The 230,686-nt window shown below is 41.2% G+C and carries 228 protein-coding genes, 10 tRNA genes, 5 rRNA genes, 7 pseudogenes, 6 riboswitches and 2 other annotated features (2 of these 258 cut by a window edge); of the genes and pseudogenes, 57 read left to right on the top strand and 193 right to left on the bottom strand.

Annotation, left to right across the window (positions count from 1 at the left end):
- From ACZ42C_RS16985 to ACZ42C_RS16975, 3 genes are all read right to left on the bottom strand, one after another.
- Positions 1 to 1,105, bottom strand: partial view of an ISL3 family transposase gene (locus ACZ42C_RS16985; RefSeq protein ID WP_461181889.1) — the 5' portion only. It extends 128 nt beyond the left edge of the window; 1,105 of the gene's 1,233 nt are visible here — the first part of the coding sequence; it begins with the start codon at positions 1,103 to 1,105; the stop codon falls past the left edge of the window.
- 516 nt (positions 1,106 to 1,621) lie between these two features.
- The gene (locus tag ACZ42C_RS16980) at positions 1,622 to 1,999 is read right to left on the bottom strand and encodes a cupredoxin domain-containing protein (RefSeq protein WP_461181890.1); all 378 of its coding nucleotides are present in this window, start codon (positions 1,997 to 1,999) and stop codon (positions 1,622 to 1,624) included.
- A 174-nt stretch (positions 2,000 to 2,173) separates the two neighbouring features.
- Positions 2,174 to 2,545 carry a hypothetical protein gene (locus ACZ42C_RS16975; RefSeq protein ID WP_461181891.1) on the bottom strand — a complete coding sequence of 124 codons (372 nt, stop codon included), beginning with the start codon at positions 2,543 to 2,545 and terminating at the stop codon, positions 2,174 to 2,176.
- Positions 2,546 to 2,785: 240 nt separating this feature from the next.
- On the opposite strand from ACZ42C_RS16975, the pseudogene ACZ42C_RS16970 reads away from it, so the two are divergent.
- A pseudogene (locus tag ACZ42C_RS16970) lies at positions 2,786 to 3,510 on the top strand (D-alanyl-D-alanine carboxypeptidase family protein); the annotation flags it as partial.
- 55 nt (positions 3,511 to 3,565) lie between these two features.
- Here the strand turns inward: ACZ42C_RS16970 and ACZ42C_RS16965 are convergent.
- Together ACZ42C_RS16965 and ACZ42C_RS16960 are read right to left on the bottom strand one after the other, a co-directional pair.
- Complete coding sequence (locus tag ACZ42C_RS16965; RefSeq protein ID WP_461181892.1) at positions 3,566 to 4,603, bottom strand: flavin-containing monooxygenase; 1,038 nt, start codon at positions 4,601 to 4,603, stop codon at positions 3,566 to 3,568.
- Positions 4,604 to 4,746: 143 nt separating this feature from the next.
- Positions 4,747 to 5,067: an ArsR/SmtB family transcription factor gene (locus ACZ42C_RS16960; RefSeq protein WP_461181893.1), complete on the bottom strand. Its 321-nt coding sequence runs from the start codon at positions 5,065 to 5,067 to the stop codon at positions 4,747 to 4,749.
- Between the two features lie 181 nt (positions 5,068 to 5,248).
- Between ACZ42C_RS16960 and ACZ42C_RS16955 the strand changes: the two genes are divergently transcribed.
- Genes ACZ42C_RS16955 through ACZ42C_RS16935 form a run of 5 tightly spaced genes read left to right on the top strand, consistent with a single transcriptional unit; the run spans position 5,249 to position 7,749 of the window.
- A complete protein-coding gene (locus tag ACZ42C_RS16955; RefSeq protein WP_461181894.1) occupies positions 5,249 to 5,929 on the top strand; it encodes a DsbA family protein in 681 nt (226 codons plus the stop codon).
- A 3-nt stretch (positions 5,930 to 5,932) separates the two neighbouring features.
- The gene (locus tag ACZ42C_RS16950; protein WP_461181895.1) at positions 5,933 to 6,367 is read left to right on the top strand and encodes a disulfide oxidoreductase; all 435 of its coding nucleotides are present in this window, start codon (positions 5,933 to 5,935) and stop codon (positions 6,365 to 6,367) included.
- A gap of 30 nt (positions 6,368 to 6,397) precedes the next feature.
- Positions 6,398 to 6,967, top strand: coding sequence for an SCO family protein (locus ACZ42C_RS16945; protein ID WP_461181896.1), 570 nt, complete (start codon positions 6,398 to 6,400; stop codon positions 6,965 to 6,967).
- 22 nt (positions 6,968 to 6,989) lie between these two features.
- Positions 6,990 to 7,340, top strand: coding sequence for a hypothetical protein (locus ACZ42C_RS16940; protein ID WP_461181897.1), 351 nt, complete (start codon positions 6,990 to 6,992; stop codon positions 7,338 to 7,340).
- A gap of 49 nt (positions 7,341 to 7,389) precedes the next feature.
- Positions 7,390 to 7,749: a FixH family protein gene (locus tag ACZ42C_RS16935; RefSeq protein ID WP_461181898.1), complete on the top strand. Its 360-nt coding sequence runs from the start codon at positions 7,390 to 7,392 to the stop codon at positions 7,747 to 7,749.
- A gap of 186 nt (positions 7,750 to 7,935) precedes the next feature.
- Here ACZ42C_RS16935 and ACZ42C_RS16930 read toward each other — a convergent pair whose 3' ends face one another.
- From ACZ42C_RS16930 to ACZ42C_RS16920, 3 genes are read right to left on the bottom strand one after another with little or no spacing between them, the layout of a single operon-like run.
- Complete coding sequence (locus tag ACZ42C_RS16930; RefSeq protein WP_461181899.1) at positions 7,936 to 8,157, bottom strand: DUF5348 domain-containing protein; 222 nt, start codon at positions 8,155 to 8,157, stop codon at positions 7,936 to 7,938.
- Positions 8,154 to 8,954 carry an ExeA family protein gene (locus ACZ42C_RS16925; RefSeq protein ID WP_461181900.1) on the bottom strand — a complete coding sequence of 267 codons (801 nt, stop codon included), beginning with the start codon at positions 8,952 to 8,954 and terminating at the stop codon, positions 8,154 to 8,156. The genes ACZ42C_RS16930 and ACZ42C_RS16925 overlap by 4 nt, the downstream gene beginning before the upstream one ends.
- Entirely contained in the window at positions 8,947 to 9,252 is a 306-nt protein-coding gene (locus tag ACZ42C_RS16920; RefSeq protein WP_464891294.1) for a hypothetical protein, read from the bottom strand. Before ACZ42C_RS16920 ends, ACZ42C_RS16925 begins: the two co-directional genes overlap by 8 nt.
- 159 nt (positions 9,253 to 9,411) lie before the next feature.
- Between ACZ42C_RS16920 and ACZ42C_RS16915 the strand changes: the two genes are divergently transcribed.
- A complete protein-coding gene (locus ACZ42C_RS16915; protein ID WP_461183821.1) occupies positions 9,412 to 10,641 on the top strand; it encodes an IS4 family transposase in 1,230 nt (409 codons plus the stop codon).
- 164 nt (positions 10,642 to 10,805) lie between these two features.
- Here the strand turns inward: ACZ42C_RS16915 and ACZ42C_RS16910 are convergent.
- The 4 genes and pseudogenes from ACZ42C_RS16910 to ACZ42C_RS16895 form a co-directional block, all read right to left on the bottom strand.
- Positions 10,806 to 11,855, bottom strand: a pseudogene (locus tag ACZ42C_RS16910) (DDE-type integrase/transposase/recombinase); the annotation flags it as partial.
- A 41-nt stretch (positions 11,856 to 11,896) separates the two neighbouring features.
- Positions 11,897 to 12,409, bottom strand: a complete 513-nt coding sequence (locus ACZ42C_RS16905) for a DUF6431 domain-containing protein (RefSeq protein ID WP_461181744.1) — start codon at positions 12,407 to 12,409, stop codon at positions 11,897 to 11,899.
- A 424-nt stretch (positions 12,410 to 12,833) separates the two neighbouring features.
- Positions 12,834 to 14,753, bottom strand: coding sequence for a heavy metal translocating P-type ATPase (locus ACZ42C_RS16900; protein ID WP_461183653.1), 1,920 nt, complete (start codon positions 14,751 to 14,753; stop codon positions 12,834 to 12,836).
- A gap of 307 nt (positions 14,754 to 15,060) precedes the next feature.
- Positions 15,061 to 15,387, bottom strand: a complete 327-nt coding sequence (locus ACZ42C_RS16895) for an ArsR/SmtB family transcription factor (RefSeq protein ID WP_461183654.1) — start codon at positions 15,385 to 15,387, stop codon at positions 15,061 to 15,063.
- 222 nt (positions 15,388 to 15,609) lie between these two features.
- On the opposite strand from ACZ42C_RS16895, the gene ACZ42C_RS16890 reads away from it, so the two are divergent.
- The 3 genes and pseudogenes from ACZ42C_RS16890 to ACZ42C_RS16880 form a co-directional block, all read left to right on the top strand.
- Positions 15,610 to 16,335, top strand: coding sequence for a ZIP family metal transporter (locus ACZ42C_RS16890; RefSeq protein WP_461183655.1), 726 nt, complete (start codon positions 15,610 to 15,612; stop codon positions 16,333 to 16,335).
- Positions 16,336 to 16,488: 153 nt separating this feature from the next.
- A pseudogene (locus ACZ42C_RS16885) lies at positions 16,489 to 17,037 on the top strand (Mur ligase family protein); the annotation flags it as partial.
- Positions 17,038 to 17,066: 29 nt separating this feature from the next.
- Positions 17,067 to 17,636: pseudogene (locus ACZ42C_RS16880) on the top strand (M24 family metallopeptidase); the annotation flags it as partial.
- A gap of 59 nt (positions 17,637 to 17,695) precedes the next feature.
- Here ACZ42C_RS16880 and ACZ42C_RS16875 read toward each other — a convergent pair.
- Positions 17,696 to 17,974: a DUF3219 family protein gene (locus ACZ42C_RS16875; protein WP_461183656.1), complete on the bottom strand. Its 279-nt coding sequence runs from the start codon at positions 17,972 to 17,974 to the stop codon at positions 17,696 to 17,698.
- Positions 17,975 to 18,111: 137 nt separating this feature from the next.
- On the opposite strand from ACZ42C_RS16875, the gene ACZ42C_RS16870 reads away from it, so the two are divergent.
- Entirely contained in the window at positions 18,112 to 18,555 is a 444-nt protein-coding gene (locus ACZ42C_RS16870) for a YaiI/YqxD family protein (protein WP_461183657.1), read from the top strand.
- A gap of 90 nt (positions 18,556 to 18,645) precedes the next feature.
- Here ACZ42C_RS16870 and ACZ42C_RS16865 read toward each other — a convergent pair whose 3' ends face one another.
- The gene (locus ACZ42C_RS16865; RefSeq protein ID WP_461183658.1) at positions 18,646 to 19,116 is read right to left on the bottom strand and encodes an acyl-CoA thioesterase; all 471 of its coding nucleotides are present in this window, start codon (positions 19,114 to 19,116) and stop codon (positions 18,646 to 18,648) included.
- A gap of 130 nt (positions 19,117 to 19,246) precedes the next feature.
- Positions 19,247 to 19,429, bottom strand: a riboswitch (cobalamin riboswitch).
- A gap of 153 nt (positions 19,430 to 19,582) precedes the next feature.
- On the opposite strand from ACZ42C_RS16865, the gene ACZ42C_RS16860 reads away from it, so the two are divergent.
- Both ACZ42C_RS16860 and ACZ42C_RS16855 read left to right on the top strand, forming a co-directional pair.
- The gene (locus ACZ42C_RS16860) at positions 19,583 to 19,717 is read left to right on the top strand and encodes a hypothetical protein (RefSeq protein ID WP_461183659.1); all 135 of its coding nucleotides are present in this window, start codon (positions 19,583 to 19,585) and stop codon (positions 19,715 to 19,717) included.
- Between the two features lie 30 nt (positions 19,718 to 19,747).
- Entirely contained in the window at positions 19,748 to 20,731 is a 984-nt protein-coding gene (locus ACZ42C_RS16855) for a TIGR00341 family protein (protein ID WP_461183660.1), read from the top strand.
- A gap of 141 nt (positions 20,732 to 20,872) precedes the next feature.
- Here the strand turns inward: ACZ42C_RS16855 and rnhA are convergent, their stop codons facing one another.
- Complete coding sequence (gene rnhA, locus ACZ42C_RS16850) at positions 20,873 to 21,526, bottom strand: ribonuclease H (protein WP_461183661.1); 654 nt, start codon at positions 21,524 to 21,526, stop codon at positions 20,873 to 20,875.
- A gap of 195 nt (positions 21,527 to 21,721) precedes the next feature.
- On the opposite strand from rnhA, the gene ACZ42C_RS16845 reads away from it, so the two are divergent.
- The gene (locus tag ACZ42C_RS16845) at positions 21,722 to 22,855 is read left to right on the top strand and encodes a conserved virulence factor C family protein (RefSeq protein ID WP_461183662.1); all 1,134 of its coding nucleotides are present in this window, start codon (positions 21,722 to 21,724) and stop codon (positions 22,853 to 22,855) included.
- A gap of 101 nt (positions 22,856 to 22,956) precedes the next feature.
- On the opposite strand, the gene ACZ42C_RS16840 is transcribed toward ACZ42C_RS16845, so the two are convergent.
- Positions 22,957 to 23,184 (bottom strand): hypothetical protein, encoded by a 228-nt coding sequence (locus ACZ42C_RS16840; protein ID WP_464891293.1) that lies wholly within the window; start codon positions 23,182 to 23,184, stop codon positions 22,957 to 22,959.
- A gap of 378 nt (positions 23,185 to 23,562) precedes the next feature.
- Positions 23,563 to 24,744 (bottom strand): IS256 family transposase, encoded by a 1,182-nt coding sequence (locus tag ACZ42C_RS16835; protein ID WP_464891246.1) that lies wholly within the window; start codon positions 24,742 to 24,744, stop codon positions 23,563 to 23,565.
- A gap of 243 nt (positions 24,745 to 24,987) precedes the next feature.
- On the opposite strand from ACZ42C_RS16835, the gene ACZ42C_RS16830 reads away from it, so the two are divergent.
- Positions 24,988 to 25,569: a Uma2 family endonuclease gene (locus ACZ42C_RS16830; protein WP_461183422.1), complete on the top strand. Its 582-nt coding sequence runs from the start codon at positions 24,988 to 24,990 to the stop codon at positions 25,567 to 25,569.
- Between the two features lie 8 nt (positions 25,570 to 25,577).
- Here the strand turns inward: ACZ42C_RS16830 and ACZ42C_RS16825 are convergent, their stop codons facing one another.
- Positions 25,578 to 26,006, bottom strand: coding sequence for a tunicamycin resistance protein (locus tag ACZ42C_RS16825; protein ID WP_461183423.1), 429 nt, complete (start codon positions 26,004 to 26,006; stop codon positions 25,578 to 25,580).
- 522 nt (positions 26,007 to 26,528) lie between these two features.
- On the opposite strand from ACZ42C_RS16825, the gene ACZ42C_RS16820 reads away from it, so the two are divergent.
- Positions 26,529 to 28,103, top strand: a complete 1,575-nt coding sequence (locus tag ACZ42C_RS16820; RefSeq protein WP_461183442.1) for a Vga family ABC-F type ribosomal protection protein — start codon at positions 26,529 to 26,531, stop codon at positions 28,101 to 28,103.
- Positions 28,104 to 28,201: 98 nt separating this feature from the next.
- Here the strand turns inward: ACZ42C_RS16820 and ACZ42C_RS16815 are convergent, their stop codons facing one another.
- Positions 28,202 to 29,821 (bottom strand): sodium:solute symporter family protein, encoded by a 1,620-nt coding sequence (locus ACZ42C_RS16815; RefSeq protein ID WP_461183424.1) that lies wholly within the window; start codon positions 29,819 to 29,821, stop codon positions 28,202 to 28,204.
- Between the two features lie 32 nt (positions 29,822 to 29,853).
- Positions 29,854 to 30,321, bottom strand: a complete 468-nt coding sequence (locus ACZ42C_RS16810; protein ID WP_461183425.1) for an OsmC family protein — start codon at positions 30,319 to 30,321, stop codon at positions 29,854 to 29,856.
- 131 nt (positions 30,322 to 30,452) lie between these two features.
- Positions 30,453 to 30,566: riboswitch (SAM riboswitch) on the bottom strand.
- 269 nt (positions 30,567 to 30,835) lie between these two features.
- Between ACZ42C_RS16810 and ACZ42C_RS16805 the strand changes: the two genes are divergently transcribed.
- From ACZ42C_RS16805 to ACZ42C_RS16790, 4 genes are read left to right on the top strand one after another with little or no spacing between them, the layout of a single operon-like run.
- Complete coding sequence (locus ACZ42C_RS16805) at positions 30,836 to 31,273, top strand: MarR family winged helix-turn-helix transcriptional regulator (RefSeq protein WP_461183426.1); 438 nt, start codon at positions 30,836 to 30,838, stop codon at positions 31,271 to 31,273.
- Complete coding sequence (locus ACZ42C_RS16800; RefSeq protein ID WP_461183443.1) at positions 31,267 to 32,208, top strand: ring-cleaving dioxygenase; 942 nt, start codon at positions 31,267 to 31,269, stop codon at positions 32,206 to 32,208. The genes ACZ42C_RS16805 and ACZ42C_RS16800 overlap by 7 nt, the downstream gene beginning before the upstream one ends.
- Positions 32,209 to 32,218: 10 nt before the next feature.
- Entirely contained in the window at positions 32,219 to 32,824 is a 606-nt protein-coding gene (locus tag ACZ42C_RS16795) for a flavin reductase family protein (protein WP_461183427.1), read from the top strand.
- A gap of 25 nt (positions 32,825 to 32,849) precedes the next feature.
- Positions 32,850 to 33,452: an alpha/beta hydrolase gene (locus tag ACZ42C_RS16790; protein WP_461183428.1), complete on the top strand. Its 603-nt coding sequence runs from the start codon at positions 32,850 to 32,852 to the stop codon at positions 33,450 to 33,452.
- 43 nt (positions 33,453 to 33,495) lie between these two features.
- Here ACZ42C_RS16790 and ACZ42C_RS16785 read toward each other — a convergent pair whose 3' ends face one another.
- Together ACZ42C_RS16785 and ACZ42C_RS16780 are read right to left on the bottom strand one after the other, a co-directional pair.
- The gene (locus ACZ42C_RS16785; RefSeq protein ID WP_461183429.1) at positions 33,496 to 34,449 is read right to left on the bottom strand and encodes a calcium/sodium antiporter; all 954 of its coding nucleotides are present in this window, start codon (positions 34,447 to 34,449) and stop codon (positions 33,496 to 33,498) included.
- Between the two features lie 224 nt (positions 34,450 to 34,673).
- Positions 34,674 to 35,522: a VOC family protein gene (locus ACZ42C_RS16780; protein WP_461183430.1), complete on the bottom strand. Its 849-nt coding sequence runs from the start codon at positions 35,520 to 35,522 to the stop codon at positions 34,674 to 34,676.
- A gap of 169 nt (positions 35,523 to 35,691) precedes the next feature.
- A riboswitch (PreQ1 riboswitch) is annotated at positions 35,692 to 35,736 on the top strand.
- Positions 35,737 to 35,744: 8 nt separating this feature from the next.
- On the opposite strand from ACZ42C_RS16780, the gene ACZ42C_RS16775 reads away from it, so the two are divergent.
- Both ACZ42C_RS16775 and ACZ42C_RS16770 read left to right on the top strand, forming a co-directional pair.
- The gene (locus ACZ42C_RS16775) at positions 35,745 to 36,230 is read left to right on the top strand and encodes a QueT transporter family protein (RefSeq protein ID WP_461183431.1); all 486 of its coding nucleotides are present in this window, start codon (positions 35,745 to 35,747) and stop codon (positions 36,228 to 36,230) included.
- Between the two features lie 121 nt (positions 36,231 to 36,351).
- Positions 36,352 to 37,113, top strand: a complete 762-nt coding sequence (locus ACZ42C_RS16770; protein ID WP_461183432.1) for a DUF3891 family protein — start codon at positions 36,352 to 36,354, stop codon at positions 37,111 to 37,113.
- 747 nt (positions 37,114 to 37,860) lie between these two features.
- Here the strand turns inward: ACZ42C_RS16770 and ACZ42C_RS16765 are convergent.
- Positions 37,861 to 38,034, bottom strand: a complete 174-nt coding sequence (locus ACZ42C_RS16765) for a hypothetical protein (protein ID WP_461183433.1) — start codon at positions 38,032 to 38,034, stop codon at positions 37,861 to 37,863.
- Positions 38,035 to 38,601: 567 nt separating this feature from the next.
- Between ACZ42C_RS16765 and ACZ42C_RS16760 the strand changes: the two genes are divergently transcribed.
- Positions 38,602 to 39,153, top strand: coding sequence for a sigma-70 family RNA polymerase sigma factor (locus ACZ42C_RS16760; protein ID WP_461183434.1), 552 nt, complete (start codon positions 38,602 to 38,604; stop codon positions 39,151 to 39,153).
- 12 nt (positions 39,154 to 39,165) lie between these two features.
- Positions 39,166 to 39,369 (top strand): helix-turn-helix domain-containing protein, encoded by a 204-nt coding sequence (locus ACZ42C_RS16755; RefSeq protein WP_461183435.1) that lies wholly within the window; start codon positions 39,166 to 39,168, stop codon positions 39,367 to 39,369.
- A 173-nt stretch (positions 39,370 to 39,542) separates the two neighbouring features.
- Here the strand turns inward: ACZ42C_RS16755 and ACZ42C_RS16750 are convergent.
- Positions 39,543 to 39,943 (bottom strand): annotated as a pseudogene (locus ACZ42C_RS16750) (transposase); the annotation flags it as partial.
- Between the two features lie 344 nt (positions 39,944 to 40,287).
- Between ACZ42C_RS16750 and ACZ42C_RS16745 the strand changes: the two are divergent.
- A complete protein-coding gene (locus ACZ42C_RS16745) occupies positions 40,288 to 40,479 on the top strand; it encodes a hypothetical protein (RefSeq protein WP_461183436.1) in 192 nt (63 codons plus the stop codon).
- A gap of 46 nt (positions 40,480 to 40,525) precedes the next feature.
- Here ACZ42C_RS16745 and ACZ42C_RS16740 read toward each other — a convergent pair whose 3' ends face one another.
- Complete coding sequence (locus ACZ42C_RS16740; RefSeq protein WP_461183437.1) at positions 40,526 to 40,984, bottom strand: hypothetical protein; 459 nt, start codon at positions 40,982 to 40,984, stop codon at positions 40,526 to 40,528.
- A gap of 284 nt (positions 40,985 to 41,268) precedes the next feature.
- Between ACZ42C_RS16740 and ACZ42C_RS16735 the strand changes: the two are divergent.
- Positions 41,269 to 41,766 (top strand): annotated as a pseudogene (locus ACZ42C_RS16735) (IS5/IS1182 family transposase); the annotation flags it as partial.
- Positions 41,767 to 41,947: 181 nt separating this feature from the next.
- On the opposite strand, the gene ACZ42C_RS16730 reads toward ACZ42C_RS16735, so the two are convergent.
- On the bottom strand, positions 41,948 to 42,394 hold the full coding sequence (locus tag ACZ42C_RS16730; RefSeq protein ID WP_461183438.1) for a hypothetical protein: 447 nt from the start codon (positions 42,392 to 42,394) through the stop codon (positions 41,948 to 41,950).
- A gap of 672 nt (positions 42,395 to 43,066) precedes the next feature.
- On the opposite strand from ACZ42C_RS16730, the gene ACZ42C_RS16725 reads away from it, so the two are divergent.
- Complete coding sequence (locus tag ACZ42C_RS16725; RefSeq protein ID WP_464891292.1) at positions 43,067 to 44,674, top strand: catalase; 1,608 nt, start codon at positions 43,067 to 43,069, stop codon at positions 44,672 to 44,674.
- A 187-nt stretch (positions 44,675 to 44,861) separates the two neighbouring features.
- Complete coding sequence (locus tag ACZ42C_RS16720) at positions 44,862 to 45,524, top strand: GntR family transcriptional regulator (protein ID WP_461183440.1); 663 nt, start codon at positions 44,862 to 44,864, stop codon at positions 45,522 to 45,524.
- Between the two features lie 130 nt (positions 45,525 to 45,654).
- Here the strand turns inward: ACZ42C_RS16720 and ACZ42C_RS16715 are convergent, their stop codons facing one another.
- From ACZ42C_RS16715 to brnQ, 4 genes are all read right to left on the bottom strand, one after another.
- On the bottom strand, positions 45,655 to 46,272 hold the full coding sequence (locus tag ACZ42C_RS16715) for a dihydrofolate reductase family protein (protein WP_461183441.1): 618 nt from the start codon (positions 46,270 to 46,272) through the stop codon (positions 45,655 to 45,657).
- Between the two features lie 524 nt (positions 46,273 to 46,796).
- A complete protein-coding gene (locus tag ACZ42C_RS16710; protein WP_464891247.1) occupies positions 46,797 to 48,080 on the bottom strand; it encodes an IS110 family RNA-guided transposase in 1,284 nt (427 codons plus the stop codon).
- A 170-nt stretch (positions 48,081 to 48,250) separates the two neighbouring features.
- Positions 48,251 to 49,051 (bottom strand): helix-turn-helix domain-containing protein, encoded by an 801-nt coding sequence (locus tag ACZ42C_RS16705; protein ID WP_461181609.1) that lies wholly within the window; start codon positions 49,049 to 49,051, stop codon positions 48,251 to 48,253.
- A gap of 315 nt (positions 49,052 to 49,366) precedes the next feature.
- Positions 49,367 to 50,734, bottom strand: coding sequence for a branched-chain amino acid transport system II carrier protein (gene brnQ, locus ACZ42C_RS16700; protein ID WP_461181608.1), 1,368 nt, complete (start codon positions 50,732 to 50,734; stop codon positions 49,367 to 49,369).
- A 314-nt stretch (positions 50,735 to 51,048) separates the two neighbouring features.
- Here brnQ and ACZ42C_RS16695 point away from each other — a divergent pair, with 314 nt between their 5' ends.
- Positions 51,049 to 52,212: a pyridoxal phosphate-dependent aminotransferase gene (locus tag ACZ42C_RS16695; protein ID WP_461181607.1), complete on the top strand. Its 1,164-nt coding sequence runs from the start codon at positions 51,049 to 51,051 to the stop codon at positions 52,210 to 52,212.
- A gap of 49 nt (positions 52,213 to 52,261) precedes the next feature.
- Here the strand turns inward: ACZ42C_RS16695 and ACZ42C_RS16690 are convergent, their stop codons facing one another.
- The 3 genes from ACZ42C_RS16690 to ACZ42C_RS16680 form a co-directional block, all read right to left on the bottom strand.
- Positions 52,262 to 52,972: an EcsC family protein gene (locus ACZ42C_RS16690; RefSeq protein WP_461181606.1), complete on the bottom strand. Its 711-nt coding sequence runs from the start codon at positions 52,970 to 52,972 to the stop codon at positions 52,262 to 52,264.
- A gap of 155 nt (positions 52,973 to 53,127) precedes the next feature.
- Positions 53,128 to 53,730 (bottom strand): DedA family protein, encoded by a 603-nt coding sequence (locus ACZ42C_RS16685; RefSeq protein WP_461181605.1) that lies wholly within the window; start codon positions 53,728 to 53,730, stop codon positions 53,128 to 53,130.
- A gap of 371 nt (positions 53,731 to 54,101) precedes the next feature.
- The gene (locus ACZ42C_RS16680; protein WP_461181604.1) at positions 54,102 to 54,701 is read right to left on the bottom strand and encodes a lysophospholipid acyltransferase family protein; all 600 of its coding nucleotides are present in this window, start codon (positions 54,699 to 54,701) and stop codon (positions 54,102 to 54,104) included.
- 264 nt (positions 54,702 to 54,965) lie between these two features.
- Between ACZ42C_RS16680 and ACZ42C_RS16675 the strand changes: the two genes are divergently transcribed.
- On the top strand, positions 54,966 to 56,198 hold the full coding sequence (locus tag ACZ42C_RS16675) for a serpin family protein (protein WP_461181603.1): 1,233 nt from the start codon (positions 54,966 to 54,968) through the stop codon (positions 56,196 to 56,198).
- Positions 56,199 to 56,245: 47 nt separating this feature from the next.
- Here the strand turns inward: ACZ42C_RS16675 and ACZ42C_RS16670 are convergent, their stop codons facing one another.
- Together ACZ42C_RS16670 and ACZ42C_RS16665 are read right to left on the bottom strand one after the other, a co-directional pair.
- The gene (locus tag ACZ42C_RS16670) at positions 56,246 to 57,850 is read right to left on the bottom strand and encodes an ABC transporter permease (RefSeq protein ID WP_461181602.1); all 1,605 of its coding nucleotides are present in this window, start codon (positions 57,848 to 57,850) and stop codon (positions 56,246 to 56,248) included.
- On the bottom strand, positions 57,850 to 58,761 hold the full coding sequence (locus tag ACZ42C_RS16665) for an ABC transporter ATP-binding protein (RefSeq protein WP_461181601.1): 912 nt from the start codon (positions 58,759 to 58,761) through the stop codon (positions 57,850 to 57,852). Before ACZ42C_RS16665 ends, ACZ42C_RS16670 begins: the two co-directional genes overlap by 1 nt.
- 148 nt (positions 58,762 to 58,909) lie before the next feature.
- Between ACZ42C_RS16665 and ACZ42C_RS16660 the strand changes: the two genes are divergently transcribed.
- Entirely contained in the window at positions 58,910 to 59,497 is a 588-nt protein-coding gene (locus tag ACZ42C_RS16660; RefSeq protein ID WP_461181600.1) for a TetR/AcrR family transcriptional regulator, read from the top strand.
- 89 nt (positions 59,498 to 59,586) lie between these two features.
- Here the strand turns inward: ACZ42C_RS16660 and ACZ42C_RS16655 are convergent, their stop codons facing one another.
- From ACZ42C_RS16655 to ACZ42C_RS16640, 4 genes are all read right to left on the bottom strand, one after another.
- Positions 59,587 to 60,453 carry a GNAT family N-acetyltransferase gene (locus ACZ42C_RS16655; protein ID WP_461181599.1) on the bottom strand — a complete coding sequence of 289 codons (867 nt, stop codon included), beginning with the start codon at positions 60,451 to 60,453 and terminating at the stop codon, positions 59,587 to 59,589.
- Between the two features lie 58 nt (positions 60,454 to 60,511).
- Positions 60,512 to 62,140, bottom strand: a complete 1,629-nt coding sequence (abc-f, locus tag ACZ42C_RS16650) for a ribosomal protection-like ABC-F family protein (protein ID WP_461181598.1) — start codon at positions 62,138 to 62,140, stop codon at positions 60,512 to 60,514.
- Between the two features lie 131 nt (positions 62,141 to 62,271).
- Positions 62,272 to 62,388 (bottom strand): RAxF-45 family protein, encoded by a 117-nt coding sequence (locus tag ACZ42C_RS16645; protein WP_461181597.1) that lies wholly within the window; start codon positions 62,386 to 62,388, stop codon positions 62,272 to 62,274.
- Between the two features lie 329 nt (positions 62,389 to 62,717).
- Positions 62,718 to 62,852, bottom strand: a complete 135-nt coding sequence (locus tag ACZ42C_RS16640) for a hypothetical protein (protein WP_461181596.1) — start codon at positions 62,850 to 62,852, stop codon at positions 62,718 to 62,720.
- Positions 62,853 to 63,157: 305 nt separating this feature from the next.
- On the opposite strand from ACZ42C_RS16640, the gene ACZ42C_RS16635 reads away from it, so the two are divergent.
- From ACZ42C_RS16635 to ACZ42C_RS16625, 3 genes are read left to right on the top strand one after another with little or no spacing between them, the layout of a single operon-like run.
- Positions 63,158 to 63,913, top strand: coding sequence for a GTP cyclohydrolase II (locus tag ACZ42C_RS16635; RefSeq protein ID WP_461181595.1), 756 nt, complete (start codon positions 63,158 to 63,160; stop codon positions 63,911 to 63,913).
- The gene (ribD, locus tag ACZ42C_RS16630) at positions 63,906 to 65,006 is read left to right on the top strand and encodes a bifunctional diaminohydroxyphosphoribosylaminopyrimidine deaminase/5-amino-6-(5-phosphoribosylamino)uracil reductase RibD (protein ID WP_461181594.1); all 1,101 of its coding nucleotides are present in this window, start codon (positions 63,906 to 63,908) and stop codon (positions 65,004 to 65,006) included. Before ACZ42C_RS16635 ends, ribD begins: the two co-directional genes overlap by 8 nt.
- A 14-nt stretch (positions 65,007 to 65,020) precedes the next feature.
- The gene (locus ACZ42C_RS16625) at positions 65,021 to 65,578 is read left to right on the top strand and encodes a 5' nucleotidase, NT5C type (protein ID WP_461181593.1); all 558 of its coding nucleotides are present in this window, start codon (positions 65,021 to 65,023) and stop codon (positions 65,576 to 65,578) included.
- 158 nt (positions 65,579 to 65,736) lie between these two features.
- Here the strand turns inward: ACZ42C_RS16625 and ACZ42C_RS16620 are convergent, their stop codons facing one another.
- The 13 genes from ACZ42C_RS16620 to ACZ42C_RS16560 all read right to left on the bottom strand — a co-directional run bounded on the left by ACZ42C_RS16620 (position 65,737) and on the right by ACZ42C_RS16560 (position 82,371).
- Positions 65,737 to 66,120, bottom strand: a complete 384-nt coding sequence (locus ACZ42C_RS16620) for an SHOCT-like domain-containing protein (RefSeq protein ID WP_461181592.1) — start codon at positions 66,118 to 66,120, stop codon at positions 65,737 to 65,739.
- Positions 66,117 to 66,515 carry a DUF2089 domain-containing protein gene (locus ACZ42C_RS16615; RefSeq protein ID WP_461181591.1) on the bottom strand — a complete coding sequence of 133 codons (399 nt, stop codon included), beginning with the start codon at positions 66,513 to 66,515 and terminating at the stop codon, positions 66,117 to 66,119. Before ACZ42C_RS16615 ends, ACZ42C_RS16620 begins: the two co-directional genes overlap by 4 nt.
- A 151-nt stretch (positions 66,516 to 66,666) precedes the next feature.
- Complete coding sequence (gene cydC, locus ACZ42C_RS16610; protein WP_461181590.1) at positions 66,667 to 68,379, bottom strand: thiol reductant ABC exporter subunit CydC; 1,713 nt, start codon at positions 68,377 to 68,379, stop codon at positions 66,667 to 66,669.
- Positions 68,376 to 70,106 carry a thiol reductant ABC exporter subunit CydD gene (gene cydD / locus ACZ42C_RS16605; protein WP_461181589.1) on the bottom strand — a complete coding sequence of 577 codons (1,731 nt, stop codon included), beginning with the start codon at positions 70,104 to 70,106 and terminating at the stop codon, positions 68,376 to 68,378. Before cydD ends, cydC begins: the two co-directional genes overlap by 4 nt.
- 18 nt (positions 70,107 to 70,124) lie before the next feature.
- The gene (locus tag ACZ42C_RS16600) at positions 70,125 to 71,138 is read right to left on the bottom strand and encodes a cytochrome d ubiquinol oxidase subunit II (RefSeq protein ID WP_461181588.1); all 1,014 of its coding nucleotides are present in this window, start codon (positions 71,136 to 71,138) and stop codon (positions 70,125 to 70,127) included.
- Entirely contained in the window at positions 71,123 to 72,487 is a 1,365-nt protein-coding gene (locus ACZ42C_RS16595; protein WP_461181613.1) for a cytochrome ubiquinol oxidase subunit I, read from the bottom strand. Before ACZ42C_RS16595 ends, ACZ42C_RS16600 begins: the two co-directional genes overlap by 16 nt.
- A gap of 742 nt (positions 72,488 to 73,229) precedes the next feature.
- On the bottom strand, positions 73,230 to 75,551 hold the full coding sequence (helD, locus tag ACZ42C_RS16590; protein ID WP_461181587.1) for an RNA polymerase recycling motor HelD: 2,322 nt from the start codon (positions 75,549 to 75,551) through the stop codon (positions 73,230 to 73,232).
- A 255-nt stretch (positions 75,552 to 75,806) separates the two neighbouring features.
- Entirely contained in the window at positions 75,807 to 77,495 is a 1,689-nt protein-coding gene (locus ACZ42C_RS16585) for a putative ABC transporter permease subunit (protein WP_461181586.1), read from the bottom strand.
- A gap of 62 nt (positions 77,496 to 77,557) precedes the next feature.
- Positions 77,558 to 78,343: an ABC transporter ATP-binding protein gene (locus tag ACZ42C_RS16580; protein WP_461181585.1), complete on the bottom strand. Its 786-nt coding sequence runs from the start codon at positions 78,341 to 78,343 to the stop codon at positions 77,558 to 77,560.
- A gap of 31 nt (positions 78,344 to 78,374) precedes the next feature.
- Entirely contained in the window at positions 78,375 to 78,947 is a 573-nt protein-coding gene (gene gmk, locus ACZ42C_RS16575; RefSeq protein ID WP_461181584.1) for a guanylate kinase, read from the bottom strand.
- Positions 78,948 to 79,626: 679 nt separating this feature from the next.
- Positions 79,627 to 80,637 (bottom strand): LLM class flavin-dependent oxidoreductase, encoded by a 1,011-nt coding sequence (locus ACZ42C_RS16570; RefSeq protein ID WP_461181583.1) that lies wholly within the window; start codon positions 80,635 to 80,637, stop codon positions 79,627 to 79,629.
- Between the two features lie 390 nt (positions 80,638 to 81,027).
- The gene (locus tag ACZ42C_RS16565; protein ID WP_461181582.1) at positions 81,028 to 81,588 is read right to left on the bottom strand and encodes a YusW family protein; all 561 of its coding nucleotides are present in this window, start codon (positions 81,586 to 81,588) and stop codon (positions 81,028 to 81,030) included.
- 117 nt (positions 81,589 to 81,705) lie between these two features.
- Positions 81,706 to 82,371 carry a uracil-DNA glycosylase gene (locus tag ACZ42C_RS16560; RefSeq protein WP_461181581.1) on the bottom strand — a complete coding sequence of 222 codons (666 nt, stop codon included), beginning with the start codon at positions 82,369 to 82,371 and terminating at the stop codon, positions 81,706 to 81,708.
- Positions 82,372 to 82,602: 231 nt separating this feature from the next.
- Here ACZ42C_RS16560 and ACZ42C_RS16555 point away from each other — a divergent pair, with 231 nt between their 5' ends.
- The 3 genes from ACZ42C_RS16555 (at position 82,603) to ACZ42C_RS16545 (ending at position 85,947) form a co-directional block, all read left to right on the top strand.
- Complete coding sequence (locus tag ACZ42C_RS16555; RefSeq protein ID WP_461181580.1) at positions 82,603 to 83,946, top strand: MATE family efflux transporter; 1,344 nt, start codon at positions 82,603 to 82,605, stop codon at positions 83,944 to 83,946.
- Positions 83,947 to 84,091: 145 nt separating this feature from the next.
- A riboswitch (purine riboswitch) is annotated at positions 84,092 to 84,193 on the top strand.
- A gap of 74 nt (positions 84,194 to 84,267) precedes the next feature.
- Positions 84,268 to 85,338: an NCS2 family permease gene (locus ACZ42C_RS16550; protein ID WP_461181579.1), complete on the top strand. Its 1,071-nt coding sequence runs from the start codon at positions 84,268 to 84,270 to the stop codon at positions 85,336 to 85,338.
- Between the two features lie 66 nt (positions 85,339 to 85,404).
- The gene (locus ACZ42C_RS16545) at positions 85,405 to 85,947 is read left to right on the top strand and encodes a phosphoribosyltransferase family protein (protein WP_461181578.1); all 543 of its coding nucleotides are present in this window, start codon (positions 85,405 to 85,407) and stop codon (positions 85,945 to 85,947) included.
- 77 nt (positions 85,948 to 86,024) lie between these two features.
- On the opposite strand, the gene glnA is transcribed toward ACZ42C_RS16545, so the two are convergent.
- The 4 genes from glnA to ACZ42C_RS16525 all read right to left on the bottom strand — a co-directional run bounded on the left by glnA (position 86,025) and on the right by ACZ42C_RS16525 (position 90,572).
- Positions 86,025 to 87,350, bottom strand: coding sequence for a type I glutamate--ammonia ligase (glnA, locus tag ACZ42C_RS16540; protein WP_461181577.1), 1,326 nt, complete (start codon positions 87,348 to 87,350; stop codon positions 86,025 to 86,027).
- Positions 87,351 to 87,370: 20 nt separating this feature from the next.
- The gene (gene dapF / locus ACZ42C_RS16535) at positions 87,371 to 88,252 is read right to left on the bottom strand and encodes a diaminopimelate epimerase (protein WP_461181576.1); all 882 of its coding nucleotides are present in this window, start codon (positions 88,250 to 88,252) and stop codon (positions 87,371 to 87,373) included.
- A gap of 12 nt (positions 88,253 to 88,264) precedes the next feature.
- Positions 88,265 to 89,506 (bottom strand): LL-diaminopimelate aminotransferase, encoded by a 1,242-nt coding sequence (locus ACZ42C_RS16530; RefSeq protein WP_461181575.1) that lies wholly within the window; start codon positions 89,504 to 89,506, stop codon positions 88,265 to 88,267.
- 277 nt (positions 89,507 to 89,783) lie between these two features.
- Positions 89,784 to 90,572 (bottom strand): AraC family transcriptional regulator, encoded by a 789-nt coding sequence (locus tag ACZ42C_RS16525; RefSeq protein WP_461181574.1) that lies wholly within the window; start codon positions 90,570 to 90,572, stop codon positions 89,784 to 89,786.
- A gap of 217 nt (positions 90,573 to 90,789) precedes the next feature.
- Positions 90,790 to 90,892, top strand: a riboswitch (TPP riboswitch).
- Positions 90,893 to 90,985: 93 nt separating this feature from the next.
- Between ACZ42C_RS16525 and ACZ42C_RS16520 the strand changes: the two genes are divergently transcribed.
- From ACZ42C_RS16520 to ACZ42C_RS16505, 4 genes are read left to right on the top strand one after another with little or no spacing between them, the layout of a single operon-like run.
- A complete protein-coding gene (locus tag ACZ42C_RS16520) occupies positions 90,986 to 91,576 on the top strand; it encodes a YkoF family thiamine/hydroxymethylpyrimidine-binding protein (RefSeq protein WP_461181573.1) in 591 nt (196 codons plus the stop codon).
- Between the two features lie 14 nt (positions 91,577 to 91,590).
- Positions 91,591 to 92,196, top strand: coding sequence for an ECF transporter S component (locus ACZ42C_RS16515; protein ID WP_461181572.1), 606 nt, complete (start codon positions 91,591 to 91,593; stop codon positions 92,194 to 92,196).
- The gene (locus ACZ42C_RS16510) at positions 92,177 to 93,763 is read left to right on the top strand and encodes an ABC transporter ATP-binding protein (protein ID WP_461181571.1); all 1,587 of its coding nucleotides are present in this window, start codon (positions 92,177 to 92,179) and stop codon (positions 93,761 to 93,763) included. Before ACZ42C_RS16515 ends, ACZ42C_RS16510 begins: the two co-directional genes overlap by 20 nt.
- Positions 93,747 to 94,526 carry an energy-coupling factor transporter transmembrane component T family protein gene (locus ACZ42C_RS16505; protein WP_461181570.1) on the top strand — a complete coding sequence of 260 codons (780 nt, stop codon included), beginning with the start codon at positions 93,747 to 93,749 and terminating at the stop codon, positions 94,524 to 94,526. The genes ACZ42C_RS16510 and ACZ42C_RS16505 overlap by 17 nt, the downstream gene beginning before the upstream one ends.
- Positions 94,527 to 94,585: 59 nt before the next feature.
- On the opposite strand, the gene ACZ42C_RS16500 is transcribed toward ACZ42C_RS16505, so the two are convergent.
- The 14 genes from ACZ42C_RS16500 to ACZ42C_RS16435 form a co-directional block, all read right to left on the bottom strand.
- A complete protein-coding gene (locus ACZ42C_RS16500) occupies positions 94,586 to 95,869 on the bottom strand; it encodes an NCS2 family permease (RefSeq protein WP_461181569.1) in 1,284 nt (427 codons plus the stop codon).
- 103 nt (positions 95,870 to 95,972) lie between these two features.
- Positions 95,973 to 96,140 carry a hypothetical protein gene (locus tag ACZ42C_RS16495; protein WP_461181568.1) on the bottom strand — a complete coding sequence of 56 codons (168 nt, stop codon included), beginning with the start codon at positions 96,138 to 96,140 and terminating at the stop codon, positions 95,973 to 95,975.
- Between the two features lie 116 nt (positions 96,141 to 96,256).
- Positions 96,257 to 96,385, bottom strand: coding sequence for a hypothetical protein (locus ACZ42C_RS16490; protein WP_461181567.1), 129 nt, complete (start codon positions 96,383 to 96,385; stop codon positions 96,257 to 96,259).
- 103 nt (positions 96,386 to 96,488) lie between these two features.
- Complete coding sequence (locus ACZ42C_RS16485; protein ID WP_461181566.1) at positions 96,489 to 97,592, bottom strand: ABC transporter permease; 1,104 nt, start codon at positions 97,590 to 97,592, stop codon at positions 96,489 to 96,491.
- Positions 97,592 to 98,854, bottom strand: coding sequence for an ABC transporter permease (locus ACZ42C_RS16480; RefSeq protein WP_461181565.1), 1,263 nt, complete (start codon positions 98,852 to 98,854; stop codon positions 97,592 to 97,594). Before ACZ42C_RS16480 ends, ACZ42C_RS16485 begins: the two co-directional genes overlap by 1 nt.
- A 17-nt stretch (positions 98,855 to 98,871) precedes the next feature.
- Positions 98,872 to 99,804: an ABC transporter ATP-binding protein gene (locus tag ACZ42C_RS16475; RefSeq protein WP_461181564.1), complete on the bottom strand. Its 933-nt coding sequence runs from the start codon at positions 99,802 to 99,804 to the stop codon at positions 98,872 to 98,874.
- 143 nt (positions 99,805 to 99,947) lie between these two features.
- Positions 99,948 to 100,580 carry a response regulator transcription factor gene (locus ACZ42C_RS16470; protein ID WP_461181563.1) on the bottom strand — a complete coding sequence of 211 codons (633 nt, stop codon included), beginning with the start codon at positions 100,578 to 100,580 and terminating at the stop codon, positions 99,948 to 99,950.
- Entirely contained in the window at positions 100,558 to 101,718 is a 1,161-nt protein-coding gene (locus tag ACZ42C_RS16465; protein WP_461181562.1) for a sensor histidine kinase, read from the bottom strand. The genes ACZ42C_RS16470 and ACZ42C_RS16465 overlap by 23 nt, the downstream gene beginning before the upstream one ends.
- A gap of 132 nt (positions 101,719 to 101,850) precedes the next feature.
- The gene (locus ACZ42C_RS16460; protein ID WP_461181612.1) at positions 101,851 to 102,636 is read right to left on the bottom strand and encodes a cytochrome c oxidase assembly protein; all 786 of its coding nucleotides are present in this window, start codon (positions 102,634 to 102,636) and stop codon (positions 101,851 to 101,853) included.
- Between the two features lie 13 nt (positions 102,637 to 102,649).
- On the bottom strand, positions 102,650 to 103,135 hold the full coding sequence (locus ACZ42C_RS16455) for a DUF2243 domain-containing protein (RefSeq protein ID WP_461181561.1): 486 nt from the start codon (positions 103,133 to 103,135) through the stop codon (positions 102,650 to 102,652).
- A 158-nt stretch (positions 103,136 to 103,293) separates the two neighbouring features.
- Positions 103,294 to 103,671 (bottom strand): DUF2512 family protein, encoded by a 378-nt coding sequence (locus ACZ42C_RS16450; protein WP_461181560.1) that lies wholly within the window; start codon positions 103,669 to 103,671, stop codon positions 103,294 to 103,296.
- 903 nt (positions 103,672 to 104,574) lie between these two features.
- Complete coding sequence (locus tag ACZ42C_RS16445) at positions 104,575 to 106,224, bottom strand: b(o/a)3-type cytochrome-c oxidase subunit 1 (protein ID WP_461181611.1); 1,650 nt, start codon at positions 106,222 to 106,224, stop codon at positions 104,575 to 104,577.
- A gap of 38 nt (positions 106,225 to 106,262) precedes the next feature.
- On the bottom strand, positions 106,263 to 106,766 hold the full coding sequence (locus ACZ42C_RS16440) for a cupredoxin domain-containing protein (protein WP_461181559.1): 504 nt from the start codon (positions 106,764 to 106,766) through the stop codon (positions 106,263 to 106,265).
- Between the two features lie 187 nt (positions 106,767 to 106,953).
- Positions 106,954 to 107,106 (bottom strand): cytochrome c oxidase subunit 2A, encoded by a 153-nt coding sequence (locus tag ACZ42C_RS16435; RefSeq protein WP_461181558.1) that lies wholly within the window; start codon positions 107,104 to 107,106, stop codon positions 106,954 to 106,956.
- A 799-nt stretch (positions 107,107 to 107,905) separates the two neighbouring features.
- On the opposite strand from ACZ42C_RS16435, the gene ACZ42C_RS16430 reads away from it, so the two are divergent.
- Positions 107,906 to 108,613, top strand: a complete 708-nt coding sequence (locus ACZ42C_RS16430) for a NucA/NucB deoxyribonuclease domain-containing protein (RefSeq protein WP_461181557.1) — start codon at positions 107,906 to 107,908, stop codon at positions 108,611 to 108,613.
- A gap of 1,069 nt (positions 108,614 to 109,682) precedes the next feature.
- Here ACZ42C_RS16430 and ACZ42C_RS16425 read toward each other — a convergent pair.
- Together ACZ42C_RS16425 and ACZ42C_RS16420 are read right to left on the bottom strand one after the other, a co-directional pair.
- The gene (locus tag ACZ42C_RS16425; protein ID WP_461181556.1) at positions 109,683 to 110,102 is read right to left on the bottom strand and encodes a VOC family protein; all 420 of its coding nucleotides are present in this window, start codon (positions 110,100 to 110,102) and stop codon (positions 109,683 to 109,685) included.
- A 332-nt stretch (positions 110,103 to 110,434) separates the two neighbouring features.
- The gene (locus ACZ42C_RS16420; protein ID WP_461181555.1) at positions 110,435 to 110,809 is read right to left on the bottom strand and encodes an e9imm peptide; all 375 of its coding nucleotides are present in this window, start codon (positions 110,807 to 110,809) and stop codon (positions 110,435 to 110,437) included.
- A 383-nt stretch (positions 110,810 to 111,192) separates the two neighbouring features.
- On the opposite strand from ACZ42C_RS16420, the gene ACZ42C_RS16415 reads away from it, so the two are divergent.
- Positions 111,193 to 112,017: a DUF6612 family protein gene (locus ACZ42C_RS16415; RefSeq protein ID WP_461181554.1), complete on the top strand. Its 825-nt coding sequence runs from the start codon at positions 111,193 to 111,195 to the stop codon at positions 112,015 to 112,017.
- Positions 112,018 to 112,221: 204 nt separating this feature from the next.
- Here the strand turns inward: ACZ42C_RS16415 and ACZ42C_RS16410 are convergent, their stop codons facing one another.
- The 10 genes from ACZ42C_RS16410 to sigW form a co-directional block, all read right to left on the bottom strand.
- On the bottom strand, positions 112,222 to 113,043 hold the full coding sequence (locus ACZ42C_RS16410; protein WP_461181553.1) for an ABC transporter permease: 822 nt from the start codon (positions 113,041 to 113,043) through the stop codon (positions 112,222 to 112,224).
- Positions 113,044 to 113,058: 15 nt separating this feature from the next.
- Entirely contained in the window at positions 113,059 to 113,973 is a 915-nt protein-coding gene (locus ACZ42C_RS16405; RefSeq protein WP_461181552.1) for an ATP-binding cassette domain-containing protein, read from the bottom strand.
- Positions 113,974 to 114,656: 683 nt separating this feature from the next.
- Positions 114,657 to 116,459 carry a glutamine--fructose-6-phosphate transaminase (isomerizing) gene (gene glmS, locus ACZ42C_RS16400; protein WP_461181551.1) on the bottom strand — a complete coding sequence of 601 codons (1,803 nt, stop codon included), beginning with the start codon at positions 116,457 to 116,459 and terminating at the stop codon, positions 114,657 to 114,659.
- 463 nt (positions 116,460 to 116,922) lie between these two features.
- Positions 116,923 to 117,459: a DUF2812 domain-containing protein gene (locus ACZ42C_RS16395; protein WP_461181610.1), complete on the bottom strand. Its 537-nt coding sequence runs from the start codon at positions 117,457 to 117,459 to the stop codon at positions 116,923 to 116,925.
- A 115-nt stretch (positions 117,460 to 117,574) separates the two neighbouring features.
- Positions 117,575 to 119,365: a S9 family peptidase gene (locus tag ACZ42C_RS16390; RefSeq protein WP_461181550.1), complete on the bottom strand. Its 1,791-nt coding sequence runs from the start codon at positions 119,363 to 119,365 to the stop codon at positions 117,575 to 117,577.
- Between the two features lie 153 nt (positions 119,366 to 119,518).
- Positions 119,519 to 120,865: a phosphoglucosamine mutase gene (gene glmM / locus ACZ42C_RS16385; protein ID WP_461181549.1), complete on the bottom strand. Its 1,347-nt coding sequence runs from the start codon at positions 120,863 to 120,865 to the stop codon at positions 119,519 to 119,521.
- Between the two features lie 46 nt (positions 120,866 to 120,911).
- Positions 120,912 to 122,144, bottom strand: coding sequence for a CdaR family protein (locus ACZ42C_RS16380; protein ID WP_461181548.1), 1,233 nt, complete (start codon positions 122,142 to 122,144; stop codon positions 120,912 to 120,914).
- Positions 122,144 to 122,959, bottom strand: coding sequence for a diadenylate cyclase CdaA (cdaA, locus tag ACZ42C_RS16375; RefSeq protein WP_461181547.1), 816 nt, complete (start codon positions 122,957 to 122,959; stop codon positions 122,144 to 122,146). The genes ACZ42C_RS16380 and cdaA overlap by 1 nt, the downstream gene beginning before the upstream one ends.
- Before the next feature lie 437 nt (positions 122,960 to 123,396).
- Complete coding sequence (locus ACZ42C_RS16370) at positions 123,397 to 124,026, bottom strand: zf-HC2 domain-containing protein (RefSeq protein WP_461181546.1); 630 nt, start codon at positions 124,024 to 124,026, stop codon at positions 123,397 to 123,399.
- Positions 124,027 to 124,039: 13 nt separating this feature from the next.
- Positions 124,040 to 124,603 carry an RNA polymerase sigma factor SigW gene (gene sigW, locus ACZ42C_RS16365; protein WP_461181545.1) on the bottom strand — a complete coding sequence of 188 codons (564 nt, stop codon included), beginning with the start codon at positions 124,601 to 124,603 and terminating at the stop codon, positions 124,040 to 124,042.
- Between the two features lie 144 nt (positions 124,604 to 124,747).
- Here sigW and ACZ42C_RS16360 point away from each other — a divergent pair, with 144 nt between their 5' ends.
- The gene (locus tag ACZ42C_RS16360; RefSeq protein WP_461181544.1) at positions 124,748 to 124,906 is read left to right on the top strand and encodes an aspartyl-phosphate phosphatase Spo0E family protein; all 159 of its coding nucleotides are present in this window, start codon (positions 124,748 to 124,750) and stop codon (positions 124,904 to 124,906) included.
- Positions 124,907 to 125,028: 122 nt separating this feature from the next.
- On the opposite strand, the gene rocF is transcribed toward ACZ42C_RS16360, so the two are convergent.
- From rocF to ACZ42C_RS16300, 12 genes are all read right to left on the bottom strand, one after another.
- Complete coding sequence (gene rocF, locus ACZ42C_RS16355; protein WP_461181543.1) at positions 125,029 to 125,931, bottom strand: arginase; 903 nt, start codon at positions 125,929 to 125,931, stop codon at positions 125,029 to 125,031.
- 201 nt (positions 125,932 to 126,132) lie between these two features.
- Positions 126,133 to 127,230, bottom strand: a complete 1,098-nt coding sequence (locus tag ACZ42C_RS16350) for a phosphomevalonate kinase (protein WP_461181542.1) — start codon at positions 127,228 to 127,230, stop codon at positions 126,133 to 126,135.
- Positions 127,231 to 127,243: 13 nt separating this feature from the next.
- On the bottom strand, positions 127,244 to 128,218 hold the full coding sequence (gene mvaD, locus ACZ42C_RS16345; RefSeq protein WP_461181541.1) for a diphosphomevalonate decarboxylase: 975 nt from the start codon (positions 128,216 to 128,218) through the stop codon (positions 127,244 to 127,246).
- Positions 128,219 to 128,240: 22 nt separating this feature from the next.
- On the bottom strand, positions 128,241 to 129,200 hold the full coding sequence (gene mvk, locus ACZ42C_RS16340; RefSeq protein ID WP_461181540.1) for a mevalonate kinase: 960 nt from the start codon (positions 129,198 to 129,200) through the stop codon (positions 128,241 to 128,243).
- A complete protein-coding gene (locus ACZ42C_RS16335) occupies positions 129,197 to 130,486 on the bottom strand; it encodes a hydroxymethylglutaryl-CoA reductase, degradative (RefSeq protein ID WP_461181539.1) in 1,290 nt (429 codons plus the stop codon). Before ACZ42C_RS16335 ends, mvk begins: the two co-directional genes overlap by 4 nt.
- A gap of 424 nt (positions 130,487 to 130,910) precedes the next feature.
- Positions 130,911 to 130,986: transfer RNA gene (locus ACZ42C_RS16330), tRNA-Lys, on the bottom strand.
- A gap of 610 nt (positions 130,987 to 131,596) precedes the next feature.
- Complete coding sequence (locus ACZ42C_RS16325) at positions 131,597 to 132,835, bottom strand: IS4 family transposase (protein ID WP_461183818.1); 1,239 nt, start codon at positions 132,833 to 132,835, stop codon at positions 131,597 to 131,599.
- Positions 132,836 to 133,053: 218 nt separating this feature from the next.
- Positions 133,054 to 133,128: transfer RNA gene (locus ACZ42C_RS16320), tRNA-Gln, on the bottom strand.
- Positions 133,129 to 133,138: 10 nt separating this feature from the next.
- Positions 133,139 to 133,223 (bottom strand) — tRNA-Tyr (locus ACZ42C_RS16315).
- 44 nt (positions 133,224 to 133,267) lie between these two features.
- Positions 133,268 to 133,343: transfer RNA gene (locus tag ACZ42C_RS16310), tRNA-Thr, on the bottom strand.
- Between the two features lie 298 nt (positions 133,344 to 133,641).
- Positions 133,642 to 133,717 (bottom strand) — tRNA-Val (locus ACZ42C_RS16305).
- A 6-nt stretch (positions 133,718 to 133,723) separates the two neighbouring features.
- Positions 133,724 to 133,795: transfer RNA gene (locus tag ACZ42C_RS16300), tRNA-Glu, on the bottom strand.
- A gap of 283 nt (positions 133,796 to 134,078) precedes the next feature.
- Between ACZ42C_RS16300 and fabI the strand changes: the two genes are divergently transcribed.
- From fabI to ACZ42C_RS16285, 3 genes are all read left to right on the top strand, one after another.
- On the top strand, positions 134,079 to 134,855 hold the full coding sequence (gene fabI / locus ACZ42C_RS16295) for an enoyl-ACP reductase FabI (protein ID WP_461183741.1): 777 nt from the start codon (positions 134,079 to 134,081) through the stop codon (positions 134,853 to 134,855).
- Between the two features lie 127 nt (positions 134,856 to 134,982).
- Positions 134,983 to 135,546 carry a hypothetical protein gene (locus ACZ42C_RS16290; protein ID WP_461183740.1) on the top strand — a complete coding sequence of 188 codons (564 nt, stop codon included), beginning with the start codon at positions 134,983 to 134,985 and terminating at the stop codon, positions 135,544 to 135,546.
- A 101-nt stretch (positions 135,547 to 135,647) separates the two neighbouring features.
- Positions 135,648 to 136,367 (top strand): YwaF family protein, encoded by a 720-nt coding sequence (locus tag ACZ42C_RS16285; RefSeq protein ID WP_461183739.1) that lies wholly within the window; start codon positions 135,648 to 135,650, stop codon positions 136,365 to 136,367.
- A 240-nt stretch (positions 136,368 to 136,607) separates the two neighbouring features.
- Here ACZ42C_RS16285 and ribH read toward each other — a convergent pair whose 3' ends face one another.
- The 12 genes and pseudogenes from ribH to ACZ42C_RS16225 form a co-directional block, all read right to left on the bottom strand.
- Positions 136,608 to 137,072: a 6,7-dimethyl-8-ribityllumazine synthase gene (ribH, locus tag ACZ42C_RS16280; RefSeq protein WP_461183738.1), complete on the bottom strand. Its 465-nt coding sequence runs from the start codon at positions 137,070 to 137,072 to the stop codon at positions 136,608 to 136,610.
- A 38-nt stretch (positions 137,073 to 137,110) separates the two neighbouring features.
- Positions 137,111 to 137,725 (bottom strand): annotated as a pseudogene (gene ribB, locus ACZ42C_RS16275) (3,4-dihydroxy-2-butanone-4-phosphate synthase); the annotation flags it as partial.
- A 57-nt stretch (positions 137,726 to 137,782) separates the two neighbouring features.
- Positions 137,783 to 138,385, bottom strand: a complete 603-nt coding sequence (ribE, locus tag ACZ42C_RS16270) for a riboflavin synthase (protein ID WP_461183737.1) — start codon at positions 138,383 to 138,385, stop codon at positions 137,783 to 137,785.
- Between the two features lie 240 nt (positions 138,386 to 138,625).
- A riboswitch (FMN riboswitch) is annotated at positions 138,626 to 138,776 on the bottom strand.
- Between the two features lie 376 nt (positions 138,777 to 139,152).
- Positions 139,153 to 140,055 carry an ectoine hydroxylase gene (gene thpD / locus ACZ42C_RS16265; protein ID WP_461183736.1) on the bottom strand — a complete coding sequence of 301 codons (903 nt, stop codon included), beginning with the start codon at positions 140,053 to 140,055 and terminating at the stop codon, positions 139,153 to 139,155.
- A 248-nt stretch (positions 140,056 to 140,303) separates the two neighbouring features.
- Positions 140,304 to 140,376, bottom strand: a tRNA-Thr gene (locus ACZ42C_RS16260).
- A 20-nt stretch (positions 140,377 to 140,396) separates the two neighbouring features.
- Positions 140,397 to 140,471 (bottom strand) — tRNA-Asn (locus ACZ42C_RS16255).
- A gap of 101 nt (positions 140,472 to 140,572) precedes the next feature.
- Positions 140,573 to 140,688: ribosomal RNA gene (gene rrf / locus ACZ42C_RS16250) — 5S ribosomal RNA — on the bottom strand.
- A gap of 123 nt (positions 140,689 to 140,811) precedes the next feature.
- A 23S ribosomal RNA gene (locus ACZ42C_RS16245) occupies positions 140,812 to 143,730 on the bottom strand.
- 301 nt (positions 143,731 to 144,031) lie between these two features.
- Positions 144,032 to 144,104, bottom strand: a tRNA-Ala gene (locus ACZ42C_RS16240).
- Between the two features lie 14 nt (positions 144,105 to 144,118).
- Positions 144,119 to 144,195, bottom strand: a tRNA-Ile gene (locus ACZ42C_RS16235).
- Positions 144,196 to 144,291: 96 nt separating this feature from the next.
- Positions 144,292 to 145,857 (bottom strand): 16S ribosomal RNA (locus ACZ42C_RS16230).
- Together the 16S, 23S and 5S rRNA genes with 4 tRNA genes alongside form the textbook arrangement of a ribosomal RNA operon.
- A 428-nt stretch (positions 145,858 to 146,285) precedes the next feature.
- The gene (locus ACZ42C_RS16225; RefSeq protein ID WP_461181445.1) at positions 146,286 to 146,507 is read right to left on the bottom strand and encodes a hypothetical protein; all 222 of its coding nucleotides are present in this window, start codon (positions 146,505 to 146,507) and stop codon (positions 146,286 to 146,288) included.
- 308 nt (positions 146,508 to 146,815) lie between these two features.
- On the opposite strand from ACZ42C_RS16225, the gene pdaB reads away from it, so the two are divergent.
- On the top strand, positions 146,816 to 147,574 hold the full coding sequence (gene pdaB, locus ACZ42C_RS16220; RefSeq protein WP_461181446.1) for a polysaccharide deacetylase family sporulation protein PdaB: 759 nt from the start codon (positions 146,816 to 146,818) through the stop codon (positions 147,572 to 147,574).
- 123 nt (positions 147,575 to 147,697) lie between these two features.
- Here the strand turns inward: pdaB and ACZ42C_RS16215 are convergent, their stop codons facing one another.
- On the bottom strand, positions 147,698 to 148,387 hold the full coding sequence (locus ACZ42C_RS16215; RefSeq protein WP_461181447.1) for a KinB-signaling pathway activation protein: 690 nt from the start codon (positions 148,385 to 148,387) through the stop codon (positions 147,698 to 147,700).
- A 277-nt stretch (positions 148,388 to 148,664) separates the two neighbouring features.
- Here ACZ42C_RS16215 and gerD point away from each other — a divergent pair, with 277 nt between their 5' ends.
- The gene (gene gerD, locus ACZ42C_RS16210; RefSeq protein WP_461181448.1) at positions 148,665 to 149,312 is read left to right on the top strand and encodes a spore germination lipoprotein GerD; all 648 of its coding nucleotides are present in this window, start codon (positions 148,665 to 148,667) and stop codon (positions 149,310 to 149,312) included.
- Positions 149,313 to 149,361: 49 nt separating this feature from the next.
- Here gerD and ACZ42C_RS16205 read toward each other — a convergent pair whose 3' ends face one another.
- Positions 149,362 to 150,420 carry an Mrp/NBP35 family ATP-binding protein gene (locus ACZ42C_RS16205; RefSeq protein WP_461181449.1) on the bottom strand — a complete coding sequence of 353 codons (1,059 nt, stop codon included), beginning with the start codon at positions 150,418 to 150,420 and terminating at the stop codon, positions 149,362 to 149,364.
- A 188-nt stretch (positions 150,421 to 150,608) separates the two neighbouring features.
- Positions 150,609 to 151,331: an N-acetylmuramoyl-L-alanine amidase CwlD gene (gene cwlD / locus ACZ42C_RS16200; RefSeq protein WP_461181450.1), complete on the bottom strand. Its 723-nt coding sequence runs from the start codon at positions 151,329 to 151,331 to the stop codon at positions 150,609 to 150,611.
- Between the two features lie 182 nt (positions 151,332 to 151,513).
- Here cwlD and ACZ42C_RS16195 point away from each other — a divergent pair, with 182 nt between their 5' ends.
- Positions 151,514 to 151,945 (top strand): DUF948 domain-containing protein, encoded by a 432-nt coding sequence (locus ACZ42C_RS16195; RefSeq protein ID WP_461181451.1) that lies wholly within the window; start codon positions 151,514 to 151,516, stop codon positions 151,943 to 151,945.
- A gap of 144 nt (positions 151,946 to 152,089) precedes the next feature.
- On the opposite strand, the gene ACZ42C_RS16190 is transcribed toward ACZ42C_RS16195, so the two are convergent.
- From ACZ42C_RS16190 to ACZ42C_RS16180, 3 genes are read right to left on the bottom strand one after another with little or no spacing between them, the layout of a single operon-like run.
- Positions 152,090 to 152,308, bottom strand: coding sequence for a hypothetical protein (locus ACZ42C_RS16190; protein ID WP_461181452.1), 219 nt, complete (start codon positions 152,306 to 152,308; stop codon positions 152,090 to 152,092).
- A gap of 1 nt (position 152,309) precedes the next feature.
- Positions 152,310 to 152,756 carry a DUF948 domain-containing protein gene (locus ACZ42C_RS16185; protein WP_461181453.1) on the bottom strand — a complete coding sequence of 149 codons (447 nt, stop codon included), beginning with the start codon at positions 152,754 to 152,756 and terminating at the stop codon, positions 152,310 to 152,312.
- 3 nt (positions 152,757 to 152,759) lie between these two features.
- Entirely contained in the window at positions 152,760 to 153,233 is a 474-nt protein-coding gene (locus ACZ42C_RS16180; protein ID WP_461181454.1) for a DUF948 domain-containing protein, read from the bottom strand.
- 375 nt (positions 153,234 to 153,608) lie between these two features.
- Between ACZ42C_RS16180 and ACZ42C_RS16175 the strand changes: the two genes are divergently transcribed.
- Positions 153,609 to 154,421 (top strand): YihY/virulence factor BrkB family protein, encoded by an 813-nt coding sequence (locus ACZ42C_RS16175; protein WP_461181455.1) that lies wholly within the window; start codon positions 153,609 to 153,611, stop codon positions 154,419 to 154,421.
- 57 nt (positions 154,422 to 154,478) lie between these two features.
- On the opposite strand, the gene ACZ42C_RS16170 is transcribed toward ACZ42C_RS16175, so the two are convergent.
- From ACZ42C_RS16170 to ACZ42C_RS16145, 6 genes are all read right to left on the bottom strand, one after another.
- Complete coding sequence (locus ACZ42C_RS16170; protein WP_461181456.1) at positions 154,479 to 155,729, bottom strand: efflux RND transporter periplasmic adaptor subunit; 1,251 nt, start codon at positions 155,727 to 155,729, stop codon at positions 154,479 to 154,481.
- Positions 155,726 to 156,361 carry a hypothetical protein gene (locus tag ACZ42C_RS16165; RefSeq protein ID WP_461181457.1) on the bottom strand — a complete coding sequence of 212 codons (636 nt, stop codon included), beginning with the start codon at positions 156,359 to 156,361 and terminating at the stop codon, positions 155,726 to 155,728. The genes ACZ42C_RS16170 and ACZ42C_RS16165 overlap by 4 nt, the downstream gene beginning before the upstream one ends.
- A 322-nt stretch (positions 156,362 to 156,683) precedes the next feature.
- On the bottom strand, positions 156,684 to 157,844 hold the full coding sequence (locus ACZ42C_RS16160) for a GNAT family N-acetyltransferase (protein ID WP_461181458.1): 1,161 nt from the start codon (positions 157,842 to 157,844) through the stop codon (positions 156,684 to 156,686).
- A gap of 169 nt (positions 157,845 to 158,013) precedes the next feature.
- On the bottom strand, positions 158,014 to 158,736 hold the full coding sequence (locus ACZ42C_RS16155; protein WP_461181459.1) for an amino acid ABC transporter ATP-binding protein: 723 nt from the start codon (positions 158,734 to 158,736) through the stop codon (positions 158,014 to 158,016).
- A complete protein-coding gene (locus ACZ42C_RS16150; RefSeq protein ID WP_461181460.1) occupies positions 158,733 to 159,395 on the bottom strand; it encodes an amino acid ABC transporter permease in 663 nt (220 codons plus the stop codon). The genes ACZ42C_RS16155 and ACZ42C_RS16150 overlap by 4 nt, the downstream gene beginning before the upstream one ends.
- Before the next feature lie 107 nt (positions 159,396 to 159,502).
- Positions 159,503 to 160,228, bottom strand: coding sequence for a transporter substrate-binding domain-containing protein (locus tag ACZ42C_RS16145; RefSeq protein ID WP_461181536.1), 726 nt, complete (start codon positions 160,226 to 160,228; stop codon positions 159,503 to 159,505).
- Positions 160,229 to 160,653: 425 nt separating this feature from the next.
- Here ACZ42C_RS16145 and ACZ42C_RS16140 point away from each other — a divergent pair, with 425 nt between their 5' ends.
- Positions 160,654 to 161,799 (top strand): MFS transporter, encoded by a 1,146-nt coding sequence (locus ACZ42C_RS16140; protein ID WP_461181461.1) that lies wholly within the window; start codon positions 160,654 to 160,656, stop codon positions 161,797 to 161,799.
- 52 nt (positions 161,800 to 161,851) lie between these two features.
- Here the strand turns inward: ACZ42C_RS16140 and ACZ42C_RS16135 are convergent, their stop codons facing one another.
- Entirely contained in the window at positions 161,852 to 162,169 is a 318-nt protein-coding gene (locus ACZ42C_RS16135) for a hypothetical protein (RefSeq protein ID WP_461181462.1), read from the bottom strand.
- Between the two features lie 103 nt (positions 162,170 to 162,272).
- Between ACZ42C_RS16135 and ACZ42C_RS16130 the strand changes: the two genes are divergently transcribed.
- Positions 162,273 to 162,395, top strand: a complete 123-nt coding sequence (locus ACZ42C_RS16130; RefSeq protein WP_461181463.1) for a CsbD family protein — start codon at positions 162,273 to 162,275, stop codon at positions 162,393 to 162,395.
- 205 nt (positions 162,396 to 162,600) lie between these two features.
- Here ACZ42C_RS16130 and ACZ42C_RS16125 read toward each other — a convergent pair whose 3' ends face one another.
- Positions 162,601 to 163,587, bottom strand: a complete 987-nt coding sequence (locus ACZ42C_RS16125) for a bile acid:sodium symporter family protein (protein ID WP_461181464.1) — start codon at positions 163,585 to 163,587, stop codon at positions 162,601 to 162,603.
- Positions 163,588 to 163,858: 271 nt separating this feature from the next.
- On the opposite strand from ACZ42C_RS16125, the gene ACZ42C_RS16120 reads away from it, so the two are divergent.
- The gene (locus ACZ42C_RS16120) at positions 163,859 to 164,332 is read left to right on the top strand and encodes a DUF2512 family protein (protein ID WP_461181465.1); all 474 of its coding nucleotides are present in this window, start codon (positions 163,859 to 163,861) and stop codon (positions 164,330 to 164,332) included.
- A gap of 95 nt (positions 164,333 to 164,427) precedes the next feature.
- On the opposite strand, the gene ACZ42C_RS16115 is transcribed toward ACZ42C_RS16120, so the two are convergent.
- The 6 genes from ACZ42C_RS16115 to ACZ42C_RS16090 all read right to left on the bottom strand — a co-directional run bounded on the left by ACZ42C_RS16115 (position 164,428) and on the right by ACZ42C_RS16090 (position 170,556).
- Positions 164,428 to 165,456, bottom strand: coding sequence for a hypothetical protein (locus tag ACZ42C_RS16115; protein ID WP_461181466.1), 1,029 nt, complete (start codon positions 165,454 to 165,456; stop codon positions 164,428 to 164,430).
- Positions 165,457 to 165,685: 229 nt separating this feature from the next.
- Positions 165,686 to 166,495, bottom strand: coding sequence for a CPBP family intramembrane glutamic endopeptidase (locus ACZ42C_RS16110; RefSeq protein ID WP_461181467.1), 810 nt, complete (start codon positions 166,493 to 166,495; stop codon positions 165,686 to 165,688).
- 522 nt (positions 166,496 to 167,017) lie between these two features.
- Positions 167,018 to 167,410, bottom strand: a complete 393-nt coding sequence (gene rpsI, locus ACZ42C_RS16105; protein ID WP_461181468.1) for a 30S ribosomal protein S9 — start codon at positions 167,408 to 167,410, stop codon at positions 167,018 to 167,020.
- A gap of 19 nt (positions 167,411 to 167,429) precedes the next feature.
- Entirely contained in the window at positions 167,430 to 167,867 is a 438-nt protein-coding gene (gene rplM / locus ACZ42C_RS16100; RefSeq protein WP_461181469.1) for a 50S ribosomal protein L13, read from the bottom strand.
- A gap of 329 nt (positions 167,868 to 168,196) precedes the next feature.
- On the bottom strand, positions 168,197 to 169,039 hold the full coding sequence (locus tag ACZ42C_RS16095) for a hypothetical protein (RefSeq protein WP_461181470.1): 843 nt from the start codon (positions 169,037 to 169,039) through the stop codon (positions 168,197 to 168,199).
- A 20-nt stretch (positions 169,040 to 169,059) separates the two neighbouring features.
- On the bottom strand, positions 169,060 to 170,556 hold the full coding sequence (locus ACZ42C_RS16090; protein WP_461181471.1) for a TcaA NTF2-like domain-containing protein: 1,497 nt from the start codon (positions 170,554 to 170,556) through the stop codon (positions 169,060 to 169,062).
- A 255-nt stretch (positions 170,557 to 170,811) separates the two neighbouring features.
- Between ACZ42C_RS16090 and ACZ42C_RS16085 the strand changes: the two genes are divergently transcribed.
- Complete coding sequence (locus ACZ42C_RS16085) at positions 170,812 to 172,605, top strand: zinc ribbon domain-containing protein (RefSeq protein ID WP_461181472.1); 1,794 nt, start codon at positions 170,812 to 170,814, stop codon at positions 172,603 to 172,605.
- A gap of 82 nt (positions 172,606 to 172,687) precedes the next feature.
- Here ACZ42C_RS16085 and truA read toward each other — a convergent pair whose 3' ends face one another.
- From truA to ACZ42C_RS15770, 63 genes are all read right to left on the bottom strand, one after another.
- The gene (gene truA / locus ACZ42C_RS16080) at positions 172,688 to 173,434 is read right to left on the bottom strand and encodes a tRNA pseudouridine(38-40) synthase TruA (RefSeq protein WP_461181473.1); all 747 of its coding nucleotides are present in this window, start codon (positions 173,432 to 173,434) and stop codon (positions 172,688 to 172,690) included.
- A 78-nt stretch (positions 173,435 to 173,512) separates the two neighbouring features.
- Positions 173,513 to 174,313, bottom strand: a complete 801-nt coding sequence (locus ACZ42C_RS16075; protein ID WP_461181474.1) for an energy-coupling factor transporter transmembrane component T family protein — start codon at positions 174,311 to 174,313, stop codon at positions 173,513 to 173,515.
- On the bottom strand, positions 174,306 to 175,178 hold the full coding sequence (locus ACZ42C_RS16070) for an energy-coupling factor ABC transporter ATP-binding protein (RefSeq protein ID WP_461181475.1): 873 nt from the start codon (positions 175,176 to 175,178) through the stop codon (positions 174,306 to 174,308). The genes ACZ42C_RS16075 and ACZ42C_RS16070 overlap by 8 nt, the downstream gene beginning before the upstream one ends.
- Complete coding sequence (locus tag ACZ42C_RS16065) at positions 175,154 to 175,993, bottom strand: energy-coupling factor ABC transporter ATP-binding protein (RefSeq protein ID WP_461181476.1); 840 nt, start codon at positions 175,991 to 175,993, stop codon at positions 175,154 to 175,156. The genes ACZ42C_RS16070 and ACZ42C_RS16065 overlap by 25 nt, the downstream gene beginning before the upstream one ends.
- A gap of 284 nt (positions 175,994 to 176,277) precedes the next feature.
- Entirely contained in the window at positions 176,278 to 176,631 is a 354-nt protein-coding gene (rplQ, locus tag ACZ42C_RS16060; RefSeq protein ID WP_461181477.1) for a 50S ribosomal protein L17, read from the bottom strand.
- A 228-nt stretch (positions 176,632 to 176,859) separates the two neighbouring features.
- Entirely contained in the window at positions 176,860 to 177,804 is a 945-nt protein-coding gene (locus ACZ42C_RS16055) for a DNA-directed RNA polymerase subunit alpha (protein WP_461181478.1), read from the bottom strand.
- 215 nt (positions 177,805 to 178,019) lie between these two features.
- The gene (rpsK, locus tag ACZ42C_RS16050) at positions 178,020 to 178,409 is read right to left on the bottom strand and encodes a 30S ribosomal protein S11 (protein ID WP_461181479.1); all 390 of its coding nucleotides are present in this window, start codon (positions 178,407 to 178,409) and stop codon (positions 178,020 to 178,022) included.
- A gap of 21 nt (positions 178,410 to 178,430) precedes the next feature.
- Positions 178,431 to 178,793, bottom strand: a complete 363-nt coding sequence (gene rpsM / locus ACZ42C_RS16045) for a 30S ribosomal protein S13 (protein WP_461181480.1) — start codon at positions 178,791 to 178,793, stop codon at positions 178,431 to 178,433.
- Between the two features lie 83 nt (positions 178,794 to 178,876).
- Complete coding sequence (rpmJ, locus tag ACZ42C_RS16040) at positions 178,877 to 178,990, bottom strand: 50S ribosomal protein L36 (RefSeq protein WP_010095733.1); 114 nt, start codon at positions 178,988 to 178,990, stop codon at positions 178,877 to 178,879.
- Positions 178,991 to 179,019: 29 nt separating this feature from the next.
- A complete protein-coding gene (gene infA, locus ACZ42C_RS16035) occupies positions 179,020 to 179,238 on the bottom strand; it encodes a translation initiation factor IF-1 (RefSeq protein WP_010095735.1) in 219 nt (72 codons plus the stop codon).
- Between the two features lie 19 nt (positions 179,239 to 179,257).
- Entirely contained in the window at positions 179,258 to 179,551 is a 294-nt protein-coding gene (locus tag ACZ42C_RS16030; protein ID WP_461181481.1) for a KOW domain-containing RNA-binding protein, read from the bottom strand.
- 157 nt (positions 179,552 to 179,708) lie between these two features.
- Positions 179,709 to 180,353 (bottom strand): adenylate kinase, encoded by a 645-nt coding sequence (locus ACZ42C_RS16025; RefSeq protein WP_461181482.1) that lies wholly within the window; start codon positions 180,351 to 180,353, stop codon positions 179,709 to 179,711.
- A gap of 33 nt (positions 180,354 to 180,386) precedes the next feature.
- Complete coding sequence (gene secY / locus ACZ42C_RS16020) at positions 180,387 to 181,679, bottom strand: preprotein translocase subunit SecY (protein ID WP_461181483.1); 1,293 nt, start codon at positions 181,677 to 181,679, stop codon at positions 180,387 to 180,389.
- 3 nt (positions 181,680 to 181,682) lie between these two features.
- Positions 181,683 to 182,123: a 50S ribosomal protein L15 gene (gene rplO, locus ACZ42C_RS16015; protein WP_461181484.1), complete on the bottom strand. Its 441-nt coding sequence runs from the start codon at positions 182,121 to 182,123 to the stop codon at positions 181,683 to 181,685.
- Between the two features lie 30 nt (positions 182,124 to 182,153).
- Complete coding sequence (gene rpmD, locus ACZ42C_RS16010) at positions 182,154 to 182,336, bottom strand: 50S ribosomal protein L30 (RefSeq protein ID WP_461181485.1); 183 nt, start codon at positions 182,334 to 182,336, stop codon at positions 182,154 to 182,156.
- Positions 182,337 to 182,349: 13 nt separating this feature from the next.
- Positions 182,350 to 182,853: a 30S ribosomal protein S5 gene (gene rpsE, locus ACZ42C_RS16005; RefSeq protein ID WP_461181486.1), complete on the bottom strand. Its 504-nt coding sequence runs from the start codon at positions 182,851 to 182,853 to the stop codon at positions 182,350 to 182,352.
- Positions 182,854 to 182,876: 23 nt separating this feature from the next.
- Positions 182,877 to 183,239, bottom strand: coding sequence for a 50S ribosomal protein L18 (rplR, locus tag ACZ42C_RS16000; RefSeq protein ID WP_461181487.1), 363 nt, complete (start codon positions 183,237 to 183,239; stop codon positions 182,877 to 182,879).
- Positions 183,240 to 183,269: 30 nt separating this feature from the next.
- A complete protein-coding gene (rplF, locus tag ACZ42C_RS15995; RefSeq protein WP_461181488.1) occupies positions 183,270 to 183,806 on the bottom strand; it encodes a 50S ribosomal protein L6 in 537 nt (178 codons plus the stop codon).
- Between the two features lie 29 nt (positions 183,807 to 183,835).
- Positions 183,836 to 184,234, bottom strand: coding sequence for a 30S ribosomal protein S8 (gene rpsH / locus ACZ42C_RS15990; protein WP_461181489.1), 399 nt, complete (start codon positions 184,232 to 184,234; stop codon positions 183,836 to 183,838).
- Between the two features lie 29 nt (positions 184,235 to 184,263).
- On the bottom strand, positions 184,264 to 184,449 hold the full coding sequence (locus ACZ42C_RS15985; protein WP_461181490.1) for a type Z 30S ribosomal protein S14: 186 nt from the start codon (positions 184,447 to 184,449) through the stop codon (positions 184,264 to 184,266).
- Between the two features lie 31 nt (positions 184,450 to 184,480).
- Positions 184,481 to 185,020, bottom strand: a complete 540-nt coding sequence (gene rplE, locus ACZ42C_RS15980) for a 50S ribosomal protein L5 (RefSeq protein ID WP_461181491.1) — start codon at positions 185,018 to 185,020, stop codon at positions 184,481 to 184,483.
- A 30-nt stretch (positions 185,021 to 185,050) separates the two neighbouring features.
- A complete protein-coding gene (rplX, locus tag ACZ42C_RS15975; protein WP_461181492.1) occupies positions 185,051 to 185,362 on the bottom strand; it encodes a 50S ribosomal protein L24 in 312 nt (103 codons plus the stop codon).
- A gap of 163 nt (positions 185,363 to 185,525) precedes the next feature.
- Positions 185,526 to 185,894 (bottom strand): 50S ribosomal protein L14, encoded by a 369-nt coding sequence (gene rplN / locus ACZ42C_RS15970; protein WP_461181493.1) that lies wholly within the window; start codon positions 185,892 to 185,894, stop codon positions 185,526 to 185,528.
- Between the two features lie 44 nt (positions 185,895 to 185,938).
- A complete protein-coding gene (gene rpsQ, locus ACZ42C_RS15965) occupies positions 185,939 to 186,202 on the bottom strand; it encodes a 30S ribosomal protein S17 (protein ID WP_461181494.1) in 264 nt (87 codons plus the stop codon).
- Positions 186,203 to 186,230: 28 nt separating this feature from the next.
- Positions 186,231 to 186,431: a 50S ribosomal protein L29 gene (gene rpmC, locus ACZ42C_RS15960; protein ID WP_461181495.1), complete on the bottom strand. Its 201-nt coding sequence runs from the start codon at positions 186,429 to 186,431 to the stop codon at positions 186,231 to 186,233.
- Positions 186,421 to 186,855 carry a 50S ribosomal protein L16 gene (gene rplP / locus ACZ42C_RS15955; RefSeq protein WP_461181496.1) on the bottom strand — a complete coding sequence of 145 codons (435 nt, stop codon included), beginning with the start codon at positions 186,853 to 186,855 and terminating at the stop codon, positions 186,421 to 186,423. The genes rpmC and rplP overlap by 11 nt, the downstream gene beginning before the upstream one ends.
- Positions 186,856 to 186,872: 17 nt before the next feature.
- Positions 186,873 to 187,514 carry a 30S ribosomal protein S3 gene (rpsC, locus tag ACZ42C_RS15950; protein WP_461181497.1) on the bottom strand — a complete coding sequence of 214 codons (642 nt, stop codon included), beginning with the start codon at positions 187,512 to 187,514 and terminating at the stop codon, positions 186,873 to 186,875.
- 3 nt (positions 187,515 to 187,517) lie between these two features.
- The gene (gene rplV / locus ACZ42C_RS15945) at positions 187,518 to 187,859 is read right to left on the bottom strand and encodes a 50S ribosomal protein L22 (RefSeq protein WP_461181498.1); all 342 of its coding nucleotides are present in this window, start codon (positions 187,857 to 187,859) and stop codon (positions 187,518 to 187,520) included.
- Between the two features lie 18 nt (positions 187,860 to 187,877).
- Positions 187,878 to 188,156 (bottom strand): 30S ribosomal protein S19, encoded by a 279-nt coding sequence (gene rpsS / locus ACZ42C_RS15940; protein WP_461181499.1) that lies wholly within the window; start codon positions 188,154 to 188,156, stop codon positions 187,878 to 187,880.
- 53 nt (positions 188,157 to 188,209) lie between these two features.
- Entirely contained in the window at positions 188,210 to 189,040 is an 831-nt protein-coding gene (gene rplB / locus ACZ42C_RS15935; RefSeq protein ID WP_461181500.1) for a 50S ribosomal protein L2, read from the bottom strand.
- A gap of 32 nt (positions 189,041 to 189,072) precedes the next feature.
- Positions 189,073 to 189,360, bottom strand: a complete 288-nt coding sequence (gene rplW, locus ACZ42C_RS15930) for a 50S ribosomal protein L23 (protein WP_461181501.1) — start codon at positions 189,358 to 189,360, stop codon at positions 189,073 to 189,075.
- Entirely contained in the window at positions 189,360 to 189,983 is a 624-nt protein-coding gene (gene rplD, locus ACZ42C_RS15925) for a 50S ribosomal protein L4 (protein WP_461181502.1), read from the bottom strand. Before rplD ends, rplW begins: the two co-directional genes overlap by 1 nt.
- Before the next feature lie 26 nt (positions 189,984 to 190,009).
- A complete protein-coding gene (gene rplC / locus ACZ42C_RS15920) occupies positions 190,010 to 190,639 on the bottom strand; it encodes a 50S ribosomal protein L3 (RefSeq protein ID WP_461181503.1) in 630 nt (209 codons plus the stop codon).
- A gap of 29 nt (positions 190,640 to 190,668) precedes the next feature.
- A complete protein-coding gene (gene rpsJ, locus ACZ42C_RS15915; protein ID WP_461181504.1) occupies positions 190,669 to 190,977 on the bottom strand; it encodes a 30S ribosomal protein S10 in 309 nt (102 codons plus the stop codon).
- Positions 190,978 to 191,489: 512 nt separating this feature from the next.
- On the bottom strand, positions 191,490 to 192,680 hold the full coding sequence (gene tuf, locus ACZ42C_RS15910; RefSeq protein WP_461181505.1) for an elongation factor Tu: 1,191 nt from the start codon (positions 192,678 to 192,680) through the stop codon (positions 191,490 to 191,492).
- 121 nt (positions 192,681 to 192,801) lie between these two features.
- Positions 192,802 to 194,889 (bottom strand): elongation factor G, encoded by a 2,088-nt coding sequence (gene fusA / locus ACZ42C_RS15905; RefSeq protein WP_461181506.1) that lies wholly within the window; start codon positions 194,887 to 194,889, stop codon positions 192,802 to 192,804.
- A 130-nt stretch (positions 194,890 to 195,019) separates the two neighbouring features.
- A complete protein-coding gene (gene rpsG / locus ACZ42C_RS15900) occupies positions 195,020 to 195,490 on the bottom strand; it encodes a 30S ribosomal protein S7 (protein ID WP_461181507.1) in 471 nt (156 codons plus the stop codon).
- Positions 195,491 to 195,657: 167 nt separating this feature from the next.
- Positions 195,658 to 196,074 carry a 30S ribosomal protein S12 gene (rpsL, locus tag ACZ42C_RS15895; protein ID WP_461181508.1) on the bottom strand — a complete coding sequence of 139 codons (417 nt, stop codon included), beginning with the start codon at positions 196,072 to 196,074 and terminating at the stop codon, positions 195,658 to 195,660.
- Positions 196,075 to 196,344: 270 nt separating this feature from the next.
- Positions 196,345 to 196,599, bottom strand: coding sequence for a 50S ribosomal protein L7ae-like protein (locus tag ACZ42C_RS15890; protein ID WP_461181509.1), 255 nt, complete (start codon positions 196,597 to 196,599; stop codon positions 196,345 to 196,347).
- Between the two features lie 209 nt (positions 196,600 to 196,808).
- Entirely contained in the window at positions 196,809 to 200,414 is a 3,606-nt protein-coding gene (gene rpoC, locus ACZ42C_RS15885; protein ID WP_461181510.1) for a DNA-directed RNA polymerase subunit beta', read from the bottom strand.
- 283 nt (positions 200,415 to 200,697) lie between these two features.
- Positions 200,698 to 204,234, bottom strand: coding sequence for a DNA-directed RNA polymerase subunit beta (gene rpoB / locus ACZ42C_RS15880; protein ID WP_461181511.1), 3,537 nt, complete (start codon positions 204,232 to 204,234; stop codon positions 200,698 to 200,700).
- A 498-nt stretch (positions 204,235 to 204,732) separates the two neighbouring features.
- Positions 204,733 to 205,335 carry a class I SAM-dependent methyltransferase gene (locus ACZ42C_RS15875; RefSeq protein WP_461181512.1) on the bottom strand — a complete coding sequence of 201 codons (603 nt, stop codon included), beginning with the start codon at positions 205,333 to 205,335 and terminating at the stop codon, positions 204,733 to 204,735.
- Positions 205,336 to 205,752: 417 nt separating this feature from the next.
- Entirely contained in the window at positions 205,753 to 206,118 is a 366-nt protein-coding gene (gene rplL / locus ACZ42C_RS15870) for a 50S ribosomal protein L7/L12 (RefSeq protein ID WP_461181513.1), read from the bottom strand.
- Positions 206,119 to 206,208: 90 nt separating this feature from the next.
- Entirely contained in the window at positions 206,209 to 206,709 is a 501-nt protein-coding gene (gene rplJ / locus ACZ42C_RS15865; protein ID WP_461181514.1) for a 50S ribosomal protein L10, read from the bottom strand.
- 31 nt (positions 206,710 to 206,740) lie between these two features.
- Positions 206,741 to 206,892 (bottom strand) — a sequence feature (ribosomal protein L10 leader region).
- Positions 206,893 to 206,941: 49 nt separating this feature from the next.
- Positions 206,942 to 207,634 (bottom strand): 50S ribosomal protein L1, encoded by a 693-nt coding sequence (gene rplA / locus ACZ42C_RS15860; protein WP_461181515.1) that lies wholly within the window; start codon positions 207,632 to 207,634, stop codon positions 206,942 to 206,944.
- A gap of 212 nt (positions 207,635 to 207,846) precedes the next feature.
- Positions 207,847 to 208,272, bottom strand: coding sequence for a 50S ribosomal protein L11 (gene rplK, locus ACZ42C_RS15855; protein WP_461181516.1), 426 nt, complete (start codon positions 208,270 to 208,272; stop codon positions 207,847 to 207,849).
- A 144-nt stretch (positions 208,273 to 208,416) separates the two neighbouring features.
- Positions 208,417 to 208,953 (bottom strand): transcription termination/antitermination protein NusG, encoded by a 537-nt coding sequence (nusG, locus tag ACZ42C_RS15850; RefSeq protein WP_461181517.1) that lies wholly within the window; start codon positions 208,951 to 208,953, stop codon positions 208,417 to 208,419.
- 380 nt (positions 208,954 to 209,333) lie between these two features.
- On the bottom strand, positions 209,334 to 209,501 hold the full coding sequence (gene secE / locus ACZ42C_RS15845) for a preprotein translocase subunit SecE (RefSeq protein WP_461181518.1): 168 nt from the start codon (positions 209,499 to 209,501) through the stop codon (positions 209,334 to 209,336).
- Positions 209,502 to 209,560: 59 nt separating this feature from the next.
- Positions 209,561 to 209,710, bottom strand: coding sequence for a 50S ribosomal protein L33 (rpmG, locus tag ACZ42C_RS15840; RefSeq protein WP_461181519.1), 150 nt, complete (start codon positions 209,708 to 209,710; stop codon positions 209,561 to 209,563).
- A gap of 62 nt (positions 209,711 to 209,772) precedes the next feature.
- Positions 209,773 to 210,441, bottom strand: coding sequence for an RNA polymerase sporulation sigma factor SigH (gene sigH / locus ACZ42C_RS15835; RefSeq protein WP_461181520.1), 669 nt, complete (start codon positions 210,439 to 210,441; stop codon positions 209,773 to 209,775).
- Between the two features lie 301 nt (positions 210,442 to 210,742).
- Positions 210,743 to 211,252 (bottom strand): NYN domain-containing protein, encoded by a 510-nt coding sequence (locus tag ACZ42C_RS15830; RefSeq protein ID WP_461181537.1) that lies wholly within the window; start codon positions 211,250 to 211,252, stop codon positions 210,743 to 210,745.
- A 1-nt stretch (position 211,253) separates the two neighbouring features.
- Positions 211,254 to 211,997, bottom strand: a complete 744-nt coding sequence (gene rlmB / locus ACZ42C_RS15825) for a 23S rRNA (guanosine(2251)-2'-O)-methyltransferase RlmB (RefSeq protein WP_461181521.1) — start codon at positions 211,995 to 211,997, stop codon at positions 211,254 to 211,256.
- On the bottom strand, positions 211,972 to 212,397 hold the full coding sequence (locus ACZ42C_RS15820; protein ID WP_461181522.1) for a Mini-ribonuclease 3: 426 nt from the start codon (positions 212,395 to 212,397) through the stop codon (positions 211,972 to 211,974). The genes rlmB and ACZ42C_RS15820 overlap by 26 nt, the downstream gene beginning before the upstream one ends.
- Positions 212,398 to 212,399: 2 nt before the next feature.
- A complete protein-coding gene (gene cysS, locus ACZ42C_RS15815) occupies positions 212,400 to 213,800 on the bottom strand; it encodes a cysteine--tRNA ligase (RefSeq protein WP_461181523.1) in 1,401 nt (466 codons plus the stop codon).
- A complete protein-coding gene (cysE, locus tag ACZ42C_RS15810) occupies positions 213,781 to 214,449 on the bottom strand; it encodes a serine O-acetyltransferase (RefSeq protein ID WP_461181524.1) in 669 nt (222 codons plus the stop codon). Before cysE ends, cysS begins: the two co-directional genes overlap by 20 nt.
- 833 nt (positions 214,450 to 215,282) lie before the next feature.
- Positions 215,283 to 215,495, bottom strand: a binding site (T-box leader).
- Positions 215,496 to 215,632: 137 nt separating this feature from the next.
- A complete protein-coding gene (gene gltX, locus ACZ42C_RS15805) occupies positions 215,633 to 217,102 on the bottom strand; it encodes a glutamate--tRNA ligase (protein WP_461181525.1) in 1,470 nt (489 codons plus the stop codon).
- Between the two features lie 517 nt (positions 217,103 to 217,619).
- Positions 217,620 to 218,720 carry a PIN/TRAM domain-containing protein gene (locus ACZ42C_RS15800; protein WP_461181526.1) on the bottom strand — a complete coding sequence of 367 codons (1,101 nt, stop codon included), beginning with the start codon at positions 218,718 to 218,720 and terminating at the stop codon, positions 217,620 to 217,622.
- A gap of 276 nt (positions 218,721 to 218,996) precedes the next feature.
- Entirely contained in the window at positions 218,997 to 220,370 is a 1,374-nt protein-coding gene (gene radA / locus ACZ42C_RS15795) for a DNA repair protein RadA (RefSeq protein ID WP_461181527.1), read from the bottom strand.
- Between the two features lie 150 nt (positions 220,371 to 220,520).
- Positions 220,521 to 220,952, bottom strand: coding sequence for a hypothetical protein (locus ACZ42C_RS15790; protein WP_464891291.1), 432 nt, complete (start codon positions 220,950 to 220,952; stop codon positions 220,521 to 220,523).
- A 261-nt stretch (positions 220,953 to 221,213) separates the two neighbouring features.
- The gene (clpC, locus tag ACZ42C_RS15785; RefSeq protein WP_461181529.1) at positions 221,214 to 223,658 is read right to left on the bottom strand and encodes an ATP-dependent protease ATP-binding subunit ClpC; all 2,445 of its coding nucleotides are present in this window, start codon (positions 223,656 to 223,658) and stop codon (positions 221,214 to 221,216) included.
- Positions 223,659 to 223,675: 17 nt separating this feature from the next.
- The gene (locus ACZ42C_RS15780; protein WP_461181530.1) at positions 223,676 to 224,740 is read right to left on the bottom strand and encodes a protein arginine kinase; all 1,065 of its coding nucleotides are present in this window, start codon (positions 224,738 to 224,740) and stop codon (positions 223,676 to 223,678) included.
- Positions 224,737 to 225,279 carry a UvrB/UvrC motif-containing protein gene (locus tag ACZ42C_RS15775; protein WP_461181531.1) on the bottom strand — a complete coding sequence of 181 codons (543 nt, stop codon included), beginning with the start codon at positions 225,277 to 225,279 and terminating at the stop codon, positions 224,737 to 224,739. The genes ACZ42C_RS15780 and ACZ42C_RS15775 overlap by 4 nt, the downstream gene beginning before the upstream one ends.
- A gap of 13 nt (positions 225,280 to 225,292) precedes the next feature.
- Positions 225,293 to 225,760 (bottom strand): CtsR family transcriptional regulator, encoded by a 468-nt coding sequence (locus ACZ42C_RS15770; protein ID WP_461181532.1) that lies wholly within the window; start codon positions 225,758 to 225,760, stop codon positions 225,293 to 225,295.
- A 397-nt stretch (positions 225,761 to 226,157) separates the two neighbouring features.
- Between ACZ42C_RS15770 and ACZ42C_RS15765 the strand changes: the two genes are divergently transcribed.
- Positions 226,158 to 226,301, top strand: a complete 144-nt coding sequence (locus ACZ42C_RS15765) for a hypothetical protein (protein WP_461181533.1) — start codon at positions 226,158 to 226,160, stop codon at positions 226,299 to 226,301.
- 16 nt (positions 226,302 to 226,317) lie between these two features.
- Here the strand turns inward: ACZ42C_RS15765 and ACZ42C_RS15760 are convergent, their stop codons facing one another.
- Both ACZ42C_RS15760 and ACZ42C_RS15755 read right to left on the bottom strand, forming a co-directional pair.
- The gene (locus ACZ42C_RS15760) at positions 226,318 to 227,187 is read right to left on the bottom strand and encodes a fructosamine kinase family protein (protein ID WP_461181534.1); all 870 of its coding nucleotides are present in this window, start codon (positions 227,185 to 227,187) and stop codon (positions 226,318 to 226,320) included.
- Positions 227,188 to 227,358: 171 nt separating this feature from the next.
- Positions 227,359 to 228,024, bottom strand: coding sequence for an MgtC/SapB family protein (locus tag ACZ42C_RS15755; protein WP_461181538.1), 666 nt, complete (start codon positions 228,022 to 228,024; stop codon positions 227,359 to 227,361).
- A 207-nt stretch (positions 228,025 to 228,231) separates the two neighbouring features.
- On the opposite strand from ACZ42C_RS15755, the gene ACZ42C_RS15750 reads away from it, so the two are divergent.
- Positions 228,232 to 230,001: a glycerophosphodiester phosphodiesterase family protein gene (locus ACZ42C_RS15750; protein ID WP_464891290.1), complete on the top strand. Its 1,770-nt coding sequence runs from the start codon at positions 228,232 to 228,234 to the stop codon at positions 229,999 to 230,001.
- 85 nt (positions 230,002 to 230,086) lie between these two features.
- Here ACZ42C_RS15750 and rrf (ACZ42C_RS15745) read toward each other — a convergent pair.
- Positions 230,087 to 230,202: ribosomal RNA gene (gene rrf, locus ACZ42C_RS15745) — 5S ribosomal RNA — on the bottom strand.
- 221 nt (positions 230,203 to 230,423) lie between these two features.
- Positions 230,424 to 230,686, bottom strand: a 23S ribosomal RNA gene (locus ACZ42C_RS15740); it runs 2,656 nt beyond the window's last position.

Here is a 230,686-nt window from a genome sequence, read left to right as displayed (position 1 = left end):
GACCGTTTGTCATTTTGGTTTTGAACCACCTTAAAATACCGGATTTATGCTTTTTAAGCGATTTATCTACTTTGATCATTGGTTCTAACCTGGAACGAACAGCCCAATCGCACCATTCGTCAAAGTACATTTCCGAAATGATAATGGATCGGCTCCACATCTTTTGTAGTGATATTTTCATGCGGTACGCACGCCCGGTAGCTAAGTCCAGGTCCTTTAGTTTCGCAAATGTAGATGCCTGTTTTTTAGTCAGATTCTCCTGGTTTTTCAGCCATAAGTAGCGTGACTTTTTTAATTCCGGCTGTGTTGCCTGTTCTTGTCTGCGTACTAAATCCAATGCTTCATTCACCATTTTCATTACATGGAATTTATCAAAGGTAATGGAAGCATTTGGGAAGTTTGTTTCAATGCCTGAAATAAAAGATGGAGACATATCGCAACAGACCTCCTTGATTTGGGTAGGTTCAACACCTTTACTATCAAGGAATAAGCAGAATTCCTGCAGTACGTCAGCATCTTTACCGACTGTGGCAAAAATTAAGCGTTTTGTATCCATGTCGATAAACAATGTGATGTATTTATGTCCCTTTGCACGGGAAGTTTCATCCATGGCTATACGGGTAACATTTGACACATCCATGTCCTCCATTGCTTGATTAACGTAGTGTTTAAACACCCGCCAAAGACGTGTATCATGTTCACCAACTTTGCGGGCGACTGCAGCCACAGGCATCTCAAGCATAAGAGACATCACATGATACTCAAAATATAAGGAAAAACCTGCCCCCGGACGGGCCCAATCAATGTTAACGGTACGTATTTTACCACAGGACTTACATTTTACTCTTGGCATTCTAGCATGAAGAATCGTTTGATATTGCCAAAAATCAAGATGCCTCCATGCGCGGTTCTGATCTAAGATATCGTGTACTTTACAGCCGGATTTACCACAGTTTGGGCATGAAAATTCAGCCCCTGATCTGTATTCTATATAGATGTGTAAAGTCTTTTCATCTTTAGCTAATTCATGGTGGAAAACATACCATGGTTCAGGTATTTCTAAGGCGGATTGGAATACATTATATTTTTCCTGGAAATCATTCATAAAGCAGTTCAGCTCCTAGGTATTTAAATAGTTTTTACCCAGTATTGACAGCTTTATGAAACCTTAGACTAAACATTAAATAGCGAGGAAGCAATTTTTCTGGATATCGTCTATTAAAAAAGGAAACTATCACCTCGTATTTCGCAGGGATAGTTTCCTTTTTCTATATTTCCAAAAACTGAACAATGAATTTACCTCTTCATTTCTAGATAAAAGTAATTTTTTCACCAGGGCTTAAACAGCTCCATAGTAAATCTATCATTATTATAATTATAAGTGATAATTTTGCAAGTACTGTGCATTTTTAGTGAATAATTGGTGTTTAAAGATGGTCAGGAAGGTTGCTGCTTTACCCTTGAACCCAATTCAAAAAATAAATTCTTAGTCCAAAAGTAAATAGGGGATTCATTTTGTTTCCTCACTTAAGGAGTGGATTTTTTTAAAGTTAAACAATAAACGCCTGGATCATTTTAATGATCCAGGCGTTTATTGAAATTGAACAACGACTCTCAGTTACTATTGTACAATCAATGTTGATATCATATCATCATGTCCCTGACCACAAGGAATATTACAATAAACTGTGTACTCTCCCGGTTCTTCCGGCGTAAATGTTGCTTCACCATCACCCTCAATATTCACATCTAACTCATCTATTGCAATCCCGTGCATCCCCTCATCATTTGTTAAAGTTATTTTAACCTCTTCACCTGCATTTACGGTGTATTCGGCTGGATCAAGTTCAAAGTTGGATACTGTAATGTCAATTTGACTAGTGGCAGAAGAATCATCTGAAGAACTAGTGTCTCCTGTTTGTTCTGTGTCATCCCCGCTACAAGCAGCGAGCAATAACACGAAACCTAAAAAGATTGCCGCTAATAAACTCTTTTTCATAAATAATGACCTCCCAATCATTTCTTTTAATTATTTTTCTTTCAACGATAATATTACCTGATAAATTTGCATTTTTATGAAGACCAAGAGACAAATATATGAACATGATAACTGAGTACAATAATTAAAAGAACTTAACGGTGATGGGTTCAGCACTAAATGACACCCTTCCTTTTAATGATGATCTTCTATTTGATTATGATTTGGAGATTCTTCATACGTAAAAATTGGTCCCATTTGATTAAATACAATAAAAAGTAATCCAAAAAGAACAGCTATGAACAAAGGGCTGGTGTAGAATATTAGCTTGTTCTTATTGACTTCTTTTTGGATTATGTAAAGCAGCAATAGTAAAGTTGAAAGGAATAATAAGAACATAATTATTACGATAGAATTTTGATATTCTATCTCAATCATATTTCCGAGCATAGCTACCATCATGCCAACCATCTTTGTAATCTTATCTCTATAGAAAAAGTTTTTATAGATAATTAGCAATGAGAGTGAGAAAATCGTTATAAATATTAAAAGTAACGGTGTGCCCATTAACTCTACCCCTTTCTGTCTTGTCCAGTATAATTAACTATATGTGTTTCATTTACGAAATTATTCATAGTCCTAACGTAATAATTGTAGAAAATTTTACAGTCTGGTAACAATATTAAAGATCTATTTCATTATCTAAATCTTCATATTTTCTGCACAAATAAGTTTTAAAATGGCTTAAATAGACGTTTGATAATTATGCTATCAACAAAAAAGACAATTATTTTAGCAGGTGATAAATTGATAAAAATAGTACTACTTATAATAACCCTCTTCGTTATAGATGCATTTATTCCATTAAAATAAATGGACATCCCAATACATCTCCCTCAAGTTTAACAAGTGAAGCAGCTATTGTTATTGATGCAAAAACAGGTGTGGTTATTTTTGAAAAAAATAAACAGGCAAGGATGTATCCAGCTAGTGTGACCAAAATTGCAACAGCAATTTTTGCGATAGAGAATGGGGATCTAGATGATCTTGTTACAGTCAGTAGTTATGCTAGAAATACGGAAGGTTCTAGTGTCTATCTTGAAGAAGGGGAAACAGTTCCACTAAAAAAACTTATTCAAGGATTAATGATTAACTCGGGAAATGATGCAGGTGTTGCAATAGCAGAGCACATGAGTGGAAGTGTTGAACAATTTTCTTCTGATCTAAATGAGTATTTACAGGAAAATGTTGGCGTACAACATACAAATTTTGAAAATCCTCATGGTCTCTTTGATCCGAATCATGTAACAACCGCAGAAGATTTAGCGAATATAACCCTATATGCGATGGGAAATGAATTGTTTAGAGAAATAAATAATACAAAAGAGTTAAATTGGGAAGGCGAATCTTGGGATACCACGCTTTATAATCATCATTAAGTTAATGGGAGAACTACCATATGAAGGAATTACCGGTGGAAAAATGGATATGTCAGGAAATCCGGATTTACTTTAGCAACAACTGCTGAAAAAGAGAAATGGTTATCTCCGGGAATTTTCAATACCGATTAAATATTTGAAGCACCTACTAATAATTTGAAATATGGTTCATTAAATATTCTGCATCACCTCCTACTCCTAGCAAAAGTGCAGAACCCCGTCTATATTGCCATGGTAAACCTAAAAAATATAAACCTTTTATGTTGGTAATACCTCTATTATGTATAGGTTTATCTTTTTCGTCCAAGACCCCAGATACATTTAACCATGAATAGTCAAATATGAAACCAGTAGCCCATATTATGTTTTGTACATCAAGAAACGTGTTGTCCCGGAATATAACCTTATCCTCTTTACCATCCATTGATCTATTTTTAATGACGACATCACCATTACGAATAGCGTGCTTCAATTCAAGACCAAAGATTGGGTCTCCTCTTTTTTGAATTAGTTTTCCATAAAATGAATTGGAAGTTGCCTTTAATATGCCCAACTTATTAAACCACCAAAATATACTTTTATTCCTGATTGTCAAAGGCAGAAATGTTAACCGTTGACTGGTAGATAAATAAGTCTTCTTGATTTCCGAAAGTTCTGCAGCTATCTGCGCTCCACTGTTTCCGCCACCCACAACTAATACATTTCCTTCTTTTAATTGAGTATGATTTTGATATTCAGATGAATGGAACTGAACAATCTCATTTGATAACTCGTTCGCAAAAGCAGGTATTCTTGGTTTCTGAAAAGGACCAGTTGCTATGATGATATTCTCAGCTTTAATTTCCATATGCTCAGTCGAAATGTGAAAAATACTATCCTTTTTCCGAACCCTGGTTACGTCAGTATCATATTTAATTGGCAGTTCAAAAGTTTCCACGTAGTCCTTCAAATATTGTGATATTTCATCTCTTGAAGGAAAACCTTGGGGATCCCCATTAAGCTCTAGTCCCGGTAATGAACTGAATAATCTTGGAGTAAACAAAACCAAAGAATCGTATCGCTTATCCCATATTTCTCCCGCTTTTTGATTTTTATCCAACATGAGAAAGGAGTGGTTAAATTGCTTTAAATAATATCCCATTGCAAGACCTGCTTGTCCAGCACCTATAACAATCGTATTGTACATTTCTTCACACCCTACTGATAAACTACATTGAAAATCCTTTGTGATGCAGCACTGATCTTGCGCGACATAAATGGTTTTAGCTTAATTTAAAAATTGATTAGCTGTTTCCCATAATTGAGTACTTTTCTTCCATTCATCCTTCTTCAATCTATATGATTTTCACAACAAGCAATATTTTCTTGAACATCTTCAAGCACCACATCAAACATCGTTAATAAATCACGTACCAGCTGATTGCGTACACGGTAATAAACATATTTTCCGTCTTGTCTTCCAACAATAAGTCCGCATCCTTTTAAGCACGCTAAATGCTGTGATATGTTCGACTGATTGCCATTTAAATCGTTAACAATTTGGGAAACTGTTTTTTCGTCCTCTTTTATACTTTCGAGTATTTGAATTCTTGTCTTGTGTGAAAAGCCGTGCAAGAATTTCATCTTTGTATCAATATCAACTTTTAACATATATTATCCCCCTTATATTAGACACCACTAATATGTTTTGCTATCATCATATTAGCAGTGACTAATATGTGTGTCAAACTTCTATTTATGAAATGTTTATGAACAATATGTGATAAATATCACCAGGTTAAAGGTTTGATGTTAAAATTAAATTCATACATAAGAATAGGCAGGTGTTTAAATGAACAAGAAAAATAACTCTCCATTTAAATTTGTTGTAATTATTACCTTAGTTGTTGTTGCAGTAATTATCGCCTTGGTCGTTATCACCAATAATAATTCTGAATCAGATGAAGAAACAACCATAGACAAACAACCGCCAATTGATGGGCAACCAACATTGGGTGATTCAGAAGCTCCCGTGACAGTAGTAGAATTTGGAGATTTTAAGTGTCCTGCTTGTAAAGTTTGGGGTGAAGATATTTTCCCGCAATTAGTAAGTGATTATGTTGATACCGGCAAGGTGAAATTTTCATATATAAATGTGCTATTTCATGGGGAAGAATCAGAGTTAGGATCATTAGCAGCTGAGTCAGTATATAAACAGAACCCTGATGCGTATTGGGAATTTCATGAAGCTCTTTTCAATGAACAACCAAGTGAAAATCATGACAGCAGCTGGATTACAACGGAGAAGCTAATTGAAATAGCAGATGGGGTTTCAGGCATTGATACAGAAAGTTTAAAATCAGCGATTGAAAGCAATTCGGAAATGGACGAAGTTAATAAGGATTCAGCGTTGGTTTCAGAATTCGAGGTACAATTCACGCCAACGATTATGGTAAATGAAACAATAATAGAAGAGCCATTTAACTATGAAGCAATTACAGACGCTATAGAAAACGCATTAGAGGACAATTAAAATATGAAGAAAGTAGATATTTCACAGTTATCGCTATATGCAGCTTGGCTGGTTTCGATTGTTGCAACGCTTGGAAGTCTTTACTTTAGCGAAATACGAGGTTTTGTGCCATGTGAACTTTGCTGGTATCAGCGTATTTTAATGTATCCATTATCTTTAATACTCGGTATAGCAACATTTCAAAATGACAGATCTGTTAAAAAATATGTGTTGCCAATGGCGCTCATTGGCGGCTCTATTTCTCTCTATCACTATTTAGAGCAGAAAGTGCCGGGTTTTGCACCAATTAAACCATGTGCGAGTGGTGTACCATGCAGTGCTGAATACATAAATTGGCTGGGATTTATTACAATACCATTTTTGGCATTAATTGCGTTTTCGTTAATTACTATTTTTATGTTAATCACTTCAAATGCAGGGAAAAATAAAGAGTCTTAATCAATAAATGGATTACAGGGGGTCTAATAAATGAAGTACTTTAAGAAGATTACTATGTTATCACTTGTCCTTTTCCTTGCAGCTTGTGGAGGAGAAATTGAGTCGAACATATCCGGAACAGTAGAAGAATTTGAATTTACAACACAGGATAATGAAACGTTAAGTTCTAGCGATTTGGAGGGGGAGTGGTGGGTTGCGGATTTCATTTTCACAAATTGTACAACAGTATGCCTTCCAATGACAACAAATATGTCGGAGTTACAAGACATACTCGAGGAGGAAGGGATGGATATTCAATTAGTATCTTTCACAGTAGACCCCCAGTATGATTCTCCGGAAGTATTGAAAGAATATGCTGAATCGTATCAGGCAGACTTAAGCAATTGGAGTTTTCTAACAGGCTATGAATTTGAAACGATCCGAGAGCTTTCCATAAATTCATTCCGTTCGGAAGCAGAGCAACTTCCTGATACTGACCAGGTAATGCATGGAGTCCGATTCTTTTTAGTTAATCCTGAGGGTGAAGTCATAAAACATTATTATGGTATTGATATGGACGAGGTTGAAACTATTGTTGATGATTTAAAGATAGTGTTATAAAAGTTAAAGGAGTTCCGTATTTATGTCTAAATCAAAATTACTGATCTACCTTATCATCCTTATTGTTGGGTTACTCATTGTCAGCTTTTTTATACCTAAAGAAACAAAACCATCTTCTGATACAAGGATAATACTGGAGCATACTTATCAAACGTATATTGCACCTGGGCAGCCAGGAGACTATTGTTTCGAACAGTCAAATCCAACACCAACAAACTACCTTGAAGATTCGACTTTAGAGAAAGCATGGGACTTAAACTATGAACCACATGATTCCTGTACGGAGGAAGCCTTGGAAAGTGAAAGAGATTCACTGTTCTTTAGCTTGTTAAAGGACATTGGGATTTTAAATAAAAAGTGGGATGATTGGTAAGGTTTTCTAACGTAATATTGAATAAAAAGGATATTGGAGGATTATATTTATGAAAGGGTTTTTTCTATTTATATTGGCTTTGACTCTCGTTATTCTTACAGCATGCAGTGGAAACGAAGATGAAGCAGTAGAAGAGCTTGACGAATTAGAGTCACTTGAAGTAGAATTTGAAGTTCCTGAAACGGCTGAAGTCGGTGAGACCATCCTACTGAAAGCAACCGTTACATATGGTGATGAGAAAGTAGATGATGCCGATGAAGTTAATTTTGAATATTGGGAAGAAGGAAATGAAGACGAAAGTATAACAATTGAATCCACAAACAATGAGGATGGAACGTATACGGCAGAAGTAACATTCGAGAATGATGGAGTATATTCAATGTATGCACATACAACAGCAAGAGCTTGAACACAATGCTTATGAAGTCTGTAACGGTTAAAGATGAAAATAGTGAAGTGTTACTGATTGTATATAATGCCTTTATATTGATTGCGTCTTCTGTCCAAGTTTTGACTAGATTATTGACCACAGAATATAAAAAGAAGGGGAAGAAGGATAATATTTCCTTCTTCCCCTTCGTTCAGTTAGCCAATTTTAGATGTTTATATGATATACATTACCTATGCGAAGGTCGAATCGAACATCTTCCTCCATGATAATATACCAATCCAACCCCAACTCGAGCCTAGAAGGGATTTTATACTGGCCAACAATAAGTTCAAATGATTCACCGCAAAAGAGTGTATAATGATAACCGTTTAATTCAACTACCCAGGCGTCTCTATTGTATTCATAGGTCATCATTCCTTCTGTCATGACAGTTCACCTTCTATCACCAGTTTTACCATATGATCATCGATGAGTTTTTGTTTATTTTGGGCACCGTAAATGAGACAATGCGTACAAATCTTATTGATCAGCCTTGGTGTACCATTCGAAAACTGAAAAACTTCATGAATCGCTGCATCTGTGAAAATGTCGCTTTGTGCACCGACTTCGGTTAAATGTTTTTGTATATATCCACCTACCTGCGCACGATCATAGTGCGGGAGCTTACATTGCAGGTCGATTCGTTGCCGAATAGCTGCAAATGATTGGAGCCGAAGCCGGTCCCAAAGTTCACTTTGTCCGACAAGAATCAAAGCCATTGGACTTTCAGCGTCCATTTTAAAATTAAGCAGAAAGCGAACTTCCTCCAGCATTTCCCGGTCCAGTAGATGTGCTTCATCTACAATAACCACAGGTAATAAACCATGAATTCCACGCATCATTTCAATCTGATTGTGTAACTGCCGTTTAGCATCTCCACGATAAAACTTGGCTTCGCACCCCAACTGTTCCAGTAACCCTTTATAGAAATGCCGGGGTGTTAATTTAGAATCGGCCAGATATAAAACCTTAAACAAACCGGAATCCAGTTCATCCGTAAATTTCCTGAGCGTCGTTGTTTTCCCGGTGCCAGCATCTCCTGTCACCACCGCAAATAATTGTGATTCAGCTGCATATTCCAATCTCCCAATGGTTTCATCCAGCATATCCGGATAATATAATGCCGATGTGAGAATATCGCGGTTAAAAGGAGTGTGCGTAAAACCGTAAAAATGGTTAAACATGTGAAGCACCCTCTTTCTTAACCCTGCGATAGGAAACCGCTGTCTTCTGAACGTCTTTACGGGAAGCATACTGTTCCGTCGCTGCGTCCAACAGTCTGGAGTGCTCTGTGGACTGTTGTCCAAGATGATCCGGCATCGTTGGCCGTTTCCCGGCATGTTCACCAATCACCAATTCACGAGCTGTCCAAGGTGCATGTCCTTCGTACTCAATGGTCACTTCCGTAATATCCGAAGGATCATAAACCACATCGACCCTGCAGCCAATATACGATAATCCAGCCTCGTATTTCTTACCCATAAAACACTAGCGTTGCAGGAAAATAATATTAAAAAATCAAGTAAAATATTTTATTTGAAAGTTGGTAATATTAGATCTTTTCACTTTAAAATCCATTAAAAAAACCTTATAATTAGGGTATGGTAGTCCTGTCCAAATCCCTAACTATAAGGAGAAACCATGGACAATAATACCATAAAAACTGTATTCAAGGAATACATTCATCCATTAGATTCAAAGGTAATACAAAAAATGATTGATCATGCCGAAGTTGACAAATACGTCAAAAAGCTTGATGTACTTACGTTTACGAATGCTTTTATCTATGCCCAGTTAAAAAACTTAGATAGTCTGAAGCGGATAAGTGATACGATTAAACGAAAGAAAACGGTGCAAAGACTTGTTGGTATAGAGAGCATTAGTAAATCACAACTCTCTCGAAAAAATGGAGATATTCCACCCGAGATTTTTCAGGCGATCCTGCATCATTTAATTCAAAAGCTGCACCAAATACTTGGCCCAACAATGACAGACAAATCACTTGGAAAGCTTCATCTGATTGATTCATCGACCATTTCCATGTGTCTCAGCCAATATGAATGGGCAGATTTTCGGGAGACAAAAGCGGGAGTGAAGATGCATACTTCCATCGTCTTTTGTGATGATATCTCTTATCCAAATGATATGATACTTACCCCTGCAAGACCTGCTGATGAAACTCAGTTGGATTCATTAATTGTGCCGGATAAAGGGGTCCTTCATGTCTTCGATCGAGGTTATTTCAACTTTGCTAAGTTTGATTATTATTGTGAAAAAGGTATCCGGTTTGCCACAAGAATTAAATCGAATACTGTTGTAAATGTCATCGAGGAATTGCCGGTAGATGAGGATTCTTCAATCTCCAGGCATGCGATCGTGAAGATTGGAAACATGAAGAATCCGCTGCAGTTAATAGAAACTGTAGACAGCGAAGGGAACCAGATCCGAATTGTGTGTAACGATGCAACCGTCGGTGCACAGGAAATCAGTGATATTTACCGGCATCGCTGGCAAATTGAATTGTTTTTCAAATGGATAAAGCAACATCTGGTTATCAAAAAACTGTATGGAAAGAGTGAAAACGCTGTATACAATCAAATACTAATAGCTATGATTACTTTCTGCCTAACCCTGTTAATGAAAAACAAGTTGGGCTATGAAGGAACTTTAGTCGAAATGTTGCGTTGGACCCGTGATTTCTGGTCACAATCCATGACATTTTTTATTTCCGAATTATTCAGGAAACCAGAACGATCATCCAATGGACGACGAAGGCTGGACCACGAAAAGGTTTTTAATGAAACCTTGGCACAATACGAATCAGAGGAGGTTTTGCACTTAGATGATCTAAGCTACGATCCAGTTAACTAATAAATATATAAAATTCTAAAAATGGATGAAGGGCTACCTTTAAAGCATATTAACTTTTTTTCTCGAATAAAACTAGGTATTTATCAGAAAATTGAACTAAATAACTGAAGCTACCAGATTTATTGATTGACATTGTTTTTACTTTTTAATGCAACGCTAGTGCCCATAAAACTAATACATCCTGATTTATCCACTTTACGCGTCTCACAGTGTAAAAATGCTTGCGCCAATTCTTCTGTACTGACAAACCGTAAGGCTTTGTCATCACTGCGGAAAGCTGCTTCCGGACTTTGGTTTTCCCCCAAAGCACTATGCGGCTTGTACTGGTAGCATTCACTCAACCACACACGGAGTCGCTCATTTAGATGATCCAGTGTTGTGGGCTTCTCCAGTGAAACCTCATCCAGGAAACTACCCACTATCCGATTAAACCTTTCTACCTTCCCGGTAGCCTCTGGCGAGTACGGCTTAGCGTATAATAACCGGATGCCTAACTTTGAGCAGGTTCGTTTCATCCATTTTGTCCTGTATTGTTTTCCGTTATCAAAATAAACAGATTCGGGAACACCGTATAATTGAATAGATTCACGAAAACCCTGTTCCACAATACGTTGATCCATGGTGGGATAAAACCCGGCATGCATCACAAATCGAGAAGCATCATCCAGGAACACCACCAAATAAACTTGTCTTTTCTCTCCACCTGGACCAATAGGAAGGTACGGTCCATACTTAATATCAGAATGCCATAATTGATTGCGAGTTTTCCGTTGGAAACGCCTGGCAGCCACACCAGGATCACTGTACATTCGCATATGCCGAGCACTATACCCCTTTTCAGCAAGCTTTTCCTGCAAGGTACTCCGCTTCAATTGACCGGGCTCAGCTCGTTTTTCCCATTCCAGGATTTGAATAATTTGGGCAATACTGCGTGATGGTACTTCCCGACGCAATAAGATAGCCTGTTTCAATAAATGATCGGGAATAGCTTCCCTGATTTGCGTACCTTTTCCTTTTGGTTTTAAACCTTCAAACCCTGCCTGTCGATATTGTGCTAAGTATCTTCGAATAGTTCGTTCAGAAAGTCCACTTGCTTCACAAATTTGCCGTCTGATTTGTCTGGCCTTGGCGGCATCCAATCCATCCGCCAACAATGGAGACAGTAATTGTACCCGTTCAGCAGCAATCTCCTGTGCTTTCTTTTGATTTCTCATGTCAATGAGCCTCCTTTTAAGCTATTAAACATGAGTCTATCTCAAGAGTATCCGGACAGGAATGCAGAACGGGTCTGTATCCATAAATGAACATTAACAATAGGACGGACAACTTTCGCCAGCCATCCATCTAATGTTCTTCCGTCACGTCCGATTTTTTGGAGCACGGTCCTTGGGGCACCGGACGTGCTCCCCACAGGTAAGTCCAATTGAAACCGCTTTATAATAGAAATCATGCAGCCCACAGCATATGGTCCCCAGATCTGAAACCATTCACGCCAGCGACCCAATGTCGATTCATCAGCCGGAACATCTATCAAATTATCATCCACAACCTGTTCAATGCTTTCTACTCCATAACGTTTGTAAGGGATTAAAACATCAGGTAATTCATGATGTACTTTATGACAACGTTTACAATAAAGCCGGCGTATAATAAGTTTCTCTTTATCTCCTGAATTTCTATACCATACCCTCCGCCGGCTTCCAGCCACTACCAAAGGGCTTTCGCAAATAGGACAGTGATTGATTTCCGCACTCCTAACAAAAAACACCTGCTTCGTCCTTCTTCTCAATTAACGTATAGTCTGATATACTAATCATATGTTAGGTTTTAGTGGACGTCTCCAGTGAAATTGTTTCCGCAATTTCACGTTAATGGGGGCGTCCTTTTCCTTTCCTGGATTTTTTTCTGGTCATATTATCAGTCTACTTCTGGTCAGACATAACCGTCAACTTCCGGCCTGTTTAACATAGCTAAAACAGTGAAGAATAAGTTTTATCTAACCAGTTAAACTCCGAATATAAAACAATCCACTTAAAATTTAAGTGGATTGTTTTATTTAATTCAGGTGTTTGGTATTCTTCATATATGAAGTAGGTTTAACTAAAAATCAAAAACTTAACTATCAAAAAATTCGACAATTCAACAAAAACAATTATAACTAAGATGCTCTTTCATGTTAATTAGATCATTGATTATTTAGATGTTAATAATCTAAGACCATTTAGTATAACAACTAAAGTACTTCCCTCATGAATAATTACACTGATTGCTATATCCGTAAGTCCTAAAGAACTAACTACAACTAAAAAGGCAACAACTGCCATTGAAAAAATAATATTTTGCCAGATAACTCGACTCATTTTTGAAGAAATTTTATGAGCCTTTACTAATTTAGTTAAATCATTCTGCATTAGAACCAGATCAGATACCTCTACTGCAACATCGGTACCATCTCCCATAGCAATACCGGCATCTGCATTTACAAGAGCCGGTGCATCATTCACACCATCTCCTACCATTGCCGTCACTCCATATTTTTCTTTCTGTTCATTTATAATATTAGATTTATCTTCAGGCATTACATTCGCAATAACTTCGTCAAGACCTAACTGTTCGGCAACAGCTTTCCCTGTCATCTCAGAATCACCAGTGATTAAAGTGGTGTGTATACCAAGCTTCTTAAAATAATCAATGGTTTCTCTCGCTTGTTCTCGCGGCACATCCATAAGGGCTATAAGCCCAATAACTTTTTCATCTTCTGCTACGTATACAACAGTATTTCCCTCTGAAGCCCATTCATTATTTAAACGGATATACTCATCGGAAACACCATCAAAAGAAGTGGGCTTACCTATCCGATAATTTTTCCCATTATAATCACCTGTCAGACCTTTCCCAATCTGATTGGTAACTTCAATTTCTATTTTATTTTTAGCTTCAAATTTTTCTAAAATAGCATTCGCCAGTGGGTGATTGGATTCTTTTTCAAGAGCCACTATAATATCAATAATATTCTCTTCATTCACTGAATCAGCAAAATAATAATTTGTTACTTCAGGTTTTCCATTAGTAAGGGTTCCCGTTTTATCGAAGGCAATTGTATCTATATCCGCTAATTGCGATAGGTAAGTACTTCCTTTTGAAAGCACTCCTTTTTTAGCTAGATTAGAAGTTGCTGACAATGTTACTGATACGGTAGCTGCTGCTAGAGCACACGGTGAAGCAGCAACTAAAAGGACTAAACTTCTATAAATACTCTGTGACCATGTCCAGTCAAATAGAAAAGGTGTCAGTACCATTACTAATGGTATTGCGATTAAAACTAAAGTAACATATTTAGGTTCAAATTTTTGTATAATACTAGCGGCTTTGGTTTGATTATCTTGGTTTGAATTAACCAGTTGTAAGATTTTCGAGAAGACAGTATCTTTACTCTCTTTTGTGACTTCCATTGTAAAAGTACCTGTTCCATTAATCGTACTTCCAAAAACTCCGTCCCCTTTTGACTTCTCTTTGGGGATGCTTTCACCGTTAATAGAAGATTCATCAATGGAAGTAGTGCCGGATAAAATAACTCCATCAATGGGCACTTGGTCACCGTTTAATACCTGAAGGCGGTCCCCAACCTTTAATTCACTAACATCAACAATTTCTGTATTTCCATCGGGGAGAATCCTTCTCGCTGTTGTTGGGTTCATTTCGAGTAAGTTGGTAATTTCTCTTTTACTTCTTCCTTCAGCGTAATCTTCAAGAAAATGGGCACCAGAAAAAATAAGAATCAATAATGTTCCTTCCCAGAAATTCCCCATTAAAGAAGCTCCAATTGCTGCCAGCCCCATCAGAATATGGGAGTTCGGGGTGAATCGCTTTTTCATCTTAGTATTTTCAACAGTTTCTCCAATACCTTCAAGAATGATTACATGGTAGCCAGCTGTGATTGTAGCGATTGAAAATAAAATATTTTGTAATAACACATATTCGTCGTTTAAAAATAATGCAATAAGTGCCAATGCTAAACCAATAAAATACAAAACAATTGGCATTTTTCCATGATCGTGATCGTGACCGTGGCTATGATTTCCGTGTGACTGGTGCTCTTGAATATTTTCCATATTATCACCATCCTAAAAAATATAATATAGGTCCAATACATCCGCTTTTTGTTTTACACGAGCTAAGAAGTTAAATGATCGCGTTCAAATTTTTGTATCCAATAAAATATCCGATTTTAACTTTTAAACCTTGTTCACGAGCCACTCTGAACTCAACCCGCTTTCTTTCCAGGTATCATACAACCCTTTCCAGTCTAATTCCAAAACCCTCTACCTTTCATTATTGTTAATATATATATATGCTCATATAACAATATTAAAAACATAGCTTATTAATACTGACCCTTAATATTGTGGCAAAGGGATACTAATGATGATAGGCGTGTTCTATCGTTTGTCTTAGCATATTCATTACGTGCTCATCATCATGAGAGTAATATAAGGTTGTCCCATCTCTACGATATTTCACCAAACGTAAATTTTTTAAAAAACGTAATTGATGCGAAACAGTCGATTGTCTAAGGTGTAAGTTCTCTGCAATTCCATTCACAGAGTACTCTTTATGAAACAATAAATTAAGAATCCTTATTCTTGTTGGATCACCTAATGCTTTAAAGGTTTGTGATACTACAAATAATGTTTCTTCATCCAGGTCTTTATTATCTATTTCTGCCTGTTCCTTGTTATCGTCCATAAAAATTCCCTCCTTTTAAAATTTATATGTATAAAAGAAAGATCGAGTAATAAGCTGATTAAGCTGACTTTATATTTATTCAAACTGTATATGCGTATATTAGTATATGCTCACATTATACATTTACTGAAAAAGATTGTCAAGCAGCATAATAATAAAATAGAATATTATTTTGTTCGTAACAATATAAACTAAAAGACAACCTTATTAAGGAGCGATTGTATGGCTGCAACTTGGATAATTAGTGTGTTCGCCTCCGCACTTGGCATTAGTGTCGGTGGAGGAATTGCTTGGATTTTGAAAGGGTTACAACGAGGATACGGCTTTATTTATTCATTATGTGCTGGACTTATAGTAGGGTTATTATTTTTAGAAATGATTCCGGAAAGTATTGAGTTAGGCGGTTGGGTAAATCTCGCCATTGGCATCACAATTGGTTTAGTACTATTTCAATTCATTCATCTATTAATGGACAAAATAACAATTATCACAGCTAGTCATCAAAAAGATATTTTTGTTCGTTCCGGGGTGCTTTTAACTTTTAGCATTGCACTTCACAATTTTCCTGTTGGAATTACGCTTGGATCGACGCTGGGTACAGAGATAGGAGAGCTAATGCTAACTACACTAGTATTACATAAAATACCAGAAGGAATAATTGTTTTTACCCCATTGTTTCTTGCTGGATTCGGCATACTTACTTATGTGTTTATCACCGTCGTTATTACATTACCAATTGCTTTAGGGGCATTACTGGGGCAATTATTTAATATAGAATTTCCTTCCTTGCTTGCTTTTATGATAAACCTCTCTATTGCTATCATTTTTATGGTTGCAGTAAAAGAGATTTTCGAAGAAGCAGTTAGAAATTCAACGTTATTATACTCTTTAGTAATTGGATTATTTGGATTTGGAATTATATATTTGTATATGATCATTTCACTATAGCAATGAAACTCTTTTCATTAGCACTTTTTTGGTGATTTTTAAATATTACTGTACTGTTAAGGAATTATTACATCTTAAAAACTTCACACTTTCTCCATAAAATACTATTAAACTTAGTGAATAAATTCCTTTGTTAAAGGAGTAAAAACATCTATGAAAGCAGAACATGTAATTGCCAAACTTGAAATTAAGAATGATATAAAACCTGATACACTAAACATATCTATTGAAGGGGTAGCTGATAGTTCAGTCAATGTACGAAAAAATTATATTTTTGTAGCTATCCATGGCTTTCATTCTAATGGAAGTGACTATATTTCTGAAGCTATTGAAAAAGGTGCTTGTTTAATCGTAGGGGAAAGGAATATACGTGATTTGCCTGTTCCCTATATTCAAGTTGATAACAGCAGGAAAGCTATAGGAACCATTTCCAGTAATTTTTACAGGAATCCCTCTCAAAAAAAGCTTATGATTGGTATTACTGGTACAAACGGAAAGACAACAACAAGTTATATTCTGAAACATATTATAGAAAGCAGCGGAAAAGCCTGTTCTCTAATCGGAACGATACAAAACATTGTTAATGGCCAGTTTAGGAAAAGTGTTAATACAACTCCAAGTTCATTGGATTTACATAGAATAATTGCAGAGAGCAACGATGAAGTTATCATCGTAGAAGTTTCTTCACATGGTTTATCGCAGTATAGAATACAAGGTATAGCATTTGATTTTTGCCTTTTTACAAATCAAAATTCGGAGCATCGGGCCCGTCTTTTTCTCCCATTGTCCTATCTGGTGAAAAAGCAGCATTGCCACATGGAAAACCAGCAGACCGAAAGTTGCAAAAAGGCGATTTTTTATTAATTGATTTTGGGGTAATTACCAAAGAAGGATATTGTTCAGATATTACAAGAACCTTCATTGTCGGGGAAGCATCCGAGAAGCAAAAAGAAATCTATGACATCGTACTGCAGTCTAATCGAGCAGGAGTGAATTCTGTAAAAGCCGGAGTACCACTGAAGACATTTGATATCGCTGCAAGGAATGTTATTAACGAAAGTGGTTACGGAGAATATTTTAACAATCGTATAGGACACGGTCTTGGCATCGAAGTGCACGAAGAGCCGTCCATTCATGAGAATAATGATAAGGTAGCAGAAAATGGATTATTCTTTACAATTGAACCCGGGATTTATATACCTGGCTATGGTGGAGTTCGTATTGAAGATGAGGTTTATATTAACGAAGAGGGAGTTGCTGAAGTATTGACTTCCTTCCCTAGAGAATTACAGATTTTATAGATAAGACAAATTTTACTCCCTTTCAATTAAGAAGAAATCAGCTAGTTTGCTGATTTCTTCTATTTTTTTTCAACAAGTTCCAGCTTAAACTCCCCTTCCGCTCCTTCTTTATAAAGATTTGTAACAGAAGTAGAATAGTTGGAAATGGTTGCCCTGAATGCCAGATTTTCATCCGGAACCTTTACCGTGAAGTCATTTTCATAGAGCAATGTAGTCACATCATGATAATCTTCATGGGTTACTGTAAATTCAAAGCCAATCTTTATTCGTTCACCAGCTTCTTTTGTAAACTTTTTTGCCTCGATTGGAAAATTATTAATCAAAACCTTCTTATACATAGCATCACCATCTGTCATTTATATTATCAGTTTGTCCGCCACAGATAAAATACGCAGGCTTGGACCTTGAGGAAACATATTGAAATAGTTATGATGGAACTATCATATCAATCTTAAAAAGAAATGAGTTAATCCGAATGAAAATTTACGTTGATGCAGATGCCAGTCCGGTTAAAAATATAGTGATTGAAGAAGCTCAAAGGACAGGGATACCTGTTGTTCTGGTCACAAGCTTTTCGCATTATTCTCCCGAAGAACCGCCTGCGGGAGTAGAAACCATTTATGTGGACACAGGTGCTGAAGCTGCAGATTACCGAATTATGAAAATGGCAGAAAAAGGCGATATGATCATAACACAGGATTATGGACTTGCTTCACTCGGATTGGCAAAAGGATGTACTGTCCTCCACCATAAAGGATTTGTTTACACAAATGACAATATAGACCAGCTTTTGCAAACCCGTTATCTCAGTGCCATGGCCCGAAAAAGCGGCAAACGGACAAAAGGACCAAAACCCTTTACCGAGGATGACAGGAATAAATTCAGGGAGCTGCTAATAAAGGTTATTGGTAAACAGTAGCTATAAACAGATCAATTTTACTGATTGTAAAGTTGCAAAAAAGTATCAACAAAAACTATGCTGATACTTTTTAAAGTTATATCTACTTCTTTATTTAACAGTTGCCCGCTTTATTCTGTTTTTCTTCCTGGCGGGTGCGGTTGCATGCAGCCTGCTTTCCTCTTCCGTTTCAGGATATACTTTCGGAACGGCTATCGGTCTTCCTTCTTCATTGACAGCAACCATAGTCAGAAAAGACTCCGTCGTCAACTTCTCTTCATTTTTAATGAGATCGTGCGCCGTCACTTTCACATAGACCTCCATTGAACTTGTGCCTGTATAAGTCACAAACGCTTCCAGTGTTAATGAGTCCCCCACTTTCGCTGAAGAAAGAAAATCTACAGAATCTATGGATGCTGTCACCACTGCACTGTTGGCGTGCTTCATCGCTGTTAATGCAGCAATTTCATCAATATATGCCAATACCTTTCCGCCAAATATCGTATCCAGATGATTCGTATCCGGCGGGAGAACCAATCTGGTTTGAACCGTTTTTGATTTATTAATCGGTACATTTTCCACTATGATCACCTCCTGCAAAATAAAAAAACACCCTCTATTTCAGAAGATGTCAACACACACATTTAAATTGAATCCACTCCATTTACATGGATTCAATTAATCGCAACACCCTCCTATCTCCCGTAGGATTCAAATGTCCTTCCTTATGGCAGGTATCCTGGCTCAGAATCATCAAGAACTTTTCCCTTCCCATTTCAATACAGAAACAGTGGATGCAAAAGAACTCTCCCCATCACAGTGGCGGGACCGCGTTGGATTTTCACCAACTTCCCTTTTCAACTATTAAACAGTCACCATAGGCAAGATATTAACTTACGTTTAGTATAGCATTTCTATCAGGAACTGTCCTTTCTAACATTTTAAAAGAGATAATGACTCTGATCTGCTTTCGTTTTTTAAAAATGCAATTCACCTACTCATTGTGAACCTTTCCACCTAAATCCGGTATTTTGCTGGAGCATCCCTTATGTTGAATAAACCACTTAGTCTCGCAGCACAGTTCTTTACGAAACTACTGAGCCAGACGGAGGGGAATCTTTTGTTTGAGAAAAATACTGCAGGTGAAATGAAAAAGAAAAATAAAGGCAATAATAAGGCGTAATACTTTCTTTTGTATATGGGAGACGAAATTATGCCATTACAGTTGCTTGAAATTTATGCCCCTAAAAACTTTTTAAATATAGAAGAAATTGAAGATCATTTTTCTGTTATTTCTTATTGGAGTTTCGAGGAGAGTAAAGAGGAACATTTAACACGAATTTTATTAGAGACGAATGATGTGGAGTCAGTGCTTGATTACTTGGAAAGATTACCCGGTGGCGAAGAGGTTTATCAGGTTATGTTGCTGCCGGTACAAACATATCTTCCCAGAAAAAAAGAGAAAGAAGAAGAAGAAGAAAAAAAAGACCTGCAGCGAGCAAGTCGGCATGAATTATATACGACAGTTCAGGGATCAAGCCGTATAAGTGTTAGTTATATTTGGTTTATTATTTTCTCCGCAATCGTTGCTGCGGCGGGCATTATAAAAAGCAGTCCAGCAATCGTCATCGGCGCAATGGTGATTGCGCCACTCATTGGCCCTGTAACAGCTGTTTCATTTGCTTCCGTTCTCGGTGACTTTAAATTAATACGTCAGTCCATCATTACATCGTTAGTTGGAATAGGAATTCCAGTAGTAATTGCCGTTATATTTAGCTTTTTCTCCAATCCGCCAATTTACAGTGATGAGTTTCTTTCGCGGACAGAAATTCAAATTATTGATGTCATTGCAGCACTTGCATCCGGTGCTGCAGGTGCACTTTCTTTTGTCAAAAGAAAATCAGGCACGCTTGTAGGTGTTATGGTTTCAGTAGCCTTACTCCCGCCTGCTGTTGTATTCGGTATGATTCTCGGAACAGGGAATTGGACTGAAGCGCTTATCCCGTTTATTCTATTAATGGTTAACGTTTTCTCGATACTTTTATCAGCTGTCATTGTTTTCTGGCTAAGTGGTATTAAACCAAACAATTGGCAGGATTTGCAGAAGGCAAATATATCCAGGAAACTCTCTCTCCTATTTATTTTAACGATTACAATAATACTAATAACAGTAATTCTTTTTATCAATTTTGTCTGATAGGGTAAATATTACTTCTCTCCTCTCGTGAACCTCTTTAGCCAAGGAAACCCTATCAGTATCTTTGATTTAGCTGGAGTAGTTGGCAAAAGGCTATCTTCGTATAGATTTTGACTCATGAAGTATAACGGCTTAAAATAGCTATTTGCGCCCATAATCTGCTTTAATCTCACCCCATTTTTTTGTGTTCCATTTCAGCACTTTATTTTTGTATGTGTGATTTTCCAGCCAATAAATAGCACGGTCGATCAATTGCCATATTTCCTCTGTGGACGGATCTCTTTTCAGTGTGGTTGATACAGTCTTTTTCTTTACCCAATTGATCGCATTTACAGAGTCGGAATAAACAGTCTTTGTGCTTCCGATCTTATTTAGATAAGCCAATGCATGCACAATGGCAAGAAATTCCCCAAGATTATTTGTCCCCTTACGAATCGGCCCGTGTGAAAAAATCACTTCGCCCGTTCGTGTATCCACTCCCTGATATTCCACCGGACCTGGATTCCCCCTCGTTCCAACATCTACAGAAATACTATCGTAATCAATTTCATCTTCAAACATCGGGCTTGTGTTTGATTTTTTGTTGCTTACTGCTTTTTCTGCTTTCTTTCCATTCCCTTTTCCCCAAAATTGCTGCCAGCCTTCCCGGTAAGCTTTTTCCGCCTGTTCCCTGCTTGTAAATGATTTGAATTTTGCCTGATTGTAGCCATCCGTCTGCTCTTTACAATCTTCCCAATTTGTATATATGCCTGGTTTCCTGCCGGCCCAGACTACATAATATTTTTGTTTTGCCATCATTTTTCTCCTTACATATTGCATTTTATTCTGATTTACTTATACCATTAATTCCCTTAATAAAACAAGAAAAGCTTCCGCAGAGCTGTAACCTATCGATTATGCCACACAATGGCCGGAACCCCCAATTGGATAATTCCTTGTATTTTTGATACGATCGTTCATAAGAAAACGTACGTGAAGGGGTAGTTATATATGAAAATTGTATCCATGGAGCCGACGCCCAGCCCATATTCCATGAAAATCAATGTGGATGAGGAACTGGCTGACGGCCAAACGGAAAATTATAAACTGGATGATGACTTAAGTGGTGCACCTGACTATATAAAAGAACTATTTTCCATAAATGGAGTCAAAGGACTGTACCGCGTGATTGACTTCATTGCTTTGGAACGAAATCCGCGTGTTTCCTGGGAAGAAATTTTACCCGAAGTGAGAAAAGTACTTGGTTCCGATGATGAAGATGCTGATTTATTCTCAAAAGCAGCGGATCAGGCCGATGATGCATTTGGTGAAGTGAGTGTCCTCATTCAAATGATCCGCTACATCCCAACACAGGTGAAACTGGATGATGGGGACACTGAAAAACGCTTTGCCCTTCCGGAACGTTTTATGGAAGCAGCAATGAAAGCAGCCGAAGCATCTGATAATTACTTGATGGAACGGACATGGGCAGAGCAAAAGCCCCGGTATGGAGATATGGATGAAATCGGACATGATGTAGTCGAGGAATTGTCGGCCACCTATGATACCGAGCGATTGAATGAACTGGTGGAACTCGCTTTGAATAATGAGTCACAGGCTGAAGAACGGAGACCAAAGAAAGTGACGCTGGAAATGCTCGATCAGCCGAACTGGAAAGACAGGTATGCTGCACTGGATCGCATGAATCCGAAAAAAGAAGATCTTCCCGTGCTCGATAAAGCGCTTGATGATGAAAAAGCATCTGTCCGGCGGCTTGCTACCGCTTATTTGGGAATGATTGAAGAACCGGAGACACTTCCGTATTTATATAAAGCGTTAAAGGATAAGGCTGTAAACGTGAGAAGAACCGCAGGAGACTGTTTATCAGACCTTGGATTTGCAGAAGCAATCCCGGAAATGATTAAAACATTATCGGATAAAAGCCGTATAGTCCGCTGGCGGGCAGCCATGTTCTTATATGAAGTTGGCGATGAAACAGCCATCCCAGCACTGCGCGAAGCCCTGGATGATCCTGAATTTGAAGTACGGATGCAGGTAAAAATGGCCCTTGCAAGGATTGAGAGCGGTAAGGAAGCGGAAGGGTCCATCTGGAGTCAGATGGCAAAAGCTGCAAAAGAAAAATAACATTTGAAGACTCCCGGGCGAAGCAAGCATGGGAGTCTTTTTTGCACGTTAAGTTAAGCTAACGGTTCGCTAAAGGGCGAGCGAATGCGAGCTTTTCTAACCTAATCCATGATAGCAGCAAACTTATTATTCCTGTCTTTCCTTTCCTCTTCTGAAGCCAAATCATATTTTTTTAAGAGATGAAAAACCTCATTCAGTGTTTCCTGGCAAAGGTCCTTTTCCAAAAAGCGATATATATTTTCATTTAACTCCGCTGGCAAAAATGCTTCCTGATCCTTCAGCTTCTTCACCACTGATTCATGCGAATGGTCAATATTGCAAACTCCCATTTTATTCATCTCTCCTTTCATTTGCTGTGCCCTTATACTATCGAATCAATTTCATAATAGAGAAGTTAGTATAGAAAGCCGAACAAAGTTGATTTCCGCTCCAGACGGACGCTTTCCGCGGGCTCTGCCTCAGCCTCCTCGCTACGCTGCGGGGTCTTCGGCTATCGCTATTCCCGCTGGAGTCGCCGTCTTCCACTCCAATCAACAGGCTAGCTTTCTGTATTAACAAATTATAAAGTGTTTCTATTAATTAATGTTCGGATACTTGGTTCCGTCAAGAAGTATGTGTAAATTTTAATAGGGTATTCCACAGAATTGGTGGGGGAGCAGTCATCATCCCCCGGGTACCCGGGGGATGATGACTGAAAATTCTCCCGGTTATACTTTGCTTGTTTTTCCATATCTTGCTTCAAACATGTCTTGAAGCGGCTGATAAGCACTCGCAAAGCCTCGCAGTTTCCGTTCTGCCCATTTTTGATTGTAGTCAATGGATTGGAGATAAACCACTTTCTCTGCCGCCTTTTCGCTGGGCAGGCTGTTCATCGTCTTGGTACGTTTTTTGATTTCCTTCATCGTTCGCTCAATGATGTTTGTCGTGTAGATCATGCGCTGGATGGATGACGGGTAATTTAAAAACGTCAGAAGCACATCTAAGTCTTTCTCCCACGATTTGACGATTTTAGGATGCTTAGCCTCCCAAGCATGTTTAAAAGCCTGGAATTGCTTTTTGGCTTCTTCTCTTGTACTTGCCTCGTAAATGGGCTTTAGATCCTCGGCAATGGCCGTTTGGTCTTTTTTACGTACGGCATTTATGGCATTTCGGATTTTGTGAACGACACAGCGCTGCACATCAGCCTTTGGATAAACTTCTTTCATTGCGTCTTCTAAACCAGGCAGGCCGTCAAATACACCAAGCAGCACTTCCTCGGCACCGCGCTTGTAAAGGTCAAGAAGGATTTCTTTCCAACCGAGTGAACTTTCTTGGCCGCCGACATAGAAACCGAGAATCTCGCGATAACCATCTTCGGTGATGCCAATGACCAGGTAGACGACTTCGTTATCAACGTCATCGCGACGCAGCTTGAGATAGGTTCCATCAAGATAAAGAACCGAATAGCGTTTCTGCAGCTTGCGCTCTTGCCATGATTCGATATTTTCCAGTGTGACATCCGTTATATTGCTTACCGTTGTTGCCGAATAAGCAGAACCCAACATGTGCTCGATCATTTGACCGATTTCACGGGTGCTGATGCCTTTCTGGTACATTCTCGTGACCGTTTCTCCAACCCATTGGTCACGGCGCTGGTAAGGATCAAACAACTCCGTCTTAAATTCACCGTTGCGATCACGCGGAACAGCAAGGTCATCGATATGACCGTGCTTGGTGTCGAGAGTGCGTGTGTAGTACCCGTTTTTCACCTGTTTCAGTTCAGGGTGCTCCACCTTAAAAAACTGTTCCATTTCTTCTTTCATAATGGTTTCCAGGTGCTCTTTGACAAAGTCACGAACAAGTGTGTCAAGTTGATTCATAAAGTCATTATTGGTTATACTATGAGACATGGTAGGGTTTCTCCTCTCTTAGAATTTTAGCCAATTCCGAGGGTACCCTACCTCGTTTTTTGTCTCAAATAATTTACACAAACTATTTTACGTCATCGGATACTTAGTAAAAATAAGTAATTATGAAATTTACTATATCATAATAAGAATTATATTCATAATACTTCGTTTATTCAGCTTGAACATTTATAAAATACTCGCTATTATTTCTATATGGGATGCTTAAAAAAGGAGGAAATCTAAATGTCTCAGCTCGATAAAAACAAGAAATATACGCTGGAAGAATTTTTGGATTATGTACAAGAAGAAGAAAGGGCAGAGCTATATGAAGGCACTCCTGTTTTTATAGCTCCGGCATCTTATGAGCATGAGGGTGTGATAACGGAACTGATAGGTGAATTTAGACATAATTTAAAAGGAAATACATGTAAGGTGTTCGGCAGTAACCTTCAGGTAATATTTTCATTTAAAGATGAGAATAAAGGTAAAGACGATGTAACTGTGATGCCCGATATGTCCATCGTATGTGATAAAGGCAAACTTCGCAAAAAGCGCTGTTATGGGGCACCTGATTTAGTTGTCGAAGTCCTGTCCCCAAGTACAGCCCGTAATGACCGTCTGTTAAAACTAAAATACTATGAAAAAGCTGGTGTAAGAGAATACTTAATCGTTGATCACCAACACCGAAGTATTGAAAAGTTTGTACTGAATGAAGGTTCCTACCAATCCGAAGATGTCTATTCCATTGAAAAAGAAACTTTCACCTCCACCATCTTTCCTGATGTTAATTTTACTATTAATGATATTTTTGGTTTTCTGGATTAAACCCAAGCTTACTTAAATATACGCATTTCTTTCCAAGTAATTCGCAGGCGATTCATCGACTTCCCGAGTTTCGTTCGCCGGTCTGGAAGCAAGTCAATCGAAGCTGATGCAGCAATGGCTTCAACTACTTGGTCAATGGACATATCATCTGTCTGAATATATTCCTTAAAAAGCGGGTCTTCCAGTTCTTTCATGCGATCGTTCATTTGTTGGTATGCGCACGATTTTTTCCCTTCTAATCTTTTTCTCAATCGTTGTTCAATCGTTTGTTTGAAAGCCGATAGTGTAAAATGTTTTACGACTATACCCTGTTCTCGCAGCTTTCCAATGATTTCATTAAAATATCTCACATTTGTAAGTGTCATCGGTACAATAACGAGGCCATTATATTCCTCGGAAATATTTTTCAGCAATTTATAATTAGCTTCTCTCCACAAAGAATAATCCTGAAATCATCTTTTGATATCTCTTTTAGTACATTTTTCATGAGTACATATCCGAACCTTTCCGGATCATAGACGATTGAATTTTTAACTCTTTTATGTAACTCGTAGGCGACAGTTGATTTCCCTGCCCCAAAGGTGCCATTAATCCACAAAATCATATCATCACTCCGTCAAGTGTGCTACATAAAATGATACCACATCCTGAGCGCTCTCTGGACAGCAAAAAACTTTTCCTTTATACTGACAGTAACTCAAAACGGAAGGGTGAACCAAAGAGGACATGAAATACTAATCCTATTTTTCGAAAACATTCAAGTGAAATTCATGCCAAACAGCAGATCACATCTGCTTTATTTGTCATGTTTTCCACTGAATTTTTCAGAATAGGATTGTATCTCTGTGCCTCTGTACAAAGGGCGTAGTCTCTTTATACTGCACGTAATGCCTCCTATTCTGAAACGAACAGGAGGCATTTTTTTGTCTCCGGAACAAAACCGAAACGGAGATGATACTATGATTTTACTTGAAGCCAATCTTATAAAAGTCTATATAAAGGACCGTCTTCTTTTCGATGTAGAACATTTACAAATCCAAAGCAAAGACAGAATTGGATTGGTTGGAAAGAATGGCAGCGGGAAAACAACATTATTGGAAGTTCTGGCCGGCAGTAAACAGGTTGAGGAAGGCAACGTCTCCTACCACGGAACTATCGAGCTCATTCCCCAGCTAAAAAACACCCGGACAACTAAAAGTGGTGGGGAGGTAACCCAGGAATATATCAACCGTTCGATTGCCAAAAAGACAGATATTCTTCTAGCAGACGAACCGACAACAAACCTGGATATGGAACATATCGAAAAAGTTGAAAATCAATTTTCCAAATGGCAAGGTGCCATTGTGATTGTATCCCACGACAGGGAATTTCTCGATTCCCAGTGCAATTTAATCTGGGAGCTGGAAGACGGAAAGCTTACAGTATACAAAGGAAATTATTCAACATATGTTTTACAAAAAAACCTGGAAATAAGAAAACAGGAAAATGCTTATGAACAGTATGTGAAAAAGAAAAAACAACTGGAAAAAGCCCTGATTGAAAAGGAACAAAAAGCACAGCGGGCAACGAAAAAGCCTAAAAACGTAAGTACTTCAGAGGCAAAAATAACCGGAGCCAAGCCGTACTTTGCCAATAAACAAAAGAAACTGCGCAAGTCGGCAAAAGCCATTGAAACCCGGTTGGAAAAGATGGAAGGAGTAGAAAAAGTGAAAGATACACCACCTATTAAGATGAACCTTCCCAATGAAGAAACATTCAAAGGGAAAATCATCCTTCACGTGGAAAATGTAAGCGGAAAGATAAAGGAACGACTTCTCTGGAACGAAACCACCTTTCATGTAAGAGGCGGAGACAAGATTGCTATACTTGGAAAAAATGGAACAGGCAAAACGACACTTCTGAAAAAGATTATCAATGAAGCTGACGGCGTCACCAGCTCCCCTGTCATGAAAATTGGCTATTTCAGCCAAAATCTGGATGTACTTGATGTGAATAAATCCATTCTAAAAAACGTCAGTGAGACGTCCATACAAGATGAAACCTTTATTCGAACCGTGCTTGCCAGACTTCACTTTTACCGTGATGATGTCTATAAAAAAGTGGATGTATTAAGCGGTGGAGAGCGAGTAAAAGTAGCCTTTGCCAAATTGTTTGTAAGTGATATCAATACACTTCTTTTGGATGAACCGACAAATTTTCTTGATATAGAAGCAGTCGAAGCGTTGGAAACACTATTAAAAGATTACGAAGGAACGGCGCTAATCGTCTCTCATGATCGAAAATTTCTTGAAAACATTGCTTTACGTATTCTTACGATCGAAAATAAAGAGATTTCCTTATTCGAAGGCTCCTATCTGGAATACAAGAATTACGTACCTCATAAGGCAGATCCAAACGAAGACGAACTACAAGTAATTGAAACGAAAATTTCCGAAGTATTAAGTAAGCTCAGCATCGATCCTTCTGAACAACTCGATGAAACGTTTCAACATTTGATAGCACGAAAAAAAGAACTGGAAAATCGTAAAAATTAATGGTCGTAACGGAATCAGGCACATATTAAGCCAGCAGTTATGGAAATTGCTGGCTTAATATGCATTAAAATAATACGCTTGTATTCTTCTAAAATTAATTATTCATTTACTGCTTTTGCAACAGGTGGAACCTGCATATTCTTCGGTTTAATATAAATAATCCCTGTAATAAATAAAGAGAGAACAGCTGCAAAACCAAACAGCCCCAGCAAACCAACTTCATGCAGGACTTCAAAGAATACAACTGGCACTGCCACCAGCATCACACTGGCCAGGGCAGATGTCATTCCCTTCATAGATTTCGTATCAAATTGTAACATCCATTTTCCATAAGAAGTCACTAAAGTCACGATAAGAATCGTGGCAATATTGGTGGACATACCAATCCAAACCGGATGTATATCCAGGAAAAAGGAGGTTGGATGCCACCCGCCTAAATGGTACCAGATTAATCCTGACGCAAAACCGGTGAGCAGCGAGCTAACTACCGCACTCCTGGTTACCACCGGCCAAAATATCGCTGCAACAACAGGAGCAAAGGTAGCAGAATTTCTGACTGTCCATGCCAGCACATTCCACCAGGCGGATTGCTCTGTCCGGAGCAATCCAAATACGATCATCAACCCGGTTAAAAGAAGCAGCGACCATTTTGTATACTTGATCAATTGCTGGTTGCTTGCGCTTGGAAATACTGCACTACCAACATCTTTACCAAGACTTGTCGCCCCGGAAAATTGACACGGCCCGCCCCAGCCGAGTGCACAGGCCCAAACACCTAAGAAAAACAGACCAACCAGCGGTGCAGGCAATACTTCCATCAAATACTGCGGCAACGCGATTAATCCTAAATTTCCATCCGGAACAACAATAGCTGCAGCTAAACCGAATAATACACCGCAGATAATAAAAGGTATTCCCATGAAAACAGCACCGATCATTCCTTTTTTACCCTCTTCAGGTGTTTTACAGGATAAGGCCATCTGGAAAGCTGCCTGAGCCAAAATGACATTCACCAAAAATGTTCCAAACCAAGCGACAATCACTTGAAGGCCGGCACCGCCAAGCTGAAACATTTCCGGCCGATCGATCGCTAATTGCTGTAAACCTGCAATGCCGGGGTTGATAAAAAAGGCGATCATACCAACTATAAACATGAGCAAAAACATGATCGTATTCATGGATTGCGTAAAGGCAACCGACCACATCCCCCCTGCCTGCAGATAAATGAACAATAGTATGGCAGTAAAAGCAACTGAATAACTTAGTGAAATATCCGTAAACACATTCAATGCGGAAGCAAATGCAATTGCAGTGGCAACAGACCACATTGGAAATGCAAATGCTGTAATTGCACCGGATATCGCTTTAGCGCGCCTGCCGAATTTATCCCCGATCAGCCCGGAAACTGTTACCATCATTTTATTACGAAAAGGCTTAATCATAAGAAAAGCAATGATCAGTACCTGTACAGTTTCTGCTACACCATACCAGATGGCAGAAACCCCTGTCAGATAAGATAGTTCAACAATCGATATGTAGGTTGACCCGGAAAACAGTCCGGTAATACAAAAGGCCACCGTCCACCATCTGAAATTCCGTCCCCCAATAAAGAAGTTCTCCCCATTAGATGCCTTCCTTTTCGCCACATTACCGGCAATAATCAGTAAGAATGTATAAATAAGCGCAAAAGAAATCATCCAAACGCCATATGAAGTCATTATTTTCCCCCTCCAATAATACCTGCAGTTATTTAAACCTTTTTCCAATCAAGTTTAATCTCAATACCTGTATCCCGGAACAGATTGTAGGCAGGACACCTTTGTTTAACCAGACTCTTTAGTTTTGCAATGGATTCGGTACTTTCTTCTGTTTCAAAGAAAACCACATTCTTCACTTGATGGTAGTGCGGGCTCACGTCTGCAGTGCCTGCTATTCCACGTCGGTCAAGTATTCCCTCCGTTTCAGCAGAAATGTTATCGAAAGAAAAACCGATCTCTTCAGCTATCATTTCAATGACTATTAATATACATCCATTAAATGATCCCAATATATACTCCATTGGAGTTGGAGCTTTGTTTGTCCCGCCTAATTTTTCCGGTTCATCTACCGTAAAACTAAAATCTCTTATATTATTTTCATTGGCAAATTTTCCAATTCTGTTAGAAGACGCTCGAATGGTCCTGTGATTTTGGTTTTGTCTGCTTTCTGTCTGTTTCATCACTTTCCTCCTTTTTTCCTTTCATAGATTTGTTCATTTAGTTAGCACTTGATTTTATCCGCACGCAAAAACCCCCTTTTATCCAAAAGATAAAAGGGGGTTGGAAATTCGGCTTATAGAAAAACGTGCCCTTCTTATCTTTCAGACGATTGTCTGCTGGAATTAGCACCGTTTCACATGGTTTTACCTGTGAATGGTTGCTGCGGGCTCATCGGACCAGATTCCTCCACCGCTCTTGATAAGAATCTATTAAATTTGTTTACCATATTACATGGGAACCTTTTTAATGTCAACTATGTTTATAACGAAAGTATGAATAAAATGATGGCTTTGCCAAATACTCTAAACCTCTAATTCAGTTGAAAATACAATGACAGTGATAGGCTTCTGTATATTAGGAAAAATTTTTAAACATAAAGAATCGAAGTCATTGACAACTTTACTATAGTAGTTTATCATTGTATTTAATTCAAAATACATTAATTAAGATTAAATATATTTGAGGTGAATATAATTGGAAAAAGAAAATTTATCACTAAAAATATTTGTCGTCCTCATGAAATCCACAAAAACTCTTGAGGAAATCATTAAAAAAGATATTAGCAGCCACGGAATGAAAAGCTCGGATTTTATGGTACTGGAAGCATTGTACCATAAAGGCAGCCAGACTGTACGGGAAATATCAAATGCCGTTCTCATTAACACCGGATCCATTACCTATGTCATTGACAAGCTTGAAAAGAAAGGCTATGTCAAACGCAGACACTGTAAGGATGACCGCCGTGTCGTCTACATCGACATTACAGAGGATGGCACAAAGCTGATGGATGAAATTTTCCCCAAGCACCAACAGGTAATTGAGGAGTTGTTTGCAGACGTTTCCGAAGAAGATAAACAAACGGTGATTGATGTGCTCAAAAAAGTTGGAAAAAGAGGAGATAAATCATCATGAAGAAAACAGCAGGGATCCACCATATTACCGCAATTGTCGGTCACCCACAGGAAAACGTGGATTTTTATGCAGGTGTATTGGGCCTGAGAATGGTAAAAAAAACAGTCAACTTTGATGACCCGGGCACCTATCACTTCTATTTTGGGAATGAAGGCGGGAAACCCGGTACCATTATTACCTTTTTCCCTTGGGCAGATGCTCAGAAAGGAAAAATTGGGGATGGCCAGGTCGGCGTTACCTCCTATGCGGTTCCAGCCGGGTCACTCTCCTTCTGGAAAAAGAGACTGGAAAAATTCGATATTGACTATAATGCACAGGAGCGCTTTGGAGAAACTTATGTCACTTTCACTGACCCGCACGGGCTGAAACTGGAGCTCGTGGAACGGGAACAAGGAGAACAAAACACTTGGACAATTGGTGAAGTCACCCCTGATGTAGCAATCAAAGGTTTTGCAGGCGCCATTTTATATTCCTCCCAACCGGCTAAAACAGCAGCGCTGCTGGAAGATGTGATGGGGCTTGAAAAAGTTGGTGAGGAAGATGAATTCGTTCGTTTTCAAGCCTACGGAGATATCGGAAATATCATTGATGTAAAAATAACTGCAAACGGGCGCGGACAAATGGGTGTTGGCATGGTTCACCATATTGCCTGGCGTGCAGAAGATGATGAAGATCAATTGGGTTGGAAAAAACTTGTACAGCAAAATGGCTATATGGTAACACCGGTAAAAGACAGAAATTATTTTAATGCTATTTATTTCAGAGAGCATGGAGAAATTTTATTTGAAATTGCCACAGATCCTCCCGGGTTTGCTCACGATGAATCTTCCGAAACGATGGGGACTCAACTAAAGCTGCCGGAGCAATACGAACAATACCGCGGTCGCCTTGAAAAAACACTGATCCCTGTAGAAGTTAAGAACCTTGATGAATAGGAAGGATTTTATGATCACGATTGACCCCAAAGTAAAAACAGCAAGAGAGAATTATAAACTGTTAACCGGTACCATTATTCCAAGACCGATTGCATTTGTTACAAGCAGTAATCATAATGGTGTCATTAACGGAGCACCATTCAGCTTTTTTAACGTAGTTTCATCCGACCCTCCAATGATTTCACTGGCGATTCAGCAAAGAGACGGATCTCCTAAAGATACGGCGAGGAACATTATGGGGGAGAAAGAATTCGTTGTGCATAGTGTTGATGAAGAACGCGTAGATAAAATAAATATAACAGCTGCCTCCCTGCCCGCAGATCAAAGTGAGATTGATAAAGCAGGACTCACCCTGGTGGACAGTGATGCCGTATCCATACCGGGAATCAAGGAAGCAAAAGTCCGTATGGAATGTACGCTGGAGCACGTTATTCCTTTGGGAAAGGAACAGAAAACTGATTTAATTATAGGAAGAATCCAGAAGTACCATTTAGCTGAAGAAATTTATCTCAAAGACGACAAAATTGACTTCAATGCTTTAAATACTGTAAGCCGATTAGCAGGCCCTAATTATACTAAACTGGGAGGATTATTTTCCATCGAACGTCCAAAATAACGAAAGATCGAAAGGAGAAAAAGGAATGAAACATATTTTTCAAAAAGGAAATGATCAGTCAAAACCAACATTACTTTTATTACACGGAACTGGTGGTACGGAACAAGATCTGCTGCCTCTCGCGGAAAGAATTGACCCTGATGCCAATGTATTAAGTGTCAGAGGGAATGTATCAGAGAACGGAATGCCTCGCTTTTTCCGCAGATTAGCTGAAGGCGTATTTGACGAAGAGGATCTTATTTTTCGAACAGAAGAATTAAATAATTTCCTGGATGATGCCGCTGAAGAACATGGTTTTGACAGAAATAACATTGTCGCCGTCGGTTATTCCAATGGTGCCAACATTGCTGCAAGCCTGATGTTCCATTATAAGGATGCATTACGCGCAGCATCCCTTCATCATCCCATGGTACCGAGACGCGGCATTGAATTACCGGACTTAACCGGAAAAGATGTACTGATTGCCGCCGGAAAAAATGACCCTATTTGCCCTGCACAAGAGTCGGAAGAACTTCATTCATTGCTGGAAGGTGCCGGAGCAAAAACTGAAATTCATTGGGAAAATGGCGGACACCAATTAACATTGGGCGAAGTAGAGGCCGCCGGAACATGGTATAAAAACCTTTAATACGTAAACCGTCCCTAAAATAATAGCGGGACGGTTTTTTATATTAATTCCGTAAAATAATGTACACCATATAGACAACATAGCTCACTACTAAAATAGCCCCTTCTCTTTTGCCAATTCTATAGTTGGTTCGGGAAAAGACAAGTAAGAGAACAGTTAAAAACATCATAATATAGATATCAGTAAAAATGATACGGTTAACGGGAAGCGGTGTAATTACCGACGAGGCCCCCAGTACAAGTAAAATATTGAATATCGTACTCCCTACGATATTCCCAAGCGCAATTTCGCTTTCTTTTTTCAACGCAGCGGTAATGGATGTGACAAGCTCGGGCAAGGATGTGCCTATTGCAATGATCGTAAGACCGACCAGCGTCTCACTCATTCCAAGCGCATAAGCAATTTCCACGCCGTTGGTCACGACCATATCTCCTCCCAGGATAATCGCTGCTAGCCCCAATATTGTAAACAATATACTTCTGCCCCATTTAATATCATAGGTCAGGTCGTTATTGCTGTTATTCCTTCGGCTGTTCATTGCCGTATCAATTACATAATACGTAAATATACTTAAAAACAGCAATAGAATAATCCCATCAGCTCGTGAGATATAATTTTCACTCAGCCCCTGGAGTGTTGTATCGCTGATTAGAACAAGCAATACAACACTTGCCAATAGCGTAAAGGGAATTTCCTTTTTTGTTGTTTCACTTTGGACTTGAATCGGATATAAAAAAGCCGCCACCCCGACCGCAAGTGTAAGGTTGAAAATATTGCTGCCAACTACGTTCCCCAATGCCATATCCGCACTTTCTTCCAGCGCTGCAATGACACTTACGGTTACTTCCGGGGAACTCGTACCAAAAGCGACAATCGTAAGGCCAATTAATATAGCTGGCACACGCATTAGCCTGGCAATATTGGAGGCACCGCCAACAAAATAATCGGCACCCTTGATTAATAATACAAACCCAATAATTAATAAGATGTAAGCCATAATTACTATCCTTTTCTCCGTGTTCTTTAAGGTGATATACCTTATCCATACCCTATTTTCTCACTTTCATAATAACTATACCAAAAAAACACAAATATCTTTGGGTTTATAATAAGTATTACCTACATTTCCCGGGAAATATCGACAGTAACCTGCAAAAAAACTGGCAAGAATGACACGCTTTACTCGCTTCTGCATTAAAAAACGAGGAGACTGTCTCCCCGTTATACGCTTAAGTGTATTCGGTTTTCTGATGGATCTTCTGTAATATAAAGATTGCCTTCTTTTTCTACACGGGCTCCCATTTCTTCCAATCTTTCCACAGCTTCCGCTCTTGCTTTCTCATCCGGGAATTCCAGGCTGAACCAATTCAGCCCGACACTGTTCCTTTTCGGAGCAGGAGCTCCAACCCCATTCCAGACATTCAGGGCGATATGATGATGATAGTCACCGGTTGAAGTAAACAGGGCACCGGGGTAATTGGTAACTACTTTAAAACCCAGTCCGTTTACGTAAAATTCCTCTGTCTTTTCCAATTCAGCCACATGTAAATGGATATGTCCCATTACAGTAGCTTCCGGGAGACCCTTCCACTCCTTATTACCAGATCCGAGCACACCTTCTGCATCCAGTGGTTCTGTTGCCATGGCAACCTGTCCATTTGACCAGCTCCATTCGGATGCAGGGCGGTCACGATACACTTCAATGCCATTTCCATCCGGATCGGAAAGATAAATGGCTTCACTTACATAGTGATCAGATGCGCCGATACGAATTCCTGATTGCGCAATATGCCTTAAAAACGCAGAAAGATCTTCTCTTGATGGCAATAGAATTGCAAAATGAAATAACCCTGTTGTCCTTTCTTCTTTCGGCATTACATTGTCCGGCTGCTCCAACCTTAACAATGGTGTTGAGCCATCTGCAGTCAATACGGCTCGATTGTCGGTTTCTTCAAGCACACGGAAACCAATGACTGTCTGATAAAATTCAATTGATTTTTTTAAATCCGTTACATTTACACTGACTTCTCCTACATATATGGTTGGTTTTTCAAAAAAATGTTTTTCCATGTGATCTCCTCTTTTATATAAAAAATGGTTACGTTTTTTAACTAAGTTACTTATGGTAAGTATTATAGCTTGTTCCTTTATTTTTGTCAACAAGTTGTTTTGGTTCCAGTAATTCACGCTTGATTATCTTTCATATAAGTTTATAATGTATTCGTTTGAAACTTTTTTCAAACACGTGGTTCGAAACCATCCCACGATAAAAAACTAAGGGAGAGATTTTTCATGAATGTAAGATTATTGGTTGTGAACGGAGTGTTGGCGGCTTTATACATCGCAGTATCCGCGGTTATTCAACCGTTCGGATTTACGAATGTCCAATTTCGTATTTCAGAAATGTTTAATCACCTCGTTGTGTTTAACAAGAAGTTATTTTTCGGTGTTGTATTAGGCGTTTTTCTCACAAATTTATTTTTTTCACCTTTAGGATTGTACGATCTCGTTTTCGGAGTGGCACACTCTGCGATATCATTATTTATTATTATCCAAATAGGTAAGTATATTAAAAACGTTTGGATACTGTTAGTATTAAATACGCTCATTTTTACGTTCACCATGTTCATCATTGCATTTGAACTGTATCTTGTACTGGGACTTCCATTCTTGTTTACATGGTTGACAACTGCTGCAGGTGAATTTGTGGTACTCGCTGTAGGAATACCGGTAATGTATGCTTTAAACAAACAATTGAGATTTGACAAACTCATATAATATAGAGGGTCGCATCTATAACTGGGTGCGATCTTTTTATATAAAAAACAATTATATTTTCTATTCCCGGAAAACATGCTAAGCTGTAGGCATACAACAGTCAGGAAAGGATGCGAATGCAATGATTGTAAGAGAGCATGAAGATGCTTTTATTATGATCGAACAGGATAACCATGCCCATGTTTCCGAGGAAATAATGAAACACTGGAAAGACAGTCTGTATAAAGGAAAAATGTTTAAATCATCCGTAGATTACGCGATTTATAAGCATGATATCGGCTGGGCACCTTTTGACAAACAACCATTCTGGAATGATAAAGATCAGGCGCCATATACTTTTGTCACGTTCCCTCCCCTCCCCAAGATTATCCTTTATCAGCATGGGATCGACAAGGCAGAAGAGCATGATAGCTACGCAGGTCTTCTTTGCAGTGAACATTATAAACGGTTTCTTGTGAACAATACTTCTGAGGAAGCGCAAGCCTTTATACGACAAGAGGAGGCGCGCCAGCAAAAAATCATTGCAGCTACACCTGATTATCAAAAAGAGTTATTTGACTTTCATTACGCGCTGGTGCAGCTGGGGGATAATATCTCCTTATATATTTGCCTGAATGAACCGGGGTCAGCAAAAAAAGATGAACATCACTTTTTCAAAGAAGGCATCCCGCTTGCCAAGGCATTGGACCTTCCCGAAAAAATGCATCTTTCATGGGAGGATGAATATACGATCAATATGGATCCATTTCCATTCAGAAAACCGATTACCTTTCAATTGAAGCAAAAAGAAATAGCTAAAAAGGATATTTCCGAACATGGATTAATGGAAGTCTATAAAAATACGGCTTATGATGAATTAACAATGAACCTGGTTGCAAAATGAAAGTGGATAGGTTGGGTAACGGATTTGCTAAGCGAAAGTTCTTTCTACCGAACACACACGTAGTTTCACTAATCACTAGTTTTCTACAACATAAGTAAACCTCCCATCAAATCAGGAGGTTTTTTATATGCTCCTTATTTTTTTGGATATGCGCTCTTTTCAGCTGTTCCATTCTTCCTTCTGCAATACTTTAAACATCCCATACTTATACCAATCAAGTTCTTCACCCTATCCGCTTTGTGCTGCTTTAAATCATATAACTTTCAAAACTTTCATCATCATAAATACTGACTTGAGAGAAAAATTTATAAAACTCCAGGTGGACAGTGGAACAGTTATAAGTATTTTTCAATTAACCACACATCGAAATAGAATTGCAAAAAAAAGACAAAGAAAGGATAAAGTAAATATGTTTTCGCTCATTTACTAATAACAAACTCTCACTTTCAATATTTTAAAAACAGGAATACCTTATGTTTCGCGCTAAATTTCATCAATGGCAAAGAAAATAATTTCTTTACCAACTTTAAAAAGTATGTCAGTAACTGATTATTTTGGATGAAATGATCCATTTATGCGTAGTTTTGACCACCATGAATATTGCCATGAGATTGAGCCACCTCTGCCATCTTTTTGAGCCAGCATTGCCATAAATAGAGCCATCTATGACATAGTCAGAGCCACTTTCTAATTTGAGCTCAATATAGCCACAGCGTAGCTGCTTGCCCTTGACTGCCGTGCCACTTCTTAGTTTTCAGTGGTTGGGTGCAGGGTCCCGACCACTGAAAGCTTAGAAGTGATCGTTTGTGGTACGCTATCTGTGCGGATGGAGCCAAAAGGCTGAATTTTTACCATCCGCCAAGAGAACCCACTACCACGAACGCAAACAAAGTCAAGGGTGGCGGGATTTTTACGTAACATGTGGCTCACTCCATGGCAGAAGTGGCTCAAAATCTTGTCACTAATGGCTCAGAAAGATGGCAAGCATGGTATTATTCTTTGTCTTTATTCACACCAGTTGTGTGAAATAGATCCACCATTTGCGGAGTTGAAATGGCGACCCCCTGCCATCAAACGCCTAGAATCGGTTTGTCCGTGTTACCATATTTGAGCAGGTGTGCCTATTTGGCATTATTTACGGCAGACCTGCGATTATTCCTCAACACAGACAAAAGTTAAGTCAATGGTGGCTATAGTATTTGCGCTATTTATGGCAGAAAAAATAACTGCGGCTCACCTTTCCGCAGTTACTCGCTTAAACTGTCCGCAACACTCAAAAAACTATGGTCAGTCATATTATTTTCTTTAATTTCTAATCACAAACCTATACATGTACCAACAATAAATAATAAGAATATATTGTACGTTAATTTAATCTAAAATCAATCAGGAACATTTGCGCAGCATTAATTCATTAAACACTTTTCAACGTTAGGGGGGTAACATAATGGAAAATAAATCAGTAAATCACCTGTAATGCAAAGGTTTTTGGAAAATAACAAAGAGGCATTAAAAAATCCTATAATAAAAAGTTTCTTAGATAACATGCTAAATTATGAATTGGTCAAACAAGCTGTAACTAATCCAACTGACGAAAACAAGAAAATAATAAACGTATTATTTAAGAAGCATTATATGAATGTTAAAAAGATAACGTATATCAATAATTTAATTTATTACTTTAGCATTGACTATGATAAGAAAATAAAAAAAATCTACAATCTTTATACTTTAACTCTTGATAAAAAAATATCAGATGGAAATAATACTACATTTAAAGATCTCATTGAGACAAAACCTTATTATGGGTATCAAAACATCTATGGTTACAGATTAAAAAATCATATTGAAAATAAGATGCTGTATAAAGCTTTGAATAAACTTACTGAAAAGCAATTATTTATTCTTGAAATGAAGTACTTCAATAAGCTAACACTGTACGAGATAGCTGAAGCAACAAATACATCCACTCAAAATATTTCAAATCAACACAACAAAGCTTTAAAACATCTAAAAAATTTTATTGGAACAAAAAAATAGGAGTGACTAATATTGAAAGACAACGAAGTTGATTACAAAGAAGTGGAGGAAATTTTAGAAAAATTTGATTCAAAGATTAAGCAATCCTTAAAAAATACAAATTATCAAGATCGTGAAGACTTAGAACAAGAAATTAAATTAAAAATTATAGAGAAATTGTTTACAGTTGAGTTTAAAGAACCTCCTTGCTTCTGGTGCTTTTTTAAGCCGATATAAAAGTAGAATAAAAGTCATTAAACTTGTTGTGACTGATAAACCAAAATAGACAAACTTCATAAATATTTTTCGGAATTGCTACAAGCTATTAAAAATGATTAGGAAGGGAGTCAGTAGTTAAATTTGAAAGAAAGTAAAATTACACCACAAGTAAAAAATAAGCAATTGTATTATTCAGCCGACTTGCGCCAAACAAAAGTAAACTTATTGGTATTTGCTTCAATTTTGGGTCCACCATAGTCAATAAAAATTGCTTCTTCATCAATCTGCTTTTCCTGCAAAACCTAACAATATAATTGTACAAGTACTGACACAGTAATTCTTTGACCTCTGAATGCACTCGGAAAAGATGAATGGTACAATAACTTGGTCCGTATTCTTGGACTAAGCACATTAAACTCACGCTATCCTTCAGTAATATTTCAGTCATTCTTCCCAAGAAAACAGATTGGGTATATGCACAAAATTATCTTCATAATCTGGCATGATAATGCTTCACGTAAAAACTGTTTGAATATTTCATCAGAAATATTTTCAACCGATTATTAACAGCGTAAACAATATCATTTTTTTGTTAATTCATTTCTAAACCTAGTTAGCGGCAAAACAACTTAATTCATGGTATAACCTTTAATATAGGGCACCTCTTTCGTCTATCGATTCGCAACCAGATTTATAAAAACAAATAAGTGTGGCACCTTCAGCAATTTAATGGTGCCACGCTTTTTATTTTTTAATATCAGACTTTGTCCCAACCCTCATTAAGGGATATATTTTCTATGACATTTCAACCTGTAAATTAAGTTGTTACAGTAAAGATTTACGGGGAACATGATTTGACAAATCGACAAAAAGGAAAATCCAAACCGCCCGTTGAAATAGTAAAGTACCACAATAACCTTCGAAAGGATGATTTGGATGCTTAACCATTATATCATGTCGGCTTATTCAAAGGAAGTTCCTTTTGTCATTGTCAATCAGGAAGAAATTCCTTTCGGCCATCCGAATGCGGGATTATATCGCACGCTTCATTTGATCAATACCGGCACTCATTGTCTAGGTTGTGATTTCTGGACAACTAAAGTACATGATACTTTCAAGTTCTCATAATGATACACCGAATCGGCGATTTAAATGCAAACCCCATAATCTCGGATTATTGTTCATTTTCAAATACCCATTCAAAGTTATTTGATTGAATATATTCATAAATATAATTGTCACCAATTACCTCATACATATTATGTGTTTCAAATGCATCCCTAAGTAAAATATAATTTTCAGAAATAAGGTATTCATGAGCATAATCCTCATTATTAAAATGTAAAGCCATTATATACTCTTCTTCTCTATTAGAGGGATTATTGGTCTTAAGAAGTTGTATATCATTATGTAATATTTGATTTATTTCATCCTGTTTTTCAATTCCTGTCACCATTGTACCATCGGTAGTATTTTTTTTGAAAACTATTTTCTCAATTACTTCTTCATAATCTATAACGTCTAAGTTCTCATCAAGTACTTCCCTCAAGGTTGTTTGTTGATTTTTAAACACAATAAAGAATAATATAATTAAAATAACTATAGACAAAGTTATAACTATGATTTTCTTCACAAAAACCCCCCTTTCAACTCTAAAAGAATCAGTTGTTGTATTTAATATTATCATTTATTCCAATATTATAAAGATAAACTGTATAATTTATTTTAACACTAATTAATTGTATTACAAGTACTATTCCTTTATGTCAAAGGGGGCGTTTTGGAAGAAAAGAATCACTAACTATTTCACCTATAAATTAGCAACAGAATGAATTTCGTAATTCATAGCTCTTGAGCCCCAATTAGTTTGTGACACTAAGAAAGAAGTACCTCCCCAGATCTTGTATAATAGCACCCCTCTCGTCTTTTCGCTACCATACCATGGATGCTGATTATGACTATGATCCATTTATAAACAAGTATATCAAACAGGACAAATGCTCTGTCATGCTTACAATAAGAAAAACGAAAGTGAACCTGTTGGTTTTATAAACTCTGATCCAACTTGTTTCAGAAAATATTCTTATCGTTATGATAGTTTCGATTCTAAGCACAGAACACTGAACTATACAAGTCCCAAGGAGTGCAGGAGAATGTACATTAGCTATGAGTCATATGCCAAAAAGTTTATAAAGTAAGAATCACGACAGTCCTAAGAAAATACACGGCACCTACTCGCTAAATAAAAGAATGCAAAAAACATCCAAACATTACTCTTCCGTTGAACGTGCGAATGCCTACCTTAAGGATTTATTTCAGTCAACAACGTTCGTTATCGAGCGCAAAAATTCACTTTGACATCGTAACGCTTATTTATAATCCTTCAAAGTGGCTGCAAATCGTATCAATGTATAGTTAAACCCGGAACAAACTGCTTAAGATAATTTTTTAAATTTATCTTAAAAATTCTGCAGAACTCCGAATTTTTAATAAGAGCAATCATTAAATTGATTCAACAATACAAAACCAAAAACACTCAGGTTATACTGAGTGTTTTTGGTTTGCTATTCAATGCTAGAATGAAGGTCCATTAGCATTATGTGATCCATCCAGCATCAGTTCTAATCCTCAATATTACATAGCCACTTTCCGGATTTTGACGATTTCCTTGCACATACTTTTGATTTGTTGAATTACCCCAAAAATCCATCATGAGAAACTGGGCTTCTACTTCATGATAACCTGAATTCTCTTGTAGAAATTCGTATAAATCCTGAAAAGCTAGAGCTCCACCTCTAATATAAGAACTAATTGCACTTGCATTTTGATTCCTCGCAATATTATACATTGTAACTGCTACAGAAGAAATGGAACCTACAGTTCTGCCAAAGAGCTTTCCTAGAGCACCTAGAGCTACACCAGCTAGTTTAGCCTCAATTGCTGAGCTTGAATCTCCGTAAACTAATGTGTCGTGGAATGCGTTATGCGCCTGCATCATGTCATAGCATTCTGAAGCATTTAAAATTCTTGTTTCTAAAGACATTAAAACCAACTCCTATTTTTTTATTGTTTGTTACTTCTCTTAATAAAGAGAAAATAAATTTAAAAAGTAAACCTTAAAAACATTTTTTATAAAAAATACACCCCTCTCATTAATAATGAAATTAAAATGCTGCGGAATAGTGCAAAATTTATCTTTAACAGAAACGCTTGGTCATGGAGCTGGAAGATATTCTTGCCAAACTAACACTCGTTGGTTTCATCCACCACTACAGCGCAAGTAAACTCCTAAAATCAGGAAGCTTTTTATGTGCTATAAAAAATCAACTGTCCTTTTTGGCAGTTAACGTGATTTTTTTCTAAAAACTGCACTCTTTTTCACCTGTTTCATTCGTCCCTCTACCCTACTTATTATTATTTCATACTAATTTCCGGGCAAGTTTTTCATTCTTTCTGCTTCTTACTGAGTTCATTGATCATAATTCTTTCAGATCCTTTCTTCATCGACTTTTAGTATAAAATTCCTTCATTATAAATACCGAATTTTTGAGAAGGATTTATAAGTCTGCAGACGAAGTGATGAGCGAAAATATTTTCTTAAGCAGCAACCGGAAAAAACAGGGTTTATTTCAAGGACATCGGGCACACTAGTAAACAGCATAAAAGTATTTCCGTAATCCGGAAGATACTTAATTTCTTTCAAAAAGGGTGATTTATGATGGAGAAAGATCAATCACAGAACAACAGGGAACAGTCAAACATAGAAGAAGAAGATACCCTGACGACAAGACAGGGACATCCGGTGACAAACAACCAGAACATACGAACCGTAGGAAATCGCGGTCCCGCTATGCTCGAAAACTATGATTACATCGAAAAAATCAGTCACTTTGACAGGGAAAAAGTACCGGAAAGAATCGCCCATGCTCGTGGCTCTGGGGCGCATGGCTATTTTGAAACATATGGTACCGCTGGAGATGAACCTGTCTCTAAATATACCCGTGCCAAGGTTTTTCAGGATAAAGGAAAGCAGACACCTGTTTTCGTCCGTTTTTCCACCGTGGTTCACGGGAATCATTCTCCGGAAACCGTTCGTGATCCTCGTGGGTTTGCCGTTAAATTCTATACGGAGGACGGAAACTGGGATCTCGTAGGAAACAATATAAAAATATTCTTCATTCGGGATGCGATGAAATTTCCGGATATGATACATGCCTTCAGACCGGACCCTGTTACCAATTATCAGGACAGCGAACGTTTTTTTGATTTTTGTGCCAGCAACCCGGAATCTTTTCATATGGTAACTTTCATATACTCTCCGTGGGGTATCCCGGCAAATTACCGAATGATGCAAGGTTCAGGTGTAAATACGTACAGGTGGATTAACCAGGAAGGCAAATCGGTACTTGTAAAGTATCACTGGGAACCCAAACAGGGGATCAAAAACCTGACTCAAACAGAAGCTGAAGAGATCCAGGGAAAAAACTTTAATCATGCGAGCCAGGATCTTTATGAAGCAATTGAAAGCGGAGAATATCCGGAATGGGAATTATTTGTACAGATTATGGAGGACGGGCCGCATCCCGAGCTTGATTTTGACCCGCTCGATGACACAAAATTATGGCCGGAAGATCAATTTCCGTGGAGACCGGTTGGTAAAATGGTATTAAATAAAAATCCGGAAAACTACCATAACGAAGTGGAGCAGTCTGCATTCGGTACCGGCGTGCTTGTAGACGGTCTGGATTTTTCCGACGACAAAATGCTGCAGGGAAGAACGTTTTCCTATTCAGACACACAGCGTTACCGGGTGGGGCCAAATTATTTACAATTACCGATCAATGCACCTAAAAAACGGGTAGCAACAAATCAGGAAGGCGGACCCATGAGGTATGAAAATGAGAAAGCGCCGGGTCAGAGCCCGCATATTAACTATGAACCATCTGTTATAGGGGGGTTGAAGGAGGCTGAACAATCCGGGAAAGAACATACGCCTTATGTGGAAGGAAATATCGTCAGAGAATCCATTGACAGAAATGATAACACGAAGCAAGCCGGGGAAACCTTCCGCTGGTTTGAAGACTGGGAAAAAGATGAACTGATCTCCAACCTTGTCGGGGACCTTTCTCAATGTGATCAGCGTATACAGGATATAATGATTGCATTGGCGGAAGAAGCGGATGAAGAATATGGCCGTCGCCTTCGTGAAGGATTACAGCATGCAGTAAAAGAAGGTTCCAGTATGAATCAACTTGGAGCGTCAGATGGTGAAACAGCACCTGGCGAAGCGATCGATAAGGGGCATGATTCCAAACCCTATTAAGAAATTAAGTTAATTCAATCGGACATAGGGAACGTAAGCAGGAAAAAGGAATTGGGAGTTATGTCAATTCCTTTTTCCTGTGAAATTGTTTGCGATATACCACCAATTTGCTTTTCCTTATTTCCTTGATCCTTGTTTTATAGTATACTAGGTAAAGATTATACATATTGAGGAAGGAGAAACCCACATGCCTATTCCAAGTGATCATTCGAAGCCTGTTCGCCAATCAGCAAAAGAAAGCGCATTCAACCAGCTGCAACAGTGGATCATAGATGGCACTCTTTTGCCCGGCGAAAAGCTGAATGATAATGAAATCGCTAAAGCTTTAGGCATTAGCAGGACTCCGGTGCGGGAATCTTTACAGCTGCTTGAAGTACAAGGTTTTGTAAAAATGTACCCCGGAAAAGCAACACAAGTGACAGAGGTGGAAAAAGAATCCATTAATGACCTCCTCCCGCCTTTAGCAGTTTTACAGGCGTTAGCTGCCGAATTGGCTACGCCTCACTTAGACGACACCATGCTGGAGAAACTGGAAAGCGTAAATGAACGGTTTAAAGAGGCCATCCATTCGGAAAATTATTATGCAGCATTAAAGATAGACGAAGATTTCCATCAAATCATTGTCGATGCCTCCGACAACAAATATATTTACAATATTATTAACGATTTACAGGCACATGTTCGCAGACAGTTTTTCCATAATTCGATTGTTTTGACGGAGAAGTCAATTGAAGAGCATGAAATGATTATTAAATATATGCGGGAAGGGAAAGGCGAAAAGGTATCCTCCATTATGAAGGAGAACTGGGTAAGAGCAATTGAAGAGTTTAAATCGGTGAATAAAGGCTAAAACATGTAATCACTAACTGAATAAGGATTTCAATTCATAATAACCACTGAGGAAGTTACAGCAATTCTTCAGTGGTTATTATATTTATTCATTTCTAAAATATACATATCGAGGCAGTCTTTGTGACAGCTCACTGCTTCCTCAACCGGTATTTCATATGCGTCACCTCAGGAGAATCCAATACACTGATCTTTTCGATTTTCAGCTGAGCATTCATGCTTTTAAACAGTCTAATACCGGAACCGAGAAATATTGGCACAACATGAAGTTGAAATTCATCGATCAGACCTGCATTTAAAAACTGATGAATAACAGACGCTCCTCCGGCAATGGAGATATCTTTGTTCCCCGCTGTTTCCTTTGCCTGCTCAAATGCGTCTTTCACACCATCATTAACAAAATGAAATGTGGTCCCCCCTTCTTTCACTTGCATCGCCCTTTTTTCATGGGTGAGTACAAAAACAGGCATGTGAAAAGGAGGTTTTTCATCCCAATAATCTGCTCCACTGTTGAACATGCGTTTTCCCATAATAATGGCACCGGTATTGGCTGCTAACCCCTGTAAGATGTCATCATTTCTATTCTTTTCGCCACCTGTCAGACCGTGCTGCTTTCTCCATGAGGCGAGTTTATATATCCATTCATGGAGCTGCTTTCCACCATCACCAATCGGATTGTCGGAGCTGTCATTTAATCCAGCAATAAACCCATCCAGTGAAACCGATATATCAAATACCACTTTTCCCATCCATACACCTCTTTTCTGCATCCATTTCTTTAGGAAAATTTTTCATCCTATATTTTTCCACCATTTAATTTTTCGAACGTACAAATATCCAAAATTACGTCGATTTAATCCGGAAACAAACCTCCCTCTATATAATTAAAATATCTTCAAAATGCTCTTGTTTTCTTAGAATTTCATAAACATCCACTTTGGAATGTGTTGGAGCTAATCCTTTATAACACGGAATACAGAATATTCTTACTGGGGTATATCCATCCTATCAGCCAAATTGTGAACATTTGGTGCTTAAATGGTATGACCATGCTTCATTCTCCACGCTTCTTATGGTCGCTTACCCTCCCATGTATCACGGGATGTTATCCACACATTCCCTCGTCCTGCGTATCCACAAGGTGGAGGTCGGATATGCTCCTTAGCTGGGTCATATGCCCGAATGGTGTAAATAAGCTCCGACTCTGCATTGTTGGTGTTTGTTTAATTCTAGAATTCCAAGTGCATTTATCCATCCATTTTGTTCATAAAGCCTAAGCAGCCTGTAATGATTCTATTTGAGGTAAACCTTTTAGTAACTTGCTTCCATCAAATTCACATTGTTTCTTGCCTATGGTGAACATAACACGTATTAATTTCCCGCATAACGCAATAAGTGATTGCTGTTTCTTTAACGGATTGTTGGGGCGGGTAGTGTAATACCTGTGCAGTGCCTTAAACGTCGGGTTACTCGCCACTAGGGGGCGTACAGCCAGATATAGGGCTTTTCGCAATTTTTTTCTGCCACGTTTGGTGATTTTCGTTTGCCCTTTCAATCTCCCGGAGCTGTGTTCCCGTAACGTTAAACCCGCCATGTTTACCAATTGCTGTGGGTGATCATACTTGGTGAGATCCCCTACTTCAGAAAAGAACGTGGCAACGGTTATGGCACCAAGCCCCTTAATATTTATCAATTCCTCAGCACCCGGTATATCTTTCAATAGCTCTGTGATTTCCTCATCCAACTCTGTTAACTGATTTTGATACAGCTCATACTGGTCTAAAAGGCTGTGTAGTTCTTTTCTTGCGAACCTGAGCCCAATTTCAATGCCAATGCTCTTCTGTGCTTTCTTGACTAATTTCCTTGCCCGTTCTATACCCATGCCGCGTTTGATAACGGTTTTCCACGCTGCCAGCACTTCTTCCGGAGTCATTTGACGGATCTCATAAGGGAACGGGAACTCGCGCAGTGTGAATAACGCTGTCTTACCGGACCAGTCTTTAAAGACGTCATCAAATTCCGGAAAGTACCGCTGAATATGATTCTGAACGCGACCTTCGATGATCATCAGCTGCTTGATGAGTTGATCCCTTAATTTGATCCCTTCCCGTAATTCGGCATAAATGCCGTCGAGAAGATTTGGTACGGAGTATCTCCCATCTTTCACAAGCTGTGCAATAACGCGCGCATCTTTGGTGTCATTTTTCGTTGGTGAGTTGTCATCAAGTTCTTTGGACTTCTTAACGTGCATTGGATTTACCACCACAAAGCGAATGTCTTTGGCTTTTAGATAGTAAGCCAAACCAAGCCAAAAGTGTCCGGTTGGTTCTACGCCAACAATCACTTCGCTTTTGTTGTTTTTCTCCTGCAATCTGGAAATCCAGTCTAAAAGCTGTTGAAATCCGTGTATGCGATTGTCAAAGACCAATTTCTTACCCAATTCCACGCCCCGGTCATCCTGGGCACGTGCCACATGTTTATCCATGGCAATATCGATTCCTACTATCAATGTGGATGGTGTGATTTGCACTAATTTAAGATTTTGATTATAATTCATTACGAGTCCTCCTTGGTATTTATTTAATTTAGGGGTCATGATCATGACACCCAGTACTATACCAAGAGGGCTCATTTTTGTTCAAACCTCAAATTTCTTCATTACAGGAATGCTCCTTACCTGTAAATTAGTATAGACTTACTCTAGCAGAGATCAGAACATGATATTTCTTATCGATTGCTGTGTTGAAAAGAACGTATAAGAAATTTTTTCATTAAAAGTGGCAAGGAAATTAAAATAGGCGGATCATCAATACGCGGTTCATGAAGTGTAAGGTGCTGATGAAGCGTATCGGCATCTGTCTTTACTGTTACTGCCTGCTCTGACTTGGCGCGCAGGGTTGTATGTGGAAGCAATATATCTGTTGCTGCCATTTCCCAGGATACAGCTGTAGCCAAGAGATAGTAAATTCCTGGATGGACATGCTGAAAAGAATATTCACCCAAGGAAGAGAGCAGCGTACCATATACAGGGAGGCCCTCAGGTATTGGTTTGGGAAACAAGCCTACTAAAATAACACCGTGAAACGGAACGACAGCTTTAATTGTTCCCTGCACAACGTGTCCACCTTCCGTCAATATAGGCGAATGCGAACTTTTCCAATCTGTTAATTGCTGCAGAGAATCCAAATAATCTCCCACCTGATTGGCAGATTGCCGGAATTGGGCGGGACTTAAGCCCACTCTTTGCGTAAACCGAGTTGTAAAGGTGCCAAGGCTTTGCTGACCAACTTCCATTCCGATGTCACGTACACTTAAATTTGTCGTTAATAGCAGATCCTTTGCTTTTTGCAACCGTATAGATGAAATATAATAATGAGGGGGCACCCCTATCCGCTCTTTGAATATCCGGGTGAAATGATAGGGGCTGTAAGCAGCGTAATTAGACACCCGTTGAAGCGTAAGTGGTTCATCCAAATGCTCATGAATATACTTTATCACTTCGTCTATTTCGGGGTAGGCAATAGACATATCTTTACCTCCGTTTAATTATTCGGAAAACATATTATATAATATTTTACCACATTTCGTATTTCATCTTATAAATGATGTAAGCAAACAAGCGAAAATGTTTATTTAATAGTGTATAGAAGCCGAGTATCCCCTGCCATGCACCAAAAAAAGTGCCGATTGAGAAAACTTCATATACTTTGGCGTCAACCCCACCAGGCGCTGTTCCTTAAAACTGAAGCAGGCTGAATAAAGCAAAAAAATCGGCCCCCCTTATGTGAGGAAACCGATTGTATGTCAGTTATATAAAACGTTTATGTTTGCATCTACGGATGACTAAGAAGCTTTCGAGGCCGCAGCCGATGTTTTTCTTACACGGCTTACCACCCCGGTGACCACAATGACAATCAGTGCCGGCAGCAGCCATCCCAGCCCCTGCTCATACATGGGCAATGTGTATTCAAAGAAATCAATGAACGGCACCATCCAGGCAAAATAATCCACGCCAAGTGAGTTCGTAAGTGCTTTTAATCCGTCAAATATACTGATGAAGAAAGTTACAGCAATTGTTGACACATATACCAACCTATCATGATTAAACAGTGGTGAGATAAATGTCAACAGCATCAGTACAATCGCCAATGGATACAGGAACATTAACACCGGCACGGAGAATGTAATAATATTTGCCAGCCCAAAGTTTGCAATACCAAAAGTTAGTACAGTGAAAAACACTACCAATTTCTTATAGCTTATTTTGGGAAGCAGCGTATGGAAATATTCCGCATTGGCAACAATTAAACCGATACTTGTCGTTAAACAGGCAAGCGTGATGACAATGGCCAAAAGAATAGAGCCAAAGGTCCCGAAATAATAGGAAGCTGCATTACTTAATACAGGTCCACCTGTTTCTGCAATTCCGAAAATTTGTGTACTGGTTGCACCCAAATAAGCAATACCTGCATATATTACCCCGAGTAATACTATTGCAACCGTACCGGCTTTGGCAGTCGTGTTGAGAATCCCTCTACTTGATTTCACACCCATCGAACGAACAACATTTATTACAATAATGGCAAACACAAGTGAAGCCAGTGCATCCATTGTGTTATACCCTTCCAGGAATCCTGTTGTAAACGCACCGCTTTGATATGCTTCCTGTGGTGATTCAATTGCGCCCATCGGACTTGCAACAACAAAGGCCAATAGAATTAATAATAAAATAACAATTCCGGGAGCCAAAATCTTACCAACATTATCCACTATTTTTCCCGGTTTTAACGAGAACAGCAGAGCAATCGTAAAGAAGATAATAGTAAAGATCAATAAACCGATTTGCTGATTGGCTTCAGGTATAAACGTCATAAATCCAACCTCATAAGCAACTGTCCCTGTACGGGGAGCAGCAAAAAATGGGCCGATCGTCAAGTATAATAATGATGTAAAAAATACAGCATATACCGGATGTACTCTGCTTGCCAATTCCTGCAAATTAGCACTTCCTGAAAAGCTCATGGCCATAATTCCAAGCAACGGCAGCCCCACCCCGGTAATGAGAAATCCAATTACCGCCGGCCACATGTTTGTACCGGCATTCTGACCAAGCTCTGCCGGGAAAATTAAATTACCGGCACCAAAAAATAACGCAAATAACATAACACCAATTGCCAGAAGTGCCGAAAATGATAGTTTTTCATCTTTCATCGTAGTTCCCCCCCATGATGTTTTCACATATAAACAGTTAGTCATATGCAATATATTAATGTAAACTATCATACTATTTACCTAGGTAAAATGCAATATATTACTGGTAAACTTTTATAATTTCTTGTTAAATCTGTTAATTGCTATGATTCTTTGAAATGTAGGGGGTTATTATATAAAATTGTAATAGCGTTTAATTATTTTCTTTTCATCCTTTTATGCGTATACTGGGATTTAACGTAAAAGTTATGAATCAGACTGCTTTTATCTTTTGTTTATAACCGGTTGAGTTAAGTGACGAGGGGGTTATTATTATGGAATTTTCGGAACGTCTAAAAAATTTACCTGACCAATTTTTTGCTGCTTTAGTAAAGAAAGTGAATGCAGCCATGGAAGAAGGAAGGGATGTCATTAATCTTGGGCAGGGCAACCCTGATCAGCCTACACCCAAACATATAGTAAAGGAATTACAGGAGGCAGCAGAAGATCCAAAAACACATAAATATTCCGCTTTTAGAGGTATAAGAGAACTGCGACAGGCAGCGAGCGACTTTTATAAGCGGGAATATAATGCAGACATTGATCCGAATAAAGAAGTTGCCATATTATTTGGTGCAAAGGCGGGTCTTGTTGAACTTCCACTGGCACTGATGAATGAAGGAGAACTCATGCTGCTTCCCGATCCGGGATACCCTGATTATTTATCTGGTGTCGGATTGGCCGGAGTCCGATATGAAGCCATGCCTTTATTGGAAGAAAACGAATTTCTTCCTGATTATGAGAAATTGACGGACAAACAGAAACAGCAGGCAAAAATGATAGTTTTAAACTATCCAAACAACCCGACAGGCGCAACAGCTGATTTGGATTTTTTCGAAAAAACAGCAGAACTTGCGAGAAAAAATGACATTGCTGTCGTCCACGACTTTGCCTATGGTGCGCTTGGATTTGATGGTAACAAACCAGTAAGCTACATGCAGGTTAAAAATGCAAAAGAGACTGGAATAGAGATTTACACTTTATCAAAAACCTATAATATGGCCGGGTGGCGCGTTGGCTTTGCAGTAGGGAATGAAAAAATGATAGAGGCAATTAACCTGATTCAGGATCATATGTATGTAAGTCTGTTTCCGGCTGTACAAAAAGCAGCAGCTGCAGCACTTACCGAAGACCAATCCTGTGTCGATGATCTTCTGGCACTTTATGAAGAAAGACGTCAGGCGCTTGTTACGGAATGCAGGAGAATCGGTTGGGATATTAAAGCACCAAAAGGATCTTTCTTTGCCTGGCTTCCTGTACCCGATGGTTTTACCAGTGAAGGGTTTACCGATTTCCTGCTGGATGAGGCAGATGTTGCCGTCGCTGCAGGGAATGGTTTTGGCACATACGGTGAAGGATATGTACGCGTCGGCCTGTTAGTGGATAAAGAGAGAATCAAAGAAGCAATAGAGCGGATTGAAAAGCTTCATATTTTCTAAAAAAGCAAGGAAAGACCATGCTTGATCATCTGTGATGAAGCATGGTTTTTTAAATCATATTCAAAAATCGCATCCGGTACGCATTCATAGCAGTCTCCCCCAACGTATCCATCAGGTTATGGTTTGCATATGCACCGACAATGGCACCAAACCCGGGAATCAATTGCAGCATTTTGATTAAATCAATGTAATCCCGATATTCCTGTTGGAAAACGCGCCAATCCATATCAACAAGTTTCTTCTTCTCCTGCTCCCAATTTTCGATAATATAAAACGTATCCTTCCTTTTTTCATCACTGGAAAAAGCGAGCTGAAATATATGGAGAATGAACAAGCGCTCTTCATATTCACTTGCATCATAGCCATATACTGCGGCTGATTCGAACAAGAATTTCATTTTTATTGATAATAGCAATGGAAAATCCGCAAGCCCGAGGAAGATACCCCCGGCACCCGTTCCTGCCCCTTCGATAACTGCTGTTTTCCGATATGATGTTAATTTTTCCTTAGCCAGTTCATCTCTGGCATATAATGATATTTTCACCGGCTGCGGTTTTTTCGTCGTCATATCAGAGCCGACCAATGTTGCCTTTACCATATTTTTAATACTATCGGATATGATTTTATGGGCTTTCTCGGGGATCATACTATTCATTTTCGTTTGTGCTTTTTTGGATAATTGATTAAACAAACCGGATTTCCTCAGGACTTTATTTCGCCAAATCTGTATCTCTTCATACACTTTCGTATCATAATCCATAGCCAAACCATCCTTCAATTTTCTATACTTATGTATACGTTTTATACAGGTAAAAGATTCAGTGATGGTATGGATAAGGATTTACATATATGTTTTTTCTTTTCATTTTTCCGCTTCTCTTTGTTAGAGGGATAGCTGAGGGTCTTGGTTTCACTTTAATCCACCTCCTTATCCTTTATCCGTATCCTGGTTTGCTTTTTCCAAAAATAAAAGACGCCAACAGCAACAGTAATAACAATACCAATAAACCCATATAAATAAATCTGCTGGGAACGGAAAAATTGGTTAAATGCTTCCGTATTGCCGTTAAAATAGTCACCTAACCAGAGCATGACCACACTCCATGGATAAATTCCAAGAAAGGTTAACAGAAAAAATTTACATGGATTAACTTTACTCAACCCGGCTATATAAGAAATATAATTACCAATACCAAATGGCCTGGACAATGCAATACTCCATGTCCCGTAACGATTAAAATAAACCTGGCTTTTCTTTATTTTTTGCTTCAGTCTTCCAGGAAGTGCAGATTCGAGCTTTGCTGCCAAATAAAATGGTATGAGACTGGCGCTTGTGTAAAATAAACTCATCACTGCAGCTATAACAACAATTCCCCCAAACCCGGGTGAAAGCACATACCCGAATGTCAGCACAATGATTACACCGGGAAGTGGTATGGACGAACCTTCCAGGAACATAGCCAAATATAGACCGGGTAACCCTATCGTATTTAACCAATCCAGAAATTGCTGTACCAATACCTTTCCCTACTTTCGGAACAATGGAACTGCGTATGGACCCAGCTTTATTTTCTCTCCGGGTATGTTTTCTATTCACACCTGCATTCGCAAAACACGAACGTCTATGATTAGTTCAGGAAGTACCATCGTTGAAACAGGCGATTTACTATATATTTTCAGCGAGTCCAGTCAGAAAGAAACATTGCAGGAAATTTTGCTGGATAAATAAAATTAATCGCTTGGCAGATTCCAAGATCCATATACTGAGAAAGGTGGACATTGTTCTTTTGATCACATAAGGATGGTGGAGCAGCAGGAAAGAGTATTTACTTATTATAAACCTTAAAAAAACAGCAGGGGGACGCCATCCCCTGCTGTTCTCATTTCCCTCATTCTTTATTCTTTAATTGGTCCTGCAGCATCTTTAATGACTTATCCAAATCCTTCATCATGATTTCCATTGCTTCTTTTTTCGAAACTTCTCCATCTAAATAGATAGGCTCACCGTAAATAAGTTTTGGCTTTACACGAGTGAATAATTCCTTGAAATTATTTGGCCCTACGTAAGCTACAGGGAGAATCGGTGCTTTGGAATAACCCGCAATAGTCACTGCCCCTCTTTTCAATGGGACTTCTTCATCTGTTCTTGTTCCGCTTGGAAAAATCCCCACCATTTTCCCTTCTTTAAGCAATTTTCTTGGTATTTTAATTGTGCTCGGGCCAGGATTTTCACGATCTACAGGAAAAGCATTCAACCCATTCATAAGTGCTCTTAAGAATGCATTTTTAAATAATTCCTTTTTTGCCATATAATGAATTTGTTTTGGAAGCATGGCCACTCCCAGCCATAATATATCGACCCAGCCAGTGTGTGTACATGCAATAATATAGGAACCTGATTGCGGTTTATTTTCTGTCTGATATTCTTTTACTCTGCCAAATATGCTTAAAATAATTTTAACGACATTGGCTGCGAAATTATAAAACATCTTTTCTTCTCTCCCATTTGATTGAATTCATTCGTTTGTTATTATTTTATCACAAAGTGTTAATACCTGGTACTAGGTATTATTTTTAAAAGTGTTTTATGATACCAAAATTATTTTACTATAACATGGATTTAGAATCCATAGAGGCTAAGTAATTATTAAGGTGATTTATAATAGCAATGGTATAGTACGTTTATTTTTAAAAAACAGTAACTTTTTTGACGATAAGACAGACTAACTTATAAAGGCAGGTGAAAATTACCAATGAAAAAATTATTTATTGTTTCGATGGCGATTTTACTGTTGGCAGGCTGTGGAGGAGCGGAAGTCAAGGAAAATCCCGGCAGCTCCGTCTCAGATGTAACAGAAGGAGATTATGAAGATGCTGCTTCAGCCAGTAATGAACTGGGCTTCCATTTGATTGACAAAATAGAAGCGGATACAAACGGCAACACATTTATTTCACCGATGAGTTTATCCTTGGCTTTATCTATGATTTATAATGGAGCAAACGGAGCAACAAAGGAAGAAATAGCGCACGTGCTGCAGGCGGAAAATAATGACTTGGACACCTGGAACAAAGATCATGCATCTTTATTTTCCGTCCTCCAACGCGCAGAAGACCAATTACAAGTGCATATCGCCAATTCCATTTGGCTGCAGGAGCCATATCATTTTCAAGAGGCATTTTCCCGGGACACAAGTAATTACTATGCAGCACAACAGGAAGAAATTGATTTTCACAGCGAAAATGCCGCACAGAGAATAAATGACTGGGTGGAATCAGCAACAAACGGAAAAATTACAGATGTGGTGGAAAATCCGTTAAACCCTGATTTGGTAGCCATACTTATTAACGCGATTTATTTTAAAGGAGAATGGAAGCATGCGTTTGATGAAAATAACACAGAAGACAAACCATTTTATTTAAGTGATGGTTCCACTGAAAATGTATCGCTCATGTTGTTACAGGAGGAATTGCCATACTTTGAAAATGACGATTTTCAGGCTGCCGCTTTGCCATATGGTGAGGACGGCACGATGAGCATGTACGTGTTTTTGCCCAAAGAGCATTCGGACCTGAATCATTTCAGACAAAAACTTACGCACGAAAAATGGAAAGATTGGCAACCTCAATTCCAGGAAGCAAAAGGTACTGTTTTATTACCTAAGTTTGAACTTGAATATGAAATAAATCTTAATAATGCATTAGAGCAGCTGGGCATGGAGTCTGCATTCAATCCCAGCACGGCCGATTTTTCAAAATTGGTTGAGGAAGATGATACGATTTGGATCGATCAAGTAAAACAAAAAACATTTATCGAAGTTAACGAAGAAGGAACGGAAGCTGCAGGTGCTACTTCCATAGAAATGGAAACAACGTCAGCACCCGCAGCACAACCGTTTTATATGGAGATCAACAGACCTTTCTTTTTTACGATTAAAGATGAGAAAACAGGTACTATTTTATTTATGGGAGAAATGGAAAATCCATAAGTGTGAAGGGACTGCTTCCTTACCGACAGGGACAGTCCCTTATAAAATCACCCTTCCACATCGCGTCTCTTATAACCAATAAACCCTGCAACAATTAAAACTACAGCAATGGCGGTAAGAGTAAGCAATGGCACCCATTCCACTTCGTCCACCGGAAGCTGAGGAATATAACCAAAGGGAGATAGCCTTCCCAGCCATTCCGGAAGGTCCAATATTCCTCCCAGATATAAAACAATAAAAGCGTAGAAAAGATATGCCCAAACAAGACTGGTTAGCTTTGGCAAGTATCCAATGAATAGTACAGCTAACCCTAACATGAACAATAAAGCAGGATAATAGATGAGCCCTGCACCATAAATCGTTCCAAAGTCAAACGGTTCATCCATTACCGCTGTTCCTGCAGACCATAAACCAATAGAAGTAAGTGAAAGCATAATAAATCCATTTATAACTGCAATTAAAAAGTAGCTCCCCATCAGTTTCGACCGCGAAACCGATGAAGCCAGTATTTGTTCCAGCCGGTTCTTTTTCTCCTCCCCATAAAGCTTAAGCATAGCCATGACCGGCGGAACGGTGGCAAGTAAACTCATCACCATCATCAGCATGGGAATAAATTGTTCAGTCAGCGAGTAACCTTCTTCCTGCACAAGCATCTCTCTCAGCATGTCATTATCTGAGAAAAAGGCTTCCAGGTCCCCCAGTACGGAACCATAGGATGCGCCCAGGACGAGCATGCCTATCGCCCAGGCAATAATGCCGGCCCTCTGCAACCTCAACGCATGACCCAATGGACTTTGTAAAAAGGCAGAAGCATTTCTTCTTCCCGGCCTCGCCGGGAAAAAGCCCGCTTCCAAATCACGGATGGAATTTAAATAGTTTGCAATACAAAATAATGTGAACGTCACACCAAGCATTAAAAGAATCGGCCACCAATTGTTATTCCAATAAGCTTCTGTTCCAGTAACCCACCCTAAAGGTGAGAACATGGATAGTGTTTCATTACTCACATCACCGATTGCCCGCAAGAGATAAGCAATGAGCAGCACTGCGATGGAATACCCGACCACACCACGGGAACTTTCCGAAAGCTGGACAAACACAGCTGCAACACCGGCAAAGACAATCCCTGTTCCACCCAGTGCAGCCCCGTATAATAATGAGCCTGAAAGATCCATGCTTTCGATACCCAATGCATATAACCCAAATCCATTTATAAGAGCAAGCAATATATTTGTAAATACCATAATGATCAATGTCGCATTTAAATTTTCCAACCGACCTACAGGCAAAGAACGAATCAACTCAATCCGGCCTTCTTCTTCATCCACCCTTGTATGCCGATTCACAAGCAAAATATTCATCAAGCCTACAACTACCGCTGTCAAGAGCAGCATCTGATGAGAAGTCATCGCACCAACTGTATAATTTTCCAGATTTCCGGGTCCCACCATTGCTGTCATTGCCGGGTTCGCCATCGTTTCGGCCATCCCCTGTCTTTCCTGGTCGGTACCATATATCTCTTCATATGCAACAGGAACGATTAAAGTAAAAAAAGTAATACCTATTATCCATAACAAGATGCGTATCCGGTCTCTTCTTAGCATCAGTCCTGCAAGCCTTGATGTATTTCTAAAATTGGAAAGCAATCCCATCAGGATTCACCTCCTGCTCCCGCTTCCTCTTTATGTTCGTAATGCCGCATAAACAGATCTTCCAGCGCAGGTGGCGCACTCTCCAGTTTTAAAATGCCGTACTGGCTTATATGTCTCATCACTGCATCCATTTCTTCAGTATCTACTTGTAAAGAGAGTCCCTGGTCCGTATTTTCCAAATCATGTACCCCTTTTAAGCTTCCCAAAGAAGGGATTGCTTCCTTCGTATCCACAAGTATATGTGTGCGCGTAAGGTGACGCATCTCATCCAAGGAACCGGATTCAATCATTTTCCCCTCTCTGATAATGCCTACACTGTCGCATAATTTCTCCACCTCGGATAAAATATGGCTGGAAAGGAGCACGCTTTTACCTTCACTTTTGGCTTCCTTGATTGTTTCCTGAAAAATCCGCTCCATAAGGGGGTCAAGCCCGGAAGTGGGCTCATCCAGGATGTAAAGATCAGCCTCCGATGAAAAGGCGGAAACTAGCGCAACCTTTTGTCTGTTTCCTTTAGAATAGGTGCGGCATTTTTTGGTGGGATCCAGCTTGAATTTTTCAATAAGCTCTTCACGTCTGGTGTTTTTACTTTGTCCGCCGCGTAATTTGGTAAATAAGTCAATGACCTCTCCCCCGGTAAGGTTCGGCCATAAATTAACATCTCCCGGTACATAGGCAACACGCTTATGCAGTTCTACTGCGTCCTTCCAGGCATCTTTGCCGAATATTTCGGCTTTCCCTTCTGTTGCTTTTAAAATACCAAGCAGCACACGAATTGCTGTTGATTTACCGGCGCCATTGGGACCAATAAAACCGTATACTTCCCCTGCATTTACTTCCATGTTCACCCTGTCCAAAGCAGTAAAGCTTCCGAACTTCTTCGTTAAATTCTCCGTCTTAATAATACTCATGATGTACCCCCTTTTAATTATAATTATGAAATATTTTAACCTCTATAGTTCATAATATATGAAAGAAGTTCTTTTATCAATAGTTTATGAAATATTAATGTTGTTTTATTACAAAACTTTTATTACACTATTAAATGAGGTGAAAGAAATGAACGGCTTCGAACGGAGAAAAGAGCTGAAGAAAAATAGTATTTTGAAAGCATCCTTGGATTTGTTTATGAAGTACGGTGTAAATAAGGTTTCTGTTGCTGAAATAGCGAAAGAAGCAAATGTTTCTCAAGTTACAATCTATAATTATTTCGGCAGCAAAGACGACTTAATTCAAAAAGTAATTATTTATTACGTAGACAAAGTATGGGCGGAATATGAAGAACTATTGGATAGCGACATTCCCTTTCCTGAAAAAATAAAGCAGATTACATTTCAGAAAGGGGATGTGGCTGGTCATATAAACGAAGATTTCTTCGGCTATTTTATGAAGGAATACGCAAGTGGCAACAGTTATATTGAGAGATTTTATCAGGAAAAGGCATTTCCCCGGCTTATTGAATTTTTTAATGAGGGGAAGAAACAAGGGTATATCGATCCGGACGTATCGAACGAAGCTATTTTAGTGTTCATTCAGATGTTTACGGAGTATATGCGGCAAAAGGGAACTGCCCAGTCCATTCTTCCTTTGACAGAGGACTTGACAAAGCTGTTCTTTTACGGGATTGTTGGAAGGAACAAAGACTAGCCCACAATCTAAAAAGGGGCACACGTAATTTATCAGCGTGAACAATAGCCCCCAGCCAGATGGGAAATAAGGATAAATATCTTTTCCCGCTACTTCAGCTTTTTCTCCGTTTTTATAAAATAATACAACTTATGTTCCACATTAAAACCGACTGACTTATACAAACCAAGCGCGTTTTGATGATCTGCGCCTACAGTTAATTTGATCTCATCGATCGAGTCAAAAGTAAAAAGCCAATACACCGCCCCTGTCAGAAGCTTTTTTCCACACCCCTTACCCCGGAATGCCGGATGCACTGCAATAAATTCAATGGAACCCCCGCCAAATTCCGGGTCTGCTTCCACATAAACATAGCCTGCCAGGCGCCCCTCATCCCTTAGGACAAAAGCTGTGTTTGTCTGATGAAGCCGCTCGATTATTTCCCTGCCGGAATAATAGGTCCCGGGAAATGCCTCATCATGCAAGCGGATAAACTCAGGATGATCCGCCTGTGTAAGTGGTTCCAAATCAGTCTTTGGAAGTTTTTTTAGCTGTTCTTCGGAAAATATTAGAATAGCCTGATCGGTTTTTTGTTTAAATTGGAGCTCTTCAGCAAAATCTTTTACCAATACATTTTCTCTATTGGGAAATAAGATGAAATGTATTACTGTTGGCGACAATTGTTCAAGCAGCTTTTCCCACAAGGCAAGCGCGAGATCAATTTCGTATTCGCCATCAATAAACGGCCCCCACACTTCTGCTGTATCTTCATCTGTATCAGCACCAATCCATCCAACAAGCCTTCCATCTTTTACTGCAGCCACCATTTCACTGACGTCTTCTGTTATCGCATTTTCGATCTCCTCTGGGTCTGTCCCGCAAAAGCCGATGTGATAAGCGTTTTGCTGATTCAATATAGAAATGAAGTTTGCTGCATCTTTTATTGATATGTCTTTTCCGTTTACTATTTCCTTCATCCGTAATTCCTGCCTCTCATAAAGATTAGACTGGCGGAAGGAGCATACACTCCCGCCTCTATAATTCAATACCTTTTTCCCGTGCATACGTGTAATTTCCCTCATACCTCGTTAATTTTCCAGCAACCAGCCAATACGTTACCGGAAAAATTTTATCCAAAAAGTAGCGGTCATGGGACACGGCCAGGACTGTTCCGTTGAATTGCTCCAATGCATCCTCCAGTACTTCCTTTGACTCAATATCCAGATGGTTTGTCGGCTCATCCAAAATGAGCAGATTATGATTCTGATAAACAAGCTGTGCGAGACGCAACCGCATCTTCTCCCCGCCGCTCATGCTGCCCACTTTTTGAAAGACCGTTTTACCGTAAAAAAGAAATTTGGCTAAAATATGCCGGGCCTCCCCTTCCGTCACAGGTACTTCTTTACGAAATGCTTCCAGAATCGAACAATCTTCATCGATCTCAGCCATATGCTGTGTTAGAAAACCAACGGACAGGTTACTGCCAAGTTTAATTTCACCGCTATCTGCCTCCTCGGCTCCCAGCAGCATATTCAACAGTGTTGATTTCCCAATACCATTCTCCCCCACAATAGCAATCCGTTCCTGGAATTGAACGTGCATGTCGAGTCCGGAAAATAATGGCCTGTCACCGAATGATTTGCTCACCGCTTCCATGATTACCACATCGTTTCCACTACGTTTATTTGTCTTGAAGTCCAGGCCGATTTTTTTCTGATCCATAACCGGCCTCTTTTTCACTTCGATTCGCGCAAGTGCTTTTTCCATGCTTTTGGCACGACGGTGCAGTCCATCATTTGGCGGGCTGGCCTGGTTTGCCCATTCCTTCAGCCTTTTAATCGTTTCCTTCATTTTTTTGATCTTTTTTTGCTGATCCTCATATTGCTGAAATTCACGGAGCAGTCTTTCCTCACGCTCTTTTACATAACCTGTATAGTTTGTATGATATTTAATTAGCTCCCCCTGATCCATTTCCAAAATGGAGGTTGCCGTTTCATCCAAGAAGTAGCGGTCATGCGAAACAATAATTACGGTTCCATCATATTGCCGAATAAAATTTGTCAGCCATTCGATCGCAGGTAAATCCAAATGGTTTGTCGGCTCATCCAATAGCAGCAAATCCGGTTTTGCAAGCAGCAGCTTTGCCAGCCCAATTTTTGTCCGTTCTCCGCCGCTCAACTGCTGCCATTCTTTTTTTGCCAGTTTTTCAATGTGCAAACCGCTCATGATCCGCCTTACCTGTGCATCCATTTCATAGCCGCCCTCCTGCTGGAATGTTTCCTGCACAAGGCCGTATTTTTCCATTATACGTGACAGTCTATCCGAATTCGTTTCCACTGCCATTTCCTGTTCAAGTTCAGACATTTTTATTTTTAATTCTTCGATGGAAGCAAACACTTCATAAAGGATCGATTCCACATTTTTTTCTGCGTTCGTGTTGGGCTGCTGCTCCAGAAGTTCCACACTTAATCCTTTTTTCCATGTAATCATACCGCTGGACGGCGCTGTTTTCCCTGCAATCAGATCAAGTAAGGTGGTTTTCCCTTCCCCGTTCCTGCCAATTAGCCCAATTCTGTCTCCCTGTTTCATTTCTGCTGTGATTCCGCTGAATACCGTATTTGCTCCAATGATCTGTGTTACATTTTGTATACTGCATACGATCATCATTCTCTTCCTTTCCGTTCAGAAGAGACATTTTTTTGAACACAAAAAAGACCGCAGAGAACCATTCTCCACCGCCTTTATTTAAAAATATGCCGTTTGTGGTCAGATGTCTCTTACTGGTTTTTTTCCAATTAAGTTGTCTTAAAAAAGGACATACGTATCCCATGGTAAGAAACATTGGAAAAAAGCGCATAACAAATCCAAAGATATTCCGTGAATTTTGAAATGCCACTGCCAGTAATCTTCACCTGATCCACCTCCTTTTCGTTATGGTCATAGTTTATGGGAAAATACAGGGAAAGTCAATAATTAATTTTCAACTGGAAACTTAATTCCTACTATAATTACATTATTTCCAGCACGTTTATAATAGATTTTAAATCTATCAACAATTATTCTATTTGTATTTGTGAATTCATTTCTTTCTTCTATATACCTCAAACTATTGTTTCATTTAAAAGCTTTTTCTCCGTATTTTTAACCATTCTGGAAATATATTGATATGTTTCGTGAGGAGTAAATCGATGGGAGTGAAAGGATTGCAATTTGAGTCTGACAGGAGATGGCCAAATTACTTTCATTTTTTAAAGTCTTCCTTTGATAAACATTTTAATAGTTCAGAAGTTGATTGATAATCCCCCTTTTTATATGCCTCCATACTTTCACGAATCATCTCCTTAAGTTCTTCATCTGCATCAATCTCTTCTTGCACTGAAGCACCCTCTTGATAAACAATTGTAAATCTGCCTTTACCGGGTAACTGAAATTGTTTAACTCTTATTCATATCCTTTAACTCATTAAAAAGTTCTTGTGCGGAATTGATATTTTTCATCTTTATAACCTCCCAGTTCACAATTTATTAATCAGAGTATACATTGATCTTATACCATTCTCAATCACCCTACATCACTAAAATTCACATCCTCACATAAAAAGCACTCCCCCGAGAAAGAAAAATTGATGATAATCACGTTTTCCAATATACTAAGAAGACGGAAGTGAAAGGAGTCGACAAAATGGGACATCTCAACCTTGAATCACATGTGTTTTCCGTTTTAAAAGACAAAATCCAATTAATTAAAAACAATGGAAGTGCGATATATTTAGTCGGGCCCATTCAATTGCCCGTTAACCTGTACGGGGAAACAGTCATATTTCAATGGTATTGCTGGCTGAATTATGATGAAGTAACTGAGGACTACGAAAAAATTATTGACAATCTTGCTTCAGCAAACCTCGCCGAATACCAGCAGTCCAGTGTGCTTGTGTACGGAGATTTTGCAAATGATGACGACGCCTTAATCAGACTGCACTCCATTTGTCATACAGGGGATATTTTTGGCAGCAAGCGCTGTGATTGCGGGTTCCAGCTGAAGGAATCCATGAAAAAAATCAAGGAACACGGAACCGGGGCATTATTTTATCTGGCCAACCACGAAGGAAGAGGCATTGGTCTGTTCAGCAAAGCGATGGCTTATGTGCTGCAGGAGAATGGATACGATACAGTGGAAGCAAATGAAAGTCTCGGCTTTGAAAATGATTTGCGAAAATATGATGATGCAATTACGGTTTTAAAAACACTGCGCACAAAGCCTGTTACATTGATTACAAATAACCCGAATAAGCTGGAGGCCTTAAGGGATTCAGGTATGTCTGTTGCAGGCAGGACACCGCTCTGGGGTGATATTTCCGAGTACAACAAAAAGTATCTGGAGACGAAGATTAGCAAATCCGGTCACATTGAATCAGAAAGGACATGCCCAAATGACTAGTCATGCATTTTATATGGAGCTCGCTTTAAAAAATGCGAAGGCTATGAAAGGACAGACAGATCCGAATCCGCTCGTTGGATCAGTCATTGTGAATGAGAACCGTATAGTTGGTGTGGGAACGCATTTAAAAGCCGGGGAGCCCCATGCAGAGATTCATGCCTTAAGGATGGCAGGGGACCTTGCTCATGGCGGCACTATTTATGTCACATTGGAGCCCTGCTCACATCACGGGCGAACAGGCCCATGTGCAGAGGCAATTGTTCAGGCAGGCATTAAAAAAGCAGTCATAGCGACGCTCGATCCGAACCCGAAAGTTTCCGGAAACGGTGTAAAAATTTTGCAGGATGCCGGTATTGAAGTAATTACAGGTGTACTGGAAGAAGAATCACGGAAAATGAATGAAGTGTTCAACAAATATATCGTGGAACAAAAGCCATTTATAACGTTAAAATCCGGTATTACGCTTGATGGCAAAGTAGCCAGCCATACTTTCAACAGCAAATGGATTACTTCAGAAGAGGCCAGGCTTGATGTCCATAAAATGAGGCATGAAAATATGGCCATTCTTGTTGGGATCAACACTGTTTTAAAAGACGACCCTGCATTAACCGCACGTATACCCAATGGAAAAAATCCACTCAGGGTCGTACTTGACTCTTCCTTGAAAATTCCGCTCGACTTTCAGCTGGTTAACGACAAACAAGCGGAAACTTGGATTTTCACCAGCCAAAATCATGATTCGGACAAACGAAAAAAGCTGGAAGGTAGAGGGGTAAGGGTGTTCGAAACCTCTTCTGCGGATAGCGTAAATATTCCGGAAGTGGTGGAGAGATTAGGCAAAGAAAGTATTTCCTCCTTAATGATTGAAGGCGGAGGCAATATAAACGCATCATTTCTGGAAAATCAGCTCATTGATAAAGTCGTATTATATTTTGCCCCAAAACTGATCGGCGGAAAAGATGCGCCTACCTTTTTGGAAGGAACCGGCATCAAGCTAATGAAAGACGCAGTTGAGCTGAAGGACACAAATGTTGAGAAAATCGGGCCGGATTTTAAATTTATTGGATATCCGATGTACCCGAGCGATCATTAATCGGGGGATATAAAATGAGATTTGGTTTTGACATTGACGATACATTAATTAACCTGAGGGAACATGCTTTTTACATTTACAGAAAGAAACTGAACAACCAGGTTCCCCTTGAAGTTTTTCAGGGATTGGACAGGGTGGAAATTCATGAACCATTTGGTTTGACCGATGCAGAAGGTAAAGACATGTGGGAAAGTTCACTGGAAGAAATCTATTATACCGACTGTCCACCATTTCCCGGAGCAGTGGAAACCTTGAAAAAACTGGCCGCGGATAAACATGAGATTTATTATATTACAGCCAGACCGGAAAAACATGGTGAACGCACTAAAGAATGGATGAAGGAACGGGGCTTCCCTATCCGAGATGACCGCTTCTATTATGGCATGAAGGATGAGGAAAAAATACATATAATCAAAAATCTGAAGCTTGATTACTATGTGGATGACAAACCGGCTGTGCTTGAAACTCTAATAAATGAAAACATGCATATCCTTGTCAAAGATCAATCTTATAATAGAGATGTGGCATATGACCGAATTATTGACTGGTCGGACTTCCCTCTCTTTATATAAAGAGGAAGCTTTTAAAGTAATGTTCAGCAATAATCCACTTTCATTGGGGAAATGCGAATTCATGAATAACAGCGCACAGCAGAGTTCAATAGTATTAGCATACCGAAAGCCTTGTGACCGGGTCTGCAAGTGGGGGCAGGTAAACTGCACCCACTATTTTATTCTATATAAACAGCTACTATTTCTCCTGAGGATGACTGGATATCAACAATTTTTCCTTCCATTTCATTATCAATCGCTTCAATGATTACATCCATGTCAATGTCACTGGCGTATTCCTTAGCAGCAGGTATGTTTCCCGCAATGCCTTGCCCCAATTTAAGCATGGTTCTGACAAACCGGACAGGTACATTGACATTCACCTGATCTTTTTCGTCTGAATAAACTCTTATTTTCAGCATTTTATCCAAATAGGATTTGGTAGATGTTTTCCTTTCTGCATCCGGAACTTCCCTTAATGCTTCTATTAACTCCGCCGCCTCCCCGCTTTGCATTTTTCCATCCTCCACCATTTTCAGTACCCTTTTGATTTCTTCACTCATTTCCCTTCTCCTTTCTCCTCATCCTTTAGTAATTTAATCGCTTCGTTTGAAGTGATTTCTCCTTTTTCCAGCATACTGATCACTTGATTTTTCGTATAAGCGGTTGTTCTCTTTTTCTTCATTTTATTCTTTTCAGGCCGCAATATCTCTATAATCTCATTCAGTCTCCCACGTACCGTCGGGTAGGAAATGCCAAGTTCTTTTTCCACTTCCTTGATATTTCCCCTGGAAACAATAAAGGTTTCTACAAAATCCATTTGTTCCTTGGATAAAGACGAAAATCCGGAAGGCTTAAATTTATTTTCAATCGTCGTATGACAATGAGTGCATTGTAATTTCGTCACATGCAGTGAGTGGCTGCAAACCGGGCAGGTATTTAACATTGAATAAGTCATCATAAACCCCTTTCATTATTTTCAGTATAATTAATAATATCAATAATATCAATGGTTATTTTAAATATATTAATAAAAATTAGTTTATAAATTAAATATTTGAATGTAATTTAAAAAAGGTCAGAAGAAAACTCTCCTGACCTTCTCATACTTATAACAAGTTACTTTCCAGCTTCTGCATTTCATAAAAGTACCCTTTTTGGGCCATTAATTCCGAATAAGTGCCTGATTCTTTCACTCGGCCTTGTTCCATGACAATAATCTGATCCATTTTTTCCAAGCCGGTTAATTTATGGCTGATCAAAATGACTGTATCTTCGTTGCCACTTGCAAACAACTGCTGGAAAATAGCACTTTCTGTTACTGCATCCACCGAGGATGTCGGTTCATCCAACAGCCACAGCCGTTTTCCTTTCAACATGGCGCGGGCCATAGCAAGACGCTGTCTTTCACCGCCGGATAGGTTCCCCCCCTTTTCATAAACGGGTTCATCCAGGGAAAAATGCTCAAGACGTACATCGGCAAGCACTTTTTCCATCTCTTCATCTGTTGCCGATTCATCACCCAGCTGCAGATTTTCCTTTACCGTTCCATAGAAGAATTGATTTTCCTGCAAGACTACATTGGCTGCCTGCCAAATACTTTCCTGCTCTATAGCAGCCAGCTCCATGCCGTTCCATCGTATTTTACCTTGTTCCGCCTCATACATATTCAGCAGAAGCTGAAAGACGGTTGATTTCCCCGACCCGCTCGGACCAACGATAGCAGTCTTGGAACCTGCAGGAATAGTAAGGGTGACATTATCCAACGCTTTTCTCCATTCACCCGGAAATGTAAAATCGACATTCTCCATTTCAAGGGAAACTGCTTTATCATCTGGTAACTTATGCAGATCGCCGGTTCTCTCTTCATCTTCCGCCTCACTGACAGAAAGAAGCCGGCTCATCGCTTGTTTTGTTTCATTCAAATAGACAGGAACACCTGCCATTGCAGGTGTATCTTCAAATATTGTAATAGAAAGCATCACCAGCATGGCAAGGAAAACCCCTTCCAATTGGCCTGCTGCAACGAGCCAGACTCCCATGGCAACGACAACCCATGTGATGAAAAAACCTGTCATCGTAATAATGGTTTCATTCCATTGCAGACTTTTCCCTTCCTTTTTTTGTCCGTTCAAATAAGATTCTGAAGCTCCTGCAAGCTGTTCTCTCTTTTCTTCCAATTTCTGATATATTTTCAAATCACGAAATCCATACAGAAATTCCGATACTTCCGCAGAAAGTCTTCCTCTTTCTGTTCGTACCTGATTATCCAGCTTTCTTTGTTTTATGGTAAATAGGGCAGGAAAAACAAATCCAGTCAATAAGAGCCCGATCAATAATACTATTGCCGTATAAACGGAAACAAATATTGTAAATAATATGGTACTCAAAAATACGATAGCCAAAACGATGGGAGGATAGAACACGCGCAAAAAGTAATCCTGCAGCCGTTCCACATCCCCCACCACTCTGGAAAGCAGATCACCACTTTGATATTTTTGAAAAACACCCGGAACAACCCTCTCGAGCCTTTCAAAAAAAGATACTCTAATATTACTTAGAATGGTAAAGGTAGCACGATGGGAAAAATACCTTTCCGCATACCGGGAAATAGCCCTAATAAAGCCGAGCAGCTTTACGGTGGAGATTACTATAATCAAAGCATACAGCGGTGTTTGTAAGGCTGCCTTCGAAATCAAATAGCCGCTTGCGGAAAATAGCCCTACAGCAGCAAAACCCGCCACCACACCGAGCACGATGGATAGAAGTATATCCCTTCTTTCCCTGAGCATCAGTTTCGTAACCACTTTGAGCTCTCTCATTGCGGTGTCCCTCCTTTTTGAACGGAAACCATTTCCCTGTATTCATTAACCGTTTCATAAAGTTCTTCATGGGTACCTTTGGCCAAAAGTTTGCCATGTTCCAGGAAAAGTATTTGATCGGCATCTTTTATCGTATGCAGACGATGAGCCACCGTAATCACAGTAGCATCCTTGGATAACTCTTTAATGGAAGCCTGCAGCACCCTTTCTGTTTGCAGGTCGAGACCTGTCGTTGGCTCATCAAATAGAATGACGGATGGCCTTTTAATAAAAGCCCTTGCCAGTGCCAACCGCTGTTTTTCCCCTCCGGAAAGACCGCGGCCCGCTTCCCCGACTGTCGTATCATAGCCATCATCAAGGGAGGCGATCACCTCTTTTAAGCCTGCTTTTTCAGCTGCTTCTTCCACTTCGTTCCGTGTCACTTCTCCATTTCTGCCAATGGCTATATTTTCCGCTATCGTTCCGGAAAACAAATACGGGTTTTGTGATATATAACTTAACCGGTCAAACCATTCCTGCTCCATGTACTCGGATAACTCTTTTCCATCTGCAACAATTTTTCCTTCTTTTGTCGGCAGCAAGCCCGCCAGTAAATGGAGTAAAGTCGATTTTCCGGATCCGCTTTTGCCAACAATCGCCACGCTGGCATAAGGGGGGAGAACAGCATTTATTTCTGATAAACCAAACTGCCCTTCCCCATACTGAAACGTCATATTTTCCAGTACGATTTCTGGAGGCCGGGAAGAAATAAACTTCTCCTGACCCCATTCCACCGGCTGGTCTTCCTTTTCCAATTCCTCGGAAATCTTGCTCATTGCTCCCATACTGCTCCGTCCATTATGAAATGCGGCCCCGAGTTCTTTAAATGAACTGTAAAATTCCGGCGCCAATAACAGAACAAAAAAAGCAGTAAAAAAAGAAATGCCATCAAAAACGATGAGCTGCAGTGCAATTTCAAGGGCGACGATGCCAATGGCAAGCATGGAGATTAACTCAAGCATGAACGAAGAAGCAAAAGCTACTTTTAAAATTTCCATTGTGGCATCCCGGAATTGCAGACTGCTTTCTTTAATGGCCTCTTTTTTCTTTTTTGCCTGTCCAAATAATTTCAATGTTACAAGTCCCTGGACCACATCCAAAAATTGTCCTGAAAATGCAGAGAGCTTTTCCAGCTGTTCCTCTGATTTTTTCTTTGTTTGCATTCCGATAATAACCATAAACAAGGGGATAAACGGGGCAGTAATTAATATGATAAACCCGGTATTGGCATGCTGGGTGAAAATGACGATCAGAAGTACAAGCGGGATGATAAGTGAGCGGATCATCTGAGGGATATATGCACTGAAATAACTATCCACTTCATCCACCGCGTCCATCAAGAGGCTTGTCTTTTTTCCCGATTGGGAGTCAAAGGAAGCCTGAATCGGATTTTCGGAAAGCTTTTTTAAAAGTGCATTGCGAAAATCCTTTTTTGCATCCACACCCATCGACACACCCGTGACTCCAATACCATAACTGCTTATCGCCCTGATAAGAAGCACAACAAGCAGTCCTGCCAGGAGAGGGAGAAGCGTACCAAACGATTCCCCCTGCAAAAATACGCCATCAATGACAGATACAAGGAAGTACGCCTGAGCTACGATCACTACTGCTGTCATCCCGGCCAGCAATACCAGAGAGACGAGGCTTTTTTTCTGCTGTTTTAATGTTTGTTTTACATAACTCATCGAACGTACTCCTTTCCCCTATTTTTTCCCTTTCACATAATCCGCATCAAACAGGAACAGTTTCATCAGCAGTATGATCGAAGGGATGAGCAGGAACAAACCGGCAATAAAAGCAATGATTAGCGCAATGCCCATCGATTCATGGGTTGCATGTTCGTAAATACTAATATAAGGGTCCAGTATATAAGGCAAGTGACTAATACCGTAACCGAAGAAGGCAAAAAAGAATTGCAGCATCACGCTGATGAATGCAAGTCCATAGCGTTTCCCTTCATATAATAACCACATGGCTATCATAAAAAACCCAACCGATAATCCAAACATCCACCATAAATCAATCATATTCTCATAATGTCTTTCATTGTGCTGACCTAAAGCAATAAACGTCGTTAACGCCATTACAATCGTCGGGGTTCCCCAAAACAGTGCGTATTTACGGACTAGTTTTAATGCCTCCGTGTCTTTGGCCCTTGCTGCATAATAGGTTAGGAAGCTGGCACTGATAAACAGCACGGAAACAATAGCCAAAAATACAACACTCCAGGAATACGGGCTCGTCAGCAATTCCATATATTGAAGTGAAACCTGCCCATTTTCCTCTACAATAAATCCACCCTCGGACATCGTAAGTGCTGTGGACAGGGAAGCCGGAATTAACAGTCCGGTCGCCCCGTACAAGAACATATATACATTACTTTGTTTAGACCCATAGTTTTCAAATGCGTAAAATGAACCACGTATTGCCAGTAATATAATCGCAATACTCCCGGGAACAAGCAATGCTGTCCCATAGTAATAGGCAGAATCAGGGAAAAAGCCGACAATACCTACAAAGAAGAAAACGAAAAATACGTTCGTCACTTCCCACACCGGTGATAGATATCTGGATATTAATTGATTAATAATATGGTCCTTCTTCGTAACCTTTGCATAATAGGCAAAAAAGCCGGCACCAAAATCCACAGAAGCTACTATTAAATAACCGTAGAGGAATAACCATAGTACCGTAATGCCAATTATTTCGTAGCCCATGATTTATCCTCCGTTTCTACCGTGGGGTATTTTTTCTCCAGTTCTTCCTCGGCAGGGTTATTGCGGAACAGCTTGCGCAGGACGACCACACAAATTGTGCCCAATACTGCATATAGAGCAAGGAACAGGAAGAACATTAATCCGACATACGGTGAAGATGTTGCAGCTTCTTCCACCGTCATAACACCCCGCATGATCCACGGCTGCCTTCCCAATTCCGCATAAAACCAACCAAGTTCAACCGCCAGCATCGCAAGCGGACCGCTCATCCCAAGTAATATGAGCATCCACCTGCCATGTTCATTAATCCGTTTCACTCTCGTAAAGAGTAAATAAACGAATGATACAGCAACAAGATACATCCCAATTACTACCATAAAGTCAAACAAATAATGCACCAATAACGGTGGGGTTTCTTCTTTCGGAAATTCTTCCAGACCAATGACTTCACTGTTAAAGTCCCCATGGGCCAAAAAGCTTAAAAATCCTGGAAATCTAAGGGCACCCACCGGTTCATTATCCTCATTCAGCCAGCCAAATAGTACCAAATCCGCATTTTCTTCCGTTTCAAAATGCCATTCTGCAGCTGCCAGTTTTTCCGGCTGATGTTCTGCCAGGAATTTCGCTGAAACATCACCAGCCAGGGCTGTCAGCAATGAAAAGACAAACATAACCGCCACTGTCAGCTTTAACGCCTTCTTATGGTAAGCAGACGATTTATTCCTCCTCTTTCGTAATAGTTGAAATGCCGCAATGGCCGCAAGAATTGCTGCAACCGTCACGTAAGAAGAAGTCAATACATGGAATACTTTCGTAGGTGTTGCAGGGTTAAACATCGCTTCAATCGGATTGATTGCCGCAACTTCTCCACCACCGAGCGAGAATCCTTCCGGTGTATTCATAAATCCGTTTACGGTTGTAATAAAGAACGCTGATAAAGCACCGCCTATCACAACAGGGATGGAAAGCGCCCAATGTACGTATGGGTTTTTAAATCGATCCCACGTATATAAATAAATCCCCAGAAATATCGCTTCAAAAAAGAAAGCAAATACTTCCATAAACAAAGGCAAACTAATGACATGTCCGGCAATTTGCATAAAATTGGGCCATAACAATGACAGCTGCAAACCAATGGCTGTCCCTGTTACCACACCAATGGCAACCGTTATAACAAACCCGCGCGCCCACCTTCTTGCCAGCAAGAGATAGTGCGGGTCATTCCTTCTAATACCAATAAATTCTGCTATACAAATCATCAAAGGCACACCAACGCCCAACGTCGCAAAAATAATATGAAACCCAAGCGTCAGCCCAGTCAACAATCTGCTCATCAAAACCGGATCCATCTCCAGCAATAGCCTAACTCCTCTCATGTGGGACAGGGGGAACAAGTCCCTTGTTCCTGTTTAATAGGGACAAGAACACAATCCGCTGTCCGGCCAGTTTTTCACTATACCCATAGTATAAATGATATATATCACTTATAGTGGAGATGCTCTTGACAATTGGATGGCGTTCCTATAACAATTTGTTGAACATTGTATTTTAAAAGTCATAAAACTGCAGATTATACCTTATAAGGTAAATTCTGCAGTTTCTTATTATGTTTGAAGGAGCCAGACTTTTATTAAGTTAACGAGCTAATATGTTTTCAAACGTCAATATTGTCCTTATCACGCTGATAAAACTGACTGGAATTTGATACCTTCTCATAAGATGATAAACCCCTACTGCAAAAGTGTTGTGTCAATGGCGACAACTTCACCTTGAATCCGCCTACTTTTCCAGTTATGTCTATAGGAATAAGATAGACCTGCCATGCAAAATCTAAGATGAGGTGAAAAAAATGAACCAAAAACAAAAAATAGCTTTCCTCTTCCCACCAAAGGAAACCAGGGCGGCAGAATAAGTGTCACCCACGGACTGGAATTTAACCATCCATTCCAGGAAGAGGATGCACAAGCAGGCGATTCTGTTGATGAACATAAAAAATTGGAATCCGCCAATGAAGAAATTGCTGAAAAAGAAATATCGCAGCAGCTTAATAATAATTAGCGAATGGGAACAGAGGAGTAGATTCCTCGCCCCCTACATTTGGGACAGTGGATCTGTTCCTCCGTCCCATTGATCCTCCGATGCCTCTTTAATGAATCTGCATGGTTCACCGGCAGTCAGCATCTCCAATGCGTGCATGGCTCTTGTGCAAGCGGTATAGAAAAGCGTTCTGTCCGTCTCCTTGTCATAGCTTTGTACTGAAGCATCCGGTATAATTACAGCGTCAAATTCAATTCCTTTCGCCAGATATACCGGCAGAATCAGCAGGCCTTTTTCAAATTCAAATGTTTCTTCATCCACTTTTTTTACAGCTGTTTTCTCTTTCAGCCATTCATACACCCTATTGCTTTCCTGCTTCGTTTTACAAATAATCGCTATACTTTCATATCCTTGTTCCCGAAGAGCGCCCGCCTTTTCCAGCAGAACTTCAGCAAGCTGCGCCCTCCCTATCTGTGTAAGTCTTGGCTTCTCTCCTTCCCGGTCAAAGGGATCAATCGGCTCCTCACCCGGAGCAAAATTCTTTGTAAATTCCACGATCTGCTTTGTTGAACGGTAACTCTTTGCCAGGGTGATCCGTTCTTGATGATCCACGACATCGGATGGTATGAGCGGATTTTCCTTTGTTGCATAGGCATAGATTCCCTGGTTCACATCTCCAAGCAGTGTCATGCGCGTATATGGAAAAATTTCTTTAATATATGCAAATTGAAACGCCGAGTAGTCCTGCGCTTCATCAATGACCAATTGCCGAACAGCCCGGTCCGCCTGATGCCCGATCAACCGACCTTTAAAATAGGCATACGGTGCAGCGTCTTCCCACATCAGGTGCTTTCGTGATAAATGAGAAGCCGTAAAAGCACAAATCTCCTTCCAATCTGCCGGAGGGTTTGCGGGGTTCCATGAAGTGAACATGGTCCGATACGTTGCCACCACATTCACAAATTGAAATTCCTTAATGCGCTTTTTTATTTTTGCGTATACACTTTTTACGACGGCGTTTCTTAAAAAGTCTTCCTCTGTTTCCACGTCATTCACATCATCCTGGTCCTGCGTCCGGTAATACGCTTTTAAATAAGCTTCCTTATCCAGCAGTTCCACTTTCTCCATGACCCAGTCCTCGTACTTTTCCTCCATCATCTTTTTTTGCAGCTGCTTAAGCAGCCAACCGGAAAGGAGCTCCATTTTATTGGGTATCTCCAAATCTTCCTCCAGATGGTAAAAATAATTATACTGTTCCTCCCCGGAGATCAGCACCCGGTTTTGGAAAGTAATGTTTTTAAAGCGAATACCTTCGTACTTTAAATAAGAAACAAATTCCTCAATCATCTGTTTAAATTCCATGCCCGATTTAAAATCAACGTTCTTCATCCGATGGCTATATTTATTACTCCCCTCCTCCGTCAGCACATATTCCATCTGCTCAAACGGGGATTCCATGGTAAGTTCGCTGCCAATACTTTCTCCCAGAAAATCCATAAAGGTAATTTGTTTAATATTTTCCTCCCCTAATTCCGGAAGCACATTCGCAACATAACTTGAAAATAAGGGATTCGGGGAAAAAAGCACCATATTTTCATCATTCAATTCCCCCCTGTACCGGTACAGTAAGTAGGCGATACGCTGCAGGGCGGCAGACGTCTTTCCGCTCCCCGCCGCACCCTGAACAATCAAAAGCCGACTCCGCTCATTACGGATAATTTTATTCTGTTCCGCCTGAATCGTTGCCACAATACTTTTCATCGTCGTACTGGCATTGTTCCCAAGCGCCTCCTGAAGCAGACGATCTCCTATCGTAACACCAGTGTCAAACATGCCTTTAAGCTGGCCTTGCCTGATAATAAATTGCCTCTTTAACGTCATCTCCCCTTCAATCGTACCTTCCACCGTATCGTACCACGCTTCACCGGGGGGAAAATCATAATAGATACTGCTGATGGGAGCACGCCAATCATAAATTAAAAATGCTTCTTCTTTACGATCCATAAGCGAGGAGATGCCTATATAAATTGGCTCCGCTTCTTTTTCGTCCACTTCTCTAAAATCAACACGGCCGAAATAAGGAGAATCCTTTAAACGTTTCAATGTTTGCAGTTCTTTCGCAAATTGCCCATGTGTCCTTTCCCTTTCCGAAAGCAGTTCTGCCTGCTGCTTCATACTCGTATGTGTTTCTATGACATCATCGGGCTCATCCAGATTAACGGTTACATCTTCCCAGAACGTTTTACGGAGTTCAATGACACTTTCTTTGACACCAACAGTTCTGCCGTAGATTTCCTCTTCTTTTTTACCAATCTCACGAATAACCTCGTTGATTCTTTGCTGTTCCTCCGCACGGTTTAACTTTTCATCACCCATTGCCTTCCACCCCGTTTTTTAAAAATTTATTGATATTTTGTTGACTGCAGATTATATCGATGGTATAATTAAGATGGATAATTATATTTAAAAATTTTATATACAGTTTACTTTTTAAGTATACCATTTTCCCTGACCTTCAGCAATCATGCAAGTGAAGGCTTTTTTATTTGAGATCATTCATATAATATCCATTACAAAAATCCTTATTATTCCCAGCAGAAAAAATGCTGGATAATAAGGATTTTTATATACTTACAAACTGCCGGACCCCTTACCAAACAAAGGTTTTGCCGCAGCACCCTGCATCATTTCGATATCAATACCTTTTTCTATCCTATGTGCACTCAGCACTGCAAACAAACAGCAAATACCAAAAGAAACAATTAACATTAAAAGGAAACCTGTAATTAATACCGTCACCACACTTACTTCCTTCCACAATAGCAATGTATAAACAAGACTTGCCACAGTTCCAATAAACCCGCGCATATTGCCGACATTCTCGAAAAACTGTGACGCTTCTGCAGGAATTAATAAAAGAACAAACGGTATTAATGCAACGAAAAAATAAACAAAGGAAGCCACCATCATAAGCAATGCCGGGGCAAACCGCAAACGGTTCTGCGGATTTTCCGGGTTATACTTTGCTCCAATTGCGCCAAACCACATGCCAATCCCGCTTAAGCCCACAGAAAGTATCGCTTTCATAATAATGCCGCCAAGCAGCTGCTGAGCAGACCACCCAAGAAAAAGGCCTGCAGCAATTTCAATTACGGTTAAAAGAACAAACGGAACAAGCCAACTGATCCACAGCTTGCCAAAAACAATCTCTTTTCCTGATAACGGCAATACTTCCAAAACCCACGTGGATTTTGCCTCCCGCGCAATGGAAAAGCTTGCAAATTGGGCGTTGGTCATGGCATACACAAATAATAAAATAACTTGCGCGATGGGCCAGGAGATATCAGGAAAACCACGCATATCGTTAACATTTCCATCTCCAGTAAAAAATGCCGAGAACACAAATACAAACATAAAAATAAAAATAGGAATAAAGGATAGCCATTCCCGCATATCCCGTTTTAAGGCAAACCATTCTTTCTTCCCAACGGCAATAACAGGTGAATTCAGTCTCGCGACGGCCTTTTTTGGCTTGCTTTTTTTCCGCTTCTTCCCGCTTCCTTCACTCAGCTTCACCCAACCGGTCCTGAACCCCCTGTCCACAAGCATCGATGTAATAATAATTAAAACAACAGACAGAACAAGCACCATCAGAAAAGGAGCAAAAAAGCCGGCAGATCCTGCACCAGCTGCCGTAATCGCATTACTTGCCCAGGCGAGAGGAACCCATTCGGGAAATACAGGCAATCCGGACAGGATTACTTCAGGCAGCGGTTGGTCATTCCATCTCCCCGGAAACAGAAAGATGACATACACCAGCATTCCCGCCATCACGCTCATAACTGACATAAATTCATTTGCCCTTGATGCTGGAATGATTTGCACCAAAATCAGGTTTAATAAATAAGCTATCGATAATCCAATGACAATGACAAACAGTAATATAAACAGCACTACAGGATAATACAATAGATGTACACCCGCGAACAGGCCGTAAACATAGAGCGGTACCAAATAAAGTATAAACAGAATGAGCGGCACCCCAACAAAGCTTTGTATATATTTTATCCAAAATATGTAATTGGCAGGGATTGGCATCGTAAACAGCAATTGTAGATCCGTCCCTGCATACAATTGCTTAAACACTTGCGGCAAGCCGAGCAAAATGATAAAACCGATCATCATTAAAAAAGAATAAGACAAAAGGCCTGCCAGCACAGGTTCCGTAATCGCATCCACCATGAACCATATTCCCCGAATCAGCCAATTCAGCAAGATGAGAAAAACAATAAAAAGCACAAGATAGCTTATATAATTCACCTTGGGCTGCGTCCTTGCTGTATTCCAAAATATTTTCCACTGATTTTTCAAGAGAGCCTTCATCAATGTGCATCACCATTTTTGGCCATGCCCCTAATAATATCCTGCTCATTTTCCCCGCCCGTCAATTTCAGAAAGATATCTTCCAGGCTTCGATCTGCACTTCCGCCTTCTTCTTTCAATTCCTCCATCGTTCCAAGTGCAATAATATCCCCGGAAAAAATAATGCCAATCCGATCACACATTTGCTCGGCAATTTCCAATATGTGTGTAGACATAAATACAGTCATCCCGTTGTCACATTGCTCCCGCAATAGGTTCTTCAGACTGCGTGCACTCTTCGGATCCAGGCCGACAGTCGGTTCATCCAGGAAAAGTACATTTGGCTCGGAAACAAGAGCGCCGCATATTGCTATCTTCTGCTTCATCCCGTGGGAATAACTTTCAATTAAATCATGCGCATCATGCGTTAAACTAAATGTATCAAGCAATTCCATCGCCTTTACTCTAAACTGCTTACCGGGAATGCGAAAAACCGAAGCAATAAACTCCAGATAGTCCCACCCGGTCAGTTTTGGATAAAGATTTGGCTGATCCGGCACATAGGCAATGTTCTTTTTCGCCTCCAGCGGATCTTTCCAAATATCGATACCTGTAATTTCAGCTGTCCCTTCTGTCGGCTGCAGTAAACCTGTCATCATTTTAATCGTCGTTGTTTTTCCGGCACCATTTGGTCCAAGAAAACCAAACAATTCCCCTTTTTTCACTTCAAGCGAAACTTGTTTCACAGCAGTATGTTTTCTGTATGATTTTGTAAGGTCTAATAATTTTATCGCCGTCTCTCCCATAATTCCACCCTTTATTTATACGACTTTTTAATCAGGAAGAACCGATCCCTTTCGCATATCTCAATAAAACCTCTTCACATTTAATTACAGCTTTTTCAAGGTCATCATTTACTACGACTTCATCAAATAAAGGTTTCTTTGATAATTCATAGTCCACTCTTTTCAATCTTCGGATAATGTCATCCGAATTATCTCCACGGTTTAACAAGCGGTGTTTTAATTCATCGATACTCGGAGGTTCGATATATACAAGTACGGTATGTTCCCCAAACTCCTCCTTCATCGCCACCGCCCCGTTGACATCAATATCTTTTACGACAGTCAGCCCATTTTCTATTGCTTCATAATACTTGTCCTTCGGTGTGCCGTACCAGTTTCCATGTACTTCCTCATACTCAATAAAATAATTATTCGCAATGCGCCTTTTAAATTCATCCCTGTCCACAAAAAAATATGGGGAGCCTTCCGTTTCCCCAATCCGCATTTCCCTGGTCGTCATAGAAGGAATATATAACAGGGAGGGATATTTATTTTTCAATTCATTGATGATTGTATTTTTTCCTACGCCGCTAAACCCGGAAAAAACTATGATCTTTCCTTTCATGCAGTACACTCTCCTCCTGAAATAAACTCGTATTCACCCGTATTTCAGTGAATGAGCCCATTTTTTCTAATGATGAGCATGTAAAAATTTCAGCTTCTCTTCATGCTCTTCTGAGACTACGGTCCCTACCCCACAGTGAAAAAGATTGCTGAAACTTTACATTCTCCAGCTGGTAAAACAATATACCCAAAGTATAGACACCATAGTGATTCAAGTCAATAAAGCGGATAGACTGATCACCTGTGTTATTCGGGATATTTGACAACTATTCCAATATATGAGAGTATATAGAGATTGAGTAACAAATAAGTGATTCTGGCATTCTACGCAATGTTTTTGCAGATGCTTATTCACACTGGCGCAACTAAGGGGTTGCAAGGACGCAAGAGCAGGTTAGGGCTTGCGTTGCTTAAGTTAGAGAACTTGAAGTGGAACATGTACCGCGGTTAAAAAGCACAATGTGCAAACAAAAATAAAATGATTTAAATCTTATATTGTTACTTTAGAAATAAAGGGATACCTATTTAATAAAAGGTATCTCTTTTCCATTTAGTGAGCGACATAAGGCATTATTAAAGCGTGAGTTTCTTCCATATACCCGGAACCTTTTAGCTTTTATAACATCTCAAAAACACAAACACCCATTTTGAAAACAGCTCAAAATGGGTGCTTTTCCTGTTTAATTTGAATGAAGCTGAAATGCCTCTGCCAATAGTTCGTATGACCGGTGACGTGCACTTTTTTCAGTCAGCATATCCACAATCATAATCTCATCGACCATGGCTTCTTCCGCAAGCTCTCTTAAACGCTCTGCTACAGTGTCCGCACTGCCTATTACAAATTTACCTTTATTTTCTTCCCTTACCGCTTCTTCTGCTGCACTGTACTCATAATTGCTCGCCTCTTCCAGAGTTGGCGGCGGTAAATGAAGTTCGCCCGTCGTCCACCTTACCCATTGCAGCTCAGCGGGACCTGCAAGGTATTGCGCTTCTTCATCCGTTTCTGCCGCAACAACAATGACAGACATGATACTTTTCGGCGCAGATAAAAAGGAAGAAGGTGTAAAGTTCTCTCGGTACTCCCGCAACACCGGAATGGCAAGTTCAGGAGAAATATGTCTTGCGAATACAAACCCCAGCCCATGTTTGGTAGCGTATTTCATGCCTCCCTCACTGGATCCAAGCATGTATATATCCGGCACCAGGCTTTCATCCGGAGAAGCAATGATTGAGCGATATGGATGCTCATCCGAAAAATCACGTTTAAAGAAAGAGAGAAGATCCCCCAGCTGTTCCGAAAATGACTCCTCACTATTCCTTCTTAATGCAGAGGCAGTAAGGACATCTGTCCCGGGTGCCCTTCCAATCCCCAAATCAATGCGGCCGGGATACAATGCTTCCAAAAAGGAAAAGTTCTCCGCCACTTTCAGGGAGCTGTGATTTGGCAGCATGGTCCCTCCAGTACCAATCCGAATATTTTTTGATAAAGCGGCGGTATGGGCACTCATAATATCCGGAGAAGTGCTCATCAGATTCTTCTGGTTATGATGTTCAGCAAACCAATACCTCGTATAGCCAAGACGATCAGCCAACTGCACCAGTTCAACCGAGTTCTGAAGTGAAGTCCGAGCTGATTCTCCATTGTACATGGTTACAATATCCAAGATAGATAGCTGCAGGTTCTCTGTCATAGTAACACCAATCCTTTTAGTTATATTTACATCATTTACTGCTTATTTTAATATTGGAGTCTTACCAAACCTTATTATTGCTACTCAAGCATAGGATGTACCTGCATAAGATTCCATTTTATAGTTATTGCCTATTATAACATAGGAAAGGGATACTTTATTACCTAAAGCATGACTGAATTTGAGGAAGGAACCTTCTTATTGTACATCAATAGACTCCCCTGTTTGAACAGGAGCCATATCGATTACTAATGTACACTTCAACAACATTCCCTTCTACATAAAACCTTACCTTTTCATTAACATTTTATGCCTGCTTTACAAACAGAATCCAGAACAGCGCTTCACCCCTACCAAACTGACTTATTATGGGATAAAGCGCTGTATTTATTAAAAATTTTGCTCAAACTGAATTTTGGTTCCGTCTTCATAATCAATTTCCAACTCAAATTCTTCCAGTTCATCACGGGAAATTTCAAGCAAATTCAAAATGTCACCTATCATTTCATCCTGACTTCTTGAATCGTCAATGACTACATTTTGCAAAATATTTTCTATTTCCTCCACGACGTCCTCTGTTCCTTCTTGATCCATACCGTCACTTTTTTCAATCTCTGCCTCGACAGAATCATTTACCTCGTATTCATATTCCCATTTATTATTATCCTGAAAATCAACTTCCAGTTCGAATTCTTTTAAACCACGCTCATACGCTGTTTCACCATTTAATGTACCATTGTCACCTTCTCCGTTTTGGTTTTCCGACTCCTGATTCGTTACTCCCCCACCCGTATCTTCGTCTTCGGGAAGCCCATCTTGCTGTTCATTTTCTTCAACCTCTTCTTCCTGTGGATTGGTACCAGTGTCCTCGTTCGTTGTGCCGTTGTCTTCCGTGCCGCAGCCTGCTAACACAATGAACGCTCCAAGCAGCGCAATATACCATGCCTTCATTTCTGTTCACTCCTTATGTCATTCCTTAATTTTGACACAAGTAGTTTTCCCTTCTTTTCCTAAAAATAACATTTCCACAAATAAAATACCGTCTTGTTTTTTAACTTGCATCTCCCTTTAAACCCGCCAGTCAATCAGAGAGCGCCCTCCTTCTTCCAAAAATTCATTCGTCCTTGAAAATGGCTTACTGCCAAAAAATCCTCTGTTGGCTGAAAATGGACTGGGATGCGGTGACTTAATAATGAGGTGATGCTTCGCTGTGATCAATTCTTCTTTTGACTGTGCATGCTTGCCCCAAAGGATGAAAACTACCGGGTCTTTTTTTGCGTTTACCTGCCTGATAACTTCATTTGTGAATTGCTCCCAACCCTTACCTTTATGGGAATTCGGTTGTTTTCTCCTTACAGTCAGCACTGTATTCAGTAAAAGGACTCCCTGTTTTGCCCAATTGACCAAGGAACCGTGATTCGGTATCGGAATACCAAGGTCATCCTGCAGCTCTTTATATATATTCTTCAATGAAGGCGGTATGCTGACTTCCGGCTGCACGGAAAAGCTTAGACCTTGTGCCTGATTCGGACCATGATAAGGATCCTGACCAAGAATGACAACTTTCGTATTTTCATAACTTGTATAATGAAGCGCATTGAAAATATCATACATATCCGGATAAACGGTGTATTTACTATATTCCTGCTTTAAAAACTCACGCAGCTGTATGTAATAATCCTTATAAAACTCTTTCTCCATGATTGGTGCCCAATCATTCGTTAAGATGGTCATTTTTTCAGCTCCTTGCAGAAAAATAGAATCATATGATTTTATCATATCATGTCCCTTTTACGACTGAAAATCGTCATAAGATTAATTTTATTAAAGTCCAGGTGCTTTTGCGTTTTAAGCCTGTTATAATTTCTCTTACGGAGTGTTGAAAAGCGGTCGGCTCACACGAACGGAGGGGATTGGGTCGACACGGGAGGGGATTCCCCTAAAATCAGAAGGAGAAAAAATGTTATGACAACGAACCAATCAAACTTTTTACAAACAGAGCCGGTCGGCCGTATTTTTATGAAGTATTTAATACCGTCCCTGATCGGCATGATGATTATGGCGCTGAATATCGTCATAGACGGTGTCATGGTCGGCAATCGGCTCGGGGCAACTGCTTTGGCGGGGGTTGGGATTGCTTCTCCCGTCTATACCATTCTCGTTGCCACGTCGTTGTGGATTGGTATGGGAGGCGCCACCCTGTTTTCCCAGGCCATGGGAGCAAGGAATGTGAAACGGGCACAGTTTATTTTTACGCATTCCACCATCTTAATTATTGTTTTTACTGTGATTATTGCACTGACAGCCTTGGCTTTTCATGAGCCTCTGACCTATATGCTGGGAGCCAATGAGGAAACATTTCCTTTTGCCAATGACTACTTACGGGTCATGCTGCTGTTTGGACTTGTCCTGACGGCAGAAAACGTATTAAGCACCTTTATACGAAACGATCAAAATCCCACTTTGGCGATGGTAAGTCTGGTTGTTACCGCTGTTTCCAATGTAGCTATTAATTATTATATTTTATATGTATTGGAATTGGGGGTAGCTGCAGTAGCATTTGGTACCATCCTTGCTGCTTTTATTGGAGTAGTCGTCATGTTTGCACATTTTTTTAGGAAAAAGAATCATTTACGGCTGGTACCTGTCCGCTTCCGTCAGCCATTGTTTAAGCAAACAATATCCGTTGGGTTTCCCAGCTTTTTATCTGAAATCGGGATTTCCGTATTTACTGTTGCCTACAATGTGACGTTGGTACGGATTGCCGGCACTGTCGGTGTTGCCGCCTTTTCGGTGCTGAATTATGTTCATACGGTAATGCTTATGCTGTTTCTTGGAATGGGTGCAGCCGTACAGCCGCTTATAAGTTATTTCCATGGAGCTAAAGCGAAAGACAAAATCAGGCAGACTATGAAGTTGGCCGTAGGGACTGCCATCATTGCAGGGGTTGCCGCTTTTCTGATTGGCCAGTTTGGTGCCACACAAATTGTTGCCATTTTCGGTGATTTCGAGCAGGAAGTGGTGGATATGGCTGTCACCGGTATTCGCCTGTTCTTTATTGTCTATCTCTTTATGGGGATCAACTTTGTAATGATGAGTTATTTTCAATCCATTGCGCAAATAAGGATGGCCACCTGGATCACTGCAGCCAGGGAAATTATATTTATGATGATTTTCATCCTTATTTTGCCGGTGTTTTTCGGCGTCCATGGCGTATGGCTGTCTGTACCACTTGCAGAATTCGTTGTTATGATGACCATCATTCTTTATGTACGGAAAAGCCGGGAATTTACGTATGTGAAAAACTAAGTCCTGGGATAGGCCAAGTTCTTCACACAAGGACCACAATCTTCATTATTCGTGTTTTGGTAAAAATAAAAAGATATAGCAGAAATATTAACAGTTATATAGACTGAAATTGAATGATAATAGATTATATGTTATCATTGTTCGTGTATTCATAAAAATTACACCTCGTATAATCCTGATAATACGGTTCAGGAGTCTCTACAGCGTAACCGTAAATTACGCTACTATGGACGGTGCTTTTTTTAACAAGCCGTTCTATGAATGGCTTGTTTTGTTTTTTTAAGCACTTTTCATGTTCAGAGGGGAAAAGGGAGAAGTCAGATGGACATCTTAAAAGATTTACTTGCAGCAATTAGCGGTGTGCTTAATGGTTTGCCGCAGGGGCTATTGGCTATGACTTTTGGTTTTGCTTCTGTACCTACAGCACTTGCTTTTATCATCGGTGCATTCGGAAACACCTTGACAAGCAGTGTGGCTGTAATTTCCTACCAGGCAGAAACAATTACTGTTGCCGGTACCATGGGGAAAAATATTCGTGAACGGGTATCCATGATTTTCTTCGGTGCCCTTCTCATGCTTGTTATTGGTTTATTTGGCTTAATGGAAGGGATTATCGCCTGGATCGGACCAATTATTACTAATGGCATGATGGCCGGGGTTGGTATTATGCTTGCCAAAGTGGCCTGGGATATGTCAAAAAATGACCGGGTCGTCGGAATATCTTCTTTTGCCAGCGCGCTGATTGTCTATATGGCAACGGGTGACCTTGTTTACACCATAACTATTTCGGTTGTACTGTCCAGTATTATTTACTATTTTATACAAAAAGAGAAAACAGGTGTAGCCGATCATGTAAAAGAAGATAAATTCAAACTCCAGAAATTAACGCTAAATCCGATGGTTGTTCGCGGGGCACTGGCATTGGCTTGTTTAAATATCGGTGCCAATATCGCTTTTGGCAAAATCAATGCAGATATTGCTGACACCGATGTCAACGTGGATACCATCACAATTATAAGCAGTCTGGCGGATATGGCTTCTGCTTTATTCGGCGGGGGACCGGTCGAGGTAGTCATTTCCGCCACCGCCAGTGCACCTCACGCCGTATTATCCGGTGTCATCATGATGCTGATTATGGCAGTTATTTTGTTTCTGAAATTATTGCCTAAAATTGGGAAGTATGTGCCCAGTGCTTCTATTGTCGGCTTTTTATTTGTATTGGGTGCAATTGTTACATTACCGGGAAATGCAGAAGCTGCCCTCACTGGGGACGCGCCCGGTTCCAGTCTGGTTGGCGGTATAACAATGGTCGTAACAGCGATCGCCGATCCATTTTTAGGAATGCTCGCAGGCGTAATTATGCAATTTTTAATAGGTATATTTGGTGCGTGAACCATTCACTACGACAGTGGCAGACTTTTTTCGGGATTACGTTAAATAAATTGGAGGTAGTTTAAAATGGAAAACTATGAATTAAAGGTCGCAGGTGTTACGCGCCATTTGCCTGTAATACCTGTCAACGAAGATATAAAAATAGCCAGCTTTGTCATTTTGGGGGATACGGAATTGGTTGCAGCCGCAGCCCCTTTATTGGGGGAAAAATTGCCGGAAGCGGATATTCTTGTTACGGCCGAGGCAAAAGGCATTCCTTTCGTGCACGAGCTGTCCAAGGTGCTGAACATGCAACGCTATGTCGTTGCCAGAAAAAGTGTCAAACCCTATATGAAAAATCCATTAACATATGAAGTTCACTCCATTACGACACAATCATCGCAAATCCTGTGTCTGGATGAGGTGGATGTGGAATGCATACAAGGTAAACGCGTAGCATTAATTGATGACGTGATCAGTACAGGAGAATCCATCAGGGCATTGGAGGAATTGGTAGCAAAAGCCGGCGGGAATGTCATTGCAAAAGCAGCAATACTTGCTGAAGGAGATGCAGCAGAACGGGAAGACATTTTGTTTTTGGAAAAGCTGCCGATATTTACTCGAGACTGATTCATACCTGAATGGCCAACAAGAAACCCTTTAAGGAAGTTGATCTTAAAGGGTTTTCTGTTGTTGATCAGTTTTTCTCAATACTGCGTTATATATTGCTCCCGCTCCCATGGATGTACTTGGGTACGGAACATATCCCATTCTATTTCTTTTGATTCCACAAAGCGTTCAAGCAGATGATCACCTAGCGCATTGGTAATTACTTCATCCGACTGCAGTAACTCCAGCGCTTGTGCCAGCGTAGGCGGCAGATCAATAACACCGTTTTCCCTGCGCTGGGCTTTATCCATCTCATAAATATTCTGATCTACCGGCTCTGGAGCTGTTAAGTTATTTTTGATTCCATCCAAGCCGGAAGCCAACAGGACAGCCATGGCCATATAAGGGTTTGCAGAAGGATCGACACTCCGGACTTCAACACGGGTGCTCAGCCCCCGGGAAGCAGGAACTCTCAGGAGCGGACTTCTGTTTCTCCCCGACCATGCCACATAACATGGCGCTTCATATCCTGGTACCAATCTCTTATACGAATTTACAGTAGGATTTGTAATCGCCGTAAAACCCGGGGCATGTTTTAATATCCCTGCCAGGAAGCTTCTTGCGGTGTCACTGATTTCCAAAGGTCCATTTGAATCATAAAAAGCATTTTTCCCATTTTTAAACAAGCTTAAGTTACAGTGCATTCCCGAACCATTGACACCAAACAATGGCTTGGGCATAAACGTAGCCAGCAGACCATGCTTACGGGCAATTGTTTTTACGACCAATTTAAAGGTTTGGATATCATCACAAGCCCTCAGGGCATCCTGGTATTTAAAGTCTATTTCATGTTGACCTGGTGCCACTTCATGGTGGGAAGCTTCAATTTCAAAGCCCATTTCTTCCAATTCCAATACAATATCACGCCTGCAGTTTTCCCCAAGATCCGTTGGTGCAAGGTCGAAATAACCGCCATGATCATTTAATTCAAGGGTGGGGTCCCCTTTTTCATCCAATTTGAACAGGAAAAATTCAGGTTCCGGACCAACGTTGAAGTTGGTAAATCCCAGTTCCTCCATTTTTTTTAAAACCTGTTTCAAGTTATTGCGGGGATCTCCCGCAAAAGGGGTTCCATCAGGATGGTAAATGTCACAGATCAATCTGGCTACTTTCCCTTTTTCTGCTGTCCAGGGAAAGATCACGAACGTATCCAAGTCAGGATATAAATACATATCGGACTCTTCAATCCTTACAAAACCTTCAATGGACGAACCGTCAAACATCATTTTATTATCCAAGGCCTTCGGTAACTGGCTGATTGGGATTTCCACATTTTTGATAATGCCAAACAAATCAGTGAATTGCAATCGAATAAAGCGCACATTTTCTTCCTCTGCTATTTTCATTATGTCTTCTTTGTTCATACTTCACTCTCCTCTATAATTTATGACAAATCAGCTTGCTGAACATTCAAATCTCCGGCACATATATAGGCTGCTTCTCCCCTTTTCCACACATGCCCTTGTGCATCCCAAGTTATCGTAAGATCTCCCCCGGGAAGATGAACGGTGACAGGCTTATATTCATCAAGCCGTTGATTCAATGTACCGGCGACTACTGCAGCACAAGCACCTGTACCGCAGGCCATGGTCATTCCTGATCCTCTTTCCCATACACGATAATTGATCTCTCGAGGACTTTTAATTTGAACAATCCCAACGTTCACCCGATCCGGAAACAGGCTGTCTTGTTCCAGGACAGGACCTATTTCTTCAAGCGGAAACGCATTTACTTCATCCACAAATAAAATCGCATGCGGGTTACCCATGGAAACACAGGTCAGATAAAGCTTTTTTCCTCTGAATATATGAGGTTCATTCACTGCCCTGACGGACGGATTACCCTCCATGGGAATGGTGCCTTTTAGTAATTGTGGCTTTCCCATATCCACATTCACGTACTTCACGAGTTCTTGTTGATTCGATCCCGTGTCTGTTTCCACACTGACAATGCCGCCTAATGTTTCAATTGTAAAGCGGGATCCCCTTGCATACTTCCGGTCAAACAAATACTTTGCCACACATCGCAGCCCATTCCCGCAATTCTTTGCTTCAGACCCATCTGCATTAAAAATCCTCATTTTAAAATTGGCAGATTCTGATGGGCAAATAAGAATAATGCCATCGGATCCAATCCCAAAATTGACATCCGAAACTTTTCGTGAAAGTACGGAATATTTCTCCTCAGCCAGCACATGATCCGGATTGTCCAATTGGTTAAAAAGTACATAATTATTGCCTAATCCATGCATTTTAGTAAATTTCATTTCTCCGCCCCCTTAGAAGATGAATTTGGACGTAGACAGTCTTTCTCTAATTTCCTTAAATATTTGCTGTTCCTCCTCCCACCCATTCGCTTGAAAAGTTACAGAAAACCTCACATATGGACCAGCATCATCCCATGGAACAGTAGAAATTAAATGCTCATTAATCAAATATTGGCTGAACGCTTCCGCCGAATGAAATACCGGTCCGTTTTCTACTGCTTTTGGCATTTTTGTATATAAGAAAAAAGAACCCTTTGGTTTGCTTGCATTAAATCCGCACTCCTGTAGGATTTCAGACAATCGGGCATGGCGCCGAGAATATTTCTCGGCAGTTTTTTCCGTTATATCAGGACGGGACAAAGCATGGGATGCCGCCTTTTGAATAGGAATAAATTGACCCGAATCGTAATTATCTTTTACTGCGGAAAACGCAGAAACCAACTTGGCATTGCCGGCTATAAAACCGATGCGCCATCCTGTCATATTGAAAGACTTGGATAAAGAATGCAGCTCCACGCCAACATCCTTCGCACCCGGTATTGACAGGAAACTTAGCGGCTTCTCCCCGTCAAATACAAGTGCAGCATAAGCAGCATCATGAATCACGATCAGTTCATGTTTTTTGGCAAAAGCAACCACTTCTTTAAAAAATTGCTTGTCAGCAACAGCGCCTGTTGGATTATTTGGATAGTTTAAATAAAGTAATTTTGCTTTTTTGAGTACATGTTCAGACAATGAATCAAGTTTTGGTAGAAAAGCTTTTTGCTCCATGAGCGGTACATGGATAATTTCTCCACCCATATATTTCGTATGCGTTCCTAAAACGGGATAATTCGGAGAGGGCATGATGGTAATATCACCGGGATTAATAAATGCTGTGGGGATCATGGCCAAAGCCGACTTTGATCCTATGGCATGATTGATTTCCGTATCAGGATCAAGGCCATTTACTGCAAATACTTCTTCCATATAGGTTGCCGCCGCCTGCTTAAATTCCATCACTCCGTTATCGGCATAGAAGCGATTTTCTGTTTTTGCTGCTTCCTCAGCCAGTTTTTGAATCACAATTTCATCCGCCATCGCATCTGGTTCACCAACCCCAAGATCGATTAGTAGCTTTCCGGGATGATCCTTCACCGCTTTTCTCTTTGCTCTTTTTATTTTTTCAAATTTATAGATCTCGTCTTTCTTGCCAAACTGCGCTCCACCTATTCTTTCAGAAAACTGATGTTGAATATAATCTACTTTTACCAAAACTGATTCCCCCAAATTTCAATTTCTTCTTCCTCTTGATTACTAGCCGTGCATTACCAGAAATATTACCCTTATGAAGTTCTGTCCTCTGATCCATTTATCTTGTTTTTATAATAATGGATGAGGGAAAAAATGTATTTAGATTTTTTGGAAGAATATTTGTATTTTTTTACAAAGATCGAGCGAGTCACCTCCTTTAAACAGAAGGAAAAAAATAAAAAAGTTGCCGGGGGAGGGTGTAATTTCCCTGGCAACCTTTCCTGCAGCTACAGTGTTTTCACCTTACTTCTGAAGGGTTTTTTCCTGTATATTGCTTAAATTGTCTGCTGAAATAATGCAGATCATTATAGCCAAGCGCTTTTGCCGCCTCCGTTACTGTCATTCCGGTAAAATAAAGTAAATGTTCTGCACGCTTTATACGGCAATAAACAATATAGGATTTTACTGTATGCCCAATCAATTCCTTGAATTTTTTGGAAAAGTACCTCGGGGAAAGATTGGCGCGTGCAGCTAAGCTTTCAATCGTATGTGGCTTTCCCGGATGCTGTTGAATAAAATTGGCTGTTTCGCGAATCGTTTCTGTTAAATTATTGCTTGTACCATCTATATTCTCTTCTTTTTCCTGTTCTTCTCTTAAGAGATGAATCATTAATTGCTTTAAAATTAACTTCCCTTCCGTTTTTGCCGCATATGTTTCTACTAAGAACAGCCGAACGTATTGGGTTAATAGAGATTCAAAACGAATCGTATTTTTAAGCATGCGATGGGAGGAGGGGATGAGTTGTACTTCCCCGGTTATATCAAAATGGATGTATGTTAACACGAGGGGGTCCTGGGGGTTGTGAGTTGCTTCCGTCTCATCACCCGGCTTAAACAGAAAACAATGTCCTTTTTCCACCTGGTATGTTTTTCCGTTCAGCTTTACTTCGCCTTCCCCATTCCAAACATAAAATAAGTCATAGTTGGGCATGGGCTGATCTCTTTTTCGCCACTTCCAGTTCGGTTCACAATGGATGGTGGCCAACGCAGGCTTTAACACAAAATTATCCGGATTGACATATAGCATCCGGTCCACTCCCTTCCTACACGGAAAACCTATGTTATTATTTTAAATTGGAATGAAACATGTGTAAATAACTTTTAGCTTTCAGAGGAACACCAAATAGCGATGTTTATACAAATTGCAATCTTCCCGGAACAGGATACCGTGGTTAATTCACCTGTTTTCCTTTACAAACAGGAGGATTCATGTTTATACTGAAGACAAATAACTGCATATCTGAATTTAGCACTGGGGGAGCTGCATTAGCGGCTGAGAAGATGGATATCTGACCCTTGGAACCCGAACTGGATAATACCAGCGTGGGGAAGTGCGGTCTGCTGTATGAATTTATTTTAAGCTGAAATTTTACAGACAAACTGCATTCCCTACGGAGTGCAGTTTTTTATTTTTACTTTATTTTCAGGAGGAGATTATGTATGGAAAACTATTGCGGAACAAGCAGAATTTCAGGGTGCCAGTTTAGCCTGCACCCCATGAGCGCAGACTTTGAAAATATTATTCTATCAGCTTTGGAGCAAACAAATACGTCGAAAGTCTGGAAGGAAACTGATGACGTAACCACTTGCATCCGGGGAAAGATGGTACATGTTTTCGACATTACACAAGCTATCTTTCTTCATGCTGCTTCAACCGGGGAGCACGTTGCCATGAACGGAACCTTTTCCATTGGATGTCCGGGGGATACCGATGCAGATGCCTACATGGACGAGACAGACACCCCTTTAAATGAAGACATGGTAAGTGCCATCAACCAGGAAGCAGGCTGTAAATTTTCCCTCTATCCGTTGGGAGAAAAAGATTATATGGATAAAATCTATGAACAGATTGATCTGTCAAAATCACGCGGCGTCAAAGTAAGCTCCTCTCATTATGCAACCAGGTTGGATGGGGATGTAAAAGATATTTTCCGGACTTTGCAGGAATCTTTTTATCTCGTACAGGATAAAGTGTCCCATGTCACCATGACATTCAGCATTTCAGCCAACAGTCCGTCCAATAAAGCTTAAGGAGATATGTGCAAATGACAAACCAATGGAAGCTAAAAGAAATTGTTCTCATGTCAGCTTTAGGTGTAATATTTGGGCTGATCTATTTAGGATTTTACCTGATAGGCCAAGGGTTCAGAAATGTGCTTGCCCCTTTTGGACTCGGTCAGTTCGGATATGAGATTATATTCGGTATTTGGTTCATCGTATCGATTATTGCTGCCTATATTATCCGAAAGCCCGGCGTCGCGTTTACTTCTGAATTAATTGCCGGGATTGTGCAAGTGCTGCTCGGAACGACTGCAGGACCTCAGCTGATCCTAGGTGCAGCTATACAGGGAGCAGGAGCGGAACTTGCTTTTGCACTGACGAAATGGAAAGATTATCGACTGCGGATCCTTGTGTTAGCTGGGATGGGTGCTGCCGTATTCAGCTTTGTCTGGAACCTGTATTCTTCCGGAAACATCGCGTTGGCACCTTGGTTACTTGTTTCCATGTTTATTGTCAGATTGATGAGCGGTGCATTGCTGGCCGGTGTACTTGGGAAGTGGATCAGTGACCAACTGGCAAAAACAGGGGTGCTCCGCGGATATGCTTTAGGAAAGGAGCGGCATAAACAACGTGAAAAAGGAGCCATTTAATCGCATCCTTGACGTGCAGGACTTCTCTTTCAGTTATGAAAACCCGGAAGACCCTTTATTAAAGAATATCCATTTTTCCTTGTATGAAAATGAAACAGTGCTTCTTATCGGTGCCAGCGGATCAGGGAAAAGCAGTCTCGCCCTATGTTTAAATGGGTTATATCCGGAAGCAGTGGAAGGAGTTTCTTCCGGTGACATTTATTATCGCGGTAAACATGTCCAGGAGTTTCCAAAAGGAGAATTGAATCAGCAAATCGGCATCGTGTTTCAGGATCCTGATAGCCAATTTTGCATGATTAAAGTGGAAGATGAACTGGCATTTACATTGGAAAACCGTAAAGTCCCTTCCATGGAAATGCCACAGCATATATCCCAAGCGTTGCAGGATGTCGGGATGGAAGGATTTGAAAAAAAGAAAATCCATGAGCTTTCAGGCGGACAAAAACAGAAAATTGCATTGGCATCCGTGCTTTTGCTGGAACCGGAACTCTTAATTCTTGATGAACCAACTGCCAATCTGGACCCTTTGTCCCGAGTCGAGTTCATTGACCTGTTACACTCGCTGCAGCAAAAAAAGGGTTTAACTCTCCTCATCATTGAACATGAGCCTGATGATTGGCTGGATATGACAGACAGGGTGCTTGCTGTAGGAAGCAGCGGAAAACTTATTGCTGAAGGACCTGCTCACACCGTGTTTACCAGGCAGGCAGCACTGTTAAAAAAGGAAGGGATGTTCCTTCCAAAGTGCTATATGTCCGACAACAAGAATTTTCGGGTCCGCCCTGCCCTCCCAACATCTGAAGAGATTTTATCCGTCAAAAACCTTACGTTTAAAAGGAAAAGAGACACCGTTCTTCAAAACGTCAATTTGGAAATAAACCGTGGTGAATTTGTATCCATTGCAGGGGAGAATGGTGCTGGGAAATCTACACTTCTGCAACAAATGGCAGGATTGCTTTCTTGTAAAAAAGGCAGGATTTTATTTTTTGACAAAGAATTGCAGCAATGGAACCAGAAAGATTTGAGAAAGAGAATAGGGTATGTTTTTCAGAATCCGGAACATCAGTTTATTACTGATACCGTCATCGACGAACTGACATATGGAATGAAACTGAACGGGTATGCGGAGGAAAAACAGGAAGAAGCTGCAACAAGGCTGATGGAACAATTTCACCTGATGCAACACCGTTTCAGCAATCCATTTTCTTTAAGCGGCGGGCAAAAAAGGCGCTTGAGTGTAGCTACGATGCTGGACCAAACGCCGGATATTTTATTTTTCGACGAACCAACTTTCGGGCAGGACGCGTCCACGACAGAGGAATTGATGCATATAGTAAGACAATTACAGGCCGAATACGGTGTAACCATTGTTTTTGTCACCCATGACATGGATATTGTGGACAGCACTGACCGGGCGATCATACTGCATGACAGGAATATTATTTTTGACGGGGAACCGGAAGATTTATGGAATCGGGAGGATGTTGTCAATCAAGCCAGATTGCGTCTTCCTTATCGCATCAGAAATATTCAGCAGGAAGGTGTAATTCATGATCTCATCCATTAATCCGGCAATGAAGGCCGTTACCATACTGGTCCCCGGCCTGCTGTTAAGTTTTACATTTGATGTGTTTACCCCACTGGTCTATTTTATCTTTATTTTGCTTGTAACATTTACACTAGCGGACATCCGCCCGCTGACATGGCTGAAAATCTTTAGTCCATTTGTATTGGTGGCACTGACATCTGCTTGGATGGCCACCCTTTATGCCAATCAGACCTTTTCATACGGAAATGTCCTTTTTACCATCTGGGGAGTGGATATAACAGAAGGCAGTCTGGTGACAGGAATCAGCCTGGGACTCCGTTCCTTATGTTTTGTCGCCTTATCTCTTTTATTTGCACTGACGACTGATTCGACAAAATTTATGCTGAGTCTCATGCAGCAGTTCAAACTCCCGCCCAAGATCACCTTTGGCATCCTGGCAGGCTACCGCTTTTTGCCCGTTTTCCGGTCCGAGTACCAGATATTGAAACAGGCCCATCGTGTTCGTGGTGCAGACAGAGAGCCCGGCATAAAAGGAAGAATAAATCAATTCCGGAGATATGCCATCCCGCTGTTGGCGAATGGCCTCCGAAAATCCGAACGTGTTGCTATTGCAATGGAATCCAAAGGGTTCACAGGGGACAAAGAACGTACCTACTACCACCAAATGAAAATCCATGCAAAAGACTGGCTCTTTTTCGCCTTATTTGCAGGAATGCTCGCAGCCACCATAGCTGCTTCCTATTCCCTCGGCTTCCTGAATATCTTTGGAAGACAGTTTTAATAAGTATATATAAGAGAGCCCATTTGAAAAATCAAATGAGCTCTCTTATCTTAAAAGCTTTAACTTGCAAATTGCAATATGAAGGTCAGTAAAAATAGACCGGCTATAATATATAGTGTCAACGAAACGGTTCTTTCTTTTCCCGTAGTCAGTTTCAGCAGCGCATACAATATAAATCCCATCGCAATGCCGTCAGCGATACTGTAGGTGAAAGGAATCATAATAATGATAAAAATAGCTGGAAATGACTCCGTTAAATCCTGAAAGTTCAAGTTTCGGATGTTTTGCACCATAAGCGCCCCAATAATAATCAATATGGGAGCAATCGCATTGGCAGGAATGATATTGATATACGGGATTAAAAAAACAGTTCCAAGAAACAGCGTACCCGCCGTAATTGCTGTAAGCCCTGTTCTTCCTCCAGCTGCAATAGCAGCAGCGGTTTCCGCTGTGGATACGGTGGGGCTTGATCCAATAACACCGGAAAGCATGGAAGAAATACCATTTGCCTGATAGGCCTTCTTAAACTTTTCAGGTCTATTTGTCATATCCAGCTGTCCGGAAATCAAGCCGATATTTTCAAAAACGATCACCATCGTAATGGAGAATACTGCAATGATAAAAGGGAGCGATGCCCCATTTTCTATTGAAAAGGCACCGAACACCTCGCTATAGCCCTGCAAGGAAAAAGTATCATTTGCACGTGCAGGCAAAATGTTAAACATAAAAGCAATGCCTGTACCAATAAGAATGGTCCATAGAAAATGACCTTTTACATTGCGGATAAACAAAATCAATGCGATGGCGAGCGTCAGGATCGTGGCTAGTACGTGTGGATTACTCAAATCCCCCAACGCAATAATGGACTGATCTCCCCGTTCCACGAGATGACCGTTTTCCAGACCAATCAGCATGAGAAACAGTCCGATTCCAATTGTAATGGCTTCTTTCAGTGAATCGGGTATAGCATTGCTGATGATTGATGTTAACCTGGTAAAAGCGATAATGGTAAAAATCAAGCCGGATATGACCGTGACACCAAGCGCTTCCTGCCAGGAAAGCCCCATGGATTGCACCAATGTATAGGTGAACATAGCATTAATTCCCATGCCCGGTACGACCAGTATCGGTGCATTGGCCCAAAAACCCATCAGAAGGCACCCTGCAAATGAAGTTATAATCGTAGCCAGGATAGCACCTTCCAGCGGTATACCAGCCTCAGATAAAATCAGTGAATTCACCGCAATAATATATACAATCGTAAAAAAACCGGTGATCCCTGCTGACACTTCCTGTTTTACGGTGGTGTCGTGTTGTTGTAATTGAAAAAGGTTTTTCTTCATTCCTAATCCTTCTATTCAGTTATCCCTCTCCCAGCCCGCTCCAAAAAAGAGCCATATTACATTGTAGTAGTTTAACGTAATTTGTCAAATAGACGTAACTTTGTCAACGGCCACTTTTTCTTCCCCGCACTGATATTACAGGCGTCCTGTGACCGTATGCTTTACGAATTGTCTTTCTGGCTTCTGCCGGTGTTCTTGCATTAACAGATTTGATCCGTTTTTCTCCATCAATTTCTGCTTCTACAAGAAAGCATTTTGCACCACATCTCATGTATTTCACCTCTATTAGACCATTTTATCACGGGTAATAGAATGAAGCTGTGATAAAGTTAAGGGGACGAAGCTAACCAATTTGAGGAAGCAACTTTCGTAAAACTGATATGAGTATTATTCCAAACTATCCCACCAGCTTGTTTCCATATCGATCAGCCAGTGATTTCTCAGCATAAGCGCACGCTCCAGAGCTGCCAAAGTTCCAGCAATCACCAAAATGGTAACAAAATTAAGTAATAACACCTGTTATTCCACCTTAAAAGCAATACATTATTAAACAAACGTTTATTCAATTGAAAAGCGGATACCAAAAGTGCAGGGAAACCACGCTTTCCCTGCACTACTTTTAATCCATTCTCCGTTCCACTAAATTGATGCCGACTCCCATACAGACAACCCCGATTAACAGCATTAGCACCAATGGCAGTACAATCTCATTCCATCCTGCATCAAACAGTGCAATGTCCATTAAAGCTTCCATCGCATGAACCAGTGGGAATAAATCTGCGATAAACAAAAGAACAGGATTACTAAGCAGTCCGGGCGGCATATAAACACCGCTGATGATTGGTATAATCGGTATAATTGACGGGTAGACCATATTGAACTGCTCCGGCGTTTTCACAAACCCGGTAATTAACATGGATACACTTACCATGCTAAGGGAAAAAACAGCTGACACAGTAAGGATCAAGCCAAAATGATATCCTAAATCATAATTCAATACATAATTAAATATAACCAGTACAATTAAAATTTGTATAAACCCTATAAGGAAGCTGTAAAACAAGTGACCGGCATACATCCCTGTTTTACTTACAGGGGAAAGTATCATTCGATCCCATACCCCACTTACTTTATCCGAAGTCACCCCATTTACTTTAAAACCAATCGTAAACATGGCCATAAACAAAGTGAAACCGAAAAGTAATTGAAGTAGCATATTGTACTCGGGCACCTCTCCACCCTCAATAGACTCAATTTGCATCTGAAATGGCGCATCATCCAGATAAGCGTCTACTTGAGTACGGACCACTCCTGCATCCTCTGTTTCAGAAGCCGCATGTAACTGGGCCTCCTGTGTAAATACAGTATGAACATACGCTTCCAGTAATTGAACCGCTCTTGAATCGGACGCCGCAATTATCCGGTAATCTCTTTCAGACAGCTGAATGGCGGCTTCACTATTTCCATCTTCCACATCAATCCGCGCCTCTTCTTCATCGGTAATCACAAACCTATAATCCTGGTTTTCATTCAATAGAGCCTTCCATTTTTCTTCCACTACTACTTGATTTGATTCACTGCTAAAAATAGGTACATTCATTTCCGTGTGTTGATTAGTATCCGCAAAAATAAACGTTAAAAGTACACTCCCAATGATCATTAAAATGATATTCCATGGACTTCTAAGGTCCTTCTTTAATTGTGCTTTAAATACTGGCAGCATTAAGATCTCCCCCTTTCAGGAAACAATAGGATCCCAATGAGGAAAAAAAGGATAAAAAATCCGGCTTGTTTGATCAAAGGAACCGCAAAAGAAACAGTATCAGCATCTTGCAAAGAATCCATAAATAAAGATATCATTACGCCGGTCGGTGTCCATTCACTGAATACCTGCACCCATGCCGGGAACTGCTCCATAGGGAAGAAATTACCGCCTAAAGCAGCCATGATCATAATGAACACCGTAAACAGTCCATGCGCCGTATTGACATTTTTCATTCTTAACATCAATGACGTAAAAATTGCAGACATTCCGGCTACAATTAATGAAAAGAACGTGACAATCACAATAATACCCAGCCAAAATCCCACTGACTTTTCAGGGAAAATTCCCAGCAGAAGATCACTTACAAAAAATACAAGCATTAACTGTATCCAAGTCATTAAAAAAGTGGAAATAATTTTGCCCATTAAATAAGACAATGGACGGCTGTTCGTTAATAATATTCGATTGAAAACCCGTTCCCTTTTTTCCGTTTCCGTCTTTGCTGCTACTGTAGCAGCGATAAATAATGCAAAGAGTGAACTCATCGCAACCGTGAAATATTGCGCAAGGTCTAGTTCAACGGTATTTTCGTTAATTATCTCTCTGCCTCCCTGGGGCAATGCCGGGTCTGTTGGCTCCCCTTCTGTTAGAGCACCAAGTGCAAATTGAAAGTTAAGTGTTTCCATATAATTATCGATAAGACCGGTTAAGATATCTGTCTCAATGGAATGCTCTTCTATTTGAAAATGAATAGCTCTATCTGAAGGCTGATCAAGTATCAGCTGTCTTAAAACATCATACGTGAAACCTGCAGGAATTTTTATAATAGCGGCCAAATCACCATCTTCCACCTGCTTTTTCGCTTCATCCTCACTCATCTCCTCTGTATGAATCCAGGAACTTAGTTCAGGATCTTCAAATAGTGATACCATTAACTCACTCGGCGATAAGTTTACAGCCTGTTCCATCATCGCTTCTATCTCCGTTTCCGGCAAACCCATGTCCTGCAGCGATTCTTCAAATTGCTCGAAACCTGCAGCTTCATCATCTTCCAATACCAAACCTGCATTGATATCTCTTTCACCAGCATCCTCAAATGTAATTCCGGAAAAAACGAAATTTAATACAATGATAATTAATAAAGGTGCCAACAAAGATATCAGCACTTCTTTGCGATCACGCCAAAACACGAGCAAATCTTTTTTAGTAAATGAAATCATTTAATGCCTCCCTCCTCCTAGTCCCTTAATGTCCGGCCGGTTAGATGCAGAAAAACATCCTCTAGACTTGGTTTTTCCATTTGAAAATTCGTTAATTGAATACCTTCACTCTCTACTGCATGTACCAGATCGCTTAGAATATTACTTCCTTTTTTGGAAATAATCCGTATGCCATTATCGGTTTCATCCACATGTCGTATGTTGTTCAAAGATTTTATTTTGTCTATTACTTCATCACTCGTATCGCTCAAGTTTATTTGGATCGTATCCTCACTTGATAAAATACTTAACAGTTCATCCTTGCTGCCTGCAGCCACTACGCTGCCATGGTCCATAATATAGACACGCTCACATAATTGCTCCACTTCCTCCATATAGTGACTCGTGTAAAGCACCGTCGTCCCATTTTCCACGTTTAGCTTCCTGACAGTTTCCAAAATATGATTCCTTGATTGGGGGTCGATCCCGACGGTCGGTTCATCCAGAATGAGTATTTCAGGGTTATGCAACAGTGCAGCTGCAATGTTAACCCGCCGCTTCATACCTCCGGAAAAGGTTTTCACCAGCTCTTTTTGACGCTTTTCAAGTCCGACCATCTCAAGCACATATTGAATACGCTGTTCCAGCACGTTTCTTTTGACTCCGTATATTTCTCCAAAAAACTTTAGATTTTCATACGCAGACAATTCCTCGTATAAGGCGATTTCCTGAGGTACAATTCCAAGAACCTTTCTGATGTCTGCCGGATTTTTAATCGTACTTTTTCCATTTAATTTCACATCACCTGAAGTAGGTTTTATTAAAGAAGAAATCATGGAAATTGTGGTGGATTTTCCCGCTCCGTTAGGTCCCAGCAGGCCGATTGATTCTCCTTCATCCATATAAATATCAACTTCATCCACTGCTTTTTTTCCTTTATATGACTTCGTTAATTTTAATGTTTCAATCATATCTAAACACTCCCGTATCGATTGGTAGCTAAAATATACAATAAAAAAAACAGTGTCACCACTGTCTTTAGTCATTTTCATGATTATTTGCAATTACTTTGGTCATTTTATTTTTAATCATATCACTTCCTCTGTCCTGAACATCAGACCAGGTTATGACGAATAGCGTAAATAGCCAGTTGAGTCCTGTCTCTCAAATCCAACTTCTGCAGGATTTGACTTGTATTATTTTTCACTGTGCCTACGGATAATGCTAACCGGTCCGCAATTTCATGATTATTCAGCCCTTCTCCGATGCATGTTAAAACAGCACGCTCTCGCGGAGTCAATGAAGGGTCCGGTTTCTTTTCCTCCTGTCGGTCAACGAGCAGGGGCATTACCTTGGCAGCAACCTGATCTTCCACGGTCAGTCCTCCTTTTAATGCACTGCGGATGGATCTGATCAGTAAATCGGTATCCCCATCTTTTAAAATATAGCCGTTAACACCTATTTTTAGTGCATCCATGACGTATTCACTGTCATCAAACGTAGTTAAAATGAGTATTTTTGTTTGTTTAAAGCGGGATTGTATAGTCCTTGCAGCTTCAATACCGTTCATCACAGGCATTCGAATGTCTAGGATAGCGACATCAAATATCTGTTTTTCACAGAGGGCAATCGCTTCCATGCCATTGCTTGCCTCCCCGGTAACTTTCATTTTCTCATCAGTTTCTATCATCATCTTTAACCCCTGCCGCACCATCACCTGGTCTTCAGCCAACAGTATCCGTATCATTATGTGCCCCCTGCTCCCTAAGTTTTACAAAACCCCTGACAATGAATTGCTCTTCTGTTTTGAGTATTTCCAGCTCTCCGCCGATTTTTTCAAGCCTTTCCCGCATGGAAGTAAGTCCGAATCCTTCTTTTAATCGATGATTACTACTTACAGGGTTACTAATCTCAAAGCGAAATACACTGCCGCCGGGTGCTTCAAACGTTACCTCGGCCTCCCTGGCATTACTGTGTTTCATAATATTCGTTAACGCTTCCTGTACAGAGCGGAAAATGACAAAAGACTGCTCACCGGTCAAAGGGATTGTAAAAGCACCATGCTTGATGGAAAAATGAATGCGGATAAAGCTTTCCGTTTCCAGCTTTCTAATTAACCGTAAAACACCCTGCAGTCCCCCAGCATCATGTTGTTTTAACATTTTAACGGCATTGCGTGTTTCCTCCAGGCTTTCTCCTGCGAGTGTTTTCAAAGATTCGATCTTTACTTTGTCTTTTTCGTCTGCCTGCAGCCTGTATGCTTCCATTTGCATGAGGAGCGCGGTAAGTTTGTGACCAACGGAATCATGGATCTCATGGCCTACCAGCGCACGTTCTTCCTGTCTTGCTGTTTCGTCCCCGGCAGCAAGACGCCTTTTTATCCCCTTATATTCACTGAGAACTGCATCATATGCAGCGTAAATATCATCACTGTTGTTTTTCGTCTGTTTATAAAGAATTACGGCTGAAATGTAAAAGATAAAATATAAAAGAATAAAACTGAGGAGAGATATAGAAATTCCGGCATTCATGGCCACAGTCAACAATCCTGCAGCAGCTGCCGCCGTAACAATTGCAGCAAGACTGTTTGACAACCGATAGTATGCTTCTCCAACTAAGAGGGATAAAATCAGCAACAGGAATGGATTGAATGCTTCGTCCTGCATCGGGTACAGAATTATAACCGAAATAATGACATTAACAGTAAGCAGTATCATAATAGTAACCGGTTGGCGTTTAACAAGCGGCATGATAAAGAAAATAATGAAAAACACCGATAAACCAAGCAATCTCCATGTCATATCCGAGGTGTGCCCTGGAGAATACAGAAAGGCAAACATCCATGACAAAGCAGTATACAGGAACCATATCCAATATATTTTCATATTCATTTCCCTTCCCTGTTTGTAAATATCGTATCAGATAGCTATTTGGATAACAAATACTATTGGGAAGAAGTTTGTGAGAGTTTTCCGCTATATTCTTACTATATCTGCCTGCTTCCATACTTTCTCCTTTTATCCGGAAGCTTTCATTATTGTCTTTGGCGCTTTTGACCGGTACCAATGCAGACAGATGATATAAATAATTACAACATCAATAATATTTCCACCATAGTACATGAGCATACCGCCAGCCTCAGCTTGTTCACGCGCTACGCCCTCAGGAGGATACGCGTATATGTACTTGGAAAGAATCTGATGACCCGCCAATGCCAGAATGAAGACCACAGACCGGTACAAGTAACTGTACCGATGTGGAATTGGGTCGATATAGATCATTGCCGCTGTAAAAACATATCCGGCAAGAAAAACATGAAAATGGACAAGGAGATACAACCAGGTATATGTATGCATAAGATCAAATAAGCTTGTCGTGTAAAGCAGCCACAATCCGCCTATATTTAAAATAGAAGCTGTCACAGGATGTGTAATAAATTGAATATACCTGCTCCTCATTAACTTTGTTAATTTACGTGCCCCGCTAACAGGGAGCGCTCTAAGCAATAGCCGTATCGGTGATGACAAAACAAGCAGCAATGGAGATAACATTCCCAGCAGCAAATGACCAAACATATGTAAGGTGAAGTTCTTATGAACAGCTTCTGCGAGTGGGCCGATCATCACGATAAGCGCTGACATTATACCTGCAGTCCAAAGCATCGTGCGGAACCAAGGCCAATTACTAAGGTGATCTTTTTTATTGGAGAAAATAACCGCGGTGACATAACCCCCGACTGCAATTACAGATACACTGATAAAGAAAGCATTCCAAAAAGGTGTAATATTTATAGCGTGATGCATGTGTTCCAACAAATCACCCCTTCATCCGCCGATGCGCCCGGCGCATCATGATGAACCCGGTTATTAAAAGCAGCACGGCGGCAACATTCCATACCAAATCATATATCCAGAGATTTTCTACATATCTGATTTGATGTACCCGCAAAACTTTATGTTGAATTAATCCATCATACAGCTGAAAAAGGCCCGCTCCCACCAGTACGGAACCCCACCAATACAACCAGTTTAAAGATTGACGTCTTCTTAAATCCGCAAGCATGAATAAACCGCCAATAGTGGCAAACCAGCTAAAGGCATGGAATAAGCCATCCGATATCAACCCTATTTCCGTTGTAGAGCGATCATAAAAATGATGCCACTGCAGCAATTGATGAAAGACAGTTTCATCGATAAAGGCAATCATACCTAGTCCAAATAAAAACCCGGACCACCAATTCCGCTTTATGTAAAAAACTTCTTCCTTCACCTTCACATTAGCAACCTGTCCATGTTTTGACATTCTTTCCCTCCCACTTTCATACAAGTTATAGTTTATTACCCTTTATCTTTTACATATAAAACGTATATATGAGAAAGAAAATGCTATAGGCTATCCCGCTCCCCAGAAATTAATAAAAAAGCCGTTCTTAAAAAGAACAGCTTCTTTATTATTTACTATTAATGGGAAGTACCATAGCGTCGGTGCCCTACAGGACCATTCCGCATAATATAATGGTGGAAAAAATACTCTCCTACTGCGAGTATTACAGCGGAAGTAAGTGCTGCTCCAGCCATCGTACCCATATCTATACCGGTCAGCATGACTCCCATGATCCAAACGACTACCAGTGTTAAACCGAGGTCAGAAATGGTTGCTATTATATTTCCATTTTTAGGGAGAACTCCAAGATCACCAACAGCATAGGAAATTGCCCCAAGCACCACTGTAGTAATCAGTACGTTTACAAAAGACATTCCAAATCCAAGGCCAAGGACTAAATAAAGCACGACAAGCGTGAGCAAACCTTTAATCAACAATGCTTTTCCGTGTTCCATGATGACTCCCTCCCGTTGTTTAGCCAGAAAAACATCTGACGATTTTTAGTCCACTTAAATTTTTCTTGGACTTATTAGACTATTCCCATAGAATCTTTAGAAATAAACGGGATTTTTCCAATGTAAACAAAACTCTATAAAAGTATTCCTGCTTCATGCGTGTACTTGAGAGTGGTCCTATCATACATAGTCGGAGGGATTAACGACCGAGCGTGTACTTGAGAGTGGCTCTATCATACATGGTCGGAGGAATTAACGACCGAGCGTGTACTTGAGAGTGGCTCTATCATACATCATCGGAGGGATTAACGACCGAGCGTGTACTTGAGAGCGGCTCTATCATACATGGTCGGAGGGATTAACGACCGAGCGTGTACTTGAGAGCGGCTCTATCATACATGGTCGGAGGGATTAACGACCGAGCGTGTACTTGAGAGCTGCCCTATCATACATGGTCGGAGGGATTAACGACCGAGCGTGTACTCGAGAGAGGCTCTATCATACACCATCAGAGGAATTAACGACCGAGCGTGTACTCGAGAGCGGCTCTATCATACACCATCAGAGGAATTAACGACCGAGCGTGTACTTGAGAGCGGCTCTATCATACATGGTCGGAGGGATTAACGACCGAGCGTGTACTTGAGAGCGGCTCTATCATACATGGTCGGAGGGATTAACGACCGAGCGTGTACTTGAGAGCTGCCCTATCATACATGGTCGGAGGGATTAATGGTTGGGCATGGGTTTGATAGCAACTCTATCTAAAATAAAAATCTTATCCACAGATATAACAAAGCCCACATTCGGCATTTCCTTCAAAATCAAATACATTATAATAAAAAAGCCCCCGAACTTTCATGAATGAGAAATCCGGGAGGCTTTCCAACCCTATCTATAAAGCTAGTTATTCCCAATTGGCCAGGAAAACGGTTCTGACCCAACAGGCGCGTACTGAATAATGTCCATAATTGGTATGGTGTAAGCAAATAGAATCAAGGCAATGGTAATAGCAATCCATAACCCCCATCTTTCCAGCCATGCCGGTGTTGGTTCTGCATCTTCTTCCTCCTCGGCAAGCGGATATTCCTGCTCACCTTTAGGTGCAAAGAACGCCAAGTGAACAGCAATATAGACGATGAGAATAATCCCAATAAAGAGGATGCTGCCGCCTACTGCCTGTGCCATCTGATACCAGCCCCATTCAGCAACTTGCTCCCCTCCGGCATATTCCGAATATGCAGAGCGGCGCGGCCCACCAAGCAGACCTTGAATGTGCATGGCACCAGACATAATTGCCATACCTACTACCCAAACGATCGTTTGAACAATACCCAGGTTATTCATTTTTTTCGTCAGCTTACGGCCGGATAAGTGCGGAATAAGCCAGTATCCAATCCCAAAGAACGTTAGAATTACTGTTGTTGCTACTGTTAAATGGAAATGGCCTGTTACCCATATCGTATTATGGACCACTGTATTTAATTGATAGGAAGCATTAATCAGACCACCAATCCCGCCCGGTACAAATGCAAGCATCCCAATAAAAGGTGCTAAAAAGCGTACATCTTTCCAAGGCAAACCTTTTAACCAGGAAAAGAATCCGGTATACCCTTTTTTCCGTCCGGTAATTTCAAAAGTGGCAAACATGGAAAATGCAGTCATCAAACTTGGTATCACAACGGCAAACGTTAAAACAACTTGAATAAACTTCCATGTAGTGTCAATCCCAGGTTCTGTTAACTGGTGATGAAGCCCGACCGGAATAGAGAAAAATATGAATAAAACAAAGGAGAATTTAGCAAGCGCATCACTAAATATTTTTCCGCCAATAATTTTCGGTATAATGGCATACCAGGCCATATATGCAGGCAACAGCCAGAAATAAACCAATGGATGCCCAAAATACCAGAATAACGTTCTGCTTAATAAAACATCAATCGTTGCTGCATATCCTAAAGACCAAGGAATAAATTGCAGCAGTACAGTTGTTGCAACCCCAAGCGTGGCGATAAACCACATAATCATATTGGCTACGACCATAAAGGCCGGTAAAGGTGATTTCTGACCAGGATGTTCCTTTTTCCATACATATAATTGACGAAAGTTAACAAAAACAGCAATCCAGCTTCCTACGACTACCAGCGCGAGTCCCATATAAAAAACGGGGTGAGCCTGGAGCGGTGCATAAAATGTGTAAAGTACAGAAGCCCTGCCCAACAAAATCATCGTGGCCGACATTAATGTTCCGGCCAACATTACCCAAAAGCTGAGCCAACCCAGTTTTCGCTGGGTATCTGACATGCCCACGGATTTACCCATTAAAGAAAATTGAAATCCGATAATAAAAAATGTTGTCATAACGAGACCAAGCATCACACCATGGACAGTCAAAATCTGATAATAATCAAGCCATGCAGGCAAGTTAAAATTTCCGGAACGCTCAAGAACCTGGAGCAGTCCCATTAATCCACCAATAAACAAGGATATAAATGAAAAGCCAATAAAAGCTCTGTATAAATTCTTTTCTTTTTTCGATAATGTCAGCGGCATACTCTTATCTTCATAAAATGTTTCTTTTGCCAGTTCCATTATTCATACACCTCCACAGTCGCATACATCAGGTGATGCCCCGTACCACAGTATTCATTACAGACCAGCGTATAATCACCGGCTTGAGTCATTTCCACTTCCATCGCACTAATATATCCAGGCTCCACCATCATATTCACGTTCGTCCCTGCAATATTAAATCCATGGACGACATCGGGTGAGGTTGCCTGTACTAGCAATTTAGCACCTTTCGGGATGCGGATATGAGAAACAGCATCACCATTTTCGTCGGTTCCTAAGTCATAATTGAATGAAGACGCTATTACATTTAATACATACTCATTTTCCCCAACTTGCGTCAAACCGAGGTTTTCTTCCTGAAACGTTTCCACTGCTTCGATATTATTTGGGTCTATGGTAACCCCATGGCTTTGCGGGTGTGTTCCCAAATAAAATGCTCCATATCCTAAAATAATAAGAAAAATAACCAGCCCGGCAATTCCAAGCCTGAGCCAATGCTTTTCGTATCGATGTAAATGCATATTTATTCCTCCTCTTTTTTCCAATTTTAAATCTTGTTTCATCATTGAAAGAAACAACTTAATCAATGAATGATAAATGCTATTTCTGAATGAGCGTTCTAATAGATGTCTTGGATACTAGTTCCTTTCTCCGATGTGCATCATAAGCTTCTTTCCAACTCGCCACATTAAATAAGTTGTCTATAAACTACGAGACCAGGAAAGTTAATCCTCTTACATTAAATAGAATAAAAGTTCCAACCACCCCGATCACCATTAATATCCCTAATAGCGTTACAAAAAAAGCAGTTCCTCTCAGATCCGGCTCTTTATGCTGATCATGTTTCTTTACTGGTTCCATTTTTTAACCACTCCTTACATATGATTGTTAAATCTTTTTCTAACTCAATTTTACCTAATTAACAAGCAGATTTATCAGGTGTTAGAGCGGTTTCATAAATTAGACAAAAACACGTACAAACTGCCATCTAAGAGTTTTTCTAACTTAAAGGTAAAATAACTTTATGAACAAATTATGTATATAGTGAGAATATTTCTTTGATAACCAGGGTTATTAAGGTGCATATATTTTTTATACAGTTACGTTTACTGTTATAAAATACCTAAAAAAATAATAATCCGCTGATCATTTATTATAAGATCAGCGGATTAATAAGTGCTTATTAGATAGAGAATAATGAGGTCTGTTACTTGATAGCCTCCCATACAGATCTACGGTTTTTTTCGATCACTTCTTCATTGCCAAGCTTCCAGTCAAGATAAGATCACAGTTGCTGTAATGCTTCATCACTAATTTCAAAAAGGGTAGAAGGACAGCTTCTGGATTCAATCCTTTAGGCAAATCGGTTTTCAACGTGTATCTTTTTCTTGTTTCCAAAAAGTTTGATTGCATTATTCCCAATTGAACCCGATGATTTCCATTTGTTCTTTACTTCGTGGCCCGAATTTTTTTATCATGCTCTTTGTAATCACTGTTTTGTTGAGTATTAATTTAGTTTTTTAGGAAAATTTACTCTTGTAAAGAATGGGATTAATGGTAACTTATGTAATTGAAGGGCGGTGAAAAATGCATAAGTGTAGTAAACAATTATTTGCTACATGAATTTATATGACCGTTATACCTCAAAAGAACACCTAATATGTTGGCAGAAGCAGGCCAGCATTGGAAGTATGCGATGGATAACCCGGAACAGACCAGGCCGGCAATGAACGGAAAGTATATTCCTGGTGAGGTTGGTGATAGTACCTTGACACGTATGTATACGAGGCGCCACGAGGAAGAATACAATCGCAATAGGTCAAAAACAAGAAGTACTTGTGACCGGGAATTTGCAGATGAGGATAGGACCGGCAAGGATTGTGACGAGTATCCGTTTGCTTCCACGTGGGAAGGATCTTCGACGAATGGATCAGACAATTTTTCTGTGAGCCTTATCTCTTCAGACTCCAATCAGGCTGCAGGAAGATGGCTGGGTGCCTGGTATGCATATGACCGTATCTTAGACGGAGATCAATTCCATGTTGAAGTGGAAGCTCCTGAGAAAATTGCGACGATCCGTTCTGAAGGTCAGCCGCAAGATGGCCAGCAGAACCGTTCCAGTGATAATTTCTCTATTCAGAACATACCATCCTATGCGACCAAGTTAGCGTGGAAGATCGTTGATGGTCCAACTGATGCCACGTTCGATGTTATGATAGACATCAGTTTCGGCATTGATGAAGCCATCTTCATTGCCCTCCAGGATGGATCAGAAACAGAAATCGAAACCGGAGATGAATTTTATATTGCCAGACCGGAAAATACGAACGGAGAAAGCTTCACTGTCGAAGTTTATGCAATTCCGTAATATAACTTTAAAGGCTGTCCTATAACTCTTAAAGGACAGCCTATTTCTTTATTAGAGAAACGTGATTATCTTATTTGCTAATCAAGAAATACTACGGAGTGATAAAGAGTATATAAACGGATAAGGGACTCTTGAAGAACCATATCTAAAAATATATGTGCTCCACTTAGAAGTGGATTGGTTTTCTGATTATTCCATATTCATTATAATAAGAAGTTGATTTGATTGAAAATAAGTGAATTACCTACGGAAACAGGTGCCAGCTCCCCAACCATCATTCACTATGAGAATACAATTCCCTGCGCTGGAATCTTGGTCTTATTCCTATTTCACAGGAGGGAGTTTATTCAACTTTGATGGAGATTCTCCATTTTTCCCCTGTTTAAATTCTCAGAAAAACTTTCTTACTGCATAAAAGCAACTAAGTTTTCACCTTAAGTCTTGGGAATAACCAAGTTTTCTAATAATAATTATAAGAATGGTAAATAAATCGTTCCTTTTTATCTTTTTTAAAAAAGAACAAATAATCCCTCAGTAACTACAGTATAGATGCGCGCGATGTGTTATAATAAAGTCACAATAGATCGGCTTCGCATGAGGGGTTTGGCAGCACTGTCGCTCGTCCGTTTAGTCTTCCGGTGGGAGGCTTCCCGGGGAGGGAGGTGTATGCCTATGGACATTGTTAGTTCGTTAACGCTTATGATTTCCTTCGGGATGTTAGTAGCGTTTATCGTTTCCGATAATAACCATAAAAAATAATCCCTCATGCACTTTAGCAGGTCCGTGAGGGATTATTTTCTCAAGCTGACTTTCCCCTCTTGACGGGGTTCGGTCTATTGAGGCCGCTCCATGTGTCAGCATGGACGGTCTTTAATATTGTATGCACTTCTTACCTTTCTATGTTAATTATACCACGAAATCAAAGCTTGTACACATTATAAATTTTTTAACTACTATTCCTATATATGATTCGTTTTACCTTGATTAATGATTCTCAGTTGAATCACCTTCAATAACGAAAGGCCACTTGATGCCTGAAACCCCTCCACCAGTAATGTTTATTCCAGCACTATTTATTTTCAACCGGTCTTGAACTCAGATGTTCTATAAAGCGCAGCAGATACCCATCAGGGTCAAGTAAAAGAACTTCTATATCACCCAACATTTCCTCTCCCCTGCGATACCAATTTTCTTCAGGACCTAATTTTATCGGGAAGCTGTGCGCGTGCATCGCTTGGATAATATGATCCAATTTTTCGACTTCTATAGATAAATTCATCCCTCTTCCATACGGGTACTCCAACACAGCTGTATCCCAATATCCATTATACTGTTCTATCATTATTTGGCTGCCTTCGAGGTTTATAAAAGCAAAATGATGTTCCGGTCTTTGATATTGAATTGTGAAACCGAGTACTTTTGTATAAAACCAAAGACTTCGATCAAAATCCGAAACACTTAATTCAGGAATAAGCCGGTTAAAATTCATTATAAATTCCTCTCCCAACGTAACTTATATATTCAGGATCAACCTCTTTACAATCAAGCTCCTTTTTGAGGAAAAGTTTCACCGTCACTAATGCAATTGAAAACGGAATGATTCCCAAAATGGTAAATTATATCTGTCAATCCAAACATGACAAAAATGATGATCCCCAGCAATGCTGGTATAAGTTAGATGAGCCCACCCAGCTTTGCATGAAGTAAGCCTTCATCCATTCCAGGCACGTTTCTCAATAAACTTGCGTGCAAATATAACCACTGGCATTACTAAGCTAAACATGAGTAATGCAGATATTACATGAGCCGTCCAAGTAAAAGTCACAGGTTAATGGGCTTATACGATAAAGCTTTATTTACTACTTCCTCAGGAGTCAAGTTATCATAATAAATATAGTCGGTAATATTAGGATCTATAACCCCATCACAAAGTTTCTGGACCATAAGATCTATCTCATATTCCTGGTAATCCTTAGAATTTATAATTTCTCTAACCAGGTCAATTAACTCATCTTTTGATAAATCACCAGGCTTAACAATTTGATAGTTCATTGCATAATTTGCAATATATTCCGGCCCTTGATCACCATTAAATAATTGTGCTGCATCCGGGTATGGAACTTTTTCCTGGAACCTCCTTAGTAATTCCTTGTAAGGTTCCCCTGAGTCTTGCTTATAATAAATTTCTTCTGCCAACTTAATAATTTGTTTCTTCTCTTCAATTGCGATTTCTCATCCCTCCTTTGATTTCTCCTCAAATAATTATTCTGCACTTTATTAAATTATCCTTCAAATTGCCAGGGATAAATTTTTCTTTTAGTGAACGAACACTGCAACGATTAAAATGGATTCCGTCTAACATAAGGCATTTCAAAAACGTATCATACATAGCAGACCAGTGAACCCAAATTCTAAAGCTGTATTCCGAATATTCGTTAAGAAGATTAAAATAAACTGTAAAGAATTTCAATTACCGTCATCCCAGACATCCTTATTTCTTTTTTGAGAAGCTCTCATACTTGCTTTAATATGTTAAAATAAGGAAGGTTCTAAATAAATTAAAATGGGAGATTTTTCAAATGAGAAAAATATGTTTTATTTTTTTACTTTTTATTACCGCTTCATCCTGTGTCGCGAAAGAAGAAACAGAAGGCTATAACAAGATGTCTATTGAAGAACCTGATGAAAAAATGGACATTATAGAAAAAGCGCTTGCTGCAGAAGAGGAGATCCAAAGCATGAAATCAATAACGATATTATCACAGCACATTTCAGGCGATGCAATCGATGAGGAAACCACAATGCAGGTTGATAATAACATCATGTTTGATCCGCTTTCTTCCATTATACATGTATTGACAACCACATTAGGCCAGGAAGTGGAATTTGCCATGTACTCTAACGAAGATGCTACTTATTTCACAGATAATCCGAACACGGAGAATGAAGCTTGGCAAACACTTCCTGATACAGATCACGAAGAAATCATTACAGATTATAAAAGTCCCCCTTCCTTTATCAATTATGACATTTTACGCGAGAATATAGATGAATTGTCCATGAAGGTGGTAGACGATGATGACATTGCCTATTATGAATTAGCCTTCAATGGAGACTCTAATATTTATCATCAATTACTATCTCAAAATAATATTATTGATGCAGCAGAAGAGCAGGCTTCAGTAGATGATTTTACACTTACTGTAAAGCTTGAGAAAGATACGGGTCACCTCATCGAGTTCGTTACAGAAATGTATGGAACCATGGATTTTGAAGGAGATGATATTAACCTTTTTGAAACCATGACTTACTATGTTGAGGGTATTAATATATTTGAAGACGAAGATGAATTTATTCTGGTTCCAAACGGACTCCAAGAGTATATTGATGGAAATAAGGAATAAAAGTTAATGGTATGATTCGGAAAGAATGAATGAGAAATTGGCTACAAAAATGACAAAGTCACGGAACGCCTCACTTCGATTGAGCGAATCTTGCCGGAAGTAGAATAATACGCTTTATTTCACAGCTTACTTCAGCAAATGAGCGTATATAAAAGCAGACCATCCATTCTATATTGAAGGTCTGCTTTTATTGATATTTACCACTTAACTGTTTGCTCGCCTAAAGCTTAAGGTGGCAAGTAAAATCAGGAGCGCTGTGAATCCCAGTAAGAAGAAAACTTCACCAGTCATGGTTACAGGCTGGCCAAAAAATGTAAGATTGAGACCCATTTCCTCCTGCACCGCCGCATCCAGGCTCTCCACATCAATCATTATATGTTTCATTAGATCAACGCCATAGGTGACCGGGTTCAGTGTCACAAGGAAATCTACCCAACCGGGCATATTATTAAGCGGAAATAAGGCACCCGATAGAAAGATCATCGGCATTACAAGAATGTTTACCGCCAGCTGAAATCCCTGCATGGAATTAAGCAGGCTCGCCACAAGCAGACCTAATGACGAAAAGGCACAAGCAATCATAAACATTACAGGGAGTACTAGAAAAAACGAAACAAGATCAATTCCTATACCGAGCACAGGAAGGAGTATAAACATCATGACACCCTGCAAGAAAGCGACAGAAGCGGAGCCAAGCATTTTGCCAATGGCAATATTTACCCGGGACACCGGTGACACAAGAATTTCTCGCATATAACCAAAATCACGGTCCTGTATAATTGAAAGCGATGAAAAAATTGATGTCATCAGCAAGGTCATTGCGACAATTCCCGGGAAGATAAACTCTGTATAATTAAAGTTCTCTGCATTGGTCCCCGCACTAACCAATGATTCCATCGAACCACCCATCCCAATGCCAAATACTACCAGAAATAAAATAGGCATGGAAAAAGATCCAACCATCCGGGGCCGGTCTCTGAAAAACTTAATGATATCCCGCTGCCAAATGGCGATAATTCCTTCCACCAATCATCCCTCCTCTTAGTCTCTGATGTCACGACCCGTAAATGATAGAAAAACATCGTTTAGTGTAGGCTTTCGAATATCCAGTCCAGTTAACGGTGTTTGCAACGTTTTGATAAAACCGGAAACAAACGCATCGCTGTTTTCCACCTTGCAATAGATGACATCATCTTTAAGCGATAACTCCACCACATTGAAGTTATCCCTGATTTCCTTCATGGCAGCTTCATTGTCGCTTGTGGTAATTTCGATAATATCCCCGCCGAGCTGCTGCTTTAACCGTTTTGGTGTATCAATCGCAATAATTTCCCCATGATCCATAATAGCAATCCGATCGCTGATTTCTGCTTCATCCAGATAGTGGGTTGTCAGGAACATCGTAATATTTTCTTTTTCTTTCAGCCTTAATATATATTCCCAGACATGCGCACGCGTTTGTGGATCCAGCCCCACTGTCGGCTCATCAAGAAAGAGCACCTTTGGATAATGAAGCAGCCCGCGGGCAATTTCCAAGCGGCGCTGCATGCCGCCGGAAAATTTCTCTACCAACGTATTGATACTTTCCTGTAAATCTACAATTTCCAGCACCTCATCGATTCGATGTTTTCGTGAAGCACGGGGCACACCATAGAATTTACAATGCAGCATTAAATTTTCCTTGGCGGTCAATTTTTCATCCAGCGTATTTTGCTGGAAAATGATTCCGATGCTCTCCCGCACCCGGTTCTGCTGTTTTATCACATCATAGCCATTGATGGTGACTGTCCCACTCGTAGGCTGCAACATGGTTGATAAAATATTGATTGTCGTGCTTTTTCCTGCCCCATTCGGTCCAAGAAACCCGAAGATTTCTCCTTGTTCCACATTAAAGCTGCTATTGTTGACAGCCTGAAATGATTTATAACGTTTATTTAAATTACGAACCTCGATCAACGCTGTTCCCCCTTTTTTGCTGCGCTTCCTTATATCAGGCTCACATGCCTTCCTTTATTTTCCAACCAAGGATAAATTAAATCTATTCCTATTAGAGCACCATTCTGAAGAACTAACAATATTAGACAATTTGGCGAACTACAATCTAATGGTTCAATTTACTTATTATATTGACGAACTCTTTTTTAATTTCTTCTCATACCCATCGCTGTACCGGACTTTTGGAATTATATAATTCCTTAAATTAGAATAAGTATAATACTTCAATAGGAAAAGCATTAATGCTTATGTGTCAATATCTACCCATCCTAACCATCAGTAAAAGTGAATTCACTAGTTATTGTAAACTTAAACCCTGACATAGAGGTAATCTAATCAAATATTGTAATCTTCTATTTTTTGTTTTAAAAGTATAGCCACTATCTTTATTTTAAATTTAAAGACACAATTAAAGTCAATATATTTGATTATAAAAAACCGAAAGTTTGCTGATTTGCAACCAGTAAACTTTCGGCTTCAGGACCTATTACAAAAGTACCGGTATTTTTTTTAGTGTAACACCAAAGCTGCTACTGTTACCATAACTTTTGCTTAGTAATCACAACATTTTTCCAGTTACTTTTATTTTTGACAAGTTACTGTTTTTTTGTAACGCAACATGAATTTTCCAAACAAAACTATTGTCACTCCACTGTTACACTTTTCGCCAAATTCCTCGGCTTATCAACATCACACCCGCGGTGCAACGCAGCGTAATAGGACAATAACTGCAGGGGTACGACACTGACAAGCGGCGTCAGTAATTCATGGACTGCCGGGATCACAAAAGCATCTGTATCCCGCTCCAGGCCCTTCATACTAATCATCAGATCATTTGCACCCCTTGCAACCACTTCTTGCACATTGCTTCGGATGGCGTAATTGACATTTTCCTGCGTAGCCAGCGCGATGACCGGTGTGCCTTCTTCAATTAAAGCAATTGTCCCATGCTTCAATTCACCGCCGGCAAACCCTTCTGCCTGGATGTAGGAGATTTCCTTCAGCTTCAATGCGCCTTCGAGGCTGACATGGTAGTCCGTTCCCCGGCCGATGAAAAAAGCATTGCGGGAAGTCGATAAATATTCCTTCACCAGTTCTTCCATGGTGCTCTTCTGGTCTGTCAACACTTCCATGGCATTGGCCACAATCGCCAATTCCTGCATTGGGTCAAAGTCCAGCTTCAGCCCTTTTGCTTTTGCTGTGTCCACTGCGAGCATAGCCAGCACAGCGATTTGTGCTGTATAAGCTTTCGTTGATGCTACCGCAATTTCCGGTCCTGCATATAAATGCAGCGTGTAATCCGCTTCACGGGAAAGGGTGGATCCTGGCACATTGGTGATCGTCAGTGCCGGATATCCCATTTCCTTTATTTTAACCAATACAGAACGACTGTCTGCTGTTTCCCCGCTCTGGGAAATAAAAATAAATAATGGCTTCTCGGACAATAATGGCATATGATAGGAAAATTCACTGGCTATATGCACCTCTGTCGGGATATTTGCCATTTTTTCCAGAAATGCTTTACCGACGAGCCCCGCATGGTAGCTGGTGCCGGCTGCAATAATATAAATACGGTCAGCAGCTTGCATTGCATTTCGAATAGCTGCATTCAGCTTCAGCTCATTGTCCGACTCCTGGTATTCTTTCATAATCCTGCGCATAACAAAAGGCTGTTCATCAATTTCCTTTAACATAAAATGAGAATAGGTACCTTTTTCGGTATCCGCGGCATCGATCTGTGCTGTGAAAGGTTTCCGATCCACAACGGTGCCAGTCAGCTTTTGCACTTCCACAAAATGGCGGCTGACCACCACGATTTCTCCGTCATGGATTTCCAGATATTCATCCGTCCATTTCAACGTGGCCATCGCATCGCTTGTGACTACATTAAATCCTTCTCCCAATCCAACGAGGAGCGGACTTTTATTTTTTGCCACATATACATTTTCATGATCCTGATGGTCTATTAAAGCAATGGCAAAGGAACCTTTCAGCAACCGTATGGTGTCCCGAAAAGCCGCTGCTGTATTTTGCGTACTTTCTGCCATTTTTTCCATGAGTTGAACGATTACTTCTGTATCCGTATCACTTTTCAGGTCTACATCATGCAGATGTTCCTCGCATAATTCCTGATAGTTTTCGATAACACCATTATGAACGAGCGTAAATCTGCCGGATGCACTTTGATGCGGGTGTGCATTTTCTTCGCTCGGCACTCCATGTGTCGCCCAGCGGGTATGACCAATTCCCATGGTTGCCTGAATGAAATGATCGACATGTTCTCTAAGTGCTGCAATTCGCCCTTTTACTTTAAAAAGGTGGACACCCTGATCATTCAGCATAGCGATTCCTGCTGAATCATAACCGCGGTACTCCAGCTTTTCCAGCCCATTTAATAAAATTTCCTTCGTATCGTTTTTTCCGATAAACCCTACAATTCCACACATAACGTTGTGGCCTCCTTTTTCCAGCAAGGGGCAGTCAACGTCATCTTATTTCATTTTAGACAGGAGAAAATCCTGTCCGGGGGCGTTGTACTGCCCCTTTCCCGTGATTGGTCAGCATTCTGCTCCATTCCTTTGGCCAACAAGTTGCCTCGTTGTTTTAAGAATGAGCATCACGATTGGAATGTACAACCGGAAGGCATCCGCCGAAAAACTCGATAACCTTCACCTCGTCAACTATTTTCGTTTACCGGTCAGAAAATAGTTCTGGCGCTTTCGGATAAATCTCTTTTGCTATGCTCCTTTCTGTTTTTGAATGAAATAGCACAATTCATTCTAACTGAAAATAACCATATTGGTCAATCATTACTTATGTGCCAATAGTTATTTTATGACAATTCGCTGTAAAAAGTTCATACCTGGTGGAGCGCTTACCGGCAAAAAAAAGCAGGAATAATCCTGCCAGTTACAAAAACTGCTTATTTGTTTTATACAGCTTTACCACTCCATATGGAGCAAGCAACCAGAAGATCAATCCAACCAGAAATGCACTTACCCAAAATATACTTCCGTCAAACGTTAGTGTTCCACCGGCAATAAATAAAATGAATCCACAAATTATCAGAAACAGCATTGTTGTCATCCATATATATACGGTCATCCCCGTAAAAATATACATCATTCTGATATTGCGCTTAATGACACCATCCCGCACTGGAAAACTGATGATGTCGGCTGCCTTGTTCTCATTGTAAATAATATTCCATCGGTTTCCTTGATATACTGGCAACCAACCCGCTTTTACCAGGTTCAATGGTAGCATAGTCCGCTCCTCTCTACCATATTTCACATGGTATTGAATTACCATTCTCTTTTCCGTTTTTTCAAAGTAAAACAGCCTTGCGGTCGTATTTAACTTTACAAATTTATATCCTTTCATTGCCATCTCGTGCAGCCATTCTTCCGTTTTCCTGATGTCAAAGCTCCAGAAAGGCCTGAACACTTTTTTCAAAGCAAACCTCCCCCTTTTGTTAAATTGTACGTGACAAACCGAAAATCTATGCCTTAAAATAACTAAGCGCATGGGACTCTCCCCATGCGCTTCTGAAAAAATCATTTTATTTCTGATGTTTTTCCAAGAAATCAAGCATCCAGCTGTATACTTTCATCTCATTCTCTTTTTTGGAAAACCCGTGCCCTTCATCCTCAAGTACATGATATTCCACTTCACGACCCTTTTCTTTCAACTTCTCAACAACTTGATCAGAATGTTTTTTCACTACCCTAGGGTCATGCTCACCTTGAATAACAAGCATCGGCTTTATCATACTGTCTAAATAAGTTATAGGCGAATCCCTTGTTAGTTTTTCCTTATCACGTTCCGGATCTCCTACAGCCCGATCCAGGAGTGGTTTCCATTGCTCGGGAGCAGACTCCAAAAACGTAAATAAACTGGATGTTCCAAATATATCCACTACTGCTTTGAAATATTCCGGATACCTGCCATGCAGCAAAAGTGCCATATAGCCGCCATAACTCCCACCAACCAAAAACAGCCTGTCGGAATCAGTTATATTGTTTTCAAATAACCAATTCACACCTGCCATACAGTCTTTTGCAGGTCCTCCTCCCCAATCCCGATTCACCATTTTGACAAATGACGAGCCATATCCCGTGCTCCCGCGGAAATTCGGCGCAAAAATGGTATATCCCCGATGCAGAAAACATTGGAACATAGACCTGTAGGTTTTCCGTTCCGCTGCCTGGGGCCCGCCGTGCGGCCAGAATATAGTATGACCATTATCATTTTCAGGTTTTGGCTTAAATAATAATGCTTCCATGTTTAACCCGTCAAACGAAGAATAAGAAACAGTCTCCGCTGACACCATACCTTCTCTGTCGATACCAAGTACACGATTAGTTGTCAGTTGTCTCCAGGATATGCCGTCCTCAGATTGAAATATATTTTGCGGTACTGTGTCTCCCTCGCCCAGTAAAAAGAGGGTCCCGGATTCGGCTACATGCAATTTACTAATAATATCAGTCGGCATCTCTATTTGTGTGATGTCATTTGTGGCCAAATCATAACGGTAGAGTACATCTTTAACCCCTTTTTCTGTAATAACATAAAATATATTTTGCTCCTTGTGCCATTTTAGTCCGGTTGCACTTTCACCTTCAATTGCTTTAACAGGTGAAAACTCCTTCTTAATTAAATCATATTTTGCTATATAATTATACTCACTTTCATAGTCTGTAAGAAAATACACAGTGTTGTTATCGGTAAATACAGGATTTGCTACAAAATGCTCCTTATCAGGATCAGGTACTAGCGGATATGTCTCTTCGCCGGTTTTCACAAATCCGGTGACATATGTATTTGCAAAATGCCGGACATACGCAAATGCTTTCTCATCATCAGAAACCGCCTTTAATTCTGCCGGTGACACTTCACCCGTATTTATCAATGTATCTGAAGCGTTTTCAAGATTATACAGATGGGTATTTAAGTAGTTCGGATTATTTTCGGACGTAATATAATATACTCGTTTCCCGTCCTCGCTTAAGTGAGACAAGAAATATTTTTCAGAGGCTGCACCGGTTATGAAAGGCTGGGGAAGTCCTCCTTCATAGGGAATAGCATATATCTGGAAGTTTTCATCCCCATCTTTATCAAAGCCGGCTAGTACAAATCTGTATTGAGGATCAATTGAAATAGAATGACAGAACTCATCAAGATGGCTAAATAGATACGGAAAGTTATCCGGCAGGTCCATCGCCCATAAATTCATCTTTCCATTCAAATTGGAACTGAAAATGAGCCGCTTTTCATCTTTGCTTACTGCAAAATCAATAATCTTATACGTATGAAAAAATTGCTCTACGATCGGTTTCGAAAATGTAATCATTTTTCCCCTCCTAAACTATTTCTTATCATATTTTACTGGCTTTTCCATAAAAAAGAAGGGGTCATGAGAAGTATTTCCACTCCATCCTGAGGCTGATTTTTGCCAAGAAAAAAACACAGCGGACTGCTGTGTTTTTTTGAAATATATAATTGTCTATTCCTTCATTCCGAGTACATTTTCGATAACCTTTACCACGCGATCCACATATGTTTCGCATTCTTCTTTCGTTGGAGCTTCCACCATGACACGGACAAGCGACTCGGTGCCGGATGGTCTGACAAGGACGCGCCCCTTCTCACCCAATTCGTTTTCAACTGCGTTTATCTCTTCCTGGATTCGCGTGTTGTTTATTACAGCATGTTTATCAATCACTTTTACATTTTTAAGCACCTGTGGAAAAATTGTCATTTCTCCGGCCAGCTCCGATAATGATTTGCCCGTCTCCTTCATGACATTCACAAGCTGCAACGCTGACAGCATACCATCGCCTGTGGTGTTGTAATCAAGAAAAATGACATGTCCGGATTGTTCTCCACCAAGATTATAGCCGTTTTTAAGCATCTCTTCCAGAACATAACGATCTCCGACTGCCGTCTTATTGCTCGTCATCCCGTTTTCTTCCAATGCTTTATAAAAGCCGATATTGCTCATAACGGTAGAAACTACCGTATTATGGCGGAGATACCCTTTTTCATTCATATGTTTAGCACAAATAAACATAATCTGGTCTCCATCCACGATTTTGCCTTTTTCATCAACTGCAATTAATCTGTCTCCATCCCCATCAAAAGCAAGCCCGATATCTGCATTATTTTCTTTCACCAGTGCCTGGAGCTTTTCCGGATTTGTTGAGCCTACTCCATCATTTATATTCAGTCCATCCGGAGAAGATCCCATGGAAACAATATCGGCTTCAAGGTCAGCAAATAAATGGGTGGCCAGGCTGGAAGTGGAACCATGTGCACAATCCAGGGCAATTTGCATTCCTTCAAAATCATTATCAATGGTATCCTTCAGGAAAGAAAGATATTTCTGCCCTCCTTCGAAGTAATCATTGACAATGCCGATATCTCCTCCGGCAGGGCGAGGAAGTGTATCTTCTTCATCCATTAATTTTTCAATCTCCTGCTCCTGTTCATCGGTTAACTTGAATCCGTCGGCACCAAAAAGCTTGATCCCGTTATCCTCCACCGGATTATGGGACGCGGAGATCATAACCCCTGCCTGGGAGCTTGTAGCTTTTGTTAAATAAGCAACTCCTGGTGTAGTTATAATACCGCTGCGCATGACTTCCACTCCGATGGACAACAGTCCCGCTATTAGCGCACCTTCCAGCATATAACCGGAAATTCTCGGATCTCTGCCAATAATTACTTTCGGGTTTTCTGTATCCTTTGTTAAAACATATCCTCCAACGCGGCCTAAACGAAAGGCTAATTCCGGTGTAAGTTCTTTATTCGCAATTCCTCTTACACCATCAGTGCCAAAATATTTCCCCATTCATATCACTCCTTGGTATACCATTTATTGCCATGTCAAGACGGTTTCATGCATCAGTTATATCTACTGTCGCCTCTTCATAATCTCCATCAATGGTAATATCTTCTGGTCCTTCGATTGTAATTGGCACGGTATGCTCGCCAGATTCCAAATCCTCCAGATTTATGAACAAATCAATATCATCCACATTAAATTCTTCCATGCTGGCTTGATCGCCAACAGCTGTAATTCCCATTTCCGGCTCATCCGGATCAATAAAAATTACTTCTTGTCCATCACTCAGATCTTCCACGTCAATCGGCACCTCTTCCAGCGTTACCGTTTCTTCCAGTTCAATAAGCACTTCCACTGTTTCCATTTCAGGTGCCAGGACACCCTCGGGCAGGGCCAGCGATACTTCCAAAACTCCTGATTCGGTTACCTCCGATAAATCTATCTCCTCTGTGGCTATGCTTTCGATGCTACCCAGCAATTCACTTCTTGCAAAAATTTCAACCTCGTCTACATTAGCAGATATGGAAGTTAATGAAAAGCCCTCAGGCAATTCTCCGGTTGTTTCCACCTCGAGTGGAACCGTGGCACTTGGATTATTTACATCCAGGGATACAGACACATTTTCAGGTTCAATATTTACACTTAATTCATTTCCCTGGGTGTCGTAAACATTTACCGGTACTTCCCTGTTTTCAATTGGACGATCAAGGTTAGCCACATTTACATATACTTTCACGATCCCTATTTGATCGATGACACTTCTTGAGCTTGTAATGAAAACAGAAGGTGGATCTACCTCGTATTCTCCAATCTCGAAACCTTCAGGAAGTTCACTCTCATTCATGAAATCCACTTCCACTGGAAATTCTTCTGTAGCCCGCTCTTCTATCGTTACTTCTATGGAAGATGGTTCAATCTGTACTGATAAATCCGGTGTCACATCATGCTCAAGCTCTACCTGATGTTCCCCCTCTCCCAGTCCTTCCAAATCCACAAACACATCAAAATTCCGCTGTCTGACTGTAGGGGTGAGCACTCCGACAGACCCTTCCAGCGTTACAGTGACATATTCAGGCACCCCGCTGACAACATAGTTTTCATTACCCATTCGTATATCAACAGGTACATCATTTAATGTTTGGGTGTCAGATGGACTTCCCGGGAAAAAGGTTAAATCTGTATTCGCTGTGTCACTCGATTCCACGGATACGAACACATACAGTAGTACTGCAAAGACCAATGATACGGCACGTACAAACCATTTACTTTTAAACCAATTATCCATTATTTTTCACCCCTCCATCTTCTCGGCTTTTTATCGGGGTTTTTTGCATTTAATGACAGGTTTTCCTGAAGAATTTCTCTTAAGCTGTCTTCATTTAATTCTCTATATAACTCACCATTCTTTGCACATGAAATCCCTCCTGTTTCTTCTGATACCACAATTGTCAATGAATCCGTTACTTCACTTATTCCGACAGCAGCCCGATGTCTTGTTCCAAGTTCTTTGGAAATAAACGGACTTTCCGATAACGGAAGATAACATGCTGCCGCTATAACTATATCTCTTTTTAAAATAACCGCACCATCATGCAAAGGTGTGTTTGGCGTAAATATATTCGTCAGCAGCTGGTGGGTCAACTTTCCATTAATCTCTGTTCCGGTTTCGGCATAATCACCCAGCCCTGTTTCACGTTCAATGGAAATAAGTGCACCAATCCGCCGTTTTGCCATATATTTGCAGGATTGAATAATTGCTTCGATGTTTTGCCTGATAATTTCCTCTTCCGAACGGGCACTTCTTCCAAAAATATTACCTCTTCCCAACTGCTCCAATGCTCTTCTTAATTCAGGCTGGAATAAAATAATGATAACGATAAGACCCCAATCAATCGCCTGACTTGTAATCCATTGGATTGTTTGTAAATTAAAAGCAATACTTAATGACCAAACAGCTAACACGACCGCAATCCCCTTCAGCAGCTGAATCGCTTTCGTGCCTCTGATTAACATAATTAATTTATATAGTACGTACCAGACAATGCCTATATCAATGAAGACCCGAAGGATTTGTAAAAGGTCAAAATCCCCACTCATCATGCTGCTTACACACCCTTTTAGGACATATACAGATATGTCAAATGATTTTTTTATGTAAGAAGTTATCAAACTTTACGATTTGCATATATTCAATTGCATTTAAATACATACCCTTATAGCAATAATGTTTTGGACATGTATATAATGCCTGAATTGCAAAGTATAAGACCAGGAGTATGGAGGGAGCATTATATGCTTCATGCATCCCTTTAGCAACCAGCCAAGCTTCGCAATAAATAGTCATGATTTTTATTATAACATATTTTAGTTTGATCCAAGCATTAAAAACTATGTTTGTTCAAGCATTATATTATGTTTATTTTAGAGTGTTTTTTGAATTGATTATAAGGGCTTTCCATAGCAACTTTTTCTTTGATGGGAGTCTCGCTTTAAAAAACAGAAAACCCGGAGATTTCCGGGTTTTCCTTCCTGTATTTTTAGAATGTGAATAGGCTTCTGAAAAAGTCCTTTATTCGGAGCCACATCCATTCGAACGCCTGATCCACCTGTTTTATTTCACCATTTATTTCTCCGACCGACGCCATTAGGGTCTCATTTTCAAATGGATCATCAATGAGCTGGCCGTTAATAATGGTTACGTTTCCTTCTACAGTTCCGCTAATCATTACATCACCATTTCTTACGACCAGATCGCCTTCCACTACCACATCCGGTGGAACAATTACCAAATCCCCATCAATGACGAGGTCTTCCTCCTTTGATACAACCAACTCTGTATTTTGGTTCCACATCGAAAGCATGCCACTGATCATAAAGATAAAAAAGATGGCAGCTGCAGTGACAACTGGATGTTTTTTAAACCAGCGCATGTAACTTACTCGCCTTTTTTCTGCAGGCAGGCTATTCATGACTTTGGCCGTAAAACCTTCCGGAGCAGTGACAGATTCAGCACTTTGGATGAAAGTAATGGTACGATTTAATTCATGAAAGTGCTCCCTACAGACTTGGCAGTCCTCTAAATGAAGACGCAGTTTAGTTTCTTCTTCTGTTGGGAGCAGGCCATCCAAATATTGATGCATGAGCTCTCTTGATTCCTTACAATTCATATGTCACACTCCTTTACACGTGACGCAGCTTTTTCCGTAAAGCTTCTCTTCCCCTGTGAATACGGGTCTTCACGGTGCCTAGCGGGATGTCCATGATTTCACTGATTTCCTTCAGTGAAAAATCTTCTAAATACCTTAAAATAATAATACTTCGGTATTTTGGCGGAAGTTCTGATATCTCCTGATGTATATAGCGCTGCAGTTCCATGTTTTCGACTTCTTCCCCGGGCAATCGCTGTTTATCCGGCAATTGTGAATACATGTTTAGACCTTCTGTTCCTTTGATTTCCTCATCCAGATAGTAATCCGGTTTCCGCTTGCGAATCCGGTCAATTGTCAGATTCGTAGCGATTCGGTATAACCAGGTTGAAAACTTTCTGCGTTCATCAAAGGAATCAATATTCACATAGGCACGAATAAAGGCTTCTTGTGCTATATCCTCCGCCTCTTGCCTGTTGCCCAGCATGCGGAAACAATGTTGGTAAATCTTATTCTGAAACAGGAAGACGACTTCTTCAAAGGCAGATTGATCCCCTTTTTTAACATGCCTTATTTTCTCTTTAATTATTTCATCCATACGGGTACCTCCGCTATCATGCGGTATTTATATTACGAATACTATATATCAAAGGTTTCATAAAATAATTGAATAAACAATGACAGGTTTATAAATTTAAAAATCCGGGTATTTTTTATTAAGTGATTAGATAGGAGGATGTGTATGAAAAACCCCCTGTTGCTTAAAAAAATAGAAGAAAGCCGAAAGAAAATGGTTTTACTGAGTGATTCCCATTCACTGACTTCCGAGAAAGTAATATCATCCAGTAAAGAGCTTGATAAATTAATTAATGAATACCTGGTTAATGATTCCAAAGCATAATAGTGCATTTATTAATAAAAAAATCGTATAGTAAACACGATAAAAAAGACATAAAATTTCTGCTTTCGAAATTCCATGTCTTTTTTATTATACAATAGAATTTATAATTTGTGGAAGAATTCTTATTTTAGTTTTTCCCCAAACAAAGAACCCATTAAAGCAACCGCCACGGTAGCGGTTTTATTTTTTTCATCCAGGATCGGGTTTACCTCTACAAATTCCGCTGAAGACAATATATCAGCTTCGGCAAGCATCTCCATGGCCAAATGACTTTCACGGTAAGTGATCCCGCCTATTACAGGTGTACCGACACCTGGTGCTTCGGACGGGTCAAGACCATCCAAATCCAGGCTGAGATGTACGCCATCTGTGCGTCCTTTTAAGTATTGAATTGTTTCTTCCATTACTTTTGGCATTCCCATGCGGTCGATTTCATGCATCGTATACACTTTTATTCCTTTATCACGGATGAGCTCTCTTTCTCCTGGATCAAGAGAACGCGCACCAACAATGACAATGTTTTCAGGTTTAATTTTTGGTGCGTCTCCGTAAAGATTGGTCAGCTTTTCATGGCCTATCCCCAGGCTGGCAGCCAGCGGCATACCGTGAATATTGCCGGAGGGTGAGGTTTCACTTGAATTTAAGTCGCCATGCGCATCATACCATATGACACCCAGGTTTCCATAATACGTTGAGATGCCCGCCAATGAGCCGATGGCGATACTATGATCTCCCCCCAAAACGAGCGGAAAACGTTTTTTGGCCATCTCACGATCCACCATTTCCGCCAATTTTTCATTTGCTTCTATAACCTGTTCTAAATTCTTGAGGTTTGTACCATCATTTGGATTACTTACTGCCGGACGATTAATTGCTATATCCCCTAAATCATATATGTTGTAATTTAACGCCTGTAGCCGCTCAATGGCCCCAGCATACCTGATTGCACTGGGTCCCATATCCACCCCGCGCCGGCTTTGGCCAAGATCCATTGGCACACCAATAATTGATATATCTTTCATCACAACGCCTCCTTTCTCCCCCTATTTTAGCCAATAAAACACAAATGACTCAACCCCACATTAAAATGAATATATATGCATGGGGTCAGTCCCCCACCACGTTAATGTGTTAAAGTGATGGGAGATATTCCAACCCTACATTAAACAAATAACGGAAGTGTCCCTGTTGAAGATGGATCACTTCCGTTTAGTCACTTTAACGCTTTAGTGCAGCGGGGGTCTGACCCCATATGGTTTTAAGGACAGGGGCTGTATTCCTGCTTGTTGCCACGCTTTCGTTAGTGCCTGGGCTGATTCTTTGGTTGGCATGAAGGCGATGCCGCAGTCGCCGCCGCCTGCTCCGGATGGTTTGCCGGCACCGCCCAATTGTTCTGCCAAATCACATAGTTTGCTTAATAGTGGTGTTTCTATTTCTACGCCAGCATGCTCACCGACTGTTCTCAGTGCAGTTCTGTTCTGTTTGACCCCTTTCATTAAGCGGGGTAAATCTTCCTCTTCCATGCCACCCTGAAAGTTACTAACTGCTTCTTCACTTGCCTCCAAAAACTTTCTGAACTGTTCCGGGTTTGCATCTTTCAATTTTAACACTTCATGCACCAGTTCCCCAGTTGATGCAGGATTCCCTGTCCATCCTATGCAAACATAAACTTTATCAGGCAGCCGGAGCGGCTTTGACGTATAATAAATCCAATCCGTCTCCAGCATTTCAGTTACGGTATCCGATCGATGATAAAGGTCGATGAGCCATTCAGCCTGGAATGAAGTATATTGCATAAATCCCCCAAAGGAAGAAGCTGCTATATCTGCCCCTGATCCATTTCCTTGTACAGTGACATGAGCGATGGAAGCCAGCTTAAACAATGTTTCCTCATCCGTTTCTGCCGGGCCAAACTTATTTAAAATAGCAGAAACAACCGATGTAACCACCGCCGCACTGGATCCAAGCCCATACTTTGCTCCGGACTCATCATCCAATTCACTTTTGATCCCGAGCTTAAAAGACGGTAGTGCGATGGACTGCTCCTGCAAATAAGTAAGGGCAATTTTCATGGCATGCTGAACAAACTTCAGACGCTTATCATCTGAAGCTATTTTCATTTCTTTGTCACTGAATTCCCACGCCATACCCTCCAATTGAAAATCATGTAATGTTAACTCATTTTTATCACTTTTTTCAATGGTTGCATAGACAAAACGATCAACCGCCATAACCACTAATTGATGATGTGGGTGCAGTACGGCAAATTCCCCGGCAACCATCAGTTTACCGGGGACTTTTACGGTGGTGGATGTATCGGACAAAATAATTGCCCCCTTATATATAGCTTATGCCTTGACCGGCTTTGCTTAATCTTACTTCCTGAACCCCCGGAACACCTTGAAGTGTTTCCCGGATCTTCTTTTCATTCTCAGGCAGGTACAGCACCTTTACATTTGGCCCTGCATCAATCGTGAAGTAGGCAGGTATCCCGTTTTCTCTCAATTCCTGTACTGTATGCATCACTGCCAGTGTCGTGTCCATCCAATATGTAAATGGCGGATACGCTCCTAATGTAGTTGCATGCATTTTCAGGCAATTCGACTCCGTAATCTTACCTACTTTTTCAAAATCACGTGCAAGAATACCTGATTTTATTTCCCGCAAATCAAGGGGGATACTGTCCAGCCATCCAGAAAAAAATGGAGATGTTTCGACAGTTCGCCTCATTCCATCACGGCTCGACACTTTTTTCATTTTGGCGTCCAGGACGACAGCAGCCACCCTTAAATCCCAATGTTCGACAGGGGCGACAGGAACCGCATAAGAATCAGAGCCATCTTCCAAGGTTCCCATTTGCCATTCTGCAAATCCGCCATAAATGGAACGACAGGCCGAACCGGACCCCTGCCTTGTCAGCCGTGAAAGTTCCTGATCGTCCAGCTCCAGACCAATCGCTTTTGCACCGGCAGCAGCAAGTGCGGCAAAGCCGGAAGCAGAAGAAGCAAAACCGGCTGCAGTCGGGACTTGATTCTCAGAATGCACAGAAGCAAATACCTTTTTACCGGCCAAATCACGAATTAAGTCAAGAAATTGACTCACACGGTTATACTGTACGTCGGTAACTGGTTTCCCATCCAGGAAAAACTTGTCTTCGGTCAAATTCTCCTCAAATTCCACGGTGGTTTGTGTATAAAAGCCATCCAAAGTAAGCGAAAGGCTATTATTTGTCGGTAAAATAATCGATTCCTTCCGCTTTCCCCAATATTTAATTAAGGCAATATTTGTATGTGCTTTTGCTGTAGCCTTCATGCTGATTCCCCTTTAACTCTCATTATTTTTTCTTTAACACAAATGGCCATACAGCATGTGCACCAATTTTCCTCAGTCTATCTGCAAGCTGTTTGGAATGGACCTCATTCTGCGCAAGTGCAATAATGCAGCCGCCATTCCCGCCTCCTGTTAATTTTGCACCTAAAGCCCCTTCTTGTTTGGCAAAATATATCAGTTTATTAAGACCAGCATCACTTACTCCCAATGCCTCCAGCTCTTTTTGGGCTTCATCCAGCATCTGGCCTAAAATATGCTTCCCTTTTCGCTCCAGAGCATGCTTGGCCTGATGAGTCAGTTGCCCGATTCTTTCCAGTTTGCGCTGAACCCGCTTTGGCGCTGATTTTAATAAACTTGTTACGGATTCTACAGCCAACCGTGTATCCCCGATCCTGCCGGAATCCGCCACTACAAAATGGAATTCATCACTCAAATCGATAAATTCAATCGGCTGGTCTTTTTCATACCATACCGGACACTCGGACGTAATCGTCAGTGTATCAATCCCGCTTGGGGCTCCATGTGCAAATGTCTCTGCAATATTCGCAAGGTTTAATAATTCATTTTCACTATAGTCTCTGTTTGCATAGGCAAATAAAGACCTGACTACTGAAATGGCAACAGAGGCACTTGAACCAAGGCCTTTTCCCGGTGGAATGGAGGAATTAATGCGAATCAGCATATCTTTGCATGGTAAGTCAAGATACTCTGCAGTCCCTTTAATACAATCCACAATGCCATTTAATGATTCCGGCGTATGATTCAATGGACCATGATAAAAGCTACTGTCAATCTGCACGTTCCCCGGCACATGTTCCACTGCGGATTCAACACCAACCAGCGGAAATGGAATAGCAATCGCAGGCTGTCCGTGTACAACTGCGTGCTCTCCAATCAAAATTAATTTACTATGAGCTATACCTATAGCTGTTTTTTCTGTGGTTGTCGCTTTTTCTGCACTCATTTTGTATACTGTGCCACCAATTCTTTAGCTTTTCCGACACGGATCTCTTTTGTTTCAACTAATTTTTCTGCAATGATATCGATCATCTCCCCTGAAGCCCCTGCTGCGATCGCAACAGAGCGAGAATGTAATGCCATATGACCTTTTTGAATACCTTCCGTTGCTAATGCTTTTAACGCCCCAAGATTTTGTGCCAGTCCTACAGCTACGATGACTTGTGCCAGATCATCCGCTGATGAGATATCAAGCATTTTGTAAGCAAGTTTCGCAATAGGGTGAACCCTGATCGAACCGCCAACTGTTCCTACAGCCATCGGCAATTCAAGTTCTCCAACAAGGTTCCCACTTTCATCTGCATACCAGGTGGTCATGGAAGTGTATTGACCGCTTCTGGAAGCGTAGGCATGTGCGCCTGCCTCCACCGCCCGCCAATCATTGCCTGTTGCAATAACCACCGGGTCAATCCCGTTCATAATTCCTTTATTATGCGTGACAGCACGATATGGGTCAGACGCGGCAAATTCATATGCATGGACTACTCCGTCACGCACTTCTTCACCGCTGAAATCACCGGTTTCCAGAAGCTCGGGCGGAATGACACATTTTGCTCTCGCCAGACATTTATCGGCATAATTCGATAAAATTCGCAAGTAAACCTTGCCCTCTGTTAACTCCTCAACTGTTGGTGCCAAAGATTCAAGCATGGTATTAATGATGTTTGCACCCATAGCGTCACATGTATTGATATAAAGATGCAAAATGAGCATCTGACTATAGACTGAAGTTGCTTCTTCATTCAGTATGCGCACTTCCAGATCCTTTGCTCCGCCGCCCCTTGCCACAATACTTGGATATGCGGCATTGGCAGCTTCCAGTAAAGCTTCTTTTTTATGAAGCAAGTTCTCTTTGGCCTTTTGGAAATCATCACAGCCCACCACTTGGATTTGACCAATCATCATTCGTTCGGTTGCCTCTGTTTTAAAACCTCCGGCATCCCTGACTATTTTAGCGATGTGGCTGGCTGAAGCAACGATGGATGGTTCCTCTACAGCCATGGGTACTGCATATTCTTTCCCGTTTATTAAAAAGTTTAATCCTAATCCCAAAGGAAGCGAATAGGTGCCAATAACATTTTCAATCATTTTATCGGCTGTGTCCGTGGATAATGATCCATCAGATTTTAGCGCATCCAATTCCTCTTCCGTAAAGGTATACATGTCAGTCAATATATCCCTTCGCTCTTGAATGCTCATATTGTAAAAGCCCGGGATTCTGGAAGTATTCATACAATATCATCCTTTTGTCCATCAATATTATACTATAAACTACGTATCATTGTGATATTTTAGGTCTTTTGTACTGTAAGAGATAAGAAATTCTTACCTGCATAAGTGCAAGTCTTTAGGAAGCTGCTTTTTTGCTCACGCAGCTGGAGTGCATACCGTTGCTGTGTTAAGGCTTTAGCCAAAGCTCTACCTATTTTCCAGTATTTCTAAAAAAGCAATATACGCTCTAAGGAATCCTTTTAGCGGTATGCTGAATTTTATAATACACTTTATTATAACATGTTTGGCCAGGTTATATTTTATAAATTTTTTCTGTAACTATTATGTTAAAAAACAGGGTAAAATGCAAATAAACAAGGCTGATTTTATGTACGTCTGCCTTGTTTACTGATGTTTACTTCGGTATGTTATTTTATAGGGCATATGGTGAGCCATGGAGGATTCGAACCTCCGACCCTCTGATTAAAAGTCAGATGCTCTACCGACTGAGCTAATGGCTCTCGTTATTTTAAAATTGGGTTTAAGTAAAATTTGCTCTCGTTATTTACAGTTGGGCTCGTCGTGTTGCAAGCTTATCCAGTGATGAAGCACTCCTCGCAGACCTGCACATAGAAGCAATTTCAATGTAGCATGCGGCCTGCTCGACCCCTGCATCTGCAAGCTTATTCTATGATGTAAATGCTTCGGGGTTACTCGATGATTAATCGGAAGATGTAACGCTCGTTGCTCTACCGACTGAGCTAATGGCTCTCGTTATTTTACAACTTAAAGATTGTCAAAGAACTGATATATCTTAAGTGAACCTCACCAACTAAATTACAGACTTTGGAGGTTCTACATCGTTGAATTCTTCTTCAAGTTGATTAATCGCCCAACCTTTATTATGCAATTACCCAAACGGGTGTCTTTCAAACTTATATTTTCAATGATCTTTTATGGAATATCATTAGCATTGCATAAAACCTAAAAATTAAAGTCAAGCAAAGATTTCATAAGTAACATTAATATGATGCAATATTCTGACTGCACCTCATTCCGAACAGTGAAAAAAAGTTAATACAGGAATAAGTGTAGTCCTTGTCAGATAATTTGAATTATATTAAAAAGTAATTAAAATAAAGGATCAAACGTTAAATCGTTTAAATGACTCACCTCCTCAAGTGCAAATTGACGCTCTATGAACTTAAATTCTCTCTCCCAACGATTTGCTCGCCGTCCTTTTGACGTGCGTTCAGGCTTTCTAAAGAGGGAACGAATGAATTTATCCAGTCCTTCAAATAAGTTGGTTTGCAACTTTCGGTGTACGTCTAATAATGATCCTTTATGATGTAAGTTTCGCTGCATTAAAAGTTCTAAACAGTATGTAATGAGCGCAATCCAGATTTGATTGTAAACGGCATTCTCGCTTTTTCCGTAGAATGTTTTCAGGTGTAAATGCTGTTTCATCCATTTGAAAAAGGTCTCTATTTTCCATCGGTAGCGATACAAGTCACCAATCTCATTAGCGGAAAGATGGAAGCAGTTTGTGATAATGATAACCGTATTACCTTCACTATCTTCTGTTTCAATTAACCTTAATGATCTAGTCATTTGGTTTTTTCCTTTTCCTAAGATAACTTTCTGGTCCTTAAATATGAGAGAGTCTGGATTTGCCTCATATTCTTGAAGTACTTTTACTTCAGCGTTCTTTTTCAACCGTGTAATAAAACGAACTTTTTCCATGCAAAGCTTATCAAATTGTTTGTAATCGTTGTAACCCCGATCAAATAGATAGACAGCATCAGGTACGATTTCAATAAGTTCATTCATCTGTGTTCGATCTGCATGCTTGGCTGGTGTAAGTACACCACTATCAGGCAATACCATGTCTTTTGTAACAACTACCTGAAGATGAAGCCGAACGCCGGCTTTTGTTTTACGGAATGTTGCCCATGGATATTGCGTCAGGGACATACTCATCGTTGTCGAATCAATGACATGAAGTCTTGAGATTTGTTGAGAAATAGGCTGCCCTTTCTGCCGAGCATGGATGTTAAAAACAAGATGGTGAAAGACCTTCTCAAAAACTTTTGGTGATAAAGCTCCCAGCTTCCTTGAAAGTTGAGAGGTGCTAATATCAAATCCCATATGGCGGTTTAATTTGTCATCATCTTTCACCTTTTGGGTAAGGTGCGCTAAACTATCAACCTCATTTATGTGGGCTATGATAAGCAACTGTAAAAATTTATGAGCTGTCAGTTTTTTAACGTACTTATCAAGATCGATCACATTGATTAATTTCGTAAAAGTTTGTTCGTTTATTATCTTTAATAATTCATTTATTGTTGTTTTTGTGTTATCCTTGTCCATGTGATGCTCCTTATAATTAGGGATTTGGACAAGAACTACTACCCTAATTATAAGGCTTTTTTTATGCAATTGTAAGTATTATTACCTATATTGGGAATATTTTTTACTAGATGTAATGCTTGACAAAATGGTTGATAAATTAATGCAATGCTAATGATGGAATATAAAATGGAAGTAATGTATGTATGGAGGAAAAAAAGTCCTAAAATCAAAAAAAGTGGCTGGGCTACTAGGATTCGAACCTAGGATACACGGGATCAAAACCCGATGCCTTACCGCTTGGCTATAGCCCAACAATATGGATGGTGGAGGGGGAGAGATTCGAACTCCCGAACCCTGAGGGAGCGGATTTACAGTCCGCCGCGTTTAGCCACTTCGCTACCCCTCCATATTGTTAACCTATAAATTGACTTTTATTCAATTAATTTCAAGTGGTGCCGGCCAGAGGACTTGAACCCCCAACCTACTGATTACAAGTCAGTTGCTCTACCAATTGAGCTAGGCCGGCAAATAAAATGTTTAAGTTAAATTTAATTATTCATGTACTTTCAGTAATGTTCGTCGTGTTGCATGTTGGTTTGGTGATGCGGCACTCCTCGCAAGCCTGCACCTGGATGCATTTCGATGATGTAAGCGGCGGTTACCCCTGCTTCTTCCAGTTATTTCAACGAAGTTAATGCATCGGGGTTACTCTTAGCTTACTCGGCAGAAGATATGCTCGTTGCTCTACCAATTGAGCTAGGCCGGCAAATTAGAATGTGAAGTTATACTTGCACTTTGATCAATATGACGCATCTCCATCGACATGGTGGAGGATGCAGGGCTCGAACCTGCGACCCCTTGCTTGTAAGGCAAGTGCTCTCCCAGCTGAGCTAATCCTCCATGTGATGACCCGTACGGGATTCGAACCCGTGTTACCGCCGTGAAAGGGCGGTGTCTTAACCACTTGACCAACGGGCCGTATGATTGCAGTGTTTTGACTTAATCTGCCTCAAACCGACGAATTTTATTATACCTAGTTCCTATCAATTTGTAAAGGGAAATTTTCATTTTTTATGTCGCAACTGCTAAATTCCTGTCACAAACGGATTAGCAGGATTTTTCTTACTTAAAAAATACCCATTTGATTATACAAATAATCATCTTTATTATAAAAATAGATCCACTTTTAACGAGAGTTTTGTGAAAGCTCATAATAGGTTATAATGAACAAAAGATATAGTTGTAAAGGGGATTGGTACTGATGGAGAATTTATTAAGAGGAAAAAATATTGTAGTGATGGGTGTTGCAAGTGACAGAAGTATCGCATGGGGTATAACTAAATCCTTACATAAGGCAGGTGCCAACCTGATTTTCACCAATAGGCAGGAAAGATCCTATCAAAAATTAACTAAACTGCTGGACAAAAATAATATGGAGGCAAAATTGATTGTATCTTGTGATGTGGCGAGTGATGAGAGCATTCAACATGCTTTTGCCGAAATCAAGGAAAAAGTTGGCACCATTCATGGTGTCGTACACTCCGTCGCATTCGCAAATCGGGAAGAACTGAAGGGCGAATATGCGGATACATCCAGAGAAGGCTTTCTGCTTGCACAGGAAATCAGTGCCTTCTCTCTAGTCGCAGTAACAAAAGCGGCAAAGGAACTCATGACTGAAGGCGGCAGCATCATTACACAAACGTATCTTGGAGCTGAACGGGTCATCCCCAACTACAATGTAATGGGAGTGGCAAAGGCTTCTCTGGAAGCCAGTATGAGATATCTTGCAGAAGATATGGGCAAATACAATATTCGCGTAAATGCTATCTCGGCAGGCCCGATTCGCACCCTATCTGCAAAAGGTGTCTCCGGCTTTAACGAAAAAACAAAAATGATTGAAGAAAAAGCACCGTTGAGACGGAATATTGACCAGGATGAGGTTGGAGATGCGTCATTATTCTTTATTAGTGACCTTTCCCGCGGTGTGACGGGAGAAGTGCTTCATGTCGATTCAGGTTACCATATTATTGGCGGATAGACAGGCAGTGCCATTATAAGAGCAGTACTCTTATAATGGTTTTTTTTATGCGTATTAATATACAACTGTATATTTTCCTTAAACATGAAGAAAATAAGGCATACTTACTATTTAAGGGGAATTTAAGATGCAGGAAGAACAAACTGAGCTGCTCAGAAACATCCGCTCCATAAAAAAACAACTATCAGAACTGGAAATAGACTATTGGCAATCCTATTCAAGTTTGGGTAATTGGCAATTTTGGGTTGTGATTGTAATGGTTTTGGTTCCTTTATTGATTTTATTTTTTTCCATTGATAGAAAAAAGGCGTTGCTTATTGGTTTTTTTGGTTTTAATTATCATACATGGTTCCAATATACGGATTCCACAGGGATAAAACTGGGATTGTGGGAGTATCCGTACCAAATTATACCTTTTCTTCCAAGTTTTGCTTTAGACGCAGCGTTCGTTCCTATTGTTTTTATGCTGCTTTACCAGTGGACGTTGAAACATCATAAAAATGTGTACCTGTATGCCATCCTCCTATCAGCAATCCTGGCATTTATTCTCAAACCCATGCTGGTAGCCTTTAACCTGTTTCAAATGTATGAGTGGGTAAACTATTTTGTTTTATTCGCTTTTTATTATTTATTCTTCCTTATATCAATTGGGATTACAAACATATTTATATGGCTGAAGAAAAAAGCTTAAAATTCATTTCATTCCAAACACCATTTATGATGGTGTTTTTCTGTGCTTCCATGCTACTATAAAAAGAACAGACAAATCAATGCAAAGAGGGGTGACCTGCTTTGGAAAGATGGTTTGGCGGCACAGCAGAAGATCAGTTTGTTTTTTTCAGCACAAGTCACATCTTTATGATTATCCTTTATGTCGTTGCATTAACTGCACTTTTATACAGCTTTAAAAAATTTGCAGTAAAGCCGTATCTTTTAAACATATTCAGATGGTCGTTCGCAGCCTTCCTTATATTATCGGAAACAACCTATCAAGTCTGGATGGCGGTTAATGATATGTGGCATCCCGGGCACAGCCTCCCGCTCCAAATTTGTACGCTGGCAGGCATCATGGCCATCATTGGTTTGATTACGCGTAATAAAAGTATCATGATTTTTACTTTTTTTATAGGTTTTATTCCGGCGGGATTGACCATTATCACCCCGGAACTGTCTTTTGATTATCCACACTTTCGTTACTGGCAATTTTTCTTGTTTCATATCATTTTATCCTGTACCAGCCTTTATTTTATATTGGCACATAAGGTTACAATTACGTTTAAAACTACGCTCAAGGCATTTATGGTTTTACTTGTATACGCCTTCTTTATCGGTGTGTTTATTAATCCAATGTTTGGCGGCAATTATTTATTCCTGTCTGATTCTCCCGCAAATGAAACGTTAATTAACTTTCTTGGGAGCGGCATGATGTATATTACTAATCTGGTTATTGTTGGATTTATCGTGTTTTTAATTTCATTTGCCATTTATAAACTGGTAGGCCAGCGGGAATAAGAAATATTTTATCAAAGCTGAAGATACAGCAGAAGTGATCTTTGTATGGAGAAGCTGACGTCTGCCCATACTTGGAAATTCTTCTGGCATCATTTTAACAAATAAATTCCCAGTACCATTAAATTACTGGGTTTTACAACGCAGATATTCTTTATTTAAAACAAAAAAAGAAGTAATTACTTGTTACCTTGTTTAAAAAGGTGGGTAATTACTTCTTTTCAGGTTGAAAAACACTATTACTTAAATCTCTTTCAAAACATTACACATTTCTACAGCCGCAGCTGCAGCTTCTGCACCTTTATTGCCTGCTTTTGTACCAGCTCGTTCCACTGCCTGCTCAATTGTTTCTGTCGTAAGCACACCAAATATAACCGGTTTGCCACTTTCCAGGGATGCATTCGCAACTCCTTTTGACACCTCACTGCATACATAGTCATAATGTGTTGTAGCACCTCTGATCACCGTACCAAGCGTAATAACAGCATCATATTCTTCCTTCATTGCCAGTGTTTGAGCAGCCAGCGGTATCTCAAATGCACCCGGCACCCAAACAACATCCATCTGCTCCTCTTTTACCCCATGCCGCTTTAATGTGTCCTGCGCACCTGTTAACAGATTTTGCGTAATGAACTCATTAAACCGGCTGACAACTACTCCTATTTGCAGGTCCGTTCCTACCAAACTACCTTGAATTACTTTACCCATGGATGTCTACTCCTTTCACAGAATGTATATCATCAGATTTTCTCTATATACTGCATCTTTTCCCGATGTGCAATTAAATCTTCAATGCTAATTAATTTTAAATTAAAAGCCGCAGCCATTTCTTTTAAGTCGGGAACTCTTGCCATTGTTCCGTCATCTTTAATGATCTCGCATATAACCCCTGAAGGAAACGATCCGGAAAGTACGGCTAAATCGACTGCTGCCTCCGTATGCCCGGGGCGTGCCAGCACCCCACCATCTTTAGCAATTAGCGGAAATACATGGCCAGGCCTTTTAAAATCTTCAGGCTTTGCATCAGCACGTGTTATAGCCTTTATTGTTTCGGCTCTTTCCCATGCACTAATTCCGGTAGTCGTGTTTATGTGGTCCACACTTACCGTAAAAGCTGTACCCAATGGATCTGTATTTTTCTTTTCCATCATAGGAAAATCCATCTTTTCACCTAATGCTTTTGTTATCGGCATACAAACAAGCCCTTTTCCATGAGTTATCATGAAATTAATTAATTCCGGTGTCGCTTTTTCGGATAATGCAAGCAAATCCCCCTCATTTTCTCTGTCTTCATCATCCACCACAATAATCGGTTTTCCTTTTTTCAAATCAGTGATTGCTTCCGGAATCGTATGAAACATTTCTATTAAACTCCTCTCATGCTGGTTGAATTTTACCACTCAATACGAATAACCAGCTTATTTCCCGGGGTGGTGTTTAAGCATATTTTGAACATATTTCCCCAGCATGTCATATTCCAGATTTACAAGATCCCCAACTTCTTTATTTCCCATTATCGTATTATCGAAGGTGTGGGGAATTAATGAGATGGTAAAAATATTATTCTCCACGTTAAATATAGTCAAACTAATACCGTCCACTGTAATCGACCCTTTTTTCAGCAGCAATTCCGAAAAATTTTCCGTCGTTTCAATATCATAATAAACAGCATTTTTCGCTCGTTCTTTTCTTATAATCGTTCCGGCTTCATCTATATGGCCGGAAACAACATGACCGCCAAACCGGTCATTTGCTTTCATAGCGCGTTCCAAGTTTACTCCTGAACCTCTGTCCAGGTTGTTTAAGGAAGTTGAGCTCATCGTTTCCGGCATGACATCAACCTGAAAAACTTCTGTAGAAAAGTCTGTTACCGTCAGACAGATGCCATTCACAGCGATACTGTCTCCCACTTTTACATCTTCCAGTACTTTTGCTGCGCTGATTAATAACTTGACCGAGTTTTCCTCTGTTTTTTCCAATTCTTTTATAGTTCCCTGTTCCTCAACAATTCCTGTGAACACAGTTACCCCTCCCGCAAATGTATATATGCATTCCTTCCTCCTACTTCGTTTTAGCAACAAAAAAACCTCTGAATTCACTTCAGAGGCTGTTAGGTACGAATTTAAGATAATAAGCACAATATATAAAATACATAAAACAGGTACACGGATACACTGAAACAACAAAAGGATACAGAAAAATAACCCTCTTGTAAACGCAACAAGTGTAACTGTCAGCACCAATCCATGCTTACTCATCTAAAATTCCTTCTCCCATCCAGACTTTAACTGTCGGTCCCGGATTTTCACCAGGTCCACCGCTTGGTTATATAACCTCACGGGTCACGGACTTAGAAGCAGCTGATGCTTCATCACCGTCGGTTGGGAATTTCACCCGACCCCGAAGGAATACTTTAAAATATTTAGTTTTCAGTATTAATATAGCATTGTTTTTTTAAAGAAACAAGAGGAGAAATTTTACTGGCAGTATCTATTCTGGAATTGCTCATTAAATGAGGTTCTGGCGCAGATCAGTTTATATACATTACTTATGGATAAGGATGTATCAGCTTTTTTACTTTAGTTGCGAGGTAAAAAGAATTACGAATCAGTAATTATCAACGGCGGAATAATAGGATGTTCGATATTGGAGTGATCTATCATGAGCGGTTTAAAAGTTATGTTTAAACCTTTATCTGTGTTTAAAAAAAGAAAAGGCTGTCCCTATGTTTGAGACAGCCGAATGTATGCCAGCATAAGAATTCCTGGGGTGAAATTCTTTTCACTTTTTATTTAGCACTGCTGTAGGATGGAGCTCCCTCCCTCACAGCAATATATTCAGGACGGGGCTTGCCGCCTGAAAATGGTTCAACCAGCTGATTTTCCACGCTATTGTATACCATAAACAAATTATTACGCGGATATGGTGTCATATTACTCGTCGAACCATGCATCGTATTGGACTCGAATAAAGTGATCGAACCCGCTTTTCCGGTTGGTACCGAAATACCTCCGCCTTGTTCGGCTAGCCAACGCAGGCTGTCATTATCCGGGACACCAAGCTTTTGCTTTTGCAATGATTTTTTATAGTTATCATCCGGCGTTTCTCCTATGCAACTAATATAATAATTTTGGGACCCGGGTATAAGCATCAGCGGTCCGTTATATGTGTAATTATCAGATAGTGCAATAGAAAGGCTGACTGCTCTCATTCGCGGCATACCATCTTCTACATGCCATGTTTCAAAGTCGGAATGCCAGTCAAATTCTTTCCCTTTAAAGCCGGGTTTGTAGTTAATTCGGGATTGATGGATATATACATCACTTCCCAGCAGATGATTTACTATGTCTAATATACGTTGGTCATTTGCTACATCTTTGAAATAATTATCATCTTTATGCACATGGAATATGGAACGGATATCTTCACTTTCCGGCTCGCGGATCACTTTGTCGGAATTCACATCCTCATTTGCATCCTGCAATTCAAAAATAGCTTTCTGCAGATCTGCAACTTCTTCTTCCGGAAAGAAGTTTTCAATTTGCAAAAAACCATTCTTTTCATAGAAGTCTAACTGTGCTGTAGTAATGGGCGCCTGATTATCCTTAGATCTTTCCGTATGAACAACAGGGTCCTTTCTTTCCAAAATTTTTGGTGTATCCCCTTTTCTTGAAGGATAAAGGTCTTTCATAATTTCGAACACTCCCTCGTCGAAAATTTTTCTTGGCAATTTGCCTGCATAAAATAATCCTCTTATACTGACATACCAATTGAAGATACCCCATATAACAATACGTACCCTGTTATTTATTAATTAAACACCTAAAATAGAAAAGTTTTAAAATTATAGGAAATTTTACCGCCTTACCATTACTAAATGTGTTATAGCATTAAATTAAAAAAACGCTCCATCCCTTAAAGGACAAGCGTTTACCTGAGAGCTTCCAGCCGGACTTGAACCGACGACCCCTTCCTTACCATGGAAGTGCTCTACCTGCTGAGCTATGGAAGCATTATATTTAAACATAAAAATGGCTCCACAGGTAGGATTCGAACCTACGACCGATCGGTTAACAGCCGATTGCTCTACCACTGAGCTACTGTGGAATATGGATAAATATAACTATATGATTACTTTATATAGTATTTCCGATATTCCTTAGCTTATTCAATTCAAGCATGTAGTAGAAAATAAATCAATAAAAACTGCCTGGCGGCGTCCTACTCTTGCAGGGGCAAAGCCCCAACTACCATCGGCGCTGGAGAGCTTAACTTCTGTGTTCGGCATGGGAACAGGTGTGACCTCTCCGCTATTGCTACCAGACATACATGTTGTCCCTAAATGGGAGACAAGACATATTATATGCATTTTCCACAAAAAATGCAAGGGTTTTTTTAACTTTATACCCTAAAAACTAAATAAGAGAAGCCAACGACATATTTTAGTTTAGTTAAGTCCTCGATCTATTAGTATCCGTCAGCTCCACGTGTCACCACGCTTCCACCTCGGACCTATCAACCTCATCGCCTCTGAGGGATCTTACTCATTTTAAATGATGGGAAGTATCATCTTGAGGGTGGCTTCATGCTTAGATGCTTTCAGCACTTATCCTTTCCACACGTAGCTACCCAGCTATGCTCCTGGCGGAACAACTGGTACACCAGCGGTGTGTCCATCCCGGTCCTCTCGTACTAAGGACAGCTCCTCTCAAACTTCCAACGCCCACGACGGATAGGGACCGAACTGTCTCACGACGTTCTGAACCCAGCTCGCGTACCGCTTTAATGGGCGAACAGCCCAACCCTTGGGACCGACTACAGCCCCAGGATGCGATGAGCCGACATCGAGGTGCCAAACCTCCCCGTCGATGTGAACTCTTGGGGGAGATAAGCCTGTTATCCCCGGGGTAGCTTTTATCCGTTGAGCGATGGCCCTTCCATGCGGAACCACCGGATCACTAAGCCCGACTTTCGTCCCTGCTCGACTTGTAGGTCTCGCAGTCAAGCTCCCTTCTGCCTTTACACTCTGCGAATGATTTCCAACCATTCTGAGGGAACCTTTGGGCGCCTCCGTTACCTTTTGGGAGGCGACCGCCCCAGTCAAACTGCCTGCCTGACACTGTCTCCGGACCGGATCACGGCCCTGGGTTAGAAGGTCCATACAGCCAGGGTGGTATCCCACGGGTGCCTCCACGTAAGCTGGCGCTCACGCTTCCAAGGCTCCCACCTATCCTGTACAAGCTGTACAGACATTCAATATCAGGCTACAGTAAAGCTCCACGGGGTCTTTCCGTCCTGTCGCGGGTAATGCGCATCTTCACGCATAGTATAATTTCACCGGGTCTCTCGTTGAGACAGTGCCCAAGTCGTTGCACCTTTCGTGCGGGTCGGAACTTACCCGACAAGGAATTTCGCTACCTTAGGACCGTTATAGTTACGGCCGCCGTTTACTGGGGCTTCAGTTCTGTGCTTCGGGTAAAACCCTAACACTTCCCCTTAACCTTCCAGCACCGGGCAGGTGTCAGCCCCTATACTTCGCCTTGCGGCTTCGCAGAGACCTGTGTTTTTGCTAAACAGTCGCTTGGGCCTATTCACTGCGGCTTCTCATGCAAGAAGCACCCCTTCTCCCTAAGTTACGGGGTCATTTTGCCGAGTTCCTTAACGAGAGTTCTCCCGCTCACCTTAGGATTCTCTCCTCGCCTACCTGTGTCGGTTTGCGGTACGGGCACCTATGAACTCACTAGAGGTTTTTCTTGGCAGTGTGAAATCGGGAACTTCGCTACTATATTTCACTCCCCATCACAGCTTGAGATTGCCAGACGGATTTGCCTGCCTGACTCTCTTGCTGCTTGGGCGCACGCTTCCATCCGTGCGCTTTCCCTATCCTTCTGCGTCACCCCGTCGTTCAAACGCTCATGAGGTGGTACAGGAATATCAACCTGTTGTCCATCGCCTACGCCCTTAGGCCTCGGCTTAGGTCCCGACTAACCCTGAGAGGACGAGCCTTCCTCAGGAAACCTTAGGCTTTCGGTGAAAGAGATTCTCACTCTTTTCTCGCTACTCATACCGGCATTCTCACTTCCAATCGCTCCACCAGTCCTCACGGTCTGACTTCTCTGCCATTGGAACGCTCTCCTACCATTGTTCGTAAGAACAATCCGCAGCTTCGGTGATACGTTTAGCCCCGGTACATTTTCGGCGCAGAGTCACTCGACCAGTGAGCTATTACGCACTCTTTAAATGGTGGCTGCTTCTAAGCCAACATCCTGGTTGTCCGGGCAACTCCACATCCTTTTCCACTTAACGTATACTTTGGGACCTTAGCTGGCGGTCTGGGCTGTTTCCCTCTCGACTATGAACCTTATCACCCATAGTCTGACTCCCAAGCAAAAGTATCCGGCATTCGGAGTTTGACTGAATTCGGTAACCCGGTGAGGGCCCCTAGTCCAATCAGTGCTCTACCTCCGGTACTTCACACTTGAGGCTAGCCCTAAAGCTATTTCGGAGAGAACCAGCTATCTCCGTGTTCGATTGGCATTTCACCCCTACCCACACCTCATCCCCGCATTTTTCAACATACGTGGGTTCGGGCCTCCTGTCAGTGTTACCTGACCTTCACCCTGGACATGGGTAGATCACACGGTTTCGGGTCTACGACCGCATACTTACTTCGCCCTGTTCAGACTCGCTTTCGCTGCGGCTCCGTGTCTTCCACTTAACCTTGCATACGATCGTAACTCGCCGGTCCATTCTACAAAAGGTACGCCGTTACGCATTAACGCGCTTCGACTACTTGTAGGCACACGGTTTCAGGTTCTGTTTCACTCCCCTTCCGGGGTGCTTTTCACCTTTCCCTCACGGTACTGGTTCACTATCGGTCACTGGGGAGTATTTAGCCTTGGGAGATGGTCCTCCCGGATTCCGACGGAATTCCTCGTGTTCCGCCGTACTCAGGATCCACTCCGGAGGAAACTCTTTTTCAATTACAGGGCTGTTACCTTCTGTGGCTGGCCTTTCCAGACCGATTCGTTTAAAGAATTTCTTGGTAACTCCAATGGAGTGTCCTACAACCCCGGAAAGTAAACTTTCCGGTTTGGGCTCGTTCCGTTTCGCTCGCCGCTACTTGGAAAATCGCTTTTGCTTTCTCTTCCTCCGGGTACTGAGATGTTTCAGTTCCCCGGGTCTGCCTCATCTATCCTATGTATTCAGATAGATGTACTGCTCCATTACGAACAGTGGGTTCCCCCATTCGGAAATCCCCGGATCGAAGTTTACTTACAACTCCCCGAGGCATATCGGTGTTAGTCCCGTCCTTCATCGGCTCCCAGTGCCAAGGCATTCACCGTGCGCCCTTATTCACTTAACTAAGCTTTACAATGAATAAGCGTCACTAATTTTATTAGCCTTCGCTTAAAATCAATCCAGCTTCAGCTCCTAGCGACTAGCGAACTTCCTTCGCCTCCGTACGATAAGTCAACATCAACTCGCTCTCGCTTGTCGTGTTTCCTTTATCTCCTTCGGTAGAATAATCAGCTAAGTTCGCCTCTTTGCGAGGCTACGCTGATCCACCCTGCTTGGCAGGGCGCAGTTCGTACGTCGCTGAACAGTCGCTTCAGCCTTTTACTTGATGTCGTTGTTACTCTTATTTAGTTTTCAAGGTACAAAAATGGAGCCTAGCGGGATCGAACCGCTGACCTCCTGCGTGCAAGGCAGGCGCTCTCCCAGCTGAGCTAAGGCCCCGTGAATTGGATAGATGGTGGGCCTGAGTGGACTTGAACCACCGACCTCACGCTTATCAGGCGTGCGCTCTAACCAGCTGAGCTACAGGCCCATCTATCAGTATGAGAAATTGCTCTCTCAAAACTGAACCAAACAACACAGTATGTTTTCATCTGACAAAGTCAGATGTTCCGTTATATATCCTTAGAAAGGAGGTGATCCAGCCGCACCTTCCGATACGGCTACCTTGTTACGACTTCACCCCAATCATTGGTCCCACCTTCGGCGGCTGGCTCCAAATGGTTACCTCACCGACTTCGGGTGTTACCAACTCTCGTGGTGTGACGGGCGGTGTGTACAAGGCCCGGGAACGTATTCACCGCGGCATGCTGATCCGCGATTACTAGCGATTCCGGCTTCATGCAGGCGAGTTGCAGCCTGCAATCCGAACTGAGAATGGTTTTGTGGGATTTGCTTGGCCTCGCGGCTTCGCTGCCCTTTGTTCCATCCATTGTAGCACGTGTGTAGCCCAGGTCATAAGGGGCATGATGATTTGACGTCATCCCCACCTTCCCCCGGTTTGTCACCGGCAGTCACCTTAGAGTGCCCAACCTAATGCTGGCAACTAAGATCAAGGGTTGCGCTCGTTACGGGACTTAACCCAACATCTCACGACACGAGCTGACGACAACCATGCACCACCTGTCACTCTGTCCCCGAAGGGAAAACTCTGTCTCCAGAGTGGTCAGAGGATGTCAAGACCTGGTAAGGTTCTTCGCGTTGCTTCGAATTAAACCACATGCTCCACCGCTTGTGCGGGCCCCCGTCAATTCTTTTGAGTTTCAGCCTTGCGGCCGTACTCCCCAGGCGGAGTGCTTATTGCGTTAACTTCAGCACTAAGGGGCGGAAACCCCCTAACACCTAGCACTCATCGTTTACGGCGTGGACTACCAGGGTATCTAATCCTGTTCGCTCCCCACGCTTTCGCACCTCAGCGTCAGTTACAGACCAGAGAGTCGCCTTCGCCACTGGTGTTCCTCCACATCTCTACGCATTTCACCGCTACACGTGGAATTCCACTCTCCTCTTCTGCACTCAAGTCCTCCAGTTTCCAATGACCCTCCACGGTTAAGCCGTGGGCTTTCACATCAGACTTAAAAGACCGCCTGCGCGCGCTTTACGCCCAATAATTCCGGACAACGCTTGCCCCCTACGTATTACCGCGGCTGCTGGCACGTAGTTAGCCGGGGCTTTCTGGTGAGGTACCGTCAAGGTGCCGCCTTATTCAAACGGCACTTGTTCTTCCCTCACAACAGAGCTTTACGATCCGAAAACCTTCATCACTCACGCGGCGTTGCACCGTCAGACTTTCGTCCATTGCGGATGATTCCCTACTGCTGCCTCCCGTAGGAGTCTGGGCCGTGTCTCAGTCCCAGTGTGGCCGATCACCCTCTCAGGTCGGCTACGCATCGTCGCCTTGGTAAGCTTTTACCTCACCAACTAGCTAATGCGCCGCGGGCCCATCTGTGAGCGGCAGCCAAAGGCCGCCTTTCAACTTCCCTTCATGCAAAGAAAAGTATTATCCGGTATTAGCCCCGGTTTCCCGGGGTTATCCCAGTCTCTCAGGCAGGTTGCCCACGTGTTACTCACCCGTCCGCCGCTCGATCCACAAGCGTCACCCCCGAAGGGGATCTGCCTGCTTCACGCGCTCGACTTGCATGTATTAGGCACGCCGCCAGCGTTCGTCCTGAGCCAAGATCAAACTCTCCATAAAAGTTTGAATGTAATGGACACCAATCCACTACCTTCTCTTAGCTTCAAAAATTGATACAGGGTTAACTAGTCTTCCTCAGCCGGACTTACGTCCGACCTCCAACTGCTTTCCTGACATCTGTTTACATACTGGTTGTTTTGTTCAGTTTTCAAAGAGCAATTAAATTGTTTGTCGTTTTTGGCGACAAGATATAATTTATCATGCCATCAATAAATTGTCAACAGGAATTTTAAAAGAAAATAAAGCACAAATAAAAACCTGTTTCACTCATTGACAACAAGAAATATAATAGCATAAACAAACAATAAATTCAACAGATCGACATGATTTTTTATTGTAAAATATATCCTTCTTATATGTGTATAGTTCACTCATCGTAGGTAGGCAGGAAAATCCTCTTTTCCTTATACAAAATGAGTGCTCATCTATTATTGATTATTGCTTCGCTTTGGCATATATTTAATACATTCCTGTTCACTTGCAACTCTTCGAAACAGTTGAAACAGCACTTGATATCGTTCCCGCATGGCTCGCTTAACCATTTGATCAATCCGGTGATCTTCCAGGTCCATTAACAATTCATCCAGTTCCCGTTTTAAAATATACTCAATTTCTTTTTGTTCCATTTCATTTATCAATAAACCTAACATTTCTTCACACCTCAAATTTCTTCTTATAGTAGTAATCATCTTTTACCCGTTATTGTTTTTTACAAACAGCTATATATAGTTATTCGAAAAAATTGTCGGAATTGGCCGGTCCCTTCTGTCATATACGGCATAAACTTACTATACCCCAAATAAGTGGTTTTTCATCCAATTTCAGCTAAAAAATTATTAATATGCATTTATAGATTAACCGTGATAAAGAACCTGTCCCCGCGTCCCCACTTGGATAGCTTGTTCTATTCTCTGTATTCATACATAGAATTTAATATGAAGGACAAGGGGGAATCGTTATGCAGCATTTTTATGTTTGGCGGTTGGAAAAGTGGAAAAGATGGAGCGTTGTCGTTGCTCTGGCATTATTTGCCGCGCTTTTCATCTGGTTTGAACGGGATGGCACTTTTTCTGTTTTTTCCACTGAGGGGCCGACGGCATTGACAAAAGGAAATGAAAATGAATCCAATATTGCATTAACTTTTAATATCAGCTGGGGAGAGGAAAAAGTATTTGATATTCTGGATGAGCTGGAAAAAGAACAAGTGCAGGCTACCTTTTTTCTAAGCGGGGAGTGGGCAGAACGCCACCCGGATATTGTAGAGAAAATTTCAGAGGGAGAACATGAGATAGGTATGCTTGGGTATCGTTATAAAAGCTATCTTGACATGGAAATAGATGAAGTTCGTCAGGATTTACGAATGGCGGAGGAAATATTTGAAAAGCTGGGTTTTGAAGAAACAAAGCTATTGCGGGCACCAAACGGCCATTTTAACGAAGAAATTTTAGATTTGGCAGAGGAGATGGGGTTTCAGGTTATTCATTGGAATGTAAATACGATGGATTGGGAGAACCCGGGCACAGATGTAATTGTGGATAGAGTGATGAACGAAACGGATAATGGAGACATTATTCTCATGCATGCTTCTGATGCGGCAAAACAAACATCAGAGGCACTGAAAACAATGCTCCCTGGCTTACAGAATAAAGGATTTACCTTTGTTACCATAACAGAGCTGATTAACCAGGCACACGCCGAGGCAAAGCTCGTGGAATAATATATAAAAATAAAGTTGGGAAGTGTAATGTAGTATGTAGTTTCCCCGGACTTCCCATACCTCAGCAAAAGTAAGAGTGGGCAAAGTCATCGTTCAACGACCTTGCCCACTGATCTTTAATGCTTATTTCTTCTTCTTTTTATCACTTTTTCCGACAGCAGTTTTTGTACCTTTCACTGACTCAAGGTCTCTGTCCCTGCCTTTACTGTGCTTTGATTTTGGATCTTCCTTCTCATTAATACGGTGTAAAGCGAGCAGCTGATAGGTGTTACAAACAAGCAGTACAATGATCATAATAATCGTGTAATCATAACCTTCCGTGCGCATACCGGGAATCCATTCGATGGTTGTAATGACTACCATGAAGAATAATGCGGGTATAAATGCACTTTTGTTCGTTTCCTTCGCCTTGATTTTTGCAACGATTATACCATAGCCGAGGATGGCACCTGACATTAATATATACCAAAACACTGATACTTCCCCGTCTGTTGCCTGATATGGGAAATACACCAAATCAAATACGACAAAAGCAATCAGCAGTATCTGTACGAGTGGCCAATAGGAGCGAAATAAACCCAGACCAAGCCGATTCAGGAATAAATAAGCAAAGAAACCGGTTTGACTGACGGCAGTAAAAACCAGTCCGACACCAGTTAAAAAGATGACTAACCCAAGCAATTCAAATGCATCAAATGGACTCAAAAACATTCGATATTCATCTGCTTTCACAAAAAAGCTTGTGATTAACCCTGTAAGGCCGCCAAGCAGTAATGTCTTCAAAAAGAAATTCACTAATTTACGGGTATTCAAGTTCTTTATCCTCCCAGTATGTATTCAAAATGTTCTCCTGGCTGAAAGAGAACCATTACATAAGAATTTATTGCGGAAAAACACCAAATAAGCAGAAATTACTTGATTGGGTGTGATTCGTCCCATAGGTATTCTAACACGAAGTTCGACAATTTTCCTTATCTGTGTGCATATTTTTTATTTTTGTCACTCATATTAAATGTGAGTAGCTTTTGTTATTATAGTTAATTTTATAGTATAGAGAATATAAATGAAACATAAGGAAAGGAGTTCCGGAATGGTTCGCTCCCTTTTAATCAGTGTAATATTCCTGTCGTTTTTTGTAATCAGCGGGTGCAATGCCGCAAATCCAGTACAGGAAGAGCAGGACTATGAACAAACGAAAAAGATGGTTGTTGACATATTACAGACAGAAGATGGCAAGAAAGCATTAAAGGAATTATTAGCAGAGGAAGAGTTAAAACAGGAGCTTGTGATGGAGTCGGAAATGGTTAAGGATTCCATCAATGAAGCACTAGCCTCTGAGCAGGCCAAGGAAATGTGGGCGAATTTATTTGAAGACCCTGAGTTCGCGCAAGGCTATGCAGAATCCATAAGCGAAGAACAGGAAAAGTTGATAAAAAATTTAATGAATGATTCGGAATATCAGCAACAAATGCTCGATTTATTGCAAAACCCGGAAATAGAGGACCAAATGTTAAGTGTATTGCGGGGACAGCAATTCCGCTCTCATTTGGAGGAAACGATCCGGCAGACATTGGAAACCCCTGTGTTTCAAGCAAAAATCCAGGAAATCCTGTTAAAAGCTGCGGAAAAACAAGGTGAGCAACAACAGGAGGGTGAAAGCAGTGAAGAAGAGTCCGGAGAGGAAGAAGAAGGTGAATCCGACGGCGGTTCCGGTGGTGAATCCGGTGGCGGATCATAAAAAGTAAAAAGAACAGGAAAAGCGGACCTTAAACAGGTCCGCTTCTATTTTAATCTTCCATTTTCGCGAGAATTTTCGAAGCAATTTTATGGTATTCCTGACCAATCGGATGATCTTCCTGATAAATTCCCGGCGCGAATTCATCTTCATCCTCATATGGCTGTTTCAGCGGCAGCTGTCCAAGCACCTTTGTTTTCAGTACTTCTGCCAGCTTTTTCCCTCCGCCTTGACCAAATACATATTCTTTTTCTCCGGTTTTCTCACTTTCAAAATAAGCCATGTTTTCAACAACACCCAGGATTTCATGGTCTGTTTTTAATGCCATTTGGCCGGCCCGGGCTGCAACAAATGCAGCGGATGGGTGTGGTGTTGTAACAATGACTTCTTTACAGGTAGGGAGCAGTTCATGTACATCCATCGCGATGTCCCCGGTACCCGGAGGCAGATCGAGAATCAGATAGTCCAGGTCTCCCCACTCCACTTCGCTAAAGAAGCTGTTGAGCATTTTCCCAAGCATAGGGCCTCGCCATATGATCGGCGAATTATCCTCTACAAAGAATCCCATGGAGATCACTTTTACACCAAAGCGTTCTACAGGAATAATTTTTTCCGCTCGGACGGCTGGACGGTTTTCAATCCCCATCATATCCGGAACGCTGAACCCGTAAATGTCCGCATCAATAATCCCTACTTTTTTACCGAGGCGCATCAGGGAAACAGCCAAGTTGACGGTTACAGTTGATTTTCCAACACCGCCTTTACCACTCGCTACCGCAATAAACTTGGTACCGGAATTTCCTCCCATCAGTGAGGATTCCTTTTCCTGCTCCACTGCGGGCTGGTATTTTCTTATAACTTCATCCGGAAGCTGCTCAAAGCGTAAACCAACCGTAGTTGCTCCATTTTTCTTCAGAATGCCGACGATTTCCTGCTGCAATTGCATTTGTTCCCCGGTATTCGTTTTGGAGATCGCAATTTTTACACTAACGTGGTTCTTGTCTTCCTTTATGGTTACTTTGCTGATACCACCGGTTTCCTCCAGTGTTTTATGTAAAAATGGATCTTTAACAGGGTTTAGCAACTGTACTACTTCATCTTTTGATAACAACTTGTGACACCATCCCTTTTTAAGCTTTGAATTTATCTTATGCCCAAAAAGGAAACCGTTATTTCCCTCGAAATCGCTTTCCTTTTCTCTTGAACACAACCTTAACATTTCATTCAAGGCTAGTATAACACAAATCAGCGAAAACCTAAGTGATTTGAATCATGGATGGATAATAGGGCTGTCACACTTTACTCATCTTGTTCAGGTTCCTCTGTCACATAGCGCAAAATTCCCTCGTAAATGCTTGCCGCCATTTGTTGCTGATATTCTTCCTGCTTTAGCAGTTCCCGTTCCTGTTCATTGGATAGAAAGCCGATCTCTACGAGTGCGCCGGGTGCCTCAGCATTTTTCAGCAGATAAAGATTGTTGATTGCAAGAGGACTCCGTGTGGTGTTTTCCATATTTCTTATAATTTCCTGCTGTATCATGGTGGCCAAGTGCCTGCTTTCGTCCGATTGGGGATAATAAAACGTCTGAGCTCCATGCCATTTGGTTGATGGCAAGGCGTTTAAATGTATCGTAATAAAAAAGTCGGCTTCTTTTTCACGAATGTATTCCAAGCGGTTTCGAATATCTTCCGCTTTTCTTCTCGAGAGCCCCTGTGTATCTTCCGCTGCCAAATCCGTATCTTCCTCACGTGTTAAATAAACAATAGCACCCGTCTGCAGAAGATAATCACGGATTTTTTCAGAGACATCCAGGGCTATATCTTTTTCCAATGTTTCATCTTTGCCGACGGCTCCTCCATCCGGCCCGCCATGTCCCGGATCAATGACAATCGTTTTTCCGCTGAGCGGCAATGACCATCCCTGGTTCCAGGCAGTATCGCTCTGTATGATAGGAAGTTGTATAAGAAAAATCAGTACGGCTAACCCAATAAACCATAAAAAAACTTTATTGAACTTCGACATCTCCTCGTCCCCTTTTAAGCTATCTCGTTTTATTTTATGGCCTGTCTATGGCAAATATGCCTATACATAATGGAAATGCCGGGAGGAATACTATAATAAAGCAAAGGACGATGCTTTTTTTCTGTTTCATCTGTCGAGAAAAGTGGTATGATGAAAGAAGGATATTTCAGAAAGGGGCTTTTATGTCTATGGATTGGGTTGGAATTGGCATCACGCTTCTTGGTGCAGCATTTTTCGTTTTAGTTATATTATTGATCAAACCTTTGAGAAACCTTTCCGGTACACTGGACAACTTAAAAGAAACTACGGCATCCCTGCCGAATCAAGTGGAGGGTTTAACCGGACAAGCGACGGAAGCCATCCAACAGGGGAATAAAACATTAAACGACGTGAACCGGCAAGTGAAAGAATTAAATCCGCTATTTGAGATAATCGGGAATATCGGACGTACTTTAAAAACTATATCCTCTTATATTCTTGATGTCGTATCAAAGGTAAACACGTCGACCACCCCTTTGATGAGCAAGCTGTTAAAAAGAGAACATATGGAGGCCTTGCTCAGTTTTGCCACTTTGGGCTATATGCTTTTTCAGAAGAAAGATGGGGAAAAATAGAATTATTTTGTTTTTAAATTAGACAAGATTTTTCGGCGGGAGAAGTCGAAATTTGACATGTTTCCGCGTTTAAGTTTTATTCAAATGGAGTAATACTTTATCCAGCATAAAAAAATCCCTTTTCCAGGGATTTTTTTGATGGGTTTATTCTGCTTTTACCGCGTTTTTTATTTTTCCTAATTCTTCCGCTTTCTTTTTGCCGTCTTCATATACTTTTTTTTCCATTCGCTTTAATTCCTGGAAAAGCGGCTTATTCTCCTCACGCTGCAGTCGTTTGGAGGTATAGTCTTTGATCATCCAGCCAAGGGCAGCTCCAGCAAGACTTCCGATGATCATTGACGTTAGATCTTTTTTGTTCTCCATATTACTGCTCACCCTCATTTTTGGCGTTTTTTGCTTCTCGGCGGCGCTGCAGCCAATAATACCCCAGAGCAAAAGAGCCATACAGACCACCAAGCTTATTCTTATCTGTCACATCTTTCGCTTCTCCTGTCTCCTGCTTCAATGATTCAGTCATATTTACCAATGAAGAGGAAAATTTGCGGGATATGTTTCCTGCATCTCCCACTACATAGAATAATGGGCTTAACTGTTTTAATTTATCATTTACATCTGCTAATGTTTTGTTACTTTCATTCATTAATTCACCGGTTTCTTTTACGATGGTATCCATTTGATCCGGCAGCCTGTCCACCGTTTTCTCGACACCTTTTAATACACCTGCCAAATTTTGCAGTGTGTGGGCGATAAAAATAGCAATGATTAAAAATGCAATGCCGATGAGTAAAACCCCTACTCCCGTTAATGTCATCCTTTATCCCTCTTTCCTGGTTTGTTTTATTATTGCCTGTTCCGGCCTTTCAGCGGGCAGATCACTTTTGGGTTCTTTCCATTTTGAATATAAGAGAAATGCTGCCTCACTCCATTTAAGTCCTTCCATGAATGGTTTTGTTTTTTCATTCATTTCTTCATCGGTCATATGTTTTTGATTCGTATCCAGCCAATGATTCACATTATTTACTGACGTTCCCACGTCATCGATCGCTTCAAAAACATCATCGGTTGATTTCAGTTTTTGGCTGACATCTTCAAGGGCAGTATCTGCCTGATGTATCGTTTCCCTGAGTTGCGGAATCATTGCTTCCACTTCTTTCTCGGTTTTAGCAAGTGTTGTTCCTACTGCATTCAGCGTTTTGGATATCCGGAATAAAACGATGGCAATGTAAATAACTACCACAGCAAACGCAATGGCTATAAGTAAAGTGAATAAGTAAAAAATCCCTGCCACGAAAAAACCCCCTTCTGTAAAAGAATTATACCACTGCCCCGCATAATTGAAACACAATTGCATATTGATTCATTAATTTGCAGATCGGGTATAGAGACAAAAGAACAAATCTTTACTGCAGGACAGGCATTTAGCGTCCCGGGTTCCTTGCCCGGCTATTTTGCTTCGTAATATTGAGGTTGGCACATAACTTTAAAGTCTCGAAGAAACCAGAACTAATCAAAGGACTGAGTATCATCAGCCGCACCGGTAATATACTTCGCTTTCACCACGGGCAAAAGTGAGCTGGGTAAGTGTTTTTTTGATTTTTCTCTGATGAGATTAGTTATGTACCAATCCCCTTGCCCCACAACCAACTTTAATGGAGGAAGATGTATGTCGAAAATGATCCGTTTTGGAAAAGCGTTTATGACCAAGTTTCAGGAGGACAATGTTCCTTTATTGGCTGCTGCCCAAGCTTATTATTATCTTTTGTCAATTGTACCATTATTAATCGTAGGTTTCGCTATTATTCCCTATTTAAATATTGAACCTGCCCAGGCCATTCATTTTATGTCGAATGCCCTGCCGGAAGGTCTTGCCGACGTAATGGAAGAAAACATTATCAGTTTGGTTGAAACTCCCCGCGGCGGTTTATTAACTGTTGGTATTATTGGTGCCCTATGGTCAGCTTCCGTGGGAATAAACGCTTTTATTAAATCAACAAATGAAGCATATGACGTTGAAGAAACACGTAATTTTATTGTCGTTCGGCTGATTGCGCTGGGTTTAACCATTGGCATGATTTTTGCCATTATTGTAGCATTCCTGCTGCCTATACTCGGCAATGTTATTGTAAATTTTATAACAAATTTCTTAGGCTTAACCATTGGTATGTCCCTGCTGCTGCAAGTTTTGCGCTGGTCGATAAGTATCGTCGTGCTGACAGGGATACTGCTTTTACTGTACCGGTTTGCACCAAATAAAAAGCTTCCATTTAAACATATCATTCCCGGTGCTATCATTGCCAGTATTTTATGGCAGTTAATTTCACTCGGATTTTCTTTTTATATCAGCAATTTTGGAAACTATGATGAAACCTATGGCAGTCTTGCCGGAATCGTCATATTAATGATGTGGTTTTTCCTTACAGGAATGGTCCTTATGATCGGTGCACTCGTCAATGTGCTGTACCACCGGAGAAACTGAAACAGCAGGACGGTTCGCCTGTTGCACCTGCGTTCAGGAGAACCGTCCTGCTGTTAATTATCGCGCAAGCATACCCGTTACGAAGTACTCCCTCCAATTCGGGTTACCTCCAAGTGTGACTTCCCGCCAGGTAGACCTCGTAAGTTTCAGAGGGGTGATAAAAGCTGCTCCGTCCCGAAATTGGTTCATCCTTTCTTCGGCAATTAATTCTTCAGGCTGAACACCGGTGGTAATCTCGAGCATAGAATCCATAAGTATACCTGTTTCGACAGGCTGTCTCAAAAGACGGCCTGAATCCGTCATTTTCCATACCGCACCTTCCGACAATACATGATCAAAAACGACCGTCGCCCCTATTGATTCATCCAATGTAATGCTGGCCTCGCCTTGATAGCCGGGCAGCAAATCTTCCATCTCCGGCTGCACTTCTTCTTCAAAAGCAATCTGGAAAGCATAAATACTTTCTCCTTCATGGGAGGCGGGTTCCGGATAATCATTCAGATTACTTACCGTTCCATCAATAAATGTTTGCACATTGGTTACTTCCACAACCGCCCGAAAACCTTCCTCCACTTCAGTGCGCTCCACTTCCGTTAATGCACCCTGTGCTTCCAGTGCCATTGACTCAATCGTTACAATAGGGTCACTGAGGTCAGTGGCAATATCTTTTACTTTTCCGGCGTAAGGGCTCTCCACCGTGATCGTATCCCCCGTTGTCTGCAGTTCAGTTAACTGATTTTGCACACTTTGCGATGCGGCCTGCTTTTGCGTTAGCTCATGTTCTTTTTCAATAATAAACTGCTCCTTCATGAGTTGTGCTTCAATCGGGTCCTGCGGAAACTCAATGTTAATTTCCTGCTCCGTCATTTGAAATGATGGGGCAGGACCTGCAGGTGGAATGGATTCAGGAATCTGAAAAGCATTCATTTCCATGATCGCCTGTTCAATGGCAGCTATCTCTCCATTGATTTTCTCCATTTCCTGCATCAGGTCTGCTTCGGCTTCGTAATAATTATCCACCTGGTAGGAGAAAAGGGGATCTCCTGCCGTAATCTCATCTTCTTCCTCTACCAGAAATTCCTGAAAGCTGCCTGCTGATGTGTCAAAGTATATATGCTCCACTTCGTCATAGGCGAAAACGACATCCGTATGAAGCTGTTCACGCACATCTGCCGTAAATGCATCAGACCATTCTTTTATATATGAAATCCGCTCCACCCGAGCCTCCTCATCCGCAAAGACAAGCATAAAATTCACCGCTACAAATACAGCAATAGCTACTTGGATCACTCTTCTTTTTCGCTTCATTCAAACCACCCACTTAGGATACGTGTATCCACCACAGCTGTCGTTGCTGCCAGAGACCACAAAAGAATATGCAGGAGAATGATGATCAGCCATAACGACCTTTTTCTTATGACCTGAAACCCTCCAACGTACCTGATTTGAAACCAAACAATCCATAACTGAAATAAAGAGATGGCTCCAAAAAAGTATACAAACCAATTTATTTCGGTTATATATGAAGCTATAATGCCAAAAGACCAGGGGGACACATACCATTCCAGCCCAATAAAAACAGCCAATGGCACCCATAACATTCTTTCCAACAATAATACTGCCAGCACGATCTGTTGCATCATAACCAGTTTTTGATAAGGTATTCCTGTAAACGCATAAATAATCAGGGAAGGAATAAACAGAATAAATGCTGCAAATAGAAGCGCATAGACGCCGCGTCCCAGTATAAACCAATATTTATACTGCTCATATTCCACTCCCGTGGCCTGCACGGCTGCAGGCGCAAGTGGCGTTGTGCCCAGTCCAAGATAACCCATCCATATGTAAACAACCACACTGGCAAGCACCAGCAGCAGGCTCGTCTTCCAAAGATTGTACACTTTCTCCGCTTTTCGGACCCGAAATAAATGATCTTCCATTGACCTGAAAAACCTAAATAGATTCATATAATATGCCATCTGATCAATTCCTTTTCTGTATCCCGCTTCTGTTTATTCCACCTGTCTGCACAGCCCTGCGGCATACCAGCACTTCATTATGATACGAAAAAAATCTATCAAACATTGGTGGAATTTGACTATTCCAATTGCATTTATTTTAACTTAAAATTCGCTAAAATACTATGGGTTTTACAAGTTTTCATGGAAGAAGAAAGGCTTAGTGCCAAAAAGCGACATAAGCCCCATAAATATTACGCCCATATATCATTGAAACAGGATAAAGGTCCCGGGTAAAATAAGATTAGAAAAAGTCGGCGAAAAATGTCTTTTTCTTTGGAACCAAGCTGTCCAATTCCACAATTGTTTCCCATTCCGTTTGTAATTGTCCTGTCATAAAATAGTCCACCGGTCTTCTGTAGCCCAGCAGCATACCGGTTAAAACTTGAATGGAACAACAAACCTTTTGCATCCCGGAATCATGCTGCAGTTGGTTTACCTTGGTTTCTCCATGTTGAACATGCACGTGATAGCTGCCATTATTTTCAGGAAAGAATGTATCTTCCACCTGAAATACCATTCGGGCATCCTTCTGGAATGGATACTTGGCCAGAAAGGCGGGTACATCCACAATTCTCGCCATAAAATACGGTACCAGCTTTTGCTCAAATCGTGGCTCGTCCACCAATAAAGCAAGCTGATCATCCTCGGGAACGATCATGCTTGCATTTTCCACCATTGAATCATGATTGCCAATGAACTGTAATAATAATTTCCGGCCATTCAAGGTATTAAAGACAATTTCCTGTTCGGTAAATTCCTTGTTTTTCACATCAAAAATTATATACCCTTCCGCTTTATGTTGTTGATTATAGGCTACCGCAATATGGAACTTGTCCTTTAATACACGCTGCTCCCACCAGGCTTCATCTCTTGTAAGCATGCCATTATAGTTCTTGGCATAGGGGGTGTACACCCGGTGCAGCAAAGAGATATCTTTTGAAACCCGCTTTACATAGCCACTTGCTCCCCAATCCTTTTTAAGCTTTTTTACCGGGATGTTATAATGCTGCCGGGTAAATCCATGCTCCCAGCCATATTGGCGGTAAAAGGGAAAAGCAAAGGGATGCAGAAAGGAAAGATGCTGTCCATTTTCCTTCATCTCATGCAATGCATGCTGCAGCAGCTCCTTTACCATTCCTTTCCTGCGGTATTCCGGCCAGGTGGCAACTGAACTGATTCCCCCCATTTTAAAAGGTGCCCCGTCAATATAACAGGAAAGCGGAATGATATGCAGTTTTGCTGCCAGCTCCTCTCCTTCCATCCACCCCCAGATTTGATGCCGTCTTGCCTCAGCCTTCTTTTTCTCCAGTTCTGATGAGGTGAGTTCGTATTGAAACGCGTATTGGGACAAAGCAAAAATCTTGTCGTTGTCTTTTTCGGTTAGTTGTTTAATGTTTCTCATATGTACCTCCAAGTTACTTAGGTCTTTCCATCATTATACCTTAAGTGTTTGGAGAAATTCAGTTCCTTTCTTTTTCTAATCGAAACACCCTTCGGAACACCAAGCCTTTCCCCTGTTAATAGAAAAGGCTCTTCCCTCCAATTAGAGAAAAGAGCACTTGAAAAATTTCTTACAGTACTTTTCGTAAAAATTCCTTTGTACGCTCCGAAGTCGGATTTGAAAAAATCTGTTCCGGATCACCTTCTTCTTCAATCCTTCCATGATCCATAAACAACACACGATCTCCTACCTCTTTTGCAAACCCCATCTCATGGGTCACAACGACCATGGTCATTCCTTCCAATGCGAGCTGTTTCATGACCTCAAGTACTTCCCCGACCAGCTCGGGGTCAAGCGCGGAAGTAGGCTCATCAAAAAGCATTACTTTCGGCTCCATTGCCAGCGCCCGGGCGATGGCCACACGCTGTTGCTGGCCGCCGGACAACTGGCTTGGGTAATTGTCATCCTTGTCCGCAAGTCCTACTTTATCCAATAAAGCTACCGCTCGTTTTTTTGCATCTTCTTTGCTGATTTGCCTAACCTTCTGAGGGGCCAGCATAATATTTTCCATCACCGTTTTATGCGGAAAAAGGTTAAACTGCTGAAACACCATCCCTACTTCTGCACGGATTTCATTAATATTCACCTTTTTATCGTTCAAATGGTCTCCATCGATTATTACATCACCACTTGTCATTTCCTCCAGCATGTTCAGACAACGGAGAAATGTACTTTTCCCTGAACCACTGGGACCGATGACACAGACCACTTCAGATTCATCCACCTTGCAATTAATATCCTTTAATACTTCCAAATCGCCAAATTTTTTATATAGGTTCTTCACTTCAATCATTGTATATCCAACCTTCTTTCCAAGAGACGTAATACTAAGGATAGACTAAGCGTAATAACAAGGTAGAACGCTGCGACGGTTGTGTAAATTTCCACAGCGTTAAAATGATTTGCTGCAACCAGCCTTCCTTGAAAAATCAGCTCCGGAACGAGGATTACGGATAATAGTGACGTATCCTTAATACTAATGATAAATTGGTTGCCCAGAGGGGGTATCATCCGCTTGAACGCCTGGGGCCAAATAATATAACGCATCGTCTGACCATGATCCAATCCGAGGGAGCGCCCCGCCTCCATTTGTCCTTTTTCAATTGATTGAACGGCACCCCGTACAATTTCAGCAATATAGGCACCGGAGTTTATAGCAATAACAATTACACCTGCTGTAATCGATTCGATATTTACCCCTATAATTAAAGGCAGGGCATAGTAAATCCAAATCGCCTGTACCAGCACCGGCGTACCACGAATGATTTCAATATAAACAGTGGATATTCCGTAAATAATCTTATTTTTGGCCACCCGGCCCATGCCAAAAATAGCACCAAGTATAAAACCAATAAAAAGCCCGAGCACGGATATAAGTAATGTATAATACAAGCCTGTCATTAACTGCGGAAGAAAGTCAATCACACCGGCCCAATCAAATCTCCCAAACATTGTTTCACCTCTTCATAAACTTCTCGGTTTGTCTTATGTTGTCCGTAACAAGTGGAAAAGGGTGCAACGAATGTGTTGTTACACCCTTTTCGGTAGAATTGCTATTTTTATTCAGGTGCTTCTCCAAACCATTTTTCATAGATCTCATCGTATGTTCCATCATCTCTTAATGTTGCCAATGCCTCATTAATGGCTTCCACCAATTCTTCCTGTCCTTTGGATATAGCGATACCATAGTTTTCAGCCTGGTAGAGGTCACCTACCATTTTCAGGCTGTCCTCTCCTTCTGTCTGAATATAATAGGCGACGTTTGGAGCATCATAGAGAATGGCATCAACACTTCCATTTTCAACTGCCATATAGGCCTGGTCCAGCTGTTCATACTGGTTGGCTTCCGCTCCTTCAATATTTTGCTCAATGAAATCGGCACTGGTGGAACCAAGTCTGGTTGCAATTGTTTTTCCTTCCAGATCATCAATGTCGTGAATATCATCATTATCAATATGAACACCAATGCTAAGTCCGGACTCGTAATACGGGTCACTGAAATCCACGGACTCTTTGCGGTCTTCTCTAATACTGATCCCAGCAATAGCTATGTCAAAGGAACCTGTCTGAAGTCCGGGAATAATGCCATCGAAATTGGTTGTTTCCAGTTCAATTTCAAACCCGGCTTCATCCGCAACTGCATTAATCAGATCAATATCAAACCCTACATACTCACCGTCTTCGTAAAACTCAAATGGTACAAAGGATGTATCACTTGCCACTACATATGAATCCTGCAATTCGCCGCCGCTCGCCTCATCACCGCCACAGGCAGCAAGAGTCATTATAAGGAACAACGAAACTAACAATACGGTTATTAATTTCTTATTTCTTTTAAACACCCATTTCCTCCCCTTTTCATAAACACTATTTAAAAAATTATGCCTGTTGCATAATATTCATTTATTCTACCAATAATTCCTTATATTTGAAAATTGCCTTTAACTCTATATTTTGGGAGTCTCTATCTTATAGGATAGTATGAACAAGTTTTGCGGCGAAGTACGCAAAATTATTACAAAATACTCATAATTACTACATATAACAGCTGCTTCGCTATTATTTTTACACCTGCCAACGTCTTAATAAATTTGTTGCATATTATGAAAGTGGGTTCACATTTTTCTCGAAACTCCCCAATGTGCATTGCCTGTTATTTTCCCTATTTTAAGGTATAATAATGTGGAGTATATGTTAGAGAGGATTTGAAATGGGTAAAATTCTTTTCTTTATCATCGTTGTTTCATTTTTAGATACATTTATCCAATTGCCGATCATTACACCTTATGCATTGGATTTAGGCGCCTCTCATGTATTGGCAGGCGCTATCGTTGCTGTTTATTCACTGACTAATATGGTTGGTAACATTTTTGGCGGACATTGGATTGACCGATATGGCAGAAAACGGATGTTATTTGCCGGAATGTTTTTCGTTGCAATCATCCTTCTATTTTATCCGCTCGCGCAGTCAGGATGGCAGTTATTCCTCATCCGCTTCTTCCATGGATTGGCCGGCGGGATATTAATCCCGGCTGCATTTGCCTATGTGGGTGACAGGTCTAAATCGCAGACACGCGGTCGGTCGATGGCATTTACTGGTGCCGGCATCGGCATTGCAGCAATTGCGGGTCCGGCAATCGGTGGGGCGATGGCCGCAAGAGCACAGGTGGAATACGTATTTATTTTTGTAGCCATTCTGTTTTTCCTCAGTGCTTTGTTAATCCACAAATTTATTGAGGAATCTTTCATATCCACGGAAAAGGGGAAATTTTCCCCGAAAGAATTTATGCCACTGCTGAAGCATCCATTGGTTCTCAAGGCTTCCCTGGCTGCTTTTGCATTAATGATCAGCAATGGTACGCTGGCATTTGCTCTGCCTTTAAAAGTGGAAGATATGGGGCTTACTTCTGAAACGACCGGGATGATGCTGAGTACGTATGGGATTGTTGCATTAATTATCTTTTTGACACCGTTAAATCGGATATTCGATCGGGTGTCCTCTGTAAAACTGGTTATTTCCGGAGTCATGATTATTGGGTCTGTCCATATACTGCTTAATATAGTGGCTATCTACTGGTTAAGCCTGGTATTAATGGTTATTTACGGTATTGGATTTGCGTTTGTGTTCCCATCGATGAACCGGATTGTGGCTGAGGCTACTTCCAGGGTGGATCGCGGGAAAGCGTACGGCATCTTTTATGCCTTCTTTTCACTGGGGTCTGTGGCAGGATCATTCGTTTCCGGTGCCACGTCGGAAACGCTCGGGCTTCCGTTTTTATCCAGTGCCATTACGATGATGACGATTGCCTTTATCATGATTTTTATCGCAAGAAAATATGTCGGAGATCAAAAGTAAAAAAAACATCAGCTGGGAGCGCAGTCTCTCCAGGTTGATGTTTTTTGCTTTATTATTGCTGTGCTGCCCTCTCCTTGTATAACCTTTCATTTCCTTCAGCGAGAAGGTGAGCAGTTTCTTCCCAGTTTGCTGTACTCAGCCGGCTCACTTCTTCTTTTGTTAACCGCAATGTATAGCCAAAGGGAATTGTCTTGCCGTTAATGCCGATACGCACTGCGTGTTCCGCCGATTCACTTGATATTTCTTCAAAGTAACTTCCTTTAAGTTTATGCTTGAAATAATCCCTTGCCGCATCACTTTTAAAAACCAATATGAATTTATCCTGGAGAAAATCCGGCTGATGTCGAATATAGAATTGCAATTTCGACATAAAATCACCTCCCTACATATTATATCAAAAGAGAAATGACTTCTCATTGTTTCATCCTAAGATGGAACGGGAATCGTTTTTTAAAACAGAATGGAGGGATACGATGAGTGGATATAAAGATAAAATGGAAGGTGCCGCCGACAAAGCAAAGGGGAAGGCTAAAGATGCGTATGGCGGATTGACTAATGACAAATCCAAACAGACAGAAGGTAAATTTAAAAGTTGAAAGGGTCCTTTAAGGACAAGGCTGGTGAAGAGAAAAATAATGAGGAAAGGTAAATTTACAAAAGAGCATAGACTGGATACTATGCTCTTTTGCCATGTATGAATAGTAAAAAATCCATAGCCTGCAATCATTGTCTTTCAACGAATTTTTCAATAAAATTCTGCAACCCTTAAATCCTCACTTACTGCACCCCGTCTTATCTCCCTCACTTGCCGGAAACCTTCAGCTCGCCATCTGCACTTTGTGCATTCTCTGCGGCATGTATTTTTGCGTCTTTCTTTGCCCAAAGTGTGGCAAGAATAGGCCCGGTAATATTATGCCATACTGCGCCCGCAGCACTTGGAAGTGCTGCTAACGGCTCGAAATGCACAGTAGCCAGGGAGACTCCCAAGCCGGAGTTTTGCATACCGACTTCAAGGGAAATGGCCCTTTGTTTGGACACATCCAATTTCATGAAATAGGCTGTAAGGTAACCAAGCGCCAGACCAAATCCATTATGCAGCATGACTGCAGCAAAAACCAACAAGCCGGATGTCGCTATATTGTCTACATTGGCTGACACTACAGCGGCCACAATAATAATGATAGCTGTTACGGATATTAATGGAATAGCCGATATACTCCGTTCCACCGCCAACGGGAAAAATCGTTTTACCAAAAGACCCAATACGATTGGAACAATAATTACTTGAACGATGGATAAGAGCATGGAAATAGGATCCACCGGAAGCCATTGACCTGCCAGTAAAAGTAAAATAAACGGCGTGGCAATAGGTGCAAGCAATGTAGAGAGCGAAGTCATTGTAATAGAAAGCGCCACGTCTCCCCTTGCCAGATACACCATCACATTGGAAGCCGTTCCACCCGGCACGGATCCAAGCAGGACAAGGCCAGCCGCTATTGCCGGCGGCAGATTTAAGAGATATGCGATAACAAATGCAATTAATGGCATAATGACAAACTGGGCCGCTACCCCAACGAATACGGGCAATGGCTTGGTAAGAATCAGTTTAAAATCTACAGCTTTTAAAGTTAACCCCATGCCAAACATAACGATACCCAAAAGAATTGTTACATAGGAGTTGAGCCATAGAAATTGATTTGGTGTGATAAAAGCGATTACTGCTATAATAATTACCAATACTGCAAAATATTTACCTGCCAGGCCGCTGATTGTGTTTAATATTTTCATTCTTCCCGTTTCCCCTTCCTGATGACTGATTAATTGAGTCAGTATTCTGTCATTTCGCCGTTTTAAAATTCCTTACAACTTATTAATTGCGATCATCTTACATCTTTTTTCTTTCTTTTTTTATATTTGCTTATTGTAACATATCTTCGACAAATAATGTGAATTTTTTTCAATTTATTAAAGACTCCCTTCATACGAACCAAAATTTCACCTTATATTTTCACCTTTTCTGCTCATACTAAAAAGACAAACACTGAAAGGATTTGAGCGGATGGATAGTCTTATGACTCATTTAAAAGCAATAGGTATAAAATTCATTGTCATTTCGGTGATTGTTCTGTCATTTTTTTCGATTTTTAATTTTGCTGTATTCGACAATTTAATTTTGATTAGCATCATAACAACGGTTGTTACTTATCTTTTAGGTGATATGCTCATATTGAAAAATCTTGGTAATGTAACAGCCACACTTTCTGATTTTGCATTATCATTCCTGCTGTATTGGATGCTGGGCAGTATTTTCTTTGGAATGAGTGGAGCCATCGCACTGACAGCACTGTCTGCTGCTTTTTTCACGGCAATAGCCGAACCATTTATTCATCAATACATTCAAAATCAGCTATTTTCAGACGAGCCTAAAGCAAAACCCAAAACATTCAGGCAAGCACAAACTGAGTTCGCGGATGAAATGGAGCTGGGCCGCCGAAATAAGAAAGATTATGAGGCAAAGAAAAAGCGTGATTAGAATGAATTTCAAGTCCACAGCAAAAACCACCCAATTGCTGTTTACTGCTAAAGCAATGTGGGTGGTTTCTAATTCAGACAACTATAAATACATTTCTATTGTAATTGGATCTCCAGCCGGATTATCTTCTTTCCTGTGGAATTTTCTTCCACACCTCCCCCCGTTAGATTTTCTCCTTCCTCTCCATAATGTTCTTCAACCGCTTTCCATTGGGAGATGCTCGGGTCAAAGTCAATTCTCAGAAACATCTCATCTTCATCATCAATGGAGTCCGGATAATTAACTTCCAATTCTAAGGTCCCATCCGGTGCAACACGGCCAGTATCCTGAAATCCGGTTGAAATATAATCCGGCAGATGCATAAAGCCCCTTACCCGGGCCCCTTCAAGCAAATTTGTTTGAAGTGATACATCATAATATTCATCATTTTTTTCTACTTCCGCTTCCATCCAAACTTCAAGCTCCCCTTGGTCTTCCATTGTTTCCCACTCAGGAGTTTCCGTTTGCGCCGTAACAAGTTCATCTTCTGTTAATTGAAATGATGCTTCTGCTTTTGCAAATGATTCAATTTCATCGTCCGAATTCTCGTCTTTATAGATGAACGGACCTTCTAAATTCTCACCCAGCTCTCCGTAAAATTCCTGAATTTCCGGTTCCTGCTCTGCCGGTTCAAATGTCACTGTTACATAAAGCTCACTATCGTAAACCTCCGGGTGGTTAAAATCCACCTCAAAGCTGCCATCTAATTTGGCCTCAACTCTGGATGAGCGAGCAAAAATAGCATCCGAATTCAAAGAAACCCGCACCTCAGATCCCGGCAATAGATTACTTTCTCCGTAAACCATAATTTCATTTTCCTGTTCCACTACTTCCGCTTGGATATGTACTTCGTGGTCTCCTTCATTTTCTTCCATTTCACTTTCAGGATCAGATGTGGACTCTTCTTCTGATTCTGTTGTCCCTACTATTGTTTCTTCCGTTTCCTGCGTTTCTTCTGTTTCTTGAGATTCTTGTTCTGCTGCCGCTTCTTCACTTAAATCCGGGCTTTTTGCTTCTTCCCCATCGCTGCATGCACTCAAGATAATGAGTAAGCCAGCCCCCAGCAACCATAATTTTCGTTTCATGTTCCGTCTCTCCTCTTCATTACATTTTTCCAAAGCAAAAACACCTCACGATCAAGATAAGAGAGGTGTTTTAGGGAATACCCTTTAGCCATAAAACAGCTTAAACTATTCCAAAAAGAAAGTCAAAGTCATTTTTAATTTTCAAGTATGAACAACTGCATTATTAAGTTAGAATGAAGGTGAATATCAGTTAATACAAAGAATAGAACGCCTACAGTAAGTTTCTTGTTTAATGTATTGGTGCTTTTTTGCTCCATTTGAAATTCGAAAAAATAAATGACAGTATTGTAGCTCCAATAACACTTGGCAGTAAAATAAATGCAACAAATTGGAGTGTGAAAATTCCACTCACATCAAAGTGTCCATGGATAGGTCCTAAAATTTGTGTTGCTGTCATAATTGCAACATGAAATCCGATTGCTATCCATACACTTCCAGATATTGCCCTGATTACACCTAGAATAATGGCGAAACCGGGAATAAATTGAAGTTGTTCCACAGAATACATGGCCCCTATAAAATAAGCAAATAGCGAAAATAACAATGCTTGTAAAATGATTGTGCCCCAGTGTGGAAATAAGACATTTAAGTAACGATATATATACCCTCTAAAGATAAGTTCTTCTGGTAATGCTTCAATAAAGAATACAGTTACGAATAAAATCAATATACTCAACAAAAAGTGATTCAAATTTGTATTTACTGTTATTTCAACCCATCCAAACAGTAAACAAATAAATAGTCCAATAGTTGCAGGTATTGTCCAGAGAAAGAAACCAAGAAGAAAGGAGAAGATATTTGTTTTAAAAGTAGATTGTCCCAGATCTTTCCACGAAATTTTGTCTGTTTTTAATAGCACATGTATGAGAATAATAATGAAAACAGTTGTGATAAGAGCAATTGTGAAGTGGCTTAGAGGATTATATTCTTGCCCTATAAATGTATCACTAAGGTAAGCTATAAAATTCCAAATGATGATGCCTGATACTAAAACTGTAACAATTCTTATCATTATGTCTTTCACTTTACCATACTTCACCAAACATACACTCCGATCTCACCGCTAATATTTTCACTTCCAAACTCTTTTTTTACAATTCAGCCCAGTTTGTTGATCAAGCTTTAAGAACTTCATCGTACAAAGATACCTTAATATGTAATGATTCATAGTTCAATATTTTATATGATACAGTAACTCTCATCATTCCTACTACCAAAACCCACAGCAAATTATATATATCTGAAAAGAAAAAAGAGAGTCAGTTCTTCCTTTTCATTATAACCCCTTTTTTTCAGACTAAGCGAGCAAGAGCTTCGGATACTTAGCAGCTTTCCAGCTTTGTCTAATATCTTTGATGGTGTTATGCCGTCTTTTGGGTGCTGATGTTCAACTATTACACTTGCTGCATTATCAAGTTTGCTGAGTTAATCATCTCTCTAGAATGTACAATCCGGGAATTTAACGAACCCACATGACTACGATGAACGCTAATAAATTATTTGTAAACACGTAAAAAGACTCCCATCCAAACTGGATGAGAGCCTTCCAAAGACAAGTGTATTAACGTTTTGAGAACTGAGGTGCACGACGAGCAGATTTAAGACCGTATTTATAACGCTCTTTCATACGCGCGTCACGTGTCAGGTATCCTTCCGCCTTTAAGGTGGAACGATATTCCGGATCTGCTTCGAGAAGCGCGCGGGCAACTCCGTGACGGATTGCACCTGCCTGTCCGGTAAATCCTCCGCCATGAACGTTAACGAGTACGTCATACGTTCCTTGGGTTTCCGTAGCCGCAAGCGGCTGATTCAGAATTAAAAGCTGCGTCTCATATGGAAAATAGTCTTTTGCATCACGACCATTGATAATCACTTTTCCTGTGCCTGGTACTAAACGTACACGGGCTGTAGATTTTTTACGGCGACCTGTGCCATAGTATTGTACTTGAGCCAATTCCTTTACCTCCCTTTAATTACCCGCGAAGTTCGTAAACTTCCGGTTTTTGTGCTTCATGTTTGTGCTCTGAACCTCTGTATACGTGCAATTTTTTACCCATTTTGCGCCCCAATGGACCTTTTGGCAACATACCTTTTACTGCAAGTTCCAGCATTTGTTCCGGGTATTTGGTACGCATTTCTTCTGCGTTGCGCTCTTTAATTCCACCGGTATAGCCAGTGTGACGGTAATATTTTTTATCCGTCATTTTATTTCCTGTCAGTTCAATTTTGTCAGCGTTAATAATGATGACATGGTCACCAGTGTCAGCATGTGGTGTGTATGTCGGCTTATGCTTTCCGCGAAGGATTGCAGCAACCTCACTGGACAGGCGTCCTAAACGTTGGCCTGCAGCGTCCACAACAAACCATTTGCGTTCAATGTTGGCTTCATTCGCCATGAAAGTTGTGCGCATGATTGTTTCCCTCCAAATAATTTCGTTCGTTATTCCTATATTCAACACAATTAGATTCCGGGGCTAATCGTGGTTTTAGAAATAAAATGCCATAGATCATAATATACCAAACCGGGGCCAAATGTCAAGCTCTGGTTTCATTTTTTTAAGAAGGTAAAAGATTAAATTTGGACATGGTCCAATGTTTTCCACAATTTATGATGAAGCAACGCTTATCGGCGATCGTTCTTTTCTCCTGTTGGCTGATGGTCTCTGATCTGCATGGTTCAATTGCATTGCCGGTAAATTTATAAGGAGCCATCTCATTCGCTGGAGATGGCTCCTATTATTTACCACCGGGAATAGTAGGCTAAATCATCAATCATATATTCAATTTCCTCAAGCATGCCGGCAAACATCGATTCTCCCAAAACATAGAAAATAACACTGATTAAAACTAATACAGCAAGACTTAAGTAAATTTTTTGGCCCTGGCTGTTTATTTTGGACACTTTCTCATATACAAAGAGAACCGGTATATAAAGAATGACAATTGTAAGTGAAATAACCAAGGGCACCATGGTTAATTGAACCGAAGTAGACAGACCTCCGATGACAGCAACAAGATGCAGTGCTATAAATGGGACAATTAATCCACCATACTGAGATATGATTAACTTAAATGATTCCTGGTTTTTTGCTAATTTCGTGATGGCCAGGGCACTGCCAAATGCAACGAGAAAGAGGAGTAACGCAACAAGTACCAGCCTGAAATTCACTGCAAAGAACGGCAAGCGAACACTCTCCCCTAACAAACCTCCGCTAAATTGATTTGCAAGCGAATTAATTAGAAAATATATACTTAATGAAAAAGTTATTACATATAAAGCGATAGAAATAATTCCATTTACTAAATGATTCTCGTTTAATTGGAAAGCATGAGCAGGATTTTTCAGTAAGCCTGTAGCATAAGCCCAATATTGTGATAGTCCGCTTTTCACTGCTTCCGTTGTTTCCTGAAGTTGCGGCTGTGCAGCTGCAGCCTGATCAGCACCGGTCTGACTTACAATGGGCTCCGCCTCAATTGGCTGGCTTGCTTCTGCTTTGTTTTGCACAGCCTCTAATTCTGCTCCGCATACGCCGCAGAATTTCCCCGATTCCTGTTCATTATTACATTTTGAACATACTAACATAGCGTATATTCCCCCTTGAATTAATAATCTCTATTTGTTTCCACGTAATCTATCCTGGTTATTTTATATCCATCCTCTTCCTGCACCATGGTATAGACTTTCTCTCTGTCATAATCAATTTGCTCATCCACATGATTAGTGAAAATAAACAGTTCTTCTGTTGCTACTTCAATCAAATCTTCACTAATTTCCTCAACATCCAGAATTTCATTGGAAATAAAATTATATTGATAAGCTGTATCTTCCAAGTCTCCAATATAGGTTCTCAGCTCTTCGTCCACTTCACTATCTTCCTTTAAAAAGGATTCGATTAAACTAAAATCTTTCGTATTCAAGGCTGTTTCGTAGTTAGCGCGGAAATCCAATACCACTTGTTCCGCATCTTCCATATTTATTTCTTCCGTTTCTGCCGAAGCCACGTCAGGCTCATCCATCATTGCCGTTTCATCAAATTGGAAGGGTAAGCTTCCCCAGCTGACATCATTTACTGTGACATCGTCTGACTTGAAAACTTCTCCATCCGGTCTCTCCCATTCTGCATGCATCACCGCATTATTATCGGGAGGGAATGGGCCTAAACTTTCAATACTTCCCAATACTTCTCCAGTATCCTTACCGTCAATAAACAGGGTCGCATCCATCATATTTGATGAAACGCCGTATGAACTCCCCGGGAACTCAATACTTACATTCTTTTCTTCCCCTGCCCGTACTTCAAAGTCTTCTTCATGGGTAAAGGTGCCAAATTCATTATGAGCGCTCGCCTCCAAAGAATAAGATCCGGCATAGAGTGAAGCCAGTTCAGCAGGTTCAAGAGCATCAACAAATATTGACATATCACCCAGTGTAACTTCCGTATTTTCCAGATTTGTGTCCACCATAAGTTTCACAGGTACAGCTTCAAGCTTATAAGTATGATAAAGTCCAAAAAGGATTGGTTCCTGTGTAACGGCAAGTAAATTCCCGCCGTAAATACTCTCAACATAGGGCGTAAAATCTGAAGTATTTGTTCGCCTGTCATCCATCAATTGAATTAACTGTTCTTTTACAGTCGGCCATTCATTATCCTTTATGTACTGAAAGTAAGCCACTTCATCCAATAATGCTGATTCATCAAACTGAATAAAATTTAAAAATTCTTCCGGATTACTATGTAATATTGCTTGATCCATCGCCTCCAGATCTTTCCCCGGGTCAAAATAAGAGGATAAAAATTGGTGTGTGCCAAACAGCATTAAAAGAAAAACTGCAGTAATCCCAAGTACTATTTTTTGGCGTTTCGATAGAACCTTTTTCTGATGGTTTGGATCAGGTGAGTTTTGTTGCTCCTGTGTTACTGTTACATTTGAGTTTTCCTCGGCAGAAGCTTGTTTAACTGACTCACCTGAAGTTGGTTCCGGATTTATTAGTACACGCTTATCCTGTGCTGCCCGATTTGATTTTAATTGTGCCCCGCAAGACGTACAAAATGTATAATTCTTTTCTAACGGCGAACCACAATGTGTACAATAATTCAAACATATCCCTCCTTTCATTACATCTGTGACTTTTTACCCACAAAGTATATATTATAACAATAGCAATAATTTTAAAAGTTTTAAATGACATTTCACTAGTAAAAATGTCATTCATCACTTCAGGTGAATAGGTATATTTAATTATACTTTTTAAAGTTAATAGGTATAAAGACTTAACAAAATATCCGGAATACACTATACTATTTCTAGCTATGCCAGTCTTTTCTATCAATTATCAACAGGAGGAACCGTAGGATGGATCATTATTGCAGGGAATGCGGAAAACCAATAAAAGCTTCACAGAATTACTGTAATCATTGCGGAGCAAAAACTGTTACACAAAAAAATCCTGATGGCAGGCGAACTGCAACGGAGAACTCAGCAAGAAAGCCATTTACAAAAAAACAGAAGGTATTTATAAGTACTAGTGCAATTTTCTTTATTCTTCTAATCGGATTTTACATGTGGGGAAATAGTTATACATCTCCGGAAAAGACAATTGAAAGGTTTGTTCAGGCGTTAAAGAATGAGGACTATAACAGCATACAGGAAACAGCCTTTTTGCATAATGGCGACTCTCTCTCAGAAGCGGAAGCAAAAGCATTTACAACCCTTGCCAACGATGGAAATGGCTACATTGATCTGACGATGAACCATCCCAGGGAATTTCTTGCAAATAATGAACTGATCAACATATTTGAAGATGGTAAATGGATGGGGATTTTCGACCGCTACAGCTTATCACTTCAGCCGCAGTACATAGAACTATATTTACCTTTCCCCGAAGTGAAAAGTACGTTTAACGGAGAAAGTGTGCAGGCATACGAAAAGGAAGACCTCCAAGTCGTTTATGGACCTATTTCGCCGGGAATTTACAATTTGGAAAGTAGTTATAGCGGAGAATTTACCGAAGTGGAAACGGACCAAACCGTTTTACTTGCCAATCCTTACAGTGATTGGGTTACCTATGACGTTGATTTAACAGCCGACTATGTTACGCTGGAGCTTTATGATTCATATGGTGTTCCGATTAAAGAGGCTTATATTGAGATAAATGACCAAAAAATCTTGTTTGATGAAAATTTAACCATTGCAGAGCTTGGTCCCCTGGAACTGGACGGTTCCGTTTCGGTCACCCCCACCGCAGAGACGGCTTGGGGTAAGATTGAAGCTGCAAATCTGGATTTAACAGAGAGGTATCACGAGGTCCGGATCGATACATTAAATGATGTTTTAACAGATGAGATATCTGAGCAAGTTCTATTATATGGCGAAGCGTACGCGGAAGCGAATGCCAAATATGATGAAAGCTTATTTACTAACGTAACAGATGACATGAGGGATTTATTTAAAGATAATTTTCAGCAATATATAAATTGGGATGAATATTTTTCAGGGCAATTCGATTATGTAGAAATAGACTTTGACCAGCTTATATTTTATAACGATACGGAAGTATCTGTTCCCGCAAAATTTTATTTTACTTCTTCCATTCATCGGGCAGATGAGGAAGGTATTCCTGATGAAAGAATTGATCATTGTGAATTGGAGTTAATCCTTGATACGGAAGATAACCGCTGGCTCATAGATGCATGTTATCCAATCAACAGCTGGTATGAGGACAGTTTTACTCCTACAAGAACTTTGGAAGGGTCTCAGGAGTTTTATGATGCTATGATAGATTTATCTCATGAAGCTGACATGGACGGTATAGTGGAAGAACTGACAATCAATTATGTTTACCATTTAGTAGAAGCCGTTAATACAAATGATTACGGAAAGGTAGAACCGTATATTAAGGATGGCAGTGATTTACACACCATGCAAAGTGATTTAGTTGAACGCTTAAGCGATGCGGGGATGACCCAACAAGTTCTAAGTGCCTCTGTAACCAGCGTGGAGCAAGCCGATGGCAAATGGTTTGTATCTACGGAGGAGGAGATTAAGCTCATTTATGAAAGTGGGGAAGAAGAAATAGTAGACTACGTTTGGGTCTATACGGCAGAAGAAGCTGGCGATAATATTGTTTTAACCGATATAGCGGATTAAGTTTGAAGGTGATGAATATACTATTATATTCATCACCTCCTTTTTACCTGGCCACAATCAATGGAACATGCCGGGCAAAGCTTTACTCGCCGTAATTTACCCGCCACAAATACAATCCCTGTGGCGGGACTGTTTCTCCCACCAGCCTGCGGTCCCTGGCCGCCAGCAGTCCCGGAATGTCATCAGGATGCTTCCTTCCCTGACCGATATCCAGTAATACGCCTACAATAATCCTTACCATATTATATAAAAAGCCGCTTCCCCGAAGAATAAACTCTACTTCTTCTCCCCGTTTTTTGCAGCTCACCTGATAGAGGGTGCGTTCCCTGGATCCTTTGGCTGACGCCTTCGCAGATGAAAAAGTCGTAAAATCATGTGTCCCTTCCAGGTGGCGGCACCCTTCCTTGATGGCTTCCATATTAAGCTGATAAGGGAATTGGTAATAGTAGTTCCGCTTGAATACATCCCTTTCTTTTTGATGCCAAACATAATAGCGATATTCTTTTTCCACCACATCATACCTGGCATGAAAGCCTTCCGGAACAATTTCCGCCTGCTTTACATATAAATCATCGGGCAAAAGTGTATTTAATGCGGTTTTCCAATTATTTTCCGGGATGTGAAAAGGGGAGTCGAAATGAATGGTTTGGCCAAAGGAATGAACACCTGTATCGGTCCTCCCTGAAGCCTGTATTCGTATATCTTCCCCTTTATGCATCTTCTTTAATGCACGCTCCAGCACACCCTGAACGGTACGTTTCTTAGGTTGAATCTGGAACCCGGAAAATTGGGAACCATCATAATGAATGGTGCATTTTAATCGTACCATTGACTGTCTAACCTTTCTTTTTTCTTTTTCCAAGTTGCTGTATGATGCCTTAATCCTCTTCCCTGTCAGGTAAAAAGCCTAATAGGCTCTCGTGATAAATAAAGCTGCTACAACCGCAGCAAATAATAAATAAATCCAAATATCCCGCTTTTCTATTTGTAATTCTCTCAGTTTTGTACGACCTTCCCCGCCCTGATAACCACGTGCTTCCATGGCCATGGCCAATTCCTCCGCTCTTTTGAAGGCACTGACAAACAATGGAACAAGGAGCGGAACGACGGCTTTAATACGTTCCTTAACAGGACCTGTTCGAAAATCGACGCCACGGGAGGCCTGAGCTTTTGATATTTTGTCCGTTTCCTGCATAAGTGTGGGGATAAACCTTAGTGAAATGGACATCATGAGAGCCAATTCGTGAACCGGGAATTTTACCCGCTTTAAAGGATGCAGCATATCCTCTATCGCATCTGTTATTTCAATCGGTGTCGTTGTTAAAGTAAGCATGGACGTCACCAGAATGAGCAAAAAGAAGCGCATGGAAATAGCAAACCCCTGGATTACACCGCCGGAATAAATTTGAAAATTAAAGATTTCGATAAGTACGGTTCCTTCATTCGTTACAATTAAATGAAGGATAAAAGTAAAGATAATTAAAAACCAGACGGGAGTCAATCCTTTCATAATAAACCGGACCGGCACCCGGGATGTGAACATTGCCGTTAATGCAAAAACAGTAATAATCGTATAGCTCGGCAAATTATTAGCGAAAAAAACAATGAATACAAATACAAAAATGATCGTGATTTTCGTTCTCGGGTCAAGCCTGTGTACGATCGAGTTGCCCGGGACGTATTGTCCGATAATAAGCGCGTTATTCATGGCTTTCCGCCCCCTTTAATCTTTCATACATGGAGGCTGCCATATCATCAACTGTTTGCCTCTTAAAAGGGATGGCGTGACCAAATCTTTCCTCAAATTGGTTTAGAAATTGGACCATTTCCGGAACATCGAGCTGGACCTTATTCAGTGCTTCTTTCTGGATAAATACTTCTTCAGGTACACCTTCCATATATTTCTTGCCCTTATTTAAAATAATGACATGGTCGGCATATTTCACAGCATCCTCCATGCTGTGTGTTACGAGGATGGTGGTCAGATTCTGTTCTTTATGCATCCGGTAAAACATTTCCATCATTTCTTTCTGGCCCCGTGGATCAAGTCCTGCCGTCGGCTCGTCCAGCACCAGCACCTCCGGCTTAATCGCAAGTACACCTGCGATCGCAACCCTTCTCATTTGCCCGCCGCTCAAGTCAAATGGAGAGCGTTCGAGAAATTCGTCCGACAAACCGACAATTGGCAGTATTTCTTTCGTTCTGCGCTTCGTCTCTTCTGCCGATACGCCAAAATTTTCCGGGCCAAAGGCAATATCCTTTTCCACATTTTCTTCAAAAAGCTGATGTTCGGGATATTGGAAGACCACGCCAACCCTGCTCCGGAGTTCTTTCATGTTTTCCGGCTTTTTATCAGGGGTAAGCCGGTAATCACCAATAGTCACTTCCCCTTCACTCGGAACAGCCAGGCCATTCAAATGCTGGATCAACGTGGATTTCCCGGAACCGGTATGCCCAATGATTGCAACAAAAGAACCGGATGCAATATGTAAATCCAAATGATCGATTGCCTTGTGTGCAAAAGGTGATTTACGCTGATATATATAGCTTACGTCTTTGAATGTAATGTCCATAAGTCCTCCAGCAATTCTTCATGGTTTAATGGTTCCTTTGTAAGAGGAATTCCCTTTTCTTTCAGTGCTTCTGCCAGTTTTGCCACGAAAGGAACATCCAAACCGATTTGAGTAAGTTCATTTTTTTGCGAGAAAATATCCCTTGGGGCTGCTTCCTCCCAGATCTCTCCTTCATTCATCACGATGACTCGTTCTGCCTGCACTACTTCCTGCAGGTCATGGGTAATGGTAATTAAAGATAGATCATTCTGTTTTTGAACATCCGCAACTGTCCGCATAATCTCTGCCCGGCCCCGGGGATCAAGCATGGCTGTGGCTTCATCCAAAATCAGTACATTCGGAGAGATTGCCAGTACACTTGCAATCGCTACACGCTGCTTCTGTCCTCCAGATAACCGGTGCGGTTCGGTTAAGAGATAATCCTGCATTCCTACTGCACCTAAAGTAGCATCAATGCGTTTTACCATCTCATCTCGGGAAAAACCCCTGTTTTCCATGCCAAACGCGACATCATCCTGGACAGTAGTCCCAACAAACTGGTTGTCCGGATTCTGAAAAACCATCCCCACTTCTTTTCTGATATCCCAGATCGTCTCTTCGTTGACCTCCATGCCACCGATGAGGATTTCTCCTTCCTGGGGGAACAAGAGGCCATTCAACAGTTTGGCGATGGTAGACTTCCCGGAGCCATTATGGCCAATAATGGCAATCCATTCTTTTTCATAGATTTCAAACGAAACATTCTTTAATACCCAGGGCTGCTCATCTCCATACCGGAAAGATACATTTCTGAACTCAACCATTCTCTCTCTCATAGACGCTTCCTCCTCCCGGGATTTTCTTTTGTATGTAAAGGGAAGTTCATCCTGCACATAAAGTTATTACTATATATTTTTCGACATAATTCGGGGAGTGACAGGCACCTCTGTGCTATACAAAAAAAGGGCTTGGATAGACCTCATGAAAGAGATTTAGTCCTGCCCTTGATGTGATAGCACTTTAGTAAACCCGGGTGGCTTATCACCTGCGATAGTCGCTCCTCAGCGCTTCTTATTTGCTTATACAGACAAGAAAGTATAGTACTTTCTTATCTGTCAAGTTAAACAAGTTCAATGATAGCCATTTTCGCTCCATCACCTTGACGGGCACCAAGTTTAAGCACTCGTGTATATCCACCCTGACGGTCTTCATAGCGTGCGGCAACATCATCAAATAATTTTTGAATGACATTTTCATTTTCATTTGCTTCCTGGTCGAACAGAAAAGATGCAGCCTGGCGGCGTGCATGAAGATCCCCGCGTTTCCCAAGGGTAATCATTTTCTCTACTACCGATTTCAATTCTTTCGCTTTCGCTTCAGTCGTTTCAATCCGTTCATGAATAATTAAATCAGACGCAAGATTACGAAGAAGAGCCATACGCTGATCTGTTGTACGGCCTAATTTTCTAGCCATGGACTATCCCTCCCTTTCTGAGCTTTAGTAAAAAATCTGTCGAGAGAAAAACTCAGCTGTAGCCTCGTCTTTCCAGAGGTTGAAGTTTGAAGTCAGAAGCCGGACTGGTGGAAATCAGTGATAAGTACCGATTTCATTAACTAAACTTCTATACCCGATGAAGAAGAATGATATGCTTTTTCAAGACATCTCGCTTCTTATCATTTATTTCATCCACTTTAAGTTGACTTAATCATCATCACGCAGACCTAGTCCTAAGTCCGAGAGCTTTGTTTTTACTTCTTCCAAAGATTTCCGTCCCAAGTTTCGAACTTTCATCATATCTTCTTCGGATTTATTCGCAAGCTCCTGTACCGTGTTGATTCCGGCCCGCTTCAAGCAGTTATAGGATCTTACGGAAAGATCCAGTTCTTCAATTGTCATTTCCATGACTTTTTCTTTTTGATCTTCCTCTTTTTCCACCATAATTTCGGCTTGCTGCGCTTCATCCGTTAAGCCTACAAATATATTCAGGTGTTCGGTAAAGACCTTTGCTCCCAGTGACACTGCTTCTTCCGGACGAATACTTCCGTCAGTAGTCACATCCATCGTTAGCTTATCAAAGTTTGCAACCTGACCAACGCGAGTATTTTCCACTTGATATACGACACGGGATACCGGGGTGAAAATGGAATCGACCGGGATCACGCCAATTGGTTGATCATCACTTTTGTTTTCTTCTGCAGGACGATATCCACGGCCGCGTTCTGCCGTGATTTTCATATGCAAATGCCCTTTTTTGTTTAATGTTGCAATGGGAAGTTCAGGGTTAAGTACTTCCACATCACTGTCAAATGTGAGATCTCTGGCTGTTACTTCCCCTTCTCCCTGCACATCGATTTCTAATGTCTTTTCCTCATCAGAATAAATTTTCAGAGCCAGCTTTTTCAGATTCAAAATTATTGTTGTTACGTCTTCCACAACCCCTTCGATTGTTGAAAACTCATGCAGTACACCATCAATTTGAACTGATGTTACAGCAGCACCTGGAAGTGAGGATAAAAGGATACGACGCAAGGAGTTTCCTAGAGTGGTACCATATCCACGTTCAAGCGGTTCGACTACAAATTTTCCAAACGTAGCATCTTCGCTGATTTCTACCGTTTCTATTTTTGGCTTTTCAATTTCGATCATCCAATAAAACCCTCCTTAAAAACGTCGAAACCCCGGTTAGACCTTATGATCTAACCGAAATTCCCCAAATAGGCAGTTGTTTTACGCTTATCTACCTGTATTCATCTCGTACTATCCTGTCTTTCGAACTGAGTTATGAAAGACCTCCGTACCTTCAGGCATTTTAGCCATCATAACCCATTATAGACAAGGTGACAAATTCTCATACAGTATACTTATACACGACGACGTTTTGGCGGGCGGCAGCCATTGTGAGGGACTGGAGTCACATCGACAATTGCCGTAACTTCCAGGCCTGCTGCCTGAAGTGAACGAATTGCGGCTTCACGGCCGGCTCCCGGTCCTTTTACAGTTACTTCCAAAGATTTCATGCCACTTTCCACAGCTGATTTTGCTGCAGTTTCTGCTGCCATTTGAGCGGCAAATGGTGTTGATTTTTTAGAACCTTTAAATCCTAATGCACCCGCAGAGCTCCATCCCACTGCATTTCCCTGAGGATCCGTAATTGTTACAATTGTGTTATTAAAAGTAGAACGGATATGGGCAACACCGGATTCTATATTCTTTTTCACACGGCGCTTACGTGTGTTTTGGTTACGTGCCATTACTGCTAACCTCCTTTTACGTTACTTCTTTCCTGCAACTGCACGGCGTGGTCCTTTACGTGTGCGTGAGTTGTTTTTTGTTTTTTGTCCGCGTACCGGTAATCCGCGACGATGGCGAACTCCTCTATAAGATCCGATTTCGATTAATCGTTTAATATTAAGTGATGTTTCACGACGAAGGTCGCCCTCGATGGTATGCGTGTTTACCGCTTTACGGATTCGGCTTAATTCATCTTCTGTCAGATCACGTACTCGTGTATCTTCTGAAACGCCTGCTTCTTCCAGCACTTGCTGGGCAGTACTCTTTCCTACTCCATAAATATAGGTTAATGAAATTACTACACGTTTATCACGTGGAATATCTATACCTGCAATACGTGCCATTCGTTTGATGCACCTCCTGATTTTTAGCTTATTAGCTCATCGGATGAGCTTCTGGTATTACATGTTTCTTGTACAAGCTTATGCTAGCCTTGTTTTTGTTTATGCTTCGGGTTCTCGCAAATGACCATTACTTTTCCTTTACGTTTGATCACTTTGCATTTTTCACATATTGGTTTAACAGATGCCCTTACTTTCATCAATACTACCTCCTTTTACATAGGAGCACTTATTTATATCGGTACGTTATTCTTCCTCTTGTTAAATCGTAAGGTGAAAGCTCTACCGTTACTTTATCACCAGGCAGAATACGGATGAAATGCATACGGATTTTACCGGATACGTGCGCCAGGACCGTATGGCCATTTTCAAGCTCTACATTAAACATCGCATTCGGCAAGGTTTCCGTTACAGTTCCTTCCACTTCAATTACATCGTCTTTCGCCATCGTGTTGATCTCCCTTCTTTTAATCAGTCACAATCTCATTCGTAAATTTAGCTATGGCAAATCTTATTTTGCCATTTGTGACACGACCAGTTTCTAGAAGGCTGTTTTGGACTTCCGGAGAAATATAATCCATTTTCTCAATATGATGCAGATTCTTTTTCTTTGGTCGATCATATTTACGTTTTTCCCCATCTGCAAGCAGAACATACCGATCATCCACAACTTGAATGATAACAGCAAATTGTCCTGCCTCACGTCCTTGCTTAATACGAACAACTTGACCTATCAGCGGAATCGAATCATCTTCGTTCAACAACGATCACCTTCACTTAGGCTATAGAATATATTGATCTCCTTTTAAAAAAGACGGTTTCACTCAGTGTAGCGGATAATTGCTATCCCAACGTTCATTATAACTTTTCAACCACTGAATTGCATCCTTTTTACTGCTGTTTCACATCAGAAGAACACTACTTTTCAATCTTTGTTCGGATATCTTCAAATACCTGGTCGATTTCCTGATCACCATTTACGCTTACAAGGTATCCTTTATCCTCATAGAAGTCGAGTAAAGGCTTTGTTTGCTCGATATTAACAGCCAGACGGTTCTTTACGGTTTCCGCTTTATCGTCATCCCGCTGAATCAGTTCTGACCCATCATGATCACATTTGCCTTCTGTTTTCGGAGGATTATATTTAACATGATATGTCGCCCCGCATGTTGGACAAATTCTGCGGCCGGTTAAGCGCTCCACCAATTTTTCTTCAGGTACATCTACGTGAATGACATAATCGAGTGATGCATTCATATCGGCGAGCAGCTCTTGCAATGCTTCCGCCTGGGCAATGGTTCTTGGAAATCCGTCCAGTAAGAAACCATTGCTGCAATCATCTTTACTGAGACGTTCTCTAACGATTCCAATTGTTACTTCATCCGGAACAAGGTTCCCTTCATCCATAAATGCTTTCGCCTTGTTACCCAGTTCTGTTCCCTCTTTAATAGCCAAACGGAACATATCTCCCGTTGAAATATGAGGGATATTAAATTTTTCATTTATTTTCTCAGCCTGTGTTCCTTTTCCGGCACCAGGCAATCCCATTAAAATCAAATTCAAATCTTTTCCCCTCGTTTCTCTTGGCAGCAAATCTTACCGGATAAATCCTTTGTAGTGGCGTTTTACCAACTGGCTTTCCAGTTGTTTCATCGTTTGCAGTGCAACACCAACTACGATGAGTAAACTTGTGCCGCCGATTTGTACTGCTTGAGGCAGATTGGCAATGCCACCCAATACGATTGGTAGTACAGAAACAGCAGCCAAAAAGAGTGCACCGACAAATGTCAGTCGATTAATGACGCGGGTAAGATAAGTTTCTGTATTATGACCAGGGCGAATCCCTGGAATATATCCGCCTTGCTTTTGCAGATTTTCAGCCATATTTTCAGGGTTTACTTGCACGAACGTATAGAAGTAAGTGAATGCAATGATTAACGCAACATACAAGACCATACCGATTGGCTCAGTATAATCAAATATCATTGAAATTGTCTGTGCAACAGGACTTCCTTCAAAGAAACCTGCAACCGTACTTGGTGCAATCATAAAAGCAATCGCAAAGATAACCGGAATTACCCCTGCAGCATTAACTTTTAACGGTAAATGTGTGGATTGTCCGCCTACTGGAGAACGGTTTACAAGTTTTTTCGCATATTGAATTGGTATTTTACGAAGTGCCTGCTGAATAAATACCACACCTACAATAACAGCCACAACAACCAGGGCAATCAAGGCCACAATAATTATATTGATGAACAGGTCATCCCCCGGATTGACAAAGTACTGGCTGTATAATTGCTGAATTCCATTTGGCACAGCTGCAACAATCCCGGCAAATATAATGATGGAGATTCCGTTACCCACACCATTCGCCGTTATCTGTTCCCCAAGCCACATAAGAAATGCAGTACCGCTCGTCAGCACAATCGCAATAATCAGGAATGTTAAGGCGTTTGGGTTTTGTATCAGCATTCCCCCCGCCATCACATTAAATCCGATGGACATGGCAATAGCTTGAATAAACGCAAGCACTATCGTTCCGTAACGTGTTACTTGTGCAAGCTTTTTACGCCCCATATCCCCTTGCTTTTTCCATTCGGCAAACTTTGGTACTACATCCATCTGCAACAGTTGCATAATAATGGAAGCGGTAATGTACGGCATAATACCCATGGCAAAAATGGAGAAATTTTGCAGGGCGCCTCCGCCGAAGATATTCAGAAAACCGAATACGTTCTGCTGACTCATGAAATCTATTGCTTCCCTGTCTGTATACGGAACAGGGATAAACGTTCCGAGCCGGAAAACAACAAGCATGAGCAGTGTGAATATTATTTTTCGTCTGATGTCACCAACGCGCATAAAATTGGAGATTGTCCGAAACATTAATTAAATCACCTCTGTATTCCCGCCCGCTTCCTCAATTGCTTCAACGGCTGAAGCTGAGAATTTGTGAGCTTTTACTTTTAATTTTTTCTCGATAGAACCACCGCCGAGTACTTTTATACCGGCTTTCAGATTACTAACGACACCTTCTTCAAGTAATAGCTCAGGTGTAACTTCCGTGCCGTCTTCAAAACGATTTAAAGCATCCAGGTTTACAATCGCAAACTCTTTCCGGTGGATATTGGTGAATCCGCGTTTTGGCAAGCGCTGGAATAATGGTAATTGACCACCTTCGAATCCTGGACGTACACCGCCGCCTGAACGTGCTTTTTGTCCTTTATGTCCCCGGCCGGAAGTTTTTCCGTTTCCGGATGACATACCGCGGCCTACGCGATTCCGTTTTTTGCGACTACCTTCCGATGCCTTTAATTCATGAAGTTTCATATGTGCACCTCCTCTTTACGCTCTAGACTTTTAAACTTCTTTAACCGCAAGCAGATGGGATACTCTATTGATCATTCCGCGTACACTTGGTGTATCTTCCCGAACAACGGATTGACGGATTTTTTTGAGCCCCAATGCTTCCACAGTTTTACGCTGAACCTCATTTGTACCAATGACACTACGTGTGAGGGTGATTTCCAACTTTTTAGACATAGCTTTTCCCTCCTTATCCTAACAGTTCTTCTACAGACTTTCCACGCAGTTTTGCTACGTCTTCTGCACGTTTTAAGTTTGTTAGTCCGCTCAATGTTGCACGAATGACGTTAATTGGCGTATTGGAACCCAATGATTTTGTCAGTACGTCACCAACACCGCCAAGTTCCATAATGGCACGAACCGGTCCGCCGGAGATTACTCCCGTACCTTCTGCAGCAGGCTTCATCAGCACATTGCCTGAACCGTATACACCATGAATTTCATGAGGTATTGTTGTACCAACAATCGGAATAGTTATCAGGTTTTTCTTTGCATCATCTACTGCTTTTTTAATAGCTTCCGGCACTTCCTTTGATTTCCCTGTACCAAAGCCTACATGACCATTTTTATCCCCTACTACAACCAGTGCGGCAAAACGGAAATTCCGTCCGCCTTTTACCACTTTTGCAACACGGTTAACCGTAACAACACGTTCTTCAAGATCTAATTTGTTCGGATCAATGTTTGTGTTCATGTAATGGTTCCCTCCTTTATCCTTTAAAATTCAAGACCTGCATCTCTTGCAGCGTCTGCCAAGGCTTTTACACGTCCATGATAAAGATAACCCCCACGGTCAAATACTACTGATTTATATCCTTTATCCTGGGCACGTTTGGCAATTGCTTCTCCTACTTGTTTTGCTGCTTCCACGTTTCCTGTTGATGCTGCTTCAAGATCTTTATCCTGAGTAGAAGCACTAACGATGGTAGTTCCATTTTGATCATCAATCAACTGTACGTACATGTGTTTATTTGAACGATACACATTTAAACGGGGACGTTCCTGTGTACCGGTAATGTGTCTGCGCACGCGTGCGTGTCTTCTTTTGCGCGTAACATTTTTGTCCGGCTTTTTGATCATCAAGCTCACTCCTTTCTGGCTTAACTAACCTTACTTCGCAGTTTTACCTTCTTTTTGTCGCACATATTCGCCTGCGTAGCGGATACCTTTACCTTTGTATGGTTCCGGTGGTCTGATGGCACGAATGTTTGAGGCAACTGCTCCTACAAGCTCTTTATCGATACCCTTTACGATTAGCTGTGTATTTTTTGGGACATCAACTTCAATGCCATCTATGGGGTCAAGCTCTACCGGATGAGAGTAGCCGGCATTAATGACTACTTTATTTCCTTGCTTTTGGGCTCTATATCCCACCCCGATAATTTCAAGTGATTTCTCAAAACCTTTGCTCACGCCTTCTACCATATTGCTGATCAGACTGCGTGTTGTTCCGTGCAAGCCCCGGTGTTCTTTGTTATCACTCGGACGCTCGACGGTAATTACGTTATCTTCTATATTAACTTTCATTTCGCTGCTTATTGTTCTGGATAATTCCCCTTTAGGGCCTTTGACCGAAACAGTGTTATTATCCAACTTCACTTCTACACCCTCAGGGATGTTAATAGGCTTCAGTCCTATACGTGACATTACTGCACCTCCTCATTAAGAAATCCTATTTACCAAACATACGCCAGCACTTCGCCGCCAACAGCCTGTGAGCGTGCTTCCTTATCAGAAAGAACTCCTCTGGATGTGGATACGATCGCTATTCCCAAGCCGTTGAGAACGCGTGGCACTTCATTTGCTTTTGCATAGACACGAAGTCCCGGCTTGCTGATACGCTTAATTCCGGTTATTACACGGTCATCGTTTGTACCGTATTTAAGAAAAATACGCAGGATACCCTGTTTGTTATCCTCAACGAATTCATAATCGGAAACATAGCCTTCGCGCTTTAAAATATCAGCTATTTCTTTTTTCATTTTAGAAGCTGGAAGCTCCAGTTTTTCATGTTTTACCATATTGGCGTTACGAATACGAGTCAGCATATCTGCAATTGGATCTGTCATAACCATTAATCATTACCTCCTTCCCAAATCGGGGATTACCAGCTTGCTTTTCTGACACCGGGAATTTGACCTTTGTAGGCAAGTTCACGGAAACAAATTCGGCAAAGTTTAAATTTACGAATTACGGAATGTGGACGTCCACAGCGTTCACAGCGTGTATATTCACGCACTTTATATTTTTGCGGGCGTTTTTGCTTTGCAATCATTGATTTTTTAGCCACAATTTTCCCTCCTTACAGTAGCTGTAAAAGCTTATTTTTGGAAAGGCATGCCGAGCTGTGACAAGAGTTCACGAGCCTCTTCATCCGTGTCGGAAGTTGTTACAATCACAATATCCATACCGCGGACTTTATTTACTTTATCGTAGTTTATTTCCGGGAAAATCAATTGTTCTTTTACGCCTAGTGTATAATTACCGCGTCCATCAAAAGCTTTTTTCGAAATACCGCGAAAATCACGTACACGCGGCAATGAAACAGCGATCAGTTTTTGCAGAAATTCATACATTCTCTCGCCGCGAAGGGTTACTTTTGCTCCGATCGGCATTCCTTCACGAAGACGAAAGCCTGCAATGGATTTCTTAGCACGGGTTACCACAGGTTTTTGACCGGAAATTAATGATAGCTCTTCAATCGCATTGTCCAATGCTTTAGCATTTTGTACAGCATCACCAACACCCATGTTGATTACGATTTTTTCAATCGATGGTACTTGCATTACAGATTTATATTCAAATTTATTCATTAAGGATGGTAGTACTTCATCCTGATATCTTTGTTTCAATTCATTCATCTCGAGCGCCCTCCTTTCGTGACTGACAAATTATTTATCTAATGCTTCACCGGATTTCTTAGCGATGCGCACTTTCTTTCCATCTTTCTCTTCATAGCCAATCCGGGTCGGTTCTCCTGTTTTTGGATCAATCGGCATTACGTTGGAAACATGTATGGAAGCTTCCAGTTCCAAAATACCGCCTTGCGGGTTTTCCTGGGAAGGCTTCGCGTGTTTTTTAACCATGTTGATTCCTTCTACAAGTACTCGATCCTTTTTCGGAAATGCTTCCAGGATGGTTCCTTCTTTTCCACGGTCTTTTCCGGATATGACCTTTACTTTATCACCTTTTTTAACGTGCATGCTTGACGCACCTCCTTGCTGTGGTCTTTTCCGTTTATCAACGTTATTCAAAAGCAGTTGATCAGGATACTTCGAATGAGGCTGCACAACTCTGGTTACCAGAAACGTTGGCTGTTGTCCATATTATTCGATGCATCCCGGAAACACAGTTTTGAATACCAAATTATAATACTTCCGGAGCCAGAGATACGATTTTCATGAATTTGGCATCACGTAATTCACGTGCGACCGGCCCAAAAATACGTGTGCCTCTTGGACTCTTATCATCACGGACAATTACTGCCGCGTTTTCATCAAAACGAATGTAAGAACCGTCTTTGCGGCGTGCACCTGATTTCGAACGTACAATAACCGCTTTTACCACTTCGCCTTTTTTGACAACGCCTCCTGGTGTTGCGTGTTTCACAGTACAAACTACTACATCACCGATATTGGCTGTCTTACGGCCGGAACCGCCCAATACTTTTATCGCTTGAACTTCACGGGCTCCTGAGTTATCTGCCACCTTTAATCTTGTTTCCTGCTGAATCATTCGCTTGAGACCTCCCTTCGGTTACCTGCATTACCGAATCATTCTTATATAATTACCGCTTCTTCGACAACCTCGACTAAACGGAAGCGTTTTGTAGCTGATAATGGTCGAGTTTCCATAATCCGCACAATATCGCCTGTTTTCGCCTGATTATTTTCGTCATGCGTTTTGAATTTCTTGGAATACTTAACACGTTTCCCATATAACGGATGAAATTTATAAGTTTCAACCATTACGGAAATCGTCTTATCCATTTTATCCGATACAACACGTCCTGTGTATACCTTACGATTATTACGGTCAGTCATATTGAGGCAATCCTCCTCTTCTTATATTCTAGTTACTTACTCCGAGTTCCCGTTCACGTACAACGGTTTTCATACGAGCAATGGATTTTCTCACTTCACGGATACGAGCCGTGTTTTCCAATTGTCCTGTTGCAAGCTGGAAACGCAAGTTAAATAACTCTTCTTTTAATGATTTTATTTTTTGTTCAATTTCGGTAGTGGTAAGTTCTTTAATTTCATTAGCCTTCATTGCTTTCACCACCAATTTCTTCGCGTTTTACAAATTTCGATTTGATCGGCAGTTTGTGAGCTGCAAGACGCAACGCTTCACGCGCAACTTCTTCTGGTACTCCAGCGATTTCAAACATTATTTTTCCAGGTTTAACTACAGCTACCCAGCCTTCCGGAGCACCTTTACCGGAACCCATTCGAACCTCGAGGGGCTTTGCAGTATATGGTTTATCCGGGAAAATCTTAATCCATACTTTTCCGCCACGTTTCATGTAACGTGTCATTGCAATACGGGCAGCTTCAATTTGTCGGCTTGTAATCCATGATGGTTCCAGCGCCTGCAAACCATACTCACCAAAAGATACCGTTGTGCCGCCTTTTGCACGGCCATTCATTTTACCACGATGTTGTCTGCGATATTTCACACGTTTAGGCATTAACATAGAAAGTGCCCCCTTCCTTATTTATCTGATTTTGTTGGAAGAACTTCCCCACGATAAATCCACACTTTTACACCCAGTTTACCATAGGTAGTATCCGCTTCTGCTGTACCATAGTCGATATCAGCTCTTAGTGTGTGCAGTGGTACTGTTCCTTCACTGTAACTCTCCGCCCGGGCAATATCCGCTCCGCCCAATCGGCCGGACACCTGTGTTCTTACACCTTTAGCTCCAGCACGCATGGATCGCTGAATGGATTGTTTTTGCGCACGGCGGAATGAAATACGGTTTTCCAGTTGACGAGCAATATTTTCAGCTACTAAGTTAGCGTCCAAGTCAACCTTTTTAATTTCCACAATATTTATATGAACCCGCTTGCCTGTTAAGCTGTTCAAAGATTTACGAAGTGCTTCTACTTCAGAACCGCCTTTACCGATGACCATTCCGGGTTTGCCGGTGTGGATCGTAATGTTCACCCGGTTGGCAGCACGTTCAATATCTATTGATGAAACGGCAGCAGTGCTTAACCGATTTTCAAGATATTCTCTAATTTTAATATCCTCGTGTAGTAAGTCTGAATATTCTTTGTCTGCATACCATTTGGACTCCCAATCTTTAATGACGCCTATGCGAAGACCTGTAGGATTTACTTTTTGACCCACTAACTATCCCTCCTTCTTTTCTGTTAAAACCACTGTAATGTGGCTTGTGCGTTTATTGATTTTACTTGCACGTCCTTGAGCACGTGGACGGAAACGTTTCAATGTGACACCTTCATTTACATATGCTTCGGATATAACAAGGTTATCTGTGTCCATTTCATAATTATGTTCTGCATTGGCGATTGCAGAGTTTAATACTTTTTCTACAACCGGAGAAGCACCGCGTTCTTTGTGACGTAAAATCGCAACTGCTTCACCTACATCTTTTCCTCGAATTAAATCAACGACTAAACGTACTTTACGAGGAGCAATACGAACCGATTTTGCCGTGGCTTTCGCTTGCATGCTTAGTGCCTCCTCTCTTTAGCGTTTTGTTTTCTTATCATCGCCGGCATGCCCTTTAAACGTACGGGATGGCGCGAATTCACCCAATTTATGTCCAACCATATCTTCCGTAACGTAAACAGGAACATGCTTGCGCCCGTCATATACAGCGATGGTGTGTCCGACAAATGATGGGAAAATTGTAGAACGGCGTGACCAGGTTTTAATAACTTGTTTTTTGTCTGATTCGTTTAACGTATCAACTTTTTTAAGCAGATGATCATCTGCAAAAGGTCCCTTCTTTAAACTGCGACCCATGAAAAAGCCTCCTTTCAGAGTTAACAGACGGGTCTCCCCCGTCTATATTTCATTTATTTTTTACGTGGACGAACAATATATTTATCTGATGGTTTGTTGCGCTTCCGTGTTTTATATCCAAGTGTCTTTTTACCCCAAGGTGACATTGGTGATTTAAGACCGATAGGTGCACGTCCTTCACCACCACCATGCGGGTGATCGTTCGGGTTCATCACGGAACCGCGGACTGTCGGACGAATACCTTTCCAGCGGGAACGTCCTGCTTTCCCTACGCGGATCAGTTCATTCTCAATGTTTCCAACCTGGCCGATGGTTGCACGGCATGTGGTCAAAATGAGACGGACTTCACCGGATGCAAGGCGTACCAGGGTGTATTTTCCTTCACGTCCAAGAATTTGGGCTTCAGCGCCTGCAGAACGAGCCAACTGACCGCCGCGTCCTGGTTTCAGTTCAATGTTATGCACAATGGTACCAATCGGAATGTTTCCAAGTGGAAGTGCATTTCCCAGTTTAATATCTGCATTTTCTCCTGACTCCACTTTTTGGTCTACTTGCAGACCTTTTGGTGCCAGAATATATCTTTTTTCTCCGTCAGCGTAGTGAATCAATGCGATGTTTGCTGTACGGTTTGGATCATACTCAATTGTAGCAACGCGTCCTGGTACCCCATCTTTATCGCGCTTAAAGTCGATGATGCGGTATTGGCGTTTGTGACCACCGCCCTGATGACGCACAGTCAACTTACCCTGACTGTTTCGGCCTCCACGTTTATGCAACGGGCTTAACAAGGACTTTTCAGGTGTATCTGTTGTAATCTCAGCAAAATCGGAAGCAGTCATGTTACGTCTTCCGTTTGATGTTGGTTTAAACTTTTTAATCGCCATCTTCGTTTCCCTCCTTCACTAATTCGGTTTTCTTATCCTTCAAAGAAGTCGATTTCTTTACTGTCTTCGGAAAGCTGCACGATTGCTTTTTTGCGGTCCGGACGATAGCCTCCGTAACGTCCCATCCGCTTGAACTTTCCTTTCATATTCAAGGTGTTTACTTTATCCACTGTAACGCCGAACACTAATTCAACGGCATTTTTTATTTCTGTTTTATTTGCTTTCTTATCCACTTCAAACGTATATTTTTTCTCTGCCAATAAATCAGAGGAATGCTCTGTAATGACAGGGCGCTTAATAATATCTCGAAGATCTTTCATTATGCAAGCACCTCCCCTGCTTTTTCAGCTGCATCTTTTGTAATGATCAGCTTGTCATGCGAAAGCAAGTCCAGAACACTGATTTCATCGACAGTTAATACATTTGCTTTTTGCAGATTGTTTACTGAACGAATAACTGTATCTTCTTTGTCAGCTGTTACAATCAATGCCTTTTCGTTTACATTCAGTGCTTCAAGCATTTTTACTATTTCTTTTGTTTTTGGTTCTTCCATAGCTATAGCATCCAGTACGACAAGGTTTCCTTCTTTTACTTTGGAAGACAATGCAGATACTAATGCCAGACGGCGAACCTTTTTCGGCATTTTGTAGCCATAGTTTCTTGGTGTTGGACCAAACGCCGTTCCTCCGCCTACCCAGATTGGTGAACGGATGGATCCATGACGTGCACGTCCTGTCCCTTTTTGGCGCCATGGCTTGCGTCCGCCGCCACGTACTTCCGAGCGGTTTTTCACAGCATGGGTGCCCTGTCTTAGTGATGCACGCTGCATCACGACAGCTTCGTGTAATACATGTGTGTTTGGCTCAATTCCAAAGACGGCTTCGTTTAATTCCACGTCTCCGGCCTGAGAACCATCCTGTTTAAATAGTGCTACTGTAGGCATGACAAATCCTCCCTTCATCTGTATAATTATTTAGCCTTTACCGCACTCGTTACTTTGACGAATGATTTTTTTGCTCCAGGTACATTTCCTTTTACCAGTAGAAGATTGCGTTCTGTATCAACACTTACAATTTCAAGGTTCTGGATTGTTACTTGGTTTCCACCCATTTGTCCGGGAAGCGGTCTTCCTTTGAAAACGCGCATTGGATCAACAGCACCCAGTGAACCTGGTCCTCTGTGATAGTGGGAACCGTGTGTCATTGGTCCGCGGGCCTGGTTATGCCGTTTAATGGAACCCTGGAATCCTTTCCCTTTCGTCGTTCCGGTTACATCAATCTTATCTCCGGCTTCAAACACATCAACGCCTATTTCCTGACCTACTTCATACTCATCAAGATTGGCGTCACGGATTTCACGAACGTAGCGCTTAGGTGTGGTGTTTGCTTTTTCAGCATGACCTTTTTCCGCTTTGTTTGAACGTGATTCCTTAACATCGTAAAACCCTAGTTGAATTGCTTCATATCCATCATTTTCTTTTGTTCTTTTCTGCAAGACTACATTTGGCTCAGCTTGAATAACAGTGACCGGTACAAGTTCGCCGGTTTCTGAGAACAACTGAGTCATGCCGATTTTACGTCCTAAGATTCCTTTCGTCATCCGTTTGCACCTCCTATATTTCTTTCAGTTTATAATTTGATTTCAATATCTACACCAGATGGCAAGTCAAGACGCATCAGTGAATCGACTGTCTGTGGTGTAGGGTTCACAATATCGATCAGACGTTTATGTGTACGCATTTCGAATTGTTCACGAGCATCCTTATATTTGTGCACCGCACGCAAAATAGTGTACACCGATTTTTCTGTAGGCAACGGAATCGGTCCGGACACATTTGATCCTGCCCGCTTAGCCGTGTCTACGATTTTCTCGGCGGATTGATCCAAAATGCGGTGATCATACGCCTTTAAACGGATTCTGATTTTTTCTTTTGCCATTATTTTCCCTCCTTTTCGCCCATATTATAAATAGACTTCTCCGCGGAAATTTCTTGACAGCCAGCCATGGCAAAGGGGCCGGGTGTGCCAACAACCTTCCGCATCATCGCCTCTTGTGACCAACATTCATATTATATAGAAGAAATGCGGTCAATGCAACCTTTTTTAAATAAATCCTTTGATTGCACATCTACATATTATACGTACTTTTTTCGGTGATTGCAAGGGGATAAAGGACTTTTTTTGTAATGGGATTAATTTTTTTAGAGTCCATTTGGCAAATGACTCTATAGTTTCACCAATTACAGTATCCATGCGGGTTTATTAAACGTATAAAATTTCTGTTTCCAGGAGTAAGTTACATTATATAAATATCTATTAACCTGGGTTGGTAAAATAAAAGCTTTTCCAAAAGGACTTGATATATGGTAAACACACCGCTGCAACTTTAAAGATTATCAAACAAAAAAAAACAGGCAATGCTTAGTGAGCATTGCCTGTTTTACCTATTGTTACTCTTTAATTTTTGTTACTACGCCTGATCCTACAGTACGTCCGCCTTCACGGATGGAAAAACGTGTACCGTCTTCAATAGCGATCGGGGAGATCAATTCAACATCCATTTCAATGTTGTCTCCAGGCATTACCATTTCTGTACCTTCAGGCAACTGAATAACTCCAGTTACGTCTGTTGTACGAAAATAGAACTGCGGGCGATAGTTTTCAAAGAATGGAGTGTGACGTCCACCTTCTTCTTTGGACAATACATAAACTTCTGCACTAAACTTTGTGTGTGGAGTAATGGAACCAGGCTTTGCAAGCACCTGTCCGCGGTTAATATCTTCACGTGCTACACCACGCAATAGTGCACCAATGTTGTCTCCTGCTTCTGCATAGTCAAGAAGCTTACGGAACATCTCAACACCGGTAACAGTTGTTTTGGTGGATTCTTCAGCAAGGCCGATGATTTCCACTTCGTCCCCAACTTTAACTTCTCCACGCTCAACACGACCAGTCGCAACAGTACCACGGCCAGTGATGGAGAATACGTCCTCAACAGGCATCATGAATGGCTTGTCTTTGTCACGGTCCGGAGTTGGAATATACTCATCAACTGCGTTCATTAGTTCAACAATTTTTTCTTCGTATTCAGGGTCTCCTTCAATTGCTTTCAATGCAGAACCTTTAACTACTGGTACATCATCACCTGGGAAGTCATACTCAGTTAACAGGTCGCGAACTTCCATTTCTACTAGTTCAAGCAATTCTTCGTCGTCCACCATGTCAGTTTTGTTTAGGAATACGACGAAAGCAGGTACGCCAACGTTACGGGATAATAGAATGTGCTCACGAGTCTGTGGCATTGGGCCGTCTGCAGCGGAAACAACCAGGATAGCTCCATCCATTTGAGCAGCACCTGTGATCATGTTTTTAACATAGTCAGCGTGTCCCGGGCAGTCAACGTGTGCATAGTGACGCGTTTCTGTTTCATACTCCACGTGGGATGTTGCAATTGTAATTCCACGTTCTTTTTCTTCTGGTGCGTTGTCAATTTGGTCATATGCCATTTGATCCCCTGCACCGGATTTCTTTGCCATTACAATTGTAATTGCAGCAGTCAGCGTAGTTTTACCATGGTCAACGTGTCCTAATGTCCCTACGTTAACGTGACTTTTCGAGCGATCGAATTTTTCTTTAGCCATTTATAGTTCCTCCTTTAAATAAATAAAAGTTGTTATTATTTATATTTCAACAAGAAACAACAGTTAGCGTTATTTCTCGGCCTTCACTAAAAGTTATACTTCAGATTGAGTAAAAAATCAATTATTCACCTGAATTTTTCTTAATAATTTCTTCGGAAATGCTTTTCGGCACTTCTTCATAGTGATCGAAATACATGGTGAATACGCCGCGGCCTTGTGTGTTTGAACGTAATGCTGTAGCATAACCGAACATTTCCGCAAGTGGTACAAACCCTTTAACTACTTGAGCTGGCCCTCTTGCTTCCATACCTTCCACACGGCCTCTGCGGGATGTGACATCCCCCATAATATCTCCCATATATTCTTCCGGAATCACTATTTCCACTCTCATCATCGGCTCGAGAAGCACTGGGTTACATTTATTCTTTGCTTCTTTCAGAGACATGGATGCAGCGATTTTAAATGCCATCTCATTGGAGTCTACATCATGGTAGCTTCCATCAAATAGTGATGCTTTCACATCAATCAGCGGGTAACCGGCTAACACTCCATTTTCCATTGCTTCTTTAATTCCTTGTTCAACGGAAGGAATATATTCACGCGGTACGACACCACCGACGATTTTATTTTCAAATTCAAAACCTGCGCCTTCTTCGTTCGGCTCAAATTTCACCCAAACATGACCGTATTGGCCGCGTCCACCGGATTGACGGATAAATTTGCCTTCCACTTCCGCGGATTGACGGAATGTCTCACGGTAGGCTACTTGTGGTGCTCCTACATTTGCCTCCACTTTAAATTCGCGTTTCAAGCGGTCAACAATTACATCCAGGTGTAATTCACCCATACCGGAAATGATTGTTTGGCCAGTTTCCACGTTTGTTTCGGTTTTGAACGTCGGATCCTCTTCAGCCAGTTTGCCAAGTGCGATGGCCATTTTATCCTGGTCAGCTTTTGTCTTCGGTTCAATAGCAACACTGATGACGGGTTCAGGGAAGTCCATGGACTCAAGAATCACTTCGTCTTTTTCGTCACAAAGAGTATCCCCGGTGGAAGTATCCTTTAAGCCGACTGCAGCTGCAATTTCACCGGAATATACCGTGGAGATTTCCTCACGGGAGTTAGCGTGCATCTGTAAAATACGACCTACACGTTCACGTTTATCCTTCACTGAATTTTTTACATAGGAACCTGAATCCAGTTTTCCTGAATAGACGCGGAAGAAAGTCAGCTTTCCAACGTAAGGGTCTGTCATTACTTTAAATGCCAACGCAGAGAATGGACCATTATCGTCTGCGGGACGGGTAACTTTTTCATCTTCATCTTCTTTTCCAGGAAGAATACCTTCGATTGCCGCAACATCTGTTGGAGCTGGAAGATAGTCGATAACCCCGTCGATTACAAGCTGAACACCTTTGTTTTTAAATGCAGATCCGCAAAATACCGGATAGAATTCTACATCCAAAGTTGCCTTACGGATAGCAGTTTTCAATTCCTCGTTGGAGATTTCCTCCCCTTCAAGAAACTTCATCATTAAATCTTCATCAATTTCTGATACTGCTTCAACAAGGCCTGCACGCAATTCTTCCGCCTTTTCTTTATACTCGGCCGGAATCTCGCGTGATTCTGCTTTTGTTCCCAGGTCATCCAAATAGAAATGAGCTTCCATGTTGACCAGATCAATAATGCCTTCAAAATTATCCTCAGCACCAATTGGCATTTGTACCGGATGTGCGTTTGCACCAAGGCGCTCTTTTAACGTTCCTGTAGAATACAGAAAGTCAGCACCTACTTTATCCATTTTGTTAATAAACACAATACGCGGCACACCATACGTTGTAGCCTGGCGCCATACTGTTTCTGTCTGTGGTTCAACACCTGATTGTGCATCCAAAACGGTTACCGCACCATCAAGGACCCTTAGTGAACGTTCTACCTCTACAGTAAAGTCCACGTGTCCCGGTGTATCAATAATATTAATACGGTGATCTTTCCACTGAGCTGTTGTAGCAGCAGAAGTAATGGTTATTCCACGCTCCTGCTCCTGCTCCATCCAGTCCATCTGAGAAGCACCTTCATGAGTTTCACCGATTTTATGAATACGTCCTGTGTAGAAAAGAATACGCTCTGTAGTAGTGGTTTTTCCTGCATCAATATGTGCCATAATACCAATATTACGCGTCTTTTCTAAGGAGAACTCTCTTGCCATGTATTCTTCTCCTTTCTCTTAAAAAGCTTTTATTCCAGGTTTAGAAATCGTTAAACTATTTAACTGCATCCCTTTCAAGCTCGAGCTTGCGGCATAATGACTTTGCAATAACAAAGTCACCGGCAGGGTCTTACCAGCGGTAGTGAGCAAATGCTTTGTTCGCTTCCGCCATCTTATGCAATTCTTCACGTTTCTTCACGGCTGCTCCTGTATTGTTGGATGCATCCAGAATTTCATTTGCCAGACGTTCTTCCATTGTTTTTTCACCGCGCAGACGCGAATAATTTACGATATAACGCAAACCTAGTGCCTGACGTCGTTCCGGACGAACCTCCATTGGAACCTGATAGTTGGATCCACCAACACGGCGGGCACGCACTTCAAGAACGGGCATAACATTTTTCATCGCCTGTTCAAAAACTTCCATGGCGTTTTGACCGCTTCTTTCTGAAACAAGTTCAAAAGCATTATAGAGAATTTTTTGTGCTTTTCCGCGTTTTCCATCAATCATGATTTGGTTGATCAAACGGGTTACTAATTTTGAGTTATATAACGGATCCGGCAAGACATCGCGTTTAGGTACTGGTCCTTTACGTGGCATATGTCCCCCCTCCTTTCTTCCTTGGTGTATTTGAGAAAGCCGGGGCACTTCCCCGCTTCTCCCGCTACCGGTATGTTGAAGTTCAGTTAATCTTCCCTTTCATTTCCGGCAGTTTATTTTGTTACATTCTCTGTCTAATAGCTTTCAGTGCTAAGACTATTCACTATTTACTTCTTCTTCGGTTTCTTCGTACCATATTTGGAACGTCCTTGTGCACGTCCTTCAACTCCTGCAGTATCAAGCGCACCACGGACAATGTGATAACGAACCCCAGGCAAGTCTTTTACCCGGCCACCGCGAAGCAATACTACGCTGTGCTCCTGCAAATTGTGTCCAATTCCAGGGATATATGCTGTTACTTCCATGTTGTTTGACAAACGAACACGGGCATATTTACGAAGCGCAGAGTTCGGCTTCTTCGGTGTCAGTGTGCCTACACGTGTACAAACACCACGCTTTTGCGGAGAATTTTGGTTTGTCAGCTGCTTTTTGAAGCTGTTATAACCTTTATTCAGCGCAGGTGAGTCAGATGTCTTAGGCTTATTCACACGGCCTTTTCTTACAAGCTGGTTAATTGTTGGCATGTTGTTGTCCTCCTTTCTTCCCCTATCTCAGGTGATTTGTAAAGTAAGCTGATTTACAATGCGTAAATGGCTTCCTGTGACAGCTTCCTCTAATCCCACACACCCAGGTGGTTCATTCTTTGCCAGAAAAACCCGCATTCACATACGTTGTAGTAAATGCGTTTACTTTTCCTATACTTAGGCTGCAAAATTTTAGCTGCATTAAATCAGCTGAAATTTCATCCTTTCCTGACGTGTAAAAACAAAGCTTCAACAGATTTCCCATTAAAACTACTGTTCTCTTATAGCTACTGTCGATGCTCCAACTTCAATACCACATGCAATCCCCAATTTTTTCATCGAATCCACATGCTGACATGGAATGTCAAGCTCCTGTGCTAAATCGACTACTTTTTGTGTGATGGATTGATCTGCATCATCAGCAATAACCACTTCACTTATTTCCCCATTTTTCATGGCTTTTAGTGTTTGTTTGGTACCGATGATTATACGTGATTTCACTTGAGCCACTTTTTCATAAGACATTTCGCATCCTCCAAAGTGATTAGAAAACTTGGTGTTTGCCGCGCATATGGACAAACGCCTCTGCAATTTATACAGACAGGAAAGTTTTATGCTTTTCCATCTGTCAAGTATTATTCGGAAGCACCTTGAATATTCTATCACCATGGGTGGTTGATGTCAATAATATTTATAAATTTGGTGCTCCCGAATTTTTAATTACAATGCGTTCATTATTGAACCGTTTCTGTTTCTTCCACCACTTCTTCTTCCGGTTCATCAGTGGCACCTTTTATTCTGCGGTACCGCTGCATACCGGTTCCGGCTGGAACGAGTTTACCTATAATCACGTTCTCTTTCAGTCCAAGCAGTTCATCCCGTTTTCCTTTAATGGCTGCATCTGTCAGGACACGCGTGGTCTCCTGGAAGGATGCTGCCGATAAGAAGGAATCCGTCTCAAGAGATGCTTTTGTAATTCCAAGCAGAACCGGTTTTCCGGTAGCCGGCTGGCCGGCTTTCTGCAGTACGTCATGGTTGGCATCCCTGAATTGATGAAGATCCAGGAGTGAACCAGGAAGCACATCAGTATCACCTGAGTCAACAACACGAATTTTGCGAAGCATCTGGCGAACCATTACTTCTACGTGTTTATCGCCAATTTCAACCCCTTGCATCCTATATACCCGCTGTACTTCACGCAGAAGATAATTTTGTACACCTTCTACGCCCTGCACACGCAAGAGTTCTTTCGGATCAATAGAGCCCTCTGTAAGTTCCTGGCCGGCAATGACTTCATCCCCAACGCTTACTTTCATGCGGGCGTTAAACGGAACCGTATAGCTGCGCTGTTCCACTTCGCCTTGCACAATTACTTCCTGACCATCCTTCGTTTCTTTCATTTCTTCTACCGTACCGTGAACTTCGGTAATGACAGACTGACCTTTCGGATTACGTGCCTCAAACAATTCCTGAATTCTCGGAAGACCTTGGGTTATATCGTCTCCGGCGACTCCTCCGGTATGGAAGGTCCGCATAGTCAACTGTGTACCAGGTTCACCAATGGATTGAGCTGCAATAATTCCTACTGCTTCTCCAACCTCTACGTCTGAACCTGTTGCAAGGTTACGGCCGTAACATTTTTGGCAAACACCGTATTTTGTATTACATGTGAATGCACTGCGAATCGTTACATTTTCAATTCCTGCTTCCACAATTTGCTTTGCCGTATCTTCAGTAATTAAATCTTTTTTTTCTACGAGTAATTCATTTGTTTCCGGATGACGTACTTCATGGAAAGCAGTACGCCCTACCAACCGGTCAAACAACGGTTCGATTAACTCGGTTCCATCCATCAATGCAGAGACGGGCAGACCCCGATCCGTGCCGCAATCCGCTTCACGGATAATGACATCCTGAGCAACATCCACCAGACGGCGTGTCAGATAACCTGAGTCGGCAGTTTTCAGTGCAGTATCCGCAAGACCTTTACGGGCACCGTGTGTGGAAATAAAGTACTCGAGTACTGTTAAACCTTCCCTGAAGCTTGATCTGATTGGAAGTTCAATAATTTTTCCGGCAGGGTTTGCCATCAGACCACGCATACCGGCCAATTGTGTAAAGTTGGAAGCATTACCTCTTGCGCCGGAATCACTCATCATAAATATTGGGTTCCGCTCACTTAACGACTCCATCAATTTATCCTGAATGGTATCTTTTGCCTGGGACCAGATGGAAATGACCCGGTCGTACCTCTCGTCATCTGTAATAAGACCCCGACGGAACTGTTTCAGTACATTATCCACTTTTCCTTGGGCTTCATCCAGTATTTTTTCTTTTTCCGCCAAAACAACAATATCTGAAATACCGACTGTCATACCTGCTTTTGTAGAATAACTGAAACCAAGATCTTTCATACGGTCAAGCATTTTAGAAGTCTCACTGATTTTAAACCGTTTAAACACTTCTGCGATCACATCGCCAAGGAAACCTTTTTTAAATGGTTTAATCAGTTCGCGGGATTGTATTTCCTCTTTTACATCCGTTCCTTTTTCTACAAAATAAGCATTCGGTGTGTGATCCTCCAGGTTAACCCTGGTCGGTTCATTAATATACGGGAAGGAATCCGGTAATATTTCGTTAAAGATTAATTTCCCGATCGTTGTCAACAGCAATTGACTCTGCTGTTTTTCATTAAATGTTCTGTTGTTCAGGCCGGATGCCTGTATGGCAACACGGGTGTGCAGGTGCACATAGCCGTTTTGGTAAGAAAGCAGTGCCTCACTGACATCCTTGAATACTTTTCCTTCCCCGATGGCATTTTCCCTTTCCATGGTGAGATAATAGTTACCCAACACCATATCCTGGGAAGGTGTTACAACCGGTTTACCATCCTTCGGGTTAAGGATATTCTGTGCTGCAAGCATCAGTATGCGCGCTTCCGCCTGAGCTTCTGCCGATAGAGGAACGTGAACTGCCATCTGGTCCCCATCAAAGTCCGCATTATAAGCTGTACATACAAGCGGGTGAAGACGTATAGCACGGCCTTCCACCAACGTGGGTTCAAACGCCTGAATACCGAGTCTGTGCAAAGTCGGTGCCCGGTTTAACAATACCGGATGTTCTTTAATGACTTCTTCCAGCACATCCCAAACTTCCGGATGGACGCGTTCAATTTTCCGTTTTGCCGATTTAATATTATGGGCAATCCCTTTTTCCACGAGCTCTTTCATAATAAATGGTTTAAACAATTCCAGCGCCATTTCTTTCGGCAGTCCGCACTGATACATTTTCAAGTTCGGTCCGACAACAATAACGGAACGTCCGGAGTAATCCACTCGCTTCCCGAGCAGGTTTTGACGGAAACGTCCCTGTTTCCCTTTCAGCATATGGGATAAAGATTTTAACGGACGATTTCCCGGTCCGGTTACAGGACGGCCGCGACGGCCATTATCGATCAACGCATCCACTGCTTCCTGCAGCATCCGCTTCTCATTTTGGACGATAATACTTGGTGCACCGAGGTCCAGCAAGCGTTTTAGCCGGTTATTTCTGTTAATTACACGGCGATACAAGTCGTTTAAGTCCGAAGTGGCAAAACGACCACCATCGAGTTGAACCATCGGGCGAATTTCCGGCGGAATGACCGGTAATACATCAAGAACCATCCAGGAAGTTTCATTTTTTGAATGCCGAAAAGCTTCCAGTACTTCCAATCGTTTAATTGCTCTTGTACGTCGCTGGCCCTGAGCTGTTTTCAGCTCTTCTTTCAACGTATCCACTTCTTTTTCCAGGTCGATATCATGAAGCAGTTTTCGGATTGCTTCTGCTCCCATTTGTGCTTTAAATGACTTGCCGTACTTGTCATAATAAGTCCTATATTCTTTTTCGGAGAGAAGCTGCTTCTTCTCCAGTGGAGTGTCTCCGGGTTCTGTTACGATATATGCGGCAAAATAGATTACTTCCTCCAATGCACGCGGTGACATATCAAGCACAAGACCCATTCTGCTTGGTATTCCTTTAAAATACCAGATATGGGATACAGGCGCGGCCAGTTCAATGTGACCCATTCGTTCCCTGCGGACTTTTGCCTTTGTTACTTCCACTCCACAGCGGTCACACACAACACCTTTATAGCGAACCCGTTTATATTTTCCGCAATGACATTCCCAGTCTTTTTGCGGGCCAAAGATACGTTCACAAAACAGTCCGTCTTTCTCCGGTTTTAATGTACGGTAATTAATTGTTTCCGGCTTTTTCACCTCACCGTAAGACCATGAACGAATTTTTTCCGGTGACGCCAAACCAATTTTCATATACTCAAAATTATTTACATCCAGCAAGGGTCTACCTCCCTTTTTGTGTCCGTTTTATAGCAAACTTGGCTTATCGCCAGCCCTTGGTGCGCAAGCCTGAGTTTCACTTATACAGGTGGAAAGGCTAATTCTTTCCTGCCTGCCGAAAAACGTTTGTGATCTGCTATCCGACACTCGTCGGATAGCAGAATCATCATTGCTTCAACAGGATGGACTTCACATCTTATCCCGATCAACATCTCTATTTATCCTGAAGGAATGTAATGGTTCCAGCTGCTTCCTCCAGTCTTTGCACCACTTCTCCAGCTGTTTAAGAACCTTCTACTTCTAAGTTAAGTCTGCTGGTTTGCTGTGTTTCTTCTTCCTCCAATTCGCGCATGTCAATTTCCTCTTCTTCGCCGGAGAGCATCTTGACATCCATACCAAGGCTTTGAAGTTCTTTGATTAGTACTTTGAAGGATTCCGGAACACCTGCTTCAGGAACATTGTCGCCCTTCACGATGGATTCATAGGTTTTCACACGGCCTACGACATCATCTGATTTCACGGTTAAAATTTCCTGCAGTGTATACGCCGCACCATAAGCTTCCAGCGCCCATACTTCCATTTCCCCGAAACGCTGACCGCCAAATTGGGCTTTACCACCGAGTGGCTGCTGTGTAACAAGGGAATACGGACCGGTGGAACGCGCATGCAGTTTGTCATCCACCATGTGCGCAAGTTTAATCATGTACATGACTCCGACAGATACCCGGTTGTCAAATGGTTCCCCTGTACGTCCATCATACAGCACCGTTTTTGCATCTCGGGGCATGCCCGCTTCCTCCAGGGTCTCCCATACATCCTCTTCCGTTGCACCATCAAATACCGGTGATGCTACATGAATACCGAGCTGTTTCGCAGCCATTCCAAGGTGCAGTTCAAACACCTGTCCAATATTCATTCGCGATGGTACACCGAGTGGGTTAAGCATGACATCAATCGGGGTTCCATCAGGTAAAAATGGCATATCTTCTTCAGGCAGTATTTTGGAAATAACCCCTTTATTTCCGTGACGGCCTGCCATTTTATCCCCTTCATTAATTTTACGTTTCTGGACAATATATACACGTACCAGTTGATTTACACCAGGAGGCAGTTCGTCCCCGTCTTCCCGGTTGAAAATTTTCACCTCAAGTACAATTCCGCCGGCACCGTGAGGCACCCTGAGGGATGTATCACGCACTTCACGTGCTTTCTCACCGAAAATAGCGTGCAGAAGCCGTTCCTCTGCAGAAAGCTCAGTTACTCCTTTAGGTGTAACTTTTCCTACGAGAATATCCCCGTCTGTCACCTCGGCACCAACCCGGATGATCCCGTGCTCGTTCAGATTCTTGAGGGCATCTTCACCGACATTCGGAATATCTCTTGTGATTTCCTCAGGCCCCAGTTTGGTATCACGGGCTTCAGATTCATACTCTTCAATATGAATGGACGTATACACGTCATCCTTAACAAGTCTTTCACTCATTATAATAGCATCTTCATAGTTGTAACCTTCCCAGGTCATGAACCCTACGAGGACGTTACGTCCCAATGCCAATTCTCCATCTTCCATGGAAGGACCGTCTGCAAGGATTTCACCTTTGGTTACACGGTCGCCTTCCTTAACAATTGGACGTTGGTTATAGCAAGTTCCCTGGTTGGAACGGATGAATTTTTCCAATCTGTAAACATCCATATCGCCCTGCACTTCTTTTCCATCAACCTCGGAGATGCGGCGAATATGAATCTCTTTTGCTTCCACTCTTTCAACGATTCCTTCATTCCTGCAAATAATTGCAGCCCCGGAATCTTTTCCGTTAACATATTCCATCCCCGTACCGACAATTGGTGCTTCCGGGTTCATCAAAGGAACTGCCTGGCGTTGCATATTCGCACCCATCAGCGCACGGTTGGAGTCGTCATTTTCCAAGAACGGAATACAGGCGGTTGCAGCAGATACCACCTGTTTTGGTGATACGTCCATATAATCAATTTCATCTCTGGAGACAACCACGTTCTCTTCACGAAAACGGGCAACGACTTCTTCATTTTGAAAACTGCCGTCTTCATTCAAAATGGAGTTGGCCTGCGCTACAACATAATTATCCTGCTCATCTGCAGTCAAATAATCTATTTGGGCAGTAACCTTCCCTGTTTCCGGATCTACCCGGCGGTAAGGCGTTTCAATGAACCCGAATTTATTCACTTTTGCATAGCTTGACAGTGAATTAATTAGTCCGATGTTCGGCCCTTCCGGTGTTTCAATCGGGCACATTCGTCCGTAGTGGGAATAATGCACGTCACGCACTTCAAAACCTGCACGTTCACGGGTCAGCCCGCCCGGCCCCAATGCTGACAAACGCCGTTTATGCGTAAGCTCTGCCAGTGGGTTGGTCTGGTCCATAAATTGAGAAAGCTGTGAGCTGCCGAAGAATTCTTTAATGGACGCAATTACCGGCCGTATATTAATCAACTGCTGCGGTGTTATGCTGGATGTATCCTGAATGGACATACGTTCACGAACGACACGTTCCATACGGGATAACCCGATACGAAATTGATTTTGCATCAATTCCCCAACCGAACGAAGCCGGCGATTCCCCAGATGGTCAATATCATCCGTGTCTCCAACCTGGTGAAGCAGGTTAAAGAAATAGCTGATGGAAGCCAAAATATCAGCAGGTGTGATGTTTTTAATCCCTCTGTCCACCGCTCCGTTACCGATGACGGTTAACTCCCTTTCACCTTCCGGGTCAGTCGGGTCAATGATTTTGACGGACTGAAGCGGGATTTCCTCATCCATAACCCCTTCTTGTGGTTCCAATACTTTTTCTCCAAGCTTTTCTTCTTCACTTTCAATAAATGGCATCAGCTGATCCAACAGCTTGCGATCTATTTTATCGCCTCTTTGTGCCAGTACTTCTCCTGTTTCCGGATCTACTACCGTTTCTGCCAACACCTGGTTAAACAGACGGTTTTTTATATGCAGTTTTTTATTCATTTTATAGCGGCCCACGTGAGCCAGGTCATATCTTTTCGGGTCAAAAAAGCGTGAAACCAATAAGCTTCTCGCATTTTCAACTGTCGGTGGTTCCCCGGGACGCAAACGTTCATAAATTTCCAGAAGTGCTTTTTCCGTTGATTCTGTATTATCTTTTTCAAGTGTGTTCCGCAAATATTCATTTTCGCCTAAGAGGTCCACAATTTCCTGGTCATCACTAAACCCAAGCGCTCTGAGCAACACTGTTATTGGAAGTTTACGGGTCCGATCAATTCGGACATAAACAATATCCTTGGCATCTGTTTCGAATTCCAGCCATGCTCCCCGGTTTGGGATCACCGTTGCAGTAAATCCTCTTTTCCCGTTTTTATCAATTTTTTCATTATAATAAACACTTGGAGAGCGTACCAGCTGTGAAACAATAACACGCTCAGCTCCATTAATAATGAAGGTACCGGTGTCGGTCATGAGTGGAAAATCACCCATAAATACTTCCTGTTCCTTTACTTCGCCGGTCTCATTATTGATTAATCGGACCTTTACTCGAAGTGGAGCATTATATGTGACATCCCTTTCCTTCGACTCTTCCACGGGATATTTTGGCTCACCCAAACTATAATCGACAAATTCCAGTGATAGATTGCCCGTAAAGTCCTCTATCGGGGAAATATCCTGAAACATTTCGCGCAATCCTTCTTCCAGAAACCAATCATAGGAAGCGGTTTGAATTTCGATTAAATTCGGCAGCTCCAACACTTCACTAATGCGCGCATAACTCCTGCGCTGTCGGTGCCGTCCATATTGAACAAGTTGACCTGTCAACTGCTTCACCCCTTAAATGATACTTATTATGGTAGATGAACTACTATATTAGAAAACCTGGCTTGTCGCCAACCTTTAATAACGAAAGCCCTGGTTCGAAAATTTCTCTCATGTCCCGAACCTGCAATCCATGTATCTATACAGGTAAAAAAGCCTCCAGCTTTCCCACCTGAAAAAACAAGAAAACGAAACCAAAGATAATGCTTCAGTTTGTTTTTCGAACTCAAGTCATAGACATGCATATTGCCGGAAACACACTGTATTGCATTAACCCGCAATATGAGAAGATGAAGGCTGTGAGTCCGGTTTGTCAGATACCTTTTTTTCGAGGCCAAATACGTTAATACCCCAAAAACAGCGATAGGTATCCAGCTTAGCCAATTTTACCATTGTTCCCAAATACCGACGATCTATACATTACATTTTTATGAAGATATCTCTTGACAAGGATATCCCCATGTTAGCATTTATCTATCTTACCATAGTGCGCAGTACAAATCAATCATTAACAGCTTTCAAAATATAATATCCGTTTTTACGTGCTACAGTTTGCACTTCATGAAATAAATCCTGCAGCTTTTTCTTAGCAGAAGGGGCACCTTGCTTTTTCTGGATAACAATCCATAATTCTCCGCCTGTCACCAGGGCTTTTTGAGACTCTTCAAACATCTTGTGCACTACTTTTTTCCCTGCGCGAATCGGTGGATTGGAGACGATACCCGCAAAATTTCTTCCCTGAAGGTGTTGCAGGCTGTCACTTTTCACAAACTCCACATTTTTTACCTTATTTGCATGTGCATTTTTTTCCGCAAGCTCCAATGCCCTTTCATTCACATCTGCCATTACAACATTCCTGTCCGGACAGGAGTCGGCCAGGGTAATTCCTATTGGGCCGTAACCACAGCCAAGATCCAATAAGTCGCCGGCAGCATCCGGTGGGTGAAATTTGTCAATAAGAAGATGTGATCCGGGGTCGACTTCATTTCTTGAAAATACGCCCGCATCACTCGTGAATGTATATTTTTTTCCCTTTAATGAAAAATCCCATGTCTTTGGTGAACTTTTTGATTGAGGTTGTTGAGAAAAGTAATGCTCTGTCATTTGGCACCTACTTTTTATAAAAACCCGCATTCGCTTGCCTTTCAGGGGAATGCGCTAGTTTTTCTTATACTTAGGACTTAAAAATTTTATATGCCTCGATTCCACCTCTCAGCTAAAATTTTATGCTTTCCTAACGTGCAAGAAAATTCGGCTGCCTTATCTAGTTTCCGGAGGTATGAGGCTTATGGCCGGATTGGGTAAAATTTTTTCGGTGGAAACTTATATTTCAATACCGTAATCAACTGATTCTTATTCCCATTATATGGACCTCCTGCACACTGTAAATGTGAATCAAGAGATTTTCAACAGCTGACATGGCATCTTGTCCCTGTAGATATAATAAGCGGGAGTTTCCTGCCCGTGCTGAATAGATGGAAAAGCCCGCCGTTATTTACGACGAGCTTATATTTGCTAAAACTACTTCACTTCTACTTCTGCACCTGCTTCTTCAAGCTTTGTTTTTAATTCTTCGGCTTCTTCTTTTGCGATGCCTTCTTTAACCGCTTTTGGTGCATTATCAACCAGGTCTTTCGCATCTTTCAATCCAAGACCGGTAACTTCACGTACCGCTTTAACTACTTTAATTTTTGAATCCCCAGCAGCGTTAAGCATTACATCGAATTCAGTCTGTTCTTCAGCAGCTTCTCCGCCGCCACCGCCGCCTGCTACCGCTACCGGTGCTGCAGCTGTTACACCAAACTCTTCTTCGATTGCTTTTACTAAATCATTTAATTCCAACACGGACATTTCTTTAATCGCATCTATAATTTGCTCTTTTTCCATGATTTGTTCCTCCTGTATTTTTAATGTGATAAATTTACCTGACCAAATGGATGGCCCGGATTTGTTATTCCTGAACTGCAACGGATGCGCTTAAGCGCCTTCCTCTTCCTTTTGATCAGCCACTGATTTTGCAGCATAAGCAAAGTTGCGCATCGGTGCTTGAAGCACGCTAAGCAACATGGAAACCATACCTTCGTAATTTGGCAGGTTAGCCAGCTCTTTCAACTGTTCCATCGTGGCTACTTTTCCTTCAATGACGCCACCTTTTATTTCCAGCGCCTCATGATCTTTGGCGAAGTCATTTAAAATTCTTGCCGGTGCCACTACATCTTCATTGCTGAATGCTAAGGCAGTCGGTCCAACCAATGTATCATTTAAGTCGCTTAATTCCGCGGCTTCAGCAGCCCGGCGCGTCATAGTATTTTTGTAGACTTTAAAATCAATTCCTGCTTCGCGCAGTTGTTTTCGCAGTTCGGTTACTTCAGCAACATTAAGACCACGATAGTCAACAACAACGGAAGTTTGGCTTTCACGGAATTTTTCAGTAATCTCATCTACCAGCTTTTTCTTTGCTTCAATATTTGCAGACATTCTTCCACCTCCTGTTTGGCAACTCTTATCATACCGTATAAGAAAAGCTCCCACTGCAGACAGAGGGGGCTTTAGGAAACAATGGTAACCATCATTGGTTTAACCAATCTGTTTATAAAACACCTCGGCAGGATATTAAGCAAATTCAGCCCCTGCTGTCTACGGTACAACGTATTCATATTATAACGTCACTCAGTATAACGAATGAGCACCGAAAAGTCAATACCAATAATTAACGGTATTGAGAAACATCCACTTTGACTCCTGGACCCATAGTAGATGATACAGAAACGTTCTTCATATACGTTCCTTTTGAGGATTGCGGCTTCACCTTTACAATCTGTTCGGCAAGTGCTGCAAAGTTTTCCTTTAACTTTTCATCTTCAAAGGAAATTTTTCCAATCGGAACGTGGATGTTGGCAGATTTATCCACCCGGTATTCTACTTTACCGGCTTTAATATCTTTGACCGCTTTTTCTACTTCAAACGTAACTGTGCCGGTTTTCGGGTTTGGCATTAACCCTTTTGGTCCAAGCACACGGCCAAGCTTACCAACTTCAGCCATCATATCAGGCGTCGCCACGATCACATCAAATTCAAACCATCCCTGGTTAATTTGGTTAATGTAATCAGATTCGCCGACATAATCCGCTCCCGCTTCTTCCGCTTCTTTTGCTTTATCGCCTTTAGCAAATACAAGAACGCGCTGTGTTTTACCGGTTCCGTGCGGCAACACCATAGCTCCGCGGATTTGCTGGTCCGCTTTCTTCGGGTCCACCCCAAGACGGAATGCCGCCTCCACGGTTTCATCAAAGTTTGCTTTGGCTGTTTCTTTTACCAATTTAATTGCTTCTTCAATATCATATGATTTAGAACGATCAACAAGCTTTAATGCTTCCTGATGTCTCTTTCCTCTTTTAGCCATTTTATTTCCTCCTCATATTGTGGTTATAACGGTAGAACCTCCCACTTGGAAAAACAGCGAATTGTTTTTCCAGATGACAAAGGCGAACATTTTTAGATAATCACTAAAACGCCCCCGTGAAAGCCACGAGAACAATGTAGTGCCCGGAAGGCTTTCACGAAAAAGGCTGCGATGAAAATACCGTCGCAACCCGGTTATTTACCTATAATAAATTAATCTTCAATCGAAATTCCCATGCTTCTTGCAGTTCCTTCTACCATGCGCATTGCTGCTTCCACATTGGCAGCATTCAGGTCCTGCATTTTTGTTTCGGCAATTTCTTTTACTTTATCGCGTTTTACTGTAGCGACTTTATTACGGTTTGGTTCACCTGATGCCGTATCGATGCCAGCCGCATCTTTCAATAGAACAGCTGCAGGTGGAGTTTTTGTAATAAATGTAAATGAACGGTCTTCAAACACCGTAATCTCAACCGGAATAATCATACCGGCCTGATCCTGTGTACGTGCGTTGAATTCCTTACAAAATCCCATGATATTCACGCCCGCCTGACCTAATGCAGGTCCTACCGGTGGTGCAGGGTTTGCTTTACCTGCCGGAATTTGCAGTTTTACCAGTTTAATTACTTTTTTAGCCACGAGACACACCTCCTTAAAGTCCGTGATGTGGTCACAGGGTCTTCCCCTCCCACTCATGCTTTCAAACTCTCCTTCAAACGGGAGTATGAATAACAAAAGAATTTTAGCATGAATCGCTATTTTATGCAAGACATGTTGCCAAAATTAATCCAGTTTTTCAATTTGGGTAAAATCAAGTTCCACCGGCGTTTCCCTGCCAAACATATTGACATGCACTTTCACTTTTTGCTTATCCGCATCAATTTGCTCGATCGTTCCGGAAAATTCGGCGAACGGGCCATCTTTCACACGGATGTTATCTTTCACTTCAAAATCATACTGAACAGCCGTCTCACTAACACCCATTCGTTTAAGGACACTTTCCACTTCCTCCGGCAATAAGGGGGTAGGTTTTGTTCCTCCGCCACTTGAGCCGATAAACCCTGTCACACCGGGTGTATTCCGAACTACATACCACGAGTCATCGGTCATAATCATTTCGGTTAACACGTAGCCGGGGAAAAACTTCTTCTTCGTCACTTTCTTTTTACCGTCTTTCATTTCAGTTTCTTCATCTTCGGGGACGATCACACGGAAAATCTTATCCTCCATGCCCATCGTTTCCACCCTTTTTTCCAAATTCATTTTTACTTTGTTTTCATAGCCGGAATACGTGTGAACAACATACCAATTTTTCTCCATTATAACAGGACAAACAAGCTGTCCTTCCCTCCCTTGGTGGATTTGTAATCTATGTGTAAGATAATTGCCCTATTGCTCTGGCATTATTTTAACCGTTGAAAAAAGGCAATCTCTCTTATTTATGGGCACTATATAAACAGTTTAAACCTTTTGGCCAGGATTAATTCCCTCGAAAATTTCATTTAGAAAAACATTTTCTGACCAATTTAAAAAACCCGTCACTGCGGGTTTTTATGAAATCAATTATATTATAGCATATAATCTTTCTATTTATTAGCAAAAAAGCAAAAACCTTTATGATCGGCTGTTTTTATCTGGTTTGCAGCAATCTGTTGAACACAGCCATGATGATATATTTATAAGTTCACGAATTGCCTTTATTAAAGCAGATTCAAAAGCTGTGAGATTACCAGGTCAATGATAAAGAAAAACAATGCCACAAATGCTACTGTAGCGATAACAGTAATCGTGTAATTTGTTAATTCTTTTCCTTTTGGCCAAGTAACCTTCTTCATTTCTCTGGAAACGTTCTTTAAGAACTTAAACATGGCTGTACCCCCAAACTTTGCCTGATTCTCTATTCTCGTATGCATTCGACACACAATATCTATTTTGTTTCACGGTGCAATGTATGCTCACCGCATGTTTTGCAAAACTTTTTTACTTCCATCCGCTCGGGATTGGCTAATCTATTTTTCCTTGTTGTATAATTTCTGCTTGCACAAATTGAACAGGCCAGAACAATTTTTTCACTCATGTTTTCACTCCACATGGTTTTTCAACTATTTTCTGCAATCTTTTTTAATGTAGCATGCCTGTCTACCCCATGTCAATGTCAGTGGAGGAGAATTCATTTGTATCCAGCAGCTGTTCCAGTTTTCTTTTCACACGCTGAAGGGCATTGTCGATTGACTTTTCATGTCGGTTTAATTCCTCGGAAATTTCCTGATAAGTACACCCTTCCAAATAAAGCTGGAGTACTTGCTTTTCCAGTCTGCTCAAGAGTTCCGATAATTTAAGCTGCATATCACCGAGGTTTTCCCGGTTGACGAGCAGCTCCTGTGGATCGATATCATTGGAACCAACAAGGACATCCATTAAAGTCCGGTCCTTATCCTCATCACGAAGCGGCTTGTCCAGCGAAACATAGGAATTGAGCGGCATATGCTTAAATCTCGTCGCTGTTTTAATGGCAGTAATAATCTGCCTTGTTACACACAGCTCTGCAAACGCTTTAAAAGAAGAAAGCTTTTCCCCGTCATAATCACGGATTGCTTTATATAAACCTATCATCCCTTCCTGAATGATATCCTCTTTATCTGCACCGATTAAAAAATATGTGCGTGCTTTCGCGCGTACAAAGTTTATGTATTTATGCATGATCACGTCAAGTGCATGACTGCTTCCTTGATGAATTCTGCGGAGAAGCTCTTCATCATCAAGCATATGCAAATTGGTCTGGTCTGTTTCTACTTGCTTGACATTCACTAGGATGGACCCCCCAAAGTAACACAGTCAATTTCAAAGGCGCTGGAGCGGGCTGGGCTAACTTGCCTTGCCGATATAAACACACTTCATATCAAAAAAATAGTAACTTAGATACATAGAATAGAACTCTCGACCGATCCTATATCCAATTACCTGCAACCGGATTAAAAGAAGCTCGAATAATGACAGTCCCTAAAAAAGATCGTTCTTAATAATGTTCAGTGTAGAGTTATTATACAGTAAGCGCTTAAAGCTAGTCAATACGGCAAAAGGAGAGAATGCGGGAAATGATTCCTTTTTCCTACATATCTCCCCTCCGCCATTTCTCGAATTTGTCCAATATTTTCTCATCCAGCACGATTTTAGACCGGATAGGCTCTTTTCTTCGGATTTCGATATCTTCTTTAATTTTTTTCTGCACATTTCTTACTTCAATCAATAATTCCCTGGCGGATATTCTTAATGCACCCTGTCCAAAGATTGTCCGCTGCTCCGCATAATCTGATGTGGCTACATAAACACGGGTTTCAATATTCTTCAGCTGTTTTACCAGCTTTTCGATCCGTTCATCTGCTGTTTCCTTTTCTTTCGTATAAATTACTTCCACTTTAAAGGCTTTTGTCTTTTTCATTGTTCCTTTCACTTCATAGGCATCAAAAACAATGATAACGCGGTCGCCGGAAAAAGCCTGATACTCGGCCATCATTTCAATCAGCCGGTCTCTTGCCTGGCCAATATCTTTATCCTTCAGTTCCTTGAGTTCGTCCCATGCTCCGATCATATTGTAGCCGTCTACAAGCAATACATCCATATCACTCACCAACCGGGTGTCTTTTCCGGTATATTTCATAAAGCAGTAAACCACATGCTACAGATGCATTAAGCGAGGATACCTTCCCTTTCATCGGCAGGTTTACCGTCCAATCACATTTCTGCCGCACTAAACGACTGATACCCTTTCCTTCATTTCCAATGACAACAGCGATTGGCAGGGTTCCATCCAGCTTCCTGTAATCCTCTGCAGCCTCCGCCTCTGTACCAACAACCCAAACGTTTCTTTCTTTTAATTCATCAATGGTATTGGCAATGTTTGTGACTCTTGCTACAGGAACGTATTCAATTGCCCCTGCAGCTGTTTTGGCGACTGCCTGGGTCAGACCAACAGAACGGCGTTTCGGAACGATAACCCCATGTGCTCCTGCAGCATCTGCAGTTCTTAATATGGAACCCAGATTATGGGGGTCCTCCAGCTCGTCCAAAATTATAAAAAAGGGAGCTTCTCCTGTTTGATCTGCCGCTTTAAACAAATCATCAAGATTTGCGTAAGTATAGGAAGCAACATAAGCGATGACGCCCTGATGGTTTTTAGCAGAAATCTGGTCCAATTTGCTTTTTGGGACTTTCTGCACGATGGTGCCCGCCTCTTTCCCCAGCTGCATAAGTTTTCCCTGCATGGAATTGTTCAGCTGTTTGCTGAGGAGCACTTTATTGATCGATCTACCTGATTTTAATGCTTCGATGACCGCATTTTTACCTATGATTATTTCCTCGCTCATGCTGCTCTCTCCCTTCTTCGATCCACGAAACAGCTTCCTGGAGTAATTCGGACAGCCGTCCTTTATTTTCACTCAAGTAATGATAACCGATTAATGCTTCAAATCCTGTACTGTAGCGGTAAGTCTGAACAGAGATGTTTTTCGGAATGGTGCCGGACTTCGCGTTTCTTCCTCTTGCCGCCACACGTTCTTCTTCCTCTGTTAAAAAGTCGGTTTCCAGCCAATGCAACAGGATATCCGCCTGGTTTTTCCCGGAAACGAACTGAACCGCCCGATTGTGAAGGTGCTGGGGCTTCACCTGCCCCTTTTTCAGCAAATGTTCCCTGATATGCACCTCATATACAGCATCCCCCATATAGGCAAGCGCCAGGCTTTTCATCTGTTTTACATCATGTGCCATAATTAGCCTCTCTTCCAGCGGACGCCCTGTGGTGTATCTTCCAAAATAATGTTTTTCTCCTTCAGAAGATCCCTGATTTCATCTGCTCTGGCAAAGTTCCGGCTTTTCCGGGCTTCATTCCGTTCTTCAATAAGTGCTTCAATTTCTGTATCCAACAGCTCTTCCTCTTCGCCCACTTCCAGTCCCAATACGCGGAGAAAGGTTTCTATCGCCGCCTGAAATGCATCAATCACTTTTGTCTCAGTCTGATCCCGCTGCACATACTGGTTCGCTTCCTTCGCCACATCAAATATGATGGATATGGCATTCGCCGTATTAAAGTCATCATCCATAGCAGCTTCAAACTGTTGTTTAAAGTCATTGATTTTCTCTATCCAGCTGTCTGCATCATCCACCAGATTCATGCTGGATTGTTTCCGGTGTTCCAGATTGTGGTAAGCTGTTTTAATTCTCTCCAGGCTGTTTTTGGCACTCTCCAGTAATTCCTCTGTAAAGTTAATCGGATTGCGATAGTGCACACTAAGCATAAAGAATCGAATCACTTCGGGATCATGAGCATTGATCAAGTCCCGGGTAAGAACAAAGTTATTCAGCGACTTGGACATTTTCTCATTATTAATATTAATGTAGCCATTATGCATCCAGTATTTCGCAAATGGTTCTCCTGTTAATGCTTCAGATTGGGCAATTTCATTTTCATGGTGCGGAAAGGTCAGGTCCTGTCCCCCGGCATGTATATCAATCGTTTCTCCCAAATGTTTTTTCACCATTGCCGAGCACTCAATATGCCATCCGGGACGGCCTTTTCCCCAAGGAGAATCCCAGGAAATTTCCTCATCCTTTGCCTTTTTCCAAAGGGCAAAATCAAGAGGGTCCTCTTTTTTCTCCCCCACCTGGATTCGCGCGCCGACACGTAATTCATCAATGGATTGATGGGAAAGCTTTCCATAATTTTCAAATTTACGCGGTTTATAATACACATCCCCATCCACTTCATACGCAAAGCCTTTATCAATCAGCCCCTGAATAAAGGAAACAATATCATCCATCGTATCCATTACTCTAGGATTATGGGTAGCCTTTTTCACACCTAAAGCACCAACATCTTCCAAATAAGCTTTAATATATTTATCCGCTATTTCAGGAACGGTTTTTCCTTCTTTTTTTGCTGCATTAATAATTTTGTCATCCACATCGGTAAAATTCAGCACATAGTCCACTTCAAAGCCTTTGTACTCCAAGTACCTGCGAACGGTATCAAAAACAATAGCGGGTCTCGCATTCCCAATATGAATATAATTATATACGGTTGGACCGCAAACATACATACTCACTTTGCCCGCCTGCAGCGGTACGAATGTTTCTTTTTTTTGGTTTAATGTATTATAAATTTGAATCGACATGCTGTTCCCCTTCTTTCCATTTTGCCATTTCTGCTTTTAGTTCATCAATTTCCTGCTGCAGCTGCCTGCACCGCTCTTCCACCGGATCGGGAATCTTGTGATGGTCCAGATCCCTTCTCACCCGCTTGCCATGCTGTTTTACCACTCTGCCAGGGATTCCCACCACTGTGCTATGTGCCGGAACATCCTTTAGCACCACGGAGCCTCCACCAACCTTGGCACTTTCACCAATCACTATATTTCCCAGGATTTTCGCCCCGGTGGAGATCAGAGCATTATCCTCTACTGTCGGATGCCGCTTCCCTTTTTCATTCCCGGTACCACCCAGGGTAACGCCTTGGAATATTGTTACATTATCCCCTATTTCACATGTTTCCCCAATGACAACACCCATCCCATGGTCAATAAATAAACGTCTGCCTATCTTTGCGCCGGGATGAATTTCAATCCCTGTAAAAAATCTGCTGATCTGGGAAATGGCCCGCGCAATAAAAAACAGTCTTTTTTTATAAAACCAATGGGCGATTCGATGATTCCAGACCGCATGCAAGCCGGAATAGGTTAAAAACACCTCTATATTCGTCCGCGCTGCCGGATCTTGTTCAAACACCACAGCCATATCTTCCCTCATTCTTTTAAAGATCCCCACCAGGTTAACCTCCCTTTGTTAATTTTATTTTTACAATAGCTTACTTCTCGACGACTTAATTAGGTTTTTTTGCAATGAAATGTCCGATAGAGCGCTCCTCTGTGACCTAATTAGGTTTTTTGATCCGTAACGTACGATAGAACACCTCTCTGTGACCTAATTTAGTTTTTTTTGATCCGTAATGTACGATAGAAAGCCTCTCTTTGACCTAATTTAGGTTTTTTTGATCCGTAACGTACGATAGAACACCTCTCTGTGACCTAATTAGGTTTTTTTTTGATCCGTAACGTACGATAGAACACCTCTCTGTGACCTAATTAGGTTTTTTTTGATCCGTAACGTACGATAGAAAGCCTCTCTGTGACCTAATCTAGGTTTTTTTGATCCGTAACGTACGATACAACGCTCCTCTGTGACCTAATTTAGTTTTTTTTGATCCGTAACGTACGATAGAAAGCCTCTCTGTGACCTAATCTAGGTATTTTTGCTCCGTAACGTACGATAGAACACCTCTCTGTGACCTAATCTAGGTTTTTTTGATCCGTAACGTACGATAGAAAGCCTCTCTGTGACCTAATCTAGGTATTTTTGCTCCGTAACGTACGATAGAACACCTCTCTGTGACCTAATTAGGTTTTTTTTGCTCCGTAACGTACGATAGAACACCTCTCAGTGACCTAATTAGGTTTTTTTTGCTCCGTAACGTACGATAGAACACCTCTCTGTGACCTAATAAGCGCAACCCGGAAGATTGCGTTTTACATCAGCGTACAGGTCATAAAAAAACCTATATATTTATTCGCACAAAATAAAAACGCCCCTGTGTACAATGACACAGAGACGCTAAGGGCGCGGTCCCACTCTGCTTGAAGAAAAAACTTCCTCCTCATGCTCTCATAACGGGAGAGTTCCGCTGTTATGTACTAGTTTTTCCATAACAGACTCCGAGGGGCACTTCAAAGGGAAGGCTTAAAATCACTTTCAGCCAGGGTGATTCTCTCTGTGTAAACCGTTCCGCTTCTACTTTCCCTCATCCACGTTCATATATATTACTTGCGGCTGGATGACTAATCCCGCCGAAAACATTTTTCATACGCCGGCAGGTTACAAAACCCGCCTGTATCTTTGAAGCATAACCTCTATGTCATATCAGTATATTACATTCTCTCTTGAATGTGAATAATTAAGCTCCCAATTGTTTCAGCACTTTATCCAAACGGTTTAGAATCCGTTCCTTTCCAAGCAATTCTATGGCCAGCGGAAGTTCCGGACCATGCGTTTGGCCGGTGGCAGCTACCCTGATCGGCATAAATAATCTTTTACCCCGATGCCCAGTTTCCTTTTGGGTCGCTTTAAACTGCGCCTTAATGGAATCCTTTGTAAAGTCATCCAGATGAATCAGTTTATCCGTAAACACTTGCAGCACTTCCGGCACCTGCTCTTCCTGAAGAACATCCATTGCTCCTTCATCCAGGACAGGTTCATCGTGGAAAAACATCTCCGTTAATTCGACAATTTCCGCCCCGTAGCGTAACTGTTCACGATACAGTCCGATTACTTTTTCCGCCCACTCGCGCTGCTCCTCATTCATGTCTTCCGGCAGCTTTCCTGCTTCAATCAGATGCGGCATGGCCAGGGAAATGACATCGTCCAGCTCGGCTGCTTTAATATACTCATTATTCATCCACTTTAGTTTATGGCGGTCAAAAATAGCGGCGGATGTGGAAAGTCTTTCCGGGTCGAAAATGTCAATTAGTGTATCCTTATCGAAAATCTCTTCCTCACCGACCGGGGACCAGCCAAGAAGCGTGATAAAATTAAACAGGGCTTGTGGGAGATACCCTAAGTTATGGTATTGTTCAATAAATTGCAGAATATGCTGGTCACGCTTGCTTAACTTTTTCCGCTCTTCATTTAGAATCAGTGTCATATGGCCAAATGCCGGAGCTTCCCAATCAAAAGCATCATAGACCATCATTTGTTTTGGCGTATTGGAAATATGCTCTTCCCCACGCAATACATGGGAAATCTCCATAAGATGATCATCTATGGCCACCGCAAAGTTATATGTCGGAATCCCGTTTTTCTTCACAATCACCCAGTCCCCAAAGTCACTGGATTCAAAGGTAATATTCCCTCTGACAATATCGTGAAATGTATATGTTTTATTGGCAGGCACCCGCATTCGGATACTCGGTTTGCGTCCCTCACGCTCAAAATGTTCCATTTGTTCTTCCGTTAGATCGCGATGGGCTCCGGAGTATTTTGGAACCTCCCCGCGGGCACGTTGTTCTTCCCGCTCTTTTTCCAATTCTTCCTCCGTCATATAACATTTATAAGCCAGACCTCTATTCATCAGGTCATCGACATATTTTTGATAAATATCCAGGCGCTCGGTTTGCCTGTAAGGACCATAATCTCCGCCAATATCAGCGCCCTCGTCCCACTCAATCCCGAGCCATTTCAAGAACTTCAGCTGGCTTTCCTCGCCGCCTTCCACATTCCTTTTATCATCTGTATCTTCAATCCGAATGATAAATTTTCCATTAAAGTGCTTGGCATACAAGTAATTAAATAATGCTGTACGCGCATTTCCAATATGCAAATGACCAGTAGGACTGGGCGCATAGCGAACCCGAACTTGATTTGACATGACAGTGCCCCTTTCTATTTTTCCTGCTTGTACATAACGATTGATTATTGCTAGTTTAACCTGCAGCCATTACTAATCAAATGTAAATCACACAGGCTGGCAGGCCTCTTTACTCCCTTAACAACTCGACACCTTACATTTTCAACATGAATCAATTTCATAATAGAGAAGTTAGTATAGAAATCCGAACAAAGTTGATTTCCGCTCCAGACGGACGCTTTCACCACTGGCACAAGTGCAACATCGACTCAAACTCGTTTTCGTCGTGTTTTCTTTGCCGCGGGCTCTGCCTCAGCCTCCTCGCTACGCTGCGGGGTCTTCGGCTATCGCTGTTCCCGCTGGAGTCGCCGTCTTCCACTCCAATCAACAGGCTGGCGTTCTGTTTTAACAAACTATAAAATGCTTTTATTAATTATTGTTCGGATACTTAGTAAAAATAAGCAATTATGCAATTAACTCACATGAAGAAAAAAAGTGATAACTATTTCTCATGTTATCACTTTTTGTTATACCCTTTTTACAGTGCTTTTTCAAGTAATTTCGGTTTTGCAAATATCATTCGGCCTGCAGATGTTTGAAGAACACTGGTGATAAGTACTTCTATTGTTTTTCCAATATAGTTTCTGCCTTCTTCAACCACAATCATCGTCCCATCATCCAAATAAGCGATTCCCTGATTATGCTCCTTGCCGTCCTTGATTACCTGAACCACGAGTTCCTCCCCAGGCAGTACGACCGGCTTCACAGCATTGGCCAGGTCATTAATATTTAAGACCTGCACACCCTGCAAATCGGATACTTTGTTTAAGTTAAAGTCATTTGTCACCACAATACCGTCAATGACTTTCGCCAATTTGATCAGTTTGCTGTCCACTTCAGGGATATCCTCAAAATCTCCCTCATAGATTTCCACATCCACCGGAAGTTCCTTTTGGATACGGTTAAGCACATCAAGTCCACGCCGTCCCCTGTTTCGTTTTAATACATCGGATGAATCCGCGATATGCTGCAATTCCCCAAGGACAAATTGTGGAATGACAATCGTCCCCTCCAAAAAGTTCGTCTGGCAAATATCAGCAATACGACCATCAATAATTACACTTGTATCAAGTATTTTTGGTTTTGGTTTTTTCAGATCTTTCCCTTCCTCGATATCTGCACCTTTTCTTTTCTCCCGTTCTTTTCTATTTTTATTCATTAAATTAACAAACTCATCCCTGCGTCTAAAACCAACCTGAAATCCTAAATAACCAAGTATAATCATAATGAATAACGGTATAACCTGTGATATGATTTCAATATTAATATCCTGCAGCGGCATATTAATAAAGTAAGCAATCACCAGCCCCAGGAGTAACCCGATACTCCCGAAAAACAAGTCAACTGCCGGCACTTTAATAAGCGCTTCTTCCACCCATTTAAGAAAATGAACAATATAGCCTGCCACCACGTAAGAAATAAGAAAAAAAATAATTGCCCCCAAAATAGTTCCCAACCATGGTGATGCCAGCCACCCGACTTCCGTGAAATCCAATAGGTTTACGATCGCCGGTATATACAGGTAACCTATCGTACCACCCAAAATAATAAAGAATAAATGTACAATCTTCCTCAGCACATATGTCACCTCCTCTTTAAAAGATCAACAAATCCCTTCGTTATGAAGACTTTCCCGAATAACATGGCAGTCAGCCAAGTTTACTAATATTATTGCCCTATAATAAAAAAATAATCCAAAAAAAGTAAGAATCACCTATTATACCAATTAAATAATAGCATAATACCGTAGAACATTCAATTTTAATAAACTTATCATATTAACATACCCCAAAATAAAAGGCAACATAATAAACTTCAATTTTTTCCAGGATTCGACAGAAATCGGTGTGTTTTTTTAACGGGAAACCCCAACGTGAAGTGCCTCCTGTACGGTATTTACACCGATCACTTCTATCTGCTCCGGCACCGTCCAGCCATCAAGATTGTTTGCAGGGCATATCACCCTTTTAAACCCAAGTTTTGCTGCTTCCTGTACACGTTGTTCAATCCGCGACACCCGTCTGATTTCACCGGTTAACCCTACTTCTCCAATAAAGATATCGTCCGGCCTTGTCGGCTGATCCCGGAAACTGGAAGCAATACTGCAGGCAATTGCCAGATCAATGGCAGGTTCATCAAGCTTTACGCCGCCGGCTACTTTAATATACGCATCCTGGTTTTGCAGCATTAAGCCAACCCGCTTTTCCAGCACTGCCATTAATAATGGCACCCGGTTCTGATCTGTTCCCGTTGCCATTCTCCGGGGGTTTCCAAAAGCAGATGGGGATATTAATGCCTGGATTTCCACAAGTACCGGTCTCGTACCTTCCATGGATGCGACAACAGTAGAACCGGAAGCTCCCTCTGATCGTTCCTCCAGGAAAATTTCAGAAGGATTCATTACTTCCCGCAAACCTTCTTCCTTCATTTCAAAAATTCCCATCTCATTCGTGCTGCCGAACCGATTTTTAACCCCTCTCAGTATACGGTATGTATGATGCCGTTCCCCTTCAAAATATAAAACAGCATCCACCATATGTTCGAGAAGTCTCGGACCTGCAATCGAACCTTCTTTTGTCACATGACCAACGATAAAAATGGGTATACCATTCGTTTTTGCGATTTTCATCAATTCTGACGTACATTCACGAACCTGGGAAACACTGCCGGGCGCACTGGTAATTTCTTCTTTGTACATGGTCTGTATGGAATCAATTACGACAAAGGAAGGTTTAATTTCTTCCACCTGCTTGGCAATATCAAATAAATTGGTTTCCGCCAATACATATAATGTGTCTGATTTTATATCCAGCCGATCTGCCCTCAGTTTTGTCTGACGGATGGACTCCTCTCCCGATACATACAAAACCGGTAATTGTTTATCAGCCAGTTGAGCAGAGATCTGTAACAGCAAGGTAGACTTTCCGATACCCGGGTCTCCGCCGATTAAAACAAGTGAACCGGGAACGACACCGCCGCCCAGTACCCTGTTAAACTCTTTCATTTTCGTGGTAACCCGCGGCTCTTCCTGTGTTTCAATCGCAGAGATTTTTTCCGGCTTATGCACCACTGTAGTGCCCACATTAAATGTATGTTTATTCCGTCCGCCGGATGCCTCCATTTCTTCCACAAATGAATTCCAGCTGCTGCAGCCGGGACATTTACCCATCCATTTTGCCGATTCATAACCACAATGCTGACAAACAAATTTCGTTTTCCGTTTAGCCAAATTCCTCGATCCCTTCTATTTCTATTATAAACAAATCATAGAGCTATAACGTTACATGTTCCTTTCAATTTAGTTAAAAATTCCATAGTAGTGCCACAATTAGGTAAAATAAAAGAAAAGTAAACCCTGCCGGACGGTGGTGAAGCAGATTCATCTGTTCAATATGATACTGACTCTATGTTTTCCGTCTACTTCTTTTTCTTGTACTTTCCAATTGGGAGAAAGCATTTGTCGGATGCGGTATAATGTATTATCATCCACATATAAGTTGGCAATGCCTTGCTCAGTCAGCTCATACACCTCTTCGGTAATGTCAAATTTCAATTTTAACAGGTTCTTTAATCCATTGATCGTAATAAATTTGATCTGATAGCCATCATGTATTATAGAATGAAAGGCACGGGCATCTTTCTCATAAAGATCAATCAGTATATGAAAATCAAATTTCAGGTGCGCCTGCCTCCAGGACGCAATGTCTTTTTTTGAAACTGACTCCACCAGTTCTTCGTTTGTAATACCACTTTTTCTGACTGATTCAATTATATATGCTTCCATTAATGATATCGAATCTACTTTCATCATACTCCCCCCTTATTTTTGGGCTATATATGTATTTATGCAATTCCATTAGCATGATGAAAAAGCTGGAAGGCAGGTTGCTTCCAGCTTTTTCACACGTTAAGAAGGTTTAAATTTTTTACTGAGAAGTTGATTCAAGAAAGTTAAAATTTTTAAGTCTTAAGTACAAGAAAAACCAACGCATTCACTCAAAAACGGTAAATGCGAGTTTTTCTAAACTTCACCATGAAAAGGTTGGCGATAACCGGATTTCTAACAGGAGACTCAGGATTTTGCCACGCTGTTAGGCAAAATAATAAATTCTCCTTTATTATTCAAACCAATTTTCACTTTTTCTCCCTTGGAGATGTTTTCCTTTAGCAATTCTTCGGATAACAAATCCTCAATGTTTTTCTGAATGGACCTACGCAGTGGGCGGGCACCATATTCAGGCTCAAATCCTTCATTAGCAATTTTTTCCACCGCTTTATCCGTAAGTGTAAATTCAACCTCCTGTTCTTTTAATCTGCGCTTCAGCTGATTAATCATCAATGTTACGATATCTTTCATATGCTCTTTTTCCAGTGAGTGGAAGACAATTGTTTCATCTATGCGGTTCAGAAACTCGGGACGAAAAGCTTTCTTCAATTCAGCCAGGACTTTATTCTTCATATCTTCGTGCTCCTGACCTTCATCTCCCACATTGAACCCGACATATTTATTTCGCTTCAGTTCACTCGCACCCACATTGGAAGTCATAATGAGCACGGTGTTGCGGAAATCAACAACACGGCCTTTAGAGTCCGTGAGACGGCCATCTTCCAATACTTGAAGCAGAATGTTGAATACCTCCGGATGTGCTTTTTCCACTTCATCAAGCAATACGACAGAATACGGTTTAGTCCGAACTTTCTCCGTCAGCTGTCCGCCTTCTTCATAGCCGACATATCCCGGCGGGGAACCTACCAGACGGGAAGTTGCATGTTTTTCCATATACTCGGACATATCAATCCGGATCATCGCGTCCTCATCTTCAAACATTGCTTCTGCCAGCGCCCGGGCAAGTTCTGTTTTCCCTACGCCCGTAGGTCCCAGGAAAATAAACGAACCGATCGGACGCTTTGGATCCTTCAATCCTGCCCTTGCCCTGCGGATCGCCTTTGCCACGGCATTAACTGCTTCCGACTGCCCAATGACGCGGTCATGGAGGATTCCTTCCATATTCAGGAGGCGATCACTTTCATCCTTCGTTAATTTGGAAACAGGCACCCCGGTCCAGATGGACACGACACTTGCAATGTCTTCCATTGTTACTTCAGAGTCTGTCTGTCCCTGCTTTTCCTTCCACTCATTTTTTGTTTTATCCAATTCCTCACGGAGGCGCTGTTCGGAGTCACGCAAAGAAGCTGCTTTTTCAAACTCCTGGCTTTGTACGGCTGCATCTTTTTCTTTACGGACTTCTTCCAGTTTTTGTTCCAATTCCTTTAAATTCGGCGGCACCGTATAGGAGCTCAGTCGTACTTTGGAGCCAGCCTCATCAATTAAGTCAATCGCTTTATCCGGCAGAAATCTGTCGGTAATATAACGGTCGGATAACTGTGCGGCTGCTTCGATTGCTTCATCCGTAATCGTCACACGGTGATGCGCTTCATAACGGTCACGGAGTCCATTCAGGATTTGCACCGTTTCCTCCAGTGTCGGTTCGTCTACTTGAATTGGCTGAAACCTGCGCTCGAGTGCGGCATCTTTTTCAATATATTTCCGGTATTCATCAAGTGTCGTTGCTCCAATACATTGCAGCTCTCCACGGGCCAGTGACGGCTTCAAAATATTCGATGCATCAATCGCACCTTCTGCTCCACCTGCCCCGATCAACGTGTGCAATTCATCGATGAACAAAATAATGTTGTTGGCCTGACGAATCTCTTCCATCACCTTTTTCAGTCTATCTTCAAATTCACCACGGTATTTTGTACCCGCAACAACGGTTCCCATATCGAGGGTCATAACACGTTTATCACGGAGCGTTTCCGGTATTTCATTATTAATAATCTGCTGTGCGAGCCCTTCTGCAACGGCTGTTTTTCCCACACCCGGTTCCCCGATTAAGACGGGGTTATTTTTCGTCCGGCGGCTCAGCACTTGAATGACCCGTTCAATTTCCTTGCTGCGTCCAATAACAGGGTCAATATTCCCTTCTTTGGCGCTTTCCGTTAAATCCCTGGCAAGGGAATCCAAAGTTGGTGTATTGGCACTTGTCTGTTGATTGCGCCCCTGTCTTCCTGCCTGAGATTCATTGCTGCCAAGAAGCTGAAGCACCTGCTGTCTTGCTTTATTTAAGCTGACACCGAGATTATTTAAAACACGGGCAGCCACACCTTCCCCTTCCCGGATAAGACCGAGAAGAATATGCTCAGTTCCCACATAGGAATGGCCCAGCTTTCTTGCTTCATCCTGGGATAATTCCACTACTTTTTTGGCACGTGGTGTATAGTGGATCGATTGCATCGGCTGTTTCCCTGTTCCGATTAAATTTTCCACTTCCTCCTGGATTTTTGCTACTTCCAGACCTAGGGACTGAAGGGCTTTGGCCGCAATGCCTTCACCTTCTCTTACCAGTCCCAGCAAAATATGCTCTGTTCCAATATTATTATGACAGAGCCGGACTGCCTCTTCCTGGGATAGTGCCAATACTTTTTGTGCCCGTTCGGTAAAACGTCCAAACATCATATAACCATTTCCTCCTATCATTTCTCCAATTGTAATCTTTCACGTATAAGTGTTGCCCGCAGCACATCCCGCTGATTCGCCGTCAATGATTGTTTTTGATAATGCTGCAGGAATCCCGGCTGCGTCAATATCATCAGTTCATTTAATATATTGCGTGAAACCTGTTCAATCAATCCCAAATCAATGCCGAGACGGACATTGGATAGACATTGTGCTGCTTCTTTGGATTCGATAATTCTGGCGTTTTCCAACACTCCATATGAACGATAGATGCGATCTTCCAATTTCATTCCGGACTGCTCCTGAATCCGGCTTCTTGCATTTCTTTCATGGGTAATTAATTGCCGGACTACACTTTCCAGATCTTCCACTATATCCTGTTCCGATTTCCCCAGGGTAATCTGGTTGGAAATTTGAAAAATATTCCCCTGTGCTTCACTGCCTTCTCCATAAATCCCTCTCACAACCAGACCCAGCTGGTTGATTGCCGGAATCATCCGATTGATTTGTTTTGTCATTGTAAGTGCCGGCAGATGCATCATGACTGAGGCACGCATGCCCGTGCCTACATTGGTCGGACAGCTTGTTAAGTAACCCCTTGATTCATCAAATGCATAATTAATTTTCTCTTCCAGCCAGTCATCAAATTCAAATACCCTTTCCAGCGCTTCCGTCAATTGAAAACCGGGGAAATAAAGCTGTATTCGTATATGGTCCTCTTCATTGATCATCACGGATACCTGTTCATTTTCTGATATAAGTACAGCCGAGGTTTCGGCGTTTTTGACAAGATGCGGGCTGATCAAGTGTTTTTCAACTAATACTTTTTGTTCAATGGAGGATAAATCTTTGATGGCAATAAAAGCAAGATCCTCGTAATTTTGAAATGATTGATTCTCATAATTCGTTTTAAAATAGTCACGGATCTCCTCAAGCTTATCCGGATCGGCAAGCAGGGGATAGGGTTCATTGGCAAAATTTCTGGCAAGACGAATCCTGCTGCTCAATACAATATCACTATCCGGACCTTCTTCCTTCATCCAGGGACTGATTGCTTCATTCATAAAATTCTGCAGCGTCATGAATGATCACCTTCTTTCCCCTGTTCATTTTCCAATGCTTTAATTTTATCGCGGATTTCAGCTGCTTTTTCAAATTCTTCATTGTTTATTAAGTCTTTTAATTCCAATTTATAGCTTTCAATTTGTCTCCGTTTATGCAAATCTCCTCCCTGTCGTTTGGGAATTTTTCCATGATGCTTTGTATTACCGGAGTGCACCCTGCGGAATATAGGGTCCAATCGCTCGGAAAAGGTATCGTAACAAACAGCACATCCGAATTTTCCGATGCGCTTAAATTCAGAGAAGGTCATTTCGCATTTCGGGCACTGAAGCTCTTTCACCTGCTGAAATGGTCCTCCCTGTGGATTGCCCATTGCCTGGGATTCAAAATTAATCAGTCCGGAGATCAGATCATGCAGGGAATAGCCTTCCTCCGGATGTGTCTTGTAGCCTTTTTCCCTTGCACATACCTCACAAACATGCACTTCAGTTTTATTCCCGTTAACTACCTGGGTAAAATGAAGTGTGGCAGGTCGTTTCTGGCATTCCTGACATTCCAATTCCATTCCCTCCTTATCTATGCAAATACTTTAATTCCGACAGCATGGTTGTCAATAAGCGCGAACGAATTTCATCTCTGAGCGGCAATTGAAAAGCGAGCACATTTCGATCCATGACACTTGCCATAATCTTCATTTCGCGTTCGGTAATCAGTTCTTCTTCCACCATCCGGCTCAGCACATCCACTGCTACCTGCTGTGTTACTTTTGGCTGAACCATCGCTATAATTTCATCTATAAGCTCGGATTTATCCTGATGAATCACCTTAATAATACGTATATACCCTCCGCCGCCGCGTTTACTCTCCACTATATACCCTTTTTCCACAGTAAACCTTGTGTTAATCACATAATTTATTTGGGAGGGGACACATTGAAATTGGTCAGCTATTTCACTTCGCTTAATTTCAATCACATTTTTCCCTTGTGCTTTTAAAATTTGTTTTAAATATTGTTCTATAACATCGGAAATATTGCTCATCATGCCCACCTCCTTTTGACTTTGACTATCTTTGACTTAATTATTATTATACGCGATATTTCATCAGATGCAACTACAACCCTATAGTTTATTTTCGTCAAAAAGAGGAAAAGCAAAACATTTTTTGGGGATGGATTTTTGGTGAAGAAAAAGTTTTCTTTAGTTATGAGGAAACCTGATCTATTACCCTTATGTTGCTTTATAATACATTTTCCTATCTGCTTCATCATCATTTTCATGTTTCCGACAGCGCTGACTGGAAAAATGCGTCTTCACTCCGAATACGCTTTGAAGATGACATAGAACCGGTACGCGGGGACACAGCTGAAGGGTTTTAACATCCCACCTGTACTGGGACATCTCTCTCTTGCATATAAATAGCAAGAGGAGGTTTTAAATGAAGCATATCGATTGGCAAATGCTTTTCTTTGTTGGAGGACCCCTGATCCAGGAATTTTGGATTTATTATGGGCTTCCGCGAGTGTATTACTTTAGTGCACCTCAGGATAAAATTCATGAGAAGAATAAAGATGCAGCCTGAAGAGTTCATCTTCAGGCTAACCAGCATATCTTTGCAGAATCCGGTCCACCGATGGCCCGTAGGATTCACCAAACATATTTAAATGGATAAGCAGATAATAAAGCTGATATAGCGGTTTTTTATCCTCATATGTATCAGACAATGGGTAAACAGATGTATATGCATCATAAAAGCGATGAGAAAACCCTCCGAAAAGCTCCGTAAAGGCAATTTCAAATTCATGATCTCCATATAAGACAGAAGGGTCAATTAAATAAGGATTTCCCTTTTTTCCAACCATCCAATTTCCTCCCCACAGGTCTCCGTGCAATAAACTGGGGAGTGGGTTTTTCGGAATCCACCGATCAATATTTTCCATTAATGCCATAAGCATTTCTTTTCTTCTGCCAGTGATTGTCTTATGGTTCATACCGATCTCCAACTGCCCGGCCAAACGATAGTCACGGTAATAGTAAGCCCAGTTATCCATCATTTGATTATCCTGTTCCAACTTTCCAATGAAGCTTTTCTCATCTAAACCAAAAGCTTTTCCTTCTTTTAGGTGCATATCCGCCAATCTTTCTCCTAACCAATCATCAGTAAGCGTGCTTTTTTCTCCTGTTATCCATTCCATCCACAGCATAGGTATGTTCTTCTCTTCATCCGTATAAATTCCATATACGTCTGGCACATGTATAGTATCTGTCTGATTGATCCTCTCCAGACCCTTTTTTTCGAATTCAAAAAAGGCCTTATCAACTGACCGATTCAGTTTTACAAAGAATTCCCTGTTTAGTGAGCGAACATAATAGGCTTCGTTAATATCTCCGCCGGTTACTGCCCGAACAGAATGAACAGCGTCATTTGCATCCATCTGCTGTATGGTGCTTGCAAATAACTGTTGCAATATACTTCACCCTTTCCTTTTTTTACTCCAGGAGCTATATCCGATTTTGATGCAGAATCATTTTTGCTGACAAAGTGAAAACCGGATCAGAGACATTATCTCTAACCCAGTATTTCAATTTTTTCTCAAACTTGCTTCACAAACCATTGCAATCGGCAAATACAATGCTCCTTATTTTACATCCGAGATTGTCTTCACGGCATTCATATCCGAAATCTCCTCAAAAACAGCAATGCGTTCCGCTTCGGAAATCTCCTCCACCTTCACGAATATCTGTTTTTGATCGTCTTCCGCTTTCGTTATTTTAATGTTGTTAATGATGATGTCTCTCTTTTCAAAGCTCTTTGCAATAACTTCAACTTTCAAATTAGAAAGTCCTATAATTTCAATGTCCACTACTTCCGTACTTTTTCTCTTTTTATGAATAAATAGATTTTCGAAGTTATTAAGAAAGATAAGACTGATTAAAATAACCATGGTAGTAAATACCGCTGCAGCATACATTCCAGCACCGACCACAAGACCTATGCCCGCCACCGCCCAAATAGAAGCAGCCGTCGTCAGTCCCCGAATGGTCCCACCGTACACGATAATCGTTCCGGCTCCCAAAAACCCAATTCCGCTGATTACATATGATGGGATACGGGCAGGATCAAATCTCACATTATCATACGTTACTATGAATGCTTCAAAACCAAACAGCGATAAGAGCATCATCAGACAAGCACCGACCCCAACAAGAATATGCGTGCGAAAACCAGCAAAATGTCTCTTTACTTCCCGTTCAAAACCAATAAGTCCGGATAACACAAGGGCGATTAATATCCGGATGATCATTGTGTTAAAATCCTCAGTAAATACCTGTTCAATAATTTCTACTGAACCCACCCCCTCAGAAAAGAATTGCTTCATTTATTTTACCGCAAAATTGCTTTTAGTGAAAATAGTTACCCGTACGGCGTTTTTTTTTCCGTCTAAATAGGATAGTTACCATATATCTGATAAAATAAAACAAATAAATCACCAAAGAAAAGGCTGATGAACTTGTATTCGATTTTTAAAGATAGCTTACACGATTTTACATCTTCATATAAGAAATATTTATCCTTTGAAGTTATTCATACGATGCTGGCAAGCTTTCTATTCGTGCCGTTTCTTACGTATATTTTTAATCGCCTTTTAAGTATAATGGGTGTCGGATCTCTTCTAAATGCAGAGGTTTATCGTTTGGGCATGAGTTTCCCTATTATGCTCAGTGTTTTTATTGTCACTTTTTTGGCTGTGGCCATTTTATTTGTCGAATTTGGCGTATTAATAACAATAAGTCAAAAGAAATATTTTAAAAAACCCGTTCTTGTCACACAAGCATTGGCGTCCACCTTAAAAAAACTGCCTAGATTAGTTGGATTCGGTATATTTCAGCTGATGTTTTTACTTGTGCTTATCTTTCCATTTATTGATTCATCAACACTACCACCAATGTTGGATATCAATTTAACTATTTTTCTTACAAGCATTCTTTATGAATCTCCGTTATTCATAGCCATTTATGGTGGAATCATGCTCTTGGTTGGATATATAGTGCTGCGGTGGATGTTTACCCTTCATTTTATTTTTATAGAAGATACTTCCATATGGAAAGCAATGAAAGAAAGCTGGAAGATTACAAGGAAAAACCAATTTAAGTTAGTGTTTTATGTTTTTTTGGCAAACTTTATTATCTTTAGTGCGGGATTTTTATTTATGCGAATCATTTCCTATATCGTGGTTATTATTGATTCTCAAACGATAGGCCACTTTATCAGCGAATATTTGCTTACCCTTACCAGTTATACGGCGATGATTGGTTCCTTATTTTTAATCCCGATTAATATTATTATTCTTACCCATCTGTTCTATCGATTTCAGTCTGTTCAGGGAAAGCCGGTAATAGATCGGTTACCTATTCGACCAAACCGGCGTTTAAGTGCTATTGAACTGAAAACAATGCGTTTTTTCAAGAAACATAAAAAGGCAGTTATCTCCTTTGGCGCTATTGTTGTAACGGGAATATTTTTCATCAATTACTATGTAAGTGATGCTATTGTTTATTTGAAATGGGATGTAGCAGTTGCCAGTCACCGGGGGGATACCACGAATGCACCGGAAAACTCAATGAGCAGTATCCAATCGGCTCTTAACAAGGGAGTAGACGCTATCGAAGTGGATATCATGATGACCAAAGACGATGTAATTGTACTTAACCATGATGATAACCTGGAGCGTACAGCAGGAGTTGACCAAAGGGTTGGAGATATGACTTATGAAGAAGTCGCAGCGGTGGATATTGGACGGCTCTATGATGAATCATTTGCCGGAGAGCGTATCCCTACCTTGGATCAAGTACTGGATGAAGTTGCAGACAAAGATACTCTTTTAATTCTTGATTTAAAATCCTATGAAAGGAAGGAGACTTTCACGGGAGAAATAGTCCGCTTGATTGAGCAACACAATGCCGCCGATCAAGTATATGTCCAATCTTTTAACTATGATTTACTGCAGGAAATACGTAATAAGAATGAAGAAATCAAGATTGGTCAAATTTTATTTTTATCCATGGGAAATTTAGCAAATCTTGATGTAGACTTTTATACGATCAGGGAAAATATGCTGACGGAGCGATTTATTGAAAATGCCCACCAATTAAACCGGGAAGTCTGGGTCTGGACCGTGAACATCGAACGCAACATACACGAAGTATTAACGTATAACATTGATGGAATAATCACAGGTTACCCCGAAAGAGTCCAGCATATTTTGGAGTTTGATCAGTAGTAGTAACATTAAAGCAAACCGTTTTGCTGTTTATATATGAAAAAAGACCAGATTACGATATAACTCGTAATCTGGTCTTTTGTTTGCCTGGCGGCGTCCTACTCTTGCAGGGGCAAAGCCCCAACTACCATCGGCGCTGGAGAGCTTAACTTCTGTGTTCGGCATGGGAACAGGTGTGACCTCTCCGCTATTGCTACCAGGCCTACAGGATGTAGGTCGTTCGGTGTTGTTCACAAAGGTTTTCGGTGGGTCGAGCATTTACGCGCAGACCCAGGACGTGAACGGTTTTAACCAAACTTCCTTTATGTTGTCCCTAAATGGGAGACAAGACATATTATATGCATTTTCCACAAAAAATGCAAGGGTTTTTTTAACTTTATACCCTAAAAACTAAATAAGAGAAGCCAACGACATATATTAGTTTAGTTAAGTCCTCGATCTATTAGTATCCGTCAGCTCCACGTGTCACCACGCTTCCACCTCGGACCTATCAACCTCATCGTCTCTGAGGGATCTTACTCATTTAAAATGATGGGAAGTATCATCTTGAGGGTGGCTTCATGCTTAGATGCTTTCAGCACTTATCCTTTCCACACGTAGCTACCCAGCTATGCTCCTGGCGGAACAACTGGTACACCAGCGGTGTGTCCATCCCGGTCCTCTCGTACTAAGGACAGCTCCTCTC

The organism is Virgibacillus kimchii (assembly GCF_055379185.1).
The sequence above is the reverse complement of the archived record's forward strand: the minus strand, read 5'-3'. Positions and strand labels throughout refer to the sequence as shown.

Excerpts from the sequence above, each read along its gene's own strand:
- glmM (WP_461181549.1), bottom strand. The coding sequence starts at position 120,865 with ATGGGGAAATATTTTGGCACTGATGGTGTAAGAGGAATTGCGAATAAA.
- rplF (WP_461181488.1), bottom strand. The coding sequence starts at position 183,806 with ATGTCACGTATAGGACTGAAGCCTATTAACATCCCTGAGGGTGTAGAA.
- ACZ42C_RS16120 (WP_461181465.1), top strand. The coding sequence starts at position 163,859 with ATGGATAGTCTTATGACTCATTTAAAAGCAATAGGTATAAAATTCATT.
- rpsL (WP_461181508.1), bottom strand. The coding sequence starts at position 196,074 with ATGCCAACAATTAACCAGCTTGTAAGAAAAGGCCGTGTGAATAAGCCT.
- ACZ42C_RS16335 (WP_461181539.1), bottom strand. The coding sequence starts at position 130,486 with ATGAATACTTCCAGAATCCCGGGCTTTTACAATATGAGCATTCAAGAG.
- rplC (WP_461181503.1), bottom strand. The coding sequence starts at position 190,639 with ATGACGAAAGGAATCTTAGGACGTAAAATCGGCATGACTCAGTTGTTC.
- rplQ (WP_461181477.1), bottom strand. The coding sequence starts at position 176,631 with ATGGCTAGAAAATTAGGCCGTACAACAGATCAGCGTATGGCTCTTCTT.
- ACZ42C_RS16445 (WP_461181611.1), bottom strand. The coding sequence starts at position 106,224 with ATGCCGCTGACATTATCGAAAAAAGAAAAGAATTTATACAGAGCTTTT.
- rpmG (WP_461181519.1), bottom strand. The coding sequence starts at position 209,710 with ATGAGTGAAAAAATTGTTCTGGCCTGTTCAATTTGTGCAAGCAGAAAT.
- ACZ42C_RS16550 (WP_461181579.1), top strand. The coding sequence starts at position 84,268 with ATGGACATCTTAAAAGATTTACTTGCAGCAATTAGCGGTGTGCTTAAT.
- ACZ42C_RS16875 (WP_461183656.1), bottom strand. The coding sequence starts at position 17,974 with ATGTATAAGAAGGTTTTGATTAATAATTTTCCAATCGAGGCAAAAAAG.
- rplR (WP_461181487.1), bottom strand. The coding sequence starts at position 183,239 with ATGATCAAAAAGCCGGACAAAAATGTTACGCGCAAAAGAAGACACGCA.
- ACZ42C_RS16155 (WP_461181459.1), bottom strand. The coding sequence starts at position 158,736 with ATGATTGAAGTGAAGAACCTATATAAAAAATTTGGCGATTTGGAAGTA.
- ACZ42C_RS16900 (WP_461183653.1), bottom strand. The coding sequence starts at position 14,753 with ATGGAAAATATTCAAGAGCACCAGTCACACGGAAATCATAGCCACGGT.
- ACZ42C_RS16125 (WP_461181464.1), bottom strand. The coding sequence starts at position 163,587 with ATGAAAATATTAAACACAATCAGCGGCCTGGCAGGTAAATATTTTGCA.
- rplJ (WP_461181514.1), bottom strand. The coding sequence starts at position 206,709 with ATGTCTGCAAATATTGAAGCAAAGAAAAAGCTGGTAGATGAGATTACT.
- ACZ42C_RS16360 (WP_461181544.1), top strand. The coding sequence starts at position 124,748 with ATGAAAAACCCCCTGTTGCTTAAAAAAATAGAAGAAAGCCGAAAGAAA.
- ACZ42C_RS16835 (WP_464891246.1), bottom strand. The coding sequence starts at position 24,744 with ATGTCTCATAGTATAACCAATAATGACTTTATGAATCAACTTGACACA.
- ACZ42C_RS16370 (WP_461181546.1), bottom strand. The coding sequence starts at position 124,026 with ATGAATTGTAAGGAATCAAGAGAGCTCATGCATCAATATTTGGATGGC.
- rpsJ (WP_461181504.1), bottom strand. The coding sequence starts at position 190,977 with ATGGCAAAAGAAAAAATCAGAATCCGTTTAAAGGCGTATGATCACCGC.
- ACZ42C_RS16070 (WP_461181475.1), bottom strand. The coding sequence starts at position 175,178 with ATGGACATTACATTCAAAGACGTAAGCTATATATATCAGCGTAAATCA.
- cydC (WP_461181590.1), bottom strand. The coding sequence starts at position 68,379 with ATGAGAGAGCTCAAAGTGGTTACGAAACTGATGCTCAGGGAAAGAAGG.
- cwlD (WP_461181450.1), bottom strand. The coding sequence starts at position 151,331 with ATGTCGAAGTTCAATAAAGTTTTTTTATGGTTTATTGGGTTAGCCGTA.
- brnQ (WP_461181608.1), bottom strand. The coding sequence starts at position 50,734 with ATGAAAGATGAAAAACTATCATTTTCGGCACTTCTGGCAATTGGTGTT.
- ACZ42C_RS16665 (WP_461181601.1), bottom strand. The coding sequence starts at position 58,761 with ATGAGTATTATTAAGACGGAGAATTTAACGAAGAAGTTCGGAAGCTTT.
- ACZ42C_RS16085 (WP_461181472.1), top strand. The coding sequence starts at position 170,812 with ATGGATCATTATTGCAGGGAATGCGGAAAACCAATAAAAGCTTCACAG.
- ACZ42C_RS16975 (WP_461181891.1), bottom strand. The coding sequence starts at position 2,545 with ATGGGCACACCGTTACTTTTAATATTTATAACGATTTTCTCACTCTCA.
- ACZ42C_RS16415 (WP_461181554.1), top strand. The coding sequence starts at position 111,193 with ATGAGAAAAATATGTTTTATTTTTTTACTTTTTATTACCGCTTCATCC.
- ACZ42C_RS16915 (WP_461183821.1), top strand. The coding sequence starts at position 9,412 with ATGGACAATAATACCATAAAAACTGTATTCAAGGAATACATTCATCCA.
- ACZ42C_RS16745 (WP_461183436.1), top strand. The coding sequence starts at position 40,288 with ATGCTTAACCATTATATCATGTCGGCTTATTCAAAGGAAGTTCCTTTT.
- ACZ42C_RS16115 (WP_461181466.1), bottom strand. The coding sequence starts at position 165,456 with ATGAAACGAAAATTATGGTTGCTGGGGGCTGGCTTACTCATTATCTTG.
- ACZ42C_RS16175 (WP_461181455.1), top strand. The coding sequence starts at position 153,609 with ATGTCGAAAATGATCCGTTTTGGAAAAGCGTTTATGACCAAGTTTCAG.
- ACZ42C_RS16325 (WP_461183818.1), bottom strand. The coding sequence starts at position 132,835 with ATGGACAAGGATAACACAAAAACAACAATAAATGAATTATTAAAGATA.
- ACZ42C_RS16950 (WP_461181895.1), top strand. The coding sequence starts at position 5,933 with ATGAAGAAAGTAGATATTTCACAGTTATCGCTATATGCAGCTTGGCTG.
- ACZ42C_RS16460 (WP_461181612.1), bottom strand. The coding sequence starts at position 102,636 with ATGCATCACGCTATAAATATTACACCTTTTTGGAATGCTTTCTTTATC.
- ACZ42C_RS16920 (WP_464891294.1), bottom strand. The coding sequence starts at position 9,252 with ATGGGTAAGAAATACGAGGCTGGATTATCGTATATTGGCTGCAGGGTC.
- ACZ42C_RS15820 (WP_461181522.1), bottom strand. The coding sequence starts at position 212,397 with ATGGCACATGATGTAAAACAGATGAAAAGCCTGGCGCTTGCCTATATG.
- ACZ42C_RS16635 (WP_461181595.1), top strand. The coding sequence starts at position 63,158 with ATGGGACATCTCAACCTTGAATCACATGTGTTTTCCGTTTTAAAAGAC.
- ACZ42C_RS16600 (WP_461181588.1), bottom strand. The coding sequence starts at position 71,138 with ATGGGCTACGAAATAATTGGCATTACGGTACTATGGTTATTCCTCTAC.
- rpsH (WP_461181489.1), bottom strand. The coding sequence starts at position 184,234 with ATGGTTATGACAGATCCAATTGCAGATATGCTGACTCGTATTCGTAAC.
- ACZ42C_RS16655 (WP_461181599.1), bottom strand. The coding sequence starts at position 60,453 with ATGAAGGAAATAGTAAACGGAAAAGACATATCAATAAAAGATGCAGCA.
- ACZ42C_RS16135 (WP_461181462.1), bottom strand. The coding sequence starts at position 162,169 with ATGTCGAAATTGCAATTCTATATTCGACATCAGCCGGATTTTCTCCAG.
- rpmJ (WP_010095733.1), bottom strand. The coding sequence starts at position 178,990 with ATGAAAGTAAGGGCATCTGTTAAACCAATATGTGAAAAATGCAAAGTG.
- ACZ42C_RS16555 (WP_461181580.1), top strand. The coding sequence starts at position 82,603 with ATGACAACGAACCAATCAAACTTTTTACAAACAGAGCCGGTCGGCCGT.
- ACZ42C_RS16895 (WP_461183654.1), bottom strand. The coding sequence starts at position 15,387 with ATGGACGATAACAAGGAACAGGCAGAAATAGATAATAAAGACCTGGAT.
- ACZ42C_RS15830 (WP_461181537.1), bottom strand. The coding sequence starts at position 211,252 with ATGGATGTATTGCTTGTAGACGGCTACAATATGATCGGAGCATGGGAC.
- ACZ42C_RS16845 (WP_461183662.1), top strand. The coding sequence starts at position 21,722 with ATGAAAATTGTATCCATGGAGCCGACGCCCAGCCCATATTCCATGAAA.
- ACZ42C_RS16165 (WP_461181457.1), bottom strand. The coding sequence starts at position 156,361 with ATGGAAGATCATTTATTTCGGGTCCGAAAAGCGGAGAAAGTGTACAAT.
- abc-f (WP_461181598.1), bottom strand. The coding sequence starts at position 62,140 with ATGATCGTATGCAGTATACAAAATGTAACACAGATCATTGGAGCAAAT.
- rpmD (WP_461181485.1), bottom strand. The coding sequence starts at position 182,336 with ATGTCTAAAAAGTTGGAAATCACCCTCACACGTAGTGTCATTGGTACA.
- ACZ42C_RS16390 (WP_461181550.1), bottom strand. The coding sequence starts at position 119,365 with ATGATTACATTTTCGAAACCGATCGTAGAGCAATTTTTTCATACGTAT.
- ACZ42C_RS16430 (WP_461181557.1), top strand. The coding sequence starts at position 107,906 with ATGTTGGCAGAAGCAGGCCAGCATTGGAAGTATGCGATGGATAACCCG.
- ACZ42C_RS16980 (WP_461181890.1), bottom strand. The coding sequence starts at position 1,999 with ATGAAAAAGAGTTTATTAGCGGCAATCTTTTTAGGTTTCGTGTTATTG.
- glnA (WP_461181577.1), bottom strand. The coding sequence starts at position 87,350 with ATGAACAAAGAAGACATAATGAAAATAGCAGAGGAAGAAAATGTGCGC.
- ACZ42C_RS16815 (WP_461183424.1), bottom strand. The coding sequence starts at position 29,821 with ATGACTTCATATGGCGTTTGGATGATTTCTTTTGCGCTTATTTATACA.
- ACZ42C_RS16620 (WP_461181592.1), bottom strand. The coding sequence starts at position 66,120 with ATGAGTGAAGAAATCAAAAGGGTACTGAAAATGGTGGAGGATGGAAAA.
- ACZ42C_RS16525 (WP_461181574.1), bottom strand. The coding sequence starts at position 90,572 with ATGCTATATGTCAATCCGGATAATTTTGTGTTAAAGCCTGCGTTGGCC.
- ACZ42C_RS16435 (WP_461181558.1), bottom strand. The coding sequence starts at position 107,106 with ATGGAACCAGTAAAGAAACATGATCAGCATAAAGAGCCGGATCTGAGA.
- helD (WP_461181587.1), bottom strand. The coding sequence starts at position 75,551 with ATGGGTGATGAAAAGTTAAACCGTGCGGAGGAACAGCAAAGAATCAAC.
- rpsQ (WP_461181494.1), bottom strand. The coding sequence starts at position 186,202 with ATGACTGACCGTAATAATCGTAAGGTATACACAGGACGTGTTGTATCG.
- tuf (WP_461181505.1), bottom strand. The coding sequence starts at position 192,680 with ATGGCTAAAGAAAAATTCGATCGCTCGAAAAGTCACGTTAACGTAGGG.
- ACZ42C_RS16935 (WP_461181898.1), top strand. The coding sequence starts at position 7,390 with ATGAAAGGGTTTTTTCTATTTATATTGGCTTTGACTCTCGTTATTCTT.
- ACZ42C_RS16925 (WP_461181900.1), bottom strand. The coding sequence starts at position 8,954 with ATGTTTAACCATTTTTACGGTTTTACGCACACTCCTTTTAACCGCGAT.
- ACZ42C_RS16475 (WP_461181564.1), bottom strand. The coding sequence starts at position 99,804 with ATGATTGAAACATTAAAATTAACGAAGTCATATAAAGGAAAAAAAGCA.
- ACZ42C_RS16470 (WP_461181563.1), bottom strand. The coding sequence starts at position 100,580 with ATGATACGGATACTGTTGGCTGAAGACCAGGTGATGGTGCGGCAGGGG.
- mvk (WP_461181540.1), bottom strand. The coding sequence starts at position 129,200 with ATGAGTGCAGAAAAAGCGACAACCACAGAAAAAACAGCTATAGGTATA.
- ACZ42C_RS16670 (WP_461181602.1), bottom strand. The coding sequence starts at position 57,850 with ATGGGATTGCTTTCCAATTTTAGAAATACATCAAGGCTTGCAGGACTG.
- ACZ42C_RS16515 (WP_461181572.1), top strand. The coding sequence starts at position 91,591 with ATGACAAACCAATGGAAGCTAAAAGAAATTGTTCTCATGTCAGCTTTA.
- rplL (WP_461181513.1), bottom strand. The coding sequence starts at position 206,118 with ATGGAAAAAGAGCAAATTATAGATGCGATTAAAGAAATGTCCGTGTTG.
- ACZ42C_RS16500 (WP_461181569.1), bottom strand. The coding sequence starts at position 95,869 with ATGAAGAAAAACCTTTTTCAATTACAACAACACGACACCACCGTAAAA.
- ribD (WP_461181594.1), top strand. The coding sequence starts at position 63,906 with ATGACTAGTCATGCATTTTATATGGAGCTCGCTTTAAAAAATGCGAAG.
- ACZ42C_RS16945 (WP_461181896.1), top strand. The coding sequence starts at position 6,398 with ATGAAGTACTTTAAGAAGATTACTATGTTATCACTTGTCCTTTTCCTT.
- ACZ42C_RS16840 (WP_464891293.1), bottom strand. The coding sequence starts at position 23,184 with ATGGGAGTTTGCAATATTGACCATTCGCATGAATCAGTGGTGAAGAAG.
- ACZ42C_RS16940 (WP_461181897.1), top strand. The coding sequence starts at position 6,990 with ATGTCTAAATCAAAATTACTGATCTACCTTATCATCCTTATTGTTGGG.
- ACZ42C_RS16485 (WP_461181566.1), bottom strand. The coding sequence starts at position 97,592 with ATGCTGCCAGTATTTAAAGCACAATTAAAGAAGGACCTTAGAAGTCCA.
- ACZ42C_RS16425 (WP_461181556.1), bottom strand. The coding sequence starts at position 110,102 with ATGAATTTTAACCGGCTTATTCCTGAATTAAGTGTTTCGGATTTTGAT.
- gerD (WP_461181448.1), top strand. The coding sequence starts at position 148,665 with ATGGTTCGCTCCCTTTTAATCAGTGTAATATTCCTGTCGTTTTTTGTA.
- ACZ42C_RS16055 (WP_461181478.1), bottom strand. The coding sequence starts at position 177,804 with ATGATCGAAATTGAAAAGCCAAAAATAGAAACGGTAGAAATCAGCGAA.
- rpsE (WP_461181486.1), bottom strand. The coding sequence starts at position 182,853 with ATGAACACAAACATTGATCCGAACAAATTAGATCTTGAAGAACGTGTT.
- cydD (WP_461181589.1), bottom strand. The coding sequence starts at position 70,106 with ATGAGTTATGTAAAACAAACATTAAAACAGCAGAAAAAAAGCCTCGTC.
- ACZ42C_RS16870 (WP_461183657.1), top strand. The coding sequence starts at position 18,112 with ATGAAAATTTACGTTGATGCAGATGCCAGTCCGGTTAAAAATATAGTG.
- rplD (WP_461181502.1), bottom strand. The coding sequence starts at position 189,983 with ATGCCTACAGTAGCACTATTTAAACAGGATGGTTCTCAGGCCGGAGAC.
- ACZ42C_RS16930 (WP_461181899.1), bottom strand. The coding sequence starts at position 8,157 with ATGACAGAAGGAATGATGACCTATGAATACAATAGAGACGCCTGGGTA.
- ACZ42C_RS16780 (WP_461183430.1), bottom strand. The coding sequence starts at position 35,522 with ATGGAAAAACATTTTTTTGAAAAACCAACCATATATGTAGGAGAAGTC.
- cdaA (WP_461181547.1), bottom strand. The coding sequence starts at position 122,959 with ATGATGAGTGGGGATTTTGACCTTTTACAAATCCTTCGGGTCTTCATT.
- ACZ42C_RS16855 (WP_461183660.1), top strand. The coding sequence starts at position 19,748 with ATGCCATTACAGTTGCTTGAAATTTATGCCCCTAAAAACTTTTTAAAT.
- gltX (WP_461181525.1), bottom strand. The coding sequence starts at position 217,102 with ATGTCAAATCAAGTTCGGGTTCGCTATGCGCCCAGTCCTACTGGTCAT.
- ACZ42C_RS16720 (WP_461183440.1), top strand. The coding sequence starts at position 44,862 with ATGCCTATTCCAAGTGATCATTCGAAGCCTGTTCGCCAATCAGCAAAA.
- rplM (WP_461181469.1), bottom strand. The coding sequence starts at position 167,867 with ATGCGCACAACTTTCATGGCGAATGAAGCCAACATTGAACGCAAATGG.
- ACZ42C_RS16960 (WP_461181893.1), bottom strand. The coding sequence starts at position 5,067 with ATGTTAAAAGTTGATATTGATACAAAGATGAAATTCTTGCACGGCTTT.
- rplE (WP_461181491.1), bottom strand. The coding sequence starts at position 185,020 with ATGAATGAATTGAAACAAAGATATCAGGATGAAGTACTACCATCCTTA.
- ACZ42C_RS16130 (WP_461181463.1), top strand. The coding sequence starts at position 162,273 with ATGAGTGGATATAAAGATAAAATGGAAGGTGCCGCCGACAAAGCAAAG.
- ACZ42C_RS16705 (WP_461181609.1), bottom strand. The coding sequence starts at position 49,051 with ATGTCTATTGCCTACCCCGAAATAGACGAAGTGATAAAGTATATTCAT.
- fabI (WP_461183741.1), top strand. The coding sequence starts at position 134,079 with ATGGAGAATTTATTAAGAGGAAAAAATATTGTAGTGATGGGTGTTGCA.
- ACZ42C_RS16775 (WP_461183431.1), top strand. The coding sequence starts at position 35,745 with ATGAATGTAAGATTATTGGTTGTGAACGGAGTGTTGGCGGCTTTATAC.
- ACZ42C_RS16195 (WP_461181451.1), top strand. The coding sequence starts at position 151,514 with ATGTCTATGGATTGGGTTGGAATTGGCATCACGCTTCTTGGTGCAGCA.
- rpsS (WP_461181499.1), bottom strand. The coding sequence starts at position 188,156 with ATGGGTCGCAGTTTAAAGAAGGGACCTTTTGCAGATGATCATCTGCTT.
- ACZ42C_RS16450 (WP_461181560.1), bottom strand. The coding sequence starts at position 103,671 with ATGGAACACGGAAAAGCATTGTTGATTAAAGGTTTGCTCACGCTTGTC.
- ACZ42C_RS16570 (WP_461181583.1), bottom strand. The coding sequence starts at position 80,637 with ATGACAGAGAACCTGCAGCTATCTATCTTGGATATTGTAACCATGTAC.
- ACZ42C_RS16710 (WP_464891247.1), bottom strand. The coding sequence starts at position 48,080 with ATGAATTATAATCAAAATCTTAAATTAGTGCAAATCACACCATCCACA.
- secY (WP_461181483.1), bottom strand. The coding sequence starts at position 181,679 with ATGTTTCGGACAATCTCCAATTTTATGCGCGTTGGTGACATCAGACGA.
- clpC (WP_461181529.1), bottom strand. The coding sequence starts at position 223,658 with ATGATGTTTGGACGTTTTACCGAACGGGCACAAAAAGTATTGGCACTA.
- ACZ42C_RS16580 (WP_461181585.1), bottom strand. The coding sequence starts at position 78,343 with ATGGGAGAGACGGCGATAAAATTATTAGACCTTACAAAATCATACAGA.
- ACZ42C_RS16440 (WP_461181559.1), bottom strand. The coding sequence starts at position 106,766 with ATGCATTTACATCGATACGAAAAGCATTGGCTCAGGCTTGGAATTGCC.
- ACZ42C_RS16565 (WP_461181582.1), bottom strand. The coding sequence starts at position 81,588 with ATGAAGGCATGGTATATTGCGCTGCTTGGAGCGTTCATTGTGTTAGCA.
- ACZ42C_RS16225 (WP_461181445.1), bottom strand. The coding sequence starts at position 146,507 with ATGTTAGGTTTATTGATAAATGAAATGGAACAAAAAGAAATTGAGTAT.
- ACZ42C_RS16725 (WP_464891292.1), top strand. The coding sequence starts at position 43,067 with ATGATGGAGAAAGATCAATCACAGAACAACAGGGAACAGTCAAACATA.
- ribH (WP_461183738.1), bottom strand. The coding sequence starts at position 137,072 with ATGGGTAAAGTAATTCAAGGTAGTTTGGTAGGAACGGACCTGCAAATA.
- ACZ42C_RS16095 (WP_461181470.1), bottom strand. The coding sequence starts at position 169,039 with ATGTTAGTATGTTCAAAATGTAATAATGAACAGGAATCGGGGAAATTC.
- ACZ42C_RS16505 (WP_461181570.1), top strand. The coding sequence starts at position 93,747 with ATGATCTCATCCATTAATCCGGCAATGAAGGCCGTTACCATACTGGTC.
- ACZ42C_RS16560 (WP_461181581.1), bottom strand. The coding sequence starts at position 82,371 with ATGACCATCTTAACGAATGATTGGGCACCAATCATGGAGAAAGAGTTT.
- ACZ42C_RS16615 (WP_461181591.1), bottom strand. The coding sequence starts at position 66,515 with ATGACTTATTCAATGTTAAATACCTGCCCGGTTTGCAGCCACTCACTG.
- ACZ42C_RS15890 (WP_461181509.1), bottom strand. The coding sequence starts at position 196,599 with ATGTCTTATGAAAAAGTGGCTCAAGTGAAATCACGTATAATCATCGGT.
- ACZ42C_RS16830 (WP_461183422.1), top strand. The coding sequence starts at position 24,988 with ATGTCTCAGCTCGATAAAAACAAGAAATATACGCTGGAAGAATTTTTG.
- gmk (WP_461181584.1), bottom strand. The coding sequence starts at position 78,947 with ATGAAAGGAAAGATCATAGTTTTTTCCGGGTTTAGCGGCGTAGGAAAA.
- sigW (WP_461181545.1), bottom strand. The coding sequence starts at position 124,603 with ATGGATGAAATAATTAAAGAGAAAATAAGGCATGTTAAAAAAGGGGAT.
- rpmC (WP_461181495.1), bottom strand. The coding sequence starts at position 186,431 with ATGAAGGCTAATGAAATTAAAGAACTTACCACTACCGAAATTGAACAA.
- dapF (WP_461181576.1), bottom strand. The coding sequence starts at position 88,252 with ATGAAATTTACTAAAATGCATGGATTAGGCAATAATTATGTACTTTTT.
- ACZ42C_RS16150 (WP_461181460.1), bottom strand. The coding sequence starts at position 159,395 with ATGTTTGGGAGATTTGATTGGGCCGGTGTGATTGACTTTCTTCCGCAG.
- ACZ42C_RS16790 (WP_461183428.1), top strand. The coding sequence starts at position 32,850 with ATGAAACATATTTTTCAAAAAGGAAATGATCAGTCAAAACCAACATTA.
- nusG (WP_461181517.1), bottom strand. The coding sequence starts at position 208,953 with ATGGAGAAAAATTGGTATGTTGTTCACACGTATTCCGGCTATGAAAAC.
- ACZ42C_RS16860 (WP_461183659.1), top strand. The coding sequence starts at position 19,583 with ATGTTGAATAAACCACTTAGTCTCGCAGCACAGTTCTTTACGAAACTA.
- rplP (WP_461181496.1), bottom strand. The coding sequence starts at position 186,855 with ATGTTAATGCCTAAACGTGTGAAATATCGCAGACAACATCGTGGTAAA.
- thpD (WP_461183736.1), bottom strand. The coding sequence starts at position 140,055 with ATGAAAGACCTTTATCCTTCAAGAAAAGGGGATACACCAAAAATTTTG.
- ACZ42C_RS16075 (WP_461181474.1), bottom strand. The coding sequence starts at position 174,313 with ATGAATAACGCGCTTATTATCGGACAATACGTCCCGGGCAACTCGATC.
- ACZ42C_RS16625 (WP_461181593.1), top strand. The coding sequence starts at position 65,021 with ATGAGATTTGGTTTTGACATTGACGATACATTAATTAACCTGAGGGAA.
- ACZ42C_RS16545 (WP_461181578.1), top strand. The coding sequence starts at position 85,405 with ATGGAAAACTATGAATTAAAGGTCGCAGGTGTTACGCGCCATTTGCCT.
- ACZ42C_RS15780 (WP_461181530.1), bottom strand. The coding sequence starts at position 224,740 with ATGACGCTGCAGAATTTTATGAATGAAGCAATCAGTCCCTGGATGAAG.
- ACZ42C_RS16955 (WP_461181894.1), top strand. The coding sequence starts at position 5,249 with ATGAACAAGAAAAATAACTCTCCATTTAAATTTGTTGTAATTATTACC.
- ACZ42C_RS16495 (WP_461181568.1), bottom strand. The coding sequence starts at position 96,140 with ATGAGATGTGGTGCAAAATGCTTTCTTGTAGAAGCAGAAATTGATGGA.
- ACZ42C_RS15765 (WP_461181533.1), top strand. The coding sequence starts at position 226,158 with ATGAAGCATATCGATTGGCAAATGCTTTTCTTTGTTGGAGGACCCCTG.
- ACZ42C_RS15790 (WP_464891291.1), bottom strand. The coding sequence starts at position 220,952 with ATGATGAAAGTAGATTCGATATCATTAATGGAAGCATATATAATTGAA.
- ACZ42C_RS16160 (WP_461181458.1), bottom strand. The coding sequence starts at position 157,844 with ATGAGAAACATTAAACAACTAACCGAAAAAGACAACGACAAGATTTTT.
- ACZ42C_RS16820 (WP_461183442.1), top strand. The coding sequence starts at position 26,529 with ATGATTTTACTTGAAGCCAATCTTATAAAAGTCTATATAAAGGACCGT.
- ACZ42C_RS16785 (WP_461183429.1), bottom strand. The coding sequence starts at position 34,449 with ATGGCTTACATCTTATTAATTATTGGGTTTGTATTATTAATCAAGGGT.
- ACZ42C_RS16185 (WP_461181453.1), bottom strand. The coding sequence starts at position 152,756 with ATGACATTAACGGGAGTAGGGGTTTTACTCATCGGCATTGCATTTTTA.
- secE (WP_461181518.1), bottom strand. The coding sequence starts at position 209,501 with ATGTTTAAGTTCTTAAAGAACGTTTCCAGAGAAATGAAGAAGGTTACT.
- ACZ42C_RS16810 (WP_461183425.1), bottom strand. The coding sequence starts at position 30,321 with ATGAAACAGACAGAAAGCAGACAAAACCAAAATCACAGGACCATTCGA.
- ACZ42C_RS16480 (WP_461181565.1), bottom strand. The coding sequence starts at position 98,854 with ATGATTTCATTTACTAAAAAAGATTTGCTCGTGTTTTGGCGTGATCGC.
- ACZ42C_RS16795 (WP_461183427.1), top strand. The coding sequence starts at position 32,219 with ATGATCACGATTGACCCCAAAGTAAAAACAGCAAGAGAGAATTATAAA.
- fusA (WP_461181506.1), bottom strand. The coding sequence starts at position 194,889 with ATGGCAAGAGAGTTCTCCTTAGAAAAGACGCGTAATATTGGTATTATG.
- cysS (WP_461181523.1), bottom strand. The coding sequence starts at position 213,800 with ATGTCGATTCAAATTTATAATACATTAAACCAAAAAAAAGAAACATTC.
- ACZ42C_RS15755 (WP_461181538.1), bottom strand. The coding sequence starts at position 228,024 with ATGATCATCCGGATATTAATCGCCCTTGTGTTATCCGGACTTATTGGT.
- ACZ42C_RS16145 (WP_461181536.1), bottom strand. The coding sequence starts at position 160,228 with ATGACTCTTGCTGCCTGTGGCGGTGATGAGGCGAGCGGCGGCGAATTG.
- ACZ42C_RS16965 (WP_461181892.1), bottom strand. The coding sequence starts at position 4,603 with ATGTACAATACGATTGTTATAGGTGCTGGACAAGCAGGTCTTGCAATG.
- ACZ42C_RS16455 (WP_461181561.1), bottom strand. The coding sequence starts at position 103,135 with ATGTCAAAACATGGACAGGTTGCTAATGTGAAGGTGAAGGAAGAAGTT.
- pdaB (WP_461181446.1), top strand. The coding sequence starts at position 146,816 with ATGCAGCATTTTTATGTTTGGCGGTTGGAAAAGTGGAAAAGATGGAGC.
- ACZ42C_RS16190 (WP_461181452.1), bottom strand. The coding sequence starts at position 152,308 with ATGGAGAACAAAAAAGATCTAACGTCAATGATCATCGGAAGTCTTGCT.
- ACZ42C_RS16520 (WP_461181573.1), top strand. The coding sequence starts at position 90,986 with ATGGAAAACTATTGCGGAACAAGCAGAATTTCAGGGTGCCAGTTTAGC.
- ACZ42C_RS16140 (WP_461181461.1), top strand. The coding sequence starts at position 160,654 with ATGGGTAAAATTCTTTTCTTTATCATCGTTGTTTCATTTTTAGATACA.
- rplV (WP_461181498.1), bottom strand. The coding sequence starts at position 187,859 with ATGCAAGCGAAAGCCACGGCAAAATCGGTTCGTATTGCTCCTCGTAAA.
- ACZ42C_RS16595 (WP_461181613.1), bottom strand. The coding sequence starts at position 72,487 with ATGGATCCGGTTTTGATGAGCAGATTGTTGACTGGGCTGACGCTTGGG.
- rpsM (WP_461181480.1), bottom strand. The coding sequence starts at position 178,793 with ATGGCACGTATTGCAGGTATAGATATTCCACGTGATAAACGTGTAGTA.
- rplX (WP_461181492.1), bottom strand. The coding sequence starts at position 185,362 with ATGCACGTTAAAAAAGGTGATAAAGTAAAGGTCATATCCGGAAAAGAC.
- rpsG (WP_461181507.1), bottom strand. The coding sequence starts at position 195,490 with ATGCCACGTAAAGGACCAGTACCTAAACGCGATGTCTTGCCGGATCCG.
- ACZ42C_RS16675 (WP_461181603.1), top strand. The coding sequence starts at position 54,966 with ATGAAAAAATTATTTATTGTTTCGATGGCGATTTTACTGTTGGCAGGC.
- ACZ42C_RS16380 (WP_461181548.1), bottom strand. The coding sequence starts at position 122,144 with ATGGATAATTGGTTTAAAAGTAAATGGTTTGTACGTGCCGTATCATTG.
- rplB (WP_461181500.1), bottom strand. The coding sequence starts at position 189,040 with ATGGCGATTAAAAAGTTTAAACCAACATCAAACGGAAGACGTAACATG.
- ACZ42C_RS16730 (WP_461183438.1), bottom strand. The coding sequence starts at position 42,394 with ATGTCTTTAGAAACAAGAATTTTAAATGCTTCAGAATGCTATGACATG.
- glmS (WP_461181551.1), bottom strand. The coding sequence starts at position 116,459 with ATGTGTGGAATTGTAGGGTTTATCGGAAAAAACGATACGAAGGAAATT.
- truA (WP_461181473.1), bottom strand. The coding sequence starts at position 173,434 with ATGGTACGATTAAAATGCACCATTCATTATGATGGTTCCCAATTTTCC.
- ACZ42C_RS16065 (WP_461181476.1), bottom strand. The coding sequence starts at position 175,993 with ATGAGAGAGAGAATGGTTGAGTTCAGAAATGTATCTTTCCGGTATGGA.
- rplN (WP_461181493.1), bottom strand. The coding sequence starts at position 185,894 with ATGATTCAGCAGGAAACAAGATTAAAGGTGGCAGATAACTCAGGAGCC.
- mvaD (WP_461181541.1), bottom strand. The coding sequence starts at position 128,218 with ATGAAGGCTACAGCAAAAGCACATACAAATATTGCCTTAATTAAATAT.
- ACZ42C_RS15770 (WP_461181532.1), bottom strand. The coding sequence starts at position 225,760 with ATGAGCAATATTTCCGATGTTATAGAACAATATTTAAAACAAATTTTA.
- rpsK (WP_461181479.1), bottom strand. The coding sequence starts at position 178,409 with ATGGCACGTAACCAAAACACACGTAAGCGCCGTGTGAAAAAGAATATA.
- ACZ42C_RS16660 (WP_461181600.1), top strand. The coding sequence starts at position 58,910 with ATGAACGGCTTCGAACGGAGAAAAGAGCTGAAGAAAAATAGTATTTTG.
- ACZ42C_RS16465 (WP_461181562.1), bottom strand. The coding sequence starts at position 101,718 with ATGAAAATATATTGGATATGGTTCCTGTATACTGCTTTGTCATGGATG.
- infA (WP_010095735.1), bottom strand. The coding sequence starts at position 179,238 with ATGGCGAAAGACGATGTAATTGAAGTGGAAGGAACTGTAACGGAAACC.
- ACZ42C_RS16690 (WP_461181606.1), bottom strand. The coding sequence starts at position 52,972 with ATGGATTATGATACGAAAGTGTATGAAGAGATACAGATTTGGCGAAAT.
- ACZ42C_RS16680 (WP_461181604.1), bottom strand. The coding sequence starts at position 54,701 with ATGTTTTATAATTTCGCAGCCAATGTCGTTAAAATTATTTTAAGCATA.
- ACZ42C_RS16765 (WP_461183433.1), bottom strand. The coding sequence starts at position 38,034 with ATGTTACGTAAAAATCCCGCCACCCTTGACTTTGTTTGCGTTCGTGGT.
- ACZ42C_RS16715 (WP_461183441.1), bottom strand. The coding sequence starts at position 46,272 with ATGGGAAAAGTGGTATTTGATATATCGGTTTCACTGGATGGGTTTATT.
- ACZ42C_RS16695 (WP_461181607.1), top strand. The coding sequence starts at position 51,049 with ATGGAATTTTCGGAACGTCTAAAAAATTTACCTGACCAATTTTTTGCT.
- ACZ42C_RS16290 (WP_461183740.1), top strand. The coding sequence starts at position 134,983 with ATGCAGGAAGAACAAACTGAGCTGCTCAGAAACATCCGCTCCATAAAA.
- ACZ42C_RS16890 (WP_461183655.1), top strand. The coding sequence starts at position 15,610 with ATGGCTGCAACTTGGATAATTAGTGTGTTCGCCTCCGCACTTGGCATT.
- ACZ42C_RS16770 (WP_461183432.1), top strand. The coding sequence starts at position 36,352 with ATGATTGTAAGAGAGCATGAAGATGCTTTTATTATGATCGAACAGGAT.
- rnhA (WP_461183661.1), bottom strand. The coding sequence starts at position 21,526 with ATGGCAAAACAAAAATATTATGTAGTCTGGGCCGGCAGGAAACCAGGC.
- ACZ42C_RS16170 (WP_461181456.1), bottom strand. The coding sequence starts at position 155,729 with ATGAAGCGAAAAAGAAGAGTGATCCAAGTAGCTATTGCTGTATTTGTA.
- rplW (WP_461181501.1), bottom strand. The coding sequence starts at position 189,360 with ATGAAAGATCTTCGAGATATTATTAAGCGCCCTGTCATTACAGAGCAT.
- rplO (WP_461181484.1), bottom strand. The coding sequence starts at position 182,123 with ATGAAACTTCATGAATTAAAGGCATCGGAAGGTAGTCGCAAAAAACGG.
- rlmB (WP_461181521.1), bottom strand. The coding sequence starts at position 211,997 with ATGAGCGAGGAAATAATCATAGGTAAAAATGCGGTCATCGAAGCATTA.
- rplA (WP_461181515.1), bottom strand. The coding sequence starts at position 207,634 with ATGGCTAAAAGAGGAAAGAGACATCAGGAAGCATTAAAGCTTGTTGAT.
- ACZ42C_RS15875 (WP_461181512.1), bottom strand. The coding sequence starts at position 205,335 with ATGACAGAGCATTACTTTTCTCAACAACCTCAATCAAAAAGTTCACCA.